165 protein-coding genes, 3 tRNA genes and 3 pseudogenes are annotated in these 172,899 nt (G+C 71.9%); 68 read left to right on the top strand and 103 right to left on the bottom strand.

The annotated features are described in order from the left end of the window. Together AB0G63_RS09930 and AB0G63_RS09925 are read left to right on the top strand one after the other, a co-directional pair. On the top strand, window positions 1–468 hold a 468-nt coding region (locus tag AB0G63_RS09930; RefSeq protein ID WP_360747047.1), incomplete at its 5' end, for a LysR substrate-binding domain-containing protein. A 45-nt stretch (window positions 469–513) separates the two neighbouring features. After that, on the top strand, window positions 514–780 hold the full coding sequence (locus AB0G63_RS09925; protein ID WP_360747044.1) for a hypothetical protein: 267 nt from the start codon (window positions 514–516) through the stop codon (window positions 778–780). Between the two features lie 116 nt (window positions 781–896). On the opposite strand, the gene AB0G63_RS09920 is transcribed toward AB0G63_RS09925, so the two are convergent. Beyond that, the gene (locus tag AB0G63_RS09920; RefSeq protein ID WP_360747041.1) at window positions 897–1,418 is read right to left on the bottom strand and encodes an NUDIX hydrolase; all 522 of its coding nucleotides are present in this window, start codon (window positions 1,416–1,418) and stop codon (window positions 897–899) included. Continuing rightward, window positions 1,415–2,680: an XRE family transcriptional regulator gene (locus AB0G63_RS09915; RefSeq protein ID WP_360747038.1), complete on the bottom strand. Its 1,266-nt coding sequence runs from the start codon at window positions 2,678–2,680 to the stop codon at window positions 1,415–1,417. The genes AB0G63_RS09920 and AB0G63_RS09915 overlap by 4 nt, the downstream gene beginning before the upstream one ends. A gap of 238 nt (window positions 2,681–2,918) precedes the next feature. On the opposite strand from AB0G63_RS09915, the gene AB0G63_RS09910 reads away from it, so the two are divergent. Together AB0G63_RS09910 and tgmA are read left to right on the top strand one after the other, a co-directional pair. Then, entirely contained in the window at window positions 2,919–3,341 is a 423-nt protein-coding gene (locus AB0G63_RS09910; RefSeq protein WP_360747036.1) for an ATP-binding protein, read from the top strand. A 14-nt stretch (window positions 3,342–3,355) separates the two neighbouring features. Next, on the top strand, window positions 3,356–3,796 hold the full coding sequence (tgmA, locus tag AB0G63_RS09905; RefSeq protein ID WP_360747033.1) for a putative ATP-grasp-modified RiPP: 441 nt from the start codon (window positions 3,356–3,358) through the stop codon (window positions 3,794–3,796). A gap of 56 nt (window positions 3,797–3,852) precedes the next feature. Here tgmA and AB0G63_RS09900 read toward each other — a convergent pair whose 3' ends face one another. Both AB0G63_RS09900 and AB0G63_RS09895 read right to left on the bottom strand, forming a co-directional pair. Next, window positions 3,853–4,296: a DUF3592 domain-containing protein gene (locus AB0G63_RS09900; RefSeq protein ID WP_360747031.1), complete on the bottom strand. Its 444-nt coding sequence runs from the start codon at window positions 4,294–4,296 to the stop codon at window positions 3,853–3,855. A 154-nt stretch (window positions 4,297–4,450) separates the two neighbouring features. Further along, window positions 4,451–5,322, bottom strand: a protein-coding gene (locus AB0G63_RS09895; protein ID WP_360747028.1) for an IS5 family transposase whose coding sequence is annotated in 2 segments (ribosomal slippage) — window positions 4,451–4,917 and window positions 4,917–5,322 — 873 coding nt in all. Because the reading frame shifts where the segments join, the coding sequence is not laid out codon by codon here. A gap of 83 nt (window positions 5,323–5,405) precedes the next feature. Here AB0G63_RS09895 and AB0G63_RS09890 point away from each other — a divergent pair. Further along, window positions 5,406–5,972: a GNAT family N-acetyltransferase gene (locus AB0G63_RS09890; protein WP_360747026.1), complete on the top strand. Its 567-nt coding sequence runs from the start codon at window positions 5,406–5,408 to the stop codon at window positions 5,970–5,972. Between the two features lie 165 nt (window positions 5,973–6,137). Here AB0G63_RS09890 and AB0G63_RS09885 read toward each other — a convergent pair whose 3' ends face one another. Next, window positions 6,138–6,935: an EI24 domain-containing protein gene (locus tag AB0G63_RS09885; RefSeq protein ID WP_360747024.1), complete on the bottom strand. Its 798-nt coding sequence runs from the start codon at window positions 6,933–6,935 to the stop codon at window positions 6,138–6,140. A 117-nt stretch (window positions 6,936–7,052) separates the two neighbouring features. Here AB0G63_RS09885 and AB0G63_RS09880 point away from each other — a divergent pair, with 117 nt between their 5' ends. Continuing rightward, window positions 7,053–8,198 (top strand): serine hydrolase domain-containing protein, encoded by a 1,146-nt coding sequence (locus tag AB0G63_RS09880; protein ID WP_360747021.1) that lies wholly within the window; start codon window positions 7,053–7,055, stop codon window positions 8,196–8,198. A 157-nt stretch (window positions 8,199–8,355) separates the two neighbouring features. Continuing rightward, window positions 8,356–8,898, top strand: coding sequence for a hypothetical protein (locus AB0G63_RS09875; RefSeq protein ID WP_360747019.1), 543 nt, complete (start codon window positions 8,356–8,358; stop codon window positions 8,896–8,898). A 103-nt stretch (window positions 8,899–9,001) separates the two neighbouring features. On the opposite strand, the gene AB0G63_RS09870 is transcribed toward AB0G63_RS09875, so the two are convergent. Further along, on the bottom strand, window positions 9,002–10,000 hold the full coding sequence (locus tag AB0G63_RS09870; protein ID WP_360747017.1) for an NADP-dependent oxidoreductase: 999 nt from the start codon (window positions 9,998–10,000) through the stop codon (window positions 9,002–9,004). An 88-nt stretch (window positions 10,001–10,088) separates the two neighbouring features. Between AB0G63_RS09870 and AB0G63_RS09865 the strand changes: the two genes are divergently transcribed. After that, complete coding sequence (locus tag AB0G63_RS09865) at window positions 10,089–10,532, top strand: MarR family transcriptional regulator (RefSeq protein WP_360747015.1); 444 nt, start codon at window positions 10,089–10,091, stop codon at window positions 10,530–10,532. A 65-nt stretch (window positions 10,533–10,597) separates the two neighbouring features. On the opposite strand, the gene AB0G63_RS09860 is transcribed toward AB0G63_RS09865, so the two are convergent. Next, window positions 10,598–11,452 (bottom strand): hypothetical protein, encoded by an 855-nt coding sequence (locus tag AB0G63_RS09860; RefSeq protein ID WP_360747012.1) that lies wholly within the window; start codon window positions 11,450–11,452, stop codon window positions 10,598–10,600. 406 nt (window positions 11,453–11,858) lie between these two features. Here AB0G63_RS09860 and AB0G63_RS09855 point away from each other — a divergent pair, with 406 nt between their 5' ends. From AB0G63_RS09855 to AB0G63_RS09815, 9 genes are all read left to right on the top strand, one after another. Beyond that, complete coding sequence (locus AB0G63_RS09855; RefSeq protein WP_360747009.1) at window positions 11,859–13,022, top strand: mandelate racemase/muconate lactonizing enzyme family protein; 1,164 nt, start codon at window positions 11,859–11,861, stop codon at window positions 13,020–13,022. After that, complete coding sequence (locus tag AB0G63_RS09850; protein WP_360747007.1) at window positions 13,019–14,023, top strand: alcohol dehydrogenase catalytic domain-containing protein; 1,005 nt, start codon at window positions 13,019–13,021, stop codon at window positions 14,021–14,023. Before AB0G63_RS09855 ends, AB0G63_RS09850 begins: the two co-directional genes overlap by 4 nt. Before the next feature lie 133 nt (window positions 14,024–14,156). Further along, on the top strand, window positions 14,157–15,128 hold the full coding sequence (locus tag AB0G63_RS09845) for a hypothetical protein (protein ID WP_360747005.1): 972 nt from the start codon (window positions 14,157–14,159) through the stop codon (window positions 15,126–15,128). Window positions 15,129–15,164: 36 nt separating this feature from the next. After that, window positions 15,165–16,271 (top strand): multiple monosaccharide ABC transporter substrate-binding protein, encoded by a 1,107-nt coding sequence (gene chvE, locus AB0G63_RS09840; RefSeq protein WP_360747002.1) that lies wholly within the window; start codon window positions 15,165–15,167, stop codon window positions 16,269–16,271. Window positions 16,272–16,405: 134 nt separating this feature from the next. Then, window positions 16,406–17,956: a multiple monosaccharide ABC transporter ATP-binding protein gene (mmsA, locus tag AB0G63_RS09835; RefSeq protein ID WP_360746999.1), complete on the top strand. Its 1,551-nt coding sequence runs from the start codon at window positions 16,406–16,408 to the stop codon at window positions 17,954–17,956. After that, window positions 17,953–19,200 carry a multiple monosaccharide ABC transporter permease gene (mmsB, locus tag AB0G63_RS09830; RefSeq protein WP_360746996.1) on the top strand — a complete coding sequence of 416 codons (1,248 nt, stop codon included), beginning with the start codon at window positions 17,953–17,955 and terminating at the stop codon, window positions 19,198–19,200. The genes mmsA and mmsB overlap by 4 nt, the downstream gene beginning before the upstream one ends. Window positions 19,201–19,253: 53 nt before the next feature. Further along, window positions 19,254–20,405 carry an aldose epimerase family protein gene (locus AB0G63_RS09825; RefSeq protein ID WP_360746993.1) on the top strand — a complete coding sequence of 384 codons (1,152 nt, stop codon included), beginning with the start codon at window positions 19,254–19,256 and terminating at the stop codon, window positions 20,403–20,405. A 153-nt stretch (window positions 20,406–20,558) separates the two neighbouring features. Then, window positions 20,559–22,226, top strand: coding sequence for a histidinol-phosphate transaminase (locus AB0G63_RS09820; RefSeq protein ID WP_360746990.1), 1,668 nt, complete (start codon window positions 20,559–20,561; stop codon window positions 22,224–22,226). Between the two features lie 116 nt (window positions 22,227–22,342). Next, window positions 22,343–23,848 carry an ATP-binding protein gene (locus AB0G63_RS09815; RefSeq protein ID WP_360746988.1) on the top strand — a complete coding sequence of 502 codons (1,506 nt, stop codon included), beginning with the start codon at window positions 22,343–22,345 and terminating at the stop codon, window positions 23,846–23,848. 22 nt (window positions 23,849–23,870) lie between these two features. Here AB0G63_RS09815 and AB0G63_RS09810 read toward each other — a convergent pair whose 3' ends face one another. After that, window positions 23,871–24,323 (bottom strand): ATP-binding protein, encoded by a 453-nt coding sequence (locus AB0G63_RS09810; protein ID WP_360746985.1) that lies wholly within the window; start codon window positions 24,321–24,323, stop codon window positions 23,871–23,873. 140 nt (window positions 24,324–24,463) lie between these two features. Between AB0G63_RS09810 and AB0G63_RS09805 the strand changes: the two genes are divergently transcribed. The 5 genes from AB0G63_RS09805 to AB0G63_RS09785 all read left to right on the top strand — a co-directional run bounded on the left by AB0G63_RS09805 (window position 24,464) and on the right by AB0G63_RS09785 (window position 28,461). Then, window positions 24,464–25,249, top strand: a complete 786-nt coding sequence (locus AB0G63_RS09805) for a helix-turn-helix transcriptional regulator (protein ID WP_360747065.1) — start codon at window positions 24,464–24,466, stop codon at window positions 25,247–25,249. Further along, on the top strand, window positions 25,246–25,449 hold the full coding sequence (locus AB0G63_RS09800; RefSeq protein WP_360746982.1) for a DUF397 domain-containing protein: 204 nt from the start codon (window positions 25,246–25,248) through the stop codon (window positions 25,447–25,449). Before AB0G63_RS09805 ends, AB0G63_RS09800 begins: the two co-directional genes overlap by 4 nt. A 37-nt stretch (window positions 25,450–25,486) precedes the next feature. Continuing rightward, window positions 25,487–25,774, top strand: a complete 288-nt coding sequence (locus tag AB0G63_RS09795; RefSeq protein WP_360746979.1) for a DUF397 domain-containing protein — start codon at window positions 25,487–25,489, stop codon at window positions 25,772–25,774. Window positions 25,775–26,119: 345 nt separating this feature from the next. Continuing rightward, window positions 26,120–27,700, top strand: a complete 1,581-nt coding sequence (locus tag AB0G63_RS09790) for a hydantoinase/oxoprolinase family protein (protein WP_360746977.1) — start codon at window positions 26,120–26,122, stop codon at window positions 27,698–27,700. Further along, a complete protein-coding gene (locus tag AB0G63_RS09785; protein ID WP_360746974.1) occupies window positions 27,697–28,461 on the top strand; it encodes an intradiol ring-cleavage dioxygenase in 765 nt (254 codons plus the stop codon). Before AB0G63_RS09790 ends, AB0G63_RS09785 begins: the two co-directional genes overlap by 4 nt. An 18-nt stretch (window positions 28,462–28,479) precedes the next feature. Here the strand turns inward: AB0G63_RS09785 and AB0G63_RS09780 are convergent, their stop codons facing one another. From AB0G63_RS09780 to AB0G63_RS09765, 4 genes are all read right to left on the bottom strand, one after another. After that, on the bottom strand, window positions 28,480–29,391 hold the full coding sequence (locus AB0G63_RS09780) for a sulfite exporter TauE/SafE family protein (protein ID WP_360746971.1): 912 nt from the start codon (window positions 29,389–29,391) through the stop codon (window positions 28,480–28,482). 187 nt (window positions 29,392–29,578) lie between these two features. Then, window positions 29,579–30,040, bottom strand: a complete 462-nt coding sequence (locus tag AB0G63_RS09775; RefSeq protein WP_360746968.1) for an Rrf2 family transcriptional regulator — start codon at window positions 30,038–30,040, stop codon at window positions 29,579–29,581. Window positions 30,041–30,120: 80 nt separating this feature from the next. Beyond that, window positions 30,121–31,641, bottom strand: a complete 1,521-nt coding sequence (locus AB0G63_RS09770; protein WP_360746965.1) for an alpha-N-arabinofuranosidase — start codon at window positions 31,639–31,641, stop codon at window positions 30,121–30,123. Continuing rightward, entirely contained in the window at window positions 31,638–31,937 is a 300-nt protein-coding gene (locus tag AB0G63_RS09765) for a hypothetical protein (protein ID WP_360746962.1), read from the bottom strand. Before AB0G63_RS09765 ends, AB0G63_RS09770 begins: the two co-directional genes overlap by 4 nt. A gap of 212 nt (window positions 31,938–32,149) precedes the next feature. Here AB0G63_RS09765 and AB0G63_RS09760 point away from each other — a divergent pair, with 212 nt between their 5' ends. From AB0G63_RS09760 to AB0G63_RS09735, 6 genes are all read left to right on the top strand, one after another. Further along, window positions 32,150–32,797 (top strand): toxin-antitoxin system, toxin component family protein, encoded by a 648-nt coding sequence (locus tag AB0G63_RS09760; protein ID WP_360746960.1) that lies wholly within the window; start codon window positions 32,150–32,152, stop codon window positions 32,795–32,797. Between the two features lie 65 nt (window positions 32,798–32,862). Next, the gene (locus tag AB0G63_RS09755; protein ID WP_360747062.1) at window positions 32,863–34,152 is read left to right on the top strand and encodes an MAB_1171c family putative transporter; all 1,290 of its coding nucleotides are present in this window, start codon (window positions 32,863–32,865) and stop codon (window positions 34,150–34,152) included. A gap of 12 nt (window positions 34,153–34,164) precedes the next feature. Further along, a complete protein-coding gene (locus AB0G63_RS09750; RefSeq protein WP_351890609.1) occupies window positions 34,165–34,647 on the top strand; it encodes a toxin in 483 nt (160 codons plus the stop codon). Continuing rightward, window positions 34,644–35,813, top strand: coding sequence for an MAB_1171c family putative transporter (locus AB0G63_RS09745; RefSeq protein ID WP_360746956.1), 1,170 nt, complete (start codon window positions 34,644–34,646; stop codon window positions 35,811–35,813). Before AB0G63_RS09750 ends, AB0G63_RS09745 begins: the two co-directional genes overlap by 4 nt. Next, window positions 35,810–36,997: an MAB_1171c family putative transporter gene (locus AB0G63_RS09740; protein WP_360746953.1), complete on the top strand. Its 1,188-nt coding sequence runs from the start codon at window positions 35,810–35,812 to the stop codon at window positions 36,995–36,997. Before AB0G63_RS09745 ends, AB0G63_RS09740 begins: the two co-directional genes overlap by 4 nt. Before the next feature lie 60 nt (window positions 36,998–37,057). Next, on the top strand, window positions 37,058–38,503 hold the full coding sequence (locus AB0G63_RS09735) for a pyridine nucleotide-disulfide oxidoreductase (RefSeq protein ID WP_360746950.1): 1,446 nt from the start codon (window positions 37,058–37,060) through the stop codon (window positions 38,501–38,503). Window positions 38,504–39,269: 766 nt separating this feature from the next. On the opposite strand, the gene AB0G63_RS09730 is transcribed toward AB0G63_RS09735, so the two are convergent. Both AB0G63_RS09730 and AB0G63_RS09725 read right to left on the bottom strand, forming a co-directional pair. After that, window positions 39,270–40,121, bottom strand: a complete 852-nt coding sequence (locus AB0G63_RS09730; protein ID WP_360746947.1) for an SMP-30/gluconolactonase/LRE family protein — start codon at window positions 40,119–40,121, stop codon at window positions 39,270–39,272. Then, window positions 40,118–40,891: an IclR family transcriptional regulator gene (locus tag AB0G63_RS09725; protein ID WP_360746944.1), complete on the bottom strand. Its 774-nt coding sequence runs from the start codon at window positions 40,889–40,891 to the stop codon at window positions 40,118–40,120. The genes AB0G63_RS09730 and AB0G63_RS09725 overlap by 4 nt, the downstream gene beginning before the upstream one ends. Window positions 40,892–41,106: 215 nt before the next feature. Between AB0G63_RS09725 and AB0G63_RS09720 the strand changes: the two genes are divergently transcribed. Next, window positions 41,107–41,706, top strand: a complete 600-nt coding sequence (locus tag AB0G63_RS09720) for a hypothetical protein (protein WP_360746941.1) — start codon at window positions 41,107–41,109, stop codon at window positions 41,704–41,706. A 17-nt stretch (window positions 41,707–41,723) separates the two neighbouring features. Here the strand turns inward: AB0G63_RS09720 and AB0G63_RS09715 are convergent, their stop codons facing one another. Continuing rightward, a complete protein-coding gene (locus AB0G63_RS09715) occupies window positions 41,724–42,593 on the bottom strand; it encodes a hypothetical protein (RefSeq protein ID WP_360746938.1) in 870 nt (289 codons plus the stop codon). 135 nt (window positions 42,594–42,728) lie between these two features. Here AB0G63_RS09715 and AB0G63_RS09710 point away from each other — a divergent pair, with 135 nt between their 5' ends. The 3 genes from AB0G63_RS09710 to AB0G63_RS09700 all read left to right on the top strand — a co-directional run bounded on the left by AB0G63_RS09710 (window position 42,729) and on the right by AB0G63_RS09700 (window position 46,888). Further along, the gene (locus AB0G63_RS09710) at window positions 42,729–43,886 is read left to right on the top strand and encodes a MerR family transcriptional regulator (RefSeq protein ID WP_360746935.1); all 1,158 of its coding nucleotides are present in this window, start codon (window positions 42,729–42,731) and stop codon (window positions 43,884–43,886) included. A gap of 130 nt (window positions 43,887–44,016) precedes the next feature. Next, window positions 44,017–45,465 (top strand): acyl-CoA synthetase, encoded by a 1,449-nt coding sequence (locus tag AB0G63_RS09705; protein WP_360746932.1) that lies wholly within the window; start codon window positions 44,017–44,019, stop codon window positions 45,463–45,465. Then, entirely contained in the window at window positions 45,458–46,888 is a 1,431-nt protein-coding gene (locus AB0G63_RS09700) for a carboxyl transferase domain-containing protein (RefSeq protein ID WP_360746929.1), read from the top strand. The genes AB0G63_RS09705 and AB0G63_RS09700 overlap by 8 nt, the downstream gene beginning before the upstream one ends. Window positions 46,889–46,944: 56 nt before the next feature. Here AB0G63_RS09700 and AB0G63_RS09695 read toward each other — a convergent pair whose 3' ends face one another. After that, window positions 46,945–50,751, bottom strand: coding sequence for a S8 family serine peptidase (locus AB0G63_RS09695; RefSeq protein WP_360746926.1), 3,807 nt, complete (start codon window positions 50,749–50,751; stop codon window positions 46,945–46,947). 248 nt (window positions 50,752–50,999) lie between these two features. Here AB0G63_RS09695 and AB0G63_RS09690 point away from each other — a divergent pair, with 248 nt between their 5' ends. Both AB0G63_RS09690 and AB0G63_RS09685 read left to right on the top strand, forming a co-directional pair. After that, complete coding sequence (locus tag AB0G63_RS09690; protein WP_360746923.1) at window positions 51,000–52,037, top strand: rod shape-determining protein; 1,038 nt, start codon at window positions 51,000–51,002, stop codon at window positions 52,035–52,037. Window positions 52,038–52,394: 357 nt separating this feature from the next. Beyond that, the gene (locus tag AB0G63_RS09685) at window positions 52,395–52,808 is read left to right on the top strand and encodes a hypothetical protein (RefSeq protein ID WP_360746921.1); all 414 of its coding nucleotides are present in this window, start codon (window positions 52,395–52,397) and stop codon (window positions 52,806–52,808) included. 29 nt (window positions 52,809–52,837) lie between these two features. On the opposite strand, the gene AB0G63_RS09680 is transcribed toward AB0G63_RS09685, so the two are convergent. Then, window positions 52,838–53,107 carry a hypothetical protein gene (locus AB0G63_RS09680; RefSeq protein WP_360746918.1) on the bottom strand — a complete coding sequence of 90 codons (270 nt, stop codon included), beginning with the start codon at window positions 53,105–53,107 and terminating at the stop codon, window positions 52,838–52,840. Window positions 53,108–53,424: 317 nt separating this feature from the next. Between AB0G63_RS09680 and AB0G63_RS09675 the strand changes: the two genes are divergently transcribed. The 3 genes and pseudogenes from AB0G63_RS09675 to AB0G63_RS09665 all read left to right on the top strand — a co-directional run. Further along, a complete protein-coding gene (locus AB0G63_RS09675; RefSeq protein WP_360746915.1) occupies window positions 53,425–54,972 on the top strand; it encodes an MFS transporter in 1,548 nt (515 codons plus the stop codon). A 94-nt stretch (window positions 54,973–55,066) separates the two neighbouring features. Next, a complete protein-coding gene (locus tag AB0G63_RS09670) occupies window positions 55,067–55,498 on the top strand; it encodes an ester cyclase (protein WP_324789810.1) in 432 nt (143 codons plus the stop codon). Window positions 55,499–55,583: 85 nt separating this feature from the next. Next, window positions 55,584–55,820 (top strand): annotated as a pseudogene (locus AB0G63_RS09665) (type II toxin-antitoxin system VapB family antitoxin); the annotation flags it as partial. A gap of 290 nt (window positions 55,821–56,110) precedes the next feature. On the opposite strand, the gene AB0G63_RS09660 reads toward AB0G63_RS09665, so the two are convergent. From AB0G63_RS09660 to AB0G63_RS09630, 7 genes are all read right to left on the bottom strand, one after another. Beyond that, on the bottom strand, window positions 56,111–56,734 hold the full coding sequence (locus AB0G63_RS09660; RefSeq protein ID WP_360746911.1) for a DivIVA domain-containing protein: 624 nt from the start codon (window positions 56,732–56,734) through the stop codon (window positions 56,111–56,113). Window positions 56,735–56,783: 49 nt separating this feature from the next. After that, window positions 56,784–57,893 carry a globin domain-containing protein gene (locus AB0G63_RS09655; RefSeq protein ID WP_360746908.1) on the bottom strand — a complete coding sequence of 370 codons (1,110 nt, stop codon included), beginning with the start codon at window positions 57,891–57,893 and terminating at the stop codon, window positions 56,784–56,786. Window positions 57,894–57,987: 94 nt separating this feature from the next. Beyond that, the gene (locus AB0G63_RS09650) at window positions 57,988–58,404 is read right to left on the bottom strand and encodes a globin family protein (protein WP_360746905.1); all 417 of its coding nucleotides are present in this window, start codon (window positions 58,402–58,404) and stop codon (window positions 57,988–57,990) included. A 409-nt stretch (window positions 58,405–58,813) separates the two neighbouring features. Then, window positions 58,814–59,428, bottom strand: a complete 615-nt coding sequence (locus AB0G63_RS09645) for an ATP/GTP-binding protein (protein ID WP_360746902.1) — start codon at window positions 59,426–59,428, stop codon at window positions 58,814–58,816. Continuing rightward, window positions 59,376–59,816, bottom strand: coding sequence for a DUF742 domain-containing protein (locus AB0G63_RS09640; protein ID WP_360746900.1), 441 nt, complete (start codon window positions 59,814–59,816; stop codon window positions 59,376–59,378). The genes AB0G63_RS09645 and AB0G63_RS09640 overlap by 53 nt, the downstream gene beginning before the upstream one ends. Before the next feature lie 50 nt (window positions 59,817–59,866). After that, the gene (locus AB0G63_RS09635; RefSeq protein ID WP_360747059.1) at window positions 59,867–60,331 is read right to left on the bottom strand and encodes a roadblock/LC7 domain-containing protein; all 465 of its coding nucleotides are present in this window, start codon (window positions 60,329–60,331) and stop codon (window positions 59,867–59,869) included. Further along, on the bottom strand, window positions 60,324–62,918 hold the full coding sequence (locus AB0G63_RS09630; protein WP_360746897.1) for an ATP-binding protein: 2,595 nt from the start codon (window positions 62,916–62,918) through the stop codon (window positions 60,324–60,326). Before AB0G63_RS09630 ends, AB0G63_RS09635 begins: the two co-directional genes overlap by 8 nt. A gap of 537 nt (window positions 62,919–63,455) precedes the next feature. Here AB0G63_RS09630 and AB0G63_RS09625 point away from each other — a divergent pair. After that, on the top strand, window positions 63,456–64,610 hold the full coding sequence (locus tag AB0G63_RS09625) for a substrate-binding domain-containing protein (protein WP_360746894.1): 1,155 nt from the start codon (window positions 63,456–63,458) through the stop codon (window positions 64,608–64,610). Window positions 64,611–64,617: 7 nt separating this feature from the next. Here the strand turns inward: AB0G63_RS09625 and AB0G63_RS09620 are convergent, their stop codons facing one another. Together AB0G63_RS09620 and AB0G63_RS09615 are read right to left on the bottom strand one after the other, a co-directional pair. Further along, complete coding sequence (locus AB0G63_RS09620) at window positions 64,618–65,535, bottom strand: hypothetical protein (protein ID WP_360746891.1); 918 nt, start codon at window positions 65,533–65,535, stop codon at window positions 64,618–64,620. Between the two features lie 18 nt (window positions 65,536–65,553). Next, on the bottom strand, window positions 65,554–65,922 hold the full coding sequence (locus AB0G63_RS09615) for a peptidase inhibitor family I36 protein (protein ID WP_360746888.1): 369 nt from the start codon (window positions 65,920–65,922) through the stop codon (window positions 65,554–65,556). A 486-nt stretch (window positions 65,923–66,408) separates the two neighbouring features. Here AB0G63_RS09615 and AB0G63_RS09610 point away from each other — a divergent pair, with 486 nt between their 5' ends. From AB0G63_RS09610 to AB0G63_RS09565, 10 genes are all read left to right on the top strand, one after another. After that, window positions 66,409–67,740, top strand: a complete 1,332-nt coding sequence (locus tag AB0G63_RS09610; protein ID WP_360746885.1) for an ABC transporter substrate-binding protein — start codon at window positions 66,409–66,411, stop codon at window positions 67,738–67,740. Between the two features lie 70 nt (window positions 67,741–67,810). After that, window positions 67,811–68,785 (top strand): sugar ABC transporter permease, encoded by a 975-nt coding sequence (locus AB0G63_RS09605; protein ID WP_360746882.1) that lies wholly within the window; start codon window positions 67,811–67,813, stop codon window positions 68,783–68,785. After that, a complete protein-coding gene (locus tag AB0G63_RS09600; protein ID WP_360746879.1) occupies window positions 68,785–69,756 on the top strand; it encodes a carbohydrate ABC transporter permease in 972 nt (323 codons plus the stop codon). The genes AB0G63_RS09605 and AB0G63_RS09600 overlap by 1 nt, the downstream gene beginning before the upstream one ends. Further along, entirely contained in the window at window positions 69,753–70,865 is a 1,113-nt protein-coding gene (locus tag AB0G63_RS09595; RefSeq protein WP_360746876.1) for a Gfo/Idh/MocA family oxidoreductase, read from the top strand. The genes AB0G63_RS09600 and AB0G63_RS09595 overlap by 4 nt, the downstream gene beginning before the upstream one ends. Before the next feature lie 136 nt (window positions 70,866–71,001). After that, window positions 71,002–71,787, top strand: coding sequence for an SDR family oxidoreductase (locus AB0G63_RS09590; protein ID WP_360746873.1), 786 nt, complete (start codon window positions 71,002–71,004; stop codon window positions 71,785–71,787). Then, the gene (locus tag AB0G63_RS09585; protein WP_360746870.1) at window positions 71,784–72,944 is read left to right on the top strand and encodes a CaiB/BaiF CoA-transferase family protein; all 1,161 of its coding nucleotides are present in this window, start codon (window positions 71,784–71,786) and stop codon (window positions 72,942–72,944) included. Before AB0G63_RS09590 ends, AB0G63_RS09585 begins: the two co-directional genes overlap by 4 nt. Next, window positions 72,941–74,113, top strand: a complete 1,173-nt coding sequence (locus AB0G63_RS09580; RefSeq protein ID WP_360746867.1) for a hypothetical protein — start codon at window positions 72,941–72,943, stop codon at window positions 74,111–74,113. The genes AB0G63_RS09585 and AB0G63_RS09580 overlap by 4 nt, the downstream gene beginning before the upstream one ends. Beyond that, the gene (locus AB0G63_RS09575; protein ID WP_360746864.1) at window positions 74,110–74,565 is read left to right on the top strand and encodes a MaoC/PaaZ C-terminal domain-containing protein; all 456 of its coding nucleotides are present in this window, start codon (window positions 74,110–74,112) and stop codon (window positions 74,563–74,565) included. Before AB0G63_RS09580 ends, AB0G63_RS09575 begins: the two co-directional genes overlap by 4 nt. Continuing rightward, window positions 74,562–75,737 carry an extracellular solute-binding protein gene (locus AB0G63_RS09570; RefSeq protein ID WP_360746861.1) on the top strand — a complete coding sequence of 392 codons (1,176 nt, stop codon included), beginning with the start codon at window positions 74,562–74,564 and terminating at the stop codon, window positions 75,735–75,737. The genes AB0G63_RS09575 and AB0G63_RS09570 overlap by 4 nt, the downstream gene beginning before the upstream one ends. Beyond that, window positions 75,734–76,621 (top strand): amidohydrolase family protein, encoded by an 888-nt coding sequence (locus AB0G63_RS09565; protein ID WP_360746858.1) that lies wholly within the window; start codon window positions 75,734–75,736, stop codon window positions 76,619–76,621. The genes AB0G63_RS09570 and AB0G63_RS09565 overlap by 4 nt, the downstream gene beginning before the upstream one ends. A 27-nt stretch (window positions 76,622–76,648) precedes the next feature. On the opposite strand, the gene AB0G63_RS09560 is transcribed toward AB0G63_RS09565, so the two are convergent. The 3 genes from AB0G63_RS09560 to AB0G63_RS09550 all read right to left on the bottom strand — a co-directional run bounded on the left by AB0G63_RS09560 (window position 76,649) and on the right by AB0G63_RS09550 (window position 79,820). Further along, the gene (locus AB0G63_RS09560; RefSeq protein WP_360746855.1) at window positions 76,649–77,665 is read right to left on the bottom strand and encodes a LacI family DNA-binding transcriptional regulator; all 1,017 of its coding nucleotides are present in this window, start codon (window positions 77,663–77,665) and stop codon (window positions 76,649–76,651) included. A gap of 10 nt (window positions 77,666–77,675) precedes the next feature. Beyond that, window positions 77,676–78,962, bottom strand: a complete 1,287-nt coding sequence (locus AB0G63_RS09555; protein ID WP_360746852.1) for a CoA transferase — start codon at window positions 78,960–78,962, stop codon at window positions 77,676–77,678. A gap of 120 nt (window positions 78,963–79,082) precedes the next feature. Next, window positions 79,083–79,820, bottom strand: a complete 738-nt coding sequence (locus tag AB0G63_RS09550; protein WP_360746849.1) for an SDR family oxidoreductase — start codon at window positions 79,818–79,820, stop codon at window positions 79,083–79,085. Window positions 79,821–79,913: 93 nt separating this feature from the next. Here AB0G63_RS09550 and AB0G63_RS09545 point away from each other — a divergent pair, with 93 nt between their 5' ends. Beyond that, window positions 79,914–80,777 (top strand): LysR family transcriptional regulator, encoded by an 864-nt coding sequence (locus tag AB0G63_RS09545; protein WP_360746846.1) that lies wholly within the window; start codon window positions 79,914–79,916, stop codon window positions 80,775–80,777. 54 nt (window positions 80,778–80,831) lie between these two features. Here the strand turns inward: AB0G63_RS09545 and AB0G63_RS09540 are convergent, their stop codons facing one another. The 8 genes from AB0G63_RS09540 to AB0G63_RS09505 form a co-directional block, all read right to left on the bottom strand. Further along, window positions 80,832–81,239, bottom strand: a complete 408-nt coding sequence (locus tag AB0G63_RS09540; RefSeq protein ID WP_360746843.1) for a PIN domain-containing protein — start codon at window positions 81,237–81,239, stop codon at window positions 80,832–80,834. Next, window positions 81,236–81,469, bottom strand: coding sequence for a type II toxin-antitoxin system VapB family antitoxin (locus tag AB0G63_RS09535; protein WP_360746840.1), 234 nt, complete (start codon window positions 81,467–81,469; stop codon window positions 81,236–81,238). The genes AB0G63_RS09540 and AB0G63_RS09535 overlap by 4 nt, the downstream gene beginning before the upstream one ends. Window positions 81,470–81,738: 269 nt before the next feature. Continuing rightward, a complete protein-coding gene (locus tag AB0G63_RS09530; RefSeq protein WP_360746838.1) occupies window positions 81,739–84,309 on the bottom strand; it encodes an FtsX-like permease family protein in 2,571 nt (856 codons plus the stop codon). Beyond that, window positions 84,306–85,088 carry an ABC transporter ATP-binding protein gene (locus AB0G63_RS09525; protein ID WP_360746835.1) on the bottom strand — a complete coding sequence of 261 codons (783 nt, stop codon included), beginning with the start codon at window positions 85,086–85,088 and terminating at the stop codon, window positions 84,306–84,308. The genes AB0G63_RS09530 and AB0G63_RS09525 overlap by 4 nt, the downstream gene beginning before the upstream one ends. A gap of 13 nt (window positions 85,089–85,101) precedes the next feature. Then, on the bottom strand, window positions 85,102–85,524 hold the full coding sequence (locus AB0G63_RS09520; protein WP_360746832.1) for a hypothetical protein: 423 nt from the start codon (window positions 85,522–85,524) through the stop codon (window positions 85,102–85,104). 560 nt (window positions 85,525–86,084) lie between these two features. Beyond that, complete coding sequence (locus tag AB0G63_RS09515) at window positions 86,085–86,774, bottom strand: response regulator transcription factor (RefSeq protein WP_360746829.1); 690 nt, start codon at window positions 86,772–86,774, stop codon at window positions 86,085–86,087. Between the two features lie 17 nt (window positions 86,775–86,791). Continuing rightward, complete coding sequence (locus tag AB0G63_RS09510; RefSeq protein ID WP_360746827.1) at window positions 86,792–88,024, bottom strand: histidine kinase; 1,233 nt, start codon at window positions 88,022–88,024, stop codon at window positions 86,792–86,794. A 92-nt stretch (window positions 88,025–88,116) separates the two neighbouring features. Then, window positions 88,117–88,488: a MerR family transcriptional regulator gene (locus AB0G63_RS09505; protein ID WP_360746824.1), complete on the bottom strand. Its 372-nt coding sequence runs from the start codon at window positions 88,486–88,488 to the stop codon at window positions 88,117–88,119. 61 nt (window positions 88,489–88,549) lie between these two features. On the opposite strand from AB0G63_RS09505, the gene AB0G63_RS09500 reads away from it, so the two are divergent. The 4 genes from AB0G63_RS09500 (at window position 88,550) to AB0G63_RS09485 (ending at window position 92,073) form a co-directional block, all read left to right on the top strand. After that, the gene (locus tag AB0G63_RS09500; RefSeq protein WP_360746821.1) at window positions 88,550–89,257 is read left to right on the top strand and encodes an SDR family oxidoreductase; all 708 of its coding nucleotides are present in this window, start codon (window positions 88,550–88,552) and stop codon (window positions 89,255–89,257) included. 136 nt (window positions 89,258–89,393) lie between these two features. Beyond that, window positions 89,394–90,233 carry a CPBP family intramembrane glutamic endopeptidase gene (locus AB0G63_RS09495; RefSeq protein ID WP_360746818.1) on the top strand — a complete coding sequence of 280 codons (840 nt, stop codon included), beginning with the start codon at window positions 89,394–89,396 and terminating at the stop codon, window positions 90,231–90,233. Continuing rightward, on the top strand, window positions 90,230–91,402 hold the full coding sequence (locus AB0G63_RS09490; protein WP_360746815.1) for a histidine kinase: 1,173 nt from the start codon (window positions 90,230–90,232) through the stop codon (window positions 91,400–91,402). Before AB0G63_RS09495 ends, AB0G63_RS09490 begins: the two co-directional genes overlap by 4 nt. Further along, window positions 91,399–92,073: a response regulator transcription factor gene (locus tag AB0G63_RS09485; protein WP_360746812.1), complete on the top strand. Its 675-nt coding sequence runs from the start codon at window positions 91,399–91,401 to the stop codon at window positions 92,071–92,073. The genes AB0G63_RS09490 and AB0G63_RS09485 overlap by 4 nt, the downstream gene beginning before the upstream one ends. Before the next feature lie 415 nt (window positions 92,074–92,488). Here the strand turns inward: AB0G63_RS09485 and AB0G63_RS09480 are convergent, their stop codons facing one another. Genes AB0G63_RS09480 through AB0G63_RS09465 form a run of 4 tightly spaced genes read right to left on the bottom strand, consistent with a single transcriptional unit; the run spans window position 92,489 to window position 100,705 of the window. Beyond that, window positions 92,489–93,757 (bottom strand): TIGR02679 family protein, encoded by a 1,269-nt coding sequence (locus tag AB0G63_RS09480; RefSeq protein ID WP_360746809.1) that lies wholly within the window; start codon window positions 93,755–93,757, stop codon window positions 92,489–92,491. Beyond that, window positions 93,748–97,851: a TIGR02680 family protein gene (locus AB0G63_RS09475; RefSeq protein WP_360746806.1), complete on the bottom strand. Its 4,104-nt coding sequence runs from the start codon at window positions 97,849–97,851 to the stop codon at window positions 93,748–93,750. The genes AB0G63_RS09480 and AB0G63_RS09475 overlap by 10 nt, the downstream gene beginning before the upstream one ends. Then, a complete protein-coding gene (locus tag AB0G63_RS09470) occupies window positions 97,848–99,092 on the bottom strand; it encodes a TIGR02678 family protein (RefSeq protein ID WP_360746803.1) in 1,245 nt (414 codons plus the stop codon). The genes AB0G63_RS09475 and AB0G63_RS09470 overlap by 4 nt, the downstream gene beginning before the upstream one ends. Next, window positions 99,089–100,705, bottom strand: coding sequence for a TIGR02677 family protein (locus tag AB0G63_RS09465; protein WP_360746801.1), 1,617 nt, complete (start codon window positions 100,703–100,705; stop codon window positions 99,089–99,091). Before AB0G63_RS09465 ends, AB0G63_RS09470 begins: the two co-directional genes overlap by 4 nt. A 282-nt stretch (window positions 100,706–100,987) precedes the next feature. Here AB0G63_RS09465 and AB0G63_RS09460 point away from each other — a divergent pair, with 282 nt between their 5' ends. Further along, on the top strand, window positions 100,988–101,251 hold the full coding sequence (locus tag AB0G63_RS09460) for a type II toxin-antitoxin system prevent-host-death family antitoxin (protein ID WP_360746798.1): 264 nt from the start codon (window positions 100,988–100,990) through the stop codon (window positions 101,249–101,251). Next, window positions 101,248–101,502, top strand: a complete 255-nt coding sequence (locus AB0G63_RS09455; protein WP_360746795.1) for a Txe/YoeB family addiction module toxin — start codon at window positions 101,248–101,250, stop codon at window positions 101,500–101,502. Before AB0G63_RS09460 ends, AB0G63_RS09455 begins: the two co-directional genes overlap by 4 nt. A 1,017-nt stretch (window positions 101,503–102,519) precedes the next feature. On the opposite strand, the gene AB0G63_RS09450 is transcribed toward AB0G63_RS09455, so the two are convergent. Next, window positions 102,520–102,726: a hypothetical protein gene (locus AB0G63_RS09450; RefSeq protein ID WP_360746792.1), complete on the bottom strand. Its 207-nt coding sequence runs from the start codon at window positions 102,724–102,726 to the stop codon at window positions 102,520–102,522. Continuing rightward, window positions 102,723–103,094 carry a hypothetical protein gene (locus AB0G63_RS09445; RefSeq protein WP_360746789.1) on the bottom strand — a complete coding sequence of 124 codons (372 nt, stop codon included), beginning with the start codon at window positions 103,092–103,094 and terminating at the stop codon, window positions 102,723–102,725. The genes AB0G63_RS09450 and AB0G63_RS09445 overlap by 4 nt, the downstream gene beginning before the upstream one ends. A 156-nt stretch (window positions 103,095–103,250) precedes the next feature. Between AB0G63_RS09445 and AB0G63_RS09440 the strand changes: the two genes are divergently transcribed. Beyond that, complete coding sequence (locus AB0G63_RS09440) at window positions 103,251–103,496, top strand: winged helix-turn-helix domain-containing protein (RefSeq protein WP_360747056.1); 246 nt, start codon at window positions 103,251–103,253, stop codon at window positions 103,494–103,496. Between the two features lie 58 nt (window positions 103,497–103,554). Here the strand turns inward: AB0G63_RS09440 and AB0G63_RS09435 are convergent, their stop codons facing one another. The 43 genes from AB0G63_RS09435 to AB0G63_RS09225 form a co-directional block, all read right to left on the bottom strand. Next, complete coding sequence (locus AB0G63_RS09435; protein WP_360746786.1) at window positions 103,555–103,887, bottom strand: hypothetical protein; 333 nt, start codon at window positions 103,885–103,887, stop codon at window positions 103,555–103,557. After that, complete coding sequence (locus AB0G63_RS09430) at window positions 103,884–104,177, bottom strand: hypothetical protein (protein ID WP_360746783.1); 294 nt, start codon at window positions 104,175–104,177, stop codon at window positions 103,884–103,886. The genes AB0G63_RS09435 and AB0G63_RS09430 overlap by 4 nt, the downstream gene beginning before the upstream one ends. 3 nt (window positions 104,178–104,180) lie before the next feature. After that, entirely contained in the window at window positions 104,181–105,089 is a 909-nt protein-coding gene (locus AB0G63_RS09425) for an N-acetylmuramoyl-L-alanine amidase (RefSeq protein ID WP_360746780.1), read from the bottom strand. 68 nt (window positions 105,090–105,157) lie between these two features. Beyond that, window positions 105,158–105,403, bottom strand: a complete 246-nt coding sequence (locus AB0G63_RS09420) for a hypothetical protein (protein ID WP_360746777.1) — start codon at window positions 105,401–105,403, stop codon at window positions 105,158–105,160. Window positions 105,404–105,430: 27 nt separating this feature from the next. Next, on the bottom strand, window positions 105,431–105,832 hold the full coding sequence (locus tag AB0G63_RS09415; RefSeq protein WP_360746774.1) for a hypothetical protein: 402 nt from the start codon (window positions 105,830–105,832) through the stop codon (window positions 105,431–105,433). A 9-nt stretch (window positions 105,833–105,841) separates the two neighbouring features. Then, a complete protein-coding gene (locus AB0G63_RS09410) occupies window positions 105,842–109,213 on the bottom strand; it encodes a hypothetical protein (protein ID WP_360746771.1) in 3,372 nt (1,123 codons plus the stop codon). 4 nt (window positions 109,214–109,217) lie between these two features. Continuing rightward, window positions 109,218–111,494, bottom strand: a complete 2,277-nt coding sequence (locus AB0G63_RS09405; protein ID WP_360746768.1) for a phage tail tape measure protein — start codon at window positions 111,492–111,494, stop codon at window positions 109,218–109,220. A gap of 168 nt (window positions 111,495–111,662) precedes the next feature. Further along, window positions 111,663–112,052: a hypothetical protein gene (locus AB0G63_RS09400; RefSeq protein WP_360746765.1), complete on the bottom strand. Its 390-nt coding sequence runs from the start codon at window positions 112,050–112,052 to the stop codon at window positions 111,663–111,665. Window positions 112,053–112,066: 14 nt separating this feature from the next. Continuing rightward, the gene (locus AB0G63_RS09395) at window positions 112,067–112,573 is read right to left on the bottom strand and encodes a hypothetical protein (RefSeq protein WP_360746759.1); all 507 of its coding nucleotides are present in this window, start codon (window positions 112,571–112,573) and stop codon (window positions 112,067–112,069) included. Between the two features lie 12 nt (window positions 112,574–112,585). Next, window positions 112,586–112,987 carry a phage tail tube protein gene (locus tag AB0G63_RS09390; protein WP_360747053.1) on the bottom strand — a complete coding sequence of 134 codons (402 nt, stop codon included), beginning with the start codon at window positions 112,985–112,987 and terminating at the stop codon, window positions 112,586–112,588. A gap of 74 nt (window positions 112,988–113,061) precedes the next feature. Then, window positions 113,062–113,799, bottom strand: coding sequence for a hypothetical protein (locus AB0G63_RS09385; protein ID WP_360746756.1), 738 nt, complete (start codon window positions 113,797–113,799; stop codon window positions 113,062–113,064). Further along, window positions 113,792–113,986, bottom strand: coding sequence for a hypothetical protein (locus AB0G63_RS09380; protein WP_360746754.1), 195 nt, complete (start codon window positions 113,984–113,986; stop codon window positions 113,792–113,794). The genes AB0G63_RS09385 and AB0G63_RS09380 overlap by 8 nt, the downstream gene beginning before the upstream one ends. Then, complete coding sequence (locus AB0G63_RS09375) at window positions 113,986–114,435, bottom strand: hypothetical protein (protein WP_360746751.1); 450 nt, start codon at window positions 114,433–114,435, stop codon at window positions 113,986–113,988. The genes AB0G63_RS09380 and AB0G63_RS09375 overlap by 1 nt, the downstream gene beginning before the upstream one ends. A gap of 12 nt (window positions 114,436–114,447) precedes the next feature. Continuing rightward, window positions 114,448–115,044 carry a phage gp6-like head-tail connector protein gene (locus tag AB0G63_RS09370; RefSeq protein WP_360746748.1) on the bottom strand — a complete coding sequence of 199 codons (597 nt, stop codon included), beginning with the start codon at window positions 115,042–115,044 and terminating at the stop codon, window positions 114,448–114,450. A gap of 1 nt (window position 115,045) precedes the next feature. Next, the gene (locus AB0G63_RS09365) at window positions 115,046–115,255 is read right to left on the bottom strand and encodes a hypothetical protein (protein WP_360746745.1); all 210 of its coding nucleotides are present in this window, start codon (window positions 115,253–115,255) and stop codon (window positions 115,046–115,048) included. Between the two features lie 73 nt (window positions 115,256–115,328). Then, window positions 115,329–116,720, bottom strand: a complete 1,392-nt coding sequence (locus AB0G63_RS09360; RefSeq protein WP_360746743.1) for a hypothetical protein — start codon at window positions 116,718–116,720, stop codon at window positions 115,329–115,331. Between the two features lie 139 nt (window positions 116,721–116,859). Then, window positions 116,860–117,534 carry an HK97 family phage prohead protease gene (locus AB0G63_RS09355; protein ID WP_360746740.1) on the bottom strand — a complete coding sequence of 225 codons (675 nt, stop codon included), beginning with the start codon at window positions 117,532–117,534 and terminating at the stop codon, window positions 116,860–116,862. Then, window positions 117,531–118,751 (bottom strand): phage portal protein, encoded by a 1,221-nt coding sequence (locus AB0G63_RS09350; protein WP_360746738.1) that lies wholly within the window; start codon window positions 118,749–118,751, stop codon window positions 117,531–117,533. Before AB0G63_RS09350 ends, AB0G63_RS09355 begins: the two co-directional genes overlap by 4 nt. Window positions 118,752–118,761: 10 nt before the next feature. Beyond that, entirely contained in the window at window positions 118,762–120,324 is a 1,563-nt protein-coding gene (locus AB0G63_RS09345; protein ID WP_360746735.1) for a terminase family protein, read from the bottom strand. Further along, on the bottom strand, window positions 120,287–120,562 hold the full coding sequence (locus AB0G63_RS09340; RefSeq protein ID WP_360746731.1) for a hypothetical protein: 276 nt from the start codon (window positions 120,560–120,562) through the stop codon (window positions 120,287–120,289). The genes AB0G63_RS09345 and AB0G63_RS09340 overlap by 38 nt, the downstream gene beginning before the upstream one ends. Before the next feature lie 87 nt (window positions 120,563–120,649). Further along, a complete protein-coding gene (locus AB0G63_RS09335) occupies window positions 120,650–120,928 on the bottom strand; it encodes a hypothetical protein (RefSeq protein WP_360746728.1) in 279 nt (92 codons plus the stop codon). 10 nt (window positions 120,929–120,938) lie between these two features. Continuing rightward, window positions 120,939–121,241 carry an HNH endonuclease gene (locus tag AB0G63_RS09330; RefSeq protein WP_360746725.1) on the bottom strand — a complete coding sequence of 101 codons (303 nt, stop codon included), beginning with the start codon at window positions 121,239–121,241 and terminating at the stop codon, window positions 120,939–120,941. A 225-nt stretch (window positions 121,242–121,466) separates the two neighbouring features. Continuing rightward, window positions 121,467–121,667, bottom strand: coding sequence for a hypothetical protein (locus tag AB0G63_RS09325; RefSeq protein ID WP_360746722.1), 201 nt, complete (start codon window positions 121,665–121,667; stop codon window positions 121,467–121,469). Between the two features lie 119 nt (window positions 121,668–121,786). Beyond that, complete coding sequence (locus AB0G63_RS09320; RefSeq protein WP_360746719.1) at window positions 121,787–121,924, bottom strand: hypothetical protein; 138 nt, start codon at window positions 121,922–121,924, stop codon at window positions 121,787–121,789. Between the two features lie 132 nt (window positions 121,925–122,056). Then, window positions 122,057–122,671, bottom strand: a complete 615-nt coding sequence (locus AB0G63_RS09315) for a hypothetical protein (protein WP_360746716.1) — start codon at window positions 122,669–122,671, stop codon at window positions 122,057–122,059. Next, the gene (locus AB0G63_RS09310) at window positions 122,668–123,180 is read right to left on the bottom strand and encodes a hypothetical protein (RefSeq protein ID WP_360746713.1); all 513 of its coding nucleotides are present in this window, start codon (window positions 123,178–123,180) and stop codon (window positions 122,668–122,670) included. Before AB0G63_RS09310 ends, AB0G63_RS09315 begins: the two co-directional genes overlap by 4 nt. Next, entirely contained in the window at window positions 123,177–123,821 is a 645-nt protein-coding gene (locus AB0G63_RS09305; RefSeq protein ID WP_360746710.1) for a hypothetical protein, read from the bottom strand. Before AB0G63_RS09305 ends, AB0G63_RS09310 begins: the two co-directional genes overlap by 4 nt. Window positions 123,822–123,912: 91 nt before the next feature. Next, window positions 123,913–125,106, bottom strand: a complete 1,194-nt coding sequence (locus AB0G63_RS09300; protein ID WP_360746707.1) for a helix-turn-helix domain-containing protein — start codon at window positions 125,104–125,106, stop codon at window positions 123,913–123,915. Further along, on the bottom strand, window positions 125,103–125,432 hold the full coding sequence (locus tag AB0G63_RS09295; protein ID WP_360746704.1) for a hypothetical protein: 330 nt from the start codon (window positions 125,430–125,432) through the stop codon (window positions 125,103–125,105). The genes AB0G63_RS09300 and AB0G63_RS09295 overlap by 4 nt, the downstream gene beginning before the upstream one ends. Next, window positions 125,429–125,800 carry a hypothetical protein gene (locus AB0G63_RS09290; RefSeq protein WP_360746701.1) on the bottom strand — a complete coding sequence of 124 codons (372 nt, stop codon included), beginning with the start codon at window positions 125,798–125,800 and terminating at the stop codon, window positions 125,429–125,431. Before AB0G63_RS09290 ends, AB0G63_RS09295 begins: the two co-directional genes overlap by 4 nt. A gap of 123 nt (window positions 125,801–125,923) precedes the next feature. Then, window positions 125,924–126,136, bottom strand: coding sequence for a hypothetical protein (locus AB0G63_RS09285; RefSeq protein WP_360746699.1), 213 nt, complete (start codon window positions 126,134–126,136; stop codon window positions 125,924–125,926). A 32-nt stretch (window positions 126,137–126,168) separates the two neighbouring features. Then, the gene (locus AB0G63_RS09280) at window positions 126,169–126,912 is read right to left on the bottom strand and encodes a hypothetical protein (protein ID WP_360746696.1); all 744 of its coding nucleotides are present in this window, start codon (window positions 126,910–126,912) and stop codon (window positions 126,169–126,171) included. A gap of 73 nt (window positions 126,913–126,985) precedes the next feature. Further along, the gene (locus AB0G63_RS09275) at window positions 126,986–127,513 is read right to left on the bottom strand and encodes a hypothetical protein (RefSeq protein WP_360746693.1); all 528 of its coding nucleotides are present in this window, start codon (window positions 127,511–127,513) and stop codon (window positions 126,986–126,988) included. Window positions 127,514–127,560: 47 nt separating this feature from the next. Further along, window positions 127,561–127,932, bottom strand: coding sequence for a hypothetical protein (locus AB0G63_RS09270; RefSeq protein ID WP_360746690.1), 372 nt, complete (start codon window positions 127,930–127,932; stop codon window positions 127,561–127,563). Between the two features lie 244 nt (window positions 127,933–128,176). Beyond that, window positions 128,177–129,742: a YfjI family protein gene (locus tag AB0G63_RS09265; RefSeq protein ID WP_360746687.1), complete on the bottom strand. Its 1,566-nt coding sequence runs from the start codon at window positions 129,740–129,742 to the stop codon at window positions 128,177–128,179. Next, the gene (locus AB0G63_RS09260; protein WP_360746685.1) at window positions 129,739–130,599 is read right to left on the bottom strand and encodes a toprim domain-containing protein; all 861 of its coding nucleotides are present in this window, start codon (window positions 130,597–130,599) and stop codon (window positions 129,739–129,741) included. The genes AB0G63_RS09265 and AB0G63_RS09260 overlap by 4 nt, the downstream gene beginning before the upstream one ends. After that, entirely contained in the window at window positions 130,596–130,892 is a 297-nt protein-coding gene (locus tag AB0G63_RS09255; RefSeq protein ID WP_360746682.1) for a hypothetical protein, read from the bottom strand. The genes AB0G63_RS09260 and AB0G63_RS09255 overlap by 4 nt, the downstream gene beginning before the upstream one ends. An 88-nt stretch (window positions 130,893–130,980) precedes the next feature. Further along, window positions 130,981–131,229, bottom strand: coding sequence for a hypothetical protein (locus AB0G63_RS09250; RefSeq protein ID WP_360746679.1), 249 nt, complete (start codon window positions 131,227–131,229; stop codon window positions 130,981–130,983). Further along, window positions 131,226–131,543 carry a hypothetical protein gene (locus tag AB0G63_RS09245; RefSeq protein ID WP_360746676.1) on the bottom strand — a complete coding sequence of 106 codons (318 nt, stop codon included), beginning with the start codon at window positions 131,541–131,543 and terminating at the stop codon, window positions 131,226–131,228. The genes AB0G63_RS09250 and AB0G63_RS09245 overlap by 4 nt, the downstream gene beginning before the upstream one ends. Beyond that, on the bottom strand, window positions 131,540–132,259 hold the full coding sequence (locus tag AB0G63_RS09240; RefSeq protein WP_360746673.1) for an HNH endonuclease signature motif containing protein: 720 nt from the start codon (window positions 132,257–132,259) through the stop codon (window positions 131,540–131,542). The genes AB0G63_RS09245 and AB0G63_RS09240 overlap by 4 nt, the downstream gene beginning before the upstream one ends. Next, entirely contained in the window at window positions 132,256–132,720 is a 465-nt protein-coding gene (locus AB0G63_RS09235; protein WP_360746670.1) for a hypothetical protein, read from the bottom strand. Before AB0G63_RS09235 ends, AB0G63_RS09240 begins: the two co-directional genes overlap by 4 nt. A gap of 18 nt (window positions 132,721–132,738) precedes the next feature. After that, window positions 132,739–133,062, bottom strand: coding sequence for a DNA-binding protein (locus AB0G63_RS09230; protein ID WP_360746667.1), 324 nt, complete (start codon window positions 133,060–133,062; stop codon window positions 132,739–132,741). Further along, window positions 133,059–133,316, bottom strand: a complete 258-nt coding sequence (locus AB0G63_RS09225; protein ID WP_360746664.1) for a helix-turn-helix transcriptional regulator — start codon at window positions 133,314–133,316, stop codon at window positions 133,059–133,061. The genes AB0G63_RS09230 and AB0G63_RS09225 overlap by 4 nt, the downstream gene beginning before the upstream one ends. Before the next feature lie 136 nt (window positions 133,317–133,452). Between AB0G63_RS09225 and AB0G63_RS09220 the strand changes: the two genes are divergently transcribed. Then, window positions 133,453–134,271 carry a hypothetical protein gene (locus tag AB0G63_RS09220; RefSeq protein WP_360746661.1) on the top strand — a complete coding sequence of 273 codons (819 nt, stop codon included), beginning with the start codon at window positions 133,453–133,455 and terminating at the stop codon, window positions 134,269–134,271. Window positions 134,272–134,274: 3 nt separating this feature from the next. Then, on the top strand, window positions 134,275–135,855 hold the full coding sequence (locus AB0G63_RS09215) for a site-specific integrase (RefSeq protein WP_360746658.1): 1,581 nt from the start codon (window positions 134,275–134,277) through the stop codon (window positions 135,853–135,855). A gap of 62 nt (window positions 135,856–135,917) precedes the next feature. On the opposite strand, the gene AB0G63_RS09210 is transcribed toward AB0G63_RS09215, so the two are convergent. The 3 genes from AB0G63_RS09210 to AB0G63_RS09200 all read right to left on the bottom strand — a co-directional run bounded on the left by AB0G63_RS09210 (window position 135,918) and on the right by AB0G63_RS09200 (window position 136,312). After that, window positions 135,918–135,994: transfer RNA gene (locus tag AB0G63_RS09210), tRNA-Ile, on the bottom strand. A 167-nt stretch (window positions 135,995–136,161) separates the two neighbouring features. Further along, a tRNA-Asn gene (locus tag AB0G63_RS09205) sits at window positions 136,162–136,234 on the bottom strand. 5 nt (window positions 136,235–136,239) lie between these two features. Then, window positions 136,240–136,312: transfer RNA gene (locus AB0G63_RS09200), tRNA-Asn, on the bottom strand. 161 nt (window positions 136,313–136,473) lie between these two features. On the opposite strand from AB0G63_RS09200, the gene AB0G63_RS09195 reads away from it, so the two are divergent. The 4 genes from AB0G63_RS09195 to AB0G63_RS09180 all read left to right on the top strand — a co-directional run bounded on the left by AB0G63_RS09195 (window position 136,474) and on the right by AB0G63_RS09180 (window position 142,307). Then, window positions 136,474–136,779 (top strand): YtxH domain-containing protein, encoded by a 306-nt coding sequence (locus AB0G63_RS09195; RefSeq protein WP_360746655.1) that lies wholly within the window; start codon window positions 136,474–136,476, stop codon window positions 136,777–136,779. 291 nt (window positions 136,780–137,070) lie between these two features. Beyond that, entirely contained in the window at window positions 137,071–138,525 is a 1,455-nt protein-coding gene (locus AB0G63_RS09190; RefSeq protein WP_360746651.1) for an FGGY family carbohydrate kinase, read from the top strand. A gap of 120 nt (window positions 138,526–138,645) precedes the next feature. Beyond that, window positions 138,646–140,379, top strand: coding sequence for an ABC transporter ATP-binding protein (locus AB0G63_RS09185; RefSeq protein ID WP_360746648.1), 1,734 nt, complete (start codon window positions 138,646–138,648; stop codon window positions 140,377–140,379). Beyond that, the gene (locus AB0G63_RS09180; RefSeq protein WP_360746645.1) at window positions 140,379–142,307 is read left to right on the top strand and encodes an ABC transporter ATP-binding protein; all 1,929 of its coding nucleotides are present in this window, start codon (window positions 140,379–140,381) and stop codon (window positions 142,305–142,307) included. Before AB0G63_RS09185 ends, AB0G63_RS09180 begins: the two co-directional genes overlap by 1 nt. A gap of 48 nt (window positions 142,308–142,355) precedes the next feature. Here AB0G63_RS09180 and AB0G63_RS09175 read toward each other — a convergent pair whose 3' ends face one another. The 5 genes from AB0G63_RS09175 to AB0G63_RS09155 all read right to left on the bottom strand — a co-directional run bounded on the left by AB0G63_RS09175 (window position 142,356) and on the right by AB0G63_RS09155 (window position 150,061). Beyond that, the gene (locus AB0G63_RS09175; protein WP_360746642.1) at window positions 142,356–143,636 is read right to left on the bottom strand and encodes an RNA polymerase sigma factor; all 1,281 of its coding nucleotides are present in this window, start codon (window positions 143,634–143,636) and stop codon (window positions 142,356–142,358) included. A 321-nt stretch (window positions 143,637–143,957) separates the two neighbouring features. Then, window positions 143,958–145,859 carry a DNA primase gene (dnaG, locus tag AB0G63_RS09170; protein ID WP_360746639.1) on the bottom strand — a complete coding sequence of 634 codons (1,902 nt, stop codon included), beginning with the start codon at window positions 145,857–145,859 and terminating at the stop codon, window positions 143,958–143,960. Between the two features lie 215 nt (window positions 145,860–146,074). After that, window positions 146,075–147,340 (bottom strand): FAD-dependent oxidoreductase, encoded by a 1,266-nt coding sequence (locus AB0G63_RS09165; protein ID WP_360746636.1) that lies wholly within the window; start codon window positions 147,338–147,340, stop codon window positions 146,075–146,077. Window positions 147,341–147,475: 135 nt separating this feature from the next. Next, a complete protein-coding gene (locus tag AB0G63_RS09160; protein WP_360746633.1) occupies window positions 147,476–148,798 on the bottom strand; it encodes a deoxyguanosinetriphosphate triphosphohydrolase in 1,323 nt (440 codons plus the stop codon). A gap of 417 nt (window positions 148,799–149,215) precedes the next feature. After that, window positions 149,216–150,061, bottom strand: coding sequence for a sirohydrochlorin chelatase (locus tag AB0G63_RS09155; RefSeq protein ID WP_360746630.1), 846 nt, complete (start codon window positions 150,059–150,061; stop codon window positions 149,216–149,218). Between the two features lie 235 nt (window positions 150,062–150,296). On the opposite strand from AB0G63_RS09155, the gene AB0G63_RS09150 reads away from it, so the two are divergent. After that, complete coding sequence (locus AB0G63_RS09150; protein WP_360746627.1) at window positions 150,297–150,992, top strand: ElyC/SanA/YdcF family protein; 696 nt, start codon at window positions 150,297–150,299, stop codon at window positions 150,990–150,992. Window positions 150,993–151,122: 130 nt separating this feature from the next. Continuing rightward, on the top strand, window positions 151,123–153,255 hold the full coding sequence (locus AB0G63_RS09145) for a molybdopterin oxidoreductase family protein (protein ID WP_360746624.1): 2,133 nt from the start codon (window positions 151,123–151,125) through the stop codon (window positions 153,253–153,255). Between the two features lie 9 nt (window positions 153,256–153,264). Here the strand turns inward: AB0G63_RS09145 and AB0G63_RS09140 are convergent, their stop codons facing one another. Further along, complete coding sequence (locus AB0G63_RS09140; protein WP_360746621.1) at window positions 153,265–153,675, bottom strand: gamma-glutamylcyclotransferase family protein; 411 nt, start codon at window positions 153,673–153,675, stop codon at window positions 153,265–153,267. Window positions 153,676–153,884: 209 nt separating this feature from the next. On the opposite strand from AB0G63_RS09140, the gene AB0G63_RS09135 reads away from it, so the two are divergent. Then, window positions 153,885–155,537, top strand: coding sequence for a M4 family metallopeptidase (locus AB0G63_RS09135; protein WP_360746618.1), 1,653 nt, complete (start codon window positions 153,885–153,887; stop codon window positions 155,535–155,537). A 66-nt stretch (window positions 155,538–155,603) separates the two neighbouring features. Here the strand turns inward: AB0G63_RS09135 and AB0G63_RS09130 are convergent, their stop codons facing one another. The 5 genes and pseudogenes from AB0G63_RS09130 to AB0G63_RS09110 form a co-directional block, all read right to left on the bottom strand. Next, on the bottom strand, window positions 155,604–156,332 hold the full coding sequence (locus AB0G63_RS09130) for a thioredoxin domain-containing protein (protein ID WP_360746615.1): 729 nt from the start codon (window positions 156,330–156,332) through the stop codon (window positions 155,604–155,606). Between the two features lie 364 nt (window positions 156,333–156,696). After that, a pseudogene (locus tag AB0G63_RS09125) lies at window positions 156,697–156,918 on the bottom strand (helix-turn-helix transcriptional regulator); the annotation flags it as partial. 29 nt (window positions 156,919–156,947) lie between these two features. Then, entirely contained in the window at window positions 156,948–157,286 is a 339-nt protein-coding gene (locus AB0G63_RS09120) for a helix-turn-helix transcriptional regulator (protein WP_351892542.1), read from the bottom strand. Next, on the bottom strand, window positions 157,283–157,666 hold the full coding sequence (locus tag AB0G63_RS09115; protein WP_360747050.1) for a type II toxin-antitoxin system RelE/ParE family toxin: 384 nt from the start codon (window positions 157,664–157,666) through the stop codon (window positions 157,283–157,285). Before AB0G63_RS09115 ends, AB0G63_RS09120 begins: the two co-directional genes overlap by 4 nt. Before the next feature lie 849 nt (window positions 157,667–158,515). Beyond that, entirely contained in the window at window positions 158,516–158,749 is a 234-nt protein-coding gene (locus AB0G63_RS09110) for a hypothetical protein (protein ID WP_360747067.1), read from the bottom strand. On the opposite strand from AB0G63_RS09110, the pseudogene AB0G63_RS09105 reads away from it, so the two are divergent. Further along, window positions 158,688–158,837 (top strand): annotated as a pseudogene (locus tag AB0G63_RS09105) (IS1380 family transposase); the annotation flags it as partial. The gene AB0G63_RS09110 and the pseudogene AB0G63_RS09105 sit on opposite strands and share 62 nt — an antisense overlap. Window positions 158,838–159,154: 317 nt before the next feature. Here the strand turns inward: AB0G63_RS09105 and AB0G63_RS09100 are convergent. Together AB0G63_RS09100 and AB0G63_RS09095 are read right to left on the bottom strand one after the other, a co-directional pair. After that, the gene (locus tag AB0G63_RS09100; RefSeq protein WP_360746612.1) at window positions 159,155–160,096 is read right to left on the bottom strand and encodes a hypothetical protein; all 942 of its coding nucleotides are present in this window, start codon (window positions 160,094–160,096) and stop codon (window positions 159,155–159,157) included. A 9-nt stretch (window positions 160,097–160,105) separates the two neighbouring features. Further along, on the bottom strand, window positions 160,106–166,777 hold the full coding sequence (locus tag AB0G63_RS09095) for an RHS repeat-associated core domain-containing protein (RefSeq protein ID WP_360746609.1): 6,672 nt from the start codon (window positions 166,775–166,777) through the stop codon (window positions 160,106–160,108). A 545-nt stretch (window positions 166,778–167,322) separates the two neighbouring features. Here AB0G63_RS09095 and AB0G63_RS09090 point away from each other — a divergent pair. Further along, window positions 167,323–170,808, top strand: coding sequence for a DNRLRE domain-containing protein (locus AB0G63_RS09090; protein WP_360746606.1), 3,486 nt, complete (start codon window positions 167,323–167,325; stop codon window positions 170,806–170,808). Between the two features lie 150 nt (window positions 170,809–170,958). On the opposite strand, the gene AB0G63_RS09085 is transcribed toward AB0G63_RS09090, so the two are convergent. Next, window positions 170,959–171,552 (bottom strand): CGNR zinc finger domain-containing protein, encoded by a 594-nt coding sequence (locus tag AB0G63_RS09085; protein WP_360746603.1) that lies wholly within the window; start codon window positions 171,550–171,552, stop codon window positions 170,959–170,961. An 86-nt stretch (window positions 171,553–171,638) separates the two neighbouring features. On the opposite strand from AB0G63_RS09085, the gene AB0G63_RS09080 reads away from it, so the two are divergent. Continuing rightward, a complete protein-coding gene (locus AB0G63_RS09080) occupies window positions 171,639–172,442 on the top strand; it encodes an MBL fold metallo-hydrolase (protein WP_360746600.1) in 804 nt (267 codons plus the stop codon). The last annotated feature ends 457 nt before the right edge of the window (window positions 172,443–172,899 follow it).

The following is a 172,899-nucleotide window of genomic DNA, read 5'->3' as shown; positions in this document are numbered from 1 at the left end:
CGTCGCCCTCGCGGCGCTGTTCGAGGTCGATGCGGGAGAGCTCGAAGCCGTCGAGGGTGGCGGCGACCGCGCTCAGGCGCTGACGCGCCGGGGCGCCCGCTGGCCGGCCGCGACGGCCCGGTCCGGCTCGGTGAACTGGCCGACGCCGACTGGATCTCCGGCAGTCCCCGCCCCGAGGGCACGCTGCTGGACGCGGCGTTGCGCCAGGGCTTCCGTCCCCGCGTCGCCCACGTCGTCGCCGAGTGGACCGCCAAGCAGGGCTACGTCGCCGCCGGCCTGGGCGTCGCCCTGGTCCCCGCCCTGGCCGCCGCGTCCGTACGGCCGGACGTCGCCCTGCTCCGGGTGCCCGCCGAGGACGCCCCCGCCCGCGCGGTGTACGCCGCCACGGTCCGCGGCCGCTCACCGTCCCCGGCCGTACTCGCCTTCCTCGCCGCACTGCGGGAGGCGGCGACCCGCGTCCCGGTCTAGGTACGCGTGCTCATGCGCCCGGCCGCCGCCGGGCACGCTGCCGTCATGAGGTGGAGGAACACGATCGCGATCCTCGCCCTGCTGCCCCTCGACGCCCTCGCCGTGGGCTACGGCTGGCTGGCGGCCGGGATGACCGCCTGGGCGGCGGGCCAGGACGGGCGGCCCTACGATCCCCCGCTGGTCGAACTGAGCGGCGCCTGCGCGGTGGTGGCGGCCGCCGGGGTGCTGCTGTGGTGGGCCCGGCTGCGCGGCGCCGCCGCTTTCCAGACGGTCCCGCTGCTGGCGCTGGCCGCGCTCATGCTGCCCTGGTGACGCCTGCGCGCCCTCGTGGCCATCGCCACCGGAGCCGCGGGCCGATTCACCGCGCCTGTCTTCTCCGCACCGGCCATGGCCTCCGCGTCCCCCGCGGGCCGATTCGGCGTGGCACTTCACATGACGGGTACGCCGTCCCGGAGGTACAACGGCCCACCCGTGCCCAGTGCCTTCAGGGCGTGCTCGAACCGGCGCCGGATGCGGTCCCGGAGGCGACCGGCGGCTTCGGCGACCGTGACGAAAACGGCTTCGGACAACTCGTCGTCCCGCGGCCGTAGCCGGTCGGCCTGGTCCTGGGCCACGGTTCCGCCGTCGAAGATGAACGCGAGCTGATCGTCCCAGGGGCCGTGCGGGGCCACCCAGTCCACCACCAGCAGCCCGTGCAGCGTGACACGTACGCCGAGTTCCTCCATCAGCTCACGGCGTACCGCGTCGTCCGGCGGCTCGTTGGCCTCCGCCATACCACCGGGCAGATCCCATCCCGGTTTGTAGGTGGGGTTCACCAGGAGTACCCGGCCGGACGGGTCCCGCAGCAGCACATCAGCCGCCACGCGCTTGCGGGCCTGCTTGGCGTTTCCCTCCGCGAGGTATGCGTTCCACGCCTTGGTGTCGGCAGGGTCGGGGGCTGTGGGCCTCATGCGGTGGTGCCTCCCGGGGACGACGGGATCAGGTCGGCCAGCAGGAGCATTCTGGCGCGGCGTGCGTCATCGAACCGCGCCAGGTACTCCCGGACGGATCGATACCCCCGGTGCGGCTCCAGCAGCCGGCGCAGCCCGTCGAGTTGCTGCACCACCCGGACCGAACCGAGAGTCGGGCTCGTACTGAGCAGGTCGTGACCCACGCTCACCGCGGCGTCCAGATCACCCCGGCGCACGTGGATGCCCACCAGGCTGATCCGGCTGAGCGCCAGTGACCGCGTACGCCCCGCCCCGCGCATCGCGACGGCCTGTTCGGCGTACGTCAGCGCTTCGTCGTACTGCTCCAGGTCCCGCAGGATCAGAGCTGACTCGCTGGCCAGCGCGGCGGCGTCGAACGGGCTGAGCCACGGGTGATCGGCAGCGGACGCTGCCTCCATGTCACGGTGCGCGGTCTGCAACGCGTGGGCGGCCGGGGCGCGCTGTGACGCGACCGCCAGTGCACGCGCCTGCATGGTGTGCAGCCGCGCCGTCAGCGCCGGGATCCGAGGCCCCTGCGCGGCCAGGTCAAGCCCGGTCCGCGCCCAGCCGACAGCCCCGGCCGCGTCCCCGCTCTCCAGGACGAGATGGCTGCTGCTGGCGGCGATATGCGCGGCCAGCGGGAGGTCGCCAGAAGCACGAGCCAGGAGGAGAGCGCGGGCGAAGTGCTGGGCCGCGCGGTCATCATGACCGGAGTCGTGGGCCATCCACCCCGCCATCTCGGTCAGCGCGGCTGCGGCGGCGAACACCTGCGGACCGCTGCCGATGTCGACCAGTCGGGGCGCCACCCGGTCCGACAGGTGCCGGACGACAGCCCCGTACAACCGGCCACCGCCGGTCTGCCTGTCAGCGCAGCGGAAGTGATCCACCGCCACTAGGTCGTCACCGTCCGGCGGCGGCCGGTCCCTTCGCTCGTACTCGGCGGCCGCCGGTGCGGGCTCCCACGAGCGTCGAGCCAGTCCCAGCAGATGGCCGGGGATGTGAAAGGCGTCGGCGATCTGCTCGAACAGGGTCAGCTTCTCCACCCGGCTCTTGCCGTTCATGTAGTCGTACAGCCGTCCCTGTGTGATGTCGACGGCGGCAGCAATGCGCCGCGTACTGACACCGCGCGCGTTAAGCATCCGGAACACCGCGCCCATGTCCCTCTCGGCGCACGCATTGAGCAGGCGTTCATCCCCGAGCAGACCGACGACGACCTGACGCGGGTCCGGTGACAGACGGTCCACAGGCAACTCCCCGGAGTAGCGAATGAAATCGATGCTAGGTCAACGCCGCTGGCCAGACTCCATGTTGGAGTCACCTTCTGGAGTCTCGTCATGCCCTTCTCCAAGCGTTGACTGACTGTCACAGCCGCCAGGAAGCGCTCCTTGAACGCACCTCGGCGCCGCCCCGCCCGCAGGTCTCTCCCCCGAGGCGTGCGGGTGGGACCTCCCCAGCCGCCCAGACCAAGGCGTGACGATGACCATGACCGACGAGCGTTCGAGACCAGAGCAAGACCCGCGCCGGAGCGTGACCCTCGCGAGCGAGGCCGCCGCCGTTCCGGTGGCGCGCCAGATAGTTCGCGAGGCGTGCGCCGAATGGGGCATGGACCCAGACGCCGTAGAGACGGGCACCCTCCTGATCTCCGAACTCGTCACCAACGCGGTCCGCCACGGTCACTCTCACAGCGTCCGGGTGATCGCCGAGCAGCCGCGTCCTGACCGGCTTCGCGTCGCCGTGCTCGACAGGTCCCGCCGCATGCCCGAGCTGCACATCGTTGGACCGGACGCCTTGGGCGGCCGCGGCCTCCTCCTGGTCGAGGCCCTCTCCGACCGCTGGGGAACCGATCTCCTCACCTCTGGCAAACGGGTCTGGGCCGAGATCGCGATCAAGGGCGGTGACCAGTGACCGGGTGCCACCCCATGCTGGGAGCAGACGGGGTGACCGCCGGCGCCGGCCTCCTGGGAGCCGTCGCCGTGGGGCTCGGGCTGGTGGTCTCCATGATCTCCACCGAGGGCCACACGGAGTCCGGCTCGACTGCGGACTCCGTTGCCGAAAAGGACCCGCACGCAGCGGCTTTCGCCCCACCGGACCGCCCCCACGGCCACCCCTGCCGGTGTGCGCAGCGCCACGACCCTGACCCCGTCCCGGTAGCGAACGACCGGCCACGTGCAACAGCCTTGGCGTCACTGGATCAGGTCAAGCCCTGGGGGCTCGAACGCATGCGGCCCTACCCGGCTGCGGCCGTCCTCCCCACCACCCGGCCCGTTCTCGACCCGCACACACAGATCCCGGCGGGGGGCTGCCCCGACGGCGCACCGCTGCCGGTGGAGGCAAGGCACAAGCGGTCTAACAGCAGCTAACACAATGAAGGGCGCACTCCTTGGCGCCCTTCCTGACTGGCAGGGGAACGCCCGGGTCACCTTCGGACATACACCGCAATCCTCCTGGCAATCACCAGGCCGTTACCGATGGTCGGGACAAGGCCGACAAGGAACAACAGTCCGCCGGGGAACATCAACTTCGTCCAGCCGAGCTGGCTGGGGAACAGAGCATGCCCGGGTCGTGACGCATCGTAGAGAACGATGACACGGTCGCCTCTCGACAGACCGTCCGGGGCCAGGAGGACGTTGTCGATGGGTACCTGGACGTCGTGGATGCCAGTCAGGTTGACGCTGATGAACGAGGCGCTTTGTTTCAGATACGGCTTCGCGTAGTCGGCATCGACCACTACCGCTGGAATCTTCTCGGCATCACCGAAGTGCCATCGCGCAGCCGCGTTGTCCAAGGCGAGGACGAAACCCAAGATGACGAAGAGCAACCCGGCTAGCAGGCCCAGCGTGTGGACGAGGGCTCTGCGCATTGCCGCGCGCCCTTGAGGTCTGTAGACCCGTCCGCGGCCCACGCCAATGATCGTGTCGCTCTGTCGGCCCTCTCGCGCCATGACTCCCCCGTAATCCAGTCACCTCATTGTCCTGCCCGGCAGGCCCATTGACCCCAGCGGACGGTAAGGACTGCTAACAAAGTGTGAGGTTCCTCAGTCGGCGCCAGCAGATGATGCTGCAGGCCAGGCTGAGGAAGGCTTCATGGATGTCGTCGCGGATCTCCCACCGGATGCGCAGGCGGCGGCACCAGTGCAGCAGCGCGAAGCTCTGCTCGACCACCCAGCGGTGCACGCCGAGTCCTGAGCCGTGTTCGGTGCCGCGGCGGGCGATGACCGGGGTGATGCCCACGGCCCGGACCTGTTTGCGGCGCTTGTCGTGGTCGTAGCCGCGGTCGGCGTAGAGCTTGTCCGGCCGTCGACGGGGCCGTCCGCGTCGGCCACGTACCGGCGGGACGGCCTGGATGAGAGGCATGAGCTGAGTGACGTCGTTGCGGTTCCCGCCGGTGAGCGAGACCGCCAGGGGGATGCCGTGCGCTTCGGTGATCAGGTGGTGTTTCGAGCCCGGCCGGGTACGGTCGACCGGACTCGGGCCGGTTTTGGGCCGCCCTTCATGGCCCGCACGTGGGAGCCGTCGATCACCGCCCTGGACCAGTCCAGCGCGTCGACAGCATGCAACTCGGCCAGCATCTGTTCATGCAGGCGCTGCCACACACCCGCGTCGTTCCAGTCCCTCATACGCCGCCAGCACGTCATGCCCGAGCCGAAGCCCAACTCCTGGGGCAGGAACTCCCACGGAATGCCGGTGTACAGCACGAACAGGACCCCTGACAGGACCTTCCGGTCGTCCAGACGCCTGCGTCCGGGGTGATCAGCACGACGCGGCACGACGGGGAGCAGCGGCTCGATCCGTGCCCACAACTCATCGGACACGATCCACGGCGACCGTTCAGTGATCAACGGCTGGCCCGCTCCGGAGCGTCTGGTGCCGGCGTTCACATGGTCCATCGAGGCCGTACGCGTCCGAATGGAACGGTAGTGGGCCGGGGACCGTCGGGGTGGGGCGGAACGCTGCCGCATACGCTCGGCAGGTGAACGACATCGTCATCCTGCATGCGAGCGCGACGCCGTCCGCTCCCTCCCTCGTCCTTCGTCCTTGGTGCATGGAGGACGCTGCTGCCCTAGTCGACGTGTACCGGGATCCTGCACTGCGCCACTGGACCAGTTCGGCCATAGAGAACGAGGGCGATGCGATGCGGTGGGTGCAGGACCAGGAGCGAGGCTGGGCAGCGGGGGACCGGTTCGGTTTCGCGGTTCTTGAAGAGCAACCCGATTCGGCCCGCGCGCAGTTGGTGGGCCATGTGGTCCTCAAGGAGGTGGCCTCCGGCAAACCGTCGGCCGAGGTGGGTTACTGGACCGCGGCGCGTGCCCGCGGGCGGGGTGTGGCGCCGCGCGCTCTGGAGGCTGTCACCGACTGGGCGTTCGACGTCCTGGGGGGCGACGCGCTGGAGCGTCTGGAACTCCTCCACCAGGTGGACAACCCGGCCTCGTACCGCGTGGCGCACAAGAGCCGGTACAGCCTCGACACAGTCCTGCCTGCGGCGCCGCCCTCCTTTCCCCGCGAGGGTCATCTGCACATACGGCGCAGGGATGCCTGAGATCCAGTCGGTAAGCTGCTCAAGCCGCTGGAGCCTCAGGACGTTCGACAAGGTGGCCGTTCTCGAAGTGCGCCCGACCGCTCTTGCGGCGCGGTTACGGTCCTCGGCGTTGAAAATCCGTCCCGGAACACCACCCCCCGGGCGTGGGCCGACGGCTCGCTGCCTTCAGTAGGCGACCTGTTTGCCATCGGGGGTGTCGTCGTCCTCGTCCTCGTCGATGTCCTCGCCGAGGAGGTCGCGGGCCAGCAGGGTCGCGCCCGCTACCGCGCCCGGCATCAGGAAGACCGCGACGAAGGGCACCAGGAAGGACAGGCCGAGGGGGGTGCCGAAGCCCCAGACCAGGGTTTTGCGGGCGCGGAGCAGGGTGAGGCGCTCGCGGAGTTCGACGCCGCGGCGCTGGAGGGCCACGGCGGCCAGTTCCTCGGTGAGGAAGAAGCCGGTGACCAGGAAGCCGATGACCGGGACGACCGTCTGCCCGACGAACGGGACGAAGCCGAGACCGAACAGCAGGATCCCCCACAGGGCGGCCCGGACCACGATCCGCAGGCTGTCGCGGGCGGAGATCCACAGCTCCCGCCACAGCGGCAGGCCCGACTCCGGCGCGCTGCCGTCCGGGGAGACGTCGCGGTCGACCCTCTCGGAGAGGCTCTCGTAGAAGGGCTGGCCGACCAGGAGCGTGACCGCGGTGAAGGTGACGACGGCGAGCAGCAGGGCGAGGGCGAACAGCACGGCGGTGAGGAAGCCGCGGAAGAGGCCGGCCCAGGGGCTGTCCCAGTCGTCGGCGAACGGCGTCGCCCACGCCACCAGGTCGTCGCCCCACATCGCGAGCGCGACGAGCGCCGCCGCGTACAGGACGAGGGTGATCAGGCCGGGCAGCAGCCCGAACCCGTACTGCCTGCCGTTCCGGGCCACCCACCGCTGGCCCTTCAGCAGGTACCCGAACCCCACCCCGAGATCACGCATGAGGGGAACATTACCGGCCCGCTGAGCGGCACCGTCCGGTGACGTGGTTGAGTCGAACGGGTAGGTCTCCCCGTACCGATCTCAGCAGGCCGCAGCGGTTGAGGTGAGGAGAGCGGGATGACTCAGGAGATCCACGGCACCGTCGCCGACGGCTTCGAGGCCGTGCGCGAGGAGTTCGCCGCGTTCGTCGCGGAGGAACGGCTGGACTACGAGGGCCAGTTGTGCGCGTACGTGCACGGCCGCAAGGTCGTCGACCTGTGGGCGGGCGGCGACGCCGGCTCCCTGTACGGCGTGTACTCGTCCACGAAGGGCGCCGCGCATCTCGTGGTGGCGCTGCTCGTGCAGGAGGGGACGCTGGAGCTGGACCGCAAGGTGACCTACTACTGGCCGGAGTTCGCGGCCGAGGGCAAGGCGGGCGTGACGCTGCGCGAGCTGATCGCGCACCGGGCGGGCGTGGTCGGCACCGACACCGGGTTCACCCTCGCCGAGCTGGCCGACGACCGCCAGCTGGCCGAACGGCTTGCCGACCAGCGGCCGTTCTGGCGGCCGGGCACCGCCTTCGGCTACCACGCGCTGGTCATCGGAGCGCTCACCGGCGAGGTCGTGCGCCGCGCGACCGGCCGTACGCTCCAGGAGGTCTACGAGGAGCGGATCCGCGCCCCCTACGGGCTGGACTTCTTCCTCGGCCTGCCCGCCGCGCACGAGCCCCGCTTCCGTACCGCGCAGCCGATGGCCCCCACCCCCGAACAGCGGGCGCTGCTCGACTCGTTGCCCTCCGGCCCGCACACGCTCGCCGCCATCGCCTTCAACCAGCACGCCCCCGAACCCACCGACCTGGCGACCCTGCCCAACGACCCGGGCGTGCGCGCCAGGGGACCGGCCTCGGTGGGCGGGGTGGCCTCCGCGCGCGGGCTCGCCGCGCTGTACGCGGCGGCGATCAGCGAGGTGGACGAGAAGGCCCCGCTGCTGAAGCCGGACACGGTGGCGGAGTTCGGCCAGTTCCACTCCGTGGGCCACGACCTGGTGGCCCGCTCGCACAGGTCGTTCGGCCTGGGCTTCCAGACGACGGCGGACGTGTGGCACCCGTTCCTGGGCGCCGGGACGATCGGCCACAGCGGCGCGGGCGGCTGCCAGGCCTTCGCGGACCCCCGCAGCGGCCTGGCCTACGGCTACACCCGCCGCCGTTACGCCTTCCCCGGCGGAGCGGCCCCGGAGAACGACCGGCTGGCCCGGGCGGTGCACACGGCGGCCCTGGCCCGCTGACCGCCGAGCTCTTTCCAGTCGGCTCCCAGCGGTTCTGAAGAGCGGGCGGCGACGATCGTCATGGCTCGGGCCTGGCTGCGGCCGGTTCCAGCCGCCATGCCGGACCAGGCTGCGACGCAGGGACTCCGAGCCAGGACGCCTCACGAGAAAGAGTTCCATGAACGCACAGCAGGTCGAGTTCCTCGGGGTCTGCGGGCACCTCATGTCCGTCCCGGCTTCTCTGAGCGGCGCCGATGTCCAATGCCAGTCCTGTCACCAGGTGACGCGCGCACCCATGCCGTTCGTGCCCGGCAGGCCGCCGGCGGCACGCTCGGGGAGCGCGGTGGCCCTGACCGCGCTGTACATCGTGTCCCTGCTCGTCGGCCTCGGCGCGGCGGCGGTCATCTACGTGGTCAAGTTCAACGACCTGTCGGAAGACCAGCTCGTGGGGCTGACGCCGCTGTGGTTCTTCCCCGTCGTCTTCGGCCTGTACGGCTTCGTCTCGCAGCGCCTCCTCCGCGCCCTCGCGGAGGGCCGGGCCGGCACGCTGAGCGAGGCCGCCCGGCTGTACACGCGTCTCGGCGGCCTGTTCGCGGTCCTGACCATGTTCCCGTTCCTGGTGCTGAAGTGGCACAGCTCTCTGCTGGTCTCCCTCGCGGCCGCACTGTTCTGGGCCGGGCTGCTGTGGTTCTTCTTCGCGGCGGTCTTCCCGGAGCTGTGATGCCGGGACGCCGCGAGCCCCCAGGTCTCGGACCTGGGGGCTCGCGGGCGGAGCTCGGTCCACGGCCGCAGGCGCGGTGCGCCGGCCGTGAAGGGAGCCGTCACTACAGCTTGACGATCATCTTTCCGGTGTTGTCGCCGCGCAGGACCCCGAGGAACGCCTCCAGGTTGTTCTCGATGCCCTCGACCACGGTCTCGCGGTACTTCAGCGCGCCGGAGGCGACCCAGGGGCCGACCTCCTGGACGAACTGCGGCTGGAGGTCGTAGTGGTCGCCGACGAGGAAGCCCTCGATGCGGCCGCGGGTCTGGATGAGGCGGGCGAGGTTCTTCGGGCCGGGGGCGGGCTCGGTGTTGTTGTAGACGGAGATCATGCCGCAGACGGCGATCCGGCCCCCCTGGTTGAGCGAGCCGATGGCGGCCTCGAGGTGGTCGCCGCCGACGTTGTCGAAGTAGACGTCGACGCCGTCGGGGGCGGCCTCCCGCAACTGCTCGCCGACCGGGCCGTTCTTGTAGTTGAACGCGGCGTCGAAGCCGTACTCCTCGACGAGCAGCTTGACCTTCTCGTCGGACCCGGCGGACCCGATGACCCGCGAGGCGCCCTTGAGCTTGGCGATCTGGCCCACCTGACTGCCGACGGCACCCGCGGCGCCCGACACGAAGACGGAGTCGCCCTCCTTGAAGGCGGCGGTGCGCAGCAGGCCGGCGTAGGCGGTGAGGCCGGTCATGCCGAGGACGCCGAGGTAGGCCGAGAGGGGTGCGGCGTCCGCGTCGACCTTGACGGCGTTCTTGGCGTCCAGCGTGGCGTACTCGCGCCAGCCGAGGAAGTGCAGGACGTGGTCGCCTACGGCGATGCCCTCGGCCTCGGAGGCGACGACCTCGCCCACCGCGCCGCCCTGCATGGCCTTGCCGAGCTCGAAGGGGGCGACGTAGGACTTGGCGGCGCTCATCCGGCCGCGCATGTAGGGGTCGACCGAGAGGTACTTGTTGCGGACGAGCACCTGCCCCTCGCGCGGCTGCCGGACCTCTGCCTCGACCAGGGCGAAGTCCTCGGGCTTCGGCCAGCCGACGGGCCGGCTGAGCAGGTGCCATTCGCGGTTGATCATGAGGGAAGCCCTTCCGATTTATTTCAGTAGCTGAAACAAAGATGCTCCTGAATATTTCACGTTGTCAAGCAAAGGGGTACCCTGAAGCATGCCCACCTCACCCGAGACCCGCCGTCCCGACCCGGTGACCCTGGAGGTCGTCGAGCTGATCGGGGACGTGGTGGCCCGCTTCTACGCGGACTACGAGGAGGCGGCGGGCGAGCACGCGCTGACCGGCGCCCAGGCGCGGCTGCTGAGCCTGCTGTCCCTGGAACCGCTGGCGATGCGGAAGCTGGCGCGCAGGCTGAAGTGCGAGCCGTCGAACGTCACGGGGATCGTGGACCGGCTGGAGGCCCGCGGCCTGGTGGAGCGCCGCCCCGACCCGGCGGACCGCCGGGTGAAGCTGGCGGCGGCCACGGACGAGGGTCTCCGGGTCGCCCGCGAGCTGCGGGAGGGCCTGCGCTTCGCCCGCGAACCGCTGTCGGGCCTGTCGGACGAGGAGCGGCTGGCTTTGCGGAGTTTGCTGCGGCGGATGCTGGATTCCGGCCGCTAGGCCCTGTCGTCAGCCGCTAGGCCCTGTCGTTCGGATCACCCCGGCGTCGCGGGCCCCGGCAGGACCTAGGTGCACCACCACAGGAAACGGTCGCACGTCTTCGTCGGCGACGGTTGCGGGTCCGGGCCGGGGTCCGGCGACGACGGCGTCGGATCGGCGGAGGGGGCCTGGGTGGAGGCCGGGGCGGTCGCCGCGGAGTCCGGCGCGGAGGGGTCCGGGGTCGCCCCCGTGGCGGCGGAGGACGTGTCCGCGCCCAATGTCGCCTCGCCGTCCTGCCCCTTGTCGCCGTTGTCACCCTTGGCGTCCTTGGCGTCCTTGGCATCCTTGGCGGACTTCGAGGCCGACGGGGAGGCGGAGGCGCCCGGCGCCGCCGAGCCGGGCGCCGTGCCCGGCGCCGTGCCGTCCAGGGGCCGGGCCGTCCCACCGGCCGCCGAGGACGTGCCGCCCTCGGCGGACGCGTCCTTGGCGGCAGGCTCCGGGGTGGAGAAGGGCGCGTCCATGCCCAGCTCGGCGAAGCTCAGCCCGCCCGCCGCCAGGACGAAGCCCGCCGCGATCAGCGCGGTCCGGCGCCGGCGCCGGCGGTGCGCCGCGGCTTTGCGGTCGCGGCGACTCCCGGCGCCCGCCCCGGCCTCGCCCGCGCCCACGCCCGCCTCGGTGGTCCGGCCGTCGCGCCCGCGCCCGCCACGGCCGTGCTGCCGCGCCGCCCGGCCGGCCGGAACGCCGACGCCGTCACTCCGGTCGCCCCGGTCGCCCCGGTCGCCGTAAACGCCCTCGAAGGCGTCGTCGTACGCGCCCTCGTACGTGCCGTCGTCCTCGTCCCCGCAACCGTCGTAGGCGGCCGTCGGCCCGCCGTCGTACCCGGAGACGCCGGACCCGGACCCGGACCCGGACCCGGGGACGCCGGACCCGTACCCGGACATGCCACCCCGCTCCGCGTGCGCGCGGAGTTCTTCGACGGGAGCGCCGCACCCCGGGCAGGCGAGCGCGCCGTTGAGGTGCCGTCGGCACGGGTGGCAGTAGTCCATGACGCCGGAAGACTAAGTTCCTCCCGGGTAGCTTTCCTAGTCAGCGCTGTGAAAATTGTGTGGCGAACCGGCCGTTCCGTTGCGCCGGACCGGGAGCGTATGCCGGGCAAGTCCCTCGATCCTGCCGAAACCGGCTCCGAAATCCGTGTCGAATGCGGTGTCGAAACCGTTATGCGTTCGACCCATTGACACTCCCCGCACCCCGTCCTTACTGTCACGCCAGCATTTCGAACGTGTGACGAAATTTCGAACACACCGTATCAAGCCAATGAGACAAACGACGCAGCAAGGGGCAACTGCCGTGCGTATCACCGGAATCAGCACCCACGTGGTCGGGACGCCGTGGCGCAACCTGACCTACGTCCAGGTGCACACCGACGAAGGGATCACGGGAGTCGGCGAGACCCGGATGCTGGGCCACACCGACGCACTGATCGGCTATCTGCGGGAGGCGGAGGCCAATCACATTCTGGGCTCCGACCCGTTCGCGGTGGAAGACCTCGTGCGCCGCATGAAGTACGGCGACTACGGCCGGGCCGGCGAGATCGTGATGTCGGGCATCGCGGTCGTCGAGATGGCCTGCTGGGACATCAAGGGCAAGGCGCTCGGGGTGCCCGTCTGGCAGTTGCTGGGCGGGAAGGTGACGGACAAGGTCAAGGCCTACGCCAACGGCTGGTACACGACCGAGCGGACCCCGGAGGCGTACCACAAGGCGGCCCAGGGCGTGATGGAGCGCGGGTACCGGGCGCTCAAGATCGACCCCTTCGGCACCGGGCACTTCGAACTCGACCACCAGCAGACCCTGTACGCCGTCTCCCTCATCGAGGCCGTCCGCGACGCCATCGGACCCGAGGCGGAGCTGATGCTGGAGATGCACGGCCGCTTCTCCCCCGCCACCGCCGTGCGCCTGGCCAAGGAGCTGGCGCCCTTCAACCCCGCCTGGCTGGAGGAGCCGTGCCCGCCGGAGAACCTCAAGGCGCTGGAGAAGGTCGCCGCGAAGGTCGACATCCCCGTCGCCACGGGTGAGCGCATCCACGACCGCATCGAGTTCCGCGAGCTGTTCGACAGCCAGGCCGTCGACATCATCCAGCCCGACGTCGGCCACATCGGCGGCATCTGGGAGACCCGGAAGCTCGCGGCGACCGCCGAGACGCACTACATGCTGGTCGCCCCGCACAACGTGGGCGGATCCGTGCTGACCGCGGCCTCCCTGCAGGTCGGCTTCACCTCCCCCAACTTCAAGATCCTGGAGCACTTCAACGACTTCGCGGACGCGGAGATCAAGAAGGTGGTCAAGGGCGCCCCGCAGGTGGACCCGGAGGACGGCTGCTTCCACCTCTCCGACGCGCCCGGCCTCGGCGTCGAGCTGGACGTCGACGCGGCGGCCGAGTTCCCGCAGCAGCAGGCCCGCTTCGACCTGTGGGCCGAGGGCTGGGAGCAGCGCAAGCCCAAGGGCACCAAGTGAGCACCGCGGTCGTCGTCGAGGCGCCGGGCGAGCACCGGCTGACCCCGCACGAGCCGCGGCAGCCGGAGCCCGGCGAGGCGCTGGTGCGGGTCCACGCGGTCGGCATCTGCGGCAGTGACCGCGAGGTCTACCAGGGCAACCGGCCGGAGGGGTACGTCCGTTACCCGCTCACGCCCGGCCACGAGTGGTCCGGGACCGTGCGGGCGGTCGGCGCCGGCGTTCCCGAGGCGCTGGTCGGCCGGAAGGTCGTCGGCGAGGGCTTCCGCAACTGCCAGGTGTGCGACCGCTGCCACGCGGGCGAGACCACCCTGTGCACGGCCGGGTACGAGGAGACCGGGTTCACCCAGCCGGGGGCCATGGCCACCACGCTCACCCTGCCCGCCCGCCTGCTGCACCTGCTGCCGGACGACGCCGACCTGACGGCGGCCGCCCTGCTGGAGCCCGCCGCCTGCATCGCGGCCGCCGTGATCAAGGCGAACGCGCTGCCGGGCGAGCGGGTCGCGGTGGTCGGCACCGGCACGCTCGGGATGTTCGCCGTGCAGTTCCTGAAGGCGAACTCGCCGGCCGAGCTGCTGGTGGTCGGCACCCGGCCCGACCGGGCCGAGCTGTCGCGGCGGTTCGGGGCCACCGGCTTCCGCACCCGCGACCAGCACCTGCCCGACGACTTCGACGTCGTCGTCGAGACCGCCGGGTCGGCGTCCGCGGCACGCACCGCCGCCGGTCTGCTCCGGCGCGGCGGCCGTCTGGTGCTGACGGGCATCCCGGCACCGGGCGCCGACGGGCTGGACCCGACGGACCTGGTGGTACGGCAGCTGGAGGTGTCGACCGTCTTCGGCGCGCCGCCGGACGCCTGGGCGCACGCGGTGCGGGTGTTCGGGGCCGGCCTGCTCGATCCGCTGCCGCTGGTCACCCACGAGCTGCCGCTGGAGCGGTTCCCGGAGGCCATCGAACTGGTCGGGTCCGGCGATCCGAAGGTCGGCAAGGTACTGCTCCGCCCCTAGCCGTACGCCGGTACGGGGGCGACCTGACGGCCCCCGTACCGGCGTACACCTGGCCCTTTCCGTACCCGGTCGTGACCCGGGCGTACCCAGAGCCGCGAACTTCGTCCGAAATACCGAACACTAAGGACAGCTTGTGACCACCGACGCTTCCGCCACGGCAGCCCGCAGGCCGGGTGAGCCGGCGCTCACCGCCCTCGGCCTGGGCGCGCCCGCCCTCGACCCCGCCGACGCCTCACCGCACACCTTCCCCGGCGGCGGCCGCTGGCGCACCGAGATCCCCTCCTGCGAGGGCCCGGAGGCGCTGGCCGTCGTACTCAAGGAGTCCTCGCGCCTCGACGTGCCGATCCACCGGATCAGCCAGGGCAGCGGCGTGTGGATGCTGACCGACGCCGAGATCACCGAGATGGTCGAGGCCACCGGCGAACGGGACATCGAGCTGTGCCTGTTCACCGGCCCGCGCGGCACCTGGGACATCGGCGGCTCCGTGCGCTCCGACTCGCGGGGGGCCGGACTGCGCGCACGGGGGCACGACGCCGTCGCCGGCTGCGTCGAGGACGCCGTACGGGCGACGGAGCTGGGCGTGAAGTGCCTGCTCGTCGCGGACGAGGGCGTGCTGTGGACGCTGCACCGGGCGCGCGCCGCCGGGGTCATCCCGGCGGACACCACCCTGAAGGTCTCCGCGCTCATCGGGCCGGTCAATCCGGCCAGTTACGCGGTCTACGAGCGGCTGGGCGCCGACTCCCTGAACGTGCCCAGCGACCTGACGCTCGATCACCTCACCGAGATCCGGCGGACCTCCGCCGCCCCGATGGACATGTACATCGAGGCCCCCGACGACCTCGGCGGCTACATCCGGATGTACGAGGTCGCCGAGCTGATCCGGCGCGGCGCACCGCTCTACCTGAAGTTCGGCCTGTCCAGATCGCCCGGCATCTACCCCTACGGCACCCACCTGAGGGATCTGACGCTGGACACCGCCCGGGAGCGGGTGCGGCGCGGCCGTCTCGCTCTCGACCTGCTCGCCCGGCACGGCGCGGACGGCGACATGGCGCCGCTCGGCTCCCGGCTGCCCGGCCCGCTGAACCGCTTCCCCACCGAAGCCTGACCCTCTCAACGACGAGAAGAACAAGGACTGATCGCCATGCGTACTCGCAGAGCCGCACTCGCCGCCATAGCCGGAGCCGCGTCCCTCGCCCTCACCCTGACCGCCTGCGGGCAGAACAGCGAGGGCGGCAGCAAGGAGGACAAGGGCAGCGCCAAGGGCGGCACCATCGGCATCGCGATGCCGACCAAGTCCTCCGAGCGTTGGATCTCGGACGGCAAGAACGTCGTCAAGGACCTCCAGGCCAAGGGCTACAAGACCAAGCTGGTCTACGGCGAGGACGACCCCGACCAGCAGGTGTCGCAGATCGAGAACCTGATCACGCAGGGCGTGAAGGGCCTGATCATCGCGGCCATCGACAACAAGTCGCTGAACAACGTGCTGCAGCAGGCCGCGGACGCCAAGATCCCGGTGATCTCCTACGACCGGCTGATCCTCGGCACGAAGAACGTCGACTACTACGCCTCCTTCGACAACACCAAGGTCGGCGAGCTGCAGGCCAACTTCATCGTCGACAAGCTCGGCCTGAAGGACGGCAAGGGCCCGTTCAACATCGAGCTGTTCGCCGGCTCCAACGACGACAACAACACCAAGTACTTCTTCAACGGCGCGATGAGCGTGCTCCAGCCGTACATCGACAAGAAGAAGCTGGTCGTCAAGTCCGGCCAGACCCAGCTCACCCAGGTCACCACCCTGCGCTGGGACGGCACCACCGCGCAGAAGCGCATGGAGGACATCCTGACGTCCTCGTACAAGTCCGGCCGGGTCGACGCGGTGCTCTCGCCCTACGACGGCATCTCCATCGGCATCCTGTCCGCGCTGAAGTCGGACGGCTACGGCTCCAAGAGCAAGCCGCTGCCGGTCATCACCGGCCAGGACGCGGAGCTGGCCTCGGTGAAGTCGATCATCGCCGGGGAGCAGACGCAGACCGTCTACAAGGACCTCCGCAAGCTCGCCGAGGTCGCCGCGACCATGGTCGACGACGTACTCAACGGCAAGAAGCCCGAGGTCAACGACACCAAGACGTACAGCAACGGCGTCAAGACCGTCCCCGCCTACCTGCTGCAGCCGGTGAGCGTCGACAAGAGCAACTACACCAAGGAGCTCGTCGACACCGGCTACTACACGGCGGACGAGCTCAAGTAGCCCCTCGCCGTCGAGGGCCGGACATTCCTACGGCCGTTCCCACGGCCGTTCCTCCGGCTGCTCCTCCGGCCGTTCCTCCGGCCGCTCCTACGGCTATTCCTACGGCCATTCCTACGGACCGAAAGGGCACGACCATGGCGGGACCCGTCCTGGAAATGCGCTCGATCGTCAAGACCTTTCCCGGTGTGAAGGCGCTGTCGGACGTCACTCTGACTGTCCGTCAGGGCGAGGTCCATGCCATCTGCGGTGAGAACGGCGCCGGGAAGTCCACCTTGATGAAGGTGCTCTCCGGCGTCCATCCGCACGGCAGTTACGAGGGCGAGATCCTCTTCGAGGGAGAGGTCTGCGAGTTCAAGGACATCCGGGCGAGCGAGCACCGGGGCATCGTGATCATCCACCAGGAGCTGGCGCTGGTGCCGTTCCTGTCGATCGCGGAGAACATCTTCCTCGGCAACGAACACGCCTCCGCGGGATTCATCAACTGGAACGAGACGCTCAGGCACGCCACCGAGGTGCTGCGCCGGGTCGGGCTGACCGACCACCCGGAGACCCGGATCGCCGACATCGGCGTGGGCAAGCAGCAGCTGGTGGAGATCGCCAAGGCGCTGTCGAAGAAGGTGAAGCTGCTCATCCTCGACGAGCCGACCGCGGCGCTCAACGACGAGGACAGCGGCAAACTCCTGGACCTCATCCTGGAGTTGAAGAAGCAGGGCATCACCTCGATCATCATCTCCCACAAGCTGAACGAGATCCGGCGGGTCGCCGACTCGGTGACGATCCTGCGCGACGGCCGGTCCATCGAGACCCTCGACGTCAACGCGCCGGAGACCACCGAGGACCGCATCATCTCCGGCATGGTCGGCCGCGACCTCGACCACCGCTTCCCCGAGCGCACGCCGCACCAGGCCGAGGTGGGCGCGGCCCCGGCGCTGGAGATCCGCAACTGGACCGTGCTGCACCCCATCGACCAGCACCGCAGGGTCGTCGACGACGTGTCGATCACCGTGCGGCGCGGGGAGATCGTCGGCATCGCGGGCCTGATGGGCGCCGGCCGCACCGAACTGGCGATGAGCGTCTTCGGGCGTGCCTACGGCCGGTACGCGGGCGGCACGGTCCTCAAGGACGGCCGTGAGATCCGTACGAAGACCGTCTCGGAGGCGGTCGGGCACGGCATCGCGTACGTCACCGAGGACCGCAAGCACTACGGCCTGAACCTCATCGACACCATCAACCGGAACATCTCGCTGACCGCCCTGGGCAAGGTGGCCCGGCGCGGGGTGGTCGACGAGCACGAGGAGCGGCAGGTCGCCGAGCGCTTCCGCAAGTCGATGAACATCAAGGCGCCGACCGTGTTCGAGCCGGTGGGCAAGCTGTCCGGCGGCAACCAGCAGAAGGTCGTCCTCAGCAAGTGGATCTTCGCGGGTCCGGACGTGCTGATCCTGGACGAGCCCACCCGCGGCATCGACGTGGGCGCCAAGTACGAGATCTACACGGTCATCGACCAGTTGGCGGCCGAGGGCAAGGCGGTCGTCTTCATCTCCTCCGAGCTGCCGGAGCTGCTCGGCATGTGCGACCGCATCTACACCATGGCCGCCGGGCGGCTCACGGGTGAGGTTCCGCGGGCGGAGGCCACGCAGGAAGTGCTGATGCGCCAGATGACGAAGGACAAAGAGGTAACCCGATGAGCACGGATGTGACGGACAAGGTCCCGGCCTCGGCGCCGCCCGGGAAGAACGGGGGCGCGGCCTCCGGCGAGGGCCTGCTGCACCTGATGCTGAACGGCCTGCGCCGCAACATGCGCCAGTACGGCATGCTGATCGCGCTCGGCCTGATCGTCGTGCTGTTCCAGGTGTGGACCGGCGGCGACCTGCTGCTGCCGCGCAACGTCTCCAACCTGGTGCTGCAGAACAGCTACATCCTGATCCTCGCGATCGGCATGATGCTGGTGATCATCGCGGGGCACATCGACCTGTCGGTCGGCTCGCTGACCGCGTTCGTGGGCGCGTTCGCGGCGGTGCTGACCGTCCAGCACGAGGTGGCCTGGCCCGTCGCGCTGGTGCTGTGCCTGCTGGTGGGCGCGGCCGCGGGCTCGGTGCAGGGCTTCCTGATCGCGTATCTGGGCATACCGTCGTTCATCGTGACGCTGGCGGGCATGCTGCTCTTCCGCGGTCTGACGGAGATCTTCCTGGAGGGCCAGACCCTCGGCCCGTTCCCGGAGGGCCTGCAGAAGCTCGGCAACGGCTTCCTGCCGGAGGTCGGCCCGAACACCAACTACCACAACCTGACCCTGCTGCTGGGCATCGTGCTGCTGGCCTTCGCGATCTACCAGGAGGTCCGGGACCGCAGGCGGGAGCAGGAGTTCTCGCTGGACGTGCTGCCGCGCAACGCCTTCCTGCTGAAGCTGGCCGCCATCGCCGCGGCGATCCTCGCGGTCACGATGCTGCTCGCCAGCTACCAGGGCGCGCCGATCATCCTGATCGTCCTGGGCGTGCTGGTGGTCGGCTACGGCTACGTCATGCGCAACGCCGTCTTCGGCCGCCACATCTACGCCATCGGCGGCAACCTGCCGGCGGCCAAGCTGTCCGGCGTGAGGGACAAGAAGGTCACCTTCTACGTCTTCCTGAACATGGGCGTGCTCGCGGCCCTGGCGGGTCTGGTGGTCGCCGCCCGCCTGAACGCGGCGTCTCCGAAGGCGGGCCTGAACTTCGAACTCGAGGCCATCGCCTCGTCGTTCATCGGTGGCGCGTCCATGAGCGGCGGTGTGGGCACCGTCCTCGGCGCGATCATCGGCGGTCTCGTCCTCGGCGTGCTGAACAACGGCATGAACCTCCTGAGCGTCGGCACCGACTGGCAGCAGGTCATCAAGGGCCTGGCCCTGCTCGCGGCCGTCGGCTTCGACGTGTGGAACAAGCGCAAGTCCGGTTCGTAAGTCAGCTCGGGCCCCGCCGGAAGGCGGGGCCCCACCCATTACGGGAGCCGCACATGGAACTGAACAGACGCACGGTCATCGCAGGCGCGGCGGCGGCGGGCATCGCCGCGACGACGCTCGGCGGCACGGCACAGGCTGCCCCGGGAGGCAGGAAGCCCGTGAAGACGCTCTTCGGCACGCTCGCCGACGGCACCAAGGTCCACCTCTGGTCGCTGGAGAACGGCGGCACCCGCCTGGGGGTCCTCTCCTACGGCGGCATCGTCCACTCCCTGGAGATCCCCGACCACCGCGGCCGCTACGCCAACGTCTCCCTCGGCTTCGACAACATCGACGACTACGTCGCCTCCAGCCCGTACTTCGGCGCCCTCATCGGACGGTACGGCAACCGCATCGCCAAGGGGCGGTTCACCCTGGACGGCACCGCCTACCAGTTGTCGGTGAACGACGGCGACAACAGCCTGCACGGCGGCGCCAAGGGCTTCGACAAGCGCGTGTGGGACGTGGAGCCGTTCGCCGAGGGCTCCGACGTCGGCCTGCGCCTGCACTACACCAGCGTCGACGGCGAGATGGGCTACCCGGGCACGCTGCGGGCGACGGTGACGTACACCCTCACCCGGCACGGCGACTGGCGCATCGACTACGAGGCCACCACCGACAAGGCCACGGTCGTCAACCTCACCAGCCACGTGTACTGGAACCTCGCCGGCGAGGGCAGCGGCACGATCGAGGACCACGAGCTCACGATCGCCGCCTCCCGCTACACGCCCACCGACTCGGGGCTGATCCCCACGGGCGAGCTGGCGAAGGTCTCCGGCACCCCCTTCGACTTCCGCAAGGGCAAGCCGATCGGCCGGGACATCCGCGCGGGCCATGAACAGCAGGTCATGGCGAAGGGCTTCGACCACAACTGGGTCCTCGACAAGGGGATCACGCAGCGGCCCGAGCACGTCGCGACGCTGCGCGACCCGCGCTCCGGCCGCACCCTGCGGATCGCCACCGACCAGCCGGGCCTGCAGTTCTACTCGGGCAACTTCCTCGACGGCACCCTGACCGGCACCTCCGGCCGCGTCTACCGGCAGGGCGACGCGCTGTGCCTGGAGACGCAGCACTTCCCGGACGCGCCGAACCACGCGAACTTCCCGTCGACGGTGCTGCGGCCGGGACAGACGTACCGGACGACCACTGTCCACTCGTTCGGCCGCTGACCGGTCCGGACGGTCGCGCACAATCTCTTCACACGGGTTGAACAACACCCGTTGAGGCCGCGTATGTATGGGTGGCCCGCGCTCCCCCGCGCGGGCCACCCAATGACGACGGGCCCTGAAGTCCCCGCCAGGGCCCGCCCATACGGAGGTTCCATGGCCGACAACGTCACCTCGTTGTTCCGCAGCACCGCGGCCCACAGCCCGTCGATGGCGGCGCTGACGCGGGAGGGCGGCGACGGGGCCGGGCCGGTCGACTTCTGTATCCCCTGCAACCCCTACTTCCCCACCCCCGCCATGTTCGAGGAGATGGCGGCGCGGCTGCGCGAGATCATCACGTACTACCCGAGCAGCGCCGACACGATCACGGCCGAGCTGTGCAACCTGCTCCAGCTTCCGCCGCAGTGCGTGGCGATGGGCAACGGCTCGACCGAGCTGATCACCTGGATCGACCACCTGCTGGTCCGCGAGTCCCTCGCCATCCCCGTCCCCACCTTCGGCCGCTGGACCGACCAGCCGATGGAGACCGGCAAGCGGGTCGACATGTTCCCGCTGCAGGAGGCCGGCGGCTTCGCCCTGGACCTCGCGCAGTACGCCGAGTTCATCCGGGCCCGCGGCACCCGCGTCGCGGTCGTCTGCAACCCCAACAACCCCGACGGCGGCTTCCTGCCCAAGCACACGGTCGTGCAGTTCATGGACGCGATGGCGGACCTGGACCTGGTGGTGATCGACGAGTCGTTCCTGGAGTTCGCGGACGCCGAGGCCGACCCGTCCGTCGTCCAGGAGGCGATGCTCCGCCCGAACGTGGTCGTGCTGCGCAGCCTGGGCAAGAACTTCGGCCTGCACGGCATCCGCTTCGGCTACCTCGTCGCCAACCCGGCGCTGGCGGGCCGCGTCCGCTCCATGCTGCCCAAGTGGAACCTCAACTCCTTCGCCGAGCACGTGGTGTTCATGCTGAAGGAGCACGGCGCCGAGTACGCGCAGAGCCTGCAGCAGGTGCGCCGCGACCGCCTCGACATGGCGACCCAGCTCGCCACGCTGCCCGGCCTGACGGTCTACCCCTCGCAGGGGAACTTCCTCTTCGTGCGCCTCCCCGTGGGCGCCGAGGGCACCGTGGTCCGGGACCGGATGCTCACCGAGCACCGGATCCTGGTCCGCGAGTGCGGCAACAAGATCGGCTCGTCCAGTCGCTTCCTGAGACTCGTGGTGCGCCCCCAGGTGGACGTGCGTCGCCTGGTGTCCGGCCTGGAACAGGTGCTCTACGGGACCAGGAGGGGAGCCGCCGTGCCTGAGCTGGGCACAGGGACCGGCTACAGCTCGGGCACGGCGGCCGTGGACCGGCTGGTCAGCGCCACCAACGGGGCCGGCATGCAGGGCCTCGCCGCTCAGGCCGCCGACGCCGGCATGCCGCTGCCCGCCGCGGCCCAGGCGGGGCCGTCGAACGGCACGGTCCCGGCAGGGCCGTCGAACGGCGCGGTCCCGGCAGGGCCGTCGAACGGTGCCGGGATGCCGATGCCGGCGGCGGCCGAGCTGGGCCCCCAGCCGCTCGGAATCCCGCCCCAGCCCCAGTCCCAGCCCCAGCCCCCGGCTCCTGTCCCGGCCCCTGCCCCGGCTCCGGCGCCGCTGCCCGCCCCGGCCCCGATGAGCGCCCCGTTCCCGGCCCCGATGACGGGTCCGACCCCGCCCGGCGTCCCGGCCCGCGGCGGCCTCACCGCCGCCCAGGTCCGCGGCACCACCGGCCCGGGCCTCGCCCCGGCCCCGGCGGTCGGCTGGCCCAGCGCCCAGAACTGGCCGAACGCGGCGGGGATGGGGCAGGCGGGGTGAGCCCCGGCCGACGGGATCGGTAGGCGACAGGCGACACTCCACGAGCAACTCCAGTACGACGCTTTCTGTCGAACTAGACTTAGACAGAATTCGTCGTTCGACCTGGAGGAGGGCGAGTGAGGAAGAGCCTGCCGGTCAAGCCGGACGACGTGGTCGACCGGGACCGGGAGTGGGATCTGCTCGCGGAGTTCCTCACCGATCCGGATCCGGCCATGCGGCTCGGCATCGTGTCGGGGCGGCGGAGGCACGGGAAGTCGTACCTGCTGCAGGCCTTGTCCGAGCAGGTCGACGGCCTGTACGTCACAGCGGTCCGGGAGGAGGGGCGGCTGACCGCGATCCAGCGGTTCAGTGACGCGGTCGCGGCCCACGCCGGTCTGCGGCCGGGGAGCCTGCGGCTGACCGACTGGCGTGACGTCCTGTCCAGCGCTCTCGACGTGACCGCCCGTTCGTCGCATCCGCTCCTGGTGATCGACGAGCTGCCGTACCTGCTCCAGCACTCGCCCGAGATCCCGGGGCTGCTGCAACAGCTCTACGACGAGCGCCAGCGGGGCGCCCGGCCCGGCGCCGGGCCGGGTCCGCGGCTGATCCTGTGCGGCTCGGCGACGAGCGTCATGCACGAACTGCTCTCGGGGACGAAGCCGCTGCGGGGACGTGCCGTGGTCGATCTGCGGCTGGGCGCCTTCGACTACCGGAACAGCAGGGCTTTCTGGCAGATCGGCGACCCGCTGACCGCGCTGAAGGTGCACGCGGTCCTGGGCGGGGCCCCCGGTTACCGGCCGGTGGCCGCCCGACCGCATCCGGACGACGGCTTCGACACCTGGCTCGCCCGGACCCTGCTCGACCCGGGACGGGCGGTGTACTCGCGCACCGAGACGGAGTACCTGCTGCGCGAGGACCCGAGGATCACGCAGCACACGCTGTACTACGACATCCTCACCGCGATCGCGCGGGGCGCCACCACCCCCAGCAAGATCGGCGCCGCCCTGGAGCGGCCACGCAACGCCGTCGCTCACCCGCTCGGCGTTCTGGAATCCACCGGCTACATCCGGAGCGAACAGGACATCCTCCGCTCCCGGCACCCCGTCATCACGCTCGCCGACCCCGTCATCCGCTTCAACCAGCTCGTCACCCTCCCGCAGGCCACCGCCGTGGAGCAGGGCTTCGCCGAGCAGGTGTGGCAGCAGGCGCTTCCCACCTTCAACTCCAAGATCCTCGGACCGCACTTCGAGGACCTGGCCCGGGATTTCACCCGCCGCTACGCCCACACCCTGTTGCCCGGCGGGCTGCCCGGCCCGGTCGGCACCACCGAGGTCGCCGACCGGGCCGCCCGCACGAAGCACGAGGTCGACGTCATCGCTCTGGCCGCAGGCGAGCGGCCGCAGGCTCCCCGGGCGACGATCGCGCTGCTGGGCGAGGCCAAGGCGACCGCCGCCCGCCGCGGGACCGGCGACCTGGAGCGCCTGGAACGCATCCGCGCCCTGCTGACGGACCAGGGCTACGGCACCACCGCCACCACACTGGCCCTGTACTCCCTGCACGGCTTCCACCCCGACCTGATCGACCTGGCCGACCGCCGCGACGACGTCCTCCTGGTGGACCTGGCCACCCTCTACGGCGACTGACGCCAAGAGCGGCCCGCCCGGCTCAGGGCCCGCCGCCCGGCAGGTCGACCTCGGCGCGGACCGTCTTGCCGGGTGGGCGGTCCCGCACCTCCCAGCGGTCGGCGAGCGCGGCGACGAGTGCGAGGCCGCGACCGCCGTCGCCGAGGGGGTCGGGCATGTGTACGGCACCGGGGGCCGGGGGACGCCGTTCGGCGAGCGTGTCGGTGACCTCGACGCCGATGCGGCCCGCGGCGAGGTCGAGCCGCAGTTCGAAGTCCCGTCCGGGCACCCGGCCGTGCGTGACCGCGTTGGCCGCCAGTTCGGCGACGATCACCGCGACGGCGTCGGACGCGTTCGAGCCGTGCGGGACGCCCCAGGCGTCCAGTTGGTGCAGGGCGAGGTGCCGGGCGAGCCGGGCGCCGCGCGGGGTAGCACTGAGTCGCTGCGCGAACGTACGTACGGTGACCGGGGGTTGGGGCGTGGGTGGTGCTGTCATGCGCCCAATCTGACGGCGTGGGCGGGCAGTTCTCCAGCTCAACGCCGTGTACGCCGGGGCGGCGTACACGGTCACCGGATGGACAGTACCGGTGCGGGAGGTGACCGAGCGTGGTCGATGAGCCGGAGTCGTCGGACAGCATGCGGACGTTCGGAGCGGTCGTCCAGGCCCTGCGGGAACATGTGGGTCTGAGCCGCGAGGAGTTCGCCGAGCAGGTGCGGTACTCGAAGCACACGGTGGCTTCGGTGGAGCTGGGCAGACGTATGCCGGATCCGGCGTTCGTCGAGCGAGCGGAGGAAGTGCTGGGCAACACCGGCGCTTTACGGCGGGCCGCCCGCCACCTGGCCCGCCAGCCGGGGTTGGCGGCGTGGTTCCGGCAATGGGCCCGGCTGGAACGGGAGGCGATCACGCTCTACACGTACGAGTGCCGGATGATTCCGGGACTGCTGCAGACGGAGGCGTACGCCCGGGTCCTGTTCTCGCACCAGCTTCCCCCTCTGGATGACGCCCAGATCGAAGAGCGGTGGGCTGCCCGCGCAGACCGACAGCGATTGCTCAAGGAGCGCCCGAACACGGCGTTCAGCTTCATCCTTGAAGAACATGTGCTGCTGAGGCGCGCAGGCGGGGTGGAGGTGACACGCAGCCTCATCGACCACGTGCTCGGGATCGTCGAGCAGCGAAATGTCGAAGTACAGATCATGCCGTTGCCACAGGGCTCACACGCCGGGGTGGCCGGCCCGATGCAACTGCCGGAGACTCCCGAGAACAGGTGGTTCGCCTACAACGAAGGTCAACGCGGTGGCATGTTGATCGCCGACCCGAAGGAGATCAGCGTGCTCCAGAGGCGGTATGCCAGGATGCGTTCACAGGCTCTCACCCTCGAAGACTCCGTGAGCCTGTTGAATCGGATGCGAGGAGCCTTATGACCACCGGTGAACTGGCCTGGTTCAAATCGAGCTACAGCAGCAGCGGAGACGGCGACTGCATAGAGGTCGCCGCCACCCCCGCCACCGTCCACGTCCGCGACTCCAAACACCGGCAGGGGCCACAGCTCGCCCTCTCCCCCGCCGCCTGGACCGCCTTCGTCGCACACGTCGACCGCGCCTCCGTCGAGCGAGCAAACTGACGGACAGACCCTCACGCCCTCGGAGACGAGGAGAGCCATGAGCAGCGACGAATGGACCTGGTTCAAAAGCAGTTACAGCAGCGCATCGGGCGACGACTGCGTCGAAGTCGCCTTTGAGGCGGCATGGTTCAAGTCGAGCTACAGCAGCGGCTCGGGCGACGACTGCATAGAGGTCGCCCTCACCCCCACCACCGTCCACGTCCGCGACTCCAAACACCGGCGGGGACCCCGTCTCGCTCTCTCCCCCGCCGCCTGGACCGCGTTCGTGGCGAACGCTCCGTCCGTGTGGCCGGCACCTGACGTGACGGAGCGTCACTCTTCCTGACGCCTGCGTTCGGGCGCTCGTAGCCGCCCCGGGCGTCGGCGTCGGCATGCCGTTGCCCGCCGCGGCCCAGGCAGGGCCGTCGCACATGGCCGGGATGCCGGTGCCGATGCCGGCGGCGGCCGAGCCGGGCGCCCGACCACCCTCCGTGCGTCCCGACAGGGCTCCACCGCCGATCAGCCGCCCCCGCCCCCCTCTGGAAGGCGCGCCGGGGTGGTCGTCGGGTGGTGGCGGCCACCCACCCTTCGCCTGCCAGATCCCCACCCCTTCGGGTGGTGCCACCACCTTCGCCCCTCTGTCACTGTCTGGCCAGTTCACACGACCGAAACAGACTGCACGGAGGGCTGAATGGGACTACTCGTCAACATAGACAACGGCGGAACGTTCACCGACGTATGTGTGACGGACGGCGACCGTCTGATCCACGCGAAGACCCCCACGACGCCGCACGACCTCACGCGCTGCTTCGCGGCCGGGCTCAGCCTCGCCTCCGACCGCCTCTACGGCGAGGAGGATCTGCCGCGGCTGCTCCGGGAGACCGGCCACCTGCGCTGCTCGACCACCTCGGGCACCAACGCCGTCGTCGAGCACAAGGGCACTCCGGTCGCCCTGCTGGTCGACTCCGGCGCCGAGGACGACGTCCACGAGGCCGGCGGGTCGGCCGACCCCGAGCTGTGGGCGGCGATGGTGCCGCACCGGCCCGTCGGCATCGCCACCGGCCCCGGCGGCACGGTGGACGCGGAGGAGTTCACCGCGGCGATCAACGCGCTGCTGGCGACCAACGCCCAGCGCATCGTCATCGCGCTGCGCGACCCGCAGGCCGAGTGGGCGGTCAAGGCGCAGCTCCTGGACCGCTACCCGCGGCACCTGCTCGGCGCGATGCCCTTCACGCTCTCCCACGAACTGGCCCGCGACGCCGACGACACCCGGCGCGTGCTCACCTCGGTCCTGAACTCCTACCTGCACCCGGGCATGGAGCACTTCCTCTACTCCGCCGAGGGGGTCTGCAAGGACGGCGGCCTGGCGAGCCCGCGCGGCGGGCTGGAGGGCGGCCGGGCCTACGCGCGGCTCTACGACGCGGACGTGCTCGTCGGCATGGACATCGGCGGCACCACCACCGACGTGTCGGTGATCGCGGGCGGGCAGCTCGCGGTCAGCGCCTTCGGCCGGGTCGGCTCGGCGCCGACCTCGTTCCCGATGCCGGAGATCCGCAGCGTCGGACTCGGCGGCAGCTCCGTCGTGGAGGTGGTGGACGGCGTGGTCACCATCGGGCCGCGCAGCGTCGGCGCCGCGCCCGGCCCGGCCTGCTTCGGCCGCGGCGGCACCAGCGCCACCCTCACCGACGCGCTGCTGCTGGCCGGCGTGCTCGACGGCGAGCGTTACCTCGGCGGCGACCTGAAGCTCGACACCGCCCGCGCCGAACGCGCGCTGAGCACCCACGTCGGCGAACCGCTCGGCCTGTCGGCGCCCGCCGCCGCGCTGGCCGTGCTGCGCGCCTTCGAGCAGCTCACCGGCGAGGCCCTGCGGGAGGCCCTGACCGAGGCGGGCCACGCCCCGGCCGGGACGACGCTGCTGGCCTTCGGCGGCGCCGGGCCGGTGATCGCCTGCGGCATCGCCCGCGCCGCCGGGATCGGGCGGGTGATCGTGCCGGACCTCTCCGCGGTGTTCAGCGCGTTCGGCATCGGGTTCAGCGGCCTGGCGCACGAGTACAGCGTGCCGCTGCCCGCGGATGCGGCCGAGGCCGAGCGGCTCCGTGAGGAACTGCTCGCCCGGGCCCGCCGCGACATGTTCGGCGAGGGGTTGGTGGCCGAGGACTGCGGCGGGCGGCCACGCTCGATCCACATGACCGACGCGCGACTTGACGGGGCGTCACTTTGCCGAACTGACAGCTCACCGACAGCATCGCTCCCTACGGTGCCGTGTCCATGACAGACACTTCCGAGCCCGTGATCGGGCGCCGCACCGTACTGATCGCCACCGGGGCCACGGCGGCCACGCTGGCCGTTGCCGCCGCCGTGCCCGGCGCTCCCGCCGCCGCGGAGGGCGACGACGCCGTGCCCGTCGCCGCCGCGGCCGTCTGCACCCTCACGAAGGAGATGACCGAAGGCCCCTACTACCTCGACGGACAGCTCGTCCGCTCGGACGTCACCGAAGGCAAGGCGGGCATCCCGCTCAAGCTGAGGCTCACCATCGTCGACGACGACACCTGCGCACCGCTCTCCGGCGCGCTCGTGGAGATCTGGCACTGCGACGCGCTCGGCGAGTACTCCGGGTACGTCGGCAACAACGGGCACAACGAGCCCGACGACGGCACCTTCCTGCGCGGCGGCGTGCTGACCGACTCCGGTGGCGTCGCGAACATCACCACGATCTACCCCGGCTGGTACCGCGGCCGCTGCGTGCACATCCACGTCAAGGTGCACACGAACGTCACGCTCACCTCCGACGGCTCGTTCACCGGCGGCCAGGAGATCCACACCGGGCAGTTGTTCATCGACGAGTCGCTCACGGCCAAGGTCGCCGCGATCTCGCCGTACTCGACCAACACCGTCACCCGCACCACCCTCGCCCAGGACGGGATCTACGACGACGGAGGCGCCTCCTCCGGCCTCCTGACGACGACCGCGCTGGGCAGTTCGACCTCCTCCGGCTACACCGGAACGCTGACCCTCGGCGTCGAACAGGGCTGACCACGGCCGGACGGATCGTCACGCCGTGACGGGCTGCCGTTCCGCGGCGGGCTCGGTCCGCGCCTGCCGCTCCTTGCGGTGGGCGCGGACCGAGTACGCCAGGGCGGCGGCCCACAGCGCGCACAGGACGGCGTAGACGGACGCGACGGCCGTGCCGGGCAGGCCGAGCCGGCCGTCGGCGAGCAGCGTGCGGGCGTTGAGCAGGACGATCAGGCCGCCGACGGTGGAGCCCAGGACGCGCGGGGCGACGAAGCGGGCCAGCCAGGCCGCGACCGGGGCGATGACCACGCCGCCGGCCAGGAAGGCGAGCACCCAGGACCAGTCGACGCCGTGCGAGCCGAGGGAGAACAGGAAGCCCAGGCTCGCGGCCACGGCGACCAGCGCCTTGCTCGCGTCGACCGAGCCGACCACCTTGCGCGGCTCCAGCCGGCCGCCGGCCAGCAGCGCGGGCGTGCCGATCAGCCCCCAGCCGCCCCCTCCGGTGGCGCCGAGGAACCCGGCGACCAGGCCGACCGGCACCAGGAACCGCTTGCCGAGGGGGCGGCCGAGCCGGTCACGGGAGACCCCGCGCACGGTGAAGTGCCAGGTGACGAAGCAGCCGAGGACGAGCAGGATCACCGCCGTCACCGGCGCCGCGAGCGCCGTCGACATGCCCGACAGCACCGTCGCCCCCACGAACGCCCCCACCGCCCCCGGGACGCCGATCCGGGCCACGACCTTCCAGTCGACGTTGCCGAAGCGGGCGTGCGAGGCGCCGGAGACCAGGCCCGTGCCGATCTGCGCGAAGTGGACGACGGCCGAGGCGGCGGCCGGGCTGGTGCCCAGGGCCAGCAGCAGCACCGTCGAGATGACCCCGTGCGCCATGCCGAGGCTGCCGTCCACGAGCTGGGCGCCCAGCCCCGCGAGGGCGAGCAGTAGCAGCGTCTGCATGGGGCGGTCCCGCCTTCCCTGGTTTCCTACCGGGTGGGTAGGGATGGACAGGGCTGGACGGTAGGGCATCAAGCTGAGGGGACCCTGAGAGCCGCTGAGAGCCGCTGAGAGCCGCTGAGAGCCGCTGAGAGCCGCTGAGAGCCGCCATGAGTCCGGGCCCTGAGAGTCGGTCGCCTTCGATACGGCGCTACGGGTTCTCCCAGGCCGCCGGTTCCGCCGCCAGTTCCTTCACCGGTTCCGGCAGCGCGTTCGCCGCGAGGTCGGCGATGCTGACGCCCTCCAGGATCCGGCGGACGTTGGCGCGCAGCGCGATCCACAGCGGCAGCAGCGGCTCGGCGGAACCGGCGTAGGACAGGCCGGTCGGGCGGACCCCGCGCACGGACACGATGGGGCCGTCGACCGCGCGGATCACGTCCGCGACCGTGATCGCCGATGCCTCCCGGGCCAGCCGGTAGCCCCCGCCTCCGCCGCGCCGACTGTCGACGACGCCGGCGCGGCGGAGGTCTCCGAGGATGCCCTCCAGGAACTTGTGCGGGATCTCCTGCGCGGCGGCGACGGCCTCGGCCTTCACCGGACCGTCCTCGCCCTGCCGTACGGCGAGCTCCAGTACCGCCCGTACCGCGTAGTCCGCCCGTGCCGAGATCCTCATGCGTCCATTGTGAGGGCCCAGGGGTGAGCGGTGAGCGGTCGGGTGGGAGCGGTCGGGTGTGCGCGGTCGGGTGGGAGCGGTCAGGAGAGGCGGATCACGTTCCAGGACAGCGGCTCCAGTACGGCGGTGAGCGTGCCGTCCCGCAGGGTGGTGCCCGCGACCGGGTGCGGGGTGACGCGCTCGGGGTCGTCGAGGGTGTTGCGCGCGTCCGGGTCGTCGTCCGCGAGGGCGCTGTGTTCGACGACGGACGTCAGGCCGAGCCCGCCGAGGGCGACTTCCAGCGGGAGCGGTTCGGTGCGGCCGCGGTTGACGGCGAAGACGGTGACCGTACCGTCCTCGGCGCGCACCGCGGTGGCGTGCAGCAGGGCGGTCTCGCCGTACTTCTTCGTCTCGTACGTCGGCGAGTCCACGCGGACGTCGAGGACCTGCCCGCGGCCGTACCGGGAGGCCTGGGCGAAGGGGAAGAAGGTCGTCTGGCGCCAGGCGGGGCCGCCGGGCTCGGTCATGATCGGGGCGATGACGTTGACGAGCTGGGCGAGGCAGGCGACCGTGACCCGGTCGGCGTGCCGGAGCAGCGCGATCAGCAGCGAACCGAAGACGACGGCGTCGGTGACGCTGTAGTTGTCCTCCAGCAGGCGCGGCGCCTCGGGCCAGTCGTCCTGCTCGATGGTGGTCGCCTGCTCCTGCCAGCGGGAGAGGTACCAGACGTTCCACTCGTCGAAGGAGAGGTTGATCCGCTTCTTCGACTTCAGGCGGGCGCCGACGTGGTCGCAGGTCGCGATCACGTTCTCGATGAAGGACTCCATGTCGACGGCGGAGGCGAGGAAGGAGTCCACGTCCCCGTCGACGGGCTCGTAGTAGGCGTGCAGGGAGATGTAGTCGACGAGGTCGTACGTCTCCTGCAGCACCGTCGCCTCCCAGGCGGCGAAGGTGGGCATGGACTGGCTGGAGGAGCCGCAGGCGACCAGTTCGACGCCGGGGTCCTGCTGGCGCATGGCGCGGGCGGTCTCGGCGGCGGCCCGGCCGTACTCCTCGGCGGTCTTGTGGCCGGTCTGCCAGGGACCGTCCATCTCGTTGCCCAGGCACCACAGGCGGATGCCGAAGGGGTCCTTGTCGCCGTGCGCGACCCGCAGGTCGGACAGGGCGGTGCCGCCGGGGTGGTTGGCGTACTCCTGGAGTTCGAGCGCCTCGGCGACGCCGCGGGTGCCCAGGTTGACGGCCATCATCGGCTCGGTCCGCGGGCCGGCCTTGCGCAGGAAGCCGATGTACTCGGACAGGCCGAAGCGGTTGGTCTCCGTCGAGTGCCAGGCGAGGTCGAGGCGGCGGGGGCGGCTGTCGGCCGGGCCGACGGAGTCCTCCCACTTGTAGCCGGAGACGAAGTTGCCGCCGGGGTAGCGCACGACGGTGACGCCGAGTTCGCGGACCAGGTCGAGCACGTCCCCGCGCAGCCCCGCCTCGTCGGCGGTGGGGTGACCCGGTTCGAAGATTCCGGTGTAGACGCAGCGGCCGAGGTGTTCGACGAAGGATCCGAAGAGCCGGGGGTCGACCTCGCCGACGGTGAAGGCGGGGTCGAGGGTGAAGCGGGCGGTGCTCTCGGTCATGGGTGCCTTTCGGAACGGGAGTTACCTGAGGACGTGCTGGTGACGGTGCGGCAGGGGAAGGGGAGGGACTCCGCGTGGGCGGCCTGCCCGCGGGCGGCGGGCGGGAGCGGAATCGCGCCGTAGTCGGGGCCGCCGGCGGCGGAGCGGGCGGCCGCGGCGCGGGACCGGCCTGCTGCGGCGCCCGCGGCGGGAGCGCGGGCGCCGGCGCCCGGTGCGGCGACGCCGGAGCCGGCCGCGACGAGCGGCTCTCCGCGTCCGTCCGTGAGGGGCCTGCGGTTCGAGTCGGATCGTCCCATGTCCTCCACCCCCACCGTTCGATATGTCGAAACATGCCCGTAACTTCGAACGGGACCGTAAAGAGTCAGCGCCCGTCAGTCAATGGTCCGGACGGGACTTTCCAGCCACGGCGGCGTTCGCGGGGTGGCCGACGGCACACGTTCACATGACGGGGGCCCGACCGGCCGCGTAATCTCGAACGGCCTGCTGTGCGGCGGCGAGAGGGGGAGTCATGGACATCGCGGGCGCACGGAGGAAGGCGGCCCGGATCTCCGCCTGGCGGCACCGCTCGCGGGAGTTCTCCAGGATGCGCGAGCTGACCGACGGCCTCGCATCCGCGCTGTGGGCCGGACCCCGCCCGCCCGCCGACGCGCGCGAGCTGTGCCGGGCGCTGTGCGCGGAGATGAGCGCACGCCGGGGCGGGCGCCCCATCGAACTGCGCTTCGAGCGGTTCCCCGACGAGATCGAGGTGACCGGGCTGTGGGTGGAGCTGCCGGACTTCGACCTGGTCATCGTCGAGGAGCGGGCCGAAGCGGTACAGCAACTCGTCATCCTGGGGCATGAGTTGTGGCACATGCACGCCGGGCACGACCACCATCACCCGGCCGGCGCCGCGGCGGCCGGCGCGCTGGCCGAGCGGAGCGACTGGCAGGACGGCGCGCTGACCGAGCGGGCCGACTGGCAGGACGTCGCGCTGTCGGTCGCCGCGCGCGACGGCTCCCGCGCGGCCGACGAGGCCGCCGCCGACGACTTCGGCCACCGGCTCGCCGCCGCGCTGCGGCCGCTGCTGGCCCCGCGCCCCGCCGGCCCTCCCCCCGGCCCGCTCCAGCGGTCCCTCGGCTACCGCGACCCCCGCGGGCCGGCAGGAACGGCGCGGTGACCGCCGCCCTCGCCCCCGTGGCCATCGCCACCGCCGCGCTCGCCCCCGTCAAGGCCCAACTGGCGCTGACGCCGACGGGGTTCGTGAGCGAGTTCTACCCGTCCTTCTGGTGGATCCCGGCCGGGGTGCTGACCGCCGCCCTGGCGATCAAGCTGCCCACCATCATCCGGCTGTGGGCCGACCCGATGCTGCGCGCCGTCGGCGGCCTGCTGGTGCTGGCCTGCGCGGTGTTCGTGTTCGTGGCGCCCTCCACCATCGCCCTGGTCAACCGGGTCACGGGCGTGCCGAACATCTCGGCGCCCTGGGTGTACTCGCTGCTGACCGCGTTCGGCGGATCGTGTCTGCTGCTCATCATCGCCTGGCGCAACGGACTGTCCGACCGCTCCGCGCAGACGGTGCGCGCCACACGCTGGGTCGTCGCCGTCTACTCGGGCGTGATCGCCGCGCTGTGGGTGCTGTTCGCCCTCGCCGATGCGCCCGTGGAGCGGCTGCGCGACCTGGACACGTACTACGCCGACACGCCGTACATGCGCGAGATGATCCTGCTCTACCTCCTCGCGCACACCGTGGCCACCGTGATCACCTCGGGCCTGATCTGGAACTGGGTGCGCACCGACGGGCTCGACGCCTGGCTGCGCTGGGGGCTGAAGTTCCTCGGCGTCGGCTACGCCATCCAGTTGCTGTTCGACGCGGCCAAGCTGACCGCCGTGGCGGCCCGTTGGGCCGGGCACAAGCTCGACTGGCTCAGCACCGGCGTCGCACCGCCCATCGCCTGCCTGTCCGCCATCCTCATCGCGGTCGGGTTCATCCTCCCGCACGCCGGCCAGTACCTGCACGACCGCTGGCGGGTGCGGCTCGCCCACCACGAACTGCGGCCCCTGTACCTGCTGATGCGGACCGCCAACGGCAGCGGTGTCCCGTTCGTGCTGCGCTCCACTCCGGAGCTGCGGCTGATCCGCCGGGAGACGTTCATCCGCGACGTGCTGCTCCCGCTGGCCCGGCACATCGACGACGACCGGCGGCAGCGGTCCTACGAGGCCGCGCTCGCCCTCGGTCACGAGCCGGGCCGGGCCAAGGCGCTCGCGTCCGCGCTGGCGATCCAGGACGCCGTCGAGGCCCGCCGCCGGCCGGACGACGGCGAGGGCGGCTGCGAACCCGGCTACGACCCCGACACCACGGACCTGCTGCGCGAGATCGGCGCCGTCTCCCGGGCCCTGCGCCGCACCGACGACCTCCTCGCGGTGCGCGCCCGCACCCGGGACGGCGGCGTGCGCGTGGCCGTCCCGGGTGCGGGCGGACCCCTCTCTGAAAAGGCAGAACGCACGAAGGACTGCACGGACCACGGGGACATCTGAGAGTCTGTCCTGGTGCGGACCAACAGGGAGATGCGTCGCCTCGCCGACGCCCTCGTCGACCCCATACGCGTTCCGGTCCCCGCCGACCCCGAGGTCCTGCTCGCCGCACTCGTCGCCTCCGTCAGCGCCTGGCGCGGCCGTGAGGTCGTCGTCCACCGGGCCGTCTTCCCGCCGCACACCGCCAGCGGGCTGTGGCTGGAGCGCGAGACGCACGACGACGTCGTGGTCGACCGGCGGGCCGCGCCCTGGCACCAGCTCGTGATCTTCTGCCACGAGGTGTGGCACATGAACCGCGGAGCCGCGAGCGCGGCCCGCACCGACTTCAGCCTCGCCGAGGAGCAGGAGGCCGACCGGTTCGGCATGCTGATGGGCCGTCGGCTGCGCACCTGGCTGGAGGCGTCGGAGGACTCCGTGTTCGCCGCCCGCGGCGACGGCCCCCCGGACCTCGCCGGCCGCATCGGGGCCGCGCTCAACCACCGGGGGAGGCGCCGGTGAACGGCACGATCAACTACGTCAGCTGCGGCGCGCTCTGGCTCGGCCTGGTGGTCAAGGCCCCGGACCTGCTGCGCCACCGGCACGACCCGTACCTGCGGGCGATCTGCGGGGTGCTGGGCCTGGCCGGCCTGTGCTTCTTCCTCGGCGCGCCGCCCACGGTCGCCTGCGTCAACGGCGTCAGCGGCGTGCCCAACCTCGCCGCGCCGCTGACGTACGCGTCCATCACCGCATACAGCGCCGCCGCGCAGGTCCTGATCGTCTACTGGCGCGGGGGGCCGCACGTGCACCGTACCGCGCGGCGCTGGGTCGTCTGCTACGCCTTCGTCCTGCTCGGCATCGCCGTGACGTTCGCGCTCGGCGACGCCCCCGTGGAGCGCCGCACCGACCTGGACACCTACTACGCGACGACCCCCTACATCGCCGAGATGATCGTCCTGTACCTGGCCGGCCACCTCGCCGCCGCCGGCGTCACCCTGGTGTCGTCGCTGCGCTGGGCCCGCGAGGTGGACGGCTGGCTGCGCGCCAGCCTGCTGACACTGGGCGTGGGGACGCTGTGCAACGCCGGGTACAGCGTGTCCAAGCTGGCGGCCGTGGCGGCCCGCTGGAGCGGGCGGGACTGGTCGGTGATCGGCACCCGGGTCTCCCCGGCCGCCGCCGGGCTCGGCGCCCTGCTGACGGTGGTCGGCGTGCTGATCCCGCTGGCCGGACCCCGGCTGACGGAGTGGCAGCGGTCCTGGCAGACGTACGTGCGTCTCGAACCGCTCGAACGGGAACTGGACGGCGTCCTCACCCGCCGGGCGCTGCGGCTGCCGCGCCCGCGCCGGGCCTCCCCCACCACCCTGCTGGTGTGGCGGCAGACCAGCATCCACAACGGCCTGAGCCACCTCGACCCCTACTTCGACCGGTCCCTGTACGACCGTACGCACGACGCCGCGCTGCGGACCAGCGGCGACCCGGCGCGGGCCGAGGCCACCGCGTGGGCGGCGGTCATCGCCGCCGCCGTCCGCGACGAGTCCGACCGGGTGCAGCCGGACGCCGCCGCGTGGCTGCCGGGCGCGGCGCCCGAGCCGGCCGCCCTGGTCCGCATCGCCGACGCGCTGGCCGGCTCGCCCCTCGTCTCCGCGGCCCGGGTGTGCCGCGGCGCCACCCCGACGGGCACCGCATGAGCCTCGTGGTGTACCTGGCCGCCTGCGCCCTGGCCGTCTCCTCCGGGCTGCTGTGCCGCCGCCCGCGCAGCGCCGCGTTCGACGGCCTGACCGTGTCCACCTGCGCGGCCGTGGTGCTCGGCGCGCTGGTCTTCGTCTGCTCGGCGCCGCTGACCCTGGCCGCCGTCAACGACCTCACCGGCGTCGCCAACTTCGGCGCCCCGCTGACGTACGGCATGCTCTCCGCGTACAGCTGTTCCCTGTTCATCCTGCTGATCAACTGGCGGGGCGGCCCGCGCGTCCGGGTCCGCCGCACGGCGCTGGGCTGCGTCGCCGCCTACGGGCTGCTGGTCGCCGCCATCGTGGTGCTGTTCGCCCGGGCCGACGCGCCCGTCGAACGGCTGCGGGACCTGGACACCTACTACGCGAACACGCCGTACATGCGGGAGATGATCCTGCTGTACCTGCTCGGGCACACCGCGGCCGTCGTCGCGCTGTGCGTGGTGTGCGTGCGGTGGGCCCGCGAGGTGACCGGCATGCTCAGGACCGGGCTGCGGCTGATCCTCATCGGCGCGCTGCTGGACGGGGCGGGCTTCCAGCTCGCCAAGTACACGGCCGTGACCGCGCGTTGGACGGGCCACGACCTGGACTTCCTCTCCACGGACCTCGCCCCGCCGCTGGCGTCGCTCGGCGGACTGGTCACCGCGGCCGGCTTCGTGCTGCCCAGGGTGCTGCCCGGCCTTGCCGCCCACTGGCACAGCCTGGGCGACCACCGGCGGCTGGGCCCGCTGTGGTCCCTGGTGCGGTCCGTGTCCACCGCGCCCGAGCCGCCCGCCTCCTGGTGGCAGCCGCCGCTGGCCCGGCTGCAGTGGCGGGAGGTGTCCATCCACGACGCGCTGCTGGCGCTGGCCCCCTACTTCGACGACCGGGTGCGCGAGCGGGCCCGCGCCGCGGCCGTGCGCGCGGGCCGACCGCCGCACGAGGCGCGGGTGGCGGCGGAGGCGGCCATGGTGGCCGACGCGGCGCGCCGGGCCGCCGCGCGCGAGGAGCCGCCCGGCACGCCGAGCGCGTACCGCCTGCACGCCACGGAGGTCCCCGGCGCTGGCGGACTGGTGGAGCTGGCGCAGGCCCTGGTGCCGGTCCTGGCCGCAACTCCCGCCGTCCGCACGGCGGGTGAAGGTACCGTGAAGGCCGCCCCGGGCTGATTGCCCGGTGGCCGGAAACCCGTGGACCGTGTGTCCCCGTCGCCGAGTGCGAGGAGCCCCATGTCGCGTAGAGCTGTCGTCATCGGTGCCGGCCTGGCCGGCATGCTGGCCGCGGCGGCGGTGTCCCCCGCCGTGGACGAGGTGATCGTCCTCGACCGCGACGACCTGCCCGAGGGGCCGGAGCACCGCAAGGGCCTTCCGCAGGGGCGCCACGCCCACCTCCTGATGGCCGGGGGCCTGGCGGCGATGGAGCAGCTGCTGCCGGGCGCGGACCTGCGGCGGCGCCTGCTCGACCGCGGCGCCCGGGAGATCTCTCTCGGCCAGGACATGGTGGTACGCACCCCCGAGGGCTGGTTCCGGCGCTGGCGCCATCCGGGGCCCAGCATGATCAGCTGCAGCCGGGCGCTGCTGGACTGGGTGGTGCGCGAGGTGGTGCGGGAGCGCACCGGCGCCGACGTCCGCAAGGCCCAGGCGGTGGGACTGCTGGGCGGCGCACGGCGCGTCCACGGCGTCCGCGTCGCGGCGGACGGGGACGGGGACGAAGCTGGGACCGGGGCCGGGACCGGGGCCGGGACCCGGGCCGGGGCGGAGCTGGCGGCCGACCTGGTGGTGGACGCGAGCGGGCGTGGCTCACGCGTCGTCAGGTGGCTGGACGCGCTCGGCGTTTCGGGCATCCGCGAGCGGACCGTGGACGCCGGTCTGGTCAACGCCACCCGGATCTACCGCACGCCCGCGGGCGCCGAGCGGTTCCCGCTGACGATGGTGCAGTCGGATCCGTACGTCGGGCGGCCGGGGCGCAGCGGGATGGTCATGCCCATCGAGGGCGACCGCTGGATGGTCAGCCTGGGCGGCACGCGCGGCGGCGAGCCCCCGGCGGACCCGGAGGGCTTCCTGCGCTACACGCTGGACCTGCCCGACCCGATCGTGGGCCGGCTGATATCCGGCGCGGAACCCCTCACCGGCATCCACCTCAGCCGCAGCACCAGCAACGTGCGGCGCTACCTGGAGAAGGCGCGGGACTGGCCCGAGGGCCTGGTCGTGCTCGGCGACGCGCTGGCCACCTTCAACCCGGCCTACGGCCAGGGCATGTCGGTGGCCGCGCTGGGCGCGCGGGTGCTGCGGGAGGAGCTGCGGCAGGCGGGACCGACCGCGCGGGGGCTCGCCCGCCGGGTGCAGCGGGGGATCGCCGGACCGGTGGAGGCCGCGTGGGCCGTCGCGGTCGGCCAGGACACCTGGTACCCGGGCTCGCGGGGCGGGCGGCGCGGACCGGCCGAGCGCCTGGTCACCGCGTACTCGCGCCGCCTGACGAAGGCGGCCACCGGCTCCTACCCGGCGGCGGCCGCCCTGTGGGACGTCACCAGCCTGACCGCGGGCCCGGCACGCCTGCTGCGCCCCGCCACCCTGCTCGCCACCCTCAACGGCCCCCTCCTCCCACCGGCACCCCGACCCCCACTGTCGGAGGCCGAGCAGAAGATCCTCCGAGCCCTGGACCACACGACGGGGTGACCCACGGGCCGCGCGGCAGCGGGGCCGCGGGCCGCGCGGGGCCGCAGGCCGCGCGGGACCGCAGGCCGCGCGGGACCGCAGGCCACGCGGGACCGCAGGCCACGCGGGACCGCAGGCCACGCGGGACCGCAGGCCACGCGACGCGGCGAGCCGCACGGGGTGGCGCGCCGCACGTCCCTGGCCCGCGAGAGCCTGCCGCACGGGACCGCAGGCCGCACGGGGCCACAGGCCGCGCGACGCGGCGAGCCGCACGGGGTGGCGCGCCGCACGTCCCTGGCCCGCGAGAGCCTGCCGCACGGGAGCCTGCCGCGGGGTGCTGCGGGGACGCCCGCGGCCAAGCGGGCCCGCGAGGGCAGGCCGCGCAGTGTCGCCGGTACGCCCGCACACGGGACACGGGACGCGCGCCACGGGGACGCGCGTGCCGACCGGGCGCTGACGCGCGAACACTCGCCAGCCGGTTGGCGACCGCCCGTGACGCCCCGATCGTCTGCAGCAGCCTCGGACTTGCCGACGCCGATGGTGCCGGCGACCAAGCACGCCCGCCAGAGCAGGCCGCACAGCGGCGTCGGCTGGCACGCCCGTGAGAGCGGGCCGCACGGTGCCGCCGGGACGCGAAGGCCGGACCGGAGGACCAGAAATCCCGGTGCAGCGGGGAGCCCGCCGGGGCCGATGGCAGGCCCGCAGGGGCCGGCCCGCGCAGGCCGGGCACCCGGGGCGCCCGGCGGGCGGGCGGGTGTACGGCCCGTTCATCCGTCTCGCGTTCGGCTCACCCCGCGAAGGGCGGCTGTGGGAGGCCCTTGCCCGCGCCCGGCACCACCAGCAGGGAGCCGGACAGTGCCAGGGGCGCGGTCAGGCCCGTGCGGGCGGTGGTGATGTACAGGTCGGTGAGGTCGGCGCCGCCGAAGGCGCACGCGGTGGGGCGCGGAACCGGCAGTTCGACGACGCGGTCCAGCTCGCCGGAGGGCGTGTACCGGCGTACCGCCGCGCCGTCCCACAGGGCGACCCACACGCACCCGTCGGCGTCGACGGTGAGCCCGTCCGGGAACCCGGCGGCGTCCTCGATCCGGGCCAGTGTCCGGCGGCCGGTGACGTTGCCGTCGCCGTCGTGGTCGAAGACGTCGATGCGGCGGGTCGGCGAGTCGATGTAGTACATCAGCCGCCCGTCGGGGCTCCAGCCGATGCCGTTGCTGACGGCCACGTCGTCGAGCACCGCCCGCACGGTGCCGTCCCCGGTGAGGCGGGACAGCGTGCCGCCGCCGGGGGCCTCGTCGTAGCGCATGGTGCCGGCCCACAGGGAGCCGTCGGGGGCGACGGCGGCGTCGTTGCCGCGGCGGCCGGGGACGGCCTCGCGGTGCAGCCAGCGGAAGGCGCCGTCCGGATCGACCAGCCCCACCCCGTCCCGCAGGTTCAGCACGAGCCCGCCGCCGGCGCGCGGCTTGGCGGCGCCGACGTGCTGCTCGACGACCCGCACGCCACGGTGGCCGGTCGCCGGGTCGTAGGTGTGCACCCGGGAGCCGAGGATGTCGACCCAGATCAGCCGCTCACCGTCGGCGTCCCAGGTGGGCCCCTCGCCGAGGGCGGCCTCGGCGAGTACGGCGACCTCATACGTGTACGTCATGCGACACTCCGGTGTCCGAGGCGCTCCGACAGTTCGGCCGCGCCCTTGGCGGCGAGTTGCTCCAGCTCGGCGCGGCGCTCGTCGCTCCAGCGGATCATGGGCACGGAGATGGACAGGGCGGCCACGACCCGTCCGGCACGGTCTCGCACCGGGGCGGCGACGCAGCTCACGTCCGGGTTGGACTCGCGGTTCTCGACGGCGACGCCCCGCTCGCGGATCCGCGCGAGGGTCTCGCGCAGGGCGACCGGGTCGGTGATGCTGTTCGGCGTCATCGCCACGAGTTCGGCGCCGTCCGGGATGCGGGCGGCGAGTTCCTGCTCCGGAAGGGAGGCCAGCAGCATCTTCCCTACGGACGTGCAGTGGGCGGGCAGCCGGCGGCCGGCCGCCGACACCATGCGCACCGCGTGGGTGGAGTCCACCTTGGCGATGTAGATGACGTCGGTGCCCTCGAGGATGGCCACGTGCACGGTCTCGTCACACGTCTCGGCGACGGACCGGGCCACCTGCTGACCCTCGGCGGCGAGGTCCAGCTGCTCGGCGTACCGGCTGCCGAGCTGGTACGGCCGCACCCCGAGCCGGTACCGTCCGGGCTGACCCGGCACCGGCACGATGTACGACCGGGCGGCGAGCGTGGTCACCAGCTCGTGCACGGTGGTGCGCGGCAGCTGCAGCCTGCGCACGATGTCGGGGGCGGAGAGCGTCCCGTCCCCGTCGAGGAAGAGCTCGAGTATGTCGAGAGCCCGGGTCACGGCAGGTACTAGGCGTCCCACGACCGGCCCCCTCCCTTGTTTATCTGGGCGTCTGTGTTCGAAATTTCAACAGACGATCGGCATGACGAACACAGGCTAGTCAAAGTCGGTTTGACCGGGCAATGGTGCTGCACGAACCACCTCCCCCCGCCCGGTGGGCCATGCTCTCTGCCCGGTGCGCCGTGTCACGGACGGCCGCCGCCACGGCGGGCCCGCCGTGGGCCACCATGGGGCACATGCCGTCCGGAAAACGCTCCGCCAGCCCGTTCACCCCGTTCACCCCGCTGGACTTCCAGCTGGTGCTGCTGCGCCGCATGGCCGACCACAACCCCGGTCCGGTGGAGGACGCCCGTCGTGCGCTGGGCGCGTCGGTCGCCGACATGCGGGAGGCCAACAGGCGTTGGCAGGCCATGTTGCACTCGCCACGGGCGCGTGCAGCCGCCGCCCGGTACCGCGCCGTCCTGGGCGAGCCCGAGGCGACGCTCACCCGCCGGGTCGGCGACCTGGACTGCGAGGCCCGCCTGTGGCCCGTACCGCTCTGGCCCGACCTGCGCTTCGAGGTCCTCCTCGCCCCGGACGGCACGGTGTGGAACGAGTGGCTGATCCGCGCCCCGGGAGCCGCGGGCCCGGACCTGCGGACCCTCGACGACCTCGCCCCCTGGTCCTGCACGGTCGACGAGGCGGCCCGCGCCTTCGCCCCCGCCCGCCCCCTCCAGGGCACCGCCCCGACCCGCTGGGGCCTGGCCTTCACGGCCCCGGACGGGCGCGGGGCGCGGCGGGAGGTCGTCGCCGAGTTCACCTGGGGTCTGCTCCAGCGGACGGCCGTCACCGGCTGAACCGGCGCCCCCGGTGGCTACCGCGCGGCCGTCAGGATCGCGTCCCGGACGGCCGCCGTCGAGCCGGGGTGCAGGAAGAGGAACAGGTTCGGCTCGACCAGTTCCAGCTCCATCACCCTGGGCTCCCCGTCGTCCCCGTCGACGAGGTCCACGCGCGCGTACAGCAGCTCGGCCGCGTCCGGCACGGCGGCCAGGGCCCGCTCGGCGACGGCGAGCTCGGCCGGCGTCGGGGTCCACGGCTCCAGGCCGGGATGCGGCACCTTGTCGGCGTCGTAGGCGGTGCCGGGAGCGAGCACGGCGCGCTTGCGGCTGGCGTGCAGGAGACGGCCGCCGAAGAACTGCAGGGCCCGCTCGCCGCCGGCGTCGATGCCGCGCATGTACGGCTGCACCATCGCCGTGAACCCCTCCTCGTGCAGGCGCGCGAGGTGCCGTACGGCCGTGTCGTGGTCGCCGGGCGTGTAGCGGGCGGCGTAGCGGGCGCCCGCGCCGGAGGTGGGCTTGACGACGTACTCGTGGCCGTCCGGGAGGGCGGGGGCGTCGCCCGGGGCGAGGTAGCGGGTGGGCACGACGGGCACGCCGGCCGCCGCCAGGTCGCCCAGGTAGCGCTTGTCGGTGTTCCAGCGCACGACGTCGGCCGGGTTGGCGAGCCGCGTGGCCTTCGCGCACCGGTCCGCCCACGCCGTGAACTCGGCGGCCCGCCAGCTGTAGTCCCAGGTGGAGCGGATGACGGCGAGGTCGTACGCGGCCCAGTCGACGGACGCGTCGTCCCAGAAGACGGCGTCCGCGGCGGCGCCGGCCGCGCGCAGCGCGCCCACCAGCCCGGGCAGGTCCCGGTCCCGGCTGGTCTCCGGCCCGGGGTCGTAGGTGACGAGGGCGACTCGGGGCACGGCGGGACTCCGTTCTGCTGCGGGCGCGATCCGCCCGAGGCTAACCAGCGCACCGGCAACCGGGCCAGCGCGCTTGACCCTCCCCTTCGGGGAAGCCCCAGCATCGGTGGCGGAAGACGGGAGGGACGCACAGGGATGCACAGGGAGATGCTGACGATCGGCGCGTTCGCCAAGGCGTGCCGGCTGTCCCCCAAGGCACTGCGGCTCTACGACGAACTGGACCTGCTGCGTCCGGCGCGCGTCGACCCGTACACCGGCTACCGGTACTACGCGACCGGGCAGTTGGAGCGGGCGCGGCTGGTGGCGTGGCTGCGGCGGCTCGGCATGCCGCTGGCCCGGATCCGCGAGGTGTGCGACCTGTGCTCCCGCGATCCGGCGGCCGCGGGCCGCGAGATCCGCGCCTACTGGGCGGGGGTCGAGAGGGAGACAGCGGTGCGGCGGGACCTGGCCGCGTTCCTCGTCGACCACCTGGCAGGACACGCCGGGTCTTCCGAGCGGTCACCACAGCCAGGACATCCAGAGCAGCCAGAACAGCCACCACAGCCAGGACTGTCCGGAAAGTCCGGACAGCCCGGGAAGGACACCACCATGCTGGAACTCCGCTACTCCGCCCACTCGGACACCGGCCGGGTCCGCCCCGCCAACCAGGACACCGCGTACGCCGGCGCGCGGCTGCTCGCGGTCGCCGACGGGTACGGCCCGGCGGGCGCGCCCGCCAGCGGCGCGGCGGTCGAGGCGCTGCGCTTCCTGGACGCGCGGGAACTGCCGGCGGGCAACGTCCTCGGAGTGCTGGACGACGCCGTCCGGGAGGCGACCGAGGCGGTGCGGGACGCGGCGGACGGCGCCGGCGACACCGGCACCACCCTCACCGCCCTGCTCCTGACCGGCTCCCGCCTCGCCCTGGTGCACATCGGCGACTCCCGCGCCTACCTGCTGCGCGATGGCGCCCTCTTCCGCGTCACCCACGACCACACGGTGGTCCAGTCGATGATCGACGAGGGCCGGCTGACGCCGGAGGAGGCCGCGGCCCACCCCCAGCGGGCGCTGCTGCTGAAGGCCCTGACGACCGGCGTCCCGGACCTGAAACTGCGGGACGCCGCACCCGGCGACCGGTACCTGCTCTGCTCCGACGGCCTCACGGCCGTGGTCCCCGACGCCCGCATACGCGACCTCCTCGGCTCCTGCCCGGCCCCCGACACGGCCGTACGCGCCCTGGTGGACGCGGCGAACAGTGCGGGCGGCCCGGACAACGTGAGCTGTGTGGTGGCGGATGTGGTGGAGACGGCAGCCTGAGGGGCGCTGCGGACGGGTAGGGCGGCTGGTGTAGGAACAGGGGTGGCGTTCCGGTCCCCGGCGCCCCCGCCACCGACGTCACCGACATCACCGACATCACCGACATCACCGACGACAAGGAGTGCGCCGCGTGTCCTCTCTTTTTCCCGCCCTGACGGGCGGACCGGCCGAGCGCCCCGCCCTGTGCTTCGGTGAGCGGTCCCTGACGTACGCCGGGCTCGCCGGCGCGGCCGGTGCCCTGGCGGCGCGGCTCCCGCGCGGCGGGCGGGTCGCCGTCTGGGCGACGCCGGTGCTGGAGACCGCGGTGGCCGTCGTGGCGGTGCTGGAGGCCGGGGCGGCCGCCGTGCCGCTGAACCCGAAGTCGGGGGAGAAGGAACTCGGGCACATCCTGGCCGACAGCGCGCCGGAGCTGGTGCTGGCCGCGCCGGGCGACGAACTCCCGCCGCCGCTGCGGGGCGTGGCCCGCGTCGACGTCGACGTGCTGGGCGCCGGGCCCGCCGCCCCCGCCCCCGACGCCGACGCGGAGGACCCGGCGCTGATCGTCTACACCTCCGGCACCACCGGCCCGCCCAAGGGCGCCGTCATCCCCCGCCGCGCGCTCGCCACCACCCTGGACGCGCTGGCCGACGCCTGGCGGTGGACCGGCGACGACGTGCTGGTGCACGGGCTGCCGCTGTTCCACGTGCACGGGCTGGTGCTGGGCGTCCTGGGGCCGCTCAGGCGCAGCGGGAGCGTGCGGCACCTGGGCCGGTTCAGCCCGGAAGGCGTGGCGCGGGAGCTGAACGACGGCGCGACCATGCTGTTCGGGGTGCCGACGATGTACCACCGCATCGCGCAGGCCCTGCCCGACGACCCGGAGCTGGTCAAGGCGCTCGGCGGGGCCCGGCTGCTGGTCTCCGGCTCCGCCGCGCTGCCGGTGCACGACCACGAGCGGATCGCCGCCGCGACCGGACGCCGGGTCATCGAGCGGTACGGCATGACGGAGACGCTGATGAACACGAGCGTCCGTGCCGACGGCGAGCCGCGGGCCGGCACGGTGGGCGTGCCGCTGCCGGGCGTGGAGCTGCGGCTGGTGGAGGAGGACGGGTCGGTCATCCCGTCGCTGGACGGGGAGACCGTGGGCGAGATCCAGGTGCGCGGGCCGAACCTGTTCACCGGGTACCTCAACCGGCCGGACGCCACCGCGGCCGCGTTCACCGCGGACGGCTGGTTCCGCACCGGCGACATGGCGGTGCGGGATCCCGACGGGTACGTGCGCATCGTCGGCCGCAAGGCCACCGACCTGATCAAGAGCGGGGGTTACAAGATCGGGGCGGGTGAGATCGAGAACGCGCTGCTGGAGCATCCGGGGGTGCGGGAGGCCGCGGTGACCGGCGAGCCGGACCCCGATCTGGGCGAGCGGATCGTGGCGTGGGTCGTCCCGGCGGACCCGCAGTCGCCGCCGGGGGCGGAGGAACTGGCCGATCACGTGGCCCGGCGGCTCGCCCCGCACAAGCGGCCCCGGGTGGTGCACCATCTCGCCGCGCTGCCCCGCAACGACATGGGGAAGATCATGAAGCGGTCGCTGTCCCGTGACTGAGCGGCACTCCGCGCGCGAGATCCTCGCCCTCGTCACCGACGACTCCACCTTCGCCGAACTCCCTTACCCGGCAAGGCGGTCGGAGCCCGACGGCCCGCTCGGCTGGCAGGGCTACGACGCCTCCCGCGCCCGCGCCGCCGAGCGCACCGGCGAGCAGGAGTCCGTCGTGTGCGGCACGGCGAGCGTCGCGGGCACGCGGGCCGTGCTGATCGCGTTCGAGTTCGGCTACCTCGGCGGCTCGCTCGGCGAGCGCACCGGCGACCGGCTGACGGCGGCGTACACCTACGCGCGCGAACACCGGCTGCCGGTCGTGCCGTTGGTCGCCACCGGCGGCAGCCGGATGCAGGAGGGCATGCTCGCGCTCACCCAACTCCAGCGGGTGGCACGGCAGTCGGTGCTGACCGGGCAGGCCGGGCTGCCGCAGATCGCGGTGGTGCGCGACCCGACGACGGGCGGCGGCTGGGCCACGCTCGGCGCGGGCGCCGACGTCGTCCTCGCGCTGCCCGGCGCCCAGGTCGGCTTCGCGGGCTCCCGGGTGCGCCCGGCGGACGCCGACCCGGCCGCGTACACGGCCGAGGCGCAGGTCGCGGCGGGCGCGGCCGACGCGCTGGTGCGGCCCGGGGAACTGCGGGAGACGCTGGGGCTGTGGCTGCGGCTGCTGACGTCACCGGCGCGGCGGGCCCCCGTGCCGCCCGCCCTCGGCGCGGGTGACCTGCCCGCCACCGGCTGGGAGGCCGTGCGCCGCGCCCGCTCCCCCGGACGCCCGCGCGCCGAGGCCTACTTGGACGCCTGCTTCACGCGGCGGGCGGCGATCAGCGGCGACCGCTGCGGCGGCACCGACCCGGGCATGCTGTGCGGCTTCGGCGAGCACGCGGGCCGTACGGTCGCCTACGCCGCCCAGACCGGCACCGCGACCCGGCCCGCCGGCTACCGCACCGCCGCCCGGTTGATCCGTCTCGCGGACCGGCTCGGGATACCGGTGCTGACCCTGGTGGACACGCCGGGCGCGGCCAACGACGCCCGGGCGGAGCGGGAGGGCGCGGGCGCGGCGATCGCGGACCTGTTCGGCGCGGTGGCGGCCGCCCGCACGCCGGTGACCACGCTGGTGATCGGCGAGGGCGGCTCCGGCGGGGCGCTGGCGCTGGCCGCGCCGGGCAACACGTATGCCACGCCGGACAGTTACTTCTCCGTCATCGCGCCGGAGTCGGCCGCCGCGATCCTGAAGCGGCCGCCGGCGCAGGCGGAGCCGACGGCGGACCAGCTCCGCCTCCGGCCCCAGGACCTGGTGGAGCTGGGAGTGATCCGGGGCGTCTCCCGTCCGGACGAGGGAGCGGAGGGAGCGGAGGGAGCGGAGGGAACAGAGGGAGCGGAGGGAACAGAGAGAGCCGAGGGAGCCGGGGGGGCAGACGTCCAGGCCGGGTGAGCCGGCGCCGCCCGCGTCCTGCGGCCTGCTTGGCCCCGGTCACGGCTTCACCCCGGTCACCGCTTCACCCCGGCCGCCCGGATGACCTGCTGCGTCACCGAGCCGCCCCGGTCGTCGCGCGCCGAGGCCCGCAGCGACACGTGGGCGGCACCGCGCGGCACGGTCAGCGCGCCCCGCCACGAGGTCCCGGACCGCTTCAGGGCCACCGTCCGCCATGTCCGCCCGTCGTCGTACGACACCTCGAGCCGTCCGCCGCCGATGGTCCCGGTGTCCTGCGCGCCCTCCACGTACCGGGCGAAGATCCCGACCGGCACCCGCCCGCCGCCCGGCACGTCGCCCGCGAGGTCCGTGGGGACGTCGAAGCCGAGGTTGATCAGTGGGAGGGTGACCGGGCCGCCGCCGGGCGGGGCCGCGGACCGGAAGGTCCACTCGGAGCGGCCCTCGGTGGCCCGTCCCCAGCGGCCGGCGTCGAGGGCGGTGCCGGTGACGACCCGGTAGGTGTGCTCGTCGGCGGGCGCGTCCGTCACGTAGGCGCCCGAGCCCCGGCGCCGGTCGGCCGGTACGCCGTCCAAACCGGCATCCGTCCACTGGGACATGCCGGAGTCGTCGCTCCACACGTCGCCGAGGCCGGTGTGGTCGGGCCCGGAGTCGCCCCAGCCGGGGAGGTCGAACGTGAGCCGGCCGCCGGTGCGCTGCTGTCCCTGGCCGGTCGCGCCGCCCAGCCACGGGTGCCACACGGGCGCGAACCAGTCGAGCGTGCGGTGCGACCCGCCGCGGTGGGCGACGACTCCGCCGCGTTCCTCCAGCGCCCCGTCGCCGGCCGTGGCGGACTCCTGCCACCGCTGGCCCGGCCCGGTCGACACGTAGTCGGTCCGCTCGGCGGGGAGGTCGATCCGCTCCTGGAAGCCGAGCCCGACCGGGAACGTGCCGGTGACCGAGTACCGGAACTCGCCGCCGCTCATGGGCCTCGCCGCGTGGAACCTCGTTCTCAGCACGGCGAGTTCACGCGCGCCCGGCCGGTAGGTGAGGTCGCCGTCCGGGATCTGCTGTGCGTGCCCCTGTGAGAGGTCGTACACGTACGGCGTGTCGCGGGTGCCCGTCATCTCGACGCGGCCCGCCGCGCGCAGCCGGGCCGCGTCGGCGAGACCGACGGTGGCGATCTGCAGCGGCCGGTCGGTGTTGTCTTCGGCGCCCCACCACGTCTGGAGCCGGCCGGGTGCGTCGTCCGTCACGAACAGCGCCCTGACGCCCGCGTCCTGCGCGGCCTGCGCGAGGGCGACCGGGTCGGCGCCGTCGGCCAGGTGCGCCAGCACCGCCTTGCCGCGCACGCCGCTGAAGGGGCCGTCGCCGACATCGGTCAGAGGGAGGCTGGTGCGCCCCTCGATGAGGGTGCCGCCGGCCTGGACGACGGCGTCGTCGACGCCCGCCACCTCGAGCAGCGGCTTGCCGAGCCGCCACACCGTCCGGTACTCGAAGGTGCCCCGGGTGACCTTCCCGGTGGGCGCGGCGAAGACGCTGTCGTAGGTGACGGGGACCATGACGGCGCCGGACAGGTCGACGCCGTCGGCGGCGCGCTCGTACTCCATGAGCAGTTGCCGGGTCTCGGTGCGCCGGTGCACCTCGGCCCTGATCTCGCGCAGCCGGCGTCCGTCGAGGGTGACCTCGCGGTCCCGGTCGACGACGACCTCCGGCGCGGCGAGGAAGCCGAGCCCGAGCGAGTCGGCGCCGTGGGCGCCGCGCACGTCGAGGAACGACGTCAGGCTGTACGTGCCCGGCTTCAGCCGCAGGCGCAGGGTGCCGGTGCCGTCGGCGTGCGCCTGCCGGGCGTCGGCGCCCGGCGCGAGCGGCTGCACGGTGACGTCGGCGGCGGTCCCGGCGCCGTCCCGGTCCGTCACGTGGACGGTGAGCGTGTACCGCTCGTCCTCCTTGACCATCCCGAACGCGGTGTGCGCGACCGGGGTCCCGTCGGCGAAGGCGACGATCTGCCCGCTGGTCTCGCCGACCGGCGCCCTGGAGACGTCCCCGGTCACGGTCGTGGCGGCGGTGCCGTGGGCGGGCACGGTCAGGGCGGTGTCGGCGAGCCGGGCGACGCCGTCCGGGGCGCCCTGCGCGGCGAGGCTCAACTCGACTTCGTGGTCGGAGGAGTTGGTGTAGGTGAGGGTCCGGGTGACCGGCGTGCCGGCGTCATAGGGCCAGCGCCGGAAGCCGAGGTCGGCGCTCCCGGTGGCGGTGATGTCCGCGCTGACCGCGTCCGGCACGCTCACCCGGCCCGCGCCCGACCGGTAGGCGTCGGCGTCGGTGTCGGCGTCGGCGTCGGCGTCGAGCCGCCGGGAGGTCGACATCAGCGCGTCCTTGAGCTGGGCTCCGGTCCAGCCGGGGTGCTCCTCGGCGAGCAGGGCGGCCGCGCCGGCGACGTGCGGCACCGCCATCGACGTACCGCTCATGGAGGTGTACCAGCCGCTGCCGCCGGTGAGGGAGGAGCGGGCGGCGAGGATGCCGACGCCGGGGGCGGACAGGTCGGGTTTGAGGGCGTTGTCGCCGGCGCGCGGTCCGGCGCTGCTGAACCGGGCCGGCCGGTCGGCCGCGTCGACCGCCCCGACGGTGAGGGCGGCGTCGGCGGCGCCGGGCGAGCCGATGGATGAGGACGCGCCGGTGTTGCCCGCGGCGACGACGAAGAGGGCCCCGGTCTCCCGGGACAGGGTGTCGAGGGCCTGGGACATGGGATCGGTGCCGTCGCTCGGCTCGGTCGAGCCCAGGCTCATCGACACGATCCGGGCGCGCACGTCACGGGCGGCCCACTCCATCCCGGCGATGATCTGCGACTCGCTCCCCGAGCCCTGGTCGCCGAGCACCTTGCCGACGGCGAGACGGGCCCCGGGCGCGACGCCCCGCTCCCTGCCCTCGGAGGCCGCCCCGCTGCCGCCGACGGTCGACGTGACGTGCGTGCCGTGCCCGTAGCGGTCGGCGACGTCCTCCCCGCCGACGAAGCTCTTGCCGACGGAGATCCGCCCGGCGAGGTCGGGATGCCCGGCGTCGACCCCGCTGTCCAGCACGGCGACGGTGACGCCCTTGCCGGTCAGTCCGATGTCCCAGGCGGCCTGCGACCCGATCTGCGCGTTGCTCTCGGCCATGTCGGCCCGCACGCGCCCGTCGAGCCAGACGCGCTTGATGCCGCTGACGCCTTCGGCTCCCTCGATGCCGCTGACGCCCTTGCCGCCGTCCCGCCGGGTGACGGCCCGCCAGAACGTCCGCCCCTTCTCCGCCGCGACGGCCATGCCGCGCACGCTGCGCAGGGTCCGCGTCCGCTCGGCGCCGTGCGGGACCACGGCCCGCGCGCCCTTGTCCCAGGTCACGATCAGCGGCAGCTCGCCGGTGCGGCCGTCGGCGAGCCCCTGCCGTAACAGCCCGTCGAGGTCGAACAGCCGCGGGTCGAGGGTGCCGGCCCGCAGATACGGCAGCGCCTCGTCCGGTACGACGGTGATCCGCCCGTCGGAGACCCGCGTCCGCACGGCGCCGACGGCGCCCCGGGGCCGCGCGACGGCGACCGTCCGGCGGCCGTTCCCGAGGTCGGTGACGGTCACCTTGTCGCCGGTCACCAGGGTCACGGTCCGGGCCACGGCACGGGTGACCGGGCGGGAACCCGTGCGGGTGACCGGGCGGGAACCCGTGCGGGTGACCGGGCGGGAACCCGTGCGGGTGGCCGCGCGGGAGCCCGTGTGGGTGACCGGGTGGTGGACGGGCTGCGCGGGGTGCGCGGGGGGCGGTGTGCCGGTCTCCCCGGCCGCCCGGGCCGTCGGCAACAGGGCCAGCACCAGTCCAGCGGTCAGGAGGGTCGCCCCGCGTCCGACTGGTCCTCTGCTCATCCAGGCCTCTTCCGTCGCGCGTCATGTGGCGTGCGCCGCCGAGGAGTTGACCGGCGACGACGGAAAACGCCTGGCATGTTCCCGCCAAAGACACCCGCCCCGCAAGCACTCGCGCCGCGACAACCCCCCATTCAGCGGCGACCCGCCCGGCCCCCTACAAAAGGCGCCCGCTCCCCCGGCCGCCGCACGATGCCAGGGAGGCCCGCCGCCCGGCGGGACACGGCCTGCGCTCTCGGGAGGACCCTGCCATGACCGCCAGTCTGGAGCGGTTGCGCCGCTGCCACTTCGCCGTCGATCTGGGGGCGGCCCGGACCCGCGTCTACGTCAAGGGCGCCGGCCTTGTCGTCGACCAGCCGTCCGTCGCCGCCGTGAACACCCGCACCGGCGCGCTGATCGCGGTCGGCGAGTTCGCCGAGAAGATGACCGGCCGCACCCCGCACTACATCCGTGTCGTGCGCCCCGTCTCCGGCGGCACCGTCGTCGACATCGAGATGGCGCAGCGCATGCTGCGGCACCTGCTGGGCGACAAGATCCGCCGCGCGCTGCGCCGCAAGCCACGGCTGCGGGCGGCGGCCTGCACCCCGTACGACGCCGACCCGCTCGCCCAGCGCGCGGCGATCGAGACGCTCGTCGGGCTCGGCGCCCGGCGCGTGGAACTCGTCGACACCCTCATCGCCGCCGCCGTGGGCTGCGGGCTGCCCGTGGAGCAGCCGGAGGCCACCATGGTCATGGTGTGCGGAGCGGCGGCCACCCAGGTGGCCGTGCTCTCCCTCGGCTCCATCGTGACGGCCGAGCGCATCCCCGTCGGCGGCGAGGCCGTCGACCACGCGATCGTGCAGCACCTGCGCCACCAGCACGAACTCATGCTGCCCAGCCAGTCCGTACGGCCGCTGCAACTGGCCCTGTCCGGCAACGGGCTCACCCCGCACGGCCCGGCCTCCACCGAGATCCACGGGCGGGACGTCGCCACCGGCCTGGCCCGCTCCGTGCGGGTCGACACCGCCGCCGTCCGCGACGCCATCCAGACCCCGCTGACGGCCGTACTCGACGGCATCGGCAAGGTGCTGCGCGACTGCCCGCCCGACCTGGTCGCCGACCTGGCCGACCGCGGGATCACGATGGTCGGCGGGAGCGCGTTGCTGCCGGGGCTGGACCACATGCTGCGGCAGTTCACCGGGATCCCGGTGCACATCGCCGAGCGGCCGGACGTGTGCGCCGTGCAGGGGCTGGGCTACATGCTGGAGGGCAAGATCGAACCGCTGGTGCTCGACCCGATGTCCGACTGAGACCTTCCCTCCTCCCCCGGCCGCGAGGCCGTCCCCGGTCGTCCTCCCGGCCGGATCGCCGCGGGTCAGCGGGCGGACCAGCAGCTCGTCCCGCACCGCGTCCCGCACCGCGCACAGCACGTACCCGTCCACGGCCCACACCCGCAGCGCGCCCGAACCGCCGCCGTGCACCACGCTCCGGCCGGGTGTAGCGCGCCGGTCGCCGGGCAGGCGCACCGGCAGCACCGCCGGGCCCCCGCGGGTCCGGCCCCCACGCGCCCCGGGAGGCCGGCGGCGCGACGCGACGGAACGTGACGACTGTCGGAAGCAGCGAGGCAGGGCACGACCTCAGCGGCACGGACACCTCTGGCGGGACGGTTGAACACCCTGGTCATCGACGTCCGCGTGGAGGCGGGCCGGGCACGGCTCGGGCCCCGCGGGGAACTCGTCCAGGGATGCGCGGACACGCTGGCCGCGACCCTGGCCGGCCTGCCGGGCGGCATCGACCGGATCGACCTGGACATGAGCGGCGTGGTGTTCATGGACACGGCGGGGCCGCAGTTCCTGGACCATCTCGGGGCGTACGGCGACCGGCACCACGTCACGGTGCGCACCGCGCACTGGAAGCCGAAGGAGGCGTGGGACATCCTGCGGGAGGCCTCTCAGCTGTCCAACACCAAGCTGCGCACGGTGGCCGCCGCGGTCACCGCCGGCGCCGGGGGCGACGGCCCGCCCCCGCCGCCCGCACTGCGCCGCGCCCTGCACACGGCAGCCGCCCGCTGCCTGTCCTGAACGCCCGCGGCGCGCTCCCACGCCCAGGTTCACGCAGGTCCCCTCGCATGCCGGTGGGAGCGTCGGCGCACGGTGAAGGTGCAGGCGAGGACGCCGAGGCCCCAGGCGATCAGGAGGGCGCCCCACAGCGGCATGGTCACCACCGGGACGAGAAGGCGGATCTCGGTGCTGGCGCGGTTCTCGAAGATGAAGATCATCGCGATCACGGTGGTCAGCACGAACGGTGTGACGCGGCGGACGACGGGGCGGGAGAAGAACGGCGTGTGCGCCTTGTGGTGCGTGCCGGCGGTCTGGGCCATGGGATGCCTCTCAATCACGCGCTGCCCCCTGCGTACAGCGTCCCCTCCGGCCGGACGGCCCGCCACCGAAGGCGCCGTGCCCCGGGGCCGGGCGGCCGGCCGCCCTCGCCGCGCCCGAGCCGACGCCCGAGCCGACGCCTGCGCCGAGCCCCGGCTCCCAGTGCACGGCCCGGCGCCGACGCCCCACGTGGTCCGAACAGGTGTCGGGCCACGTGCGTCGGCCGGTGCGGGCCGGGCCGGAAGCACGACCGGGTTACGGTCGGGCGGTCGGCGTGCGGTCGGCGGCCGGCGCCGGCCGGCGTGCGGGAGGTGCTGCTGTGTCGACTGCGGAGCCGCCTTCCACCGTCACGCTCCTCCCGGTCATCACGGGACTCTCCCTCGCCTTCACGATCACGGCCGTCGACCCGCTGGTCCTCAGCCTGAACATGCCGCAGATCAGCCGGGCGCTCCACGTGCCGCCCGACGCCGTCGGATTCCTGGGGGGCGCGGCGACGCTGGTCGTGGCCGCCGCCGTGCTCGCCGTGGGCAGTCTCGGGGACGCCTTCGGGCTCAAGCGGCTGCTGATGCTGGGGCTGGTCGGCGTCATGGTGGTCAACCTGCTCTCCGCGGTCTCCCCCGGCTACGAGTTCCTGCTGGTGATGCGCTTCCTGGACGGCCTGGCGCTGGCCGCGATGCTGGGCGTGTCGCTGGCCCTGCTCAAGGCGTCGGTGCCGGCGGAGAAGCGGCCGGCGGCCATCGGCGTCTTCATGGCCATCGAGATGGCGCTGTGCGGGGTGACCCCGGCGGCCGGGGGCTGGGTGGTGGAGGCCGTCGGCTGGCGGTGGCTGTTCCTGCTCAGCCCGCTGCTGTCACTGATCTCCCTCGGGCTGACGGCCCGGTACGTCGCCGAGCCGCCCGTCCTGCGGCGGCACCGACTCGACATCGTCGGCGTCGGCCTGGCCGGCACCGCCCTGCTGACCCTCGTCTACGGCATCGCCGGGGCGGAGAACGGGTTCTCCCAGCTCCGGGCCTGGCTGCCGCTGGCGGTCGGCGCGGTCGCGCTCGTGCTGTTCGTGCTCCGGGAACGCCGGACTCCGGAACCGGTCCTGGACCTGTCGTTGTTCCGCAGCGGCCCGTTCACCGTGGCCGCGCTGGCCGCCCTGACGCTGAACTTCCTCGCCGCCGGGTTCAGTTTCGCGCTGGGGCAGTTCGGCAGCGTGATCCTGTCGCTGTCCCCGCGCACGATCGGCCTGCTGTACCTGCCCGGCACGGCGGCGATCGCGGGCGCCGTCGTCCTGGCGGGGCGCCTGATCGGGAAGTACACCCCCCGGCCGGTCCTCGTCACGGGCCTGCTGGTGCTGGCCGCGAGCGCACTGCTGATGGCGGCGACCGCCGCGCCCACGATGGCGCTGTGGGTGCTGGTGCCGGCCACCTGGCTCACCAACCTCGGATCGCTGGTGGCCTCCGCCGCGGTGGCCGAGACCATCCTGTCCCACGCACCGCCCGGCAAGTCCGGCACCGTGGCCTCCGTCCAGCCGGCCTTCGGAATGACCGGCTACGCGCTCGGACCCGCCGTCTACCTCCTGCTGCTCAACCTCTTCTTCCAGCGGCGGTGGCTCAACGACGCCGAGGCGCGCGGGGTGTCGGTGGAAGAGGCCGAGCAGGCCGTGGACGCGGCACGCAGTGCGATGGCGCACAGTCCCGGCACCGCCGGATACGACCCGAACCTGCTCCGGCAGTCCGGACTGGCTCTCGGGCTGGACTTCACCGACGGCCTGCGGCTCACCATGCTGGTGGTGAGCGTCCTGCCGCTCGCCCTGGCCGTGGCCGCGTATCTGCTCGTCCGCCCCTGGTCCGAGGACGGCGTTGCCGCGCAAGGGAGATGAGCGGGCGCCCGGCCGTGCCGCGGCCCGCAGGGAATGCACGGTCGGACGCCGCGGGTCAGCATGGAGGAAAGGGACGTTCCCCATGGAGGTTCGCATGGCTGACAACGAAACCTTCGTCCGCGATCTCTTCCGGGCGTGGAACGACCGGGACTACGACCGCATCGCCGGGTCCGTGGCTCCGGACTGCACCCTCGTCGACGAGGGCAGCGGAAGGACGCTGCAGGGCCCGGAAGGCTTCACCCGGCTCGCGAAGGCCATGTTCGACGCGATGCCCGACGGCAAGTTCACCGTCGACCACCTCACGGCCAAGGAGGACACGGTGGTGGTCGAGTACACGAGCAGCGGCACCCAGACCGGAGACCTGGTCCTGCACGCCGGCACCCTGCCCGCCACGGGCCGTCACGTCACGGTGCACGGGTGCGACATCTACGAGGTCAAGGACGGCAAGATCAAGGAAGGCCGCGCCTATCTGGACACCGGCGCCATCATGAGCCAGCTGGGCCTGACCAAGCAGTTCCAGCGCTGACCCGAACAAGCCCCCACGAGAGGTCACGACCCGCCCCACTCCACCCCGGGCCACGGGGCACTGGCCTCGTGGCCCGTTCCACCACCTCGACGACGAGGCACTGGAAGCAGCCGCCAAGGAACTGGGCTCGACCACCAAGCGCGACACCGTGAACACCGCCCTGCGTGAGGTCACGACCCGGTACCGGCGACTGCGCGCCCTGGTCGAAGGCCGTCCGCCGGCGGCGGAGGGCGCCCTGGACATCGGTCTGCTGCTGGACAAGAGCAGGTACCGGCCCACGAGCCCGGCGGACGACGGACGTCACACGGGAGCGGATGAGTGACCGTCGCCGACTACCTCATCGACACCTCCGCCCTCGCCCGGGTCCTGCCGGGTCAGAACACGGCCGGGTGGAACGACAGGATCGGTGCCGGCCTCGTCGCCGTCTGCGACATCACCGAGCTGGAAGTCCTCTGCTCCGCCCGGTCGATCACCGACCGTACGCGGCTGAAGGCGGCACTGGATGCCGCCTATGCCTGGTGTCCGGTGCCGGACGGCGTCTATCGCCGCTCCCGCGTCGTTCGGGAGCAGCTCACGGCCAAGGGGGAACATCGCAGCGCCGGCCCCGGGTGTTCAGTGGTCGCGGCCGGGCGGGCCGGCGGCGTTCGCGATGCCGAGGGGCTGTTCCCGCTCCGCGCCGGGCGCGTGGTCCGACGGTACGGCGGCACGGTGGTCGGCGATCGGCCGGGGAGCCGCGGCGGCGGCCGCCGGGACGATCTGGGCCCGCCTGGCGGCGTACTCGTCCGCGGTGACCGACAGGGACTCGGCGATCTGGCGCAGGTAGGAGATGAGCCGTTCGGTCTCCTCCGGGCCGCCCGCGGCCGCCGCCCGGGTGGTCTTCTCCCAGGTCTGCTGCAGGATCGCCTCCGCCTGCGCCCGCGCGGCCCGCACCATGTTCCGCGCCTGCTCGCGGGCGACGTTGACGGTGTTCTCGGCGGCCTGCTGGGCGCGGGCCTGCTGCAGCACCGCGTCCACGGTCGGCACCCCGGTCGGGCCGGTGCCGTCGCCGATGTTGTTCGCGCGGATCCAGTCCCGGTGGCGCTGCATGTCCGTGCGCAGGCGGTCGTTCTCCTGCGTCAGCTCGATCAGGGTGGCCGCGCAACGACGCAGGGCGTCGTGCACCGCTTCCTCGCTGTAGCCGCGGCGGGTGAGGGGAGCGCGGGGAAAGGTCATCGACCGCAGTGCCTCGGGGCTCACCCGGCGGTCCCCCGGATGGTGTCCTCGTGTCCTGTTCACGTATCTCCGATCACCGAGCGTCTTCTTCGAAGTGCAGCAAGTCGTGGGAGACGCCCGCGCCCGCCAGATCGCGTACCGTCGCGGAGACCATGGACGGCGAGCCGCAGACGTAGAAGGAGCGCCCGTGCCAGTGGGCGGCGCGCAGGACCGGACCGGCCAGGCTGCGGTTGTCGACGGTGCCGGCGTCCGCCCCGACCAGCGGCGTCACCCGGAGCCAGGGGTTGGCCCCGGCCAGCTGCCGCAGCGCCTGCTGGTCGTACAGGCCCCGCTCGTCCCGCGCTCCGACGAACAGGTCCACCCCCCGCGCGGGCCCGTGCCAGGCGATCTCCTCCACCAGGGCGCGCATCGGGGCCAGGCCGGTACCCCCGGCGATCAGCACCAGATCCCGGCCGCCGGACGCCTGCAGGGTGAGCCGGCCGCCGACCGGGGCGCCGAGGCGCAGCACGTCCCCTCGGCGCAGTCCGTAGACCAGGGCCGGGCTGACCAGGCCTCCGTCGACGGCACGCACGTGGAACTCGATGATCCCGTCGGCGCGTGTGGCGTTCGCCGGGGTGAACGACCGCCAGGTGCTCGGCAGCGTCGGGGTCTCCACCATGACGGACTGGCCGGCCCGGTACGCCATCGGACGGTCCAGGCGCAGCGTGATGACCGCGAGGTCGAAGCCGCGCGGCTCGATCTGCACCACCTCGCCGTTCCACCACGGCGGATTCACCCTGGCGTCGTCCTCCGCGGCTTCCACCATGGTGCGGGCCACCAGGGTGTACGCCTCGGTCCAGCCGTGCTGCAGTTCCGGGGTCCACGCTTCGCCCAGGAAGTAGGCGAGCGTGGCCAGCAGCGCCTGTCCCACCGCCTCGTAGTGCTGTGCCACCACCTGGAACTTGCGGTGGTCACGGCCGAGTTGCCGCAAGTACGGCAGGAGCCGGTCCGGGTCGTCCGCCTCGGCGACGATCCGGCCCAGGGCGGCCACGAGCCGGTCGCGCTGCGCCCCCATCGCGACGGGGAACATCGGCCGGACCTCCGGCGCGATGAGGAACAAGTACGAGTAGAAGTACCGCGGTACCTCGTCTCCCGACTTGCCCACCAGGGCGAAGGAGTCTCTCAGTGCCTGGGAATCGCTCATGTCCGCACTCCGGTGGCTGGTATCAGGTGTGACCTCCGAAAACGATGGCGAGCCGGCCCGACGGCTCGTCAGGATGCTGCTGTCGCCGCCGGGGTCAGCGCGCGGCGGCCTCGCCGGCCGCGACCATCGTGTCGCTGATCACTCCGTAGACCGCCGTCCAGGATTCCTCGACGGCCGGCGTCCACGCGTCGCCCGCGTAGTGACGCAGGGCGGCGATCAGGCTGTTGCCCACGGCGGGGTAGTGCTCCGCCAGCGCGCCGTAACCGGCGTGCCGGCGCCCCAGGTTCTGGAGCATGCCGACCAGCGTCTCGGTGTTCTCGAGGTTGGCGACCAGGGCGCCCAGCGCGGCCCACAGACGGTCGCGCTGCTCGTCGAGGTGAGCTGCGAACAGCGGGCGCACGTCCGGATTGTGGGTGAAGAGGTGGTCATAGAAGTACGCGGTGAGCTGCGGCCCGTGGGGCTGGACTGCCGCGAAGCTACTGCGGATGAGTGAGGGGTCTGGGGTGGTCATGCGGGCCGACTGTAGCCAGACGCACACTGATCGAACAAGCTGAGTTCGATTGGCTCACGGAGCGGTGACGCGCCGGGGGACCGGCCTGGGCCGGTGGCCGCGGGTGCGAGCAGTACCGTTTCAAGTGCATTGGTGCGTATGGGAGTTGGGAAAAACAGAGCCCTGTGACCTTCGCCATACGCCGAGTTGGGTCCGTCTCCTCTAAACTCCCGTCCCGGCCGTCACCGCCGACCGGACCGGCTGCCGCCCGGCGGGCCACAGCCGTTCATCGGCGCGGGCCGGCTGCGGGTACCGGCCGAGCCCCGGCGGCCCGGCCGCGACGCGGGTGCCCCGCCGCCCGAGGAAGTCGGCCGAGGCAGTCGCCCGCGGGCGCCCGGTACGCGGGCCCGTGCCGGCCGGCCCTGTGCCGTCAGGACGCCGCGGCGGCTTCCGCGCGGCGCAAGGCGACGTCCAGCACGGCGAGCAGCGCGTCGCGGACCGAGCCCGTCTTCCTCGCGTCGAACACGACCAGCGGCACGTGATCGGCGATGTCCAGCGCCCACCGCACCTCCGCGAGGTCGTGCTCGACCTCCCCGTCGAAGGCGTTGACGCCGACCGCGAAGGGGATGTCCCGGTGCTCGAAGTAGTCCACCGCCGCGTAGCAGTCGTCCAGCCGGCGGGTGTCCACGATCACCAGGCTGCCGAGGGCGCCCTCCACCAGGTCGTCCCACATGAAACCGAACCGGTCCTGGCCCGGGGTGCCGAACAGGTACAGCTTCAGCGTCGGGTCGATGGTGACGCAGCCGAAGTCCATCGCGACGGTGGTGGTGATCTTGCCCGGCGTGTGGGTGAGGTCGTCCACCCCGGCCGCGACCTCGGTGATCGCGGCCTCCGTGGTCAGCGGGCGTATCTCTGATATCGAGGCCACGGTCGTGGTCTTGCCGACGCCGAAGCCGCCGGCGATGACCACCTTGACCGGCGTCGGAGGATGTTCAGCTGGTGTCACGGAGTGTGTCCCGTGAGTCGGGGACGGCACGGAGACCATCGATAACCCTTCGCAGTACGGAGAGATCCTGGGCGATGGCGGCATTCGGCCGATGGACCGCCAGATGCCCGGCGGTACGCAGGTCCTCGGCCAGCACGCGCACCACGTTGAGGTGCAGTCGCAGCTCGGCGGCCAGTTCCGCCACCGACTGGGGCCGCCGGCAGGCCGCGACGATGTTGTGGCGTTCGAAAGTGAGCGAGTGAAGGGCCAGGAGCCCGGCCGAGGTCGACACGACCTGGGTCTCCACGGGCATCGGCAGCGCGTTGCCGTCTGCCGACACCCGGCCGGTGGTCAGCAGGAACGGCCGGATCGCGGGTGCGCGACGTGGCGGCTCCGGCGAGCCCTCGGCTTCCCCTGCTGCCTCGTGCGGTGGTCCAACGACGGCCATCACGGTCCCTTCACGATGTGCCAGTACCCGTGCCCTGGCCTCAGGCACGGTCAGCGGGCCGACGCCGCGCCGACACTGTTCTTCAGCTCCAGCACCAGCTGGGGGGTGAGCGCGGCCCCGGCCCGGTTGGCGAAGAGGGTCATCTCGTAGGCGATGTTGCCCAGCTTCGCGTCCCCGGAGGTCACCACGCCGAGGACGGCCCCGGCGCCGATCGCCGACACCAGGACGTGGCCGTGCTCCAGGTCGACGATGACCTTGTCGAGCGCGCCGAGACCGTAGTTGCCGGAGGCGCCCGCGGCGAGACTCGTCAGTCCGGCCACGATCGCGGCCAGCCGTTCGGAGTCGGCCTGGTCGCGCAGCCGGGAGACGGCGATCAGCAGGCCGTCGGACGACACCGCGATGGCGTCGACCACGCCGGCGGTGTCGGCGGCGAACCGCTGGAGCAGCCAGGTGAAATCGGCTGCGGCGGCTCGCAGGTCGGTCGGTTCCGGCTGCTCGGAGGTGCTGTCATCCATCGACGTGGCCACTGCCCGACTCCTTCTGTGTTTCCTGGTACTGAGATGCCGGCGACTCGGCCGGAACGTTGGCGCTGTCCCGTTCCGCCCGGCGTACGGCGGCCTCGAACTCGTCGAGTTCCGAGCGGACGGCCTCGGCGTCCGCGGGCTGCCGCACGCCCGTCGGCACGCGGTCGGCCGGTGCGGCGGTCCGGGCGAGCGTCGCTCCCCGCACCCGCCGGTGCAGCGGCCGGGAGGTCCGGGCGGACGGCGGTTCGTCCGAGCCGGCGGTTCGCGTCGCGCCGGACCGAGCGCCGGTCTGGGCGACGGTCCGTTCCGCGACTGTCCGTTCCGCGACGGCCGGTCCCGAGGCGGTCCGTTCCGCGGCGGCCGGTCCCGAGGCGGCCGGTCCCGAGCCGGTGGCCGCCGGGACCCGTCGCGGGAGTTCGCCGGGCGCCGACGGCGACGGCCTCTGCGCGGGGACGGCGGAGGCGGAGGCAGAGGCGGAGGCCGGTACGGGCGACGGTGCCGGCACGGCGGTCTCCTTCCCGGTCCGCACCGGAAGCGGCGTCACGTTGGCGACCGCGCCCGTGGCCACGGGCTGCGGAAGGCCCGCGGGGTCCGCGGCCGGCAGGAGCGCGGCGGGGATCCACACCGTGCCGGTGACGCCGCCGCCCGGCGTACGGCTCAGGGACACCCGCACACCCCAGCGCCGGGCGAGGCTGCCGACCACGAAGAGACCGAGCACCTTGGTCGGTACGAGGTCGAGCCGCTCCCGGCGGATCAGCCGGGCGTTCTCCTCGGCGAGGCGCTCCGCGTTCATGCCGAGACCGTGGTCGATGATCTCGACCAGCGCCCCGCCCTCCTCGGTGACGTCGGCGCCGGGGCGGACCACCACCTCGACGGACGTGTCGGACGGGGAGAACGAGACCGCGTTCTCCAGCAGCTCGGCGAACATCAGCGTCAGGTCGCCGATGACGTCGGGCGCGAGGGTGACTTCCGTCTCGCACCGCAGGGACACCCGCGAGTAGCCCTCGATCTGGGCGAGCGACGCCCGGATGACGTCGGAGAGGGGGACCGGACGGGAATCGACGCCGCGCTCCCGGATTCCGGCGAGCAGCATCAGGCTGTCGGCGTTGCGCTGGAGGCGTACGGCGATGTGGTCGATGCGGTACAGCCGTTCGAGAAGCTCGAGGTCGGTCTCCTCCTTCTCCATCTCGTCGATGAGGAAGAGCTGACGCGTGGTCAGGTTGCTGACCCGGCGGCCGACGTTGCCGAACATCTCGGCCACGTTGCGGCGGCTGAGCACTTGGCGCTCCAGCAGCTGCACCGCGGTGACCTGGACCTGGTTGAACACCTCGGCCAGTCCGCCGATCTCGTCGCGCACCGGCACGGGGATCGGCCGCGGCCGCAGGGGGGTGATGTCGCCGGAGTCGTCGTCCGCGACCCGGGCGAGTTCCTCGCCCGCCACGTCGACCACCTGCTGGGCGGCGTCGGTCAGGGCCACCAGGGGACGTACGACCGAGCGCCGGACCAGGACGCAGAAGGCCAGCCAGGCGACGAAGCCGAGAAGGGCCAGACCCACCAGGTACAGCGCGCCCCGCAGCGCCTTCGAGGAGGCGGCGTCGGCCTGTACGGCGGTCTGCTCGATCAGCGACCGGGTGATCCCGAGGCGGGTCTCGGACTGCCGGTCCCCGTCGGCCATCGCCTTGCGCAGCTCGGCCGGCGACTTGCCCTGCAGGGCGCCGGGATCGATCTGCAACTGGGCGTACTGGGCCTTGATGCCGTTCTGCTCGGCGCTGCGTTCGATGCCTTCCATCCGCAGCACCTCGTCGGGTGCGGCGATCCGCTGGAACCGCTGCGCCTGATGGTCGTAGAGCGCGCGGGCGTCGACCGCGCGGCTGTACTCGGTGAGGGGGTTGGCGTCACGGGTCTGCGCGGAGAACACCGCGCTCTCGAAGGCCGCGTGGGCGGCGTCGGCGCGCAGCACCGCGTCGAGGCGCGCCGTGACGGAGGACGACGACGTGCCGGAGTAACGGTCCAGGCCGATGCCGTCGATCAGGTAGTCGACCGCGGACGCGTACGCGGGGTCGATGTCGGCGACGGAGACATAGCCCCGTTCGAGCTTGGCGCGCAGGACGCCGAGGCCGCGGATGTAGTCGAGTGCCTGCGCCTCCTCGTGCGGCAGGTCCGGGGCGAACGCCGAACGCACCGCGGCGGCCTGCCGGTCGGTGTCCCGCTGCGCCTGGTGGTAGGCGGCGACCGACGGCAGCGGCGCGTCGGGGCGGGACGCCGCGTACTGCACGGAGAGCAGCAGCGCCTGCTGGTGTTCGGCCTGTACGTCGTTGATGAGCTTGGCGACCTGTCCGCTGTCGCGCACCAGTTCCGCTATCCGGTCCGCGTCCCGGGCCTGCCGGGCCTGGCCGTAGGCGCCGATGCCGAGGAGCACGCCGACGGCCACGATGGGCGCGATCACCAGGACGTTGAGCTTGCGGCGGAAGGGCCACCGGTCGAGGACGCTCGCCGCCATCCGACGCGACCGCGGACTCCGGTCGGCCGCCCCCGGTGGCTCGGGAGCGAGCGGCGGGTTGCCTCTGTTCGCGGACACCCGTGCCTCCTTCGATGTGTTGCCGAGCGGCGGCAGCGCCGTCTTCGCCGCCGGACCGCCGATGGCCGGCAGCGGACGTGACACTTTCGCGGCGCTTGCCGCTGAGAGGAGTGAAGAGATCACGCCAGGTGTCCGAAACCGGCTGCGTGAGCATAGCCGTACTTACAGCGACATCACAGCCTTCCAGTGATCAAAAGATGATTACAGAAGCTTCACGGGTGCTGCACGGATCGTGATACTTCGCCTCCGATGGCCCTCGTCGCACCATGTGCCGCCGGCCGATGTACTGTGCCGACGGGGGAATTGACGGGAACCGACCGGTTGAGCATGATCCTCGGCAGCACGCTTGCCGCCAACCCCGCCGGCCCCGGGCCACCGCTCGGGAACCGACGCCCGCCAAGTCCCGTGGTCCCCGCAGCCTCCCGAGGCGAAGCGGGTCCTCGCGACGGCGACCGTACGCCGAAGCCGTCGCCCGCCCCCGAACTCCCCCTCCCCCGCCCAGCCCTGCCTGCTTTCCTCGCCTGTGTTGGAGACCTCGTGCACCCCACCCGCAAGGCGGCCGTGACCGCGACAGCCCTCCTGGCCACCGTCACCCTCGTCGCCGGCTGCGAGAGCGGTTCGACGACCGCCGAATCCGTCAACGCGTCCTCCGGTGGCTCGTCCAGACCCGGCTGCCCCGACGCCCTCGCCCGGGTCAAGCGCGACGTCAAGGCGGCCGAGGACGTCAACGCCCCCTGGTCCGGGCCGACCAGCGGCCCCCGGGCCGTCCCCGGCCGGAGCATCGTCTACATCGCCCAGACGCTGACCAATCCCGGCGTCGAGGGCGTCGCCCAGGGCGTCCAGGAAGCAGCCGACGTCATCGGCTGGCGCGTGCACACCATCAACGGCCAGGGCACGCCCGCCGGCCTCAAGGACGCCTTCGACCAGGCACTCGCCCTGAAGCCCGACGGCATAGTCATCGGCGGCTTCGATCCCAGCTCCACCGCCAAGCAGGTCGAGCGGGCGAACGCCGCCGGCATCCCGCTGATCGGCTGGCACGCCGTCGGCGCGCCCGGACCCAGCGAGAACCCGAAGCTGTTCACCAACATCACCACGAGGGTCGAGGACGTGGCGCGGCTCAGCGCCGACTGGATCATCGCGCAGTCCGACGGCCGGGCCGGCGTCGTGCTGTTCACCGACGCCTCCATCCCGTTCGCCAAGCGCAAGTCCGACCTGATCAAGAAGGAACTCGCCACCTGCTCCGACGTGAAGCTGCTCAGCTACGAGAACATCCCGATCCCCCAGGCCAACACCCGCACCGTCAAGCGGGTCTCCTCCCTGGCCGCCCGCTTCGGCGACCGGTGGACCCACTCCGCCGCCATCAACGACCTGTACTTCGGTTACGCGGAATCCGCCCTGCGCGCGGCCGGCAGGGACGGTGCGGGGGCCCCGTTCAACATCGGGGCGGGCGACGGCGACCCGTCGGCCTTCGAGCGCATCAACGGCAAGGCGTACCAGGCGGCCACCGTGCCCGAGCCGCTGTCCGAGCAGGGCTGGCAGATCGTCGACGAGTTCAACCGCGCCTTCGCGGGCAAGCCGTCCAGCGGATACGTCGCCCCCGTGCACATCACCGTCGCGGCCAACAGCGGCGGCACGCTGTCCTGGGACTCCGAGGGCTACCGCAACGCCTACCGCAAGATCTGGGACAAGTAGAGGCCTGTCAACGAATGTTCGAGGGGCTGGGTGGCGCGGTCGCCCGGCGCACGGCGGCGGACCGCAGATCGCGCAGGCGCGCCAGCTCGGCGGTGCGGGCGCCCGCGGCATCCGTCTCGGCACGGGCCTGTGCCTCGGCGACCGTACGGGTCAGGCCGGTCGTCCGCTGGCAGTCGGCGTCCTGCCCGGACACCTTCAGCTCGTACCGGGCCACCTCGCGCAGTCGCGCCGGCCGGTCCGCTGCCCGCCGGAGCCGCTGCTCGACGAGGCCGCGCGGGTCGTCCACGGACTTCACGGCAACGCCTGCCGCGCGCATGCACAGCGCCCACCGGTGCTGGGCGCGCAGATAGCGCGGGTCCTCGCGTACGGCGGTGACGACCTGGTTGGACAGCACCTGGTACGTGCTGGACAGCCGGTCGTAGTCGGCTCCGTACAGCGTCTGCCGGGCTCGCGTGACGCACGCGTCGCTGTTGTAGAAGAACTCGGCCCCTCCTGGCAGCCGGATGCGGACCTCATGGCTCTTGGTGCCGAGGAGTGCCCGCCTCCACCCGGGCTCGCGGGCACGGTCGGCGTTGGGGTCGTCGGGGGGCCGGGCGGCCAGCCGTGCGCTGGTGATGCCGTAGCCGTCCCGACGGGCCTGGGCACGGGTCAGCAGGCCGTACGGGTTGACGTCGTCCGGGTCGGTGCCGCCGGTCACGAGCGGCTGCGGCTGGTAGCGCAGACCGCGCCGCCGCATGCAGTCGGCGACGAGGCGCTCGTCGGCGGTGTGCAGGGCCTGCCTCTCCCGCTGGTCGTAGGAGAGGACGCCGTCGAAGGGGCGCGGCAGCGCCGGCTCGGGGGTGGTGCCGCCGGACTGCGTGCAGCCGGCGGCACCGAGGATCCCGAGGAGCAGCGCCGCGAGCGCCGTGCGGGTTCCGTTCCTCATGACGGGTGCGCGGGAAGGTCAGCGGCACCAGTAGTTGGACGAGATGTGCGGCAGGTTGCTGCCGATGTTCGCCCAGCCGGTGCCGCGGTTGAGCTTGTAGCCGGTACCGGTGCCGTTCTTCCCGGTGTAGACGTTCACGTTGCACTGGGTGCCGTTGTTGTACAGCGACCCTCCCTGGATGTAGTAGAAGTAGGCGTACTGGGTGAGGTCGTCGTTGTCCTGCCAGACCCGCTGCGGCGAGCCGCCGGAGTAGTTGGCGCCGGCGTACGCGCACAGCGCCCCGGAGCTGCATCCGGACGGCGCGGCCTGGGCGGCGGGCGCCATGGCGAGTCCGGCCCCGACGAGTCCCGCTGCGGCGGCGAGCATGCCGATGGAGCGCTTGATCATGTGTTCCCCCTGATCTCGGTGAGGTGCCAGTGGTCATCCGGCACCGTCGTGGTCCCAGAACCTACGGCCCGCACCACGCGGCCGCGTCCCACGGGGGGTTGAACACCGCGGCAAACCAGCGCGGTAGCCATCCGGTCCCTGCAACTGCCGTGGTACCGCGGAAGTCTGACGTCCGAACCGGGTGAAGGCGTCGTCGGCGGTCCGGTACGGGCTGTGCGGCGCGGTCCGCGGCCTCATCGCCGGGCAGGGCGCGCAAGCCGGTCCGGCTGCGACAGGCCCGGCTGCCGCTCGCCACCCACTCGGCGTGACAGAGGTCCCGGGTCAAACGTTTAAGCACGCATCCACCTGTGGCCTAACGTTTACGTAACGCCGCCTTAACGTGCAGCTCAAACGATTGCCCTGCCGCTGCTCCCAGTTTAACGTTTGCGCAACTCACCGCCGACTCGCTCCTCGCGGCGACAACCCGAGCCCCAAAGGAACACCCTCATGAAGCCAGTTCGCGCTCGCCTCGGGAAGAAGCACCTGGTCGCGGCCGCCATAGCGATGGGCTCCGTGCTCTCGCTGGCTGCCTGCGGCAGCGGTGCCTCCACCTCTGCCGCCAAGCAGACCGACACCGGGGGCAGGATCACGGTATGGGTCGACCCGCCGCGAGTCCCCGCGGCGGAGGCGTTCAAGAAGGCCCATCCCGACATCCCCATCACCATCAACCAGATCGACGGCACCGTCGGCGGAAAGTCGCTGCAGCAGCAGTTCGCGCAGTTCAACCAGGCCGGCAAGGGCTGGCCCGACGCGATCTTCTTCCCGTCGAACGACGACATCGCCTGGGCGACCGGCGCGAAGATCAACTACGCCGCCGACCTCACCGAACTGCTGCCCAAGGTCATCAAGGGCTACAACACGGCGGTCATCGCGCCGTGCAACATCGACGGCAAGATCCGGTGCCTGCGCAACGACGCGGCCCCCGACGTGTTCTGGTACAACAAGACGTTCTTCGACAAGAACGGCTACAAGCCGCCCACCACCTGGGAGCAGTACGCCGATCTCGCCGTCCGGATCGCCAAGGAGCACCCCGGCAAGATCAGCGGCTTCACGGGTGACGCGTACGCGCCCGACCGGTATCTGTGGGCGAGCGGCTGCCCCACCAACGACCGGATCTCGGAGACCAAGGTCCACATCGACCTCGACGATGCGAAGTGCCGGCGGGCCAAGAGCCTGCTGAAGACGCTCGTCGGCGGAAAGGCCGTCTCCACCGCCGGCATCTTCGACGCCGACGCCGCCAAGGCGGGCAAGAACCTCGTGATGAGCCCCGGAGCCGTGTGGTGGGGCGACTACCTGTTCCGCCAGACCTGGAAGCTCCCGGCGGGTGAGATGACGGCCGTGGAGCCGTTGACGTGGAAGGGCGAGTCCACCCCCGCCACCGGCGACGAGGGCGGCGGCCTGTGGGGCGTGTCCAGCCACATCAAGGGCAAGGAGCTTCAGAACACCCTGAAGTTCGCCGAGTTCGTCGCGACCGACCCGGCCTGGCAGGTCAGCCTCTCCACCGGTCTCCCGGCCTACGGCCCCGTCCAGGACGCCTGGATCGCCAAGCAGCAGAAGACGGACTACTTCGCCGACAACAAGACCACCTTCGCCGCGATGAAGGCCGCCGTCGGCTACGTTCAGCCACACCACGCGTACATGCTGTACAACACCGGCAGCGTGTGGACCGAGAAGATGGCGGCCGACCTCGTCAACGGAGCCGGCGTGGACTCGGCCTGGAAGAACTTCGGTGACGAGCTCGACAAGCAGGCGAAGGCGATCGGCTACACCATCCAGTGACTCTCCGGTGGGGGCCGTCCGATTCGGCCCCCACACCCACCACCCCCGCAACCCCTGAAGGGAGTCGAGCATGACCACGGGTGTCACGGAGAAGCGCATGACAGTAGCCCCTGTCGAGGAAGCCGTCCGCGTTCCCCGCCGGCGATCCGGAAGCTCGCGCCCGTCCGAAAGCCGGGGCGCCTGGCTGTTGATGACGCCGTACGCCGTGCTGTTGCTCATCGCCGGCGTCATTCCGATCGGCTATGCGATCGGGACTTCTCTGCAGAAGGCGCCGACGGACCTCGATCCGAGTACCGGTTTCGGCGGCATCGACAGTTTCCGTGAAGTGGTCACCGACTTCCGCTTCGTCGACACATTCACCAACATCCTGTCCGTCCTGGTCGTCTGGCTGCCGATCATGATGATCGGGATCGTCGGCCTGGCATTGCTGCTCCATGCCAGTCCCGGCCGGTTCGGCGCCACGATGCGTTTCGTCTACTTCATTCCCGGCGCGCTGGCGGGAATCGCCAACCTCGTGCTCTGGGTCTACCTCCTCAACCCGAGCCAGTCGCCCATCGAGGGCCTCTGGCACGCCATGGGGATCACCACCATCAAGCAGGCCGTCGTCGCGCCCCACCAGATGCCCCTGATCCTCGCCGCCATGATGTTCTTCCAGGGCGCCGGCTCCTGGGTCATGGTGGTCAACGGCGGCCTCAACGGGATTTCCGAGGAAGTGCTCGAGGCCGCCCGCCTCGACGGCGCGAACGCCTGGCACCTGGCCTGCCACGTCAAACTGCCGATCATCCGCCCGTGGGTCGGCTACGCCGCGCTGATGAACCTGGCCTACGGCTTCCAGCTCTTCCTCGAGCCCCAACTGCTCGACCAAGTGGCGTCCAACGCACTGCCGGACCAGTGGACGCCGACGCAGCTCGGCTACGCCTTCGCGTTCAGCAACTTCAACTTCCCGGCCGCGGCCGCGATGTCCCTGATCCTCCTGGTGATCACCCTCGGGATCGGACTGCTCATCGTCTTCCGCAGCGGCCTGTTCGGCAAGGAGGACCACTGATGAGCACATCGGCCGCGGTCGGACGGCGATCGCCCGGACCGCTGAGTGGTTCGTCGCCGCGGGGCCGGGGAGGAATCGCGGCCTGGAGCCCGGGCCGACTGGCCCGGGTGGTCACGATGCTCTTCGTCGCCACGCTGTTCGTCTTCCCCATCGTGGGCTTCATCGCGATGGCGTTCCGCTCCAACGACCACGTCCAGGCGGGAAGCGACGGCTTCCTCGGCCTGGCCGGCGTCTCCCTGGAGAACCTGAGATACAACTGGTCGGAGGTCAACGCCTTCGGACCGGACGGCGGGCTCTTCACCCAGTGGCTCGGCAATTCGCTCACCGTGAGCGTCGGCGGGGCCGCGATCGCCCTGGCCGCCGCGCTGCCGGCCGGTTACGCGATGGCCCGGCTCCGCTTCCGTGCCCGGCGGACGATGCTGCTCATCACGCTCGTCACGATGGTCATGCCGAACACCGTGCTGGTCATCCCGCTGTTCCTCGAAGTCAACGCCGTGGGAGCCATCGGCCGGCTGTGGCCGGTCGTCGTGATCATGGGCTTCTTCCCGTTCGGGGTCTACCTCTCCTACATCCACTACCTCACGGCGATGCCGGGTGAACTGGTCGAGGCGGCCCGCATGGACGGCCTCGGGGAACTGTCCATCTTCCTCAGGATCGCCGTGCCCATTTCCAAGCAGGCGGCCGTACTCGTCACTTTCTTCGCCTTCGTCGCCAACTGGACCAATTTCTTTCTGCCCCTCGCCCTGTTGTCGTCCGACCAGTCGAAGAAGACCGTCTCCACCGGTCTGCAGGACCTCATCGGCTCCAGCCCTCTGTTCAATCCGACCGTGGCCGCCGGCCTGAACGTCAAGCTCTACATGCCGCAGTTGGCGCTCGCGACCTTCATCAGCATGCTGCCGCTGCTCGCCATCTTCCTGGGAGCGCAGAAATACCTCATCCGGGGCGAGGCCATCGGGGCGGTGAAGGGATGAGCGAGCCGCTGACCAACCCCGGCCTTCCCGAATTCCGTCCCCACCCCGGCTACACCTTGACACCCCCGCGTGATCCGCGCCCGATCGTGATCGTCGGCGCCGGCGGAATCGTGCGCGACGCCCATCTTCCCGCGTACGCGAAAGCGGGATTTCCGGTGGCGTCCATCGTCGACCGGCGCCCGGAACCCGCCCGTGCGCTGGCGGACCGGTACGGCATCGCCCAGGCGTTCAGCGACGTGGCCGAGGCGATCGCCGCGGCGCCCGCCGATGCCGTCTTCGACCTGGCGCTCCCGCCGGAAGCGCATGTCGAGGTCCTCGAACTGCTGCCGGACGGCGCACCCGTGCTGATCCAGAAGCCGCTCGGCAATCACCTCCCCGACGGAGTGCGCACCCGGGAGGTGTGCCGCCGCAAGGGTCTGGTGGCCGCCGTCAACACGCAACTGCGGTTCGCCCCCTACGTCGCGGCGGCACGCGAGCTGATCGCCTCCGGTGCGATCGGAGAGCTCTACGACATGGAGATCCGGGTCTGCGTCCAGACGCCCTGGGAGATGTTCCCGTACGTCCTGGACCTCGACCGTCTCGAGATCAACATGCACAGCGTCCACTACCTGGACCTGATCCGCTCCTTCCTCGGCGACCCCACCGGCGTCTCGGCGGTCACCGTGCGCCACCCACGCAAGACCCACGCCAACAGCCGCTCCGACATCGCCCTGCAGTACGGCGGCAGGCCGGTGCGAGCCGTGGTCTCCACCAATCACGACCACGTCTTCGGCCCCCGCTACCAGGACAGCTTCATCAAGTGGGAAGGCACGGGCGGTGCGGTCCGTGCCCAGATGGGACTGCTCCTGGACTACCCGACGGGCGGCCGGGACGTCCTCGAATACGCCTTGGCCGACGAGCCCGAGGCCGGCTGGCGGCCGCTGCCCTTCACCGGCTCGTGGTTCCCGGACGCCTTCATCGGATCGATGGGCGTCCTGCACCGCTACCTCGAAGGATCCGTCGACTCCCTGCCGACCTCGGTCGAAGACGTCTTCCGCACCATGGCCGTCGTCGAGGCCGCCTACCGGTCGGCCGAGTCCGGCGGCGAACCACCGCCGTACGACGCCTGACCCTCGAATCGCCGCGCGACTTACGCCTTAGGACACCCATGAAACTCCCCCGCCTCGATTTCCGAGGATCCGACATTTCCCGCGACACCGGGCCGTCGTCCAGCCCGGGCACCGCCCGACAGCCCTTCGAGGCGGCATGAGCGGCGAGTACGGCGGCCTGGTCGCGGCCGTCACCGGCGGCGCGGCCGGCATCGGAGCCGCCGTCGCGGAAGAGCTGTGCCGACGAGGCGCCCGGGTGGCGGTACTGGACCTCGACGTGACGTCGGTCCCCGCACACCTGACCGCGGCGCTCTGCGACGTCACGGACCGGGCGTCCGTGACCGCGGCCGTCGCCGCGGTCACCCAGGAGCTCGGCGGACTCGACGTACTGGTCAACAACGCCGGCATCAGCGCCGTGGGCACCGTCGAGGACAACGACGACGCCGAGTGGGCGCGGGTCCTGGACGTGAACGTGACCGGAATGGCACGGGTCACCGCGGCGGCACTGCCCCACCTGCGGCGCTCCCCGCATGCGGCGGTCGTCAACCTGTGCTCGATAGCGGCACTCAACGGACTGCCCCAGCGCGCGCTCTACAGCGCCTCGAAGGCCGCCGTCCTGGGCCTGACGTATGCCATGGCCACGGACCACGTCGGCGAGGGCATCCGCGTCAACTGCGTCAGTCCCGGCACGGTGCACACGGGGTTCGTCGACCGCATGCTCCAGGGCTTCCCCGACCCGGTGGCGGAGCGGGCCGCCCTCGACGCACGGCAGGCCACCGGCCGCATGGTCACCCCGGAGGAAGTGGCGGCCGCCGTGGCCTACCTCGCCAGCCCTCTGTCCGGATCCACCACCGGCACCGCCCTCGACGTCGACGGTGGTGTCACGCACTTGCGCGTCCGGTCCGTACAGACCGTCGCCGCTTCACAGGGGGAGTCCCAGTGACCGACTTCGGATTGCCGCTCGAAGGCATCACCGTCCTCGACTTCAGCCAGTTCCTCGCGGGCCCCGTGGCCGCGCTGCGCCTGGCCGATCTCGGTGCACGCGTCATCAAGATCGAGCGTCCTGGAACCGGTGACCTCGGCCGGAAACTGGCCTTCGCCGGACGCATGGCGGGCGACGACAGCATGTCGTTCCACGCCATGAACCGGAACAAGGAGAGTGTCACCGCCGACCTGAAGGACCCCGAGGACCTGGCTTTCGTCCGCGGCCTGGTCCGCGAGGCCGACGTGCTGATCCAGAACTTCCGGCCGGGAGTGATGGAGCGCATCGGCCTGGACTTCGCCTCGGCCACGGAGCTCAACCCCACGCTGGTGTACGGCAGCGTCAGCGGATACGGGGACCACGGCCCGCTCAAGGACCGGCCCGGGCAGGATCTGCTCGCCCAGGCCGTCTCCGGCATCCCCTGGCTGAACGGCTCGGCCGACGACCCGCCGGTGCCGATCGGCCTGGCGATCGCCGACCACCTCGCCAGTTGCCACCTCGCGCAGGGCATCACCGCGCTGCTGGTGCGGCGCTTCAGGGACGGACGCGGCGGTCTGGTGCAGACGAGCCTGCTGGAGTCGCTCCTCGACCTGCAGTTCGAACTGCTCACCACCCGGCTGAACGACCCGACGGTCACGGTGCGGCGCAAGGGACCGCGCTCCGCGCACGCGTTCCTGTCGGCGCCGTACGGGATCTATCCCACGAGCGACGGCTGGCTGGCCATCGCGATGAACCCCGTACCCACCATCGGCAAGCTGCTCGGCATACCGGAACTCGTCGAGATGACGGATCCCGCGACCTGGTGGGAGCGGCAGCGGGAGATCGAGGACCTGCTCTCGGAGCGGCTGGCCGCCCGCACCCGCGACGAGTGGCTGGCCGTGCTGGACCCCGCCGATGTGTGGTGCGCTCCGGTGCTGACCCAGGAGGAGCTGCTCGGCCACGAAGGATTCCGGGCCATCGCGATGACCCAGGAACTGACCCGCGACGGGCTGCGCCTCACGACCACGCGGAGCCCGATCCGCCTCGACGGCCGCCGCCTGCTCAGCGACCGCCCGGCTCCGCGGCTCGGCGAGCACAACCACGCACTGCGTGAGCCCGGGAAGGAAGTGACCGCATGACCAGGCTGCGCGGCATGACATGGGAGCACCCCCGCGGCTACGACTGCCAGGTGGCGGCCGCCGAGGAGTACGCCAGGCTGAGCGGGGTCCAGGTGGTGTGGGAGTTCCGCTCGCTGCAGGCGTTCGCGGACGCGCCGTTGGAGGTGCTCGCCCGCGAGTACGACCTGCTGGTGATCGACCACCCGCACGTGCCGTTGGCGGCGCACGAGAACCTCCTCGCGCGGCTCGACGGCTGCGGGCACGACGAGGAGCTGGCCGCCCTGGCGGCCGCGTCACTGGGCGCGGCCCACGGTTCGTACGCCCATGACGGGCACCAGTACGGCCTTGCCACGGACTCGGCCGCACAGGTGTCGGTGTACCGCCCCGACCTCCTGCCGAGCCGCCCTGAGACGTGGGACGAAGTGCTGGAGCTGGCGGAGCAGGGCAAGGTCCTGTGGCCGGCCAAGCCCATCGACGCCTTCTCCACCCTGCTGACCCTCGCGGCCAACAACGGAACCCCGGCCAACGCCGTCCCCGGCACGTTCCTGTCGGAGCGGGACGCGGCGCCGGTGCTGGAACTCATGCACAAGCTGGCCGAGCGCGTCCCGGAGTGGTGTCTCGAAGCCAACCCGATCAAGGTCGCGGAAGCGCTCAGCACCCAGGACACGTGGTTGTGCAGCCCGCTGTCGTTCGGCTACTCGAACTACTCCCGCAGTGGCTTCAGGCCGCATCGGCTGCGGCACGCCGACATCCCCCGCGGTCCGCGTGGCGTCGCCGGGTCGCTCCTCGGCGGTGCCGGGGTCGCCGTGTCGGCGCTGTCCTCCCAGCTGGACGCCGCCCGCGCCTACGCCTTCTGGGTGGCCTCCCCCGACGTGCAGGCCGGCGTCTACTACGACGCGGGCGGCCAGCCCGGGTACGCGCCGGCCTGGGACGACGACCGGCTCAACGCCGACTCGTGGGACTTCTTCAGAGGCACGAGGCAGACCCTGGAGCAGGCGTATGTCCGCCCGCGCTGCCGCGGCTACATGGAGTTCCAGGACACCGCGTCGCCCTGGGTGACCCAGGCCCTGCGCGGGGAGCTGACCGACGCCGAGCTGATCCGCCGCACCTCACACCTTGCCGAGCGGCTTCTCACCGCAGCGGACGAGCAGCGCCCCGCTGCTCCCGAGACCATGGAAGAGACCTCATGAGGACCGAAGACCGCTGGTTCGAGGACTACGAGATCGGGGAGTCCCGTACCTCCGTGGGACGCACCATCACGGAGGCCGACATCGTCCTGCACGCGGGCCAGACCGGCGACTTCTTCCCGCACCACATGGACGCGGAGTGGACGGCCACCCAGCCGTTCGGGCAGCGCATCGCGCACGGAACGCTGATCCTCTCCGTCGCCGTCGGGATGACCGCGGGCGACATCAATCCTCAGTCGATGTCCTACGGATACGACCGCATCCGTTTCATCAAGCCGGTGTTCATCGGTGACACGATCACGGTCACCGCCGAGATCACGGAGAAGGCGGATCACCCGAAGATGGCCGCCACGCACGGCTACGTCCACGAGAAGGTCACCGTGGTCAACCAGCGCCGGGAGACCGTCCTCGTGCTCACTCATCTCTACCTGACCAACAAGAGGACCGAGGCGTGACCGGTCGCCCGTTGCGGCTGCTCGGCCGGGACTTCGCGGGATTCCGCCGGGCCGTGACCGCCCACTCCGCGGCCTGGCCCGCGGGAACGGTCACGGCACGGTGGGTGGAGCTGCGGGCACTGCAGGAGTCCGTGCTGCGGCAGGACGCCGATGCCGACCTGCTGCTGGTGCCCGCCGACTGGTTGCCGGGCCTCGCGGCCCGCGGCGCGATCACCGGCCTGGACAGCCACCTCGCGGGGCGGCAGCCTCAGGGATGGCCCGACGCCTGGCCGGCGTCCTTCCTCGAGGGCGTCTCGTTCTCCGGTCACCTGTGGGGACTGCCCTTCCACGACGGCCCCCAACTGCTGTTCACCCGCTCCGACCTGTACGCCGCCCAGGGCCTGACGCCTCCCACGACGTGGGCGGAACTGGCTGAACACGCGGCTTTGCTGCACGAGCCCGGCCGCTGCGCCGGAACCGTCCTCGCGGGCGCGCCCGACGGGCACAACAACGTCTACGACTTCATGGTCCACCTCTGGCGATACGGAGGTGACCTGTTCGGCGACGACGGCGTGGTGCTGGACGGGCAGCCCGCTCGACGGGCGTTGTCCTTCATGCGGGACCTCGTGACGACCGTCGTCGACCCGCGCGCCCATGCGCTCGACAGCGCCGACAGCGGCGTGGAGTTCGCGGAGGGCCGGGTCGCGGTGACCGTCAACTGGGCGGGCTACGCCGCCCTGGCGGCCGGCGGTGCCGTGGCAGGGCGGTTCGACACCGCCGTGGCCCCCGCTCACGACGCCGGGCACCCGACCACCACCGTCAACGCCTTCTGGGCCCTGGCGGTCGGCAGCCGCTGCGACCGTCCGGAGGTCGCCTGGGACTACCTCTGTCACGTGGCATCCCCCGTGATGGACCGTGCCACCAGCCAGGCCGGGGCCTCGGGGGTCCGCAGGAGCACCTGGACCGATCCGGATATTCTCGGCCGGCGGCCCGAATACCGGCTGTTCGCGGCCGCCCACGCGCACTCCAGACCGCTGCCGCGCATCCCCCGGCTCATGGAAGTGGTGGAGATCCTCAACAGGCTCGTCGACGCCGTGGTGTGGTGCGGTGCGGAAGCCGGGCCGGCGCTCGCGGAGGCCCACGCCCGGATCGAGGACGAACTGCGGGCCTCTCCCAGGAAAGGCATTTCATGATCATCGACGCTCACCAGCACGTGTGGGACCTCGACCGTGCGCCGTACCCGTGGCTGGGACCGCACGTTCCCCAGTGGAACCGGACCTTCACCTTCGAGGAGGTCCAGCCGGCCCTCCGACGCAATGGCGTCGGTGCGACGGTCCTGGTGCAGTCGGCCGACAACGACCAGGACACCGACCACATGCTCGCGGTCGCCGACGACCATCCGGAAGTGGTCGGCGTCGTCGGATACGTACCGCTGGAAAGGCCCGCGGAGGCGAGCGCGCGCCTGGCGGAGCTGCGTACGGACCGGCGCGTCGTCGGCATCCGCAACCTGACCCACGACCGTCCCGATCCCGACTGGATCCTCCGCCCCGACGTGGACGAGGGACTGAGTCTGCTCGAAGCCGCCGGCATCCCGTTCGACTACGTGGCGGTGATTCCGCGGCACCTCGAACACGTCCCCGTCCTGTCAGCCCGGCACCCCCGGCTGCACATGGTGATCGACCACCTCGCCAAGCCTCCGATCGGCCACTCGGACGTCGAGCCGTGGTGGAGCCTGATGGCGGCCGCCGCGGAGAACCCGCTGGTCCATGCCAAGGTGTCGGGGCTCTACCCGGGCGAGGCACCGGACCGGTGGACCGCCGACGCCGTCAAGCCCTTCGTCGAGCGTGCGGTGGAGCTGTTCGGGCCGTCCCGGCTGATGTACGGCGGAGACTGGCCCATCTCGGTCGCGGCAGGCGGCTACGACCGCGTCTTCGACGGTGTCCTGCAAGCCCTGCAAGGGGTGGCACCGCAGGACCGCGACGAGATCCTGTCCGGCACCGCGCGTCGCTTCTACGACCTCGACGACGGCCTGCTCACCGCCGCCGCGGCTCGGAGCGAAGGCGCCGGCCGGCCGTAGCCCCGCTCGCCGCCACGGCGCCGCCGCTCACCGGGTGTGCGGCGGCGCCGTGGACTCTCGTACGACGAGCACGGGCGGCGGGTCGGTGATCACCTCGTCGGTGGTCTCGCCCGTCTCGATGCGTTTGATCACGGCGCGTACCGCGACGCGGCCCATGGTGTGGAACGGCATCCTGACCGTCGTCAGCGGCGGCCAGGTGTTCTCCGCGGTCCACGAGTCGTGGACCGCCACTATCGAGAGATCGTCAGGGATCCGGATGCCGAGCGACCGGGCCTCGGCGAGGACGCCGACCGCGGCGTTCACATTGGCGACCACCACTCCGGTCGGCTGCTGCGGAAGCGCCATCAGGCTCCGCAGGGCCGCCCGCCCGTTCTCCGGCGTGTACCCCAGCCGCGTCTCGTAGCCGCCGGGAAACGACAGCCCCGCCGCGGACATCGCGTCCTTGAATCCGAGACGTCGTTTCTGGGCGGTGTAGGAGCGCCTCAGCCCATTGGCCAGAGCGATGCTCCGGTGTCCCAGCTCGATGAGGTGCTCGGTCGCCAGACGGGCGCCCGTCCGGTCGTCCAGGACGACGGAACCGACATGGTCCCGGTACGCCGTGTTCAGCAGAATGACCGGGGCGGGCATGTCCAGGAGATCCTTCAGGCCTGCCGGCGGGACCGCATCGCCCAACTGGACGACCATGCCGTCCACCCGGCCTTCGCCGATCAGCCGGGCGATGACGTCACCACCGGGGCGAACGTCGTCGGAGCGGCCGAGCAGGACGGTGTAGCCGTGCGCCGACGCCTCTTCCTCGGCGCCGTGCATGAGCTCGGTGAACAGCGCGTTCGTGAGGTCCGGCACGACCAGGCCGATCACCTGGGTACGGGCGGACTTCAGCGCTCGCCCGGCGAAATTCGGCCGGTAGCGCAGCTCGCGGGCGGCATCCATGATCCGCTGGCGGGTGGCCTCGCTGACCCGGGCCGAGGGGTGGTTGCTGAGCACCCGCGAAACCGCCGAAATGGACACGCCGGCGCGTGACGCGACATCTCCCAGTGTGGCCATGCGATGAAGCCTACTTATCGTCGGCACCCTGTCCTACAAGTGCGGCATTCCGCTCGCCGGTGACGGCGGAGGCGTGCCGGGCGCGGTCGGAGACGACCTCGTCGCGCACGTGCCCGTCTTCACCCACGCGCGGTGCCGCCTTCGCCGAGACCAGGCGATGCCCGTCGATACGGATGGGGCTCCGGGTCGTCACCACCCGCACCGGGGCGGTGCCACCGGCTCGTGAAGGACGCAGCACTTCCTGGGTCATCCGGACCGCGTCGAAGGCCTCGTGCCGCAGCAGTTCCTCGAGGGACAGGACCGGAGTGCACCAGCCGTCCTCGCCGGACAGCAGGTCGACCCAGTGCTGCGTCGGCCTGGAGGCGAAGGCCGTGCGCAGGGCTGCTTCGAGGTCCGCCCACCCGTCCCGCCCCCGGCCGGGACCGTCGTACCGGACGAGCTCAGGGTCGCCGAGGACGCGGCTGAGCACGTCCACGGGTACGTGAGCCAGCGCGATGTGTCCGTCACGGGTGGCGAAGACGCCGGACGGAGCCGTCAGCCGGCCGTGCGCGGGCCGCGTCGCCGCGTCGCCCTCGGCCGTGTTCTCCCCGCACTCGGTGAGCTCGCCGAACTCACCGAGCTCACCGAGCTCACTGAGCCGCGTCGTCAATCGCTCGAACTGCAGGTCCAGCATCGCCTCCAGGAGGCTCGTCTGGACCAGGCCGCCGACTCCCGTGCGTACCTTGCGGACCAGGAGCGCGGTCACTCCCTGGGCTATGTGGCAGCTCATCAAGTGGTCGGCGACGGCCAGGCCCACCGGCATCGGACGCTCCCCCGTCCCCATCACCCACGGCAGCGCCGAGACGGACTGTGCGAGCAGGTCCTGGCCCGGCCGTCCCACCCAGGGGCCGTCGTCCCCGTATCCGGTCGCGCTCACGTAGACGAGGCCGGGGTTGATCGCGCGCAGCGTCTCGTAGTCGAGCCCCAGGCGGGCCATCACTCCCGGACGGAAGTTCTGGAGCAGCACGTCCGCCCGGGAGACCAGCTCCTTCACGAGCTCCAGGTCGGCGGGGTCCTTCAGGTCCGCGACGACCGACCGCTTGTTGCGGTTCATGGCGTGGAAGGACAGCGTGTCACCGTCGGCCCACCTGCCCGCGAAGGCGAGCGTGCGGCCGATCTCGCCGACGCCGGGCCGTTCGACCTTGGTGACGTCCGCCCCCAGGTCGGCCAGCCGCAGCGCGGCGACCGGCCCCGCGAGGAACTGACTGAAGTCAAGGACGCGCACCCCATGGAGCGGCAGATCGCACGCCTCGAGCATGTCGTCCCCCCGCCACTTGAAGGGCGGCAACTCGCCCCTGCATTCAGATGAGCAATCGTTTTATCAAGGATAGGGCCAGCATCGGAGTCAGAGCAACCACAGGCCACAACGGGTCCGACGTCACCAGGGGATGACGCCGCCGTCCTCGAAGAACGAACCGGTCGGGCCGCCGTCGGGCAGCGTGGCGAGCCGGATCGCCGTGGCCGCGCCCTGCTCGGGGGTGCGGGGTCCGTGGAAGCCGGTGAAGTCGGTCGCGACCAGTCCCGGGCAGGCGGCGTTGATCAGGATGCCGGTACCGGCGAACCGCCGGGCGTACTGCACGGTGACGGCGTTGAGGAACGACTTCGACGGTGCGTAGGCCGCCATGACGGGGCCGATCTCGATGGCCGGGTCCGCCTGCCGGGTGAGGGAGGCGACGGCGCTGGAGACGTTGACGATGCGTGGCGACGCCGAGCGCCGCAGCAGCGGCAGCATCGCGTTGGTCACCCGGACGACACCGATGACGTTCGTCTCCACGACTGTGCGGAGCACGTCGAGATCCAGCGTGGTCGGGTCCTGCTCCCACCCCGGCCCCGTCGGCCCCGAGATGCCGGCGTTGTTGACCAGGGCGTCCAGGCGCCCTGCCTGCCGTTCGATCAGGTCCGCGGCATCGGTGACGCTCCGGTCGCCGGTCACGTCCAGCGGCACCCCGAACGCGTCGGCCCCGGCGGCGCGCAGCTTCCCGACGGCGGCCTCGCGCCGGGCCCGGTCGCGGGCTCCCACGCCCACGCGGTAGCCGAGGGCGCCGAGACCGGCCGCGATCTCGTACCCGATTCCCTTGTTCGCGCCGGTCACCAGCGCGATCTTCGTTTCGCTCATGCCGTCGATGCTCGCCCGCGGACGTGCGGCGCATCCAACACCGATGCGGTGCCCTGTCATACCCGGTAGGTATCACCGGCATACGCTGAGGCCATGGACACCTTGGAGACCCGCGAGCTGAGGTACTTCCTGGCCGTCGCCGAGGAGTTGCACTTCGGCCGCGCCGCCGAACGCCTCGGCATGGCCCAGCCGCCGCTGTCCCGGGCGATCCAGCAGCTCGAACGACGCCTCGGCGTCCGCCTGCTGGAGCGCGACCGCCGCGGCGTCTCCCTGACCGGCGCCGGAGAGGTGCTGCTGCACGAGGGCCGCGCGGCCCTCGACGCGACCACCGCCGCCGCTCGCCGTACCCGGCGCGCCGGCGGCGCCGACCGCCCGGGCGGCCCCCGCAACCGTCTGGTGCTGGCGGTGAAGGCCGGCGCGTCCCACGAACTGCTGCAGAATCTCCTCGCCGCCTACGCGGCCGAGCCCGACGCCGCCGAGATCGAGGTGCTGCCGAGCGGCACCTGCGAGCAGGAGGAGATGCTGCGCGACGGCCGCGCCGACGTGGCGCTCATGCACAAGCCGTTCAACTCCCTCGCCGGGTTCGACAGCGAGGAGCTGATGACCGAGGGGCAGATCGCCGTCCTGCCCGCCGGGCACCCCCTCGCCACGCGCACGACGCTGTCCCTCGCCGACGTCAGCGACATCCCCGGCCTTCCGCTCGCCCGCTGGCCCCGCCGCGGAAGCTACCCGCCCGGCCCGGGCCCCGAGATCCACGACCAGACGCAGCTGGCCCAACTGATCGCCCTCGGACGCACCGTGGCCGTCTACCCCGACTCCGCCCGCGCCTGGCTGTGGGCCGAGCACACCGCAGTCCCCCTGACCGACGCGCCCCCCGTGGTCACCCACATCGCCTGGCCGGCCCACAGCCGCTCCCTGGCCCTCGCGGCGCTGATCCGCACGGCCACACGGCTATGACCGGACTGCGGGTGGTCCCGGCGGACAGCGGGACCGGAGCGGTCGTACGGCACCTCAGCCACGCGCGTCCCGTTGCTGGACCTCCTTGAGGACATCCGCCACGGCGACGAAGTCGTCGTCCACGTGGAGCACGGTGTGGCCGTGGTGGACCGCCGTCGCACAGACGAGGAGATCGATGGGGCCGGCCGCGCGGTGCTGCCCGTGCTGGGTGAGCTTGTACTGGGCGGTGTCGACCCAGCGCCGAGCGTTCTTCGGTACCGGCGCCGGACGGCACAAGACATCCAGCTCTTCCGCCATCTCGTCCCGGTGGGCCGGGCCGGTGGTGGAGCAGAGGAACTCGGTGCGGGTCGGCTCGCAGATGTGGAACACCCCGGCGCCGATGTGCCCTTCCCAGGGACTCAGCGCCCCCGGGGTGCGGAACAGGTACCACAGCGCCTGGGTGTCGAGGAGGTACCTGATCATTCGAAGGCCGCCCGGCGGGCACGCTTGGCCGCGTCATGCGCGGCCGCCGCCTGGTCGAACTCCCCCCGCGCTCCCCGCCCGGCCAGCCTTTCGGCGGCTTCGAGCCGCTTGACCCGGGCAACATAATCCCGCAGGGCGGCGTTGACCGTCTCCTTCTTCGTCGTGGCACCCATCAGCCGCATCGCCTCGGCCAGCACGCCATCGTCAAGATCGATCCGGGTGACGGACACGCCACACCCCCCTGCACGTCTTGTATGCACCCGTTGTATGTCACCAACGTCCCGGGGGTCCACGCCAGGACCTCATCCGAGCAGGCGTAAGAAGCACCACCGCCTGAGGCTGCCTGATCCCCCGGCTGCCCAAGGCCTCCCGCCCGCCGACCGCACGCTCACCGGGTGTCGCCGGTCCGAGTCCGTAGGCTGCCGACGGACTCGGCGCCGGGCTCGCCGCCGGACGGGACCGGCCCGCGGCCGGCTGTTCGAGGGCCCCCGGGCTCGGCTCAGTCGGTGTCGCCGAGTGCTGCCATGGGGGTGGCGCGGCCGGCCCGGCGGGCGGGGAGGAGTCCGGCGAGTGCCGTGACGGCCGTCAGGGTGGCGAAGACCGTCAGCAGCCGGCCCGTGGGCAGCAGCAGCGGCGCCGGTGCGACGGCGAGCCGGACGGCCAGCCAGGCGTACGGGACCCCCAGCGCCAGCCCCAGGATGCCGCCGAGGGCGCCGTACAGGGCGGCTTCCGCGGCGACGGTCCGGCGCAGGGAGCCCCGGCCCAGGCCCAGGGCGCGCAGCAGGCCGAACTCCCGGGTGCGTTCGACCGCGGTGAGGCTGGTGGTGGTGACCACGCCCACGACGGCGATGAGGATGGTGAGGCCGACGAGCCCGAGCGCGGTGGTACCCATGAGCCGGATGTCGCCGAGGGTGACGTCCCGCAGCTCGGCCGGTACGTCCAGGCCGGCCTCGTCGGGGTGGGGGAGCTGGGCGGCGACGGCGGCCTCCAGGGCCCTGCGTGCCTGGCCTCGCGCGGCGAGGCCGTCGGACGAGGCGTTGGCGAGGATGCCGGTCGGCCGGGCGGCGGCGCCCAGCCGGCCGAGGTCGGCGGGTGTCACGAAGAGTCCCGTGCCGGCCGGGCCGTCCCCGGCGAGGGTGGCCGCGACCGTCAGCCGGAGGCGCCCGTGGGGAGCGCGGAGGCTGACGGTGTCCCCCGCGCGCACGCCGAGGCCGTCGGCGAGCACGGCCGCCACGATCACCTCGCCCGGACGCAGGGCGCTCAGGCTCCCCGTCGCCGTGTCGATGTCCCGGGCGGTGCGCAGTGCCCGCAGGTCCAGGTCGGAGACGGTCTGCTCGGTCGACCCGACCGTGATGTCGAGCGTGCGGTAGGCGAGGACGTCGGACAGCCGGGGGGAGGCGGCGAGCCGTCGGACCAGGGCCGGCGGGAACCCCTTGGCGTCGGTCACGCGGAAGTCCGCCGGCGCCTCGACGGCCAGCTTGCGGTCCGTGTAACCGCCGACGCAGGCGACGGCCACGAGGGCTCCCCCGACGAGCGCCACGCCGAGGGCGACCACGACGGACACCGCGGCGGCCCGGCGCGGTGCGCCGCCGACCACGCCGACCGCCAGCCTGCCGGTGGTCCCCATCCTGCGCAGCGGCCATCCGGCGACCGCCAGCACCGGGCGGACCAGCAGCGGGCCCAGCGTGATCAGCGCCAGGAAGGCCAGGGCCGCCGAGGCGACGGTCACCAGCAGGGAGGTGACGTCCCGGTCGTAGCCGCCCGCCCCGGGCTGCGGCAGGTCGCTGAGGAGCAGCGCCACCAGCCCCAGGGCCGTGACGGCGAGGAACAGTCCGGTGGCCAGCCGGGCGGGGTGGAGTCGGTGCTCGGCGGTGACGGTGGAGGCGGCGCGCAGGGCCTGCAACGGCGGCACGTGCGACGCCGACCGTGCGGGGGCGAGCACCGCGCCGACCGTCACCAACGCGGCGCCGGCGATCACCAGGGCGGCCTGCGCGGCGGGGAAGCCGGGCGCGGCCAGGTCCTGTCCGGCGGCGCGGGCGGCCGGCGGGGCCAGGTGCCCGGCTCCCCAGGCCGCCAGCACACCGAGTGTCCCCGCGACGGCCCCCGCCAGGGCGCCTTCGGCGACGAGCGCGGTGACGAGCTGCCGTCGCTGGGCGCCGATGGCACGCAGCAGCGCGAGTTGCCGCAGCCGCTGCGCGAAGACGATGCGGAAGGCCGAGGTGGCGACCAGGGCGGCGGCTCCCACCGCGACGGCCAGGAACACGGCGATCAGCTGGAAGACCTCGCGGTACTGCGCGAGGGCGGCGCGGGCCTCCGCGGCCCGGATCGTGTCGCCGGAGCTCACCCGGGCGTGCGGGGACGGCGTCCTCAGGACGTCCCGTACTCTCCGGGCGGTCTCCTGGGCGCCGGCGCCGTTCACGGCCCGGATGTCGAGCCGTGAGTAGCCGGACAGGGCCGCGATGCGCAGGATGTCCTGCCCGGTCGCGTACCCGGCGGCGTCCCGGTCGGCGTTCGTGGCGCCGCTGACCACGCCGGTGACCGTCAGCGTGGAGCGGACGGTCTTCTCCGGGTTGCCGGGGTCGGGGAAGAGCAGGGTGACGCGGCGGCCCGGGGCCAGCCGGAGCTCTTCCGCCGCCGGACGGTTGACGGCGATCCGGCCGGGCCCGTCGGGATAGCTCCCTTCGACGAGCCGGACCCGGGACAGCGGGCCGGTACCGGGGTCGGCGCGCAGTTGCAGATACTTCTGGGACAGGCCGCCGGAGACCGGGGCTCCGGCGTCGGCCCGGGCCGCGACCTCGGCCACGCCGGGCAGCGCGCGGATCCGCCGCAGCGCCGCCGGGCCGATCGAGGCGTCGGTGTCGGTCACGACCAGCGAGACCGCCGCGGGCGTGCCGCGGAAGTGGGCGCGGGCGGTGTTCTCGGTGATCTGCTGCGCCATGACGGTGGCGAAGACGACGAAGGCGGCCACCAGGACCGACGAACCGGTCGTCAGCATGCGGGCCGGGCGGCGCAGCAGTTCCGCCAGCTGGGACCCCAGGACGCTCGCGCGCCAGGTGACGGACGTCGTCATCGGGTCCTCACCACCGTGCGCAGCGCGTCGGTGACCTCGGTCCGGGTGGGGGCGTCGAGGTCGTCGACGACGCGGCCGTCGGCGATGACGATCACGCGGTCGGCGCGGGCCGCGGCGTCCGGGTCGTGGGTCACCATGACCACGGTCTGGCCGAGGTCGCGTACGGAGTCCCGGAGGAAGCCGAGCACCTCGGTGCCCGCGCGGGAGTCGAGGTTGCCGGTGGGCTCGTCGGCGAAGACCACGGCGGGGCGGGCCGCCAGGGCGCGGGCCAGCGCTACCCGCTGCTGCTGTCCGCCGGAGAGTTCGCCGGGGCGGTGGGCGAGGCGGTCGGTGATGCCGAGGACGGTGACGAGGCGGTCCAGCAGGGCCGGGGCGGGGCGGCGGCCGGCCATGGTGAGCGGCAGCACGATGTTCTCCAGCGCGGTCAGCTGCGGGAGCAGGTTGAACGACTGGAAGAGGAAACCGACCCGGTCGCGGCGCAACCGGGTCAGTTCCCGGTCCGACAGGCGGCCGATGTCGGTGCCGTCCAGCACGACCTGGCCGGAGGTCGGGGTGTCCAGCCCCGCCAGGCAGTGCATCAGCGTCGACTTGCCCGAGCCGGACGGCCCGACGATCGCGGTGAAACGGGCGCGGGCGAAATCCGCCGTTATCCCGTTCACCGCTGTGACGTCGGACTGCCCCTGCCGGAATTTCTTCACCAGGTTCACGGCCGAGATGATCCCCGCGGTCACGTCAGAATTCCTTTCCGGTCCGGAGCCGCTCCGCTCCGAAAACGTCATCGCGTCGCGTCCGTCAGGAATCGAATGCGGGCAGGGTGAGGGTGATACCGGCGTCCGTGCAGTGGCTGTTGGCCTCCTTGGCCATCCGGGCGAGTTCCTTGCCGGTCGGCGGCTCTCCCTCCCCCTTGGCGTGCAGGACCGCCCACCCCTCGTAGTTGGAGATCTGCGCGCCGAGGTAGCCGTCCTTCATCCGCGCCCTGCGCATCGTGGCCGTGCGCTGCCCCCAGGCGTCAGCCGCCTTGGCGTCCTTGGGGAGCCGCTGCGCCTCGTCGACGATCCGCTGCGCCAGCCGGCAGTCCGCGGCGGATGCCTGACTGGGCTTGTTGTGTTCGTGCCAGCCGTATGCGGCAGTGGCGGCCACGACGGCGGCGAGCACCACGCCGCCCGCCCCGAAAACCAGGGACCTGTTCTTGCGGACAGCGCCAAAAACCGCCATGGCCATAACCTCCGAGTAGTTCCGCCGGCGTTTTCCGGCGGGCCGTGGAAGTAATCCTCGGAGTTCGGCGTCCCTGGCACATCGGAGCACGATCGAATGTCGGGCGCGGGCGCTTGCGACCGCAGTCGCAGCGCGGGTCTACGACCACGGTCGTAGCCGCGGAGCGACGTTCTCGAACCGACCCGCGAGAGCACGCGGACAGCGCCACGCACGGAGGCAGCCCGACGCACGGAGGCAGCCCGACGCGCGGAGGCAGCCCGGCGGAGACCGCCGAACGGCGGGACGGCGGGACGGCGAGACGGCGGGGCCGCGGGGCCGCGGGGCCGCGGGGCCGCGGGGCCGCGGGGCCGCGGGGCGATCCGGCGCTGCCGCGTCTTACCGCCGCGCCGCCTGGCCTCTCGGCCTGTCGGCCTGTCGGCCTGTCGGCCTGCCATCTTCTCAGGCCCGCTCACGGCCCCGCCCCCCGCCTGGACCGCGGCCCGGACGCCGTCCGGACACCCTCACCGTCCGCCCGCGCCCGGACACCGCCCGGCCCGCGCCCCGTTCAGGGCGCACAGGGATCAGCCGACGGGGCGCACGAGGCCCGACTCGTAGGCGAACACCACGGCTTGCGCGCGGTCGCGCAGGTGCAGCTTGGCCAGCACCTTCCCGAAGTGCGCCTTCACGGTGGCCTCGGCGACGAACAGACGGGCGGCGATCTCGGCGTTCGACAGCCCTTCGGCGACCAGTTCCAGCACCTCACGCTCCCGGGCGGTCAGCACGGCCAGCCGGTCGTCACGCCGCGGAGGCGGCGCCAGCTTCCCCGCGAACCGGTCCAGCAGCGCCCGCGTGACCCGCGGAGCGACGACGGACTCGCCGGCGGCCACGACACGGATGGCCGACACGACGTCCTCGGCCGGGGAGTTCTTCAGCAGGAAGCCGCTCGCCCCGGCCTGCAGCGCGGCGAAGGCGTCCTCATCGGTGTCGAAGGTGGTGAGCACGAGCACCCGGGGCGCGGTGCCCCGCTCGGCGAGCCGCCGCGTGGCCTCGATGCCGTCCATGACCGGCATGCGGATGTCCATGATCACGACATCGGCCTCGGTGTTCTTCAGCAGTCTCAGGGCCTCGGCGCCGTCCGCGGCCTCCCCTACGACCTCCATGTCGCTCTGCGTCGACAGCACCATGGTGAATCCCGCCCGGATCAGCGGCTGATCGTCCACCACGGCCACCCGAATCGGCCTGCCCAGGTCCCCACTCGGGTCCGTGTTCATGTCCGTGCTCCCGCCCTTCACGTCGCCGCCCCCGCTTTCGTCGGAAGATCCGCTTCGACCCGCCATCCCGCGCCGAGGCGCGGTCCGGCGGTGAAACGGCCACCGGACACCTCCACCCGCTGACGCATGCCCACCAGGCCGTTGCCGCCGCCGGCCACGCCCTCCGCGCCGGCAGGCGCCCCCAGCCGGCCGCCTCCGTCGTCGGACACCTCGATGTGCACGACGTCCTCCTCGCAGCTGAGCGTGACGGCGACCTGCGCGCCGGGTCCGGCATGCCGCAACGCGTTGGTCAGGCACTCCTGGACGACCCGGAACACCGTCAGCTGGTCCGCGGTCGGCAACCGGTCCCGGTCGCCGTGGACCGTCAGGGTCACCAGCAGTCCGGCCGTACGGGCCCGTTCCACGAGGGTCTCCAGACCCGCCAGCGACGCCCGGCGCCGGCCGTCGCCCAGCTCGGACCCCTCCTCCTCGACCTCGCCCGGAGCCCGGCCCGCGCGCAGGACGCGCACGATCCGGTGCATGTCCTCCAGCGCGTCCCGGCCGGTGGCGGCGATGGTCCGCAACGCCGTACCGGCCTTGTCCGGATCGGTCTTGAGCACGTAGCCGACCGCGTCGGCCTGGAGGATCATCACCGCCAGGCTGTGGGCCACCACGTCGTGCAGTTCCCGGGCGATCTCGGCCCGCTCCCCGGCCGCGGCGAGCTGCGCCAGATGCCGCCGCTCCCGCTCCTCCGCGGCGGCCTTCTCCTCCAGGCCGGCCGCGTACAGCCGCCGGGTCCGCAGCACCACGGCCGTCAGCCACACCGCCACGCAGATGCCGAGGAACGCCACGAACGGCACGAAGTCCATCGACGCCGCACCTGGCGTGAACAGGCTGTCGACTCCGCCGAACCCCAGCACCACGCCGACCACGACCACCGCGCCCGCGGTATAGACCTGCCACATGGCACGGGCGTGGGTGACCACCGACACCATCGCCACCAGGACGGCCATGTCGTAGCCCGTCGGCGCGCCCGCCTGGGCCTCGTCCGGAACGACGGCCAGCACGTACTGAAGCAACGCCAGCGCCGACACCACACCCAGCACGGTCATCGGCCGCCGCCGCCGGAACACCAGCGTCAGCGCCATCGCCCAGCCGATCGCCTGGTCGTACCCCTCGCTGTAGTAGGAGGCCGAACAGGCCACCATCCCCGCGACGGCGACGTCGTAGGCCGTATGCATCCAGGGCCGAAGAGGCAAACCACGCACCATGGCCGCCACGCTACGCCAGGAGGACGCCAGAGCGCCGACCCCTGGTTTCGGCCAACTCGCTTCACCTGAAGGCCTGATGTGACGGCCGGCGGCTACGTCGCCGAGCACGTAGCCGGGGCGTTCTCGTACTCGGCGGAGAGGCGGATCAGCTCATCGAGCCGATCGTGCGCCCTGGTCAGGGCGTCGATCTGGCCCCTGATACGGGCACGCTCGTCCATGAGCCGGCGCGTCATCTGCGGGGTCGCGACGAGAGTGTCCAGGAACGGAAGGATCTGCCGGATCGCCTTGCTGCTCAGACCGGCCGCGTAGAGGAGCTGGATGAACTTCACCCGCTCGACGGCGGACTCGGGGTACCGCCGGTGGCCGCTGGGGCTGCGGTCGGCGATGACGAGCCCCTGCTCTTCGTAGTACCTCAGCGCACGGACGCTGACTCCAGCGCGTTCGGCCACCTTTCCGATACGCATGACACCTTCCGTCACTCCGGGCTTGATCCTCACGTCGACGTGAGGTTCTAGCGTACGTCTCATGAACCTCAACGGAGCCACTGCGCTCGTCACCGGAGCCAACCGCGGCATCGGCCGCCACCTCGCTGCCCAGCTCGTCGAGCGGGGCGCGAAGGTCTACGCGACCGCCCGTCGTCCCGAGTCCATCGATCTCGACGGCGTCGAGGTCCTCGCCCTGGACATCTCCGCCCCGGACGCCGTCGCGGCCGCAGCCCGCACGGCGGGCGATGTGAACCTGCTGGTCAACAATGCCGGCATCGGAGGCGGCACCCTGCTCGGCGACCTACAGGCGGTCCATGCCGCACTGAACGTCAACTTCTGGGGCACGCTGTCGATGGCCCGCGCCTTCGCACCGGTCCTCGCAGTGAACGGCGGGGGCGCGATGGTGAACATGGCTTCCTCGGCATCATGGTTCGTCTTCCCCGGCAGCAGCGCCTACGCGGTCTCGAAGGCAGCCGTGTGGAGCATGAGTCAAGCGCTGCGCCAGGAGCTGGCCGGTCAGGGCACGCTCGTCACCTCGGTACATCTCGGGGCGGCCGACACCGACATGATGAAGGGCTACGACGTGCCCAAGACGGACCCGGCCGAGGTCGCCCGGATCACCCTCGACGGCGTCGAGGCCGGCGCCGTCGAGGTGGTGGTCGATGAGTTCACCGAAATGGTCAAGGCGTCGCTGAGCCGGGACCCGCGGGAGTTCGACAAGCAGTTGCACCAGTTGCTGAACTCCTGACCGCAGTCCAGGACGGTTGTCCCCCGTGCGAGCTACACGCAGGTGTCCACTGAGCGGTGACGATTCGCGGGCGGCCGATCCGTAGCGTTCGGGCCAGCCGCGGCACCTGGGCCGCGGATCCTGTGAGGGAGTCATCATGAGGCTGGTCTGGCAGTTCCTGGCGGTCGCGGCGGTCGCCTTCGTCGGGGCGCAGTGCGTCGCCGCGGTGCAGGGGAACTGGCTCCTCACCCTGGTCCTCGGCCTGCTGACGGCCGTGGCCGCGGTGCTGGTCTACGGCTGGGTGGTACGGCGGACCGAACGGCGGCCGAGCACCGAGGTGGGGCGGGAAGGCGCCCGGGCGGCGTTCGTGCGGGGGGCGCTCATAGGCGGGGGCACCTTCGCGTGCGTCATCGGGAACATCGCCTTCCTCGGGGACTACACCGTCCACGGTGCGGGGTCGGTGACCGGCGCGCTGGGGGTCGTCGGGTTCATGGCCGCCGCCGCGGTGACGGAGGAACTGCTTTTCCGGGGCGTGCTGTTCCGGATCGTCGAGGAACGCACCGGGACCTGGATCGCGCTGGTGTCGACCGGGATGCTGTTCGGAATGATGCATCTGTTCAACAAGGACGCGACCTTGTGGGGCGCCCTCGCCATCGCGATCGAGGCCGGCGGCATGCTCGGCGCCGCGTACGCCGCCACCCGCACCCTCTGGCTGCCGATCGGCCTGCACTTCGGCTGGAACTTCGCCGAGTCCGGCGTCTTCGGCACCGAGGTCTCCGGCAACGGAGGAGCCCAGAAGGGGCTGCTGGACGCCACCACCTCGGGCGCCCAGCTCGTCACCGGCGGGCAGTTCGGGCCGGAGGCGAGCGTGTACTCGGTGCTGTTCGGGCTGCTGGTGACGGTCGCGTTCCTGTGGCTGGCCAAGCGGCGGGGGCATCTGGTGCCGCGTCGGCGCCGGGGTGTCCAGGCCGGCTCCGTCGCTACACTGCCCCGGTGATCAGTCCTCGGCAGGCGCCCGGGTGGTGGCAGCGGCTCGACGTCACGGTCCGCGATCTGCTGCTCGGACTGCTGCTCCTGGCCGGGTCGTTCCTGCCGGTGCTGCACGACAAGGGGACGCAGGTCGGGGACCTGCCGACCCGCCCCTTCGACGCGCCGGCCATCGTGGTGCTCGGGCTGGAGTGCCTGCCGCTCGCCGTGCGCCGGCGCCGGCCGGCCGTCTCGCTCGCCCTGGTCTGCCTCGGCTTCGCCGTCGACCAGTTGCGCGGCTACCACTCGCTCGCGAGCGCCGCGCTGCCGATCGCCCTGATCAGCACCGGCGCCCATCTGGAACGGCACCGGCGGCCCGCCGCGCTCCTGTTCTCCGCGGCCTACGTGCCGTTGGCGGTCGCGCTGCACCGGCTGGGGTCGGGGGGCGAGACGGCGAGCGGGTTCGTGACGTTCTATCTGGCGCTGGTCCTCGCCTGGGGCGTCGGGGCGTGGCTGCGCTCCTCCCGGGCCGCCGAGGCCGACCGCCGGCGGCGCGTCGCCGAGGACACCCGCACCGCCGAGCGCACCCGGATCGCCCGCGAACTGCACGACGTGGTGACCCATCATGTGACGGCGATGGTCGTGCAGGCGGAGGCGGCCCGGTATCTGACCGGCGCACCCGAACGCCTCGACCAGACGCTGACCAACGTCACCGACACCGGGCGGCGGGCCATCTCCGACCTGCGCCATCTGCTCGACCTGCTCAACCCCGACCACGGCACCGGCACCGGCACGAGTGGCGGCAGGACACCGGCGGCCGGCCGGCTGCGCACCCTCGTCGAGCAGACCCGCCGGGCCGGGCAGCCGGTGGAGTTCACCGAGGAGGGCGCGCCGGCCGAGTCGGCGGGCAGCGCCGACCTGGTGGTCTACCGGGTGGTGCAGGAGGCCCTGACCAACGCCCTCAAGTACGCCCACGGCAGCCCCACTTCGGTCCTGGTCCGGTACGGCGAGAAGGAGATCTCCGTGAAGGTCGGCACGGACGGCTCCGGCCCGTCCACCGCGTCCCCCGGCGGGAGCGGACGGGGCCTGGCCGGTCTGCGGCAACGCGTGGACGTGCTGGGCGGCGAGTTCAGCGCGGGACGGGAGGCGGGTGGCGGGTTCGTCGTCCGGGCCCGGATACCGGTGGGGAACCCGGCGTGAGCGGCGCGGGCGGGGCACCGATCCGGGTCCTGGTCTGCGACGACCAGGTGCTGGTGCGCACCGGGCTGGCGACGATCATCGACGCCCAGCCCGACCTGGAGGTGGCGGGCGAGTGCGGGGACGGGCAGGCCGCGGTCGACCTCGCCGGCCGGGTGCGCCCGGACGTCGTGGTGATGGACGTCCGGATGCCGGTCCTCGACGGCATCGAGGCCACCCGGCTGCTGGCCGGTGCCGGGGTGCCGAATCCGGTGAAGGTGCTCGTGGTGACCACGTTCAACCTGGACGAGTACGTCTACGAGGCGCTGCGCGCGGGCGCCAGCGGCTTCCTGCTCAAGGACGCGCCGCCGGACCGGCTGCTGCACGGCATCCGGACCGTGGCCACGGGCGCGGCCCTGCTGGACCCCGAGGTGACCCGGCAGCTCGTGGGCCGCTACGCCGCCCGGATCCGCCCCGCCGACGGCGGCACCCCGCCCGGCGTTCCGCTGACCCCGCGCGAGCTGGAGGTGCTGCGTCTGATCGCGGACGGCCTCTCCAACAGCGAGATCGCCGCGGCCCTCGTGCTCAGCCCGGAGACCGTCAAGACCTTCGTCTCCCGCATCCTCGCCAAACTGGGGCTGCGCGACCGCGTCCAGGCCGTCGTCTACGCCTACCGCCAGGGCCTGGTGACCTGACCGCGTCCTGCCGGTCGGCGTCCGTCGTACCGCGCAAAAAGGCCCCCGCGGGAGCGCGGGCCTTGCCGTCTTCGCCGGCCGGACAGGTCTGCACGCGTAGTGCGCGGTGGGGCGGGTCGGACTCGAACCCACGGCCGACGGATCATGAGTCCCTTCCGGATCTTCCGATCCGTCCCCACTCTTGCCTCGATCTGCCTATAACCGCAGGTCAAAGAAGGTCAAAGGCACTTTGCCATTCTGGCTCCGCGTCGGCTTTCCTGATCCTTCCGGGTCCTTCCGGGTCCTTCCGTCCCCTGCGTGTCCCCTGCGTGTCCTCTGGCGATCACGAGAGCCGGCATTCGCACCACCGCCGTCGAGGCCCCTGCCGGGGACCTGGACACGCGGTGAGGCGGCTCCGGCGCCGTAGCCGCCCCGCTCACTGGCCGAGGTCGGCCAGCAGGTCGTCGAGTACCGTCTCCTCCTCGATGCGCACGCCGAGTTCGGTGAGGGCCGCGGGCAGGTCCGGGTCCCACGCGGCGGTGGTCGACGTGCCGGTCAGGGGCGAGGCCAGCGGGGCGGCGGCGACCGCGCTGCGGTAGTCGGCGGCGGTGTAGCGCCAGGGGTGCCAGGGGACGCGGCGCAGCAGGGCGGAGGCGATGCGCAGACCGCCCCAGTCGAAGTCGCCGTGGTACAGCAGGGCCGTGCCGTGGGTGTGCACGTGCCGCAGCAGGGTGAGGGCGGCGGCCGAGGGCTGGCCCTGGAGGCAGACCAGGGGCGGGCAGGCGGTGCCCAGAGTGTCGGCCGCGGTGGCCAGGACGGCCGGGTTCTCGCAGACGTACGCAGTGCGGGGTGCCGCGCGGGGCGGAGTCCGGCTGAGCTGGCGCAGGGTGAGCACGACGGGTTCGCCGGCGTCGGCCGCCCAGTCGAGGGCGGGGGTGCCGCGCAGGCCGAGGGTGAGGACGGTGGAGGACAGGGCGTCCTTGAGGAGCCCGGCGGAGGCCCATGCCTCGCGGCGCCACTCGGCTCCACTGCCGTCCGGGAAGCCGGTCAGGGCGCGGGCGCCGGACAGGACGAGGGTGGCGAGCGGGGTGCCGTCGTCGAGGGCGTGGGCGTCGCCGAAGGTGCCCGCGGCGAAGGCGGGCAGGGACACGGCGGGCTCGGCCGGGAGCCGGCGCAGGGCCTCGGCTGTCTCACCCAGCAGGCTCTTCGCCGACTGCGGGGTGCGGGTGAGCCGGCGTGCGAGGCCGTCCCCCCGCAGCCGCTCGGCCCAGTCGGCCAGTTCGGGCCTATGGGTGTGGATGAGCTCGTCGAGCGGGGCGTACGCGTCCCGCCAGGCGCGCTTCTCCCGCGCGCGCACGTCGGCCAGCCGGGCGACAGGTCCCGTGAGGGCGGCTACGGCTGCTGCCAGGCCGTCGGGGCTGATGCCGGAGCGGCGCAGGACGGCGTCCACGGCGTCGAGACGGATACTCAGCGCATGCCCGGCGCCGGGGGCGCGGCCCAGCAGCCGTTCAGCGGCGGTCCGCTGCCCGGCGGTGGGGGCGCTCAGGGTGACGGGGCCGGTGAGGGGTTCGTCCCTGGCCATGCGGCGGCGTACGCGGTCGACCAGCCAGGCGAGGTCGGGGCCGCCGAGCAGGCGGGCCAGACGGTCACGGTCGACGGGCGCCGGGGGCTGCCGGGGCGCGCTCGTGCCCTCGTTCACCTCCACAGGGCGTCCTGGCTCTCGGCAGCGGGGGTGGTGGCCTGTGCCGGGAGGGGCACGAGCCCGTGGCCCGGCTCGGTACCCCGCGCCCGTTCGGCGCCGTCCCACTCCCAACGGGTCACCAGGACCGCCGGGATCTCGTCGACGCGGGAGAGCTGGGCGATGGCGATGCCGGGGACCTGCGGGTAGCAGGCCCATTCGCGTTCACTGGTCATGACGACGTCGAGCTCGAAGGCGTGCAGCAGGCCCAGGCACTTGGCGCGGGAGTCGTCGTCGACGCCGGCGAACGCCTCGTCCAGGGTGACCAGGCGCGGGGCGTGCGGGGAAGCCGTGGCGTAGTGCGAGGAGGCCGCCGCGAACAGCGGCACGCTCACGGCCAGGACGCGTTCGCCGCCGGAGGCGGGACCGGTGGCCGGGACCCACTTGCCGTGCTGGTGGCGTTCGACGCCGAACTCGTGCCAGGCGCGGTAGTCGAGGGCCGCGGTGAGCACCTCCAGCCAGCTGCCCGCCGTGTCCTCGGCCTGCCTGCGGGCGATCTCGGCCTGCAGGAACTCACCGACCGCGGCCCGGTCCTCCACCGTCCAGGCGTCGGCGGACTGGCGCAGCCGCTCGCGGACCTGGACGAGCCCGGCCGGAGCCTTGCGCGAGGGGCGCCACACCAGGCGCAGCCTCATGCCCGTGGAGGTGGGCCGTTCCTCAAGTTCGGCGTTCATGGCCCGCACCTGACGCTCGGCGGCGCCGATCAGCTCCTGCAAGGTGCCGGCGACCTCGGTGAGCAGGTGGGTTTCGAGGATCTCGCGTTCGTGCGCGGACAGGATGCGGGTCAGCTCGGCGACCTCCGCGGCGAGGGCCTCCGCAAGCTCAGGGACGGCCCGCTCACGGCCCTGGTAGACGATCTCGACGACCATACCGTCCTCGACCATCCGGGCGGAGGCGCTGTGACCGCCCCGGGAGAGCGCGTCCTGGAGCTTCTTGTACTCCTCGCTGAGCCGTTTCTGCACGCGTTCCCAGGCGCCGTCGGAGTCGTCTGTGCCGGACAGTTCGGCCTCGATGGAGCGGGCGAGGGCGACAGCCGGGGTGGCGGCCCACGGCCCGGCGTCGAGCTGGGGTACGGCGGCCTCGGGCAGGGCGACGGACAGCAGGCCGGTGGCCGTGAACCGCTGGAGGGCGGCGATGGCCTCGGCGCGGGCAGCGGTGGCCTCCCGTACGTCCACCTCCAGGCGTTCGATGTGGCCCTGGGCGCGGTGGGCGCGCCGGTCGGCGGCGGTGTGGTCCTCGCGGGCCCGCCGCTGGTCGCTCTCGCAGGCGGCCAGGGCGTCGGCGGTCTCGGCCAGGCGGCGCTGAAGTTCCGCGACGGCGGCGCCGACAGTGGAGCGCAACGTGGTGTGGCGTTCGTCGGCTGCGGCGGCGAACCGGGCGGACTCCTCGGCGCGCAGGGACAGTTCGGCCACCCGGGTCCCGGCCCGCTCGGTCTCGGTGCGCTCCTCGGCCAGGGCGCGCGCCGCGTCGGTGCGCTCCCGCAGGGCAGGCCACAGGGCGGCGAGGACGGCGCTGTAGTCGGCCAGGGCCTGGCGGACGGCGGCCAGGCCCGCCCGGTCCGCGGGCAGGTTCACCGCGGCGGCGGTCTCGGCGAGTTCGGTGGCGGCCCCGGCCTCCTGCCGGGCCACCGCCGCCAGTTCGGCCGAGCGTTCGTCGCGACGGACACGAGCCCGGTGGGCGGCGTCGGAAGCGGCGGCGGCGAGCGCGTGCGCGTGCCGCAGGGCGGCGTCGTCGGGGACGGCCACCAGCTCGGCGTCCAGGGTGCCGCGCCGCCGGTGCACGGCCACCAGCTCGGCGTCGAGCCGGGTGATGTCGTCCGCCAGCACGGCGAGTTCGTCACCCACAGCGGTGATCCGGGCCCGGCGGGCCTCCTCACGGGCCCCCTCGCCGACGTACACGGCCGCCGGTTTCGACCAACTACCGGTCAGCGCGCCGACGCGGAAGCGGCCGTCGGCCGCCACCCAGGTGTCACCGGAGCGGCCGGAGCCGAGACCCACGGCCGCCAGCAGCCGGGAGACGGTCTCCTCACCGACCGCCAGGGCTCGTGCGTCGCCGTGGTCGACGGCGGGCCGCAGCGCGTCGGCGAGAGTCGGCCCGCCCACGGGGTCCCCCGGCGACAGCAGAATGTCGTGCCCGTCCGCGCGGACGGCGGTGCCGTCCGGGTACACCCAGGCGTCCAGCAGTCCGCAGGCCTCCAACGCGGCCTCCAGGCCCGCCCGTTCGGCAGCCGACACCTGCTCGCGGAAATCGACCAGCCGCCACAGCGGCGCCCCCGGCGCCTGGTCGCGGACACCAGGCGTACGGGTGTGCGGTGCCGTGGGGCCACGCTGGCCGCCCGCCTCCAGCTCGGCCAACTCCCGCTCGGCCTCGGCGCGTCGGGCCCGGAGGGCGGCGAGTTCCTGTCCGAGGGCGGCCGTCCGGTCGGCCAGGTGCGCCGTTCGCTCGCGGTGGGTGTGAGCCGCCTGTTCCCGTGCCGGAAACGGTCCCTGACAGTGCGTCACCCAGTCCTGGAGGCCGTCCAGCAGCCCGGCCGGATCGGTGACCGCCAGTTCCTCGCAGGCGTCCAGATGCGCGCGGACGCGGGACACGAGGTCCCGGCCCGCCTCGGCGGCCCGCTCCTCGGCCTCGGTCTGGCGGCCGACGGTGTGGCCCACCTCGGTCTCGGCCTCGTCCAGCCGGCGGGCGGCGGCGCGCCGTTCGGCGGCGGCCTCGTCGGCGCGGGCCGCCAGCTCCTCCACCTTCTCGACGGTGCGTCGCCTACGGGCCACCGACTCCTCGGCCGTCCGCCGCAGTTCGGCCTCCGGTACCCCGCCGGTGCGCAGCTCGCCGTCGAGACGGGCCGCCGCTGCCGCCTCCCGCTCGCGGGTGAGGGTGTCGGCGACCCGCTCCTCGGCCGCTTCGAGGCGCCGCCCGGCCGTCTCCAGGCGGCCGAGCGCCCGGGTGTGCACCTGGGCTGCCTCGTCCCGGTCGGCCTGGGCGCGGGCCAGCTCCCCCGCGGTGCGGCGGGCGTCGGCAGCCGCCTGCTCCAACTCCCGGGCGCTGCGCATCTCGGGGCCCTCGCGCAGGGCCGCCTCCTGCGCTTTCAGACGGGTGGCGGTCTCCTCCAGCTCGGCGATCCGCTCCGCGGCCGCGGCCCGGTCCTGTTCCGCCTCCTCCCGCTCGGCACGAGCCTGGACGAGGTCGCGGTGCAGCTGCTCGTAGCGGGCGTGCTCGCTGCGGGGCAGCCGGGCCCGGCGCCGCGTCGCGACGCGGGCGTAGCGGCGGTAGTGGTCCAGGAACGCGGAGGAGGCCCGCTCCGCCTCGGCGGCGGCCCGCAGCTCCTCCTTCTCCTCGTCCAGGGACCGGAACGCCTCGGCCACGTCCGCCACGACGGCCTGGTCCATCGGTGGCAAAGCTTCGGTCAGCGCCCGGGACAGCGCCGTCTCGTTGGGCCGCTTCGACAGCTGCGGCTGGCGCAGCTGGATCAGCAGGTCGACCAGGGCGGCGTAGCGCCGCTCGCCGAGCCCGAACAGCGCCTCGTCGACCGCCCTGCGGTAGGCCGTGGCCGTGTCGTACACCATGCCGCGCCCGGCGACCGCGTCCGCGAGCCGGTCCCGCGACAGCGCCGTCCCGGTGGCGTCCAGCAGGCTCAGCTCCGCACCGATGCGCTGGTCGGTGACGGCGTACCAGTGGCGGGCGATGCCGCGCCCCGCCACCGCCTTCAGCCCGCAGGCGAGCGTGCGGAAGTGGGCCTGCCCGGTGTCGGTGTCGACGCGGCCGAACTCGATCCAGGTGTAGCCGAGCCGCTCTGGGTGCGGGTGCTCCCCGCCGAGCAGCAGGTTCCACTCCATCCGCTTGCCCGGGTCGGCGTCCGGCTCCACGCGGCGCGCGGACAGGTCGCCGTCCAGCAGGAACGGGAGGGTGAGGGCGAGGACCTTGGACTTGCCGGTGCCGTTGTTGCCGCGCAGCAGCAGACGGCCGTCGCGGAACCAGAACTCCTCGGTGTCGTAGTAGAAGAGGTCGACCAGGCCGATGCGCAGCGGCCGCCAGCGGCCGGGGGCGGGCTGGGGCAGGGCGGTCACGGCTGTGGGGCCTTTCGCTGGGAGGTCTTTCGTCGGGGGGTACGTTCGCCCGGCTCCACCACCACCGTCTCGCCGACCGCGTAGCGGGCGAGCGCGGGCAGCGGGGCCACGCCTCCGGGCGTGCGGGTGACCAGGGCGAGCGCGGTCAGTTTGGCCAGCGCCTGCTCGACCAGCTCCCCTTCCGCGCCGGGCTGTCTGGCGCTCTTGGACCAGAACCCGCCGTGCTCGACGGCCAGTTCGCGCACTCGGTGCTCCAGCTCCGTCCGGCTCACCTCGCCGCCCCTGGCCGCGAGGTGCTCGGCGAGCAGCAGGGTGACGTGCCCGTGGGTGCCCTGCTCCGGCATCCGTACGTCGGTCAGGTCGTCCTGGGGGTCGACCATGGCGATGCCTTCGGCGCGTACCTCCGCCACCAGGCCGGTCAGTTCGCCGACTCGGGCGGTGAGGAAGGCGCGCTGGCGGGTCAGGTAGGCGAGTTCCTCGTCGGTCAGCTCGTCGTAGTACAGGACCGGGTCGTCGAGGAGGCGGCGGGTGAGTTTCTGGCGGATCGCCCGGAACCGCAGCTCGTCGCTGTCCAGGGCGCTCTCCGCGGTGAGCCGGCCCAGCCGTTCCTCGAAGCCGTCGGCGGTGATGGTGGAGGGTCCGTGGCGGGCGGCGAGCAGTCCGGCGAGGACGCGGCGCTGGACGTCGTAGAGCACGTCGCCCGTCCCGCTGACGTAGGCGTCCTCGTCCCCGGCGACCCGCCGCAGCACGCCGTGGCGCAGCAGCAGCCGTACGACGGCGGCGAGGTCCAGGCGCTCGTCGCGCCGCTCCAGCGTGAACTCGATCCCGGAGGCGGCCAGTTGCGGGTCGGCGGCGTCGAGCATCACCTGTTCGGCGAGTCGGCCGAGCGCGATCTGCGCCTCCCCCCGCTCCAGCGCGGCGAGCGCCAGACACAGCAGCACATAGCGGCGGCGGGTGAACGGCGCACCGGCGCGGGACGCCTCCCGCGCCGGGTGGGTGGCGTCGGCGAGGGTGCCGGGTGTCTTGCGCAGCCGGGCGGCCTCCGCGTCCACCCGCAGCGACCAGCCGGTGTTGCGCTCGAACCAGTCGCGCAGCTCAGCGGCATACTGCCGGACAAGGCGGTAGGCGTCGGCGTCCGGGCCGTGCGCGAGCAGCAGCGGCTCTTTCAGCAGGGCACGGGCGGCCTTGTGGAACTCGGCCGCGCGCCGGCCGTCCAGGACCTCGCCCAGGGGTGTGGTCATCGCGCCTCCCGCGCGGGGATGCCCGCGGTCAGGTCGGTGATCTCGACGAGGTGGTCGGGGCCACGGAACACCCCGGCCGGGGTGCGGATCTCGGCCGCCGTACCGTCGGTGAGCGTGGTCAGCCGGATCTCCATCGTGCCGTCGTTGCTGGTGGTGACGGCCGTCGTCATTCCGGGCCGCCAGGTGGCCAGGGCGTCGCCGAGCAGCCGCAGGAACAGGCCGAAGGCCACCGGGTCGAGTTCTCCCAGCGCGGACAGCCGGGTGGTGCCGTCCGTCGCCAGCCGGGCGCGGGCCGCGGCGATCTCCTCCGCCTGCTTGACGGCGAGTTCGGCCAGCAGTCGCCGCTGTTCGGAGCGGTCCTGCACCCTGCGGGGCTTGCCGCGCCGCTCGTAGCTGCCGGTGCGGCGCAGCTGCGGGCTGATCCGCAGCGGCTCGGCCTCGGCCCACGGGGTGGAGGCGGCCACCGGGCGGGCCGTACGGTCGGCGAGGGTGTCGGCGTCGACGGTGAGATGCCGGGCGGGATACAGCCCGAACGCGGCGCGCCACAGCCGGTGCCGCGCCGCGTCGTCGGGGGCCTCGGCGAACCAGCGGGCCAGGGTGCGGAAGTCCGCCGACCGGTCCGAACGCCCAGCCCGCCGCTCGTTCAACTGGCGTACGACGGCGAGAAGTTGCGGGATCGCTCCCAGGGCGCGTCCGCGCAGCAGCCGGGCCTGGGACTCACTGCCTTCGGCGGACACGAACCAGGCGGAAAGGCCCGCCCACTTCGCCGCCCACCGGGCATACGCCCGCACCTCGGCGGTCTCGGCCTCGTCCGGGGCGGCGTCGGCCGCCTCCCGCGCCGCCGCGAGCCGCAGCAGCGCACCGGCCCGTCCCCGCTCCTCAAGCTCGCCGATGAGCAGGGCGATCCGCCCACCGAGGGTGATCAGGTCCTGGATGAACCGCTCCAGGTACTGGATCAGCCGGTCCTTGTAGGCGAGGAACACCTCGACCCCGACGCCGTGCAGGTCGATGGTGCGCTGCAGCGACCCCATGAACGCCCGCGCGTTCTCGGCCAGTGCCTCGAACCGGTTCGTCAGCGTGGACAGCGCCAGGTGGGCCTTGGCCGGATCCGGTTCACCTTCGTCCTGCTCTGCGGCGATCACCAGCAGGGCTCGCAGCTGCGTGACGATGTCGTGCAGCGCCACCGCCTGCAGCGCGCCGCGCCGCCCCAGCGCCTCGTCGTACGCGGACAGCGCCTGCTCGGCGGCCTCGCCGGCCTGCGTGAGCTGGTATATGAACCGCTTGCGGTAGAAGTCCTCGACCGCCGTGACCCGCGACGTATCCGGATCCGCCCGCAGATTGCCCCAGTCGACGAGACTGTCCAGCGCCTTGACGACGGCGTCCGGATCGGCGGGGCGGCGCTCCGCCGGCAGCGCGACGTGTACGTCCTCGGGCCGCAGATGCACCGCGAACCGCTCCTTGGCCGTCAGGAACGCCTTCATCACGTCGCGGTAGAGGGCACTGTTGGGTGCGGTGAGGTGCGCGAACGGCGCGTACGAGGGGTTGCCGGAGGATCCCGGGGACTCAGCGGGGCGGGGATCAGTACGGTCGGGACGGGCGGGCTGAGGCGTCATCGTGCCGACATTGTCTTGGACTCGAACCCCAACCTGAAGCCGAGGCCCGACCTTCACACCGAGTCACCCGAGCCAGGCCCCATGGGGTAGAGACGGCCATACGGCCGCCGAACTGTGGCATGGACCCGGCCGCCGCCCTTCCAGCGACCTTCACCTGGCGCGGCCGTCCGATCCGTTCCGGCCACGCCGGTCGCGGCTCCGCGCCGGCGACTCGAGGCGATCAGTGGACGCCGACAAGACTCGTACGATATCTTGTACAAGTCGAGAGAGGAGGAGACAGGCATGTCCATCACCGCCAGCGAGGCACGTCAGAACCTGTTCCCGCTGATCGAGCAGGTCAACGAGGACCACGCTCCCGTTCACATCACGTCCCGCAAGGGGAACGCCGTCCTGATGTCCGAAGAGGACTTCAACTCCTGGATGGAGACCGTGCACCTCCTGCGCTCCCCCAAGAACGCCCGCCGTCTGCTCGACTCCATCGCCGAGGCGGAGACCGGGAAGGCTCGGCAGCGTGAGCTCATCGACCCCGACACGGGGCGTGCGTGAAGATCTCGTTCACATCGCACGCCTGGCAGGACTACACCTACTGGGCCGAGACCGACCGCAAGATGATCAAGCGCATCAACAAGGTGATCGACGACACCATGCGCGGTCCCTTCAAGGGCATCGGCAAGCCGGAGCCCTTGAAGGGGGACCTGTCGGGCTACTGGTCCCGGAGAATCGACGACACCCACCGACTCGTGTACAAGCCGACCGACGACGAGTTGATCATCGTCCAGGCCCGGTACCACTACTGACACCAGCGCGTACACACGACCGACCTCGGACCCAGAAGCGCCGCCCGGCACGCGGTGAGCGGGCACCGGGCCCGCACCCCTTCCCAGCCCGTGCCGGTCGAGGATGTTCACCAGCTTGCGCCGACGTTTCAGTTCCGCCCGCAGGCCGGCGAGACGGCCGGTGAACGCCTCCTGCGTCCCCAGCACACGAGGGCAGTCACGGGCACCCAGCAGCAGCCCCGCCAGGCGCTCGTAGGCACGGTCGCCGGTCGGCTCCTTCGACCGCTCGACCAGCCGCAGGTAGACAGCGAGCGCCTCGGCCGGATGCGACTCGCGCGAGAGGCCGGCGAGCTGCTCCCACTGCCGGTCGTCGGCGAGGCCGGTGGCCTCGCGCCAGGCGGCGTCCACATCGCCGTCGCCAAGGAGCGCGTCGATCAGCGCGGGCCCGCCGTACCGGCCGCCCCACTCGCGGCGGGCGCCTTCCCCGAGAGTGGCCAGCGCGGGCCCCGACGCGCGGGCCCTCGCACCGCGGTTCTGGAACCTGGGCCAGAGACCCGATCGAGGGCTCGAAACGACATTTCCGCAGGTCAGAACGTTTCCTTGACCTGCTTTTGGTGGGGCGGGTGGGACTCGAACCCACGGCCGACGGATTATGAGTCCGAAGTTTCCACTCTGGCTCACTCCAGCTCACTCCGGGTGTTCCGAAAATCCCTGCTCGTGAGGGCCTATCACTCCGGCTCACTCCGTGGATTCTGGCCCGCTCAGGGACCTCCGCTCACGCACCGCTCACGCACTGCCTTGGTGGCCGCGTGAGGCTTGACCTGCGCTGATCTCATTCTCCCGCACTCCCCCGCGCACCACAATGCCCAGACATGGAAGCGGCCCCGTCCGGCGTCGGCGTGCCGGTCGGGGCCGTGTTCAGGGGGTGCGTTGTGCGGCTTGCTCGTCTGGTGGGGTGGCCCGCCGCAGGCCCACGGGGGAGGGCGCTGCGGCGGGCCCGTCCCGTGCCCGGCACACCGCCGCGCCGGGCACGGGGGCCTACTGGGGCCAGCGGTACCCTTCGGCGGCGCCCTCTGAGGGGCGGCCGTTGTAGTAGTCGACGTGGTCCCCGTCCGAGTGGATACCTGGGGGCCTGGTGCAGCGGCCGCCTCCGCCGGGGCGCGGCGCCGAGCAGTAGCCGGCGGCGCGGCCCGCAGCGAGAGACGCCTGCTCGTCGGCGTCAGCGGCGGCCTTCCGGCCGGTCATCGCCGAGCCTCCCTGATGAGCCGATTGAGGGCGCGGCCGATCTCGCAGCCGGGGGTGTCGGCGCAGCCGTCGGTGCAGGCGGGTGCGTGGTCGAGGAGGGCCCGGTACGCCCGGTCACGGGTGCACGACCGGCAGGAGCGCGGGTACCAGCGCTGTCGGGCGCTGTCCGGTGCGCTGTCCAGGGGGCTGAGCTGCTCGCCGTAGTCGATGGCGGTCTCTGCCGTCAGCGGGCCGCAGGCGCACCATACACAGTCGGCGCCCCGCTTCTGGCCGTCCGTGACGCCGCTGATGGCGGGGAGGTGGAGGAGGGCGAGGGCGGCTGGCGGCAGGCCTGTCGCGGTGCCTGTGCGGGCGGTACTGTGCGCCATGTCGATGCTCCCTCGAAGCGTCGGCCACGCCCCCGGGCCCGGCAGCCGCGGGGGCTTTCTGTGTCTTCGCAGCGTAGACCTAGCTAGCTAGGGTGGCTAGGCGAAACAGGCTATCTCGTCTCGCTGGGTGAACGGAGTGAACCTAGCGTGACGATCATGGAGTGGGAGCCGGACGTGCCGAGGTGGCGCCAGATCTACGCGGTCCTCGAGGAGCGCATCGCGGACGGGACCTATCCGCCAGGGACGCAGCTTCCGGGCGTGCTCGCGCTGCAGGCCGAGTTCGGGGTAGCGCAGATGACGGCGCGGCGGGTACTGACCGAGCTGCGGGCCGCCGGACTGGCGCAGATGCATCCGGGTGTGGGGACGTTCGTGACCGAGCTGCCGAAGCCGCCTGCGGAGTAATGGCCCCGGGCATGACGAAGCGGCCCCCTCCCGCCCGCAGGCGAGAGGGGGCCGTGTGTCAGCCGTCTCGGGTCAGCCGCTGGGTGCGCCGGTCGACACGGTCGACCGCGTCCCGCAGCGAAGACCCGCTGTTCGGGTGCAGTTCGTGCTCGACGCTGGCCAGCCGCTCCTCGATCCCGTCCAGGCGCGTCATCACGCCGGGCCGTTCCGGGACGCCGGGCCGGGCGGGGACCCCGTTCCAGTCGTCGACGAACTCGTCGACCCGGGTGAGGATGCGTCGCACGCCGCGGGTGAGCCGCCACAGCAGACCGAGGCCGGCGCCGATCGCGGCCGTGGCCACGCACCAGACGACGACGGTGTCGACGGCTGGCACGCCGGTGGTGTCGCTCATCCGCGGCTCGCACGGATGAGGGCCTGGACGTCGTCGGTGGACTCGTACCGCGGTGGCCGGGCGTAGCCGAGCAGCAGGCCCGCCGCGGTGCGTATCCACGCGGGCCCGCCCGCCTTCTCGGCGGCGCGCTCGATGACCCGGAAGGCGAGGTAGTAGGCGGCGGCGACGGCGAGCGCCAGGCCGCCGGCCACCGTGGTGGAGTCGGTTTGCAGGCCGAGTCCGGCCAGGACGGTGATGACCCACCCGGCGAGGAGCGGCACGACGGTGCGCAGGATGGAGGGCAGCAGCATGGGTTACTCCTTCACGTCGAAGCCGTGCTCGGCGCCGAGTCGGGTGAGGCTGGTCTTGCCGGGGATGCCGTCGGCGGCCGAGCCGGTGTAGCCGAGGTGGCGCTGCCACTTGGCGTAGGCGTCGATGGTGGCGGTGCCGTAATGGCCGTCGCTGTACGTCTTGGCGAGGTATCCGGCGTCGACGAGGGCGGACTCGACGATGCGCACGCCGCTGTAGGTGACGGGCTCGTCCTTCGCCTTCGGGTTCGAGCGGGCGGCGGCGACCAGCTTGGACAGGTCGACGACCGGCCGGGTCGGCTGCGGCGGCGTGGTGGGCGTGCCGGTCTTCAGCCGGTCGGCGATGCTGCCGCGCAGCCAGTCCATGCCGAAGCCGCGCGGGTCGACCTTGCCGGGCTGCCACTCCAGATGGCCGATGACCGACAGCGGGCCCCAGCCGTGGTGCCGGCATATCGCCGCGGCCACACGCTCGATGGCCTCGAGCTGGGCGGCGGGCCACGGGTCCTGGCCGTCGCCGAGGTTCTCGCACTCGAAGCCGTAGAAGTGCCGGTTGCCGTCGACGGTGGCCTCGTTGTCCACCGGCGCCGCCCGCTCGGCGATGACCGCGGACAGCACGTCCGGGTCCCCGAGCCCTGCATGGTTGGCGCGGCCGTAGCCGACCAGGTGCACGCGGCCGTCCTTGGCGATGACGCCGTGGCACAGCGGGCCGGGCAGGCCGGAGTGGCCGTCGCGGCAGATCGCGACGGTGGCGGCCGTGCCCTTGGTGACGGTGTGGTGGATCATCACGCCGTGCACGGGGCCCCACGGGCCCTTGTGGTTGCGGTTGTGTGTCTCCCAGTCGCCGACCTCGACGACCGTAAGGCCCTCGGCGCGCAGCAGGTCGGCGAAGGTGGACGCGGCGGGCGGTGTGGCCATGGCTGCTCCAGACATGACGAAGCCCCGGGCCGGGCGGCGCGGGGCGGGCGGGGAATGATCGGGTGAGGTCAGGTGGTGGGGGTGATCGGCTGTTGGTAGCCGTAGGAGCGGCTCGCGGACGTCACCTTGAAGTTCGGTGAGGACGCGATGAGGTCGATGAACTGCTGGACGATGCCGGCCATGTCCGGGTCGTCCGGGTTGTCGGCGGCCGCTGTCACGCTGAACTCGACCGGATAGCCGTTGATCCCGGCAACGCTGTTCGCTGCGACCTGCCACTTGCTCTGGGTCGGACCCTGCGGGGTGCCAAAGGGCATGGGCTGTCTCCTTGCTGGAGGGTGAGGTCAGTTGTTCTCGCTGATCCACATGGCGGTGACGCGGATGTTGCGGTTGTTGGTGAGGTCGTCCAGGATCGACCGCAGGCTGATCTGCCCGGAGGTGCCGATCGTGCATTCGCCGTCGATCGAGCCGTCGCCGAAGACGGCGTTGATGACCTCCGGCGGCCGCCATCCCGAGGGCAGGGTGCACATCAGGACGTCGGCCAGGTTGGCGCCCGGGGTGATGGCCACCGTGGTCCCGGTGTACGTGCACACCAGCTGGATGGTGGTGATGCCGTGCAGCTTGCGGCCGGAGAAGCTGCTCACGCTGAAGCCGGCCGCCGCCGCCAGCCCGGTAGTGGTCGAGTCGTCCAGAGTGTTGTCGTTGAGCCGGTCGGCCGTCATCGTCATGCCTGCGAGCCACCGCATGGCCGCCTCCTACATCGCCACGTAAACGGGGTTGGCCAGGCTGAGGGACTGGCCGGCCGGATGGGACTTGGTCACGCCGTTGATGCTGCGGGTGACGGTGAACGTCTGCGGGTTGAGCACGGCGAAGTTGTCGTAGGACACGGTGACGGGCAGCGTGTTGGTGTTCGCCGAGGACAGGATGGAGCGCACCCCGACCGAGCCTGCGGCGGTCAGGGCCGTGTCAGTGGCTGTGGCCTGCCATTCCACGGGTTCCGGGCCGCCCGCGGTCCACAGCTTGGCGCGCAGGGCGGAACCGATCACCTGGAAGCGGAGCCGGTAGAACGTGCCGGCCGCGTGGGTGTAGGGGACGGCCACGGAGGTGATGTCCGTCTGGGTGCCGCCCACCCGCTTCTGCAGGACCAGCGAGATGGTCTGGTCCGTCTGGAACGACGCCCGCGCGTAGTAGCTGTTGTTGCCGTCGGTGAAGCGCGCGACAGGGCCCACATAGTGCGGGCCGCCGGCGGCCAGGACGCTGGTGGCCACGTCGACGACCACGTCGACGTCCGCGGACGGGGCGGTGATGACGCTGTAGCGGGAGACGTTGACCGAGGTCAGGGTGTGCGTTCCCGCGCTGCCGGTCACGTCGTAGTCGGTTCCGGCGCCGCCGCTGTTCGTCCAGCTGCCGCCGGTCGTCGCCGAGCCCCACGCGTCGGTGACGGTACGGGTGAAGGTGTCGGTGACGCTGCTGGTGCAGGCGGTCACGCGCATCACCTCCCCGCCGGTGCGCACGTCGAAGGGGAAGTCGGACGGGTAGGTGGGTGAGTCGACCCAGCGGGCCAGGCCGGTGGTGAACACGTCCACGCTCGTTTCGGCCGGGTCGAGGGCCTCGGCGAGGATGCAGCCGCCGGTGTCGGCGCGGCCGTAGACGGTGCTGCCGACGACTCCGGCCGTCCACGGCTCGGCCGGCACGCAGTTGAACGTGATCGTCCAGCCGTCCGGTCCGGCGTCCTCGCTGTAGCCGGTGACGAGGATGTCGACGTCGTCGGGTCCGTGGTCGGCGGGCAGGTGGGTGAGGCGGAGTTTGTCGCCGACGTCGACGCGGAGGATGTCGTCGATCAGCGCGAAGACGCGGGCGTTGGCCAGGTTGAGCGTCAGCCGGGAGTAGCGCACCCCGGCGTAGGTGCCCAGGTGCAGCCGCATCGAGGCGACCTGGTCGGCCTGCCGGTCGGTGTAGAGGCTGTAGGTGTACTCGGTGTCGTAGCGGCCCACCCCGTCGGGGAAGTCCCGGACGGACAGCTCGCCGTCCTCGAGGACCTGCCGTCCGAAGAAGGACCCGAACTCCCGCCGCACGCTGACGTCGTTCTCGGTGAGCTTGTCGTCGTCGACCGGCTTGAACGGGGGGCTGATGAGCCCGGCCGAGAAGTCCAGGGTGAGCGCGGGCGGCTGGTTCCACAGGGTGGAGTTGCCCCGGTAGATCACCTCGTTGCGGTCCCTCGCCTCCAGCAGGTACCCGAAGTCCGTCGCGGCCGCCTCGCCCAGCAGGTCCAGAAGCTTCTTGCGGCCCTGGATGCCCATCCGCTGCTGGTAGATGCTCGCGCCCGCGGCGGACGCCGCGTACCCGGACTCTGCGGCGAGCCGCTCGATCCGGGCCCCGGCCCGCTCCCCCTGGAGGCCGGTGGCCGCCTGGTAGACGGCCGCGGCCGAGGGTGCGCTGCTGCCCCAGTAGGTGATGTAGCCGATGGACGGCAGGTCCTGGGTGATCGAGGTGTAGAACCAGCCGGGCCGCACGAAGCGGACGGCCTTGGACGTGTACCCGGTCGCGGTGCCCGACGCGCGGGACACCCCGTCCACGAAGACCTCGAAGGTCGGGCCTGCCGTCGTGGTGGTCAGCCGGATGTGGTGCAGCCGTCGGTCGAAGACACCGGCCGAGGTGATGGTGGCCTGCACCGCGACCGAGGATGTGGTGTCGCCCACGGATGCGGAGGTCACCGTGATCTGGTTGGTGGACGCGGCCAGGCTGATCGTCCAGCCGACGCGGTGGTCGTCGTCGGTCATGTCGCCGTAGTCGGCGATCGTGAAGTCCAGGTCCTGTTTGCCGTTGTAGAAGAAGTCGACCGACCAGCCGGACGCCGCTGCGGCGGCCCGTCTGGTGGCGCCGCGCAGCTTGCCGTCCGAGCCGGACGGCAGCAGCACCACAGGCTCGATCCAGTCGGCCAGTGCCCCCTCGCCCCACTTCGGGGTGGCCGTGCCGCTGTCCAGGTCCAGCCGCATCTCCGGCGACCCGTACAGCGGCCGCCCGCCGCTGGTCTCGATCCCGTCCGCCAGCGGCCAGCACTCCAGCGGCCGCTGGGTCTTGATGTACCGCAGCAGCGCCGAGTCCTGCGGCTTGTTCCCGGCGTCCATCCGCCGCATCACCCCGGCCGGGGTGATGCTGACGTAGTTGTCGCGGCCGGACAGGTCCCTCGTCGGCGGCCAGGCCGGCACCTCACCGGTCATGCGGATGTGCCGGTTGGTCAGCAGCGCGCCCCCGGCCGCGGTCCACACCACGCCGCCCGAGGTGAACGAGGTGGCGCCGGGCGCGGCGTCGGCCGTCGTCATACCGACAGCGGTGCTCCCGCCGATCCCGGTCATCAGCTTGAACGCGAACAGCTTCCCCTTCAGCGCGTTGTCCACCAGGCCGGACACCTCGCCCAGCTCGATCCCGGCACTCCCGTCGAATACCGCGGTCGTGGAGGTACCCGTGATCGGGTCGCCCAGCAGACTCCACTCGGCGTCGCCGACCGTGCGCCCGGTGTAGAACCGCAGCTCGTAGCCTCCGGCCCCGTTGTTCACGTCGAGGGTGACGCGCAGCGCCAGGCGCTGCCCGTTGTAGGCCTGAAGGGATTCGGTGGAGAAGCGGGCGATGCGGCTGGCGAGGGTGCCGTCCGGGGACCAAAGGAAGCTGAGCTGGCCGGTGCCGGCCAGACTCAGGGCCCAGCTGCGGTTCTCGCCGACGGTGCTGTACCGTCCGGCGATTTTCTGCTGTGACCAGTCCTCCAGAGCGATCTCGACGCGCAGGTCGAGGTCGGTGACGGCCATGGCGGCACTGTCCGGGGTGGACAGCTTGTTACCCGCGGCGCCGGACATCTCCGCCCACGGTGAGCCGACCGTGTAGCCGAACCGGAAGGGCGTGTTGCGGCCGATCAGCCCGTACAGCGGGGAGGTGGGGTTGCGGGGTGCGTACCGGTCGTCGCGGCTGTCGAGGTCGCAGGTGCAGGAGGTGGGCTCCGCGGTCGACGAGGACTCCGCGGACAGGCCGCGCGTGACGGTCACGGGCGCTGTTGCCCGCAGGTCGCCGGTGATGTCGTTCCATGCGCCGTTGTAGAACAGCTCGGCCCACAGGGGCGGCGGCAGGCTCGGCACGTCACTACCCTTCTGCGAATCGGACGACGTCGCCGCCCGCGGTGGTGCGGACGGACTCCTGGAAGAACTCGCGGAACGCCCTCGACCCGCCGCGGAGTTCCAGTACCAGGGGCGGCAGGGTCTGCCTGCTGGTGGCCAGCGTCCCGGCGAAGGCGGGCGCGGCCGCCGCGGTGGCAGGCCGGTAGGCGGCCGGGTCGGCCACGCGACGCATCGCCTGGTCGACGACGCCGGCGTTGTCCTCGACGCCCATGGCGATACCGGCCGGGATCCAGTGGCCGATCTCGTCTGCGGCCAGCTTGGACGGGGAGCCGATTTTCAGGAGGCTGGTGACGGGGTTGACGATGTAGTCGTTGGCGAAGCTGACGATCTTCGACCACAGCCAGCCGCCGGCACCAGAGATGCCGTTCCAGATGCCGACGACGAAGTCGACGCCGGCGTTGTAGAGGCGGTAGCCCTGGCTGGCGAGCGCACCGGTCAGCTGCCCGGGCAGTCCTTGCATCCAGACGACGAGGGCCACCGCCCGGTTGACGGCGGCGTCCTTCATCGACTGCCCCGCATCCCAGGCCCGCTTCCACAGGCTGCTGCCGAGCCCTGCCAGGGCGTTCGAGGCCCGGCCGGGCAGGGTGCCGACGCTGTCGGTGAAGGACGTCCACTGGCGGCTGACCGGCCCGGAGATGTAGCGGGACCACAGCGAGGAGAACCACGCCGCGGCCGCCGTACCGAGCGCGTTGAAGACGGTCCCCGCCTGGGATGCCTTCGTCGACACCCAGGAGCTGAACGCATCCCACCAGCGCGGCAGGTTCTCGCCCAGGGCCGACAGCAGGGAGGAGACGAAGCCGAGCATCATGGTGACGCCGGCGGCGGTGAGGCTGGCGGCGACGAGGATGGGCAGCGCGGCCACAGCGATGACGATGGCGGCGGCGATCGCTGCGGTCTTCAGGACCTGTGTGGGGTTGGCCATGACCCACTCGGCCACCCGCTGACCGGCCCCGGACAGGCCCTCGATGGCCTTCGGGGCGACATCGGTGATGATCTTCTGGCCGAGGTGCTGGCCGAGGATCACCACGGCGTCGAGGATCCGGTCGAAGCCCTGCGTGCCGCCCGCCCCCGCCTCGGCCCAGATACTGCTGAACTCCTCCTGGAACCGGTCCTTGAAGTCGGCGACGGCGGGGAGCACGGTGCCGCCCAGGAAGTCGATGACGTTCTGCTGCACGCCCCGCTTGAAGGACTCCATCCGCATCGCAGGGGAGTCCTCGAGCTTGTCGACGACCTTGTCGGCAGCCCCGGCCACGTCGTCGAAGCCGCCGGCGGCGGCCGCCGATGCCGGGTCCAGCGCGTACAGGGCGTCCGCCTGCGTGTTGGCGAGGTCCCCGAACAGGACCTGCGCGGCGGTCAGGCGGGTGGTGGCGTCGTCGGTGCCGCGCAGGGCGTCCATGGTGTCCTGCAGCGCCGAGGTGGCCTCATCGCCGCCCGCGCGCATCCGGCGGCCGATGTCCTCGCCGTTCAGGCCGATCGACTTGAACGCGGCGTTGACCTGGTCGCCGCCGGCCAGGGCCATCTCGCTGAAGATACCGATCGCATCCGCGATGGCGTCGGAGTCCCGGGCGCCGGCCTGCAGGCCCTGGCTGATCAGGCCCATGGCCGTCGCGCCGTCCAGACCCACCCGGCGGAACAGCGTGGAGTACTCGTTCATCGTGTCGAGGAGGTCGTCGCTCTTGTTGGCGACGCTGCCCAGACCGGCCGCGATGAGGTCCATCGCCTCGTCGAAGCTGTCCGCCATGCCAGTCTTCACCATCTGACCGGCCGCCGCCGTCGCGCCGTTGACGTCCTGGTCGAAGGCTTTGGCCAGGCCCATCGCCTTCTTCGTCATGTCCTCCAGGCCGGCCTGGTTGCCGGTGAACTCGTCCATGTTCAGCGTGACGGCCTTGATGGCGTCACCGACCTCGGTGGCCGACTCGCCCCAGCCGTCGGCGAACACGTTCGTCATGGCGTCCGTGGCCGCGCCGACGTCGGCGGTGGTGTTCGCCAGCTGGGCCTCCAGCTTGGACGTCGCCTCGGACACGTCCATCGCCTGCGCGAGCGTCGACATGAGGGCGGCCCCGGCCAGAGCGCCGGCCGCCGCCCCGGCCGCGGCCAGCGCGGGACCCATCTTCGAGCCGTTCGCGGCGACGTCATCGGCCATCCCCGCCGTCTCGCTGTCGACCGTCTGACGGGCCGAGCTCATCCCCTCGCCGGTCTCGTCCCGGGCGGACAGGGCGAAGACGAGACTGGTGTCCGACACGGCGGATCCCTCCCTTCCGGTGCGGGTGTCACCGCCGCTTGGCGGCCTTCTCCAGCTGCGCGAGGTAGCTGTCCAGCCAGTCCAGGAGGTGGTCCGCTTCCTCGACGGTCAGCAGATCCCAGTCCCTGGGGGTCATGTGCAGCAGGTGCGCGGCGTTGCCGAGGTGGCTCAGACGGCGAACGGCAGCCGGGCTTTTCCCTCGTCCTCCGGCGCCTCGTCGTAGGCCCGGAGCATCGACTCGGCGAGGTCCTCGTCGCCGTTCTTCTCCCGGATCCGCTCCACGGCGAGGGTGATCTCCCCCTTGGTCATCTCGACCGTGAGCTCGTCCCAGCAGAAGTCGACGTCGTCGAAGGCGAGGGTGGGGTGCTGCCGCTTGAGCAGGACGTGCAGCAGCGCGCGGCGGCACAGCGCGTTGCCCTTCAGGACGCCCATCGCAAACTCGTTGAACGACCGGCCGGTGCGCTTCTCCAGCGCCTCCCGCTCGGCCGACATCAGCCGGTTGGGGTTGTAGTCGAAGACCTGCTGCTCGCCGTCGTCGGGGGTGTAGGTGACCTTCACGGTGGCCTCTTCGTTCAGTTGGATCGGGATGCGATGCGGTTGACCATGTCGGCCAGGGCGAACTGGACGGCCCGCTTGTAGTGGCCTTCCTGGCCCTCGAAGGCGTGGTCGAACCACTTCGTCTTGCCTTGCTGCTGGACCCACACCTCGCGGTTGCCGTAGACCGGGTGCCGCCAGCCCGAGGCCCGGTTGGTGCGCTTGGGCGCGTTGGGGAAGCCGCGCAGGTTCGTCGTCTTGAACGCCTTGATCTTCGCGCCGGGGAACCTGCCGGTGATGCGGACCTCGGGCCGGATCTTCCGCGCGATCGACGTCTTCAGCGCCGGCCCGTCGTGCGGGGTCGTCGACGCCATCGACATGATGGCGCTCTTCGCCTGGGCGGCCCCCGGCTTCAGCGCCTCACGCATGTTCTTCGTCAGCTCCTTGCGGAGCTCCTTGCCGTCCTCCTCGGCCTTCAGCGCGTTGGAGATGTTCCGCAGGTTCGGTGCGGTCAGCTCCAGGCTGAGCCGGGACGTGTCCGCCACCGGCGCGCTCGCTTACGTCGTCGCCCGGGTGACGGCCCCGGAGGTGGGAAAGCCGAGACTGACGGTGGCCTCGTCGCCGACGGATCCGGTGATCGGGTTCCACCCGTTGATCAGGATGTTGCCGGTGTACTTCGGGTTGGCCGGGCCGACGGCGGCCTGGTCGGCGCGCACCTCGAACGGGACCACGGTGCCCAGCAGCGGCCACATGATCGCGTCCAGCTTCGTCGCGGCGTAGTCCTGGAGGAACTCGACGCCGAGTTCGCCGGACTTCAGGCCGCCGACGACTTCCTTCCAGCCGAGGCTGGCGTAGTTGGTGACGTCCTTCTCCTCCACCTCGACGGTCAGCTCCGCCTTCCGGGTGAACTCGTTGAGGACGTTGGCGTTGATGGACAGGTACTCGGCGAGCAGAACCATCTTGGGCACGGCGGCCCCCCTTTCAGGGCGTGGCGAAGGGCCCGGAAGCGGGCCGGTAGGAGTGGGGCAGGGTGCTACTGGATGCCGAGCGCGGCGGTGAACAGGAACGAGGGCGTGGTCCCGGTGATCGTCCACGCCACGCGCCACCACGTGTCGGTGACGGCGGTGCCGTCGGTACGCAGGGCCTGCCCGCTCACCGCGGTCGCCGCGGTGAACGTCAGACGGGTGGTGGGCGCGGCGAACGTGTTGTCCGCCGACGACTCCACGCGGGCCGTCAGCGACGGGGTGGTGCCCGCGACGGACAGCACGTGCAGGGACGCGTACAGCCGCTTGCCCGCGGCGACCGCCCCCAAGTTGAGGCCGGTCCCCGTGCCGGTCGCCGTGCGCGCCGTGCCGGGCGGGTGGGCGAACTGGCCGCGCACCAGCGGCCAACTGCTCTTGGCGGACGCTGTCCACGGGGCGACCTCACCGACCGCGTCACCGATCTTGTGGTTGCAGCGCAGCGCCTGCGTGAAGTACGCCAGATCACCCACGGCCGCCGCGTTGTTCGCGCTGACCGACCACGGCCCGACCCCGCCCAGCTGAGCCCAGGACGCGTCGTCGACCTTCGTCAGGTCGCCGGCCTCCCACTGGCCCTCACCGGAGATCTCCGCCGACGCCAGCCCGCCCACGACCTCCTTGTAGCCGCCGGAGCCGTAGTTCGTGGTCTCCTTGGTCTCCACCTCGGACGACAGCTCGATCTTGTTGCTGACGCCGGTCAGGTCGACGCCGACAGCGAAGCACCGCACGTTCGTCAGGACGGTCTTACCCATCGCCGTCTCCCTTCCGCTTCCGGCCGCGCCCGGGCGGTGTGGCGGTCACTTCCTCGGCGACGCCGGAGGCGATCAGGTGCGCGGCCACGGTGGTCGGCAGGCCGTCCACCTCGCTGCCCTCCGCGGGCCAGGGCCGGTCGTGCAGGACCGCCCCGGGCGGCCCGCCGACCAGCATGCGGATCTTCATCAGGTGCTCCCGTCTCCGATGACCTTGATGACGAGTTCGGCGCCCACGTAGCTGGCCCCGGCGTGCTCGTACCAGCGGTAGCCCTGCACCCGCTGCAGGTGCAGGTCGTCGGCCAGGCCGCCCAGGGCCATCTCGCCCGGGGCGCCGCGGGCCGCCTCGAACGCGGCCTTCAGCGAGGCCGGTCCCGCCCCGGACAGCAGCGCGTCGACGATGCGCTGCGAGGACCGGTCGTCGGCGCGGCCGGCCAGCACGCGGCAGGTGAACAGCAGCTCGTCCAGGCGGCGGCCCATCGCCCGGTCGAAGTTCACCTCGACCTCGCCGACGAAGAAGCACGGCGTGGTCACGGCGTCCGGCACGTAGCCGGTGCACACCAGCTTCCCGATGCCGGCGGGCAGCACGACCGTGCGGGCCGCGGCGGCGATCGCGTCACGGACAGCGGAGATCTGCACGAGCGTCCCTCTCTACGCGAAGCCGGGCAGGATGTACGGCTCGATCAGCGCCCACACGTCCGGGTCCCGGCGGGACAGGCTGCGCACGCCCCACTCGGCGGAGCCGATGATGCCCTCGGGTGAGTCCTTGCGCTTGTACAGCCGGGACGCCTGGATCAGCGCGGCCTCGGTGATGTCGTCCGGCACGGCGGGCCAGCCGAAGCGGGCCGTCACCCGGACGCGCCCCGTGGACGCGCCCCAGGAGCCGCCCAAGCGCCGTAGGCCGGTGATGGCCTGCCCGTCCACCAGGGCGTTGTCCGGGCTCGTCTCGTAGCCGGTCACGGCCGTCCACGATGCAGCGCTGCCGGTCTCCACCACGAGGCTGGTGGCCGAGCCGATGTCGTCGACGAGGAGCAGTTCGCCGTCGGCGCCGCGCGCCACCCGCCCGGCGGGCCGGTAGGTCCGTGCGACCGGGGCGGCGTCCAGCCAGAAGCGGCGGCCGCACGCCTTGTCGATGCTGCGCGACGCGGCGCCCAGCGCGGACGTCAGCAGCGTGTCGCGGCTGGTGTCGTCCGCCTCGATGCTCAGCCGCGACTTCAGCGCGGTGAGGGTGCCGTACTCGTTGGCCACGTCACGCCTGCTCGGTGCCGCGCGTGCGGCGGCCCTTCGGCGGCGTCGACCGCGTGGTCGGCACCGCCGGCGGCGTGCCGTCGGCCGGCGGCTCCACGCCGCGCAGCTGCAGCTGTTCGTCGACCTGGGCGACACGGTCCGCCAGACCGCGCTGCACCAGGCCCTCACGCTCGCGCAGCAGCGCGGCGACCATCGGGTCTTCGGTTGCCATGGCTTGCTCCCGGGGTTGCGGATGGACCGTGAGGGCCCGCCGGAGTCGAGGCGGGCCCTCACAGCGAGGGGGATCAGACGCCGGTGAACGTCGGCGTGATCAGGCCGGTGCCGCCGATCTTCCGGGCGTGCGGCAGACGCGAGTGGGTGTACGCGTAGTAGCCGTAGACGACCATGAGGATGCCGAGGTTCGCGGCCTTGGCCTGCTCCGCCCGGATGTACATCGGGGCGCTCGGGTCCTCCCACAGGTGGCACTCGTTGCGGTCCACGAGGTAGATCTCGTCCTCGTTGGTGCCCGCGCCGAGGTTCGTCGCGATGTTGTTGTCGACGATGACCGGGGTGCCGTTGGGCAGCGTGCCCCGCACGCCGCTGCCGTAGGTCGTGCCCAGGTTGGTGCCCGACAGCTGCGCGGCGATGCCCGGCTGGCTGATGAGCGGCCACGTCGTGCCCATGGCGTTCTGCATCCAGTACCAGCGGCGCGAGTGCATGACCGCGAGGTTGTCGCCGGACGCCAGGTCGAGCAGCGCGGCCTCGACGCCGGACAGGCCCTCCAGCACCTTCGGGTACAGCTCCGCCACCGTGGGGGTGGCGTCGGTGTACGCGACGGCGGTGGCCACGGCGCTCAGTCCGGTGGCGGCCTGGTTCAGCAGCTTGCTGTCCAGGTTCGTGGCGTAGCGGCGGAACAGGTCGTCCAGGACGATGGCCTCCACGCCGGCGCCTCGCTCGACGGCCTGCCGGGACAGGGTCTGCTGGCCCGCGGCGGTCTGCACGCTGAACGTCAGCAGCGTGTCGTCCATGTCCTGCTCGGCGACGGCCGCGTTCTCCGCGGACTGATTGTCGACCGACGACGACGTGGTGATGCGGGACAGGTTGACCGTCATGCCCTGCGCGGGCAGGTCGTGCCGGCGGATGGCGTCCGCGAACGGCCGCTTGGCCGCCGCCGCGGGGGCGTACAGGTCGGTGAGGTACTGCGGCACCACCAGGCCCGCGAACGCGCCCGTACCGGCCGCACGCTGCAGCTGGTCGCCGCGCTCCACGCGCTCCTCGGCCATGTGCCGGGAGAGCCGGTCACGGGCCTCGTAGTCGCCCAGGAACGCCGCGGCGACGTCCCGCTCGAACGCAGCTCCACGCCGGTCCTGGTCGGGCCGGTAGGTGCGCTCCTCGGCGCCCACGCGGGCGACCTGGTCGTAGGCCGGGGCCCGGTGGGCGGCCGGGGTGTTGCGCGCCTGCAGCGCGGCGATCTCCGCCTCGCGGGCTTCCTCGGCGAGCAGCTCGTCCAGGGCCTGCTGGCGGCGGGTGACCTCGGCGTCCGCGGCGTCACGCGCGGAGACCTGGGCGCGCACCGCGTCCTCGGTCAGGTTCTCGTCGGAGCGCAGCGCCACGAGGGCGTCCTGCTCCTGGGTTCGGGTGGCGATCGCCGTGTCCAGCGCGGTCCGCGCCTGGGCGATCAGCTCGGCGAGAGTCATCGTCTCGTCGTCCTCTCTCGTGTGGATTCCAGGCGCCCCGTGTCCAGGTCAGACGGCCACCCGAGGCCATGGCGCCGGGTGGGCTCGTGCGCGCAGAGCGCAGGGCAAAGGTCCCGCCGGGCGGCGGGAAGATCAGGTGTCAGCGGGCGATCGCGAGCTCAAGGAGCGCGCGGGCCCGGCCGGTCGTCGGCGCGGCCGCAGGCTGCCGCAGGCTCGCGCCGGTGTGCGGGTTGGCGCCGTAGCCGACGATCGCGACGTCGCCGCGGTGGATGTCGTACCGGTTGATCCGGTACTCGGTGTAGTCCGGGGACCACTGCCCCGACTCGATGCGGAACGCGAACGACATCTCGTCGATCAGGCCCGCGCGCAGCTTCGGCGCGATGTACGCGACGTCGTAGTCCGCCGGGTCCAGCGCGGGTGCGCGCACCGACAGGCCCGTGTCGTCCTCGGTGAGGATCAGCGTGCCGGTCGTGGTGCGGGCCATGCGACGCAGCTGGTCGTGCCCGAGTACGAGCGGCACGTCGAGGTCCGCGCGGGCCAGCGAGTCCGTGCCTGCGCCTGCCGACACGATCTCCGTGTACGGGCCGAACATGTCCCACATCTCGTAGGACTGCTCGTACACCGAGGCGTGCCCGGTGAACTCCAGCGTGCTCCCGTCGGCGGCGTCGCGGACCTGGACGCGGGACAGCGCGGCCCGCACCGTGGCGCGGGCGCCGGCCTGCTCGGCGCTGCGACGCTGCGAGGGCCGGTCGGCGCGCTGCCGGATGTGCTGGGCGCGTTCCGCCGCCGCGGCGGCGAGCGTGGGTGCGGTCATGACGTGGCTCCCGTCGGGGTGATCGATGGCGGCGGCGTGGGTACGGAGCGCGAGCCGAAGAGGCGGTCGAACTCGGCGAGCTGGTCCTCGGTGAAGGGCGGCCGGTCCTCGAGGGCCCGGGCCTCCGACGGCGCGAGCGTGCGCGAATCGATCTGCGTCTTGAGGGTCTGTGCCCGGGCCGCCGGGTCCATGCGCAGCAGCGCGTCCGTGTTCAGCTTCACGTACCGCGGCCCGGACACCAGACGGCGGCTGAACGCGTCCTCGCGGCGGCCCACGGCCGGGCCCAGGTTCATGATGAGGAACTGCAGGTTGCGCTGGCTGATGTTGGCGTAGGTCACCGAGCTGCCCGACACCGCGGCGTCGATCAGGTCGCCGGGGCAGCCGAAGAACCGGGCGATGTCCCCGTTGCTGTACTGCTGGGCCTCCAGGAACTGGGCCTGCTGGGCCACGGCCTGTACGGGCTTGTACTCCCAGTCCATGCCGTGGACGAACACGTCCCCGTTGGAGACGGCCGCCCGGAACGCCTCCTTGGCCTCCCGCGCGTTCTTCTTGTCGACCGTCTTCGCGGTGTTGCGCAGCGTCCCCGACGGGACGATGCCGGCGGCGAACCAGTCCCGGGCGAACTGCTGCGCGTTCAGGGACTCCTCGATCGACCACGCCGCATACGCCACCGGCGACAGCCCGAGCGGGAACCCGGCGACGGTGTACTGCTTCTCGTGCCACACGTCCCACGGCTCGTACTCGGTCCCGCCGATGACGAACTTCTTGATCTGCGAGCCGTTCGCCCGGACCGTGACCGTGCCGAGTTCCACCAGGTCGATCCGGCCGGGCAGGCCCCGACCGTCCGGGCCGATCACCCCGGATCGCTCGGTGATGATCCCGAAGCAGTTCCCGGCCCGGTCCAGGTCGAACTCGGTGGAGTACATCCACTCCTTGATGCCGACCTCACTGCCGCCCGGGGTGACCAGGACGGGCGGCTTGGGAACCTCCACCTGCAGACCCTGCACCCGCCGGTAGACGTCGATCGGGAACGAGGAGACCAGGTCCGCGCGCAGCCGCAGGCACGCCCACACCGCGGACTGCCGCAGCGCAGAGTCGTTGGTGACGTGCACCTTCCCACCGGTGCGCCCCTCCCGGGACAGGGCCAGCAGATCCTCGGCGCTGGTGATACTCGCGTCCCGCTTGAAGACGCGCCGCACCTTCGACCAGGTGCCCATACGTGCCTCCCTACGCGAACGAGTCGCCGATGTCGTAGTCCTCTTCGACCTGCGGGCCCCGGATGAGCAGCGCCCACCGCGCGAAGGTGACGGCACACAACGGGCTGATGTCGACCTGCGAGGCGGTGCGGTCCAGCTGCCAGGCGTCCCCGTTGCGGCGCGTCCGCGCCCCGTTCACGGCGGCCGTGAGCGGAACCTGGTCGGTGTGCCGGATGCTGCCCTGGTTCATTGCGTCGGCCAGCTGCCCGCACGCCTCCGTGATGTCGCCCGACCGCATCACCGCCAGATCCCCGCGCACGGGGTGGTCCTTGTCCTCGGGCACGTCGATGCCCGCGGCGATCAGATCGTCGATCAGCGACCCGGCAGGCGCCCCCGACGAGGCGATCGCGACCGCCACCGGCTTCCACAGTTCCCGCAGCCGCACCATGGCGGGCACCACCCAGTCCGTGCCCGGACGTCGGGCCACGACCTCCAGATGCACCCGCCCGTCCGGCCGCCGGGACGCGGCCGCGATCGACGCGCAGGAGCGGTCCTGCGACACGTCCACCGCGAACGCCACACTGTCGGCGACCGGCCGGCTCTTCGCGTCGACCAGGCCCGGCCACTTCCCCTTCGGCACATTCGGGTCGACCGGCGGCGTCGGCTTCCTGGTCCGGTTCAGGTAGGCCCGGTCGAACTCCGCCGGGTCCATCTTCTCCAGCTCGGCCGCGATGATCTCCTCGGTCACTGTGTGTCCGAGCGCGGGCAGCGTCGCACGCCACGTCGCCGGGTCCGCCCGGTCCATGTCCTCGGGGGCGAACCACTCGAAGTACGCGACCCGCGGCCGGGCGGCCGCCGGGTCCTCGGCGAGCGCGGCGAACAGCGCCTCGATCAGCGCCCGTCCCCGCTCCCGCTTCTTGTTCAGCCACACGCTCTTCGTCGTGCCGCCGGCCGACGCCCACCACAGCTGTGCCATCGGCCGTGTCAGCATCGCCGGACTGAACGCCTGCTCCAGGCGGTCGTCCTCGTGCGCGAACGCCTCGTCGATGAACCCGAGATCCAGCGGCGGCCCGTGGCCGGCCTTCTCCGTGTTCGCCGTGATGCCCATCCGCGAGCGCGTCCGGCCCCACAGGATCGCCTCGTTGCCGTTCGACTTCCGGATACGCGCCAGCCGGGCCAGGTCCGAGCCGCTGATCTTCTCCCAGAACTCGTCTTCCCAGCGCTGCCGGGCCATGCCCCTCGTCTGCGCGGCGTACACGATGTTCTGCCGCGGGTACGCCAGCGCCCGGTGCACCTGCGCGCCCAGGCACAACTCCGTCTTGCCCTGCTGCCGGGACACCGACAGGCCCACCTCGCGGTGAGCGAACCGGCCGGTGTCCGGGTCCAGTTCCAGGGCGACGTCGGTCACGTACTTCTGCCACGGCATCGGCGGCGCCCCGAGCTTCGCCATGACCTTCCACAGCTTCGGCCCCAGCGACGGCCGGTCCGGATGCCGCGGAGTCCCCCACCGCGGCGGGCACTCCAGCCCGTACCGCTCCCGGAGATCCTCGGCGAACTCAGTAGGGGGAGCCCAGGTCTCCGAGGTCGTCGTCATCGTCAGCGGCCCGCCCCTCCACGATCTGGGCGAGCGTCTGCCGCAGCTCGCGGGTCAACTGAGGCAGCAGCCGGTCCTCCTGGGCGATCGCCTCCCCGCACGTCTCGCACTCGGCCATCGCCGCACGGTCCACCCGGCGCGCCAGCGTGAATGCGAGCTCGGTCAGAGACGGCTCGACACCGACCAGATCCCCGAGCTGTTCGACGTCGTCCCGGACGGCTTTCTCCACGGGGCCCATGCCGCCCCCTTCCATGATCATCCGGACGTGATCGGCCCGGGGGGAGAAAAAAAACAGGTGGGCGCGGGGTTGAGAAATGTCCGATTTCTAAAAATCACGAACGGTTGGCAGGCCGAGCTCGGCTTCCAGGCGTCTGACCTGCGATGGGCTGAGGACCTCGACCCATGTGCGGCCCTCGACGGTCCATCGTGTCCGGCAGCCGGGACAGGTCCAGGTCCGTGGCGCCTGCCAGCGCCAGCGGCGCCAGGGCCGGGCGCAGCTCGGCGTGCAGGCGATCATGTCCCAGTTCGTGAGTGCGTCGACCAGGCTGTCGGCCACGATGTCCGCGTCGGTCTCCCCGTGGTGGAGCGGGCCGAGGTACACCACGTGCTTCTCCTTACGGAGGTCCTGCGAACCAGTCCACCGAGGTGACCAGCTGCACCACCTCGGCGAGGGGGCGGTTGCCCTTCTCCGAGTTGCACTTGCGGAGGCAGACGGGGCAGCCGGCCACGCCGTGGATGGGCGCGAGGTTGTCGGGGTCGAGTCGGGCGCCGCCCTTGCTGACCGGGTGGATGTGGTCGGTGGTGTCGGCTGCGCCGTGACCGCAGACGATGCACACGTCGGATGCGGCGAGGACGCGGGCGCGGATCTGCCGGTAGGCGTAGCTGGTCAGTTCGCTGCGGTCGGTGGCTATGTGCACCTCCTGGACGCGACGAAGCCCCAGCCGGTGAGCAGTCGGCTGGGGCTTCGTCGTGCGTTTGTGGTGCCGTGCCCTCGGGGGGGCGCCGGGGGTTCCACCCGGGTCCGTTCCGGTGGTGAAGCCGGGCGCTCTGTGGTGCTGAGCTACGCCTCGCCGGGGGTCACGACGGTGCCCGGTTGAGGGCACAGTTGTACACCGGGATGGTGACAGGTCTCTGACCTGCGGTCAAGCGGCCTTGGGCGTCTGTCGCTTGGCGGCGAGGGCGGCGACGTCGGGGGCGGCGTACCAGGGCTGTCGTTCGGTGCCGCCGGAGCGGGTGAGGTGGCCACGTCGGACCATCTGCCGGACGGCGGGCAGGCCGACGCCGAGGACGCGGGCGGTCTGGTGGGCGGTGAGGTGGCCGGGCCGGATGTAGAGCGACTCCATGAGCCCATGATGCAGCGGGCCCCGCCGCACCGGATGTGGTGCGGCGGGGCCGGAGCGCGTCGCAGCCAGCAGACGCGGATGGATGCCTGCGACTGTACGACGCGGGTCTGACAGCGGGGTCAGCTCTCCTTCGGCTTGCCGGGGACGGGCTTCTCCTTCACCGGGAACCAGCCGCCGCGGGAGGCCTGGTAGGTCGTCTCACGGCCCTTCAGGCGGGGGTCGTCGGCGGGGATGGGCTTCTTGAATCCGAGTGCCATGATGGCGGTCCTGTCTCTTCGTTGGGATGGGACCGGGGCGGCCGGGATGCCTGGCAGCGAGCGGCTGCCCCGGGGTAGATGGCCGGTAGACCCGGCGGTAGACGGCGGTAGATGGGCCGGTAGACGTGCAGGTCAGGCGGCGGTAGACGGGGCGGTAGACGGCTCCTGGGCGGCGGCCGGGGAAGGGCCTTCGAGGTCCCTCCGGCGCACCCCCCACGTGGGGGTGCCGGCCACCTTCACGCCGCGGTCGACGGGCACCCCGAGGCGGGCCAGATGGGCGCGCAGATCGGTGACCGTGCGGCCCTCCCAGTGGCCGTGCTCCTGGAGGTGGGCGAGGACCGTGCGGAGGTGCACCCCGGACGCCTCCCCCATGAGGGTCAGCAGGAGGGTGCGGACGGCCTCCGGGTCGGGGGTGCCGAGGGTGTTCTCCTCGGGCTCGTCGGAGGCGTCCTCGTCGGTGTCCTCGGTGGCCTTGGCGGGGGGCTTCCCGGCGCGCCAGGCGGCGAGCGTCCAGCAGCCGGTGAGCAGCCACAGCAGGTTGGGCACCGCACGCACGAGACGCCACAGCAGGTACAGGCCGAAGGTGAGCAGCGCGAGGCGGAGCCAGCAGCCGAGGGCGGCACGCCAGCCGGTGAGGTCGTCGCGGCGGCCCTTGCGGACCCAGGCGGCGGCCCGCGCGGCGAGGCGGCGGGTGAGGGTGGCGGATCCGGCGGCGAGGCGGGCGGCGGGGCGGGCGAGGCGGCTCACAGGATCCCCGCCCCCTGTACGGCGGCGACCACGCCGTCCCCGACGCCGTTGAGCGCACCGGGGAGCCAGGCGAGGGCCCCGGCTACGCCTGCGGTGAGGAGCAGGACGGAGCCGACGAACGCGCCGCCGAGGATGCGCTTCTTGTCCTTCTTGCCGGCGTTCTTGTACGAGAGGACGACGAGGAACACGGCGATGACGGCGACGACGGCGCCGGTGGCTCCGAGGCCGGTGAGCTGGCCGGTGGTCAGGGCGGCGTTGGAGGTGGTGCCGGTGGCGGCGGCGCTGACGCGTGCGCCTGTGCCGTTGGCGACGGTGCCGGTGCGGGAGTGGGCCCAGCCGAGGATGCCTCCGGGGCAGGCCGCGGCGCACGCTGCGGCGCCGAACCCCTTCCCGAAGGAGGCGAGTTGCTTCATCTCCCGGTTGCCGGTCCACCAGGGGTGGAGGTTGGCGACCAGGACGAGGAGGGCGGCGAGGAGGCCGCCGAGGGTGAGTGTGGACGTGGCGTTCACAGGGTGACTCCGGTGAGCATCAGGATCGGGTCCCACCAGTGCAGGACGCCGAGGGCGCCGAGGCTGGCGGTGACGAGGAGGAAGCGGGGTACGGCGCGGCCGGTGCGCCGGTCGAGGGCCCAGGCCGCGCCGACGGCGACGGCGGCGATGACGTAGGCGCCGCCGACGGATGCCTCGGTGCGGGCCTGGTGGACGGTGTGGGACCAGATCCCGACGGGGCTGTGCCCGCCTGCCCAGGGGGTGAGGGCGGCGACGAGCGCGCCGGCCATGCGCCAGGTGGCGATGCGGTCCCAGATGCGGGCCCACCAGCTGGGCGTCGGTTCGGGCTCGGGGATCGGGGCGGGGGCGAGGGTGACGCGGACCTCGATCGGGCCGGGCGTCGGCGTGGGGCCGGGCCATGGAGGCGGGTCGGCGGGCGGGGCCGGCGGCGCGGGCGGCGGGGTGCGCCAGGGCGGGGCCTCCCCGGGCTCCGGGGCGCGGGCGGGGAGCGGGGCGCCGGCCGGGATGATCCGGGACGGGGTGATGGGACGGTCTGACACGGGAGTCTCCTGGTCCTGGTGGCCGAGAGGACGGGCGCCGAGGCGGCGGAGGTAGGCGCGGACGCGCAGCTCGTCACCGCCGGGCGACGGCTGTGGGGCCATCGGGTGGCACCTTTCGCCTGGGTGAGGGGCGGCCGGGCGGGGAGCGGCAGCGTGGCCGCGCCCCGCCGGGGTGTGGCGCCGGGGTTTGCCTTCAAGCCGGGACCAGCGCGCCGCGGGGAAGCTGGTCGGGGTGGAAGAGGTTGCGTCCTGCCAAGTCCTTGGAGTGGACCGGGATGCGTCCTGCGGCGACCCAGTTGCGGACCGTCGACGGCTTGATGCCGTAGTGATCGGCGACGTCTGCGGTTGTCATCAGGGGCGGCTCGGGCGGGGGCCCGTCGTCCGCGTCCTGGTCGTCCTCGGGTGCGTCCTGGGCGTCCTGCCCCGTCGGCTCGGCCGGGGCCGGGCGGGCCACGATCGGGAGCAGGCGCGCGCCGGGCGGGACGGGCCGGGGAAAGGGCGGGACGCTCGGGGACGCGGGTGCGTCCTGGGTGTCCTGGTCGTCCTCGGGTGCGTCCTGGGCGTCCTGCCACGGGGATGGGAGGTCGATGGTGGCGAGGGCGGAGGCGTGGCGGCGGGCCGCCAGGAGGTCGAGCAGCTTCGCGCGCTGCTCGTCGTCGGCTCCGGCCTGTGCCGTGCCGACGGCGACGGACAGGCGGCGGGCGACCCGGGCGCGGCCGCGGGCGCCGTCTTTCATGTCGGCGAGCTTGGCGGCGAGGGCGACGGCCTTCAGGGTCGCGCGGTCGCGGGTGATCTGCTCGGCGGTGCGGTCGCGGACGGCGAGGCCGAGGCGGGACAGCAGCCGCTCGCGGGCCTCGCGGGCGAGCAGGGAGGGCAGCGATGCGGATGCGGCGTCCGGGCGGGCGTGCCGCAGCTCGATGCCCATGGCGAGGTGCCACAGCAGGGCGGCCAGGACCGGGCCGACGACCGCGCGGACGGTGCCGCCGACGATGCCGGACTCGGAGTAGGCGGGGATGACCTGCACGCCGGTGATGAACCAGACCAGCGTGCCGGGGGCTCCGGGGGTGCCTCGCTCGCGCAGGTTCTGGCGGGCCATGAGGGCGCAGGCGAACAGGGCCAGCTCGGCGGCGAGGAACAGCGCGGAGCGCTCCTTGACGGAGGCCATGCCCAGCTCGTGTTCGGCGAAGCGCCAGCTGGTGTCGCCGCTGTAGGCGGTGCAGGCGAGGGCGCCGAGCGCGGCCACGATGACGGCGGCCGGGGTGCGTGCGCTGGTGCGGGTTCGGCGGGAGCGCAGCAGCGGCAGGGTGAGCGCGGTGAGCAGCAGCAGCGCGGCGCCGGCGGCGGTGATGACGGGGTTGGCGTGGGCCCAGGCGGTGAGGGTGCTCATCGGTCCTCCCCGGTGGGGAGGGTGATGGCCTCGGACCAGGTCTTGCCGTCGTCGAGCGCGGCCTGGGCATGGTCGACGGTGACGTATCCGGCGACGGGGTGCTCGGCGAGCCGCTCGCGCAGGTACGTCGCGGCCCAGGCGGCGCCGAGGTCGGGACCGTCGTCGAGGAGGTTCCGCAGGGTGATCCGGGCGTGCATGACGCGGGCGGCCAGCAGCCGGTCATGGGCCGCCTCGCCGCCGATGGTCGCCGGGTGCGGGAGGTCGATCGCCTCCAGGACGGCGGCGAGCAGGTCGCGGAAGTCCTCGGGCAGGTGGGTGTTGCTCATCGGCCAGCCGCCTGACGGAGTCCGAGGCGGTTGGTGCTGCCGCAGGTGCAGATCCAGCGTTCGCAGATGGGGCAGACGTCGTCACTGTCGTCGTCGAACGTGCGCGCCTTCGGGGCGAGGCCGGTAATGCCGGGGTCGGTCCAGGCGCCGCAGCGGCCGCACACGTACTGGCTGCCGTCGCGGCGCATGGGCCGACCGCAGCAGGAGGGCGCGCTGGCGGCGGTGCGGATGGTGCCGGTGACGCCGGCCTGGGTGACGCGCACGGTGAGGGTGCGGCCGGGGCTGCGGCGGATGATGCCCGCGGCGATGAGACGCCGGGCGGGGCCGATCTGCGCGCACGACGGCGCGCTACTGTTCTTCCTGTCCATTACGAGCCCAATCTCGTGGTGGGAAGTGCCGGTGCGTGTCAGCGCTCCGGTGCGGTAGGGGTCGGGCGACGCGGCCGCTCCTGGGTGTTCCACCACCCAGGGAGCTGTCGTCCGGCCCCGCTCTTATTCGGTTGTCGAGTACTTCTTGATCGCGTCGTTGATGACGGTGTAGCTGCGGCCGAGTTCCTTGGCGACCTTGTACGAGCTGCCAAGTTCGGCCTTGCCGTCGGCGAGGGCCTTGCCACGCCGCTTGAGCGCTTCGGCCAGTTGCGACTGGAGCTGTTCCACCAGCTCGTCCTCACGCCTGAACCGAGACCGCCAGGGTTCTTCGGTCACAGCGGAGAGAGTATCACGGGCCCCCGTGATAGTCACGCCGACGCCCTGGGCTGGAAGTGCAGGAGCAGCAGCCAGTCCTGCTCCGACTCATAGCTGTAGCCGCACCACCTGCAGGTCGCCCGGGCCTGACCCGGAAGACGGGAGACGACCGCCCCGCAGACCACGCCGTCGCTATCGACCGCCACGCACGTGCCGAGCCGCTGCGGACGGGGAACCGGATCGCCGACGATCGTGCGGGCAGACGCCTCCAGCTCCCGCACCTCGCGCGCCAGGTCGCCGGCACCCGGGTAGTGGGCGGCGATCCAGTCCAGCTCCATGCCGAGCCAGCGGCAGTCCGCGGCCAGCCCGGCCGGGGGCGGCGCGCTGTGCTGCGGCCACCGCTCCCGCTGCACGTCGACCCGCCACAGGTGCAGCACCTCGGCCGCGCGGGCGCTGTTCACCGTGTCGATGACGTCCTCGTCGAGCGGGGCGCGGGGGCCGGCCGCGCCCTTCGTCGCGACGATTTCGCCCCAGCCCGACCGGCGCGGCACCAGGCACTCGGCGACCTCGGCATACAGGACGGGCAGGTCGTCGAGCCGCTGGCCGAGCGCGGTGGCGTGCCGCTCGCACAGGTACCGGCCCGCGGCCTCCTCGCCGCACAGCTCGCACCCGGTGTCAGTGCCCGCGCCTACGCTGGGAGCAACAACATCAGCGTCTGCTGGCTGCGACGCTGCGAGCCCCTCGCCCTGTCCGTCCGCGCGGGGGGCTCGCGTCGCATTGGGGGCGGTGCGCTCCATCGCGCCTCCTTCGTGGTGTGCTGGGTGGGAGGCCGGGCCCGATACCCGCGGGCCCGGCCGTAGAGCCCGCGAGTCAGCTCGGCGGCGACGCCGGCTCGACGTGGTCGATGCGGTCCGTGCGCCACAGGACGATCTGCCTGGTGCCGTGGCCGTACCACCCAGGCCCGAATGCGGCGCGCAGTCGCTCGTCGGTGGCGAGGCAGCTGCGGATCTCGGGGTTCTCGGCGTTGTACCCGGGGGAGTAGGGGGCGCTCGTCAGGACGGCCGGGCGGCTGTCCTTGAGCCAGCCGTTGACGTGGTCGAGCCACACGTAGTCCAGGCCGCCGTTGTTGCGGCAGGTGCCGATCGGGCACTTGCGGCTGACCTTGCGCAGCAGCCAGAGCTGGCAGCAGCCGGTACGGCTGTACCGCAGGCCGTGCCGCTCGGCCCACTCGACGATGGTGTGCTGCGCGGCTTCGGCGTGAGCGGTCGCCTTGGCGAGGCGCTCGCGGCTGAGCCCGCTACGGCGGGGATGCGGGGTCTCCAGGCCGTAGGGCCAGGCGACGGTGCCCTCGCGCATGCCGAAGATAGCGGCGGCGCGGTCGTGGAAGTCGTTGGTCATCTCGTTCTCCTTGGTTGTGCAGGACGGAGCAGGTTTCTCCACCGAGGTCATCGGGGCTCCACCAGGATCGGGAGAGTCTGTGCGCGGAGCCGCTCGATAGCGGGACTCGTTCGTCCCTCCTGCATCGCGTCGAGCTGCTTCGGGGTCGCCTGCTTCATCAGCCGGTACACGTTCGCCAGCGGCTCGGTGGTCACGACGATCCGGTAGCCGTGCCCCTGGTACGGGCCGTCCGGCACGTGGCAGTGGCTCGCGCGGTGGAGCACGTGGCCGGGGCCCGTCTTCATGTCTCCGTGCGCGTGCCAGGTGGCGCACCACGAGCACCAGACGCAGACGTGCCGCCAGCCGGCGGGGTCGATGGGGCGTCGGCCGAGGAAGCCCAAGAGGAGGGGGGCGGACTGCCATGCCTGGGTTCGGTTCATCAGTGTCACGTGCGTTCCTTGAGGGGCTGGGCGCGGGCGGGTGGGTTGTTTCCCTTTTTTCCATGCCGTGCGGTGGTGGGAATCTGGTGGTGAGGTGGTCTCGCGCTCACGGTCCGCGCATGGACTCCCCCTCTATTGGTTACGTAGAGTAATAATTAGTTCTGAAATTGGCTTTATAGGAGACCTGTAAGTAATCAACCCCGGTTCTCGGCCTCCCCCGAGGCATGGAATTAATGGAAAGAACTCACCCGGTCCTCGCCCTGAACGTCTCCGGGTGCGCGACAAAGCGAGCCTTCGGTGGCCGGCCGCGCGCCCCCTCCTCCCGCGGCGGAGGATCGATCCGCCGGACCCACCCGGCGTGCTCCAAGACGCTGAGAGCGGCGTCCACGTCCTCCATGGCCGTGCACCACTTCTGGCCCCGCACGGCCTTCTCGACGTCCTTCGCGGCGAAGCGGCCCCGCTGGTCGACGCGGCGCACCCAGTCGAGGACGGCGCGAGCGGGCCCGAGCTTGGACTGCCGCTCCTCCGACATCAGGTCAGCGACGAGCCGCGCGTGCTGAATCAGGTACGGCACCAGAGAGATCGCATCGTCCATCACCTCGCCGCTCACGGTCAGCGTGGTCGGCTCCTCGTACAGCGCGAGCACGGCGGCGAGCCGCAGGACCTGGCCGGGCAGCTTCTTCGCCCACCCCTCGACGGCGGCGAGGTCGCCGTGCGCCTTGTGCCGCGGCTCCAGCGCCTCCCAGAACGCGCGGAACAGGTCCTGCGCCTTCTGGTCCAGGCTCATCACCCGGTACTCGGGGTCGTCGTGGATCGCCTGCATCATGCGTGCGATGGCGTTGTTGTAGGCGGCGCTCACCTCGGCCGGGATCGGCTCGCTGTCGTAGGACCGCTCTCCGACGCGGCTGGTCGGCATCGCGAAGATGAACCGGGCCATCAGGCCGCGGGCCTCGAAGACGTCCCCGGTCTCTCCCATGCCGGTGAGGAACCCGGGCTGGACGGCCAGGCCGAGGCTGAGGTTCGGGCGCTTGAGCAGGACTGGCGGGCCGCTCTTCCGGTTGACGGAGTGCGTCTCGTGGCTCCAGGCCTTGAGCACGATCTCGGGGTTGGCGGACTTGCTGTACCGGCCGCCGACGTTGCCGAGGAACGACCCTTCGGTGGACAGCACGGCGAGGCGTTCGCCTTGCTCGGCGATCAGGTCGATGGCGGCCTCGGGCGTGGTGTCGTCGGCGACCAACTGCGTGTGCACGAGGGGGTCGCCGAGTTCCTCCAGCTCGGAGTAGGCGGCGTCCAGGTTCTGCTTCGCCTTGCTGCGGGCGACGGCGTCCTTCGCCTTGATGACGCGGTTCTCGGCTTCGGTGACGGCGGCCTCGACCATCTTCCGGTTGCGCCGGTCACGGACGACGGCGACCTTGTCGGCCTCCCTGCGCCGTTCCTCCTCGGCGTAGATGGGCTTGCCCATCAGGCTGAGGGCGGGTGACTTCATCTCTCCGGGCGCGGCGACCGGCATCGTGTACAGGGTGACCGGCTCGGTCCAGTCGGGCTTCGGGCTGACGGCCCGGCGCCCGCCGATCGCGGTGGATGCGACGGCCATGCCCAGCCAGGCCGGCAGGTCGACGGGCACCTGGAGGCTGGTCGATACCGCCTGCGCCATGACCCCGATGCCGCGGAGCCGGGTGGCGTCGAGCGGCAGGGGCGGCGGCGGGGCGAGGGGGACCGGTTCGTCCCACCCCTGGCTGTCCTCGGCGTGGACGCCGGATGACCAGTCCGGTTCCTTGACGTCTTCCGCCCAGTTCGGCTGCTCGCTCACCCCTGCCCCCGATCGGCAGGGTGGGGGATCGGCGCCCACACCTGGTGGAAGTCGGCGTCCTTGTGGCCGGCGGCGAAGTGGTCGTGGGCGTCCTTGCCGGTGCGGGCCTGGACGACGTAGACCGTGCGGGCCACGCCGCGGAGGCTGTCGACGACGGCGGTGGCGTGCTCGCGGCCCTTCTCGTCGCGGTCGGCGACGATGGTGACGTCCGCCCCTTCGAGGTAGGCGGCATGCTCGGCCGTCCACTTCCCGGCGCCGGCCGCGTTGCAGGTGGCGGCGAGCCCGTGCTCGACGAGCGCGTGCACGTCCTTCTCGCCCTCGGCGATCCAGATAACCCGGTCAGCTTCCTTCGCGGCGAGCAGTTCGGGGAGCCGGTACGGCACGAGGGGCACGAGCCGCTTGCCCTGCTTGTCGTTGAGGGACCAGCGGCGGCCGGAGCGGTTGGTGTCATCAGGCCGCCACTGCGCGAAGCACTTGTGGTCGCAGCGGGTGACGCCGTGGACGACGGCGCCGTTGGCGTCGCGGTAGACGTACTGCGCGACTCGCTTGTGCCCGCGGTCCTGGCACGGGATCCAGGTGTCGTCTGCGGGCCGGTCGCGCGGCCGTTCCGACAGGGGCTCGTCGAACAGGTCGGCCTCGGTCCAGCCGATCGCGGCGAGGAAGTCAGTGTTGCCGTCGCACTTGTGGCAGTGGACGACGACGCCGCCATTGTTCCCGCGCCGGATGGCCACGGTGCCGGGGGAGTCGCCGTTGTGGCAGATGCCGCGGGTGCGCAGCGCCCCGCCTTGGTAGCGGGTGGGCTCGCCCCTGTCGCGCAGGAGATCGGCGAGCCGGTTGAAGGCGATCCCGTCGGTCACGCGCTCACCTCCGGGAAGTAGTACGTGCCGGTCGGGCGGGCGATGCACCGCGAGCTGCGGGGGCAGACGCGCGGCGAGGCGGCGAGGCCGGCGGAGTGGACGTGCTGGTGGTCGCAGAACGGGCAGTCGACGACGAGCAGGGCGCGGGGCTCGCTGTCCTCGAACTGGGTGTCCCGGTACGCGACCAGGCGGGCCGCGGCAGCGGCCATGCCGAGGCGGACCGGCAGATGGATCTCCGCCGCGTCCTGCTCGGTGTCCTCCCCGAAGAGCGAGAGGGTGGTGGAGCTGTTCACGAACTGTGCTCTCTTCTACGAGCAGGGCCAGTGGTGTTCGTGGGATGCGGACGGGCGCCGCGGGGGAAGCACGGCGCCCGCCCGCGGCCTACGCGGCCTTGCGCTTGGAACGGGCGATCTCCTCGGCCACGGCGGTGATCTGGTTGCACCAGTTCCGGGCGGCCGTGGTGACCGTGAACGGGCTGGGCTGCTGCTGCAGGTCGTGCCGGATGGAGTCGAGGACCATCTCGTGCAGGGCCCGCTCGGCAGCACGGCGGACGTACAGCTCGTCCTCGGACTGCAGGTCGAGGGGGACGGGCAGGTCGACGGGCCACTCGCCCGGGCGCCGCGCGTTCACCGCCGGCCTCCGGCGAGGTGGGCCACGGTCGCGACGATGTCCAACCGGTGCCGCTCGCAGGCCGGGTAGTCGTAGCGCAGGTTCGGCCCGGCGAAGAGGGACACGACGGACTCGGCGCGGTTCGGGCATCCGTCGCACCGGTAGTCGCGCTGGTTGTGCGGGGAGTCGGGCCCGTCGGGGCAGTCGCACCAGGTGCACTGCTCGCCGTTGGCGGCGGTCACCGCGACCGGGACGAGGCTGGCGTCCTGCGCGGCGTCGCGCGCTGCGGCCAGCGTCTGATCGGACAGGAACGTGTCCTGCGGGGTGCGGATCACAACGCCTCCTTTCCGTGGATCGGCCAGCCAGGGCCGGTCGGGATCTCGGGCAGGCCCTGAAGAGCTCGCGGGGTGTGCCTTTTCCGGTCGCGCAGTTGGCTGCATGCGCGGCAGTCGCGAGCGCCGTTTGCCTTCCGGCGGGTGTTGGCCTCGTCGTAGGCGTGTCCGCGCGGGCAGTGCGTGATGGCGGCGGCGCCACGGCGTGTGTTTTCTTCTGCGGTCACCGGCTCGAGGTGGTGAGGGTTCACGCAGGCCCGGTTGCGGCAGAGGTGGTCGAGGACCAGGTCGCCGGGGATAGGGCCTACGTGGATCTCGTAGGAGAGCCGGTGGGCGTAGTACTGGACGCCGTTGACACGCAGACGCCCGTAACCGTGGGCGTTCCTGGTTCCGGTCCAGACGATGCACGCGTTGGGTCCGGCTACGGCGTTCGAGAGCAGCTTGTCTTTGGGGTCGTCAAGCTTGCGCCACTTCTGACGGCCGACCGCGTCAACGCCTGCGGGCATCTTGCCTTCCGCAATGCGGGTGCCGCGCTCCTTCCGGCGCGCGCGGTAGTCGCGCTGGTAGGCGGCATTCACCGCCCGGCAGATGTCGCAGCGGCACTTGTGCTTGGCGTATCGCTGCTGAGTTCCATGATCGGGCTTCGGCTTGTCCTTGACCGGGCGGGCCGGGCGGCCGGAGGGGTCTCCGGCCGCCGGCGTGCTGTGGTGGGTGGTCACGCCTGCTCCTGCTTCTGCAGGTGGAGGACCAGGTCGCGGATGGCGGCGAGCCGCTCGGCCGCCGGCTGTCCCTTGGGGACGGCGGCGATGATGCTGCCGTCGTTCTTGACCTCGGCGAAGGCGCGGAACGAGTCGACCAGGTCGGGCACGCTCTCGGCTATGGCGGTGGTGTCGAGTTCCTCAAGCTGGATGCCGAACTCGGTGAGGAACGCGGGGATCATGACCTTCTCGGCGTACTCGTTGATGAGCGCCTCGATGCGGTCGGCCTGCTCGCGGAGCGTGGCGACCTTGGCGAGCGCCTGGGCCACGGTGACCACCTGAAGGTCACCCTGGTTCCCCTGCGTCGCGGCGACCAGCGTGCGCTGGCCGTCGTCGAGGTCGGTCATGACCTCGACCGTGAGGCTGGCGGAGACGGCCTGGTCGGGCATAGTCGACGGCGTGGGCTGTACCGTTGTGCTCATGAGCGTGTCCTGTCTTGCTTAGCTGGTGAGAGTGGATTTGCTCGACTGAGGCGGCCCGGCTGGTACCCGGGCCGCTTCGTCGTTCCCGGCGGACGCCCCCGTCTGGTACACGGGGGCGGCGCCGTTTTCCTGCGGGATGAGCCCGAGGAAGCGGTGGAGGTCGATGGTCCGGGCGACGCGTCGGCGTCCCAGACGGATGACCTCGATGGGCAGGCGGCCCTCGGCCGCGAGTTGGTAGGTAGTGGACTCGGCGAGCCCCAGGGCCCGGCCGACGGTCGGCCACAGCGGGACGACGGCGGGCTGGTCGAGGACCTCGGCGATGGTCAAGGCCGGGCTGGTCATGCCGTTTCCCGGCTTTCGGTTTCATCGACGACCTGGTTCCGGAGGCTGTCCAGAACGTCCGCGTAGGCGATGGCGTGCTCTCCACGGGGGAGGCGCTTGCCCTGCTCCCACCGCCAGAGAGTCGACTGGTCCACCCCGCAGGCGGCCGCCATTTCACTGATGGAGAGGCGGGCAGCGACTCGGATCCGACGGGTCTCTCCGGTGGAGATGGCCGCACGCAGATGTACGAGCCGCAAAGCGTGGGCTTTGGTCATACCCAGCACCTTACCCATCACCTTGCCGTTTTGGTACCCGCAACCTTGCAGTTACACATCCAAGACATGACTGAGACGGCTCAGTGAGACTTAGCCTTGCCTTGCCGAAGCCTTGCCATCACGGCATGATGGCGGCATGACTGAGACACCAAACGATCTAGGCGGCTGGGAGTACCTCGTCGTCCCTGGGTGGCCCACGGAGAGCTACAGGAACCACGGCCGCCTGGAGCGGGCGGGCAACGTCTTGCTACCTCAGTCCTTCACGCTGGTCGCGACGAACAAGCGCGAGAGTGAAGCCGTGTTCCTCTGCTTCGTCGTGAACGAGGGGGAAGTGAAGATGTCCGCAGTCATGTCCACCCACAGCGATGTACCCACGGGCTTGGACACGCTGCGGAGTGTCGCGCCGATCGAAAGCTGGAAACGCCTGGCCATCATCAAGATGACCCATTGGCTGGCCACTACGGACCCGGATACGGCGTCCATCAACCCGTTCTTGAGCGATTCGTCTAAGGCGGCTGGGGAAGACTGGCTCGACGTCCTACGAGCCTGGCAGGCCGCATCTCCGCAGCATGATTTGCGGGAGACGCTCCAAGCTGCCGCTTCGTTGCCTATTGACAGGGTGAAGCGCAAGCGCAACCGGATCACCAAAGAGCACCTAGAGGCAGTTGCGGAGGTCTACCGCAATGCGGATGCGGCAGGCGCGCCTCCGACTCGCGCAGTTCAGGAGGTTTTTGGCACCACGCATTCCACGGCAGCGAAGTGGGTTGCCCAGGCCCGCAAACAGGGCATCCTGGGGCCACCGCCCGGATCGCGCGGCGGTGAAGTGAGCAACCCGGTGGCCGCAGCCATCGCCCGCCCCATCGCTGAAGCCGCCGCCCGGACGGTGTCCAACAGGATCCGCAATGCTGTGGCGGACTCGATGCAGCAGGGCGAATCGGGTGAAGGCGAGGAGTAGCCGATGAAGGGTTCGACGTACCGCCGCTGTTACTGCCGGGACGGCGACGGCAAGGTACTGGGCAAGGTGTGCCCGCAGCTGTCCAGCCGCCGACACGGTGTGTGGGCTGTACGGCAGGAGCTTCCGCCGCGCGCCGACGGCGGCCGGCGCTCCTTCTCCCGCTCCGGCTACGCCACCGCCAAGGACGCCCAGGAGGCTCTCGACGCCGTGCGGGCCCTGCTCGCTCTCGCGCCGGGTGACGATCAGGAAGCGCAGACGAAGATCGGTGATCTGCTTGAGGCGGTCAGCAAGAACAAGAAGGCGCCGCTGCCTGACCTCTCCGAGACGCGGCGCCGGTTCCGTGCCGGCCAGCCGCTCACGTCGAAGCTGACAGTCGGGGACTGGCTGGATGAGTGGTGGGAGTCGAAGAAGCGGAAGAAGTCCACGCTGAACGGCTACAGCTCCCACATCCGGGTGCACCTGAAGCCGGGTATCGGCCACATCCTCCTGGACCGGTTGAACGTCGGGCACCTGGTGGAGTTCTTCGACGCCATCGACACGGCGAACGAGACGATCGAGGCGGAGAACCAGCAACGGCGCGAGCAGCAGGCGCGTGCGACGTGGGGGAAGCGGTCGCGGCCGCCGGCGTCGGAGACGGCCCGGCTGGCCGCGGAGCGGGCGAAGTTGGAGGCGTTGCCCCCGTATCGGCGGGTGACCGGCCCGGCAACGCAGCAGCGGATCCGGGCGACGCTCAGGTCCGCGCTCAACGCGGCGATCTCCCAGCAGTTGTTGACGTTCAACCCAGCCGCGCACGTCGAGCTCGCGTCGGGGAAGCGGCCGAAGGCTGTGCTGTGGACGCCGGAGCATGTGGAGCGGTGGCGGCAGACTGGTGAGAAGCCGTCAGGGGTCATGGTGTGGACGCCGGTCCAGGTCGGTGAGTTCCTCGACCACGCCGAACAGGACCGCCTGTACGCGCTGTTCCACCTGATCGCGTTCCGCGGCCTGCGCCGGGGCGAGGCTGTCGGGCAGGACTGGTCCGGGATCGACTTCGCGAAGGCTCATCTGACGGTCTCTAAGACGATCATCCAGGACGGGTGGACGCCGGTGGAGAGCAACCCGAAGACGGAAGGTAGCGCGGCCACGATCGCCCTGGGGCCGGCGACGCTGCAAGTCCTGGCCGAGCACCGTGCCCGCCAGCAGGCCGAGCGGCAGTCCTGTCTCGACCGCGGCCTTCCCTGGCAGGAGACGGGCAAGGTGTTCGTCGACGAGGACGGCGGCTGGCTGCACCCGGAGAAGGTGTCGGACGTCTTCCGCCGGCTGTGCCGGGAGGCCGGGCTTCCGCCGATCAACCTTCGTGATCTACGGCACGTCGCGGCAACTCTCATCCATGCGGGCGGCGGTGACCTTCACGCGATCAAGGAGACGCTCCGCCACGGGTCGATCCAGCTCGCGGGCGACACGTACACCAGCCTGCTCCCCCAGGTCGACCAGGAGGTCGCGAGGAACGCGGAGGGCATCGTTCCCCGCGCTCGCCGCCCGCTGCCTTCCGGCACAGCCGCTCACGCATCGCTCACGCACAGCCCCGGAAACGATGGAGCGCCCTAACAGGTCTAAACCTGATGGAGCGCTCAACTTCCTGGTGACAGGGGTTCTTCGAACGCGTGTCCTGGTGGGGCGGGTGGGACTCGAACCCACGGCCGACGGATTATGAGTCCGCTGCTCTAACCGGCTGAGCTACCGCCCCATAACGGCGTGTCGCGTACATGTGTGCGCGCCGTCTGCCGCAGCATAGCCGGTCATACGATCTCCTGCCTCGGATGGTCGACTTCCCCGCCCGTGGGGACCGCGCCGCGGCCTGCGCGGATGCGCCGAACATGAAAAAGGACCCCGCCGGGGTCCTCGTTCAGCATGCTCCCCCGACTGGACTCGAACCAGTAACCTGCCGGTTAACAGCCGGCTGCTCTGCCAATTGAGCTACGGAGGACCGAGCTCCCCCGACTGGACTCGAACCAGTAACCTGCCGGTTAACAGCCGGCTGCTCTGCCAATTGAGCTACGGAGGAATGCCTCGTTGCATCGAACGTGCCGACCTGGGTATTCGCCAGGGGGCGGACGCTCGCTGCGACACATACATTAGCGCAAGCAGGGGGGTGCTCCGCCAATCGGTTCTCCACCCCGGCACCGACGCCGCACCGAACACCCACACGAGGGAAGGCTGGCCGCCATGCGCTACAAGCTCACGTTCGTCGTCGGGCTGGCTCTGGGTTACGTCCTGGGCACGAGGGCCGGACGCGAACGCTACGAGCAGCTGAAGAAGTCCGCACGCCAGATCGCGCAGAACCCGGCGGTCCGCAACACGGCGGAGTCGGCGGCGCAGCAGGGCCGCCAGTTCGCGGGCAAGGCGTACCAGGTGGTGAGCGAGAAGGTCGGCGACCGCGTCCCCGACTCCGTCACCGAGCGGGTCCGCTCGCTGCGCGACCGCGGCACCGGCGGCACGGCGTCCGACGACTGGGGCACCAGCGCCACGTAGCGCCTGTCCGGCGGATCAGGCCGGAGGAAGCCGGCGGCGCCTTCCAGCCCAGGTGCGGCATGATCCGCCGGACAGGACCCGAGGCCCGGTCGGCGCGGAGACCCGTGCGCTCCCGGCAGGGCGGACACCCGTGCGGTTCCGGTCGGCGCGGAGACCCATGCGGTCCCGGCGGCGCGGGAAACCCCGCTCACCGGCCGCGACGGGTCCGGGCCCGCCGTAGCCGGGCCGTCCCCGTGTCCCCGTGGCGCACCGCGGGTGGAGCAGCCGCGGCGGTGCGGCAGAATTCCGGCCATGGGGATAGTCGCCGGGTTGGACAGTTCACCCGCTTTCACTCGCATCGTCGTCTGTGACACGGACACGGGGGCCGTGCTGAGGCAGGGCTATGCGCCGCATCCGATGGAGGCCGTCGAGGGCGGCGGGCGGCCCGCGGACGTCGACCCGCAGGCCTGGCTGCTGTCCCTGGGAGAGGCGGCCGGCGGCGGGCTGCTGGAAGGCGTGCAGGCCATCGGCGTGTCAGCGCAGCAGAACGCGGTCGTGCCGCTGGACGCGCAGGGCAACACGGTGCGCCCGGCGATGGTCGGCGGGGACAAGCGGACGCAGGTCGCGGCGGCCGACCTGATCGACGCCCTCGGCGGGCGGGAGGCGTGGGCGCACGCGGTGGGGAGCGTGCCGCAGGCCGCGCACCCGGTGACGAAGCTGCGCTGGCTCGCCAAGAACGAACCCGACGCCGCCCTGCGCACCGCGGTCCTCATGCAGGCCCACGACTGGCTGGTGTGGCAGCTGCTGGGGCGGCCCGTCCGGCGGACCACCGACCGCGGCGGGGCCTCGGGGACCGGCTACTGGTCGGCGGCCACCGGCGGCTACCGCCCCGACCTCGTCGAGCTGGCGCTCGGGCACCAGGTCATGCTGCCCGAGGTGATCGGCCCGGCGGACGCGGCCGGCACCACCCCCGAGGGGCTGCTGATCTCCGCCGGGACCGGGGAGACCATGGCCGCCGCCTTCGGGCTGGGGATCGGGCTCGGCGACGCGGTCGTGTCGCTCGGCGCCTCCGGGTCCGTCATGGCCGTCCACCACGAGGCCCTCGTCGACGGCGCGGGGATGATCACCGCCCTGGCCGACGCGACCGGCCTGCACCTGCCGGTCGTCACCACCCTGAACGCCGTACGGGCCCTGCGCGGTACCGCCGAACTGCTCGGGCTGGCGGACCTGGAGAGCCTGTCGGAGCTGGCGATGAAGTCCACGCCGGGCTCGCACGGGCTGGTGCTGCTGCCGTATCTGGAGGGCGAGCGGACGCCGAACCTGCCGCACACCGCCGGGACGCTGGCGGGCCTCAGGCGCGAGTCGATGAAGCCGGAGCACCTCGCGCGGGCCGCGTTCGAGGGCATGCTGTGCGGGCTCGCCGACGCGCTGGACGTGCTGCGCGGCCGCGGTGTCGAGGTGCGGCGGGTGTTCCTGCTGGGGGCGGCCGCCGCGCTGCCCGCCGTGCAGGCCGTGGCGCCGTCGCTGTTCGGCGCGCAGATCGCCGTACCGCAGCCCGCGGACTACGCGGCGATCGGCGCCGCCCGGCAGGCCGCCTGGGCGCTCGGCGTGTCACAGGGCACCCTCGACCCGCGCACCCCGCCGGCCTGGCAGGGCGCGGCGGCGCAGATCCTGGAGCCCGGGGAGGATCTGGCGGTGGGACAGGCGGTGCGGCAGCAGTTCGTGTCGGTGCGGGACCAGACCCATCCGGGCGCCTTCCGCCCATGAGGCGGCACAACACGCCCTGACGGCTTAATCGGTTGAGGTAACACGGGTGGAGTGTCCGACGATAGGAGCCTCGGGCACACGCCCGCTCCACCCGACGACGCCGACTCCGAGAGACGCAGCGTGCTCATACGACTTCTGCGGGCCTGTCTGAGGCCCTACAAGAAACCCATCGCCCTGCTGGTGCTGCTGCAGTTCCTGCAGACGTGCGCCACGCTCTACCTGCCGACGCTGAACGCCCACATCATCGACAACGGTGTCGTCAAGGGAGACACGGGCTACATCCTCTCCTTCGGTGCCCTGATGATCGGCATCTCGCTGGCCCAGGTGGTGTGCAACATCGGCGCCGTGTACTACGGCGCCCGCACCGCCTCGGCGCTCGGCCGGGACGTCCGGGGGGCCGTGTTCGACCGCGTGCAGTCGTTCTCGGCGCGCGAGGTGGGCCACTTCGGCGCGCCCTCGCTGATCACCCGTACGACCAACGACGTGCAGCAGGTCCAGATGCTGGCCCTGATGACGTTCACGCTGATGGTGTCCGCGCCGATCATGTGCGTGGGCGGCATCGTGCTGGCGCTCGGCCTGGACGTGCCGCTGTCGGGCGTGCTGGTCGCCGTCGTGCCGGTGCTGGGGATCTGCGTGACGCTGATCGTGCGGCGGCTGCGGCCGCTGTTCCGGGCCATGCAGGTGCGCCTCGACACGGTCAACCGGGTGCTGCGCGAGCAGATCACCGGCAACCGCGTCATCCGCGCCTTCGTCCGGGACGAGTACGAGCAGCGGCGCTTCGGGGAGGCCAACGCGGACCTGACCGAGATGTCGCTGAAGACGGGCAACCTGCTCGCGCTGATGTTCCCGGTGGTCATGACGACGGTGAACCTGTCGTCGATCGCGGTGGTGTGGTTCGGCGCGCACCGCATCGACAGCGGCGGCATGCAGATCGGCGACCTGACGGCGTTCCTCGCCTATCTGATGCAGATCGTGATGTCCGTGATGATGGCCACCTTCATGTTCATGATGGTGCCGCGCGCGGAGGTGTGCGCCGAGCGCATCCAGGAGGTCCTGGACACCTCCTCCAGCGTGGTCCCGCCGAAGGCGCCGGTCACCGAGCTGCGCCGGCACGGCCATCTGGAGATCCGCGGGGCGGGCTTCCGCTACCCGGGCGCGGAGGAGCCGGTGCTGAAGGCGATCGACCTGGTGGCCCGGCCCGGCGAGACGACGGCCGTGATCGGTTCGACCGGCAGCGGCAAGTCCACGCTGCTCGGGCTGGTCCCCCGGCTGTTCGACGCCACCGAGGGCCAGGTGCTCGTCGACGGCACCGACGTGTCCGCGCTGGAGCCGAAGCTGCTGGCCAAGACGGTCGGGCTGGTACCGCAGAAGCCGTACCTGTTCGCGGGCACCGTCGCGACCAACCTGCGCTACGGCAATCCCGACGCCACCGACGAGGAGCTGTGGCACGCGCTGGAGGTGGCGCAGGCCAAGGACTTCGTCTCCGGCCTGGAGGGCGGCCTGAACGCGCCGATCGCGCAGGGCGGCACCAACGTCTCCGGCGGTCAGCGCCAGCGGCTGGCGATCGCCCGCACGCTGGTGCAGCGCCCGGAGATCTACCTGTTCGACGACTCCTTCTCCGCGCTCGACTACGCGACCGACGCGGCGCTGCGCGCGGCGCTGGCCCAGGAGACCGCCGAGGCGACCGTGGTGATCGTCGCGCAGCGGGTGGCGACCATCCGCGACGCCGACCGGATCGTCGTCCTCGACGAGGGGCGGGTCGTCGGCACGGGCCGCCACCACGAGCTGATGTCCGGCAACGAGACCTACCGGGAGATCGTGCTCTCCCAGCTGACGGAAGCGGAGGCTGCCTGATGGCCGGGGCTATGGGGCGGATGATGGCCGGGGGCGGCCCCGATCAGCGCTCGATGGACTTCAAGGGGTCGGGCAAACGGCTCGTCGCCCAGTTCAAGCCGGAACGGCTGACCATCTACGCCCTGCTGGCCTGCGTGGTCTTCAGCGTCGGCCTGAACGTGATCGGGCCGAAGATCCTCGGCCGGGCCACCGACCTGGTCTTCGGCGGGATCATCGGACGGAAGATGCCGTCCGGGGTGTCGAAGCAGCAGGTCCTCGACTCGATGCGGGAGCGCGGCCAGGGCGACGTCGCCGACATGCTGCGCGGCACCGACTTCACGCCGGGCAAGGGCATCGACTTCGGCGCGGTCGGCAGCGTGCTGCTGCTGGCGCTGTGCACGTTCCTGGCCGCCGGTCTGCTGATGGCGGTGGCGACCCGGCTGGTGAACCGGGCCGTCAACCGGACGATGTACCGGCTGCGGGAGGACGTGCAGACGAAGCTGTCGCGGCTGCCGCTGTCGTACTTCGACAAGCGGCAGCGCGGCGAGGTGCTCAGCCGGGCGACCAACGACATCGACAACATCGGCCAGACGCTGCAGCAGTCGATGGGCCAGCTGATCAACTCGCTGCTGACCATCATCGGCGTGCTGGCGATGATGTTCTACGTCTCCTGGCTGCTGGCGCTGGTGGCGCTGGTGACCGTGCCGCTGTCGTTCGTCGTCGCCACCCGGGTCGGCAAGCGCTCGCAGCCGCACTTCGTGCAGCAGTGGCGCTCCACCGGCAAGCTGAACGCGCACATCGAGGAGATGTACACCGGCCACACGCTGGTGAAGGTGTTCGGCCGGCAGGACGAGTCGGCGCAGCAGTTCGCGGAGCAGAACGAGGCGCTGTACGAGGCCGGTTTCCGGGCGCAGTTCAACAGCGGGGTCATGCAGCCGCTGATGATGTTCGTGTCGAACATCAACTACGTGCTGGTCGCGGTGGTGGGCGGTCTGCGGGTGGCGTCGGGCGCGCTGTCGATCGGTGACGTGCAGGCGTTCATCCAGTACTCGCGGCAGTTCTCGATGCCGCTGACGCAGGTCGCCTCCATGGCGAACCTGGTGCAGTCGGGCGTGGCGTCGGCCGAGCGGATCTTCGAACTCCTGGACGCGGAGGAGCAGGAGGCGGATCCGGTGCCGGCCGAGAGGCCGGCCGAGCTGCGCGGGCGGGTCGCGCTGGAGGACGTGTCCTTCCGCTACGACCCCGACAAGCCGCTCATCGAGGGCCTGTCGCTGAAGGTGGAGCCCGGGCACACGGTCGCCATCGTCGGCCCCACCGGCGCCGGCAAGACGACGCTGGTGAACCTGCTCATGCGGTTCTACGAGGTCTCCGGCGGGCGCATCACCCTCGACGGCGTGGACATAGCGCGGATGTCACGGGACGAACTGCGCGCGAACATCGGCATGGTGCTGCAGGACACCTGGCTGTTCGGCGGCACCATCGCGGAGAACATCGCCTACGGCGCCTCGCGCGAGGTCACCCGCGGCGAGATCGAGGAGGCGGCGCGAGCGGCCCACGCCGACCGTTTCGTGCGCACCCTGCCCGACGGCTACGACACCGTGATCGACGACGAGGGCACGGGCGTCAGCGCCGGTGAGAAGCAGCTCATCACCATCGCCCGGGCGTTCCTGTCCGACCCGACGATCCTGGTGCTGGACGAGGCCACCAGCTCCGTCGACACCCGCACCGAGGTGCTGATCCAGAAGGCGATGGCCAAACTGGCGGACGGGCGGACCTCGTTCGTGATCGCGCACCGGCTCTCCACCATCCGGGACGCGGACACGATCCTGGTCATGGAGAACGGCGCGATAGTCGAACAGGGCACCCACACCGAGCTGCTGGCGGCCGACGGCGCCTACGCGCGGCTGTACAAGGCGCAGTTCGCGCAGGCGGTCGCCGAGGTGGACTGAGGCTCGACGGTTGTGCGGGGCCGCTCGGTCGTGCCGGGCGGCCCCGTCTCAGTCCAGGTAGCCCCGCAGCTGGTCGGCGAAGGCGTGGTCGCGCAGCTTGTTGAGGGTCTTGGACTCGATCTGCCGTATCCGCTCCCGTGTCACGCCGAAGATGCGGCCGATCTCCTCCAGGGTGCGCGGACGCCCGTCGGCCAGCCCGTACCGCAACTGCACGACCTTGCGCTCGCGTTCGCCGAGCGTGGAGAGCACCGCCTCCAGGTGTTCGCGCAGCAGCAGGAACGCCGCCGACTCCACGGGGGAGGCGGCGTCGCCGTCCTCGATCAGGTCGCCGAGCGCCACGTCGTCCTCCTCGCCGACGGGGGCGTGCAGGGAGATCGGCTCCTGGGCCAGCCGCAGCACCTCGCCGACCCGCTCCGGCGGCAGGTCGAGGTCGGCGGCGACCTCGTCGGCGGTGGGCTCGTAGCCGCGTTCCTGCAGCATGCGGCGCTGGACGCGGACGACGCGGTTGATCAGCTCGACGACGTGGACCGGGACGCGGATGGTGCGGGCCTGGTCGGCGAGGGCGCGGGACATGGCCTGGCGGATCCACCAGGTGGCGTAGGTGGAGAACTTGTAGCCGCGGGCGTAGTCGAACTTCTCGACGGCCCTGATGAGGCCGAGGTTGCCCTCCTGCACCAGGTCGAGCATGGTCAGGCCGCGTCCGACGTACCGCTTGGCCACCGACACCACGAGCCGCAGGTTGGCCTCGACGAGGCGGCGCTTGGCCATGCGTCCCATGACGACGAGGCGGTCGAGGTCGAGGGCGAGTTCGCTGTCCAGGTCGGGCGTGCTGCTCAGCTTCTCCTCGGCGAACAGGCCCGCCTCGACGCGGCGGGCGAGTTCGACCTCCTCGGCGGCGGTGAGCAGCGGGACGCGGCCGATCTCGCGCAGGTACTGGCGGAACAGGTCCGAGGAGGGGCCGCCGGTGTCGGTGCGGACACGCGACGGCCCGGACGCCTCGACGGCCTCGGCGGTTTCGGGGGGATCGGCCGGTTCAGGCGGATCGGCGGGATCGGCGGGATCGGCGGCATCGAACTCTTCGGCGGGCGGGCCGTCCGGGTCCGCCGGGAGGTGGGGCACGGCACGGAGCTGCGGGGGGACCGCGGCGAGGACGTCGGCCTCCGGGTCCGCTTCCGTGCCGTCCGTACTGACGTCGGTGTGGGTGAGGGTCCGGGTCTGCACGGGGGCGACCTCCAGGGTGATCGCTGCTGAGGTGTGCGGCAGCGGTACGTCGGGGGCGGAGTCGGCGGCCTCGCCGCTGTCCGTCCCGTACGCGATGAGCGAAGCCACGGGGGTCGTGGACCCGCGGGGGACGGATCGGCCGCGCTCCGAGGACTCAGAGCTCCGGACGGAATGGGAGTCCGATCAGCGCGCGGCGTCTGGTGCGTGCGTTCGCAAGGCGCCGGAGCGTCCTCGTGGCGGAGCCACGTGGGCGTTTCGGCAACGCCGCGAGCGTGCGTGCCAGGCGTCGCGCGCCGGGCGCCCATTCCGTCCGGAGCTCTCTGGCACCGCAACCCAGTGTGGAGTACGACACATCGCCGCCACGAGGGGCGTGCGGTGACTTTTTGCGTCCGGCCCGTGACCGCCCGGTGACCGTGCCGGACGGTCGGCTCACAGAGCGGCGGCTCCGTGCTCGCGCAGTGCCTGGTCGTACTGCTGGAGCACCCACAGCTCGTTCTGCACGGCCGTCAGGTGGGCCGGGTCCCCGCCCGCGGCCAGCCGGGCCAGCTGGGACTGGATGTCGCGGATGCGGCGCTCCACGGCGCGGCGGCGGACCGTCACCAGCACGGTGCCCGCGTACACCTCGTCGACGGTCCTGCGCATGATCGCCTCGACCGCCAGTTCCGTCACCATGGCGCGGACCGTGTCGTCGGGCGCCGCCTCGCGGACGCGGACCAGGTACTCCTGCGGGTCCTGCACGCCGTACTCCGCGCCGCCCGCGTCGAGCACGGCCTGGCGCACGGCCGCGTACGGCGCGGCGGTGAACTCGTCGACGCCGTACGCGTCGAAGGCCGGGGAGACCAGCTCCGGGCGCTGGAGGGCGAGTTTGAGCAGTTCCCGTTCGGTGGCGTAGACGGGGTTGCGGAGGTTGAGCGCGGGGCCGCCGCCGGCCGGGCGGGGGGCGGCCTCGTACTGCTGACGGCCGCGCGCCGGGGCCGGGGCCGGGGCGCCGCCGCGCTCGCGGGCCCAACGGGCCAGCTGGGCAACCCGCTTGACCACGAACTGCGTGTCCAGGATGCCGAGCATGCCGGCCAGCTGCACGGCGACCTCGTGCTGGGCGCCGGTGTTCTTGATGCGGGCGACGATCGGGGCCGCCTCGTCGAGGGCGGCGGCGCGGCCCGCCGGGGTGTCCAGGTCGTAGCGGACGACGATCTGGCGGAGCGCGAACTCGAAGAGGGGGGTGCGGGGTTCGACCAGGTCCGCGACCGCCTCGTCGCCCTTGGCGAGGCGCAGCTCGCAGGGGTCCATGCCGTCGGGGGCGACGGCGATGTACGTCTCGGCGGCGAACTTCTGGTCGTCCTCGAAGGCGCGCAGGGCCGCCTTCTGGCCGGCCGCGTCGCCGTCGAAGGTGAAGATCACGCGCGCGCTGCCGTTGTCCATCAGCAGGCGGCGCAGGATCTTGATGTGGTCGCCGCCGAAGGCGGTGCCGCAGGTCGCGATGGCGGTGGTGACGCCGGCGAGGTGGCAGGCCATGACGTCGGTGTAGCCCTCGACGACGACCGCGCGGGAGGTCTTGGCGATCTCCTTCTTGGCCAGGTCGATGCCGTACAGGACCTGGGACTTGCGGTAGATGGCCGTGTCGGGGGTGTTGAGGTACTTCGGGCCGTTGTCCGCCTCGTACAGCTTGCGGGCGCCGAAGCCGACGACGTCGCCGCCGATGTCGCGGATCGGCCACATCAGACGGCCGCGGAAGCGGTCGATGGGGCCGCGGCGGCCCTCCTGGGAGAGGCCGGAGAGGATCAGTTCCTTGTCGGTGAAGCCCTTGCCGCGCAGGTAGCGGGTGAGGTGGTCCCAGCCCTGCGGGCTGTAGCCGACGCCGAAGTGCTGGGCGGCGGCCTGGTCGAAGCCGCGCTCGGCGAGGAACGTGCGGCCGGCGTCGGCCTCCGGGCCGGTGGCGAGCTGCTCCGCGTACCACTCGGCGGCGATCTTGTGGGCCTCGACCAGGCGGATCCGCTCGCCGCGCTGGTGGGCGGGGTTGTACCCGCCCTCCTCGTAGCGCAGGGTGATGCCGGCCTGGGCGGCGAGCCGCTCGACCGCCTCGGAGAAGGTGAGGTGGTCGACCTTCATCACGAACGTGATGGTGTCGCCGCCCTCCTGGCAGCCGAAGCAGTGGAAGAGGCCCTTGCTGGGGCTGACCTGGAAGGACGGGGACTTCTCGTCGTGGAAGGGGCACAGGCCCTTGAGGTTGCCGCCGCCGGCGTTGCGCAGCTGGAGGTACTCGGACACGACGGCGTCGATCGGGACCGCGTCCCGTACCGCCTTCACGTCCTCGTCGTTGATCCGTCCAGCCACGCGTGAAGTCTACGGCGGCGCGCCGACACTCAGGCCCTGCCGTTTGGATCATGCCGACGTCGCGGGGCCTGGCACGCGCACCTGCGGCGTTGTCGTCGGTTGCCGACGCTCCGCGTCGACGCCCTCCTCCGCCTTGCATCTGCACGCACCAGGCCCCGCTCGGGTAGGCCGCAAGGAACCGCGCATCAGAGCCGACCTGATCCAAGCGGCAGGGCCTACGGGACGAGGCTTTCCAGCGGTACGTGCGGGTCCGCCAGCGCCTCCGTGTTCACCTGTGTCCTCGCCCGGATCAGCCGCTGGACGGTGTCCGTGACGTCCCACACGTTGACGTTCATCCCGGCGAGCACCCGGCCCTCCTTGACCCAGAAGGCGATGAACTCGCGCTTGCCCGCGTCGCCGCGGATCACCACCTCGTCGTACGACCCCGGGGGCGCCCAGCCGGAGTACTCCATGCCCAGGTCGTACTGGTCGGAGAAGAAGTAGGGCACGCGGTCGTACACGACGTCCTGGCCGAGCATCGCGCGGGCCGCCGCGGGGCCGCCGTTGAGCGCGTTGGCCCAGTGCTCGACGCGCAGCCGGGTGCCGAAGAGGGGGTGGGGGAAGGAGGCGACGTCGCCGGCCGCGTGGATGTCGGGGTCGGAGGTGCGCAACCGTTCGTCGACCACGATGCCGCCGCCGTGCGCCCGGTCGGCGATCTCCAGGCCCGCCGCCTCCGCGAGGGCGGTGCGCGGGGCCGCGCCGATCGCCGCGAGCACGTCGTGCGCCGGGTGCTCCTCGCCGTCGTCGGTGCGGACGGCGAGGACCATGCCGTCCTGGCCGACGATCTCCGCCAGGGTCCGCCCGAACTGGAAGCGGACGCCGTGCGCGCGGTGCAGCTCGGCGAAGAGGTTGCCCAGCTCGGGGCCGAGCACGCCGTGCAGCGGGGTCTGCGCGGGCTCGACGACGGTCACCTCGGCGCCGTACTCGCGGGCCGCCGCGGCGACCTCCAGGCCGATCCAGCCGGCGCCCGCGATCACGAGGTGGCCGTTGTCCCGGCCGAGGGCGGCGAGGACCCTCTTGAGCCGCTCGGCGTGGGCCAGGCGGCGCAGGTGGTGGACGCCGGCCAGGTCTGTGCCGGGGATGTCCAGGCGGCGGGGTTCGGCGCCGGTGGCCAGCAGCAGCTTGTCGTAGCGCACCAGCGTGCCGTCGTCGCCGAGGCGGACCGCCTTCGCCTCCCGGTCGATCGCGTCGACGGTCTGGCCGAGGTGCAGTTCGACGTCGTGCCGCGCGTACCAGGCGGGCTCGTGGACGAAGACGCTGTCGCGCTCCTCCTTGCCCAGCAGGTAGCCCTTGGACAGCGGAGGGCGTTCGTAGGGGTGGTCACGCTCGTCGCAGATCAGTATCACGCGGCCGGTGAAGCCCTCGGCCCGGAGCGTCTCCGCCGCCTTCGCGCCGGCGAGCCCGCCTCCGACGATGACGAATGTCTGATCCGCGTCGACCACTTGATGCCTCCTCGTAGGGGTGCCGCCACATGCGAGCCTCCCGCACGCAGCGTGATGGGGGAAGGGGGAGTGGCCCGATCAGGCCACGGAGGGTCACTTTCGGGCACGCCCGCGTCCCACGTGACCCCGGGTCCCTCACGGGTGCCCCGTCAGGCGGGCGTGAAGCGAGCGGGCCGCGGCGTCGGTGAGCGACGCTATCTGGTCGACGATCACCCGTTTGCGGGCGCGGTCGTCCGGGGCCCCGTCGAACAGCACCCGGAACTGGGGGTCCAGCCCGTCCGGGGCGCGGGCGGTGAGCGCCTCGGCGAGCCCGGCGACCACGATCCGCTGGTCGGCCCGCAGCAGCTCCTGTTCGGCGCGCTGCATCACGTACCGGTCGGCGACCGCCTTCAGCACCGCGCACTCCATCCGGGTCCCGCGCGGTACGACGAGTTCGGCGCCGTACCGGGTCAGTCGCCCGCTGCCCCACCTCGCGCGCGTGGCGCCCTCGGCGGCGAGGCAGAAGCGGCCGATGAGCTGGCTGGTGGCGTCCTTCAGACGGGCCTGCGCGACCGCGGAACCGTCGTACCGGTGCGGCCACCACTCCTGGGCCTGGAGGCGGTCGAGGGCGGCGGACAGCTCGGCGGGGTCGGTGTCCGCGGGCACGTACCGTCCGACGGCGACTTCGAAGACCGCCTGCCGCTCGGGCCGCGCGTGCAGGCTGTCGGGGTCGATGTGGCCGGCGTGCAGGCCGTCCTCGACGTCGTGCACCGAGTAGGCCACGTCGTCGGCCCAGTCCATGACCTGGGCCTCGAAGCACGTGCGCGTGCCGGGGGCATCCTCGCGGACCCAGTCGAACACCGGGCGGTCGTCCTCGTACACCCCGAACTTCGGGGACGCCGGGTCGGTGGGGTGCGCGCCGCGCGGCCACGGGTACTTGGTGGCGGCGTCGAGGGCGGCACGGGTGAGGTTGAGGCCGACGGAGCCGTCGGCGGTGAAGCGCTTGGGCTCGATGCGGGTCAGCAGCCGCAGCGACTGGGCGTTGCCCTCGAAGCCGCCGCAGTCCTCGGCGAATTCGTTCAGCGCCTGTTCGCCGTTGTGGCCGAAGGGCGGGTGGCCCAGGTCGTGCGAGAGGCAGGCGGCCTCGACGAGGTCCGGGTCGCAGCCCAGGGCGGCGCCCAGCTCGCGGCCGACCTGCGCGCACTCCAGGGAGTGGGTGAGGCGGGTGCGGGGGCTGGCGTCCCAGGCGAGGCTGCGGGTGCCGGGCGTGACGACCTGCGTCTTGCCGGCCAGCCGGCGCAGCGCGGCGCTGTGCAGGATGCGGGCCCGGTCGCGCTGGAAGGCGGTGCGGCCGGGGCGCTTGTCCGGTTCCGGGGCCCAGCGCTCCACGTCGGACGCGTCGTATCCGGCGGGCGGTACGCGGTTCTCGGGTGGCGGTACGCGGTTGTCGCCGTGGGCCTGGGCTGCGGTGCCTTCCATGCACCCGACAGTAGAGGCAGGCACCGACATTCGGGACGCGGGCGGGCTTCTCGGGCGGGGCGAGTTGGGGGCGGGGCCGGGCCGGGCGGGGCGAGTCGGGGGCGGGCGCGGGCCGGGGCGACGAGTTGCGGTCTCGGCTCCGCGTCGGGTCGGGCGCGGTCCGGGTCGGGTCGGGCGAGGTCCGGGTCGGGTTCCCACCCGGCGGCTCGGCCACCTCACCGGGGCGAGCCGGGCTCCGGGGCGGGTGTCGCGTCAAGGCGAGGTGCGGACCGGCCCGGTCACCTCGTCGTGGCGAGCCGGGGTCCTGCTCGGTCACGTGCCGAGGCGGGGCGCGAGTCGGTCGCCGCGTCAGGCTGGGCCGGGTTCCGGGTCGGCGGCCGAGGCCGCCGTGGGGAACGCATCGGGATGGTCGCCGGGTCAGGCCGAGGCGCGTACCGGCGCGGCGGTCGTGTCCGGGGTGGCGAGCGCCTGTTCGTAGCGGTGCAGGACGAGTCGGGCCATCGCCGGGTGCGTGCCCAGAGGCGCCGAGACGATCCACGGCGCCGCCTCGGCGCACTCCGTGGCGAAGCGGCCGGGAGCGGTGAAGTACGAGGCGACGGCGACGCGGTGGCGGCCCCGGGCGGCCAGGGCGCGCACGGCGTCCGCGACGGTGGGGGCGGCCGCGGAGGCGTAGGCGGGAACCACGGGCACGCCGAGGCGTGCGGCGAGGAGCCGGGCGGTGCGGCCCGTGTCGGCCGCGGACTCGGGGTCGCGCGAGCCGGCCGCGGCGAGCACGACCGCGCGGGAGCGGCGGTCCGCCGGGTCGGCGGGGGCGCGCCAGCCGGCCTCGGCCAGCCGGTCGTGCAGGACCTCCGCGAGGAGGGGGTGCGGGCCGAGCGCCGCGGCCACCCGCGTGCGTGCCGGTGCGGCGGCGGCCATCGCGGGGATGTCCCGCTTGACGTGGTGGCCGCGGCCGAGCAGCAGCGGCACGCAGACCGCCGCCGCGCCGCCGCGCGTGCCGGGCGCGGCGAGCGCGGCGAGCGTGTCGGGCAGCAGGGGTTCGTTCAGCTCGATGTGGCCCAGGTGCACGGGCAGGCCGGGGCGCAGTGCGCGGACCCGGTCGAGGAGCGCGCGGACGGTGCGCAGCGCGCGCGGGTCGCGGCTGCCGTGCGCCACGACGACCAGGGCGGGAGCCGCGGAAGGAGGGCCGGGGCGCCGGCTGCCGTCGAGGTCGAGGGGGACGAGGCCGGGCCGGCTCGCGTGCGGGCTGCTGATCCGGTTCATGCAACGATGGTGTCGGCGCGACATTGCCGAGCCGTTGCACGGGCATCACGGGGCTTTTCCGGGGGTTCACCATGCGCGCCAGGGGTGTGTGAGCTTCCGTGACCTGCGCTTTCCGGTCCCGGAAGTGAACTCGATCACGTGCCGCACACTGAACCGTACGGCCCCGCTGGACGTCTTCGTCCGTCGGGAGCGACGTCCGGCAGGGGATCGTCGGCATCCGGGAGAGGATCGTCCGATGCGCCGACCGAAGCTGCGCGTACCGCGCGTACCGCGTCTGCCCCGCACGCGTGCCGGGCAGCGGCGGCTGGTGCGGGCGGTGATGGCCGCGTGCGTGCTCGCGCTGGCCCCGGCGGCGTGGCTGTACGTCACGACGGCCGACGGGCTGCGCACGACCGCCGACGTGCCGCGCACCGATGTCGCCGTCGTCTTCGGTGCGGGCCTGTGGGACGGCGAGCCGTCCCCGTACCTCGCCCACCGGCTGGACGCGGCGGCGACGCTGTACCGCGCGGGCCGCGTCGAGGTCGTCCTCGTCACCGGCGACAACAGCCGCGAGGACTACGACGAGCCCGACGCGATGCGCGCCTACCTCACCAGGCACGGCGTGCCGGACGGCCGGATCGTCAGCGACTACGCCGGCTTCGACACCTGGGACTCCTGCGTCCGCGCCAAGAAGATCTTCGGCGTCGACCGGGCGGTGCTGATCAGCCAGGACTTCCACATCCGGCGCGCGGTCGCGCTGTGCCGGGCGGCGGGCGTGCGCTCGTACGGCGTCGGCGTCGCCGCCAAGCACGACGCCACCTGGTACTACGGCAACACCCGCGAGGTCTTCGCGGCGGGCAAGGCGGCCCTGGACGCGCTGTTCCAGCCGGACCCCCGTTTCCTCGGCCCGAAGGAACCGGGCGTGACGAAGGCGCTGGCCGCGGCGCGGTGACGGGCACGGCATGGTGAGGGGCGCCGCTCGCGCACCTCACAACGGCGGCGGGACCGCGGGGAGGTCGCCGTGCCGCCCGCGTAACGGGGAGCCGCACGGCGCGTAACACGGTCTGCGCACGCTGAACGGCATGCAGAACTCCGCGACGCCCACCCACTGCCCGTACTGCGCCCTGCAGTGCGGGATGAACCTGACGCAAGCCCCGGACAGCACCGTCGAGGTGAGCGAGCGCGCGGACTTCCCGGTGAACCGGGGCGCCCTGTGCGGCAAGGGCCGTACCGCGCCGGCGGTCCTGAGTTCGAACGTCCGCCTGACCTCCCCGCTGGTGCGCTCCGGCGGCACACTGGTGCCCGCCACCTGGGAGGAGGCGCTGGACCGGGTCGCCGGGGAGCTGCGCCGCACCCGCGCCGAGCACGGCCCGGACGCGGTCGGCGTCTTCGGCGGGGGCGGCCTGACGAACGAGAAGGCGTACACGCTCGGCAAGTTCGCGCGGGTGGTGCTGGGCACCTCGCAGATCGACTACAACGGCCGCTTCTGCATGTCGTCGGCGGCGGCCGCGGGCACGAAGGCGTTCGGCCTGGACCGCGGGCTGCCGTTCCCGCTGGAGGACATCCCGAAGACCGGCTGCGTGATCCTGGTCGGCTCGAACCTCGCCGAGACGATGCCGCCGGCGCTGCGGTTCTTCACCGAACTGCGCGCAGGCGGCGGCACGTTGATCGTGGTGGACCCGCGCCGCACGAAGACCGCCGAGCAGGCCGACCTGCACCTCGCGCCCCGGCCCGGCACCGACCTCGCCCTCGCGCTCGGCCTGCTGCACCTGGTGGTGGCGGAGGGCCGGGTGGACGAGGCGTACGTGCGGGAGCGGACCGCCGGCTGGGAGGAGGCGCGGGCCGCGGCGATGGCGCACTGGCCGGAGTACGTGGAGCGGATCACCGGCGTGTCCGTGCCGCAACTGCGGCAGGCGGTACGGCTGTTCTGCGAGCCGGAGGCCGCGATGGTGCTCACCGCCCGCGGACCCGAGCAGCAGTCCAAGGGCACGGACACGGTGGGCGCGTGGATCAACCTGTGCCTGGCGACCGGCCGGGCGGGCCGCCCGCTGTCCGGCTACGGCTGCCTGACCGGCCAGGGCAACGGGCAGGGCGGACGCGAACACGGCCAGAAGGCGGACCAGTTGCCCGGCTACCGCAAGCTGGACGATCCGGCGGCGCGGCGGCACGTGGCCGGGGTGTGGGGCGTGGACCCGGACAGCCTGCCTGGACCGGGACGCAGTGCCTACGAGCTGCTGGACGCGCTGGGCACGGACATCCGGTCGCTGCTGCTGATGGGCTCCAACCCGGTGGTGTCGGCGCCGCGCGCGGCGCACATCGAGGAGCGGATCAGGTCGCTGGACTTCCTCGCCGTCTGCGACGTCGTCCTGTCGGAGACGGCGGCGCTCGCGGACGTGGTCCTGCCCGTCACCCAGTGGGCCGAGGAGACCGGCACCACCACCAGCCTGGAGGGCAGGGTGCTGCTGCGGCGGCGCGCGATCAGCGCTCCGGACGGCGTGCGCAGCGACCTGGAGGTCATGCACGAGCTGGCCGCCCGGCTCGGCGTGGAGAAGGGCTTCCCGACCGACCCCGAGGAGGTCTTCGAGGAGCTGCGCCGGGCGAGCGCGGGCGGCCTCGCGGACTACTCCGGGATCACCTACCGCAGGCTGGCCGAGGAGAACGGGGTGTTCTGGCCGTGCCCGGCCGGCCCGGACTCCGTCCCGGACCCGCTCCAGGAAGACGGGGCGGCGGCCGACCACCCCGGCACGCCCCGCCTGTTCCTGGACCGCTTCGCGCACGCCGACGGCCGGGCGAGGTTCGTGCCCGTGTCGCACCGGCCGGCCGCCGAGGAGCCGGACGACGAGTACCCCGTGCTGCTGACCACCGGCCGGGTCGTCGCCCAGTACCAGTCGGGCGCCCAGACCCGCCGCGTGGACGAGCTGAACGCCGCCGCGCCGGGCCCGTTCGTCGAGCTGCACCCGCGGCTGGCGGCGCGGCTCGGGGCGGCGGAGGGCGACCCGGTGGCGGTGGTGTCGCGGCGGGGCCGCGCGGTGGCGCCGGCCCGCATCACGACCGGGATCCGCCCGGACACCGTCTTCATGCCGTTCCACTGGCCGGGCGAGGGCCGCGCCAACACCCTCACCAACCCGGCGCTGGACCCGACGTCGCGGATGCCGGAGTTCAAGGTGTGCGCGGTGCGGGTGGAGGCGGTGCGGCCGGTGCGGCCGGTCAGCTGATCTCTGTGGTCACCGGGCCCGCCAGTCCCCGCCCTCGATCAGCTTGCCGCTGACGCGCAGGCGGGCGGCGACGGCGGGGGCGGCGACGTACACCCAGGCGCGTACGGGAGTGCCGTCGGCGTCGCGGACGGTCTCGCGGGCGACGCGTTCGTAGAGGTTGCGCGGGTCGCCGGGGGCGTACTCCTCCAGCTCGTCGAGGGCGCCGAGCAGGTCGCCGTACGCCTCCCGGGGCGCGGTCACGAGCTCGCCGTAGACGGTGCCGCCGGGTTCCTCGACGGCGTAGGGGTAGCCGGGGCCGTCGTAGAGGACCGCGCCGGTCAGACGGGCCGGTTCCTCGAAGCTGGTGCGGCCGCGAAGGAACAGGTCGTGGTTGGGCTCGCCGGGGCGGAGGGTGCCGTAGACGAAGAACGGAAGAGTCACAGAAACGATTCTCCACCCTCCCCCTCCCCTCACACACGCCCCCGTACGCGCTATGGACACGCCGTGTCATGTCCATTTAAATCTGAGTGACCATCAGCGCCGCCCCCACGCACGTGCACGCACCTGCACGGGCTTCCGCGTACTTGCCCGCGCTCGCCCGCGCTCGCACGCGCTCGCACGCGCTCAGAGGCGCCTTCCCGAGGAGACAGATGAGTCGGATACGGCACCACATCCGAGGTTCCCGACGTCTCGCCGCCACCGGCGTAGCGGCCACCGCCGCCACCCTGCTGGCCGCCACGCTCTCCCCCGCCGCCCACGCGGCCGACAACAGACCGACCAGGGCCACCGCCGTCCAGCACGCGGCGTCGGCGCTGGCCGCACACGCCCAGAGCCTCGGCCTCACCTCCGCCGAGGACACGGCCGTCCGGGACGTGATCGTCGACAAGGACGGCACGCAGCACGTCCGCTACGACCGCACGTACCGCAACCTGCCCGTCCTGGGCGGTGACTTCGTCGTCCACCTGGCGTCCGACGGCGCGTACCGCGGCGCGAGCCGCGCGACGCGCAGCGGCGTCTCGCTCGCGTCGGTCACCCCGTCCGTGTCGGCCCCGAAGGCCGCCGACATCGCGGCGCACGCCCTGCGCGCCGCCAACCTGGGCGAGACCCTGCGCAAGCTCAAGGCGAAGCCCGAGCTGGTCGTCGACGCCCTGCACGGCGCCCCGAAGCTGGCCTGGCGCACGAACGCGGTCGCGCTGGACTCGGCCGGCAACCCGGTCGCCCGCACGGTGCTGACGAACGCCCGCACCGGCGCGCAGATCGACGCCTGGGACGCGCTGGAGACGGCGACCGGCGACGGGCAGTCGCTGTACAGCGGGACGGTGCCGCTGGAGACCACCCTGTCGGGATCGACGTACCAGCTCACCGACCCCACCCGCGGCAACACGTACACCGGTGACGCGGCCAACAAGACCGACCTGTGCATCTTCGGCATCTGCATCAGCCGCGCCCCGGCCACGGTCTTCACCGACGCCGACAACCACTGGGGCACCGGGACGACCGCCGACCGCTCCTCCGCGGCGGTGGACGCCCAGTACGGCACGAACGAGACGTGGGACTACTACAAGAACGTCCACGGCCGCAACGGCATCGCCGGCGACGGCAAGGGCTCGTACAACCGCGTCCATTACGGCAGCAACTACAACAACGCCTTCTGGGACGACAGTTGCTTCTGCATGACGTACGGCGACGGTGACGGGACGACGTTCGGGCCGCTGGTGGCGCTGGACGTGGCCGGCCACGAGATGACGCACGGCGTCACGTCCAAGACGGCCGGACTGACGTACTCCGGCGAGTCCGGCGGCCTGAACGAGGCGACGTCCGACATCTTCGGCTCGCTGGTGGAGTGGTACGCGGGCAACGCGTCGGACCCGGGCGACTACCTCATCGGCGAGGAGATCGTCCGCTCGGGCTTCGGCCGGGACGCCCTGCGCTACATGGACAAGCCGTCCAAGGACGGCAACTCCGCCGACTGCTGGAGCAGTTCGGTCGGCAACCTGGACGTCCACTACTCCTCGGGCGTCGCCAACCACTTCGCGTACCTCCTGGCGGAGGGCAGCGGCGCGAAGACCGTCAACGGAGTCAGCTACAACTCCCCCACCTGCAACGGCTCCACGGTCACCGGAATCGGCCGGGACAAGCTGGGCAAGATCTGGTACCGCGCCCTGACGGTCTACATGACGTCCTCGACCAACTACGCGGGCGCGCGGACGGCCACCCTCAACGCGGCGAAGGACCTGTACGGCTCCGGAAGCGCGGAGTACAACGCGGTGGCGGCGGCCTGGAGCGCGGTGAGCGTGGGCTGACCGAGGCCTGGGCCAGGGCGCCGCGGCCGATGGCGGCCGCGGCGCCCACAGCCCGGTGCGAGCCCGTCAGAAGCTCCAGTCGGCCCACGACTCGGGGTCCTGCTCGATCTGGGTCAGCAGCAGGTCGAACCGCTGCCGGTCGTAGAGGAGCCCCGAGTACGCCACCGGGATGCGCGTCCCGTTGATCACGGCGGTCGGCGTGCCCGGCCCCCTGGGTTCGGTGGCGTCACCGGCCTGGTCGTACGCCTGCTCCGACTCGGCGACGAAGTCGCGGTACTTCATGGTCCGGACGGCGGAGTCGAAGGCCGGGCCGCGCAACCCGTCGACCTTGCTCGCCAGTTGCAGCAGGTGGGCGTCCGTGAAGCCGTCGACGGACTCCTCGGGCTGATGGCGGTAGAGAACCTCGTGGTACTCGGCGAACTTGCCTTCCTCCAGCGCGGCACGCAGGGCGTTGACGGCCTTCTGGGAGCCGTGACCGCCCAGCTTCTCGTCCAGGAAGGAGGCCATCGTGTACTCCGTCCGCAGCCCGTGCCGCAGCATGGCGTCACGGGCCGCGGGACCGCCGCCGTCGGCGGACTCGAACTCCTCGCAGACGGGACACCGGGGGTCCTCGTACAGACGCAGGGTGACAGGCGCCTCGGGGTCGCCGACGACGATGGTGGTGCCGTCCGCGGCAAGCTTCTCGGGAAGGTCGCCCACACCGGCGTAGGCGTCCTTCCCGTCCCGCGCGGTGGCCCGCCCCCCACAACCGCTGACGGCCGCCGCAGCCAGCGCGACAGCCACGACAGCCGTCACGAGACGCCGTCCGCCATGAATCCCATACGTCCCCACCCCTTGCCTGAACAGCCCTGATCAGCACGCCGGACACACGCATACCGGCCACAGCGAGAACATCTCAGCCGCCCTGTCATGCAGCCTCAAGGGATGACCGGTCACCGAGGGGCAGCACGGACGGCGGTCACCGCTCCCTGCTGCCTCTACGCAACCGCACGATCACGCACAGCGGCGCCGTTGCGACAGCAGCACCACTTGAAAGCCTTGAAAGTTCGCGAGGCGAAATCGACGTCCGTGTTTATGCGCTGGTGTCCGCCGGTGTTGCCGTCGCTACTGCCGTCAGTGGTCTACATCGCCTGGGGAGTGCCGGGAATTCGAATGTGTGTCAAGCGGCTTCGTCGTGCGGGGTGAGGCTGATGGTCAGGTCGGCGCCGAGAGCCTGAGCCAGGCGGCGCAGGAGGGGAAGCGTGGGCATGGTCCCGCCGCCTTCGAAGCGGGAGATCTGCGGCTGCTTCATCCCGCACCGCTCGGCCAGCTCGACCTGGGACAGCCCGAGCTCGATGCGCCGGTCGTGGACGAGTTGCCCGAGCTCACGGGCGAGCGCGGAAGGCGGGTCCTGCATGGTTCCTCCCCGCCTCAGGCCGCTGGGGCGACGATGGTGACGGTGGGCTCGTCTCCGCCGGCGAGGTGCACGTCCACCGTGAGGTCCAGTGCGCGGGCCAGGCGCATGATGACTGCGATGGGCGGCAGCTCGGTGGCCGTCTCGATGCCTTCGATGTCATCGACGTCGACGTGCATGCGCTCGGCGAGGTCGGCCTCGCTCAGACCCAGCTGCTTACGCCGGTCGTAGACGGCCTTGCCCAACGTCATGGCGAGGCCGGCCTCTTCGTAGACCCGGTCGTACTCGGGGTCAGCGTCCAGGCGTTCGCCCAGCAGCCGACGGTGGCGACGGGTCCTCCATTCGCTGTGGTTCATCGGTTCTCCTTGAGGTTGCGGCTGTAGAGGTCGTGCTCGGCGGCGGCTTCATGCTCTGCCTCGCACAATCGCTGTGCGGCGTGGGCGCGGTCCACTTCGGCCTGCTCGCGCATCTTGGTCTTGCGGAACACGGTGAGCAGCACGACACGTCGGCCGGGCGCCAGCCAGTAGGTGATCCGCTGATGGGCATCGCCCAGGCGGAAGCGCAGCTCGCGGAGCTTGCCACCCAGGTGGCGGGAGTGCGGTTCGTCGAGCGTGGTGGGCTGCTCGGCGAGCAGGTCGGCGACGCGTTCGGCCTGCTTGTAGTGATGGGCGGGAATGTTCTCCAGCCACAGCCGCACCTCCGGCTCGATCTCGATCGAGTACCGCCCGCCGTCCATAGCGCCGATGATATATGGCACGGGGTGCGAGAGCGCGACTTCACAGTTCAGGTCGTGTGCCGTCGCCGCGACCGCAGCCACTCCAGCGTCGTACACCCCCGGCACTCCCCTTCGTCCTGATGCCACGGCGCCGCCGCAAACCAGCGGCAACCTGCCGAGGCGGCGCAGGGTCGGCTTCTTTCGGCAGGACCGGGCCCGATCGGGAGAGGCAGCGTACGGCCGGGCTGGCGCGTCGCCCAGTCCGGCGGCGCGGGGCCGGGGCGGAGGAGTCGGCCCCCGACGGACGGCCGGGAGCTTCGCCCCCGCAGGCTGCAACGCCCATAAGCGCGGGTCCGTCGCTACCAACCATGCTCGCCGTGCCCGGCGACGGTGCGCTGGGCCGGTTGAGGGCAATCATGAGTTCACTCTTGGTGCCGACCTTGCCGGTGTCGCCGGGGCGACCGGACGAACCACACGCAGCGGCGCGTACAACCAGGGCCGCAAGCACTGGGCCAGCGAGCGCGAGGCCCGTCTCAAGGCGTTTGGCCGGCTACACCGCTACAACACCCGGCACTGACATCCTTGTCCGCACCGACAGCGCCGGATCCGCGAAGGCCTTCCTCACCCACGTCCGAGATGGGCGGAAACGAGGAATCCGTGATGCCAGAGACGGTCGGGCATGGCTCGGATCGCGTGGCGGACAGGCTCGGTGACCGCGTATCCGACTGAGAAGAAGGTACGGTGCATCCAGGCCAGCAGGTCGATCGCCGCGAGGCTGAGTTCGAGCCAGGCCGAGTTGATCGCGAAGTGGCGGGTGCGCGTCCTGCTGCTGGACGGGGAGCTGGCGGCTGCCGAGCCGAAGAAGCTCCGCTACCGGCTGCTGCACGTCGCCGCCCGTCTGACCCGGGGCGGTCGGCGACTGCGCTTGCGGATACCGCAGACCTGGCCCTGGAGAAACGAACTGGCCACGTGCCGGTGGGCGTCGGGGATCTGCGCGAGTGCCTGGTCGAGCACCGTGATGTGGTCGCTCGCGGTGTTGGCGCCCGCCCTGGACCAGGACGGCTCGCTCCGTGCCGGCGCCGAGGTCGCCGAGCTGACCGGCATGGTCGACCTGACCGGCTACCCGGCCGGCACGCGCATCATCGTGCGCCGCGAGCGACCACACCCCGGCGCCCAGCTGTCCCTGTTCGACCTGGACCGACAGAACCCCTCAGCAAGGTTCATCGTTCCAGGTCAGGAAGGCACTTTCGCGTTTCCGCCCCACCAGCTGCCGTACCCAACCGAAACGGCGAGGCTAGCCCAAGGTGCAGTCCGCCCGCGCCTACGAGCGCGTGACGGCGATGCTCGGTCTCCTGCGCCCTCATCTGAAGAACGCGACGGACCGCGACCTCTACGACCGGGCACGGTCGATCACGCCGCCATCGCTGATCGCGCGAGCCCGTGTCGCCTTCGAACTCAACCGCCCAAAGCCAGCCACGACAGCAGGCGGTGCGCCGAGGTCCGTTCTACTCAATCTGGTAGCACAACCATATTAGCCGGCGGTATACCTGGGATCGGCGGAAGAGTACGGAATTCTCCGGTCACGAGCACCTTCCGCACAGCGTCGTAGACCTTCTCCACCGCAGGTCCACGGTACTCACGGAAGGTCGGCGTGGCTTGAAGGAGAAGCGATCCGTTGGGCAATGTAGAGATCGAATGGAAGGCCCGGGAATCTCTTAGGGTTTCGACGCCGCCCAGCAGGTGGGCGATATCGGAGGAGATGACCATGAGCCAGGAATAGCCGCGCAACTGCGAGCGCCACCGAGGAGTGTTGCTGATAGGACTGCCGTCCTCGCCGCGCAGGAAGCGCTCAAGTTCCGTCATCCCCAGGGCATGTCTATAGGAAACGTGCCCGAACACCACGTTGTACCGCTCGCACGCCCACCGAACTGACTGCACAAGGCGGTCCTGTACCCTCTGGGCCGTTTCCGCTGCGAGCAAATCCGCCTCGTCCGGGTAGACAAGGAGTTTCACATATTCCGGGAGTTCCTCCTCGAACACGACCGAAGCGAAAATATCAGTGTCACCGATTTCCCCGAGTTCTACGAACTTGCCACTCTCCACGGAAATCGATTCGGGTCGATCTTCGATGACCCTCCTAATCCACGGAAGTACGTCCGAAGTGTAAGGATTATAGAGGACATCGAGCGTATCCTGGGGTGCTACCCAAACATAGGACCATCGACTGAAATCGCCACGCGGTCGCATAGCAGGGACGCTAGTGAAGCCTTTGCTGGAGATTCTCCCCTGTCCAGCGCTTAGCAAAACACGCTCTCCCCCAATTTGCCGAACACCGTCCGTGAGCCACTGATAGGCACAAGTGGATTGGCGATCGAGATCGGTGTCGTAAACCGTGAGCTCCACGGTGAGCCCGTGAGAGAGGTTGGCGTTGAGGGTTTCGAGAAGATCCACACACCCACTCTACTCAAGGCCGAACGGGCTTGTCACCATCTTGCCGAGCACATAGATTGCACCTGCACCTACGGCTCCCCATGCGATGCGTTGCTGCTGTGCAGGCGTGGGCTGCCACACCTGGATGGCAAGCGGGGCGTAAACACTGGAGGGCTCATGCCCCCTAGGGGTTCTACCGGACTGCCTACGCGTCCACCAGCCCACAACACCCTGATACCTCAATCCCTTGTGGGGAGAATTCAACCGGGTTCGCGTAGATTGCACGACCAACTGCTGCCTGGGATCCAGTGGATCAAAGGTTGCCAATTGAGGAAGCTCCTGACCGCGCTGCACAATTTTCCCATACTTCGCTTTCTCTTTCTGCATCGCCCTAACGTAACGGTCAAGCTGAGCAGGCGCTCTCTTTTCAGCCGTCTTGGCAGACTTCACTTCCCAGATAAAAATGTAGTCATCGAAATACACGACGACATCGGCGAATCCATCCTTCGTCTTCCCCGTACCACCGTTTCGAATCTTCACATTCGTCCTGACCTGCACTTCCGGATTCTGCCAGTACATAGCAGTGAGATATGCCGCGACGGTCCGCACTGCAGCATTGTGACGGATCGTGTCAGCCACCATTTCCCGGCTGTCCCGTCCCTGCTTTTTCGCTGTTGTGCCGTTATCCCCGCCGCTGGTCGTGGACTGGTCCGGAGTCGACTCGGTGATCTGGCCGTAGCCATCACAGACGTCTTTCGGGCACAGACCTGTGGGATCGCTCTTGGATACAGGGCTGTTGCTGCTGTACGCGTACCCGTTCATCTGGAGCGGGTCCGCGATGTCGATGATGGGGTCGGCGGAGAGGAAGCGGCCGGAGGACTGGTCGTATTCGCGGGCGCCTATGTGGGTCAGGCCGGTGGCTGTGTCGTCGATGCCGGTGCCCAGGTAGCCGCGCTTGTTGGGCCAGGTGGTGGGTTTGGGGCCGCGGGTTTCGCCGTAGGGCTTGTAGGCGCGGCGGGTGACCGGCTGGGTGGTGGAGAGTTCGACGGTGGTGTTGGCCGTGCCGAGGTGGTCGGCGAGCAGGGCGTTGAGTTTGTGGCCGGTGGTCGCGCCGTTGGTCGTGGTGCGGACCACTGTGGGGGCGCCGGCCTGGGCGTAGGAGCGTGCGGCGCGGGTGATGGTGCCGGTGGCGTCCGTGGTGAGTTCGGTCTCGCCCAGGTACAGCGTCGAGCCGGAGGCGGAGTTCTCCAGCAGGCGGTTGCCGTCGGCGTCGTAGACGTACGTCGTCTTCTTGCCGTCGTCGGTGATGGAGTCGAGCTTGTTCTCCGGTGACCAGACCAGGTTCTGCGTGGTGGCGGGCAGGTCACGGATGGTGGTGTTGCCGGTGGCGTCGTAGGTGTAGGCGCTGCCCTTGCCCGAGGGGGTGGAGCTGATCCAGGTGACCGTGTGCGGCTGGGTCTTGTACGCCGGCGTCGTCGGGGTGGCGGCGATCGTCTTGCCGTAGCCGTGGGTGTACGTGACGTTCTTCGTCGCGTCGGCCGTGTCGTGCTCGGTCAGGGTGGCGCGGTTGCCGAGCCAGTCGAAGGTGAACGCCTGGCGGTAGGCGGTCGCGCCGGTGGAGACGGTCGCCGTGTCCGGGGCCGCCGCCGCGAGGGAGTCGGTCAGCGCGGTGCCCGGGGCGGCCGCGTCCGGGGCGTCGGCGACCGGGCCCGAGGAGGGGCCGTAGTCGGTGCGGTAGCCCCACGTCTTGCCGTTCGCGGCCTTGCAGCCGGTGCCGTAGCGGTTCGGCGTGACGTTCGACGTCCAGGCGTGCACCAGCTCGCCCATCGCGTCGTACGTGAAGCACTGGGTGTCCCAGGTGTCACCCGTCGCCTCGCTGAGCTGGCGGGCGTTGGACGTGATCGTGCCGGAGACGTCGTAGCTGTAGAAGCTGTCCGTGATGCGGTGGGGGCCGTCCGTCTCCCGGTCGGCGACCGTGCGGGCGAGACGCCCCGTGTGCGGGTCGACGAAGTTGGTCGTCCAGACGCGGTAGGGCTGGGAGCCGGAGACCGTGCGCAGCACCTCGCCGTACGGCGAATACGTCGCGTCGGAGGTGTACCAGGTCAGGCCGGACGTGGACTCCGGCAGGCCGTCGGCGTTGTAGCGGGTGACGACCTTCTCCTGCGCCAGTCCGCCCGCAGCGGGCACCGTGACCGACTGGGGCTTGCCCGTCGGCGTGTAGGTGTAGGAGTAGGTGTACTTGCCCGCCAGTCCCGTCGTCATGGAGTTGGCCGGGATGACCGTCTCGCTGCCGGTGGGGTGGTAGTCGGCGTCGTAGCCGGTGACGCGGTTGGTGTAGTCGCCGTTGTCGGTGTGCCGTTTGCTGCCCGACGGCCGGCCGATGCCGCCCGGCGCGTCGTCGTAGGTGTACTCCTTGACGGGGGTGGCGGTGGCTGAGCCCTGGCGGATGTACTTGACGCGCCCGAGGAGGTCGTACTCGGTGTAAGTCTCCTGCCCGCGCGCGTTCTTGACGTGGTCGGGGCGGTCCGCGGCGTCGTACCAGGTCTCGGTGGTGCCGGTGTCCGGGTCGGTGGCGGACGTGACCCGGCCGCGGGCGTCGTAGGTGTACGACCAGACGTTGCCGGCCGGGTCGGTGACGCTGCGGCGGTTGCCGCGGGCGTCGTACGCGTAGGCGGTCGTGCGCCCGGTTTCCGAGTCCCCGGCTTCCTGGGTGTAGTGCTTGACCGACGTCACGCGTCCGAGGGCGTCGTAGTACGTCCGCGTTCTCGGGGTCGTCGAACCCGCCGGGTTCACATACGTGCTGCTCAGGCTGTACCAGGTGGAGGTCGCGTACTGGTAGTCGCCGTCGTGGTAGGTGGACGCGCGGACCTCGCGTTCCATGCCGTCGTAGCGGTGCTTGACCGAACTCGGGATCAGGGACTTCGATCTCGGGGCGAAGAGCTTCGGCTCCGGGGCGCCCTTCGCCAGGTAGCCGCCGGTCTGCTCGAAGACCAGGCCGTGGTCGTCGTAGGTGGTGTCCGCGATGATCCGTCCGGGGCCGTGGGCCTCGGTCTGCTTCTGGACCTCGCGCATCAGGCCGTCGTAGAGGGTGATCCCGGTGGCGTAGGAGCCGTCGTCCTTGAGGGTCTTCACGATCACGGCGGCGGGACGGTTCTCACTGCTCGTGGCGATCGCGGGCTGGTAGTCGATGACGACGTCCGGCGACTTGCCGCCGGAGGAACGCGACGCGGACCAGCCCTTGACGAGCCGGCCGAGGGCGTCGTACTCGTTGCGCGTCACGCGGCCGTTGGGGTCGGTGACCGTCAGCGGGAGGCCGCGCCCCGGGTCGAACGTGGTCGTGGTGGTGTGCCCCAGGGCGTCGAGCAGCTTGGTCTCGGTGACCGGGCCGCCCTCGTCCCCCGGTGTGTACCTGGTCTCCGTGGTGCCCGCACCGGGCGCCTTGACGGTGCGCACCCGGCCCAGCGGGTCGTAGGTCGTGTCGGTGACGACCGAGTACGCGGTGCCCGTGCCGTTGATCTCGGCCACCGAGGTGACCAGGCCCTTGGTGGGCGTCGCTTCGTAGGCCAGATTGTCGTAGCTCGTCCGGACGGCCGACTTGAGCTCGGTGGCCGGGTCGGCGGTGTCGTAGCCGGCGCAGGAGGTGGCGGTGGTGCGCTGTTCCTTGGGCAGGCCGATCAGCCATGCGGTGGTGTTGTGCACGTAGAACGTCTTGGTGCACGTCTGGTTGGAGAGGGTCTCGCCGGTGCCGTCGGGCTTGACCACGGCTGTCTCGACCTGCTTGGGCAGCCCGTAGGTGTCGTCGACTGTGGTGAGGGTGCGGACGGCCCGCCAGCCGCCGTCGCCGCTGTCCACCGTCTGTATCTCGTCCGTGCGCTTGATGCCGATGCGGTGGGCGAGCAGCGGGTCCGCCGCAGTGCCGTCCTCGTTCTCGCGTGCGCGGGACGCGGTCTGCTTGGACCACGGGAAGTTCAGGGTGCGCTTGAGTACCTGACCGTCGGAGTCGCGGTAGGTGATGCTCTCCGCGGTCATGCCGGCGTACTGGGGAGCGTCGTCCGCCAGCAGGGTGTACGTGCTGGTGGAGTCCTTTACCTCGCCGCCCGCGCCCTGGAAGTAGCGGGTCGTGGTGAGCGACTGGGCGTTCACGTCGCCTTGCTCGGAAACGGACTTGCGGCCCTTGACGGCCTTGACCTGGCGGTATCCGCGCCAGTCGCTGTAGGTGCGCAGCGCGGGCCGGGTGAACTCGTCGTCGCTCTTGGCCCAGGCCGGACCCGAGTAGGTGTACTTCGTGACGACCGGCGGGCCATGTGAGGTGACCTTGTCCGTCTCGGTGACGGAGTGGACGACGTACTTGTTGAACCACGCCTTCGCCGGGGTCTTCTCGTCCCCGTCCGGCGACCAGCGCACCGGGTAGCAGGTGCCGTTCGCCTTGCCCTTGTCCTCGGCCGGTTCGGCGGCACAGCCGCCCTTGTACTCCACCTCGATGTCGCCGCCGTACTCGGTGGACACGGTGCCGATGCGGGGACGGGTGAAGCCGGGCCGCTGGTCGCTCTTTCCGGTGAGCACCAGGTTGGGCAGCTGACGGTCCCTGAGCCGGGCGTGCAGGGGTGAGGTCGAGCCGACGGTGTAGGCGGCGAAACTGACCCCGTCCTTGGACTGCACCGTGCCGGTGGTGTCGCCGGGCGCGTAGCCGGTACGGGTGATGGAGTTCAGCCACAGGCCGGGGGCGGAGTCGTACCAGTCCGCGGGGAAGGACTGGTGGAGCGTGTACTTGTCGACCGGGCCCAGGCCGGTCTGACCCGCGCGCGCGGCCTTCGTCGTGACCGTGTCCAGGCGCATCTGCGTCCAGAAGGACGGGAACGGCGGGCACAGCTTGGAAGTGGACTTGCAGTTGAGGTTGCCGGGAGTGTCCCACCAGGGGCGGTAGGCGCCGGGGTCGTCGGTCTTGGCGAAGTTGGCCGCCGTGCAGGCGGTCTCGGACTTGAGGCAGCGCTGCTTGACGCCGAACGCGACCGTCGCGGACGGCTTGGTCAGACTGTCCGGGCGCATGCCGTACTCGATGAGGGTCGGGTAGGCGTAACGGTCGTACTGTTCGGGCGACTTGAACTTCTTACGGACGGCGTAGTAGTTCGTCTCCTGGGTCCAGTTGACGATCATCGTGTTGCCGTGGACGTCGACGACCTTGTCCAGGCCCCAGCGCCACGCCTGCTGCTTGCCGGAGCCGCAGCGCGAGTCGGCGAAGGTGTCGGCGTGGCAGGGCTCACCCGGATGGTTGCCGAAGACCGGGACGGTGGAAACGGAGTCGGTGTCTGCGTGGCCGCCGCCGACGCTGTTGAGGCCGTAGAAGTACTGGGTGCCGTCGGTGGTCGTGACGACCCAGTATTCGCCGTTGTTGTCGTCGTTGCTGCCGCCGACCCGGTGTTCGATGCGGGTGCCGTCGTCCTGCTGCGGCCGGTAGCGCTCGGTGTCCTTCTCGGGGTCGCTTCCCGGGGCGGCGTCGCGGATCAGTTCGGTGGTCTTGCCGTTCAGCGACATCACCGCGTTGTGGGACACCCAGCACTGGTCGGACGTCTTGTCCTTCTTGGCGGTGTTGTTGGGCGTGCCGGCGTCGAGCGTCTTGCGGTCGTCCTTGCAGGAGCGGTAACGGCGTTCGATGTAGCCGGCGTCGTAGGACCAGCCCTCGCCGATCCAGGACGCCTGCGGCGAGGAGACCGCGGTGCGGCCGTCCACCGTCTGGGAGCTGTATTCGAAGGAGACCTGGGGAGCCGGTCCGGCGGGCGGACTGGGGATGTTCAGCGGGTACGACCAGGTGAACGCACCCGAGGATCCCCCCGCCTCCCACTTTCCGTCGGAGGCGAGCGGCGTCGCCTTGAAAGTGCCCCCGCCGCTGCCTCCGGAGTCGACGGCGCCGACCACGGCCGTGCTGCCGCCCGTCGCCGTCTGCGTCGCCCCGGTGGACGTGCGGTAGGACGCCTGGACGGCGCCCGATCCGGTCGCGGGAGAGGTCGTCGCCGAGGCGGGCGTCACCGTGTCGTCGGCGGCTGGGTCGACGGTGGCGGTGAGGGACGCGGACGCCGTGTCGTTGGTCGTCTCCAGCTCTTCGTACGTCTGGCACGCCTCGTCGTCCGGCGTCGTCAGGTAGCAGTCGGGGAACTGCACGAAGCGCAGGCGAGAGGCCCAGTCCGCGCCGTAGAGCCTCTTGAACCTGGCGTAGTCGAGTTTGACGGAGACCGGGACGGCACCGGTGTCCGGAGCCTGCACGACCAGCACCGCGCCGTCCACGCCCTGGCTGACCGCGGACGCCCGGTCAGGGATGCTGACCTGCCACGTTCCGGTCGGCGTCGGCTGGTCGGGGGCCTGGCCGAGGCTCACCGGGAGGGTACCCACCGGGCTCAGGGCAGCCTGCTGGGCCGAATGGACGGAGGCTGTCGCCGCCGTCGCGGATGAGCCGAAGTCGACGGAACCGGTGAGGTTGGAGGGCGGCGTCGTGGTGTTGGCCGGCGCGGCGAGGAGGTCCGGAGGGACGTCCGCCTTCAGGCTGTCCAGGTTCCTGCTGAAGTCCTTGCCGGGGACGGGAGTCTCGGTCTTGAGGTGCTCCAGGACCAGCGATTCCCGGCCCGTTTCCTCCGCCGCCGGGTCAGGAGGTATCGCCAACGATGTCGCGGGCAGCAGCCCCACCAGCAACGCGGCTGCCGTGATCGGCACGACGGTCCGTGCGAGACGGCGTTTGCGGGCACGTGAATGACGATCGAGCACGACGGGGTCCCCCCGGACCACTTGGAAGCGGGACCGGTGACGGACCACGCGTGACGATGTATCAGGCAGTGGAGATTCTGTGATCACCCTGTGGGGAAAGCCAGAGGAGGCGCCCCGCTGTGATCATCATCACGGTACGTAACGCATCGCTACGCAGCGAACAGGGGCGAGATGCGGGTAGCCCCCCACATGACACCTACCGCCACCTAGCCGTCCTTCGGTGCGCACCTGCACACAACCCACTGAAACGGCGGCCAACTCCCTTGTTTTCGTGGGAATTTACTCCGTTATCGGAGAGGTGATCCGCTCACACCGCTGACGATCGGCCCGTCCGGTCCGTACAACTGGGTCGCGACACACCACCGTTCGCCCCTCGCGTGTCAAATCCCCACAGGGTGACGACAGTTCCTTCATAGGTCATCATCGGCTGGCCCGGCCACGTAGCGTCGCGCGCCGGCTTCAAGGGGGAACCAGGGGGAAGGGGAATCCGCCCGATGACGCGCAACTGGCGCCGTATGCCCGGCCGTCGGACCGTCGCGGCACTGCTCTCGGCCGCGGTGGCGACCACCGGCATCGTCTACGCCGGCTTCCGGCTGGACGGTGACGGCACGGAGCATGCGGACGGCCCCGGCCGTCGCCCGACGACGGTCACCGAGTCCGCCGCACTGATGCAAGCCGCCAGGACGGGAAGGAACGTCGAGGTGACGACCGCTCGGACGACGCGGTCGACCACCTGGGCCCGCCCCGACGGGCTCATGGAGAAGCGGCTGTACTCCTCCCCCGTCCGGGCCAAGGTCGGCGGCGAATGGAAGAAGATCGACCCGGGCCTGCACCGCACCAGGTCCGGCTGGGAGCCGAAGGCCACCAACACCCGGATGGTGTTCTCGGCCGGCTCCCACGGCGACGACGGGAAACGCGCCTCCCGCTCGACCGTGCGCCGCGTCTCTCTGCTGAAGGCCGCCGCCGCGGCCGACACGGGGACTCCGCTGGTCACGCTGTACGTGGGCGACGGCGGCGACCACGCCATTCAGCTCACCTGGCCGGGTGCCGTACCCACACCGATCATCGACGGGAACCGTGCCCTGTACCCGGACATCTTCCCGGGCGGCGACCTGGTCCTCACCGCCGACGACGACGGCTTCGCGCAGCTCGTCGTTCTGAAGACCCGTGAGGCCGCGTCCGACCCGCACGTCCAGCAGCTCGCCTACGGCCTGCACTCCGCCGATCTCACCTTCCGCCTCGACCCGGCGTCCGGCATGGTCAGCGCCCTGAACGCGTACGGCGACGAGGTCGCCGTCTCCCCCACCCCCCTGATGTGGGACAGCAGCGGCCAGCCCGCCGTCACCGACGGCGCCGTCGGTGCCACCGCCCAGCCCACCGAGCCTGAGTCGCCGGACCCGACGGACTCCGCGAGCGAGTCGCCCTCGGACACACCCAGCCCCTCGGAGGAGGAAGAGGTGGAGTCCGACGAGCAGAGCGATGCCGAGGTCGAGGTCCTGCCGTCGGCCTCCGACGGAGCCGAGCCCACCGTCTCGGAGTCCCCGCTGCCGTCCGTGCCGGCGGAGCCGACACCGGCACCCTCCCAGACCGGTTCGGCCGCGACCCTCAGCCTGCCCTCCCTGGACGGCCCCTCCCCCGACTCGCAGGGCAACGTCGTCGAGGCCGACCTGTCCGCCGGGCAGTGGACGCTCACCCCCGACCAGGACTTCCTGGCCGACCCGAGCACGACCTACCCGGTCTTCATCGACCCCTCGGTCAAGAAGCACGTCCAGGACTGGACCACCGCCTACGACCGCCACCCCAACGCCACCTTCTACAACGGCAAGGGCTTCAACAAGGGCGGCACGCACGAGGCCCGCGTCGGCTTCGAGTCCGACACCTGGGGGACCTCGCGCTCGTACTTCAACATCGACTTCGACAAGGACCTCAAGGGCACGAAGATCACCAGCGCGAAGCTGCGCATGCTGGAGACGTACTCCTGGTCCTGTCAGGAACGCTCGATGAGCGTGCACCTCACCGGTGAGATCGACTCGCACACCAACTGGAAGAACGCCCCCAAACTCCACGACGGCAACCGACTCGCCACCAAGAGCTTCGCCCACGGCTACAAGTCCGGCTGCCGCGACGCGTTCGAGACCTTCGACGTGCGGAAGGGCGCCCAGAAAGCCGCCGACAACGGCCAGGACACGATCACCTTCGGAATGCGCGCCCGCGACGAGCACGCACAGTACGCCTGGAAGAAGTTCCAGGCCGACGGCGACTTCCCTCCGTACCTCGATCTCGTCTACAACCGCAAACCTGCGATCGTGTCCAACTCGCTCGGCCTGGGGCCCGACGGCAAGTGCACCACCACCGAACCGTACGTCCGCATGGGATCCGGTGACCTGACCTTCATCGCCAAGGCCACGGACAAGGACAAGAACCTCGACTTCTTCAACTTCGACCTGTGGCAGGTCGGGCAGTGGGACAACACCGGCGACCTGCTGAAGTCGACGGGCAAGGTCCCCGTGGGCGCCGACAAGGGCACGGCGCTGGGGACCACGGACGGTTTCTCCACCAGCGGCCTCAAGAGCGGGGCCACCTACTCCTGGCGGGTGCAGGCGGTGGACGACGCCGACGGCCGCTCGAGCTGGTACCCGAAGAAGCCGTGCCGGTTCGTGCTCGACACCACCGCGCCCCGCCCGCCCAAGGTCAGCTCCACCGACTTCCCTGACGCCGACGGCAGCGAGAACGGCTTCGGCAGCGGCGCCGAGGACGCCACCTGGAGCGTCAAGAAGTTCGGCACACCGGGAGCCTTCACCGTGCGTGCCGTGAACAAGGATGTGGTGCGCTACGAGTACGGCTTCAACTCGCCCAGCTACACGGGCAGCGTAAGCCGCGTCGCGGGTACGCCCACGAGCGTCAGCGGGACCATCTCGAACGCCAAGCCTCCGGCCGCCGGGCCCAACGTCCTCTTCGTGAGGACCGTCGACGGCTCGGGCAACGTCTCGCAGCCCGCCAAGTACTTCTTCTACGTCACCCCACGCGACCAGGTCGACAAGGCCGGCGATTTCACGGGCGACGCGCTGCCCGACCTGTTCACGGTCACCGAGGCGGGCAACCTGGCCCTCTACCCGTCCCAGGCGGACAAGGACGACCTGACCAAGGGCACCGGGGACCTGGACTACTCCATGCCCGGCGCGTACCGGGCCAACCCCGACAAGGATCCCAACGGGGACGACCTCCCTCCGTACGTGGCCGCGCCCTCAGGACACTTCAAGGGCGCGCTGATCACCCACAACGGCGACGTCTACGGCGGCGACGGCCTCCAGGACCTCGTGGTCCGCGTCGGAGGCAGGCTCTGGGTCTATCCGGGCGACGGCTACGGCGCCGTGGACATCGACCGGCGGAAGGAGATTCTGCTGCCCGAGGGTGCGCCGGCCCCGGCCGACTTCACCCAGATCCTGGCGGCGGGCGATGTCACCGGCGACGGACGCGCCGACTTCTTCGCCACGGTGAAGAACGGCGCTGGGACGGACGACGAGTTGTGGGCCTTCACCGGGTACCACGGCGCCACCGTCGACCAGGCCGTCCGTCTGTCCGCCTCCGCCTGGAAGGACCGCGACCTCGTCATCGCCCAGGACGTCTCGGGCGACGGTGTCGGCGACCTCGTCTACCGCAGCGACGTCTCCGGCAGGCTACTGCTCCGCAAGGGCATCGCCGCGAGCGGCGGCGGCGTGGACCTGAACTCGCTGGCCTCCGCCGCGAACTCCTCGGGCGGCGTCGACATCGAGTACGCCGCCTCCGGCTGGTCGAGCGGCAGCGTTCCGCGCCTGATGGGCACGCCCAGCGTCAACGGCGACGCCGTACCCGACATCTGGGCCGTCATGGCCGACGGATCCGTCCGCTTCTACACCGGCGGCAAGACAGCCCTCACCGCCTCCGGAACGGAGGTCTACGGCCCCCACGCCTACTGGAAGACGCGCATCGCCATCGGCTGACGCCGTCCGCGTGTCGCCCCGCGCCCTGGGGTCGGTGCCCGTCGAGGCACCGGCCCCGAGATGCCAGGCGCCGGGTGTTCAGGGCTTCCGACGGCGGCGAGCCTGGGTGTTGTCCGGTTCGATGCCGGCCGGGGGCCGGGTGTTGCGGCGTCACCGGGAAGTGGTGCGGCGGGCGTAGGCGCGGGCGGCGCGGGCGCGGTCGCCGCAGCGGGTGGAGCACCAGTGGCGGCGGCCGTGGCGGAGCAGGTAGCGGGTGCAGGGGGCGGAGCCGCAGGCGGTGAGGCGCTCCGCGTCGGGGCCCGTGAGCAGGTCGGCGGCATCGGCGGCGAGGACGGCCAGGGCGTGGTCGACGATCGCGGTGGTGGGGTGTGGGGTGGCGCGGTAGGGGCCGGTCTCGTCGTCCCACTGCAGCAGCGGGGCGGTGGGGACGCGGGTCATCGCGTCGTTGACGGCGCTGACCGCGGCGGGAAGGGCGGGCAGGCCTTCGACGCGGGAGGCGAACAGCGACCTGATCTGTTCGCGCAGCGAGCGCACCTGCGCCGCGCACATCTCCCGCATGCCGGCGTCGACCGGCGCGAGACCGTGTTCCGTCAGCCACTGGTTCGCCTGTGCGGGAGTGCCCAGGAAATCGACCGTGTGCCCGCCGGGCAGCGTGATCACGCTGTTGACGAGGGCGAGCGAGAGGTGCTCGTCCTCGCCCTGTGCGGGCGGCGGGCCGGGCTGTCCGATCACGGGCTCTTCCATGTTCCTCATGGTACGGCTTGCACGTATCCGTGAGAAGCGGCTACGGTCCCCTCACGGTTACACAACTCCTATCCGTGAGGTTTGCCGTGTCTTCTCTCCCCGCAACGACCAGTCGGTTCCCTGTCCGGGTCTTCGGCGGCCCGACCGCCCTCTTCGAGTACGGCGGCTTGCGGTTCCTGACCGATCCGACCTTCGACGGCCCCGGCGACTACGGCAGGCCCGGCCGCCCGGTCCTGACCAAGACCGCCCCCTCCACCGGCACCCGCGCCGACCTCGGCCGCGTCGACGTGGTCCTGCTCTCCCACGACGAGCACGCCGACAACCTCGACACCTCCGGCCGGGCCCTGCTCGCCGACGTTCCCCTCACCCTGACCACGCGCGGCGGCGGCGAGCGCCTGGGCGAGAGCCTGGGGAAGAAGGTGAAGGGCCTGGCCGACTGGGAGCCCGTCGAGCTGGACCGCCCCGGCAGCGGCACGGTCACCGTGACCGGTGTCCCCGCCGTCCACGGCCCTGGCCCCCGCGAGGAGGTCGAGCCGGTCACCGGCGAGGTCGTCGGCTTCGTGCTGAGCGGCGAGGGCCTGCCCACCGTCTACGTCAGCGGCGACAACGCCTCCCTCGACGCGGTCAGGGAGATCGCCGACCGCTTCGCCCCCGTCGACACCGCCGTCCTCTTCGCCGGCGCTCCCCGCTTCCCCATCCTCTTCGACAACCAGCCGCTCGTCCTGGACAGCGCACAGGCCGCCGAGGCGACCCGGATCCTCGGCGCCGGCCGCGTGGTCCCCGTCCACTACGACAGCTGGGCCCACTTCACCGAAGGCCACGACGACCTGGTCGCCGCCTTCACCACCGCCGGGCTGGCCGACCGCCTGGACTGGGGCCGGCGAAGCTGACCCCCGGCGCCCGAAACGCCGGCGGCGACGGCGGGACCTCCGCGCCGCTCACAAGTCTGCGGGCCCGGCCGCGTGCGCCGGGTCACCCGTTCACACCCCGTCCCGCGCGCTTCCTCACGCCCCTCCCCGGCGAGCCCGCACAGCGCCGCTGACCTGGTCAGACGCGGGGACGGCGGGCCTCGGGGCGCGCCGCGGCCGACACCCGTTCAACCCCTTTCTGACGCTTCTTCAGCAAGCGCGTGCGGCCCGCTGCCTCTTACCTCGGTAGGGCAGGGGACACCCGAGAAGGCTCGAAGGAGCACCATGCGACGCACCGCCCGTCTGCTCACCGGCATCGCGCTCGCCCTCGCGGCCGCCGGCCTCGCCGCCGCGCCCGCCGCGCAGGCGGCCGGGGAGGACGACGACGTCGTGGTGTACCCGGCCTCCGTCCTGCCGGGCGGGCAGGTCACCGTGCACG

It is taken from the genome of Streptomyces sp. NPDC020996, from assembly GCF_040641355.1.
In the GTDB taxonomy this organism is placed as follows: domain Bacteria; phylum Actinomycetota; class Actinomycetes; order Streptomycetales; family Streptomycetaceae; genus Streptomyces.
Note: the sequence above shows the minus strand (reverse complement) of the source record. Positions and strands in the feature narration are given on the sequence as shown.

Bases quoted from the DNA above. Each gene is read 5' to 3' on its own strand.
- AB0G63_RS09270 (WP_360746690.1), bottom strand. From the start codon at position 127,932: ATGAACCGAACCCAGGCATGGCAGTCCGCCCCCCTCCTCTTGGGCTTC.
- AB0G63_RS09565 (WP_360746858.1), top strand. From the start codon at position 75,734: ATGATCATCGACGCTCACCAGCACGTGTGGGACCTCGACCGTGCGCCG.
- AB0G63_RS09870 (WP_360747017.1), bottom strand. From the start codon at position 10,000: ATGATCAACCGCGAATGGCACCTGCTCAGCCGGCCCGTCGGCTGGCCG.
- AB0G63_RS09235 (WP_360746670.1), bottom strand. From the start codon at position 132,720: ATGAGCACAACGGTACAGCCCACGCCGTCGACTATGCCCGACCAGGCC.
- AB0G63_RS09710 (WP_360746935.1), top strand. From the start codon at position 42,729: ATGCACAGGGAGATGCTGACGATCGGCGCGTTCGCCAAGGCGTGCCGG.
- AB0G63_RS09645 (WP_360746902.1), bottom strand. From the start codon at position 59,428: ATGGTCTCCGTGCCGTCCCCGACTCACGGGACACACTCCGTGACACCA.
- AB0G63_RS09825 (WP_360746993.1), top strand. From the start codon at position 19,254: ATGGAACTGAACAGACGCACGGTCATCGCAGGCGCGGCGGCGGCGGGC.
- AB0G63_RS09415 (WP_360746774.1), bottom strand. From the start codon at position 105,832: ATGCGGTGGCTCGCAGGCATGACGATGACGGCCGACCGGCTCAACGAC.
- AB0G63_RS09800 (WP_360746982.1), top strand. From the start codon at position 25,246: ATGACCACCGGTGAACTGGCCTGGTTCAAATCGAGCTACAGCAGCAGC.
- AB0G63_RS09495 (WP_360746818.1), top strand. From the start codon at position 89,394: ATGAGGCTGGTCTGGCAGTTCCTGGCGGTCGCGGCGGTCGCCTTCGTC.
- AB0G63_RS09190 (WP_360746651.1), top strand. From the start codon at position 137,071: ATGGGGATAGTCGCCGGGTTGGACAGTTCACCCGCTTTCACTCGCATC.
- AB0G63_RS09510 (WP_360746827.1), bottom strand. From the start codon at position 88,024: ATGGTGCGTGGTTTGCCTCTTCGGCCCTGGATGCATACGGCCTACGAC.
- AB0G63_RS09155 (WP_360746630.1), bottom strand. From the start codon at position 150,061: ATGAACCGGATCAGCAGCCCGCACGCGAGCCGGCCCGGCCTCGTCCCC.
- AB0G63_RS09680 (WP_360746918.1), bottom strand. From the start codon at position 53,107: ATGGCCCAGACCGCCGGCACGCACCACAAGGCGCACACGCCGTTCTTC.
- AB0G63_RS09345 (WP_360746735.1), bottom strand. From the start codon at position 120,324: ATGACGACGACCTCGGAGACCTGGGCTCCCCCTACTGAGTTCGCCGAG.
- AB0G63_RS09320 (WP_360746719.1), bottom strand. From the start codon at position 121,924: ATGGCACTCGGATTCAAGAAGCCCATCCCCGCCGACGACCCCCGCCTG.
- mmsA (WP_360746999.1), top strand. From the start codon at position 16,406: ATGGCGGGACCCGTCCTGGAAATGCGCTCGATCGTCAAGACCTTTCCC.
- AB0G63_RS09785 (WP_360746974.1), top strand. From the start codon at position 27,697: ATGACAGACACTTCCGAGCCCGTGATCGGGCGCCGCACCGTACTGATC.
- AB0G63_RS09865 (WP_360747015.1), top strand. From the start codon at position 10,089: ATGCCCACCTCACCCGAGACCCGCCGTCCCGACCCGGTGACCCTGGAG.
- AB0G63_RS09875 (WP_360747019.1), top strand. From the start codon at position 8,356: ATGAACGCACAGCAGGTCGAGTTCCTCGGGGTCTGCGGGCACCTCATG.
- AB0G63_RS09090 (WP_360746606.1), top strand. From the start codon at position 167,323: ATGACGCGCAACTGGCGCCGTATGCCCGGCCGTCGGACCGTCGCGGCA.
- AB0G63_RS09600 (WP_360746879.1), top strand. From the start codon at position 68,785: ATGAGCACATCGGCCGCGGTCGGACGGCGATCGCCCGGACCGCTGAGT.
- AB0G63_RS09720 (WP_360746941.1), top strand. From the start codon at position 41,107: ATGCCGTCCGGAAAACGCTCCGCCAGCCCGTTCACCCCGTTCACCCCG.
- AB0G63_RS09120 (WP_351892542.1), bottom strand. From the start codon at position 157,286: ATGAACCACAGCGAATGGAGGACCCGTCGCCACCGTCGGCTGCTGGGC.
- AB0G63_RS09135 (WP_360746618.1), top strand. From the start codon at position 153,885: ATGAGTCGGATACGGCACCACATCCGAGGTTCCCGACGTCTCGCCGCC.
- AB0G63_RS09295 (WP_360746704.1), bottom strand. From the start codon at position 125,432: ATGAGCAACACCCACCTGCCCGAGGACTTCCGCGACCTGCTCGCCGCC.
- AB0G63_RS09115 (WP_360747050.1), bottom strand. From the start codon at position 157,666: ATGGACGGCGGGCGGTACTCGATCGAGATCGAGCCGGAGGTGCGGCTG.
- AB0G63_RS09590 (WP_360746873.1), top strand. From the start codon at position 71,002: ATGAGCGGCGAGTACGGCGGCCTGGTCGCGGCCGTCACCGGCGGCGCG.
- AB0G63_RS09885 (WP_360747024.1), bottom strand. From the start codon at position 6,935: ATGCGTGATCTCGGGGTGGGGTTCGGGTACCTGCTGAAGGGCCAGCGG.
- AB0G63_RS09520 (WP_360746832.1), bottom strand. From the start codon at position 85,524: ATGGCGGTTTTTGGCGCTGTCCGCAAGAACAGGTCCCTGGTTTTCGGG.
- AB0G63_RS09690 (WP_360746923.1), top strand. From the start codon at position 51,000: ATGACCGCCAGTCTGGAGCGGTTGCGCCGCTGCCACTTCGCCGTCGAT.
- AB0G63_RS09780 (WP_360746971.1), bottom strand. From the start codon at position 29,391: ATGCAGACGCTGCTACTGCTCGCCCTCGCGGGGCTGGGCGCCCAGCTC.
- AB0G63_RS09380 (WP_360746754.1), bottom strand. From the start codon at position 113,986: ATGAAGATCCGCATGCTGGTCGGCGGGCCGCCCGGGGCGGTCCTGCAC.
- AB0G63_RS09085 (WP_360746603.1), bottom strand. From the start codon at position 171,552: ATGGAAGAGCCCGTGATCGGACAGCCCGGCCCGCCGCCCGCACAGGGC.
- AB0G63_RS09530 (WP_360746838.1), bottom strand. From the start codon at position 84,309: ATGACGACGTCCGTCACCTGGCGCGCGAGCGTCCTGGGGTCCCAGCTG.
- tgmA (WP_360747033.1), top strand. From the start codon at position 3,356: ATGCTGGGAGCAGACGGGGTGACCGCCGGCGCCGGCCTCCTGGGAGCC.
- AB0G63_RS09515 (WP_360746829.1), bottom strand. From the start codon at position 86,774: ATGAACACGGACCCGAGTGGGGACCTGGGCAGGCCGATTCGGGTGGCC.
- AB0G63_RS09650 (WP_360746905.1), bottom strand. From the start codon at position 58,404: ATGACCACCCCAGACCCCTCACTCATCCGCAGTAGCTTCGCGGCAGTC.
- AB0G63_RS09575 (WP_360746864.1), top strand. From the start codon at position 74,110: ATGAGGACCGAAGACCGCTGGTTCGAGGACTACGAGATCGGGGAGTCC.
- AB0G63_RS09180 (WP_360746645.1), top strand. From the start codon at position 140,379: ATGGCCGGGGCTATGGGGCGGATGATGGCCGGGGGCGGCCCCGATCAG.
- AB0G63_RS09225 (WP_360746664.1), bottom strand. From the start codon at position 133,316: ATGACCAAAGCCCACGCTTTGCGGCTCGTACATCTGCGTGCGGCCATC.
- AB0G63_RS09545 (WP_360746846.1), top strand. From the start codon at position 79,914: ATGGACACCTTGGAGACCCGCGAGCTGAGGTACTTCCTGGCCGTCGCC.
- mmsB (WP_360746996.1), top strand. From the start codon at position 17,953: ATGAGCACGGATGTGACGGACAAGGTCCCGGCCTCGGCGCCGCCCGGG.
- AB0G63_RS09470 (WP_360746803.1), bottom strand. From the start codon at position 99,092: ATGACCACACCCCTGGGCGAGGTCCTGGACGGCCGGCGCGCGGCCGAG.
- AB0G63_RS09760 (WP_360746960.1), top strand. From the start codon at position 32,150: ATGGACATCGCGGGCGCACGGAGGAAGGCGGCCCGGATCTCCGCCTGG.
- AB0G63_RS09765 (WP_360746962.1), bottom strand. From the start codon at position 31,937: ATGGGACGATCCGACTCGAACCGCAGGCCCCTCACGGACGGACGCGGA.
- AB0G63_RS09425 (WP_360746780.1), bottom strand. From the start codon at position 105,089: ATGGCCACACCGCCCGCCGCGTCCACCTTCGCCGACCTGCTGCGCGCC.
- AB0G63_RS09555 (WP_360746852.1), bottom strand. From the start codon at position 78,962: ATGCTCGAGGCGTGCGATCTGCCGCTCCATGGGGTGCGCGTCCTTGAC.
- AB0G63_RS09560 (WP_360746855.1), bottom strand. From the start codon at position 77,665: ATGGCCACACTGGGAGATGTCGCGTCACGCGCCGGCGTGTCCATTTCG.
- AB0G63_RS09305 (WP_360746710.1), bottom strand. From the start codon at position 123,821: ATGGCCCCACAGCCGTCGCCCGGCGGTGACGAGCTGCGCGTCCGCGCC.
- AB0G63_RS09775 (WP_360746968.1), bottom strand. From the start codon at position 30,040: ATGAGGATCTCGGCACGGGCGGACTACGCGGTACGGGCGGTACTGGAG.
- AB0G63_RS09595 (WP_360746876.1), top strand. From the start codon at position 69,753: ATGAGCGAGCCGCTGACCAACCCCGGCCTTCCCGAATTCCGTCCCCAC.
- AB0G63_RS09655 (WP_360746908.1), bottom strand. From the start codon at position 57,893: ATGAGCGATTCCCAGGCACTGAGAGACTCCTTCGCCCTGGTGGGCAAG.
- AB0G63_RS09860 (WP_360747012.1), bottom strand. From the start codon at position 11,452: ATGTCCGGGTACGGGTCCGGCGTCCCCGGGTCCGGGTCCGGGTCCGGG.
- AB0G63_RS09635 (WP_360747059.1), bottom strand. From the start codon at position 60,331: ATGGATGACAGCACCTCCGAGCAGCCGGAACCGACCGACCTGCGAGCC.
- AB0G63_RS09385 (WP_360746756.1), bottom strand. From the start codon at position 113,799: ATGGGTAAGACCGTCCTGACGAACGTGCGGTGCTTCGCTGTCGGCGTC.
- AB0G63_RS09525 (WP_360746835.1), bottom strand. From the start codon at position 85,088: ATGACGTTTTCGGAGCGGAGCGGCTCCGGACCGGAAAGGAATTCTGAC.
- AB0G63_RS09195 (WP_360746655.1), top strand. From the start codon at position 136,474: ATGCGCTACAAGCTCACGTTCGTCGTCGGGCTGGCTCTGGGTTACGTC.
- AB0G63_RS09150 (WP_360746627.1), top strand. From the start codon at position 150,297: ATGCGCCGACCGAAGCTGCGCGTACCGCGCGTACCGCGTCTGCCCCGC.
- AB0G63_RS09465 (WP_360746801.1), bottom strand. From the start codon at position 100,705: ATGACGCCTCAGCCCGCCCGTCCCGACCGTACTGATCCCCGCCCCGCT.
- AB0G63_RS09910 (WP_360747036.1), top strand. From the start codon at position 2,919: ATGACCGACGAGCGTTCGAGACCAGAGCAAGACCCGCGCCGGAGCGTG.
- AB0G63_RS09355 (WP_360746740.1), bottom strand. From the start codon at position 117,534: ATGACCGCACCCACGCTCGCCGCCGCGGCGGCGGAACGCGCCCAGCAC.
- AB0G63_RS09290 (WP_360746701.1), bottom strand. From the start codon at position 125,800: ATGGACAGGAAGAACAGTAGCGCGCCGTCGTGCGCGCAGATCGGCCCC.
- AB0G63_RS09790 (WP_360746977.1), top strand. From the start codon at position 26,120: ATGGGACTACTCGTCAACATAGACAACGGCGGAACGTTCACCGACGTA.
- AB0G63_RS09145 (WP_360746624.1), top strand. From the start codon at position 151,123: ATGCAGAACTCCGCGACGCCCACCCACTGCCCGTACTGCGCCCTGCAG.
- AB0G63_RS09920 (WP_360747041.1), bottom strand. From the start codon at position 1,418: ATGAGGCCCACAGCCCCCGACCCTGCCGACACCAAGGCGTGGAACGCA.
- AB0G63_RS09435 (WP_360746786.1), bottom strand. From the start codon at position 103,887: ATGAGCGACACCACCGGCGTGCCAGCCGTCGACACCGTCGTCGTCTGG.
- AB0G63_RS09615 (WP_360746888.1), bottom strand. From the start codon at position 65,922: ATGATCAAGCGCTCCATCGGCATGCTCGCCGCCGCAGCGGGACTCGTC.
- AB0G63_RS09110 (WP_360747067.1), bottom strand. From the start codon at position 158,749: ATGCCGGTCAGCTCGGCGACCTCGGCGCCGGCACGGAGCGAGCCGTCC.
- AB0G63_RS09360 (WP_360746743.1), bottom strand. From the start codon at position 116,720: ATGACTCTCGCCGAGCTGATCGCCCAGGCGCGGACCGCGCTGGACACG.
- AB0G63_RS09500 (WP_360746821.1), top strand. From the start codon at position 88,550: ATGAACCTCAACGGAGCCACTGCGCTCGTCACCGGAGCCAACCGCGGC.
- AB0G63_RS09420 (WP_360746777.1), bottom strand. From the start codon at position 105,403: ATGCCCTTTGGCACCCCGCAGGGTCCGACCCAGAGCAAGTGGCAGGTC.
- AB0G63_RS09230 (WP_360746667.1), bottom strand. From the start codon at position 133,062: ATGACCAGCCCGGCCTTGACCATCGCCGAGGTCCTCGACCAGCCCGCC.
- AB0G63_RS09390 (WP_360747053.1), bottom strand. From the start codon at position 112,987: ATGGTTCTGCTCGCCGAGTACCTGTCCATCAACGCCAACGTCCTCAAC.
- AB0G63_RS09215 (WP_360746658.1), top strand. From the start codon at position 134,275: ATGAAGGGTTCGACGTACCGCCGCTGTTACTGCCGGGACGGCGACGGC.
- AB0G63_RS09735 (WP_360746950.1), top strand. From the start codon at position 37,058: ATGTCGCGTAGAGCTGTCGTCATCGGTGCCGGCCTGGCCGGCATGCTG.
- AB0G63_RS09160 (WP_360746633.1), bottom strand. From the start codon at position 148,798: ATGGAAGGCACCGCAGCCCAGGCCCACGGCGACAACCGCGTACCGCCA.
- AB0G63_RS09695 (WP_360746926.1), bottom strand. From the start codon at position 50,751: ATGAGCAGAGGACCAGTCGGACGCGGGGCGACCCTCCTGACCGCTGGA.
- AB0G63_RS09540 (WP_360746843.1), bottom strand. From the start codon at position 81,239: ATGATCAGGTACCTCCTCGACACCCAGGCGCTGTGGTACCTGTTCCGC.
- AB0G63_RS09280 (WP_360746696.1), bottom strand. From the start codon at position 126,912: ATGGAGCGCACCGCCCCCAATGCGACGCGAGCCCCCCGCGCGGACGGA.
- AB0G63_RS09810 (WP_360746985.1), bottom strand. From the start codon at position 24,323: ATGACAGCACCACCCACGCCCCAACCCCCGGTCACCGTACGTACGTTC.
- AB0G63_RS09460 (WP_360746798.1), top strand. From the start codon at position 100,988: ATGTCCATCACCGCCAGCGAGGCACGTCAGAACCTGTTCCCGCTGATC.
- AB0G63_RS09450 (WP_360746792.1), bottom strand. From the start codon at position 102,726: ATGACCGGCCGGAAGGCCGCCGCTGACGCCGACGAGCAGGCGTCTCTC.
- AB0G63_RS09670 (WP_324789810.1), top strand. From the start codon at position 55,067: ATGGCTGACAACGAAACCTTCGTCCGCGATCTCTTCCGGGCGTGGAAC.
- AB0G63_RS09640 (WP_360746900.1), bottom strand. From the start codon at position 59,816: ATGGCCGTCGTTGGACCACCGCACGAGGCAGCAGGGGAAGCCGAGGGC.
- AB0G63_RS09340 (WP_360746731.1), bottom strand. From the start codon at position 120,562: ATGGGCCCCGTGGAGAAAGCCGTCCGGGACGACGTCGAACAGCTCGGG.
- AB0G63_RS09275 (WP_360746693.1), bottom strand. From the start codon at position 127,513: ATGACCAACGACTTCCACGACCGCGCCGCCGCTATCTTCGGCATGCGC.
- AB0G63_RS09605 (WP_360746882.1), top strand. From the start codon at position 67,811: ATGACCACGGGTGTCACGGAGAAGCGCATGACAGTAGCCCCTGTCGAG.
- AB0G63_RS09610 (WP_360746885.1), top strand. From the start codon at position 66,409: ATGAAGCCAGTTCGCGCTCGCCTCGGGAAGAAGCACCTGGTCGCGGCC.
- AB0G63_RS09445 (WP_360746789.1), bottom strand. From the start codon at position 103,094: ATGGCGCACAGTACCGCCCGCACAGGCACCGCGACAGGCCTGCCGCCA.
- AB0G63_RS09740 (WP_360746953.1), top strand. From the start codon at position 35,810: ATGAGCCTCGTGGTGTACCTGGCCGCCTGCGCCCTGGCCGTCTCCTCC.
- AB0G63_RS09900 (WP_360747031.1), bottom strand. From the start codon at position 4,296: ATGCGCAGAGCCCTCGTCCACACGCTGGGCCTGCTAGCCGGGTTGCTC.
- AB0G63_RS09365 (WP_360746745.1), bottom strand. From the start codon at position 115,255: ATGGCAACCGAAGACCCGATGGTCGCCGCGCTGCTGCGCGAGCGTGAG.
- AB0G63_RS09925 (WP_360747044.1), top strand. From the start codon at position 514: ATGAGGTGGAGGAACACGATCGCGATCCTCGCCCTGCTGCCCCTCGAC.
- AB0G63_RS09550 (WP_360746849.1), bottom strand. From the start codon at position 79,820: ATGAGCGAAACGAAGATCGCGCTGGTGACCGGCGCGAACAAGGGAATC.
- AB0G63_RS09220 (WP_360746661.1), top strand. From the start codon at position 133,453: ATGACTGAGACACCAAACGATCTAGGCGGCTGGGAGTACCTCGTCGTC.
- AB0G63_RS09430 (WP_360746783.1), bottom strand. From the start codon at position 104,177: ATGCTGCTGCCCTCCATCCTGCGCACCGTCGTGCCGCTCCTCGCCGGG.
- AB0G63_RS09440 (WP_360747056.1), top strand. From the start codon at position 103,251: ATGGAGTGGGAGCCGGACGTGCCGAGGTGGCGCCAGATCTACGCGGTC.
- chvE (WP_360747002.1), top strand. From the start codon at position 15,165: ATGCGTACTCGCAGAGCCGCACTCGCCGCCATAGCCGGAGCCGCGTCC.
- AB0G63_RS09620 (WP_360746891.1), bottom strand. From the start codon at position 65,535: ATGAGGAACGGAACCCGCACGGCGCTCGCGGCGCTGCTCCTCGGGATC.
- AB0G63_RS09820 (WP_360746990.1), top strand. From the start codon at position 20,559: ATGGCCGACAACGTCACCTCGTTGTTCCGCAGCACCGCGGCCCACAGC.
- AB0G63_RS09300 (WP_360746707.1), bottom strand. From the start codon at position 125,106: ATGAGCACCCTCACCGCCTGGGCCCACGCCAACCCCGTCATCACCGCC.
- AB0G63_RS09805 (WP_360747065.1), top strand. From the start codon at position 24,464: ATGCGGACGTTCGGAGCGGTCGTCCAGGCCCTGCGGGAACATGTGGGT.
- AB0G63_RS09795 (WP_360746979.1), top strand. From the start codon at position 25,487: ATGAGCAGCGACGAATGGACCTGGTTCAAAAGCAGTTACAGCAGCGCA.
- AB0G63_RS09770 (WP_360746965.1), bottom strand. From the start codon at position 31,641: ATGACCGAGAGCACCGCCCGCTTCACCCTCGACCCCGCCTTCACCGTC.
- AB0G63_RS09325 (WP_360746722.1), bottom strand. From the start codon at position 121,667: ATGGAGTCGCTCTACATCCGGCCCGGCCACCTCACCGCCCACCAGACC.
- AB0G63_RS09880 (WP_360747021.1), top strand. From the start codon at position 7,053: ATGACTCAGGAGATCCACGGCACCGTCGCCGACGGCTTCGAGGCCGTG.
- AB0G63_RS09350 (WP_360746738.1), bottom strand. From the start codon at position 118,751: ATGGGCACCTGGTCGAAGGTGCGGCGCGTCTTCAAGCGGGACGCGAGT.
- AB0G63_RS09580 (WP_360746867.1), top strand. From the start codon at position 72,941: ATGACCAGGCTGCGCGGCATGACATGGGAGCACCCCCGCGGCTACGAC.
- AB0G63_RS09730 (WP_360746947.1), bottom strand. From the start codon at position 40,121: ATGACGTACACGTATGAGGTCGCCGTACTCGCCGAGGCCGCCCTCGGC.
- AB0G63_RS09505 (WP_360746824.1), bottom strand. From the start codon at position 88,488: ATGCGTATCGGAAAGGTGGCCGAACGCGCTGGAGTCAGCGTCCGTGCG.